Source organism: Sulfitobacter mediterraneus, from assembly GCF_003054325.1.
In the GTDB taxonomy this organism is placed as follows: domain Bacteria; phylum Pseudomonadota; class Alphaproteobacteria; order Rhodobacterales; family Rhodobacteraceae; genus Sulfitobacter; species Sulfitobacter mediterraneus.
In genome coordinates, this window is sequence record NZ_QBKU01000003.1 from 170,931 (window position 1) to 396,132 (window position 225,202).

At 58.9% G+C, this 225,202-nt stretch carries 225 protein-coding genes and 5 tRNA genes (2 of these 230 only partly in view); 127 read left to right on the forward strand and 103 right to left on the reverse strand.

What is annotated here, in order from left to right:
• The 5 genes from C8N31_RS06025 to C8N31_RS06045 all read right to left on the reverse strand — a co-directional run.
• Positions 1-400, reverse strand: partial view of a lytic transglycosylase domain-containing protein gene (locus C8N31_RS06025; protein WP_231476816.1) — the 5' portion only. It extends 122 nt beyond the left edge of the window; 400 of the gene's 522 nt are visible here — the first part of the coding sequence; its start codon is at positions 398-400; its stop codon lies off the left edge, out of view.
• Positions 401-535: 135 nt separating this feature from the next.
• Positions 536-1,165 carry a 50S ribosomal protein L9 gene (gene rplI / locus C8N31_RS06030; RefSeq protein WP_025048359.1) on the reverse strand — a complete coding sequence of 210 codons (630 nt, stop codon included), beginning with the start codon at positions 1,163-1,165 and terminating at the stop codon, positions 536-538.
• Positions 1,166-1,176: 11 nt separating this feature from the next.
• Positions 1,177-1,404, reverse strand: coding sequence for a 30S ribosomal protein S18 (gene rpsR / locus C8N31_RS06035; protein ID WP_005852865.1), 228 nt, complete (start codon positions 1,402-1,404; stop codon positions 1,177-1,179).
• Positions 1,405-1,432: 28 nt separating this feature from the next.
• On the reverse strand, positions 1,433-1,786 hold the full coding sequence (gene rpsF / locus C8N31_RS06040; RefSeq protein ID WP_025048358.1) for a 30S ribosomal protein S6: 354 nt from the start codon (positions 1,784-1,786) through the stop codon (positions 1,433-1,435).
• A 155-nt stretch (positions 1,787-1,941) separates the two neighbouring features.
• Complete coding sequence (locus C8N31_RS06045) at positions 1,942-3,342, reverse strand: MATE family efflux transporter (protein ID WP_037918488.1); 1,401 nt, start codon at positions 3,340-3,342, stop codon at positions 1,942-1,944.
• Between the two features lie 286 nt (positions 3,343-3,628).
• On the opposite strand from C8N31_RS06045, the gene C8N31_RS06050 reads away from it, so the two are divergent.
• Positions 3,629-4,162 (forward strand): hypothetical protein, encoded by a 534-nt coding sequence (locus C8N31_RS06050; protein ID WP_146173109.1) that lies wholly within the window; start codon positions 3,629-3,631, stop codon positions 4,160-4,162.
• A gap of 311 nt (positions 4,163-4,473) precedes the next feature.
• Complete coding sequence (locus tag C8N31_RS06055) at positions 4,474-5,058, forward strand: YceI family protein (protein ID WP_025048355.1); 585 nt, start codon at positions 4,474-4,476, stop codon at positions 5,056-5,058.
• A 55-nt stretch (positions 5,059-5,113) separates the two neighbouring features.
• On the opposite strand, the gene C8N31_RS06060 is transcribed toward C8N31_RS06055, so the two are convergent.
• Positions 5,114-6,313, reverse strand: coding sequence for a cytochrome b/b6 domain-containing protein (locus C8N31_RS06060; protein WP_025048354.1), 1,200 nt, complete (start codon positions 6,311-6,313; stop codon positions 5,114-5,116).
• Between the two features lie 141 nt (positions 6,314-6,454).
• On the opposite strand from C8N31_RS06060, the gene fabD reads away from it, so the two are divergent.
• The 26 genes from fabD to cysE all read left to right on the forward strand — a co-directional run bounded on the left by fabD (position 6,455) and on the right by cysE (position 27,936).
• On the forward strand, positions 6,455-7,387 hold the full coding sequence (gene fabD, locus C8N31_RS06065) for an ACP S-malonyltransferase (protein WP_025048353.1): 933 nt from the start codon (positions 6,455-6,457) through the stop codon (positions 7,385-7,387).
• Positions 7,387-7,953, forward strand: coding sequence for a COG3904 family protein (locus tag C8N31_RS06070; protein WP_025048352.1), 567 nt, complete (start codon positions 7,387-7,389; stop codon positions 7,951-7,953). The genes fabD and C8N31_RS06070 overlap by 1 nt, the downstream gene beginning before the upstream one ends.
• Positions 7,954-7,977: 24 nt before the next feature.
• Positions 7,978-8,715 (forward strand): 3-oxoacyl-[acyl-carrier-protein] reductase, encoded by a 738-nt coding sequence (gene fabG / locus C8N31_RS06075; protein WP_025048351.1) that lies wholly within the window; start codon positions 7,978-7,980, stop codon positions 8,713-8,715.
• Between the two features lie 202 nt (positions 8,716-8,917).
• Positions 8,918-9,151: an acyl carrier protein gene (locus C8N31_RS06080; RefSeq protein ID WP_025048350.1), complete on the forward strand. Its 234-nt coding sequence runs from the start codon at positions 8,918-8,920 to the stop codon at positions 9,149-9,151.
• A 180-nt stretch (positions 9,152-9,331) separates the two neighbouring features.
• Complete coding sequence (locus tag C8N31_RS06085; RefSeq protein WP_025048349.1) at positions 9,332-9,865, forward strand: GNAT family N-acetyltransferase; 534 nt, start codon at positions 9,332-9,334, stop codon at positions 9,863-9,865.
• Between the two features lie 133 nt (positions 9,866-9,998).
• A complete protein-coding gene (gene fabF, locus C8N31_RS06090) occupies positions 9,999-11,258 on the forward strand; it encodes a beta-ketoacyl-ACP synthase II (RefSeq protein ID WP_025048348.1) in 1,260 nt (419 codons plus the stop codon).
• Positions 11,258-12,442: an endolytic transglycosylase MltG gene (gene mltG / locus C8N31_RS06095; RefSeq protein WP_025048347.1), complete on the forward strand. Its 1,185-nt coding sequence runs from the start codon at positions 11,258-11,260 to the stop codon at positions 12,440-12,442. The genes fabF and mltG overlap by 1 nt, the downstream gene beginning before the upstream one ends.
• Positions 12,443-12,630: 188 nt before the next feature.
• The gene (locus C8N31_RS06100) at positions 12,631-12,975 is read left to right on the forward strand and encodes a hypothetical protein (RefSeq protein WP_107992354.1); all 345 of its coding nucleotides are present in this window, start codon (positions 12,631-12,633) and stop codon (positions 12,973-12,975) included.
• Positions 12,884-14,254 carry a DNA-packaging protein gene (locus C8N31_RS06105; RefSeq protein ID WP_197021518.1) on the forward strand — a complete coding sequence of 457 codons (1,371 nt, stop codon included), beginning with the start codon at positions 12,884-12,886 and terminating at the stop codon, positions 14,252-14,254. Before C8N31_RS06100 ends, C8N31_RS06105 begins: the two co-directional genes overlap by 92 nt.
• Before the next feature lie 173 nt (positions 14,255-14,427).
• Entirely contained in the window at positions 14,428-15,603 is a 1,176-nt protein-coding gene (locus C8N31_RS06110; protein ID WP_025048344.1) for a phage portal protein, read from the forward strand.
• Entirely contained in the window at positions 15,596-15,820 is a 225-nt protein-coding gene (locus C8N31_RS06115; RefSeq protein ID WP_025048343.1) for a GTA head formation protein, RCAP_rcc01685 family, read from the forward strand. Before C8N31_RS06110 ends, C8N31_RS06115 begins: the two co-directional genes overlap by 8 nt.
• A gap of 38 nt (positions 15,821-15,858) precedes the next feature.
• Entirely contained in the window at positions 15,859-16,482 is a 624-nt protein-coding gene (locus tag C8N31_RS06120; RefSeq protein ID WP_420834948.1) for an HK97 family phage prohead protease, read from the forward strand.
• Entirely contained in the window at positions 16,479-17,648 is a 1,170-nt protein-coding gene (locus C8N31_RS06125; protein WP_025048341.1) for a phage major capsid protein, read from the forward strand. Before C8N31_RS06120 ends, C8N31_RS06125 begins: the two co-directional genes overlap by 4 nt.
• A 158-nt stretch (positions 17,649-17,806) precedes the next feature.
• Complete coding sequence (locus C8N31_RS06130; RefSeq protein WP_025048340.1) at positions 17,807-18,400, forward strand: head-tail connector protein; 594 nt, start codon at positions 17,807-17,809, stop codon at positions 18,398-18,400.
• Positions 18,397-18,735, forward strand: coding sequence for a head-tail adaptor protein (locus C8N31_RS06135; protein ID WP_025048339.1), 339 nt, complete (start codon positions 18,397-18,399; stop codon positions 18,733-18,735). Before C8N31_RS06130 ends, C8N31_RS06135 begins: the two co-directional genes overlap by 4 nt.
• Positions 18,732-19,142, forward strand: a complete 411-nt coding sequence (locus C8N31_RS06140) for a DUF3168 domain-containing protein (RefSeq protein WP_025048338.1) — start codon at positions 18,732-18,734, stop codon at positions 19,140-19,142. The genes C8N31_RS06135 and C8N31_RS06140 overlap by 4 nt, the downstream gene beginning before the upstream one ends.
• Before the next feature lie 44 nt (positions 19,143-19,186).
• The gene (locus tag C8N31_RS06145; protein WP_025048337.1) at positions 19,187-19,612 is read left to right on the forward strand and encodes a phage major tail protein, TP901-1 family; all 426 of its coding nucleotides are present in this window, start codon (positions 19,187-19,189) and stop codon (positions 19,610-19,612) included.
• A gap of 2 nt (positions 19,613-19,614) precedes the next feature.
• On the forward strand, positions 19,615-19,929 hold the full coding sequence (locus C8N31_RS06150; protein WP_025048336.1) for a gene transfer agent family protein: 315 nt from the start codon (positions 19,615-19,617) through the stop codon (positions 19,927-19,929).
• Positions 19,926-20,135, forward strand: a complete 210-nt coding sequence (locus C8N31_RS06155) for a rcc01693 family protein (RefSeq protein ID WP_025048335.1) — start codon at positions 19,926-19,928, stop codon at positions 20,133-20,135. The genes C8N31_RS06150 and C8N31_RS06155 overlap by 4 nt, the downstream gene beginning before the upstream one ends.
• The gene (locus C8N31_RS06160; RefSeq protein ID WP_025048334.1) at positions 20,125-20,829 is read left to right on the forward strand and encodes a phage tail tape measure protein; all 705 of its coding nucleotides are present in this window, start codon (positions 20,125-20,127) and stop codon (positions 20,827-20,829) included. Before C8N31_RS06155 ends, C8N31_RS06160 begins: the two co-directional genes overlap by 11 nt.
• Before the next feature lie 14 nt (positions 20,830-20,843).
• Complete coding sequence (locus tag C8N31_RS06165) at positions 20,844-21,476, forward strand: DUF2460 domain-containing protein (RefSeq protein WP_025048333.1); 633 nt, start codon at positions 20,844-20,846, stop codon at positions 21,474-21,476.
• Complete coding sequence (locus tag C8N31_RS06170) at positions 21,476-22,363, forward strand: DUF2163 domain-containing protein (protein ID WP_025048332.1); 888 nt, start codon at positions 21,476-21,478, stop codon at positions 22,361-22,363. The genes C8N31_RS06165 and C8N31_RS06170 overlap by 1 nt, the downstream gene beginning before the upstream one ends.
• Complete coding sequence (locus tag C8N31_RS06175; RefSeq protein ID WP_025048331.1) at positions 22,360-22,806, forward strand: NlpC/P60 family protein; 447 nt, start codon at positions 22,360-22,362, stop codon at positions 22,804-22,806. The genes C8N31_RS06170 and C8N31_RS06175 overlap by 4 nt, the downstream gene beginning before the upstream one ends.
• A complete protein-coding gene (locus C8N31_RS06180) occupies positions 22,806-26,729 on the forward strand; it encodes a baseplate multidomain protein megatron (RefSeq protein ID WP_025048330.1) in 3,924 nt (1,307 codons plus the stop codon). Before C8N31_RS06175 ends, C8N31_RS06180 begins: the two co-directional genes overlap by 1 nt.
• Entirely contained in the window at positions 26,729-27,022 is a 294-nt protein-coding gene (locus tag C8N31_RS06185) for a DUF7742 family protein (protein ID WP_025048329.1), read from the forward strand. Before C8N31_RS06180 ends, C8N31_RS06185 begins: the two co-directional genes overlap by 1 nt.
• Before the next feature lie 104 nt (positions 27,023-27,126).
• Complete coding sequence (gene cysE / locus C8N31_RS06190; RefSeq protein ID WP_025048328.1) at positions 27,127-27,936, forward strand: serine O-acetyltransferase; 810 nt, start codon at positions 27,127-27,129, stop codon at positions 27,934-27,936.
• A 145-nt stretch (positions 27,937-28,081) separates the two neighbouring features.
• Here the strand turns inward: cysE and C8N31_RS06195 are convergent, their stop codons facing one another.
• From C8N31_RS06195 to C8N31_RS06215, 5 genes are all read right to left on the reverse strand, one after another.
• Complete coding sequence (locus C8N31_RS06195; protein ID WP_025048327.1) at positions 28,082-29,398, reverse strand: pyruvate dehydrogenase complex dihydrolipoamide acetyltransferase; 1,317 nt, start codon at positions 29,396-29,398, stop codon at positions 28,082-28,084.
• A gap of 11 nt (positions 29,399-29,409) precedes the next feature.
• Entirely contained in the window at positions 29,410-30,783 is a 1,374-nt protein-coding gene (locus C8N31_RS06200; protein WP_025048326.1) for a pyruvate dehydrogenase complex E1 component subunit beta, read from the reverse strand.
• A gap of 3 nt (positions 30,784-30,786) precedes the next feature.
• Positions 30,787-31,797, reverse strand: coding sequence for a pyruvate dehydrogenase (acetyl-transferring) E1 component subunit alpha (pdhA, locus tag C8N31_RS06205; protein WP_025048325.1), 1,011 nt, complete (start codon positions 31,795-31,797; stop codon positions 30,787-30,789).
• 154 nt (positions 31,798-31,951) lie between these two features.
• Positions 31,952-32,251, reverse strand: coding sequence for an FtsB family cell division protein (locus tag C8N31_RS06210; RefSeq protein ID WP_025048324.1), 300 nt, complete (start codon positions 32,249-32,251; stop codon positions 31,952-31,954).
• 153 nt (positions 32,252-32,404) lie between these two features.
• Positions 32,405-33,598 carry a phosphoglycerate kinase gene (locus C8N31_RS06215; RefSeq protein ID WP_025048323.1) on the reverse strand — a complete coding sequence of 398 codons (1,194 nt, stop codon included), beginning with the start codon at positions 33,596-33,598 and terminating at the stop codon, positions 32,405-32,407.
• A 124-nt stretch (positions 33,599-33,722) separates the two neighbouring features.
• Between C8N31_RS06215 and C8N31_RS06220 the strand changes: the two genes are divergently transcribed.
• The 3 genes from C8N31_RS06220 to C8N31_RS06230 all read left to right on the forward strand — a co-directional run bounded on the left by C8N31_RS06220 (position 33,723) and on the right by C8N31_RS06230 (position 35,819).
• Complete coding sequence (locus tag C8N31_RS06220; protein ID WP_025048322.1) at positions 33,723-34,229, forward strand: peptidylprolyl isomerase; 507 nt, start codon at positions 33,723-33,725, stop codon at positions 34,227-34,229.
• A complete protein-coding gene (locus C8N31_RS06225; protein WP_025048321.1) occupies positions 34,222-34,776 on the forward strand; it encodes a peptidylprolyl isomerase in 555 nt (184 codons plus the stop codon). Before C8N31_RS06220 ends, C8N31_RS06225 begins: the two co-directional genes overlap by 8 nt.
• A gap of 74 nt (positions 34,777-34,850) precedes the next feature.
• A complete protein-coding gene (locus C8N31_RS06230; protein WP_037918397.1) occupies positions 34,851-35,819 on the forward strand; it encodes a DUF3179 domain-containing protein in 969 nt (322 codons plus the stop codon).
• Positions 35,820-35,851: 32 nt separating this feature from the next.
• Here the strand turns inward: C8N31_RS06230 and C8N31_RS06235 are convergent, their stop codons facing one another.
• Positions 35,852-36,208, reverse strand: coding sequence for a VOC family protein (locus C8N31_RS06235; protein ID WP_025048319.1), 357 nt, complete (start codon positions 36,206-36,208; stop codon positions 35,852-35,854).
• An 88-nt stretch (positions 36,209-36,296) separates the two neighbouring features.
• Between C8N31_RS06235 and C8N31_RS06240 the strand changes: the two genes are divergently transcribed.
• Complete coding sequence (locus tag C8N31_RS06240) at positions 36,297-37,034, forward strand: helix-turn-helix transcriptional regulator (RefSeq protein ID WP_025048318.1); 738 nt, start codon at positions 36,297-36,299, stop codon at positions 37,032-37,034.
• Positions 37,035-37,163: 129 nt separating this feature from the next.
• Positions 37,164-37,790, forward strand: coding sequence for a class I SAM-dependent methyltransferase (locus tag C8N31_RS06245; protein WP_025048317.1), 627 nt, complete (start codon positions 37,164-37,166; stop codon positions 37,788-37,790).
• Positions 37,791-37,881: 91 nt separating this feature from the next.
• Here the strand turns inward: C8N31_RS06245 and C8N31_RS06250 are convergent, their stop codons facing one another.
• The 5 genes from C8N31_RS06250 to C8N31_RS06270 form a co-directional block, all read right to left on the reverse strand.
• On the reverse strand, positions 37,882-38,298 hold the full coding sequence (locus C8N31_RS06250) for a VOC family protein (RefSeq protein ID WP_025048316.1): 417 nt from the start codon (positions 38,296-38,298) through the stop codon (positions 37,882-37,884).
• A 163-nt stretch (positions 38,299-38,461) separates the two neighbouring features.
• Positions 38,462-38,965 carry a bactofilin family protein gene (locus tag C8N31_RS06255; RefSeq protein WP_025048315.1) on the reverse strand — a complete coding sequence of 168 codons (504 nt, stop codon included), beginning with the start codon at positions 38,963-38,965 and terminating at the stop codon, positions 38,462-38,464.
• Positions 38,955-40,280 carry a M23 family metallopeptidase gene (locus C8N31_RS06260; protein ID WP_025048314.1) on the reverse strand — a complete coding sequence of 442 codons (1,326 nt, stop codon included), beginning with the start codon at positions 40,278-40,280 and terminating at the stop codon, positions 38,955-38,957. The genes C8N31_RS06255 and C8N31_RS06260 overlap by 11 nt, the downstream gene beginning before the upstream one ends.
• A gap of 191 nt (positions 40,281-40,471) precedes the next feature.
• Entirely contained in the window at positions 40,472-41,269 is a 798-nt protein-coding gene (locus tag C8N31_RS06265; RefSeq protein WP_037918472.1) for a ferritin-like domain-containing protein, read from the reverse strand.
• A 14-nt stretch (positions 41,270-41,283) separates the two neighbouring features.
• On the reverse strand, positions 41,284-41,745 hold the full coding sequence (locus C8N31_RS06270) for a peroxiredoxin (RefSeq protein WP_025048312.1): 462 nt from the start codon (positions 41,743-41,745) through the stop codon (positions 41,284-41,286).
• A gap of 96 nt (positions 41,746-41,841) precedes the next feature.
• Between C8N31_RS06270 and C8N31_RS06275 the strand changes: the two genes are divergently transcribed.
• The 7 genes from C8N31_RS06275 (at position 41,842) to uvrA (ending at position 54,027) form a co-directional block, all read left to right on the forward strand.
• Positions 41,842-45,219, forward strand: coding sequence for a YhdP family protein (locus tag C8N31_RS06275; RefSeq protein ID WP_025048311.1), 3,378 nt, complete (start codon positions 41,842-41,844; stop codon positions 45,217-45,219).
• Between the two features lie 9 nt (positions 45,220-45,228).
• Positions 45,229-46,275: a tRNA preQ1(34) S-adenosylmethionine ribosyltransferase-isomerase QueA gene (queA, locus tag C8N31_RS06280; protein ID WP_025048310.1), complete on the forward strand. Its 1,047-nt coding sequence runs from the start codon at positions 45,229-45,231 to the stop codon at positions 46,273-46,275.
• 91 nt (positions 46,276-46,366) lie between these two features.
• Positions 46,367-47,626, forward strand: coding sequence for an MFS transporter (locus C8N31_RS06285; RefSeq protein ID WP_025048309.1), 1,260 nt, complete (start codon positions 46,367-46,369; stop codon positions 47,624-47,626).
• A gap of 107 nt (positions 47,627-47,733) precedes the next feature.
• Entirely contained in the window at positions 47,734-48,321 is a 588-nt protein-coding gene (locus C8N31_RS06290) for a DUF924 family protein (protein WP_025048308.1), read from the forward strand.
• Positions 48,322-48,409: 88 nt separating this feature from the next.
• Positions 48,410-49,804 (forward strand): dihydrolipoyl dehydrogenase, encoded by a 1,395-nt coding sequence (gene lpdA / locus C8N31_RS06295; protein WP_025048307.1) that lies wholly within the window; start codon positions 48,410-48,412, stop codon positions 49,802-49,804.
• 98 nt (positions 49,805-49,902) lie between these two features.
• Positions 49,903-51,060, forward strand: coding sequence for an MFS transporter (locus tag C8N31_RS06300; protein ID WP_025048306.1), 1,158 nt, complete (start codon positions 49,903-49,905; stop codon positions 51,058-51,060).
• Positions 51,061-51,141: 81 nt separating this feature from the next.
• On the forward strand, positions 51,142-54,027 hold the full coding sequence (uvrA, locus tag C8N31_RS06305; RefSeq protein WP_025048305.1) for an excinuclease ABC subunit UvrA: 2,886 nt from the start codon (positions 51,142-51,144) through the stop codon (positions 54,025-54,027).
• 19 nt (positions 54,028-54,046) lie between these two features.
• On the opposite strand, the gene C8N31_RS06310 is transcribed toward uvrA, so the two are convergent.
• The 5 genes from C8N31_RS06310 to C8N31_RS06325 form a co-directional block, all read right to left on the reverse strand.
• Positions 54,047-55,384, reverse strand: coding sequence for an MmgE/PrpD family protein (locus C8N31_RS06310; protein WP_025048304.1), 1,338 nt, complete (start codon positions 55,382-55,384; stop codon positions 54,047-54,049).
• A 71-nt stretch (positions 55,385-55,455) separates the two neighbouring features.
• The gene (gene mmsB / locus C8N31_RS20525) at positions 55,456-56,331 is read right to left on the reverse strand and encodes a 3-hydroxyisobutyrate dehydrogenase (RefSeq protein WP_037918466.1); all 876 of its coding nucleotides are present in this window, start codon (positions 56,329-56,331) and stop codon (positions 55,456-55,458) included.
• An 18-nt stretch (positions 56,332-56,349) separates the two neighbouring features.
• Positions 56,350-57,381, reverse strand: coding sequence for an enoyl-CoA hydratase/isomerase family protein (locus C8N31_RS20530; RefSeq protein WP_037918394.1), 1,032 nt, complete (start codon positions 57,379-57,381; stop codon positions 56,350-56,352).
• A complete protein-coding gene (locus C8N31_RS06320; protein WP_025048303.1) occupies positions 57,378-58,520 on the reverse strand; it encodes an acyl-CoA dehydrogenase family protein in 1,143 nt (380 codons plus the stop codon). Before C8N31_RS06320 ends, C8N31_RS20530 begins: the two co-directional genes overlap by 4 nt.
• Before the next feature lie 157 nt (positions 58,521-58,677).
• A complete protein-coding gene (locus C8N31_RS06325) occupies positions 58,678-60,177 on the reverse strand; it encodes a CoA-acylating methylmalonate-semialdehyde dehydrogenase (protein WP_025048302.1) in 1,500 nt (499 codons plus the stop codon).
• Positions 60,178-60,293: 116 nt separating this feature from the next.
• Here C8N31_RS06325 and C8N31_RS06330 point away from each other — a divergent pair, with 116 nt between their 5' ends.
• The 3 genes from C8N31_RS06330 to coaD all read left to right on the forward strand — a co-directional run bounded on the left by C8N31_RS06330 (position 60,294) and on the right by coaD (position 62,247).
• The gene (locus tag C8N31_RS06330; protein ID WP_025048301.1) at positions 60,294-61,187 is read left to right on the forward strand and encodes a LysR family transcriptional regulator; all 894 of its coding nucleotides are present in this window, start codon (positions 60,294-60,296) and stop codon (positions 61,185-61,187) included.
• Positions 61,188-61,245: 58 nt separating this feature from the next.
• A complete protein-coding gene (locus C8N31_RS06335) occupies positions 61,246-61,680 on the forward strand; it encodes a CBS domain-containing protein (protein WP_025048300.1) in 435 nt (144 codons plus the stop codon).
• Positions 61,681-61,746: 66 nt separating this feature from the next.
• Positions 61,747-62,247 (forward strand): pantetheine-phosphate adenylyltransferase, encoded by a 501-nt coding sequence (gene coaD / locus C8N31_RS06340; RefSeq protein ID WP_025048299.1) that lies wholly within the window; start codon positions 61,747-61,749, stop codon positions 62,245-62,247.
• Positions 62,248-62,292: 45 nt separating this feature from the next.
• Here coaD and gap (C8N31_RS06345) read toward each other — a convergent pair whose 3' ends face one another.
• From gap (C8N31_RS06345) to gap (C8N31_RS06350), 3 genes are all read right to left on the reverse strand, one after another.
• Positions 62,293-63,294 (reverse strand): type I glyceraldehyde-3-phosphate dehydrogenase, encoded by a 1,002-nt coding sequence (gap, locus tag C8N31_RS06345; protein ID WP_025048298.1) that lies wholly within the window; start codon positions 63,292-63,294, stop codon positions 62,293-62,295.
• A gap of 124 nt (positions 63,295-63,418) precedes the next feature.
• Entirely contained in the window at positions 63,419-63,562 is a 144-nt protein-coding gene (locus C8N31_RS20320; protein ID WP_025048297.1) for a hypothetical protein, read from the reverse strand.
• 60 nt (positions 63,563-63,622) lie between these two features.
• Entirely contained in the window at positions 63,623-64,624 is a 1,002-nt protein-coding gene (gene gap, locus C8N31_RS06350) for a type I glyceraldehyde-3-phosphate dehydrogenase (protein ID WP_025048296.1), read from the reverse strand.
• 181 nt (positions 64,625-64,805) lie between these two features.
• On the opposite strand from gap (C8N31_RS06350), the gene C8N31_RS06355 reads away from it, so the two are divergent.
• Positions 64,806-65,780, forward strand: a complete 975-nt coding sequence (locus C8N31_RS06355) for a DUF808 domain-containing protein (RefSeq protein ID WP_025048295.1) — start codon at positions 64,806-64,808, stop codon at positions 65,778-65,780.
• Here C8N31_RS06355 and C8N31_RS06360 read toward each other — a convergent pair.
• Both C8N31_RS06360 and tkt read right to left on the reverse strand, forming a co-directional pair.
• A complete protein-coding gene (locus C8N31_RS06360) occupies positions 65,737-65,922 on the reverse strand; it encodes a hypothetical protein (protein ID WP_156026890.1) in 186 nt (61 codons plus the stop codon). The genes C8N31_RS06355 and C8N31_RS06360 overlap by 44 nt on opposite strands.
• Positions 65,923-66,180: 258 nt before the next feature.
• Positions 66,181-68,196 carry a transketolase gene (gene tkt / locus C8N31_RS06365; RefSeq protein WP_025048293.1) on the reverse strand — a complete coding sequence of 672 codons (2,016 nt, stop codon included), beginning with the start codon at positions 68,194-68,196 and terminating at the stop codon, positions 66,181-66,183.
• Between the two features lie 271 nt (positions 68,197-68,467).
• Between tkt and C8N31_RS06370 the strand changes: the two genes are divergently transcribed.
• Both C8N31_RS06370 and C8N31_RS06375 read left to right on the forward strand, forming a co-directional pair.
• Entirely contained in the window at positions 68,468-68,965 is a 498-nt protein-coding gene (locus tag C8N31_RS06370; protein ID WP_025048292.1) for a hypothetical protein, read from the forward strand.
• Entirely contained in the window at positions 68,958-69,359 is a 402-nt protein-coding gene (locus tag C8N31_RS06375) for a cell division protein ZapA (RefSeq protein ID WP_025048291.1), read from the forward strand. The genes C8N31_RS06370 and C8N31_RS06375 overlap by 8 nt, the downstream gene beginning before the upstream one ends.
• Here the strand turns inward: C8N31_RS06375 and C8N31_RS06380 are convergent.
• The 4 genes from C8N31_RS06380 to C8N31_RS06395 form a co-directional block, all read right to left on the reverse strand.
• Entirely contained in the window at positions 69,356-70,078 is a 723-nt protein-coding gene (locus tag C8N31_RS06380) for a cyclic nucleotide-binding domain-containing protein (RefSeq protein ID WP_025048290.1), read from the reverse strand. The genes C8N31_RS06375 and C8N31_RS06380 overlap by 4 nt on opposite strands.
• Positions 70,079-70,202: 124 nt before the next feature.
• Positions 70,203-70,565, reverse strand: coding sequence for a Grx4 family monothiol glutaredoxin (grxD, locus tag C8N31_RS06385; RefSeq protein WP_025048289.1), 363 nt, complete (start codon positions 70,563-70,565; stop codon positions 70,203-70,205).
• A 4-nt stretch (positions 70,566-70,569) separates the two neighbouring features.
• Positions 70,570-70,884 carry a hypothetical protein gene (locus tag C8N31_RS06390; protein WP_231476813.1) on the reverse strand — a complete coding sequence of 105 codons (315 nt, stop codon included), beginning with the start codon at positions 70,882-70,884 and terminating at the stop codon, positions 70,570-70,572.
• A gap of 31 nt (positions 70,885-70,915) precedes the next feature.
• On the reverse strand, positions 70,916-71,152 hold the full coding sequence (locus C8N31_RS06395; protein WP_025048287.1) for a BolA family protein: 237 nt from the start codon (positions 71,150-71,152) through the stop codon (positions 70,916-70,918).
• Between the two features lie 168 nt (positions 71,153-71,320).
• Here C8N31_RS06395 and C8N31_RS06400 point away from each other — a divergent pair, with 168 nt between their 5' ends.
• From C8N31_RS06400 to C8N31_RS06430, 7 genes are all read left to right on the forward strand, one after another.
• Complete coding sequence (locus C8N31_RS06400) at positions 71,321-72,289, forward strand: XdhC family protein (protein ID WP_025048286.1); 969 nt, start codon at positions 71,321-71,323, stop codon at positions 72,287-72,289.
• Entirely contained in the window at positions 72,286-73,275 is a 990-nt protein-coding gene (locus tag C8N31_RS06405; protein WP_025048285.1) for a molybdopterin-binding protein, read from the forward strand. Before C8N31_RS06400 ends, C8N31_RS06405 begins: the two co-directional genes overlap by 4 nt.
• 129 nt (positions 73,276-73,404) lie before the next feature.
• Entirely contained in the window at positions 73,405-73,890 is a 486-nt protein-coding gene (locus tag C8N31_RS06410; protein WP_025048284.1) for a (2Fe-2S)-binding protein, read from the forward strand.
• A gap of 167 nt (positions 73,891-74,057) precedes the next feature.
• Entirely contained in the window at positions 74,058-76,421 is a 2,364-nt protein-coding gene (locus C8N31_RS06415; protein ID WP_025048283.1) for a xanthine dehydrogenase family protein molybdopterin-binding subunit, read from the forward strand.
• A 118-nt stretch (positions 76,422-76,539) separates the two neighbouring features.
• The gene (locus C8N31_RS06420) at positions 76,540-77,331 is read left to right on the forward strand and encodes an FAD binding domain-containing protein (protein ID WP_025048282.1); all 792 of its coding nucleotides are present in this window, start codon (positions 76,540-76,542) and stop codon (positions 77,329-77,331) included.
• A gap of 154 nt (positions 77,332-77,485) precedes the next feature.
• Positions 77,486-79,021, forward strand: a complete 1,536-nt coding sequence (locus tag C8N31_RS06425; protein ID WP_025048281.1) for an OmpA family protein — start codon at positions 77,486-77,488, stop codon at positions 79,019-79,021.
• A 123-nt stretch (positions 79,022-79,144) separates the two neighbouring features.
• The gene (locus C8N31_RS06430; RefSeq protein ID WP_025048280.1) at positions 79,145-79,471 is read left to right on the forward strand and encodes a hypothetical protein; all 327 of its coding nucleotides are present in this window, start codon (positions 79,145-79,147) and stop codon (positions 79,469-79,471) included.
• Between the two features lie 241 nt (positions 79,472-79,712).
• Here the strand turns inward: C8N31_RS06430 and infC are convergent, their stop codons facing one another.
• Positions 79,713-80,285, reverse strand: a complete 573-nt coding sequence (gene infC / locus C8N31_RS06435; protein ID WP_231476810.1) for a translation initiation factor IF-3 — start codon at positions 80,283-80,285, stop codon at positions 79,713-79,715.
• Between the two features lie 180 nt (positions 80,286-80,465).
• On the opposite strand from infC, the gene C8N31_RS06440 reads away from it, so the two are divergent.
• Complete coding sequence (locus C8N31_RS06440; RefSeq protein ID WP_025048278.1) at positions 80,466-81,386, forward strand: hypothetical protein; 921 nt, start codon at positions 80,466-80,468, stop codon at positions 81,384-81,386.
• Between the two features lie 76 nt (positions 81,387-81,462).
• Here C8N31_RS06440 and C8N31_RS06445 read toward each other — a convergent pair whose 3' ends face one another.
• The 6 genes from C8N31_RS06445 to cysG all read right to left on the reverse strand — a co-directional run bounded on the left by C8N31_RS06445 (position 81,463) and on the right by cysG (position 86,931).
• Entirely contained in the window at positions 81,463-82,311 is an 849-nt protein-coding gene (locus C8N31_RS06445; protein WP_025048277.1) for a ferredoxin--NADP reductase, read from the reverse strand.
• A 68-nt stretch (positions 82,312-82,379) separates the two neighbouring features.
• Complete coding sequence (locus C8N31_RS06450; RefSeq protein ID WP_025048276.1) at positions 82,380-82,793, reverse strand: DUF934 domain-containing protein; 414 nt, start codon at positions 82,791-82,793, stop codon at positions 82,380-82,382.
• Positions 82,790-83,572: a phosphoadenylyl-sulfate reductase gene (locus tag C8N31_RS06455; protein ID WP_025048275.1), complete on the reverse strand. Its 783-nt coding sequence runs from the start codon at positions 83,570-83,572 to the stop codon at positions 82,790-82,792. Before C8N31_RS06455 ends, C8N31_RS06450 begins: the two co-directional genes overlap by 4 nt.
• A complete protein-coding gene (locus C8N31_RS06460) occupies positions 83,562-85,241 on the reverse strand; it encodes a nitrite/sulfite reductase (protein WP_025048274.1) in 1,680 nt (559 codons plus the stop codon). The genes C8N31_RS06455 and C8N31_RS06460 overlap by 11 nt, the downstream gene beginning before the upstream one ends.
• Positions 85,241-85,537 carry a DUF2849 domain-containing protein gene (locus C8N31_RS06465; protein WP_025048273.1) on the reverse strand — a complete coding sequence of 99 codons (297 nt, stop codon included), beginning with the start codon at positions 85,535-85,537 and terminating at the stop codon, positions 85,241-85,243. Before C8N31_RS06465 ends, C8N31_RS06460 begins: the two co-directional genes overlap by 1 nt.
• Positions 85,537-86,931, reverse strand: a complete 1,395-nt coding sequence (cysG, locus tag C8N31_RS06470; RefSeq protein WP_025048272.1) for a siroheme synthase CysG — start codon at positions 86,929-86,931, stop codon at positions 85,537-85,539. Before cysG ends, C8N31_RS06465 begins: the two co-directional genes overlap by 1 nt.
• 142 nt (positions 86,932-87,073) lie before the next feature.
• Between cysG and C8N31_RS06475 the strand changes: the two genes are divergently transcribed.
• Together C8N31_RS06475 and C8N31_RS06480 are read left to right on the forward strand one after the other, a co-directional pair.
• Positions 87,074-87,535, forward strand: a complete 462-nt coding sequence (locus C8N31_RS06475; RefSeq protein WP_025048271.1) for an Lrp/AsnC family transcriptional regulator — start codon at positions 87,074-87,076, stop codon at positions 87,533-87,535.
• 107 nt (positions 87,536-87,642) lie between these two features.
• Positions 87,643-88,320: a nitroreductase gene (locus C8N31_RS06480; protein WP_025048270.1), complete on the forward strand. Its 678-nt coding sequence runs from the start codon at positions 87,643-87,645 to the stop codon at positions 88,318-88,320.
• A gap of 182 nt (positions 88,321-88,502) precedes the next feature.
• Here the strand turns inward: C8N31_RS06480 and C8N31_RS06485 are convergent, their stop codons facing one another.
• Positions 88,503-89,684 (reverse strand): cytochrome P450, encoded by a 1,182-nt coding sequence (locus C8N31_RS06485; protein ID WP_025048269.1) that lies wholly within the window; start codon positions 89,682-89,684, stop codon positions 88,503-88,505.
• Between the two features lie 60 nt (positions 89,685-89,744).
• Here C8N31_RS06485 and C8N31_RS06490 point away from each other — a divergent pair, with 60 nt between their 5' ends.
• The 5 genes from C8N31_RS06490 to C8N31_RS06510 all read left to right on the forward strand — a co-directional run bounded on the left by C8N31_RS06490 (position 89,745) and on the right by C8N31_RS06510 (position 96,128).
• The gene (locus C8N31_RS06490) at positions 89,745-91,511 is read left to right on the forward strand and encodes an ATP-binding protein (RefSeq protein ID WP_025048268.1); all 1,767 of its coding nucleotides are present in this window, start codon (positions 89,745-89,747) and stop codon (positions 91,509-91,511) included.
• Positions 91,508-92,737 (forward strand): sigma-54-dependent transcriptional regulator, encoded by a 1,230-nt coding sequence (locus tag C8N31_RS06495; protein ID WP_025048267.1) that lies wholly within the window; start codon positions 91,508-91,510, stop codon positions 92,735-92,737. Before C8N31_RS06490 ends, C8N31_RS06495 begins: the two co-directional genes overlap by 4 nt.
• A gap of 243 nt (positions 92,738-92,980) precedes the next feature.
• Positions 92,981-93,982 carry a DctP family TRAP transporter solute-binding subunit gene (locus C8N31_RS06500; RefSeq protein ID WP_025048266.1) on the forward strand — a complete coding sequence of 334 codons (1,002 nt, stop codon included), beginning with the start codon at positions 92,981-92,983 and terminating at the stop codon, positions 93,980-93,982.
• A gap of 84 nt (positions 93,983-94,066) precedes the next feature.
• Positions 94,067-94,747 carry a TRAP transporter small permease gene (locus C8N31_RS06505; protein ID WP_025048265.1) on the forward strand — a complete coding sequence of 227 codons (681 nt, stop codon included), beginning with the start codon at positions 94,067-94,069 and terminating at the stop codon, positions 94,745-94,747.
• A gap of 4 nt (positions 94,748-94,751) precedes the next feature.
• On the forward strand, positions 94,752-96,128 hold the full coding sequence (locus C8N31_RS06510) for a TRAP transporter large permease (protein WP_025048264.1): 1,377 nt from the start codon (positions 94,752-94,754) through the stop codon (positions 96,126-96,128).
• A gap of 75 nt (positions 96,129-96,203) precedes the next feature.
• On the opposite strand, the gene C8N31_RS06515 is transcribed toward C8N31_RS06510, so the two are convergent.
• Positions 96,204-96,422 carry a DUF6500 family protein gene (locus C8N31_RS06515; protein ID WP_025048263.1) on the reverse strand — a complete coding sequence of 73 codons (219 nt, stop codon included), beginning with the start codon at positions 96,420-96,422 and terminating at the stop codon, positions 96,204-96,206.
• A 9-nt stretch (positions 96,423-96,431) separates the two neighbouring features.
• Positions 96,432-97,178: a triose-phosphate isomerase gene (tpiA, locus tag C8N31_RS06520; protein WP_025048262.1), complete on the reverse strand. Its 747-nt coding sequence runs from the start codon at positions 97,176-97,178 to the stop codon at positions 96,432-96,434.
• A 118-nt stretch (positions 97,179-97,296) separates the two neighbouring features.
• On the opposite strand from tpiA, the gene C8N31_RS06525 reads away from it, so the two are divergent.
• Both C8N31_RS06525 and C8N31_RS06530 read left to right on the forward strand, forming a co-directional pair.
• The gene (locus tag C8N31_RS06525; RefSeq protein ID WP_025048261.1) at positions 97,297-98,202 is read left to right on the forward strand and encodes an isopenicillin N synthase family dioxygenase; all 906 of its coding nucleotides are present in this window, start codon (positions 97,297-97,299) and stop codon (positions 98,200-98,202) included.
• The gene (locus C8N31_RS06530; protein ID WP_025048260.1) at positions 98,199-98,834 is read left to right on the forward strand and encodes an HD domain-containing protein; all 636 of its coding nucleotides are present in this window, start codon (positions 98,199-98,201) and stop codon (positions 98,832-98,834) included. Before C8N31_RS06525 ends, C8N31_RS06530 begins: the two co-directional genes overlap by 4 nt.
• Here the strand turns inward: C8N31_RS06530 and C8N31_RS06535 are convergent.
• The 3 genes from C8N31_RS06535 to C8N31_RS06545 all read right to left on the reverse strand — a co-directional run bounded on the left by C8N31_RS06535 (position 98,831) and on the right by C8N31_RS06545 (position 99,961).
• Positions 98,831-99,160: a TfoX/Sxy family protein gene (locus C8N31_RS06535; RefSeq protein ID WP_025048259.1), complete on the reverse strand. Its 330-nt coding sequence runs from the start codon at positions 99,158-99,160 to the stop codon at positions 98,831-98,833. The two genes, C8N31_RS06530 and C8N31_RS06535, sit on opposite strands and share 4 nt — an antisense overlap.
• Entirely contained in the window at positions 99,157-99,519 is a 363-nt protein-coding gene (locus tag C8N31_RS06540; RefSeq protein WP_025048258.1) for a HesB/IscA family protein, read from the reverse strand. Before C8N31_RS06540 ends, C8N31_RS06535 begins: the two co-directional genes overlap by 4 nt.
• A gap of 79 nt (positions 99,520-99,598) precedes the next feature.
• Positions 99,599-99,961, reverse strand: a complete 363-nt coding sequence (locus tag C8N31_RS06545; RefSeq protein WP_025048257.1) for an SUF system Fe-S cluster assembly protein — start codon at positions 99,959-99,961, stop codon at positions 99,599-99,601.
• A 105-nt stretch (positions 99,962-100,066) separates the two neighbouring features.
• On the opposite strand from C8N31_RS06545, the gene C8N31_RS06550 reads away from it, so the two are divergent.
• Complete coding sequence (locus C8N31_RS06550; protein WP_025048256.1) at positions 100,067-100,948, forward strand: sulfotransferase domain-containing protein; 882 nt, start codon at positions 100,067-100,069, stop codon at positions 100,946-100,948.
• Here the strand turns inward: C8N31_RS06550 and rimK are convergent.
• The 3 genes from rimK to C8N31_RS06565 form a co-directional block, all read right to left on the reverse strand.
• Entirely contained in the window at positions 100,940-102,322 is a 1,383-nt protein-coding gene (gene rimK, locus C8N31_RS06555) for a 30S ribosomal protein S6--L-glutamate ligase (RefSeq protein ID WP_025048255.1), read from the reverse strand. The two genes, C8N31_RS06550 and rimK, sit on opposite strands and share 9 nt — an antisense overlap.
• Before the next feature lie 77 nt (positions 102,323-102,399).
• Entirely contained in the window at positions 102,400-102,675 is a 276-nt protein-coding gene (locus C8N31_RS06560; RefSeq protein ID WP_025048254.1) for an NfeD family protein, read from the reverse strand.
• A complete protein-coding gene (locus C8N31_RS06565; RefSeq protein WP_025048253.1) occupies positions 102,675-103,568 on the reverse strand; it encodes an SPFH domain-containing protein in 894 nt (297 codons plus the stop codon). The genes C8N31_RS06560 and C8N31_RS06565 overlap by 1 nt, the downstream gene beginning before the upstream one ends.
• Before the next feature lie 112 nt (positions 103,569-103,680).
• On the opposite strand from C8N31_RS06565, the gene tgt reads away from it, so the two are divergent.
• Positions 103,681-104,808, forward strand: coding sequence for a tRNA guanosine(34) transglycosylase Tgt (gene tgt / locus C8N31_RS06570; RefSeq protein WP_025048252.1), 1,128 nt, complete (start codon positions 103,681-103,683; stop codon positions 104,806-104,808).
• A gap of 17 nt (positions 104,809-104,825) precedes the next feature.
• Here the strand turns inward: tgt and C8N31_RS06575 are convergent, their stop codons facing one another.
• The gene (locus tag C8N31_RS06575; protein WP_025048251.1) at positions 104,826-105,479 is read right to left on the reverse strand and encodes an isochorismatase family protein; all 654 of its coding nucleotides are present in this window, start codon (positions 105,477-105,479) and stop codon (positions 104,826-104,828) included.
• Between the two features lie 298 nt (positions 105,480-105,777).
• Here C8N31_RS06575 and lon point away from each other — a divergent pair, with 298 nt between their 5' ends.
• Positions 105,778-108,189, forward strand: a complete 2,412-nt coding sequence (gene lon, locus C8N31_RS06580) for an endopeptidase La (RefSeq protein WP_025048250.1) — start codon at positions 105,778-105,780, stop codon at positions 108,187-108,189.
• 83 nt (positions 108,190-108,272) lie between these two features.
• Here the strand turns inward: lon and C8N31_RS06585 are convergent, their stop codons facing one another.
• Positions 108,273-108,464: a hypothetical protein gene (locus tag C8N31_RS06585; RefSeq protein WP_025048249.1), complete on the reverse strand. Its 192-nt coding sequence runs from the start codon at positions 108,462-108,464 to the stop codon at positions 108,273-108,275.
• Between the two features lie 130 nt (positions 108,465-108,594).
• On the opposite strand from C8N31_RS06585, the gene C8N31_RS20535 reads away from it, so the two are divergent.
• The 6 genes from C8N31_RS20535 (at position 108,595) to C8N31_RS06615 (ending at position 110,991) form a co-directional block, all read left to right on the forward strand.
• The gene (locus C8N31_RS20535) at positions 108,595-109,044 is read left to right on the forward strand and encodes an HU family DNA-binding protein (protein WP_025048248.1); all 450 of its coding nucleotides are present in this window, start codon (positions 108,595-108,597) and stop codon (positions 109,042-109,044) included.
• A gap of 70 nt (positions 109,045-109,114) precedes the next feature.
• Positions 109,115-109,189 (forward strand) — tRNA-Val (locus C8N31_RS06595).
• Positions 109,190-109,248: 59 nt separating this feature from the next.
• The gene (locus C8N31_RS06600) at positions 109,249-109,833 is read left to right on the forward strand and encodes a histidine phosphatase family protein (protein ID WP_025048247.1); all 585 of its coding nucleotides are present in this window, start codon (positions 109,249-109,251) and stop codon (positions 109,831-109,833) included.
• Positions 109,830-110,402, forward strand: a complete 573-nt coding sequence (locus C8N31_RS06605) for a histidine phosphatase family protein (RefSeq protein ID WP_025048246.1) — start codon at positions 109,830-109,832, stop codon at positions 110,400-110,402. The genes C8N31_RS06600 and C8N31_RS06605 overlap by 4 nt, the downstream gene beginning before the upstream one ends.
• A 36-nt stretch (positions 110,403-110,438) precedes the next feature.
• Positions 110,439-110,514: transfer RNA gene (locus tag C8N31_RS06610), tRNA-Val, on the forward strand.
• Between the two features lie 147 nt (positions 110,515-110,661).
• On the forward strand, positions 110,662-110,991 hold the full coding sequence (locus tag C8N31_RS06615) for a hypothetical protein (protein ID WP_025048245.1): 330 nt from the start codon (positions 110,662-110,664) through the stop codon (positions 110,989-110,991).
• A 141-nt stretch (positions 110,992-111,132) separates the two neighbouring features.
• On the opposite strand, the gene C8N31_RS06620 is transcribed toward C8N31_RS06615, so the two are convergent.
• Complete coding sequence (locus C8N31_RS06620) at positions 111,133-111,513, reverse strand: VOC family protein (protein ID WP_025048244.1); 381 nt, start codon at positions 111,511-111,513, stop codon at positions 111,133-111,135.
• A gap of 68 nt (positions 111,514-111,581) precedes the next feature.
• On the reverse strand, positions 111,582-112,322 hold the full coding sequence (locus C8N31_RS06625; RefSeq protein WP_025048243.1) for a helix-turn-helix domain-containing protein: 741 nt from the start codon (positions 112,320-112,322) through the stop codon (positions 111,582-111,584).
• Between the two features lie 233 nt (positions 112,323-112,555).
• Here C8N31_RS06625 and C8N31_RS06635 point away from each other — a divergent pair.
• Positions 112,556-112,632 (forward strand) — tRNA-Asp (locus C8N31_RS06635).
• Between the two features lie 117 nt (positions 112,633-112,749).
• Positions 112,750-112,826 (forward strand) — tRNA-Asp (locus C8N31_RS06640).
• A 48-nt stretch (positions 112,827-112,874) separates the two neighbouring features.
• On the opposite strand, the gene C8N31_RS06645 is transcribed toward C8N31_RS06640, so the two are convergent.
• On the reverse strand, positions 112,875-113,756 hold the full coding sequence (locus C8N31_RS06645; RefSeq protein WP_051544606.1) for an alpha/beta fold hydrolase: 882 nt from the start codon (positions 113,754-113,756) through the stop codon (positions 112,875-112,877).
• 67 nt (positions 113,757-113,823) lie between these two features.
• Between C8N31_RS06645 and C8N31_RS06650 the strand changes: the two genes are divergently transcribed.
• Entirely contained in the window at positions 113,824-114,780 is a 957-nt protein-coding gene (locus tag C8N31_RS06650) for a DMT family transporter (RefSeq protein ID WP_025048240.1), read from the forward strand.
• 93 nt (positions 114,781-114,873) lie between these two features.
• Here C8N31_RS06650 and C8N31_RS06655 read toward each other — a convergent pair whose 3' ends face one another.
• The 3 genes from C8N31_RS06655 to C8N31_RS06665 all read right to left on the reverse strand — a co-directional run bounded on the left by C8N31_RS06655 (position 114,874) and on the right by C8N31_RS06665 (position 118,151).
• Positions 114,874-115,335, reverse strand: coding sequence for a hypothetical protein (locus C8N31_RS06655; RefSeq protein WP_025048239.1), 462 nt, complete (start codon positions 115,333-115,335; stop codon positions 114,874-114,876).
• 163 nt (positions 115,336-115,498) lie between these two features.
• On the reverse strand, positions 115,499-116,869 hold the full coding sequence (locus C8N31_RS06660) for a M20/M25/M40 family metallo-hydrolase (RefSeq protein WP_025048238.1): 1,371 nt from the start codon (positions 116,867-116,869) through the stop codon (positions 115,499-115,501).
• A 76-nt stretch (positions 116,870-116,945) separates the two neighbouring features.
• Complete coding sequence (locus C8N31_RS06665; RefSeq protein ID WP_025048237.1) at positions 116,946-118,151, reverse strand: multidrug effflux MFS transporter; 1,206 nt, start codon at positions 118,149-118,151, stop codon at positions 116,946-116,948.
• A 211-nt stretch (positions 118,152-118,362) separates the two neighbouring features.
• Between C8N31_RS06665 and hemA the strand changes: the two genes are divergently transcribed.
• The 3 genes from hemA to ispG all read left to right on the forward strand — a co-directional run bounded on the left by hemA (position 118,363) and on the right by ispG (position 122,202).
• On the forward strand, positions 118,363-119,586 hold the full coding sequence (gene hemA / locus C8N31_RS06670; RefSeq protein ID WP_025048236.1) for a 5-aminolevulinate synthase: 1,224 nt from the start codon (positions 118,363-118,365) through the stop codon (positions 119,584-119,586).
• Positions 119,587-119,711: 125 nt separating this feature from the next.
• The gene (locus C8N31_RS06675) at positions 119,712-120,995 is read left to right on the forward strand and encodes a helix-turn-helix domain-containing protein (RefSeq protein WP_025048235.1); all 1,284 of its coding nucleotides are present in this window, start codon (positions 119,712-119,714) and stop codon (positions 120,993-120,995) included.
• Between the two features lie 73 nt (positions 120,996-121,068).
• Positions 121,069-122,202, forward strand: coding sequence for a flavodoxin-dependent (E)-4-hydroxy-3-methylbut-2-enyl-diphosphate synthase (ispG, locus tag C8N31_RS06680; RefSeq protein ID WP_025048234.1), 1,134 nt, complete (start codon positions 121,069-121,071; stop codon positions 122,200-122,202).
• An 86-nt stretch (positions 122,203-122,288) separates the two neighbouring features.
• Here ispG and C8N31_RS06685 read toward each other — a convergent pair whose 3' ends face one another.
• The gene (locus C8N31_RS06685; protein WP_107992355.1) at positions 122,289-123,032 is read right to left on the reverse strand and encodes a DsbA family protein; all 744 of its coding nucleotides are present in this window, start codon (positions 123,030-123,032) and stop codon (positions 122,289-122,291) included.
• 86 nt (positions 123,033-123,118) lie between these two features.
• Here C8N31_RS06685 and C8N31_RS06690 point away from each other — a divergent pair, with 86 nt between their 5' ends.
• The 5 genes from C8N31_RS06690 (at position 123,119) to C8N31_RS06710 (ending at position 130,982) form a co-directional block, all read left to right on the forward strand.
• Positions 123,119-124,264: a pyridoxal phosphate-dependent aminotransferase gene (locus C8N31_RS06690; RefSeq protein ID WP_025048232.1), complete on the forward strand. Its 1,146-nt coding sequence runs from the start codon at positions 123,119-123,121 to the stop codon at positions 124,262-124,264.
• A gap of 75 nt (positions 124,265-124,339) precedes the next feature.
• Complete coding sequence (locus C8N31_RS06695) at positions 124,340-125,554, forward strand: N-acetylmuramoyl-L-alanine amidase (protein ID WP_025048231.1); 1,215 nt, start codon at positions 124,340-124,342, stop codon at positions 125,552-125,554.
• Positions 125,555-125,695: 141 nt separating this feature from the next.
• Entirely contained in the window at positions 125,696-128,248 is a 2,553-nt protein-coding gene (locus C8N31_RS06700) for a penicillin-binding protein 1A (RefSeq protein ID WP_025048230.1), read from the forward strand.
• Positions 128,249-128,337: 89 nt separating this feature from the next.
• A complete protein-coding gene (gene prfB / locus C8N31_RS06705) occupies positions 128,338-129,462 on the forward strand; it encodes a peptide chain release factor 2 (RefSeq protein WP_025048229.1) in 1,125 nt (374 codons plus the stop codon).
• A gap of 110 nt (positions 129,463-129,572) precedes the next feature.
• Complete coding sequence (locus tag C8N31_RS06710) at positions 129,573-130,982, forward strand: amidase (protein WP_025048228.1); 1,410 nt, start codon at positions 129,573-129,575, stop codon at positions 130,980-130,982.
• Here the strand turns inward: C8N31_RS06710 and C8N31_RS06715 are convergent.
• The 3 genes from C8N31_RS06715 to C8N31_RS06725 all read right to left on the reverse strand — a co-directional run bounded on the left by C8N31_RS06715 (position 130,975) and on the right by C8N31_RS06725 (position 133,219).
• A complete protein-coding gene (locus C8N31_RS06715) occupies positions 130,975-131,217 on the reverse strand; it encodes a hypothetical protein (protein WP_025048227.1) in 243 nt (80 codons plus the stop codon). The two genes, C8N31_RS06710 and C8N31_RS06715, sit on opposite strands and share 8 nt — an antisense overlap.
• On the reverse strand, positions 131,214-132,374 hold the full coding sequence (locus C8N31_RS06720; RefSeq protein ID WP_025048226.1) for an aromatic ring-hydroxylating oxygenase subunit alpha: 1,161 nt from the start codon (positions 132,372-132,374) through the stop codon (positions 131,214-131,216). The genes C8N31_RS06715 and C8N31_RS06720 overlap by 4 nt, the downstream gene beginning before the upstream one ends.
• 95 nt (positions 132,375-132,469) lie before the next feature.
• Positions 132,470-133,219: a helix-turn-helix domain-containing protein gene (locus C8N31_RS06725; RefSeq protein WP_051544605.1), complete on the reverse strand. Its 750-nt coding sequence runs from the start codon at positions 133,217-133,219 to the stop codon at positions 132,470-132,472.
• A 272-nt stretch (positions 133,220-133,491) separates the two neighbouring features.
• Between C8N31_RS06725 and C8N31_RS06730 the strand changes: the two genes are divergently transcribed.
• Positions 133,492-133,842 carry a hypothetical protein gene (locus tag C8N31_RS06730; protein WP_025048224.1) on the forward strand — a complete coding sequence of 117 codons (351 nt, stop codon included), beginning with the start codon at positions 133,492-133,494 and terminating at the stop codon, positions 133,840-133,842.
• 29 nt (positions 133,843-133,871) lie between these two features.
• Here the strand turns inward: C8N31_RS06730 and ilvN are convergent, their stop codons facing one another.
• The 5 genes from ilvN to C8N31_RS06755 all read right to left on the reverse strand — a co-directional run bounded on the left by ilvN (position 133,872) and on the right by C8N31_RS06755 (position 139,205).
• Positions 133,872-134,432, reverse strand: coding sequence for an acetolactate synthase small subunit (ilvN, locus tag C8N31_RS06735; RefSeq protein ID WP_025048223.1), 561 nt, complete (start codon positions 134,430-134,432; stop codon positions 133,872-133,874).
• A 5-nt stretch (positions 134,433-134,437) separates the two neighbouring features.
• The gene (locus C8N31_RS06740; RefSeq protein ID WP_146173111.1) at positions 134,438-135,052 is read right to left on the reverse strand and encodes a hypothetical protein; all 615 of its coding nucleotides are present in this window, start codon (positions 135,050-135,052) and stop codon (positions 134,438-134,440) included.
• Positions 135,045-136,796, reverse strand: coding sequence for an acetolactate synthase 3 large subunit (locus tag C8N31_RS06745; RefSeq protein ID WP_025048221.1), 1,752 nt, complete (start codon positions 136,794-136,796; stop codon positions 135,045-135,047). The genes C8N31_RS06740 and C8N31_RS06745 overlap by 8 nt, the downstream gene beginning before the upstream one ends.
• Positions 136,797-137,136: 340 nt before the next feature.
• On the reverse strand, positions 137,137-137,781 hold the full coding sequence (locus C8N31_RS06750; RefSeq protein WP_025048220.1) for a response regulator transcription factor: 645 nt from the start codon (positions 137,779-137,781) through the stop codon (positions 137,137-137,139).
• Complete coding sequence (locus C8N31_RS06755; RefSeq protein ID WP_025048219.1) at positions 137,778-139,205, reverse strand: cache domain-containing protein; 1,428 nt, start codon at positions 139,203-139,205, stop codon at positions 137,778-137,780. Before C8N31_RS06755 ends, C8N31_RS06750 begins: the two co-directional genes overlap by 4 nt.
• Before the next feature lie 251 nt (positions 139,206-139,456).
• On the opposite strand from C8N31_RS06755, the gene C8N31_RS06760 reads away from it, so the two are divergent.
• The 3 genes from C8N31_RS06760 to C8N31_RS06770 all read left to right on the forward strand — a co-directional run bounded on the left by C8N31_RS06760 (position 139,457) and on the right by C8N31_RS06770 (position 144,032).
• Positions 139,457-140,545 carry a TRAP transporter substrate-binding protein gene (locus C8N31_RS06760; RefSeq protein WP_025048218.1) on the forward strand — a complete coding sequence of 363 codons (1,089 nt, stop codon included), beginning with the start codon at positions 139,457-139,459 and terminating at the stop codon, positions 140,543-140,545.
• Between the two features lie 145 nt (positions 140,546-140,690).
• Positions 140,691-141,659, forward strand: a complete 969-nt coding sequence (locus tag C8N31_RS06765; RefSeq protein ID WP_025048217.1) for a TRAP transporter small permease subunit — start codon at positions 140,691-140,693, stop codon at positions 141,657-141,659.
• 18 nt (positions 141,660-141,677) lie between these two features.
• Entirely contained in the window at positions 141,678-144,032 is a 2,355-nt protein-coding gene (locus C8N31_RS06770; RefSeq protein WP_025048216.1) for a TRAP transporter large permease, read from the forward strand.
• Positions 144,033-144,172: 140 nt separating this feature from the next.
• Here the strand turns inward: C8N31_RS06770 and C8N31_RS06775 are convergent, their stop codons facing one another.
• The 4 genes from C8N31_RS06775 to C8N31_RS06790 form a co-directional block, all read right to left on the reverse strand.
• The gene (locus C8N31_RS06775) at positions 144,173-144,994 is read right to left on the reverse strand and encodes an arginyltransferase (RefSeq protein ID WP_025048215.1); all 822 of its coding nucleotides are present in this window, start codon (positions 144,992-144,994) and stop codon (positions 144,173-144,175) included.
• A gap of 79 nt (positions 144,995-145,073) precedes the next feature.
• Entirely contained in the window at positions 145,074-145,499 is a 426-nt protein-coding gene (locus tag C8N31_RS06780; RefSeq protein WP_025048214.1) for an RDD family protein, read from the reverse strand.
• Between the two features lie 62 nt (positions 145,500-145,561).
• Complete coding sequence (locus tag C8N31_RS06785; protein WP_025048213.1) at positions 145,562-145,972, reverse strand: DUF2852 domain-containing protein; 411 nt, start codon at positions 145,970-145,972, stop codon at positions 145,562-145,564.
• 585 nt (positions 145,973-146,557) lie between these two features.
• Complete coding sequence (locus C8N31_RS06790) at positions 146,558-147,028, reverse strand: YbaK/EbsC family protein (protein WP_025048211.1); 471 nt, start codon at positions 147,026-147,028, stop codon at positions 146,558-146,560.
• Here C8N31_RS06790 and C8N31_RS06795 point away from each other — a divergent pair.
• The 5 genes from C8N31_RS06795 to C8N31_RS06815 all read left to right on the forward strand — a co-directional run bounded on the left by C8N31_RS06795 (position 147,027) and on the right by C8N31_RS06815 (position 152,807).
• A complete protein-coding gene (locus tag C8N31_RS06795; protein WP_081785680.1) occupies positions 147,027-149,882 on the forward strand; it encodes a bifunctional [glutamine synthetase] adenylyltransferase/[glutamine synthetase]-adenylyl-L-tyrosine phosphorylase in 2,856 nt (951 codons plus the stop codon). The genes C8N31_RS06790 and C8N31_RS06795 overlap by 2 nt on opposite strands.
• The gene (locus C8N31_RS06800; RefSeq protein ID WP_025048209.1) at positions 149,879-150,151 is read left to right on the forward strand and encodes a hypothetical protein; all 273 of its coding nucleotides are present in this window, start codon (positions 149,879-149,881) and stop codon (positions 150,149-150,151) included. Before C8N31_RS06795 ends, C8N31_RS06800 begins: the two co-directional genes overlap by 4 nt.
• 181 nt (positions 150,152-150,332) lie before the next feature.
• Positions 150,333-150,965, forward strand: a complete 633-nt coding sequence (locus C8N31_RS06805) for a DUF6778 family protein (RefSeq protein WP_025048208.1) — start codon at positions 150,333-150,335, stop codon at positions 150,963-150,965.
• Between the two features lie 82 nt (positions 150,966-151,047).
• Positions 151,048-152,259: an RSP_2647 family RNA methyltransferase gene (locus C8N31_RS06810; RefSeq protein WP_025048207.1), complete on the forward strand. Its 1,212-nt coding sequence runs from the start codon at positions 151,048-151,050 to the stop codon at positions 152,257-152,259.
• Between the two features lie 47 nt (positions 152,260-152,306).
• Positions 152,307-152,807, forward strand: a complete 501-nt coding sequence (locus C8N31_RS06815; RefSeq protein ID WP_051544610.1) for an RSP_2648 family PIN domain-containing protein — start codon at positions 152,307-152,309, stop codon at positions 152,805-152,807.
• A 14-nt stretch (positions 152,808-152,821) separates the two neighbouring features.
• On the opposite strand, the gene C8N31_RS06820 is transcribed toward C8N31_RS06815, so the two are convergent.
• The 6 genes from C8N31_RS06820 to C8N31_RS06845 all read right to left on the reverse strand — a co-directional run bounded on the left by C8N31_RS06820 (position 152,822) and on the right by C8N31_RS06845 (position 158,617).
• Positions 152,822-153,514, reverse strand: coding sequence for a M48 family metalloprotease (locus C8N31_RS06820; RefSeq protein ID WP_025048205.1), 693 nt, complete (start codon positions 153,512-153,514; stop codon positions 152,822-152,824).
• 48 nt (positions 153,515-153,562) lie between these two features.
• The gene (locus tag C8N31_RS06825) at positions 153,563-154,720 is read right to left on the reverse strand and encodes a cytochrome P450 (RefSeq protein ID WP_025048204.1); all 1,158 of its coding nucleotides are present in this window, start codon (positions 154,718-154,720) and stop codon (positions 153,563-153,565) included.
• A 60-nt stretch (positions 154,721-154,780) separates the two neighbouring features.
• Complete coding sequence (locus C8N31_RS06830) at positions 154,781-155,968, reverse strand: vWA domain-containing protein (RefSeq protein WP_025048203.1); 1,188 nt, start codon at positions 155,966-155,968, stop codon at positions 154,781-154,783.
• 10 nt (positions 155,969-155,978) lie between these two features.
• Positions 155,979-156,146, reverse strand: coding sequence for a hypothetical protein (locus tag C8N31_RS06835; protein ID WP_025048202.1), 168 nt, complete (start codon positions 156,144-156,146; stop codon positions 155,979-155,981).
• Positions 156,147-156,165: 19 nt separating this feature from the next.
• Positions 156,166-157,494 (reverse strand): DUF2927 domain-containing protein, encoded by a 1,329-nt coding sequence (locus C8N31_RS06840; protein ID WP_025048201.1) that lies wholly within the window; start codon positions 157,492-157,494, stop codon positions 156,166-156,168.
• A 283-nt stretch (positions 157,495-157,777) separates the two neighbouring features.
• Positions 157,778-158,617, reverse strand: coding sequence for an AAA family ATPase (locus C8N31_RS06845; RefSeq protein ID WP_025048200.1), 840 nt, complete (start codon positions 158,615-158,617; stop codon positions 157,778-157,780).
• Between the two features lie 138 nt (positions 158,618-158,755).
• On the opposite strand from C8N31_RS06845, the gene dksA reads away from it, so the two are divergent.
• A complete protein-coding gene (gene dksA / locus C8N31_RS06850; protein WP_025048199.1) occupies positions 158,756-159,211 on the forward strand; it encodes an RNA polymerase-binding protein DksA in 456 nt (151 codons plus the stop codon).
• A gap of 80 nt (positions 159,212-159,291) precedes the next feature.
• On the forward strand, positions 159,292-160,452 hold the full coding sequence (locus tag C8N31_RS06855; RefSeq protein WP_025048198.1) for an FAD-dependent monooxygenase: 1,161 nt from the start codon (positions 159,292-159,294) through the stop codon (positions 160,450-160,452).
• A gap of 16 nt (positions 160,453-160,468) precedes the next feature.
• Here C8N31_RS06855 and C8N31_RS06860 read toward each other — a convergent pair whose 3' ends face one another.
• The 3 genes from C8N31_RS06860 to rocF are packed head-to-tail and all read right to left on the reverse strand — an operon-like array spanning position 160,469 to position 163,368.
• Complete coding sequence (locus C8N31_RS06860; protein WP_025048197.1) at positions 160,469-161,518, reverse strand: ornithine cyclodeaminase; 1,050 nt, start codon at positions 161,516-161,518, stop codon at positions 160,469-160,471.
• Positions 161,519-161,534: 16 nt separating this feature from the next.
• Positions 161,535-162,446 carry a citrulline utilization hydrolase CtlX gene (gene ctlX, locus C8N31_RS06865; RefSeq protein ID WP_025048196.1) on the reverse strand — a complete coding sequence of 304 codons (912 nt, stop codon included), beginning with the start codon at positions 162,444-162,446 and terminating at the stop codon, positions 161,535-161,537.
• A 1-nt stretch (position 162,447) separates the two neighbouring features.
• Positions 162,448-163,368 carry an arginase gene (gene rocF, locus C8N31_RS06870; protein WP_025048195.1) on the reverse strand — a complete coding sequence of 307 codons (921 nt, stop codon included), beginning with the start codon at positions 163,366-163,368 and terminating at the stop codon, positions 162,448-162,450.
• 109 nt (positions 163,369-163,477) lie between these two features.
• Here rocF and C8N31_RS06875 point away from each other — a divergent pair, with 109 nt between their 5' ends.
• Positions 163,478-163,903: an Lrp/AsnC family transcriptional regulator gene (locus tag C8N31_RS06875; protein WP_025048194.1), complete on the forward strand. Its 426-nt coding sequence runs from the start codon at positions 163,478-163,480 to the stop codon at positions 163,901-163,903.
• Positions 163,904-163,906: 3 nt separating this feature from the next.
• Here C8N31_RS06875 and C8N31_RS06880 read toward each other — a convergent pair whose 3' ends face one another.
• Positions 163,907-164,371 carry a disulfide bond formation protein B gene (locus C8N31_RS06880; RefSeq protein ID WP_025048193.1) on the reverse strand — a complete coding sequence of 155 codons (465 nt, stop codon included), beginning with the start codon at positions 164,369-164,371 and terminating at the stop codon, positions 163,907-163,909.
• Positions 164,368-164,946: a YqaA family protein gene (locus C8N31_RS06885; RefSeq protein ID WP_025048192.1), complete on the reverse strand. Its 579-nt coding sequence runs from the start codon at positions 164,944-164,946 to the stop codon at positions 164,368-164,370. Before C8N31_RS06885 ends, C8N31_RS06880 begins: the two co-directional genes overlap by 4 nt.
• 121 nt (positions 164,947-165,067) lie before the next feature.
• On the opposite strand from C8N31_RS06885, the gene C8N31_RS06890 reads away from it, so the two are divergent.
• Positions 165,068-165,151, forward strand: a tRNA-Leu gene (locus C8N31_RS06890).
• Between the two features lie 147 nt (positions 165,152-165,298).
• Here the strand turns inward: C8N31_RS06890 and C8N31_RS06895 are convergent.
• Both C8N31_RS06895 and C8N31_RS06900 read right to left on the reverse strand, forming a co-directional pair.
• A complete protein-coding gene (locus tag C8N31_RS06895) occupies positions 165,299-166,339 on the reverse strand; it encodes a Rieske 2Fe-2S domain-containing protein (protein ID WP_025048191.1) in 1,041 nt (346 codons plus the stop codon).
• 266 nt (positions 166,340-166,605) lie between these two features.
• Positions 166,606-167,067: a DUF1330 domain-containing protein gene (locus tag C8N31_RS06900; RefSeq protein ID WP_025048190.1), complete on the reverse strand. Its 462-nt coding sequence runs from the start codon at positions 167,065-167,067 to the stop codon at positions 166,606-166,608.
• Between the two features lie 191 nt (positions 167,068-167,258).
• Here C8N31_RS06900 and C8N31_RS06905 point away from each other — a divergent pair, with 191 nt between their 5' ends.
• The 4 genes from C8N31_RS06905 to C8N31_RS06920 all read left to right on the forward strand — a co-directional run bounded on the left by C8N31_RS06905 (position 167,259) and on the right by C8N31_RS06920 (position 170,981).
• The gene (locus C8N31_RS06905; RefSeq protein WP_231476798.1) at positions 167,259-167,555 is read left to right on the forward strand and encodes a winged helix-turn-helix transcriptional regulator; all 297 of its coding nucleotides are present in this window, start codon (positions 167,259-167,261) and stop codon (positions 167,553-167,555) included.
• A gap of 131 nt (positions 167,556-167,686) precedes the next feature.
• The gene (locus C8N31_RS06910) at positions 167,687-168,232 is read left to right on the forward strand and encodes a hypothetical protein (protein WP_025048188.1); all 546 of its coding nucleotides are present in this window, start codon (positions 167,687-167,689) and stop codon (positions 168,230-168,232) included.
• Between the two features lie 142 nt (positions 168,233-168,374).
• Complete coding sequence (locus C8N31_RS06915; RefSeq protein ID WP_025048187.1) at positions 168,375-168,803, forward strand: YqaA family protein; 429 nt, start codon at positions 168,375-168,377, stop codon at positions 168,801-168,803.
• A 222-nt stretch (positions 168,804-169,025) separates the two neighbouring features.
• The gene (locus C8N31_RS06920) at positions 169,026-170,981 is read left to right on the forward strand and encodes a DUF4214 domain-containing protein (RefSeq protein ID WP_025048186.1); all 1,956 of its coding nucleotides are present in this window, start codon (positions 169,026-169,028) and stop codon (positions 170,979-170,981) included.
• A gap of 104 nt (positions 170,982-171,085) precedes the next feature.
• Here C8N31_RS06920 and C8N31_RS06925 read toward each other — a convergent pair whose 3' ends face one another.
• Both C8N31_RS06925 and C8N31_RS06930 read right to left on the reverse strand, forming a co-directional pair.
• Complete coding sequence (locus tag C8N31_RS06925; RefSeq protein WP_025048185.1) at positions 171,086-171,478, reverse strand: MerR family transcriptional regulator; 393 nt, start codon at positions 171,476-171,478, stop codon at positions 171,086-171,088.
• A gap of 102 nt (positions 171,479-171,580) precedes the next feature.
• On the reverse strand, positions 171,581-172,345 hold the full coding sequence (locus C8N31_RS06930) for an SDR family NAD(P)-dependent oxidoreductase (RefSeq protein ID WP_025048184.1): 765 nt from the start codon (positions 172,343-172,345) through the stop codon (positions 171,581-171,583).
• A gap of 364 nt (positions 172,346-172,709) precedes the next feature.
• Between C8N31_RS06930 and C8N31_RS06935 the strand changes: the two genes are divergently transcribed.
• Positions 172,710-176,168 carry an Ig-like domain-containing protein gene (locus C8N31_RS06935; protein WP_025048183.1) on the forward strand — a complete coding sequence of 1,153 codons (3,459 nt, stop codon included), beginning with the start codon at positions 172,710-172,712 and terminating at the stop codon, positions 176,166-176,168.
• Between the two features lie 23 nt (positions 176,169-176,191).
• Here the strand turns inward: C8N31_RS06935 and C8N31_RS06940 are convergent, their stop codons facing one another.
• Together C8N31_RS06940 and C8N31_RS06945 are read right to left on the reverse strand one after the other, a co-directional pair.
• Positions 176,192-176,803 carry a nucleotidyltransferase family protein gene (locus tag C8N31_RS06940; protein ID WP_025048182.1) on the reverse strand — a complete coding sequence of 204 codons (612 nt, stop codon included), beginning with the start codon at positions 176,801-176,803 and terminating at the stop codon, positions 176,192-176,194.
• A gap of 31 nt (positions 176,804-176,834) precedes the next feature.
• The gene (locus C8N31_RS06945; RefSeq protein WP_025048181.1) at positions 176,835-179,252 is read right to left on the reverse strand and encodes a GcvT family protein; all 2,418 of its coding nucleotides are present in this window, start codon (positions 179,250-179,252) and stop codon (positions 176,835-176,837) included.
• Between the two features lie 279 nt (positions 179,253-179,531).
• Here C8N31_RS06945 and C8N31_RS06950 point away from each other — a divergent pair, with 279 nt between their 5' ends.
• Positions 179,532-181,955 carry a GcvT family protein gene (locus C8N31_RS06950; protein ID WP_025048180.1) on the forward strand — a complete coding sequence of 808 codons (2,424 nt, stop codon included), beginning with the start codon at positions 179,532-179,534 and terminating at the stop codon, positions 181,953-181,955.
• 88 nt (positions 181,956-182,043) lie between these two features.
• Here the strand turns inward: C8N31_RS06950 and C8N31_RS06955 are convergent, their stop codons facing one another.
• Positions 182,044-183,351, reverse strand: coding sequence for an HlyC/CorC family transporter (locus C8N31_RS06955; protein WP_025048179.1), 1,308 nt, complete (start codon positions 183,349-183,351; stop codon positions 182,044-182,046).
• 88 nt (positions 183,352-183,439) lie between these two features.
• Here C8N31_RS06955 and C8N31_RS06960 point away from each other — a divergent pair, with 88 nt between their 5' ends.
• Positions 183,440-184,258, forward strand: coding sequence for a metallophosphoesterase family protein (locus C8N31_RS06960; protein ID WP_025048178.1), 819 nt, complete (start codon positions 183,440-183,442; stop codon positions 184,256-184,258).
• On the opposite strand, the gene C8N31_RS06965 is transcribed toward C8N31_RS06960, so the two are convergent.
• The 3 genes from C8N31_RS06965 to C8N31_RS20325 are packed head-to-tail and all read right to left on the reverse strand — an operon-like array spanning position 184,195 to position 186,883.
• Positions 184,195-185,169: a tyrosine recombinase gene (locus tag C8N31_RS06965; protein ID WP_025048177.1), complete on the reverse strand. Its 975-nt coding sequence runs from the start codon at positions 185,167-185,169 to the stop codon at positions 184,195-184,197. The two genes, C8N31_RS06960 and C8N31_RS06965, sit on opposite strands and share 64 nt — an antisense overlap.
• Positions 185,170-185,172: 3 nt before the next feature.
• Positions 185,173-186,729 (reverse strand): hypothetical protein, encoded by a 1,557-nt coding sequence (locus C8N31_RS06970; protein WP_231476797.1) that lies wholly within the window; start codon positions 186,727-186,729, stop codon positions 185,173-185,175.
• 4 nt (positions 186,730-186,733) lie between these two features.
• Positions 186,734-186,883: a hypothetical protein gene (locus C8N31_RS20325; RefSeq protein ID WP_162933483.1), complete on the reverse strand. Its 150-nt coding sequence runs from the start codon at positions 186,881-186,883 to the stop codon at positions 186,734-186,736.
• A gap of 78 nt (positions 186,884-186,961) precedes the next feature.
• Here C8N31_RS20325 and C8N31_RS06975 point away from each other — a divergent pair, with 78 nt between their 5' ends.
• Positions 186,962-187,558, forward strand: a complete 597-nt coding sequence (locus C8N31_RS06975) for a shikimate kinase (protein ID WP_025048175.1) — start codon at positions 186,962-186,964, stop codon at positions 187,556-187,558.
• Positions 187,551-188,666, forward strand: coding sequence for a 3-dehydroquinate synthase (gene aroB, locus C8N31_RS06980; RefSeq protein ID WP_025048174.1), 1,116 nt, complete (start codon positions 187,551-187,553; stop codon positions 188,664-188,666). Before C8N31_RS06975 ends, aroB begins: the two co-directional genes overlap by 8 nt.
• A 10-nt stretch (positions 188,667-188,676) precedes the next feature.
• On the opposite strand, the gene C8N31_RS06985 is transcribed toward aroB, so the two are convergent.
• Together C8N31_RS06985 and C8N31_RS06990 are read right to left on the reverse strand one after the other, a co-directional pair.
• Positions 188,677-191,643, reverse strand: coding sequence for a methyl-accepting chemotaxis protein (locus C8N31_RS06985; RefSeq protein WP_146173112.1), 2,967 nt, complete (start codon positions 191,641-191,643; stop codon positions 188,677-188,679).
• Positions 191,644-191,766: 123 nt separating this feature from the next.
• A complete protein-coding gene (locus C8N31_RS06990) occupies positions 191,767-192,294 on the reverse strand; it encodes a single-stranded DNA-binding protein (protein ID WP_025048172.1) in 528 nt (175 codons plus the stop codon).
• Positions 192,295-192,498: 204 nt separating this feature from the next.
• Here C8N31_RS06990 and C8N31_RS06995 point away from each other — a divergent pair, with 204 nt between their 5' ends.
• Both C8N31_RS06995 and C8N31_RS07000 read left to right on the forward strand, forming a co-directional pair.
• A complete protein-coding gene (locus tag C8N31_RS06995) occupies positions 192,499-193,098 on the forward strand; it encodes a lytic transglycosylase domain-containing protein (protein ID WP_025048171.1) in 600 nt (199 codons plus the stop codon).
• Between the two features lie 170 nt (positions 193,099-193,268).
• Positions 193,269-193,793 (forward strand): hypothetical protein, encoded by a 525-nt coding sequence (locus tag C8N31_RS07000; RefSeq protein ID WP_025048170.1) that lies wholly within the window; start codon positions 193,269-193,271, stop codon positions 193,791-193,793.
• A gap of 50 nt (positions 193,794-193,843) precedes the next feature.
• On the opposite strand, the gene C8N31_RS07005 is transcribed toward C8N31_RS07000, so the two are convergent.
• The 5 genes from C8N31_RS07005 to miaA form a co-directional block, all read right to left on the reverse strand.
• A complete protein-coding gene (locus C8N31_RS07005) occupies positions 193,844-195,934 on the reverse strand; it encodes a dipeptide ABC transporter ATP-binding protein (protein WP_025048169.1) in 2,091 nt (696 codons plus the stop codon).
• A 108-nt stretch (positions 195,935-196,042) separates the two neighbouring features.
• Positions 196,043-197,509: an ABC transporter permease gene (locus C8N31_RS07010; protein ID WP_025048168.1), complete on the reverse strand. Its 1,467-nt coding sequence runs from the start codon at positions 197,507-197,509 to the stop codon at positions 196,043-196,045.
• Between the two features lie 12 nt (positions 197,510-197,521).
• Positions 197,522-198,607: an ABC transporter permease gene (locus tag C8N31_RS07015; RefSeq protein WP_025048167.1), complete on the reverse strand. Its 1,086-nt coding sequence runs from the start codon at positions 198,605-198,607 to the stop codon at positions 197,522-197,524.
• A 262-nt stretch (positions 198,608-198,869) separates the two neighbouring features.
• The gene (locus C8N31_RS07020) at positions 198,870-199,655 is read right to left on the reverse strand and encodes an AraC family transcriptional regulator (protein WP_231476795.1); all 786 of its coding nucleotides are present in this window, start codon (positions 199,653-199,655) and stop codon (positions 198,870-198,872) included.
• Positions 199,656-199,759: 104 nt separating this feature from the next.
• A complete protein-coding gene (gene miaA / locus C8N31_RS07025) occupies positions 199,760-200,650 on the reverse strand; it encodes a tRNA (adenosine(37)-N6)-dimethylallyltransferase MiaA (RefSeq protein ID WP_025048165.1) in 891 nt (296 codons plus the stop codon).
• A 98-nt stretch (positions 200,651-200,748) separates the two neighbouring features.
• On the opposite strand from miaA, the gene pyrH reads away from it, so the two are divergent.
• The 6 genes from pyrH to rseP all read left to right on the forward strand — a co-directional run bounded on the left by pyrH (position 200,749) and on the right by rseP (position 206,352).
• Positions 200,749-201,477: a UMP kinase gene (gene pyrH, locus C8N31_RS07030; protein ID WP_025048164.1), complete on the forward strand. Its 729-nt coding sequence runs from the start codon at positions 200,749-200,751 to the stop codon at positions 201,475-201,477.
• A gap of 124 nt (positions 201,478-201,601) precedes the next feature.
• Entirely contained in the window at positions 201,602-202,165 is a 564-nt protein-coding gene (gene frr / locus C8N31_RS07035; RefSeq protein ID WP_025048163.1) for a ribosome recycling factor, read from the forward strand.
• Positions 202,166-202,258: 93 nt separating this feature from the next.
• Entirely contained in the window at positions 202,259-203,011 is a 753-nt protein-coding gene (uppS, locus tag C8N31_RS07040) for a polyprenyl diphosphate synthase (RefSeq protein WP_037907383.1), read from the forward strand.
• Positions 203,012-203,021: 10 nt separating this feature from the next.
• Positions 203,022-203,816 (forward strand): phosphatidate cytidylyltransferase, encoded by a 795-nt coding sequence (locus tag C8N31_RS07045; protein WP_025048161.1) that lies wholly within the window; start codon positions 203,022-203,024, stop codon positions 203,814-203,816.
• 6 nt (positions 203,817-203,822) lie between these two features.
• Positions 203,823-204,998, forward strand: a complete 1,176-nt coding sequence (dxr, locus tag C8N31_RS07050) for a 1-deoxy-D-xylulose-5-phosphate reductoisomerase (protein WP_025048160.1) — start codon at positions 203,823-203,825, stop codon at positions 204,996-204,998.
• 4 nt (positions 204,999-205,002) lie between these two features.
• Positions 205,003-206,352: an RIP metalloprotease RseP gene (gene rseP, locus C8N31_RS07055; protein WP_025048159.1), complete on the forward strand. Its 1,350-nt coding sequence runs from the start codon at positions 205,003-205,005 to the stop codon at positions 206,350-206,352.
• Here rseP and C8N31_RS07060 read toward each other — a convergent pair.
• Entirely contained in the window at positions 206,349-206,741 is a 393-nt protein-coding gene (locus C8N31_RS07060; RefSeq protein ID WP_025048158.1) for a RidA family protein, read from the reverse strand. The genes rseP and C8N31_RS07060 overlap by 4 nt on opposite strands.
• A 144-nt stretch (positions 206,742-206,885) precedes the next feature.
• Here C8N31_RS07060 and C8N31_RS07065 point away from each other — a divergent pair, with 144 nt between their 5' ends.
• The 8 genes from C8N31_RS07065 to lpxB all read left to right on the forward strand — a co-directional run bounded on the left by C8N31_RS07065 (position 206,886) and on the right by lpxB (position 213,949).
• A complete protein-coding gene (locus tag C8N31_RS07065) occupies positions 206,886-207,224 on the forward strand; it encodes a hypothetical protein (RefSeq protein ID WP_025048157.1) in 339 nt (112 codons plus the stop codon).
• Between the two features lie 253 nt (positions 207,225-207,477).
• On the forward strand, positions 207,478-207,603 hold the full coding sequence (locus tag C8N31_RS20635; protein WP_259274286.1) for a hypothetical protein: 126 nt from the start codon (positions 207,478-207,480) through the stop codon (positions 207,601-207,603).
• Positions 207,604-207,771: 168 nt separating this feature from the next.
• A complete protein-coding gene (gene bamA, locus C8N31_RS07070) occupies positions 207,772-210,105 on the forward strand; it encodes an outer membrane protein assembly factor BamA (protein WP_037918431.1) in 2,334 nt (777 codons plus the stop codon).
• A 4-nt stretch (positions 210,106-210,109) separates the two neighbouring features.
• Positions 210,110-210,676, forward strand: coding sequence for an OmpH/Skp family outer membrane protein (locus C8N31_RS07075; RefSeq protein ID WP_025048155.1), 567 nt, complete (start codon positions 210,110-210,112; stop codon positions 210,674-210,676).
• A 75-nt stretch (positions 210,677-210,751) separates the two neighbouring features.
• Entirely contained in the window at positions 210,752-211,222 is a 471-nt protein-coding gene (fabZ, locus tag C8N31_RS07080) for a 3-hydroxyacyl-ACP dehydratase FabZ (protein WP_025048154.1), read from the forward strand.
• Complete coding sequence (lpxA, locus tag C8N31_RS07085) at positions 211,219-212,001, forward strand: acyl-ACP--UDP-N-acetylglucosamine O-acyltransferase (protein ID WP_025048153.1); 783 nt, start codon at positions 211,219-211,221, stop codon at positions 211,999-212,001. Before fabZ ends, lpxA begins: the two co-directional genes overlap by 4 nt.
• Positions 211,998-212,798, forward strand: coding sequence for an LpxI family protein (locus tag C8N31_RS07090; protein WP_025048152.1), 801 nt, complete (start codon positions 211,998-212,000; stop codon positions 212,796-212,798). Before lpxA ends, C8N31_RS07090 begins: the two co-directional genes overlap by 4 nt.
• A complete protein-coding gene (gene lpxB, locus C8N31_RS07095; RefSeq protein ID WP_025048151.1) occupies positions 212,795-213,949 on the forward strand; it encodes a lipid-A-disaccharide synthase in 1,155 nt (384 codons plus the stop codon). The genes C8N31_RS07090 and lpxB overlap by 4 nt, the downstream gene beginning before the upstream one ends.
• Before the next feature lie 121 nt (positions 213,950-214,070).
• Here the strand turns inward: lpxB and mnmA are convergent, their stop codons facing one another.
• Positions 214,071-215,213: a tRNA 2-thiouridine(34) synthase MnmA gene (gene mnmA / locus C8N31_RS07100; protein WP_025048150.1), complete on the reverse strand. Its 1,143-nt coding sequence runs from the start codon at positions 215,211-215,213 to the stop codon at positions 214,071-214,073.
• A 123-nt stretch (positions 215,214-215,336) separates the two neighbouring features.
• On the opposite strand from mnmA, the gene sciP reads away from it, so the two are divergent.
• The 5 genes from sciP to C8N31_RS20640 all read left to right on the forward strand — a co-directional run bounded on the left by sciP (position 215,337) and on the right by C8N31_RS20640 (position 220,942).
• On the forward strand, positions 215,337-215,615 hold the full coding sequence (sciP, locus tag C8N31_RS07105) for a CtrA inhibitor SciP (protein ID WP_025048149.1): 279 nt from the start codon (positions 215,337-215,339) through the stop codon (positions 215,613-215,615).
• 96 nt (positions 215,616-215,711) lie between these two features.
• Positions 215,712-216,419 carry a response regulator transcription factor CtrA gene (ctrA, locus tag C8N31_RS07110; protein ID WP_025048148.1) on the forward strand — a complete coding sequence of 236 codons (708 nt, stop codon included), beginning with the start codon at positions 215,712-215,714 and terminating at the stop codon, positions 216,417-216,419.
• Between the two features lie 89 nt (positions 216,420-216,508).
• Entirely contained in the window at positions 216,509-218,629 is a 2,121-nt protein-coding gene (ligA, locus tag C8N31_RS07115; RefSeq protein ID WP_025048147.1) for an NAD-dependent DNA ligase LigA, read from the forward strand.
• Positions 218,626-220,716, forward strand: coding sequence for an ATP-dependent DNA helicase RecG (gene recG, locus C8N31_RS07120; RefSeq protein ID WP_025048146.1), 2,091 nt, complete (start codon positions 218,626-218,628; stop codon positions 220,714-220,716). Before ligA ends, recG begins: the two co-directional genes overlap by 4 nt.
• 97 nt (positions 220,717-220,813) lie before the next feature.
• Positions 220,814-220,942: a hypothetical protein gene (locus C8N31_RS20640; protein ID WP_259274285.1), complete on the forward strand. Its 129-nt coding sequence runs from the start codon at positions 220,814-220,816 to the stop codon at positions 220,940-220,942.
• A 198-nt stretch (positions 220,943-221,140) separates the two neighbouring features.
• Here C8N31_RS20640 and C8N31_RS07125 read toward each other — a convergent pair whose 3' ends face one another.
• Together C8N31_RS07125 and C8N31_RS07130 are read right to left on the reverse strand one after the other, a co-directional pair.
• Positions 221,141-222,535 (reverse strand): methyl-accepting chemotaxis protein, encoded by a 1,395-nt coding sequence (locus C8N31_RS07125; RefSeq protein WP_025048145.1) that lies wholly within the window; start codon positions 222,533-222,535, stop codon positions 221,141-221,143.
• A 45-nt stretch (positions 222,536-222,580) separates the two neighbouring features.
• Entirely contained in the window at positions 222,581-223,042 is a 462-nt protein-coding gene (locus tag C8N31_RS07130; protein ID WP_025048144.1) for an iron-sulfur cluster assembly scaffold protein, read from the reverse strand.
• A 74-nt stretch (positions 223,043-223,116) separates the two neighbouring features.
• Here C8N31_RS07130 and hisI point away from each other — a divergent pair, with 74 nt between their 5' ends.
• Positions 223,117-223,479: a phosphoribosyl-AMP cyclohydrolase gene (gene hisI, locus C8N31_RS07135; RefSeq protein ID WP_025048143.1), complete on the forward strand. Its 363-nt coding sequence runs from the start codon at positions 223,117-223,119 to the stop codon at positions 223,477-223,479.
• 23 nt (positions 223,480-223,502) lie between these two features.
• Here the strand turns inward: hisI and gluQRS are convergent, their stop codons facing one another.
• The 3 genes in view from gluQRS to trmFO are tightly spaced (at most 37 nt apart) and all read right to left on the reverse strand, a layout consistent with a single transcriptional unit that may run on beyond the window.
• Complete coding sequence (gene gluQRS, locus C8N31_RS07140; RefSeq protein WP_037918377.1) at positions 223,503-224,369, reverse strand: tRNA glutamyl-Q(34) synthetase GluQRS; 867 nt, start codon at positions 224,367-224,369, stop codon at positions 223,503-223,505.
• Positions 224,369-224,983 carry a class I SAM-dependent DNA methyltransferase gene (locus C8N31_RS07145; protein WP_025048141.1) on the reverse strand — a complete coding sequence of 205 codons (615 nt, stop codon included), beginning with the start codon at positions 224,981-224,983 and terminating at the stop codon, positions 224,369-224,371. The genes gluQRS and C8N31_RS07145 overlap by 1 nt, the downstream gene beginning before the upstream one ends.
• Before the next feature lie 37 nt (positions 224,984-225,020).
• Positions 225,021-225,202, reverse strand: the 3' end of a protein-coding gene (trmFO, locus tag C8N31_RS07150) for a methylenetetrahydrofolate--tRNA-(uracil(54)-C(5))-methyltransferase (FADH(2)-oxidizing) TrmFO (RefSeq protein ID WP_025048140.1). It continues 1,156 nt past the right edge of the window; only the last 182 of its 1,338 coding nucleotides appear in the window; its start codon lies off the right edge, out of view; its stop codon occupies positions 225,021-225,023.

Genomic DNA, 225,202 nt, shown 5'->3' on the forward strand with positions numbered 1-225,202 from the left:
GCAAGTATTTGAGACCAAACTGCAAATTGGTTTCCGCATTCAACAAATCAGCGGGGCGTCCGCGAAACCCCATGGTGCGGGCGGTGGCGGGCAGGATTTGCAGCAGCCCCCAATAGGGGCCGTTGCGGGCCGCCGGGTTATGCGTGCTTTCCCGAATGGCGAGGCGGTGCACCAAAGGGCGCGGCAAGGCGTAGTGATCCGCCCAACGGTTGATGCTGGCCCGCAGGGCAGGGGTTTCATTGGGGTAAAGCGGTGGTTCGGGCGGATTGGTGTAGGGCGCCGGGGCAGCAGTCCGGCCGCCGCCGCCACAAGCTGCAAGTGGCAAAGCCGCCGCGCAAAGCAACATCATCGAACGTCTGGTATAAAGGTCAGGCATGGAGGGCACCGCAAACAGGGACATGAGCCACTGTTTATCCCGCAAGGGCATTACGACAAGGTAAAGCCTTTGGCATCGGCGGCGATCTGCGCAAGGCAATGAAAAACGCCGCGCAGGATCTGCGCGGCGTTTCTATTCACATAAAAGTAAGTAAGGAGATCAGGCTTTCGCCGCGTCGTCCTCAGCTTCTTCTGCAGGCTGGACCGTTTCGGCCAGATCGTCGTCGTCAGACGCGGCAGAACCGATATCGTCAAACAGTTCGGCAATCTCGAAATCAGCTGCGGCTTCTTCTTCCGCGGCCAGTTCCTGAATGGATTTGCCGGACGCCTGAAGCTCGGCCTCTTCAGGGGAACGGGCAACGTTCAACTGAATGGTGGCTTCGACTTCGGGGTGCAGAACAACGGTTACATCGTGCAGGCCCAGATCTTTGATCGGGTTTTGCAGAACAACCTGTTTGCGGTCTACGGTGAAACCAGCCTCTGTCGATGCTTCGGCGGCGTCACGGGTGGTGACGGAGCCATAAAGCGCACCGGCGTCAGAAGCGGAGCGAATCACGATGAACTGCTGACCGTTCAACTTGTCCGCCATGGATTCGGCTTCTTTTTTGGTTTCGAGGTTCTGTGCTTCAAGCTGTGCTTTGCGCGCCTCGAATGCTTCCACGTTGGCTTTGGACGCAGACAGCGCCTTGCCCTGTGGGAGCAGGAAGTTGCGAGCATAGCCCGGCTTTACGTCCACGACTTCGCCCATTTGGCCAAGCTTGGAGACACGTTCCAGAAGGATAACTTGCATGTGCTTTCTCCTTACTTAACGGCGTAGGGCAGCAGGGCGAGGAAGCGGGCGCGTTTGATGGCACGGGCCAGTTCACGCTGCTTTTTCGCGGATACCGCGGTGATACGGGACGGCACGATCTTGCCACGCTCAGAGATGTAGCGTTGCAGCAGACGTGTGTCTTTATAGTCGATCGCAGGTGCGTTGTCGCCCGAGAAGGGGCAGACCTTGCGACGGCGGAAAAATGGTTTTGCAGCCATGGTTTAGATCCTTTTCCTCAAGCCAAAATCAGCGACGTTCGCGGCGCTCGGGCCGTTCGTCACGTTTCTGCATCTGAACGGATGGCAGGTCTTTGTGCTCATCCATTTTGATGGTCAGAACACGCATGACATCGTCATGCAGGCGCATCAGGCGTTCCATTTCCTGAACGGCGGTCGCGGGTGCGTCGCTGCGCAGGAAGGCATAGTGGCCCTTGCGGTTCTTGTTGATTTTATAGGCCATTGTTTTGACGCCCCAGTACTCGTGATCCACGAGTTTCCCACCATTGTCGGACAGGACGGCACCAAAGTGTTCGATAAGGCCTTCAGCTTGCGTGTTGGAAAGATCCTGACGCGCAATCATAACATGCTCATACAGTGGCATGTGTACTCCTACTTTTATCAAGGCGCATTTCATAGGCAGGGCATAACCCTTTGCGGCCCCACCACGAGAGACTGCGCGGTTCAAAAGATTTGCAAAGGAAGGGTCCATATACACGGTTTGACGCGCAGGGCAAGGCCGCCGCGCGTCAAATCAGGTTAGCCTCGCGCAGCGGCAAAAAGCCCATAGCGCAGGTTCAGGCGGCGGGCGGTTTGAGACAGGACCACAAGGGTCAGCATTGCCATCAAAACCTCGGACACCGGACCGGCAATCCAGATCCCCAACTCCCCCAGAACAAGCGGCAGGGCAAAGGTCAGCGGCAGCGCAAAGGCGTAGGGTTTGGTCAGCCCCAGAACCGCCGCCCGTGTCGCATCCCCCAGCGCCTGAAAGTATGAGGCGATCACGATCATCGGCCCTGCCAGCCAGAACATCACAGTGGTGACCTGCAAGATCCATTCAAACGCCTCGATCACCGCAGGATCGGCCACAAAGAGCCGCGCAATCGGCTGTGCCAAGGCGACAAATACCACCTGACAACCAAGGCAATAAAGGAACGCGATCCAGATCCCGATCCGCAAGCTGCGGTCCGATCGGTCCAGCGCCCGTGCGCCGTAATTGTTGCCGACAATGGTTTGCAGCGCATGGGTCAGTCCCAAGAGCGGCAGAAAGGCAAAGGTCATCACGCGGGTGATGATGCCATAGGCCGACACGGTGGCGGTATATTGCGGCGCGTTCACCATTTGCAGCGCCAGCAGAATCGCGGTTGACCCCAAGGCCACGCCAATGAAGTTCAGGCTTTGCGGGGCGCCAAGGGCGAGGATACGGCCCCAATCACTGGTCAACGGGGCCTGAAGCAGCGCCCGTGGGGTCAGGAGCGTTTTGCCAGAGAGCCGAAAGCCAATCACAATCAGGAGTGTGACCAATTGAGCCAGCGCCGTGCCATAGGCCGAACCGGCAACGCCCATTTCGAGTTTTGCGATTAGGACATAGTTGAACATAATATTCAGCAGAGACACCAACAGGCTCAGTGCGGCCATCACACCGACATGCCCTTCGTTGCGCAGCGCATCGGAATTGACGCTCAGCACAAAGAGCAGCGGCGACATGATCATGGTGATGGCCAGATAGGTTTGGGCCATTTCGGCCAAGGTGTCAGAGCCGGCCGCAAGGAACCGCGCAACCGCAGGGCCAAACGCCAGATAGGTCAGCACCAGCAGAACGCCTGCAAATAGCGCAAGACCATGCGCACCTGCAAACACCGCGCGCGCCGCGTCATGTTCGCCCGCGCCAAGGTGGCGGGCCAGTTTGCTGGACATGCCGTTGCTGACCAGCGTCGCCAGCGCCACGATAAGCATGAACAACGGAAAGATTAGAGTTACCGCGCCAAGCGCTTCGGCACCGACATAGCGACCCAGAAAGATCGCATCGACCACCGTCAGCAGACCGTTCATCGACATCACAAAGATGATCGGCAGTGCGGTCTTGGCAAAGATCGGGCCAAGCGGCCCATGGGTGAAAGGATTTTGCGGAGAAGGATCCACAGAAGAATTAAGGGACATGATTGGCCTCACAAACACGTTCCGCATTTTCGAAAGGGGCCCGCATTTCCCACCGGCAGAACAGGGTAGGTCCAAGAATCGTTTCGACACTTCACCGATATTGCGGGCGGCAGGCGGTCGGGCCTTGCCATGGGCTTAGTCGGGTTTGCGGCAAATAACAATGTCTGTTGCGCCCTGGCTTGGGGCTTTGCCCTGACAAGGTACGCACATCGCCCAGTTGTTGCCCAATTCTCGGCCACTTCTTCGCTCATTCATTAATGCAAGATGAACAGCAAGGATGGGTGCAGTGACAGCGACAGCAGACTTTATGGAGGGCGAGGATGCTTCCTTTTTGTCAGAAGACAAACAAACCAGTGCGATGCACAACCGACCAACTGACGAGGCCCGCGTGATGCAACGCTCGGTGCAACGTCTGATGGGCGCGTCATTGATGGTTGCGGCGGTTGGCCTTTGGGTAATGCCGGGATCAAGCTGGGATACGGATCTGCTACTTTTTAAACTGGCACTGTCGTTGACGGGCGGTTTGGCCGGGTTCGGCTTGCTTTTGGCCAGCAGCACACCCCGGGATCCGCGGGTTGAGATTGACACGATCCGCCGCGAAGTACGGGTGGTGCGCCCGGCGAAAGGGGTCGGAGACATCATCTTGCGGCGCTGCGGCTTTGACGATCTGGCCCGCGCCGAACAGGACGGCCTGCGGGTGCGTATGTGGGACCGGAACGACGACTTGCTGGTCGACATCACAATGAAGAATCGCGACGCCCTGTTCAGCCTCGTGGGGGGGCTGAGAGACGTCGGGAAACTGGGGCAGAATGCCGGGTAACGCTGGGCAAAAGCCCGCAAAAAGCAAAACGCTTGCGTAACCTGGGCAGAACGCCCGCCAAGCCGGTGCAGAACGCCCGGTCAAGACAGGCAGAACGCCTGAAAGGTCAGGGCAGAACGCCCGCAGCAGAGGCAGAATGCCTTGAGACCACCCAACAACGCCCCGGCAAAAGCCGGGGCGTTTGTTTTTGCGCCGCTCATCACCGCCCAGTGTTCATAAATGCGCAGACCCTGTTCAGACCTGTCCAATTGCGCTTGCCTGTCTGATCCCCATTTTGGCCTGCACAAACGCAAACCAACGGAGCGACCCAAATGAAAAACGCAATTCTTGCCTCGGCCCTTGGCCTGACCACCGTGCTGGCCGGACCAGCCTTTGCTGCGGATGCAGAGAAATATGTGCTGGATGCCAGCCACAGCCAAATCCTGTTTGAGTACAACCACCTCGGTTTTTCCACGACCTATGGCATGTTCTCCGGCTTTGAAGGCGAGATCATGTTTGACGAGGCCGCACCAGAGGCGTCTTCTGTTACGGTCTCGATGCCTGTGATGTCGATGTTCACCGGCTGGGAAGAGCGCCACGCGCATTTCATGTCGCCTGATTTCTTTGCGGCAGGGGACGACGAAATGGTCAGCTTTGCCTCAACCGGAATCGAAGTGACGGGTGAGGGCACCGCGCTGATTACGGGCGATTTGACGCTGAATGATGTGACCAAATCGGTGGTTCTGGATGCCAAGCTGAACCAGAAGGGTGATCATCCGATGGCGGGCAAGCCCTGGATGGGCTTTGATGCCACAACAACGCTGGTGCGCTCTGACTACAACCTTGGCAAATTTGCACCGTTTGTCAGCGACGAAGTGCAGGTGAAAATTTCGATCGAGGCGATGAAAGCCGATTAAGCCTTCACTCCGAGACAGAACAAAGGCCGCCGGGCATCTACGGCGGCCTTTTTTGTTATTCTGCGCCGCGCACAGCGGTCAGCGTGATCTTGACGCGCACCTCAAAGCCCAGCGTTGCGGGATCATTCACATTGTCGCCAATCCCAAAGCTGCGCCGGTCCAGTGTCAGATCACCGCGCATTTCGGCGCGGTTGCCATCAACCGACAGGCTGAACGGTAGGGTCAGCGGCGCGGTTTGATCCTTGATGGTCAGGGTGCCGATGGCCTCATAGCCGTCAGAGGCATGTCTGATATCTGCTTTGAACACCGCCGTGGGGTGATCGGTGGCGGCAAAAAAGTCGGGGCCAAGCGCTTGACCCGTCACAGACCCAAGGGTGAGTGAGGGGATGGAGACCGTGGTTTCGACATTGCCGACACTGATATCCGCGGTTGGTACGGTTTCATCGAAGGTGATGACAGACGTCCAATCGGCGAAACTGCCGGTGATTTCAGAGCCGAACTGAACCACGGCAATCTCGATGTTGCCGGTTTCGACTTGCCACTGTGATGTGACTTCGGCCAATGCTTCGGGTGCGGCTTCGGTCTTGCTACCCGCCATTGCTGCCGACAGGCCAAGCGCCGCGAGCCAAAGCGCAATGGCGGCCATCACAGGTGTGCGGCTGTGGCCTTGATCTGGTAGGGGCGGTAGGTCTGGGCGGCCCGGTAACATCCGGCGCAGGGTCGCGTCGCGGTCAATCACGTGGTGTTTCACCGCGCCCGCAATATGCAACAGCAATGACAGGATCAGCAGCCGCCCGGACACCCAATGCAGCGCACCAAAGAAATGCTCAACTGCGGTGGATTTTGGCACCATCGGCAGCCCCTGCCCAAAGGGCCACCAGATCGGGGCAAACCCCGCCGCTGCCGCGTGAGAGATCCAGCCGGACAGCGGCACCACCACCATCGCAGCGTAGAGCATCCAATGCACGGTGTCCGCCGCCCAGCTTTCCAGCTTTTTGTCCGCGTTCAAGAGGCCGGGCTTGGGCTGGCTGATGGCCCAGATGATCCGCAGGACAGCAAGGAAGAATGCCAGCACGCCCAATGTCTTATGTAGTGAAAACAGCCATGCCTTGCGGGCCAGTTCTGCGTCTGTGTCAAAGGGCAACTGGTGGGCAATCCACCCCATCGGGATCAGCGACAGGATCAGCAAGGCCATCAGCCAATGGATCGCTTTTGTCACCGCGCCATAGCGGGTTTGGGTGTTGGATAGGGACATTGTCAACTCCTGCCTTGGGTTTGGGTCAACCTAAGGGGCAATCTGGCCAAGACAATGACAATCCATGCACAGGGCCTCTGCACTCTTGTTCAGGGGGGCGGCGCAGGCTAGACCAAGGGCCACTGAAAAGAAGGGGCCATCATGAGCATCGCATTCGTATTTCCCGGACAGGGCGCACAGACAATCGGCATGGGCCGCGCATTGGCCGACGCCTATCCAGAGGCGCGGGCCGTTTTTGATGAAGTCGACGCGGCGCTGGGTGAAAAGCTGTCGGATTTGATCTGGGAGGGCGACATCGAGGCCCTGACTCTGACGGAAAACGCGCAGCCAGCCCTGATGGCCACCTCGATGGCGGCGATGGCAGCATTGAAGGCTGAAGGGATTGGTCTTGATCGCGCGGCCTTTGTTGCCGGGCATTCGCTGGGCGAATATTCGGCGCTTTGCGCGGCGGGCACGTTGTCTTTGGCCGATACCGCACGTTTGCTGCGCATTCGCGGCAAGGCGATGCAGGCGGCGGTGCCTGTGGGCCAAGGCGCGATGGCGGCGGTGCTGGGTCTGGACGCGGAGACAGCGGCCAAAGTGGCCGACGATGCGGCGCAGGGCGATGTGTGCCAATTGGCCAATGAAAACGATCCGACGCAAAACGTTTTGTCCGGCAGCAAGGCGGCGATTGAACGGGCGGTTGTTCTGGCCAAAGAAGCAGGCGCAAAACGCGCCCTGCCTTTGCCGGTCTCCGCGCCGTTCCATTGTGCCTTGATGCAGCCCGCAGCAGATGAAATGGCCCGCGCCTTGGGCGAGGTCATGATGAATGCGCCGCAGGTGCCGTTGGTGGCGAATGTCACAGCGGAGGCGGTGACCGATGCAGGCCAGATCCGCGATTTGCTGGTGCAGCAGGTGACCGGGCGCGTGCGCTGGCGGTCTTCGGTTGAATGGATGGCCGCGCAGGGCGTGACCGAATTTTGGGAAATCGGCGCGGGCAAAGCCCTCTCTGGCATGATCCGCCGGATCGCCAAGGACAGCGCGATGCGGGCCATCGGCACGCCGGATGATGTTGCGGCGGCCAAAGACGCGTAATGCGGCTGGCCGCGCTTTTTGTCGCTGTTCTGGCGGTTCTCGGCTGTGCGATTGCGGACAATGCCGTGGACCGCACAACGATGGAGGTGCGCGGCAGCCAGCTTTGGATCAGCGGTGAGATCAACAGCCGCACACCGGCCAATTTTGAGGCGGTGATCGCGGGAAATCCGCAGATTACGGTGGTGGTGCAAGGGGTTATGCCGGGATCATTGGATGATCAGGCGGTGTTGAGGATGGGGTATTTTCTGCGCGACCGGAGGCTGAACACCCATTTGACAGCGCAAAGCGAAATCTATTCGGGTGCGGTGGACCTGTTTTTGGCGGGCGTGCGGCGCACCGCGCAAAATGGCGCGGTGATCGGGGTGCATAGCTGGGCTGATGGTTTTGGTGAGGGCAGCAGCTATCCCAAGGACGCAGCAGAGCATCAGGCCAATGCGCAGTACACCCGCGATATGCTGGGCAGTGATGCGTTTTACTGGTTTACCTTGCAGGCCGCGCCCTCAGACGGGATACATGAGATGACACGGGGCGAATTGGCGCGGTTTGGCGTGCTGACCCAGCCCTAAACGAGAAAGAGCAAAGGAAAAGACATGTTTGATCTGACAGGTAAAAATGCCCTTGTCACAGGAGCATCCGGCGGGATCGGCGCAGATATTGCCCGCACATTGCACGCACGCGGTGCAGCGGTTGGCCTGTCCGGCACGCGCACTGAGCCGCTTGAGGCGCTGGCCGCCGAACTGGGCGAGCGGGCGCATGTGTTGCCGTGTAACCTAAGCGATATGGAGGCGGTTGAGGCGCTGCCCAAACAGGCGGCCGAAGCGATGGGATCGGTTGATATTCTGGTCAACAACGCCGGGATCACCCGCGACAACCTGTTTATGCGGATGTCCGATGATGAATGGCAGTCGGTTTTGAATGTGAACCTGACCGCAACTTTCAAGCTGTGCAAAGGTGTGATGCGCGGCATGATGAAGGCCCGTTGGGGCCGGATCGTAAATATTTCCAGCGTTGTTGGCGCCACGGGCAACCCCGGTCAGGCCAATTATGCCGCGTCCAAAGCAGGCATGGTGGGCATGTCAAAATCGCTTGCCTACGAAGTTGCCAGCCGCGGGATCACGGTAAATGCGGTCGCGCCCGGATTTATCACCACGGCGATGACCGACAAGCTGACCGATGATCAAAAGGCTGGAATCATGGGGCAAATCCCTGCCGGGCGCATGGGCGAGCCGTCCGAGATTGCCGCTGCTGTGGTCTATCTTTCGAGCAATGAAGCGGCCTATGTGACCGGGACCACCTTGCATGTGAACGGCGGCATGGCCATGTTGTAGCCTCTGACGCAAAACGTTTGCCTGATAGGATTGATATGGTAAACGAGGCGCAGATTCGTATCGAGGGGTGCTTGATCGCACCCTATTCCCTGTGCGAACAGGGGAAATAGCCGCCTCGGCAACGGGGTAATTTCCAAGCGTCGATCAACGGCGTGCGGATAGAAAAGGGCCCAAACAGGGCCAAAGACATGAGGACTTACTTATGAGCGACGTCGCAGACCGCGTGAAAAAAATCGTTGTGGAACACCTTGGTGTTGAAGAGGACAAAGTGACCGAGAATGCGTCGTTCATCGACGATCTGGGCGCAGACAGCCTTGACACCGTTGAGTTGGTGATGGCGTTCGAAGAAGAGTTCGGCATCGAAATTCCTGATGACGCAGCCGAAAACATCCAGACCTTTGGCGATGCGGTGAAGTTCATCAAAGAAGCCTCTTAATCGGCTTTTGCCGTACCGGCCTGCGGGTCTTGTGCGCAGACGACATTCAAAGCGGCGTTGTTCCATGGCGGAATGACGCCGTTTTTTGTTGGGCGGGGCAAAGCAGGGCTTGTGCTAGGCTTCGACCCGCGCAAAACTGAGGCAAAGCAGCAGTTTACGAGTGAAGGCAATTCACCCTCAATGTCCCGAAATATACCAACCATCAACACCCGAAGATTGACCCTGCGCGCCATGCGGGCCGAGGATTTTGGCCGCTTTGCCGAAATCTGGGCGATGCCCGAAGTGGTGACACATATCAGCGGCAAACCGCGCCCCAAGTCACAATCATGGGATGCGTTTTTGCGCAATGCAGGTCATTGGCAGATCACCGGCTTTGGCCAATGGGCCATCGAGGTGCACCGGCAACACCAGATGGCTGGGCAGACCGGCTTTTTCTTTGGCTCGCGCGGTTTGGGCGATGATTTCGACCCTTTCCCCGAAGCTGGGTGGGTGTTGGAGCCCGGCAGTCAGGGGCAGGGTTTGGGGCTTGAGGCCGTACAGGCCGCCCATGATTGGTTCGACCGTGTGATCGCGGGGCGGACGGTTTGCATGATCACGCCGGACAACAGCGGGTCACTGCGGATTGCGCGTGAAGTGGGCTATGTGCCGCTGCGCGAGGCGGAGTTTGGCGGCGATGTTGTACAATTGCTGACCCGCAAGGGGCCTGTAGGTTAACTTGAGGGCTTGGCGGAGGCGGTAGGCCGTGCAAGGCTCGTACGGCTGTGCGGGGGCGTGCCTGCGCACTTGAACAAAGGGGGCGCCGCAAGGTATAGCCCCCCAAAGCGATATAACACCAAGGGGCTTGGATATGCGCAGAGTAGTTGTAACCGGTTTGGGTTTGGTAACGCCGTTGGCAGATGGCGTCGAGGAAAGCTGGAGCCGCATTCTGGATGGTCAGTCCGGGGCGGGGCCGATCACGGGTTTTGATGCCAGCAATCTGGTGACGCAATACGCCTGCGAAGTGCCTTTGGGTGACGGCAGCGACGGCACGTTTGACGCTGGCAAATACATGGAACCCAAGGAACAGCGCAAAGTCGATACCTTTATTCTGTTTGGCATGGCCGCCGCGCAGCAAGCTGTGGAAGACAGTGGCTGGACGCCGACAGATGTTGAAGACCTTGAGCGCACTGGCGTTTTGATCGGGTCCGGCATTGGCGGATTGAACTCTATCGCCAACACCGCCGTGATGATGAAGGAAAAAGGCCCGCGCCGCGTGAGCCCGTTCTTTGTGCCCGGTGCGTTGATCAACCTGATCTCGGGTCAGGTATCGATCCGTTATGGGTTTAAAGGGCCGAACCATTCGGTTGTGACCGCCTGTTCCACCGGCGCACATGCCATTGGCGATGCCAGCCGCTTGATCATGCTGGGTGATGCGGATGTGATGGTTGCAGGCGGCGCGGAAGCGGCGATTTGCGAGATTGGCATTGCTGGTTTCAATGCCTGTAAAGCGCTGTCGACCAAGCGCGGCGATGATCCCAAATCCGCCAGCCGTCCCTATGACGCAGACCGGGATGGTTTTGTCATGGGTGAAGGCGCGGGCATCGTGGTCTTGGAAGAATATGAACACGCCAAGGCGCGTGGCGCAAAGATCTATGCCGAGGTACTGGGCTATGGCCTGTCAGGGGATGCCTATCACATCACCGCGCCATCAGAAGATGGTGAGGGCGGCGAGCGGTCCATGCGGGCGGCGTTGCGCTCTGCCGGGCTTGAGCCGAAGGACATCGACTATATCAACGCGCACGGCACGTCGACGATGGCCGATACCATTGAATTGGGCGCGGTTGAGCGGATGATGGGCGAAGATGCGGGCAAGGTGACGATGTCATCGACAAAATCCGCGACGGGCCACCTGTTGGGTGCGGCGGGCGCGATTGAGGGGATTTTCTCGATTCTTGCGATCCGCGATCAGGTAGCGCCGCCAACGATCAACCTGGATAACCCGGCGGTCGAAACGCCGATTGATCTGGCCCCCAACAAAAAGGTTGAGCGCGAGATCAACGTGGCGCTGAGCAACTCGTTCGGCTTTGGTGGTACCAACGCAAGCGTTCTGTTTGGGAAAGTCAAATAATGTGGCGACACATCGCGTCTAACGCGGTCACGTTCCTGTCGGTCCTGTTGTTCCTCGTGGGGGGCGTGATCCTATGGGGCAAGGGACAGTATCAGGCGGAAGGGCCGCTGACGCAGGCGATTTGCTTGCAGGTGGAGCGTGGATCGAACATGCGCAAAGTGAGCCGCAGCCTTGCCGAGCAGGGCGCGGTGAGTTCTGCGGCGATTTTCCGGATCGGGTCGGATTACCAAGAAAAGACCGCGCAGTTGAAAGCGGGCAGTTTTCTGGTGCAGCCGGGCACGTCGATGGCGGAAATTGTCGATGTGATCACCAAAGGCGGGGCCAGCACTTGTGGCACCGAAGTTGTGTACCGGATCGGTATCAACCGTGTGTCGGTGCAGGTGCGTGAGCTTGATCCATCCACCAACCGGTTTGTCGAGCGGGTGGAGTTTAGCCCCGCCACCGATGAGGTGCCGGAGTTGTTCACCCAGACCACCGCCAAGGGCGACACGCGGTTTCGCATTGCGATGGCCGAAGGTGTGACCAGTTGGCAGGTGGTGGAGGCGCTTAAGGGGATTGAGGTTCTGGATGGCGAGATCGCCAAACAGCCGCCCGAAGGATCGCTTGCGCCCGACAGTTATGAAGTGCGCCCCGGCGATGACCGCGCAGAGGTGATTGCCCAGATGCAAGACGCGCAGGAACTGTTGGTTTCTGCCGCCTGGGAGGCCCGTGACCCGGATCTGCCGATTGAGACACCAGAAGATCTGCTGATCCTGGCCTCGATCGTGGAAAAGGAAACCGGCGTGCCCGAAGAACGGCGGCAGGTGGCCAGCGTGTTTGTGAACCGTCTGAACCAGGGCATGCGTTTGCAGACCGACCCGACAGTCATTTACGGCATCACCAAAGGGCAGGGCATTCTTGGGCGCGGCTTGCGCAGGTCTGAACTGCGCAAGGCAACCCCTTGGAATACTTATGTGATTGAAGGTTTGCCGCCGACACCGATTGCCAATCCCGGACGGGCCAGCCTGATGGCGGCGGCGCAACCGGACGAGAGCCCGTTCATCTTTTTCGTGGCTGATGGCACGGGCGGTCACGCTTTTGCCGAGACCCTGGATGAGCACAACCGCAACGTGGCCAAATGGCGTGTGATCGAAGCGGAGCGCGGTGCGGCAGCGGCGGGCAATGCATCGACGGGCGGAGACTAGGCGCGTGCGACCGCTTTGGCGTGCGATTAGGTAAGGTCTTGTTAACACTATTGTTCTTGACTTTGCGCACGGTCTGATCTATAGATTTTGTCACGCTAGCAGACGTGAATGAACGGCCCCGAGGGATACCTCGTGGGCCGTTTTGCGTTTGGTTGGTCGGGAATTCCTTACAAGAGGTTTGCGCGACAATGACAGTAATCACCCCGGACGAAGAAATTGCGCATGGTGTTGAGATCCTTGACGCCCTGCGGGCCGCAATTCGGGTGTTGCGGCAAGAGATCGAAGGCCAGACGCAAACGGCCCGATCTGGGGAGGATATCGACAAGACACAGATGGCGAAGCAACTGCGCGACATGCAGGGGCTGGTGACGCAATGCACAAAGGCGGAGATGTTTCTGAATGACTGTAGAAATCGACAAGCGGGAATCGCAAGGGCAGGCCATGCCCTCGATCTGGAGCAAGCAAGGGCTGATATCGGGTGCAAACTGGATCGCCTGCGCAGATGCAGCGGTGCAGGCCGAATTTCTGGATGACCTAAGCGCGGGGGAGCTGATGGCGCTGCCCTATTTGTTTGAGTTCTGGGCGTTGCCGCATCAATTGCCGCCGGAGGGCGCGTGGCGGACCTGGGTTGTGCTGGGCGGGCGCGGGGCGGGCAAGACCCGTGCGGGTGCGGAATGGGTGCGCAGCATGGTGGAGGGTGCGCGGCCTCTGGACAAGGGGCGGTGCCGCAGGGTGGCCTTGGTGGGCGAAACCATTGAACAGGTCCGCGAAGTGATGATCTTTGGTGACAGCGGTATTCTGGCTTGTTCGCCGGATGACCGCAAACCCGATTGGGAGGCCTCACGGAAACGCTTGATCTGGCCCAATGGTGCGGTGGCGACAGTGCACACGGCCCATGACCCCGAAGGGCTGCGCGGACCGCAGTTTGATGCCGCCTGGGTGGATGAACTGGCCAAATGGAAGCGCGGGCAGGAGGCTTGGGACCAGTTGCAATTTGCACTGCGGTTGGGCGATGACCCGCGGGTTTGTGTGACCACGACGCCGCGCAATGTGGATGTATTGAAAAAGCTGCTGAAGTCGCCGTCGACGGTACAGACCCATGCGCCCACCGAGGCGAACGCGGCCAACCTGGCAAGTTCGTTCATGGAAGAGGTGCGCGCACGGTATCGCGGCACGCGGATGGGGCGGCAAGAGCTGGACGGGGTTTTGTTGTCCGATGCGGAAGGCGCTTTGTGGACCAGCGAGATGTTGGAGCAAGGCCGTCTTGAAGCCCCGCCGGAGTTTGACCGGATTGTTGTCGGTCTGGACCCGTCGATCAGCAGCGGTGCCAGTGCCGATGAATGCGGGATCGTGGTGGTCGGCGCGACGACCAAGGGGCCAGTGCAGGACTGGCGGGCGGTGGTTCTGGCTGATTGCACGGTGCAGGGGGCCAGCCCCGGCGCATGGGCCAAGGCGGCGATTGCCGCGATGGAGCAGTTTGGTGCGGATCGTCTGGTGGTCGAGGTCAATCAAGGCGGCCAGATGGTCAGCGAGGTTTTGCACGGCGTTGATCCGATGCTGCCCATCAAGGCCGTGCATGCCAGTCGCGGCAAGGCGGCGCGGGCGGAACCGGTGGCGGCGCTTTATGAGCAAGGACGGGTGCGGCATTTGCGCGGCTTGGATGCGCTTGAGGACCAGATGTGCCGGATGACGGCGCGGGGCTATGAGGGTGGCGGCAGTCCGGACCGGGTGGATGCGCTGGTCTGGGCCATTCACGAGCTGATGATTGCGCCTGCCGCCAAGTGGCGCGCACCGGGGGTGCGGACCCTGTGATGGCATTCTGTGCGGCCAGCGCCGCGCAGGAGTTTTTCTTGCCAAATGAAGCGGGGGCAGGCGCGAAACGAGGTGTCGCGCCAAGCGGCGCACGGTCTGGTTTCGCGGCCTTAACCTTTTGTTGGCAAGTTCTGTTTGCGCCGGTTGGGGCAGAGTGAATGAGGAGTGACGTGATGGTTTTGGATTTCCTGCGGCGCGGGGCGGCGGCAGAGGCACCGGCGCAGAAGGCATCGGCCACGGGTCCGGTTGTGGCCTATCAGACCTCGGGCCGTGTGGCCTGGAGCCCCCGTGACACAGCGAGCCTGACGCGGGCCGGGTTTTGCGGCAATCCTGTTGGGTTCCGGTCGGTCAAGCTGATTGCCGAAGCGGCGGCGGCTTTGCCATTGGCGGTGCAGGATGCGGCGCAGCGGTATGAGAGCCATCCGATTGCGGCGCTGCTCGCGCGGCCCAATGGGGCGCAGGGACGGGCCGAGTTGTTGGAGGCGCTCTATGCGCAGTTGCTGCTCAGCGGCAATGGCTATGTGGAGGCTGTGGGAGACGCCGGGGTTCCGGTGGAGTTGCATGTTTTGCGATCGGACCGGATGTCGGTGGTGCCGGGGGCGGATGGCTGGCCGATGGCCTATGAATATGCTGTTGGCGGGCGCAAGCACCGGTTTGATCTGCGCGGTGACAGAGATCCGATTTGCCATATCCGCAACTTTCATCCGCAGGACGATCATTACGGGTTCAGCCCGATGCAGGCGGCGGCGATGGCGCTGGATGTGCACAATGCCGCATCGCGTTGGTCGAAGGCCCTATTGGACAATGCAGCGCGGCCCTCGGGCGCGATTGTATACAAGGGCGCAGAAGGTCAGGGCAAGCTGAGCGAGGATCAGTATGACCGGCTGGTGAGCGAGATGGAGAGCCACCATCAAGGGGCGCGCAATGCCGGGCGTCCGATGTTGCTGGAGGGTGGTTTGGATTGGAAACCCATGGGCTTTTCCCCCTCCGACATGGAATTTCAAAAGACTAAGGAGGCCGCGGCGCGGGAGATCGCGCTGGCTTATGGCGTGCCGCCGATGCTGATCGGGGTTCAGGGCGATGCGACCTATGCCAACTATCAAGAGGCGCACCGGGCGTTCTACCGGCTGACGGTGCTGCCATTGGCGACGCGGGTGACGGCGGCGCTGGGGCATTGGCTGTCCGGCCTGTCGGGCGAGGCGGTAGAGGTGAAGCCGGATCTGGATCAGGTGCCCGCCCTGTCTGCGGAGCGGGACGCGCAATGGGCGCGGGTGGCGCAGGCGGAGTTCCTGAGCCAAGCCGAAAAGCGCCGGATGCTGGGCCTGCCTGCGGTGGTGGCCGATGAGTGAAGTGCCGGCATATGAGCGGTTTGAATGCGCACCGGGGTTGCGGCTTCAGGCGCATGAACGGGTGAGCGAGATCCATCATGACAACCTTTTGCGGCGGCTGGACCGTTTGGAGGACATGATGGAGCGGATGGAACGGCGGCTTTGGCTGACGGTCTATGGGGTGGTTGCCGTGATCCTGGCGCAAGCGGTGCAGAGCTTTCTGGTGGTGACGCCTTAGGCGCAAATTTCGAAGGAGCAGTCATGGAATATGATGGAATGCGCTTTGGCCTTGGGCCGGAGCATGGGGAAGATTTGCCCGGTGAGCAGGGCCGTTTGGAGCGCAAGTTTGCACGGTTTGGAAGTGCGGAGCCGGTCGAGGGCGGCGTGCAGATCAGCGGATATGCAAGCCTGTTTGATGCCGCAGATCAGAGCGGGGATGTGGTGCAATCCGGCGCCTATACCCGGAGCCTGAACGGGCTGCGGGAGGCGGGGCGCAGCGTCAAAATGTTGTGGCAGCACGATCCATCCGAACCCATCGGCATTTGGGATGAGGTGCGCGAGGACGCCCGCGGTCTGTGGGTCAAGGGGCGCATTCTGGACAGCGTGGCCAAGGGCCGCGAAGCCGCGGCGTTGATCGTAGCGGGGGCGATTGATGGATTGTCGATTGGATACCGGACCGTCAAGGCCAGCAAGACGGCCAAGGGGCAACGTTTGTTGGCGGAACTGGAGCTTTGGGAGGTGTCATTGGTGACCTTTCCGATGCTGCCGAATGCGCGGGTCGGGGCGAAGGCAGAGGACAGGCAAGGCGCCGCAGACATGCGGCAGATGGCAGGGATCTTTGAAGGGGCGCGGCGTGATCTGCGCCGGATCAGGCAACGAGGGATCGAGGAAAACAAATGAGCGAGAGCAAAATGATGGGCGGCGATCTGCCCCCGGCGGAGGAAGTGCGGCAGGCCGTGAACGGGTTTGTCACGGAATTCAAAGGCTTCCAGACCGAAATCGAAACGAAACTGCAACAAACAGAAGAGCGAATGACCATGTTGGACCGCAAGATGACACTGCCTGCACGTACCCCGCTGAGCGCGGCAAATGACACCGCCGCGCCGCATCAGGTGGCCTTTCAAGCCTATCTTCGCAATGGCGATGATGACGGGCTGCGGGGGTTGGAGCTGGAGGGCAAGTCGATGTCCACGGCTGTCAATTCTGATGGGGGCTATCTGGTTGATCCGCAGACATCGGAGCGGGTACAATCGGTGTTGAACACCACGGCGTCGATCCGGGCGATTGCGGCGGTGGTGCAGGTCGAGGCGACATCTTATGATGTTTTGGTGGACCATACGGATGTGGGTGCAGGTTGGGCAACGGAGACAGATCCGACCGTTGAAACCGACACGCCGCAGATCGACCGGATCACGATTGCTCTGCATGAGCTGAGCGCCTTGCCGAAGGCCTCGCAGCGATTGCTGGATGACAGTGCCTTTGACATCGAGGGCTGGCTGTCGGGGCGGATCGCGGACAAGTTTGCGCGGGCGGAGGCCGATGCCTTTATCAACGGCGACGGGATCGACAAGCCCAAGGGGCTGATGGCGCATACAGCGGTGGACAATGTGATCTGGAGCTGGGGCAACCTTGGCTATGTGCCGACGGGCCTTGATGGGGATCTGACGGCGGAGGCGATTGTCGATCTGGTTTATGCATTGGGCGCCCAGTACCGCGCCAATGGGTCTTTTGTGATGAATTCCAAGACGGCTGGCCTGGTGCGCAAGCTCAAGGACGGTGATGGCCGGTTCATGTGGTCTGATGGTCTGGCGGCGGGGGAGCCTGCGCGGTTGATGGGCTATCCTGTTTTGGTGGCCGAGGACATGCCGGACGTGGCAAGCGATGCGATGGCGATTGCCTTTGGTGATTTCAACGCAGGTTACACCGTGGCGGAGCGCCCGGATCTGCGCATCCTGCGCGATCCGTTCAGTGCCAAGCCGCATGTCCTGTTCTATGCGACCAAGCGGGTCGGCGGCGATGTAAGCGATTTTGCGGCCATCAAGCTGTTGAAATTTGGTCTGGCCTAAGCCGGAACCAAAAGCGGGGCCGGGGCTTTTGCCCCGGTCCGGGCGCGTGACCAATGACCTGCATTGCCTAGCTGTACCCATCCGACCAAGCGATGCGGGCGGCCGCGCGTCCGGGCAACAGATCGGTCGTGCCAATTGCGATTTTTCGGAGAGTTTCCATGATGTTGATCGAAGAGACACCTGTCGCGGATGCGGCCTTGCCGGTAGAGGCCTTTAAAGCGCATTTGCGGCTTGGCAGTGGCTTTGGTCAGGACGGGTTGCAAGATGTAGTGTTGCTATCCTTTTTGCGTGCCGCTGTGGCGGCGATAGAGACCCGCACTGGTAAGGCGTTGTTCACTCGCGGTTTTGTGTGGACGATAACCCACTGGCGCAACGATGCCGCGCAGCCGCTGCCGATCGCGCCAGTGACGGATCTGACAGATGTGACCGTGATCGCGGGCAATGGCGCGGAGATTGCCGTGGGTCCGGCGCTGTATTGGCTGGAGGCGGACATGCATCGCCCGTGTTTGCGCAGCACGGGAACGGCCCTGCCGGGTATTCCGGCGAGCGGGTCGGTGCGGCTGCGGTTTGATGCCGGAATGGGTGCCGGCTGGGCCGATCTTCCGGCGGATTTGCAGCAGGCGGCGCTGATGTTGGCGGCGCATTACTATGAGTATCGCAACGACACCGGGCTAAGCGAGGGATGCATGCCCTTTGGGGTCAGCAGCCTGATCGAACGGTACAAGACCATTCGCATTGGGGCAGGGGCATGAGCGTGCCGGTCTTATCCCATGCTTTGATCCTTGAGGGGCCAGAGCGGGTGAGTGATGGCGCGGGGGGCTATGCCGAGGGCTGGATCGCGCTCGGCACCCTATGGGCGCAGATCACCGCACGCACAGGCCGGGAAACGGCGCAGGGCGGTGCGCCGGTGAGCCGGGTGTCGCACAGGATCGTGGTGCGCGGCGCGCCCTACGGCAGCCCTGAACGGCCCAAACCGCAGCAGCGTTTGCGCAACGGAGATCGGGTGTTTGTCATTCAGGCCGTGGCGGAGAGGGATGGCGCGGGCCGTTACCTCACCTGCTTTGCCGATGAGGAGGTGGTGGCATGAGTTTTGCACTTTCCGGGCCTTTGCAGGCTGCGATCTATGACGCCTTGCGCGGTGATCCAGTGCTGACAGCGCTGGTGGGCGCTGCGGTTTATGACGCGGTGCCAGCGGGGGCATTGCCAGAGTTATACGTGCGGCTTGGCAGCGAGATGGTTGAAGATGCATCAGATTGCAGCGGTGCGGGTGCGGTGCATGTGGTGACCATTTCGGTGATCACGACGCGGCCGGGGTTTGCCGATGCCAAGGCGGCAGCAGGCGCAGTGAGCGATGCGCTGCATGATGCGGACCTGACATTGAGCCGGGGGCGGTTGGTAAGCCTTTGGTTTGAAAAGGCCAAGGCGCACCGGATCGACGCGGTCTCGGCACGGCAGATTGATATGCGGTTTCGGGCAAGGGTCGAAGACGGCTAGGGCCGCACTTCGGCAAATTTACGAACAATCACAGGAGATACGACATGGCTGTTCAAGCAGGCAAAGACCTATTGGTCAAAATCGACATGACAAGCGACGGGCAGTTCGAGACCGTTGCGGGCCTGCGGGCCACGCGGATCAGTTTCAACGCGGAAACGGTGGACGTGACCGCGCTGGATAGTGAAGGCGGCTGGCGCGAGTTGCTGGTTGGCGTGGGCGTTCGGTCTGCGGCAATCAGTGGATCAGGTGTGTTCCGCGATGCGGGCACGGATGAACGGGCGCGGCAGCTCTTCTTTGACGGGCTGACGCCGGATTTCCAGATCATCATTCCCGATTTTGGTGTGGTTCAGGGGCCGTTTCAGGTGACGGCGCTGGAATATGCGGGGGCGCTGAATGGTGAGGCGACCTATGAGCTGAGCCTGCAATCGGCGGGCATGCTGACCTTTACCGCAGATGTGGTGGTGGTCTGAACATGGCGAACCGTTGGCGCGGGGAAGTGGCCCTCACGGTCAATGGCCAGCGCCACCTGGCGCGACTGTCTTTGGGCGCTTTGGCGGCGTTGGAGGAGACGCTTGAGGTCGGATCGCTGGTGGCGTTGGTGGAGCGGTTCGAGACGCGGGCGTTCTCCAGCCGTGATGTGCTGGCGCTGCTCGGGGCAGGATTGCGCGGCGGGGGCGCGGAGATCAGCGATGCAGACCTGGCCGAGGCCGAGATCGAAGGCGGCCCGGTGGCGGCGGCCAAGGCTGCGGCGGAACTGCTCGCACGGGCCCTTGTGGTGCCGGAGTGAACGATCCGGTGGCATGGCCTGCGTTGTTGCGGGCCGGATTGCACGAGTTGCGGTTGGCGCCGGATGTGTTCTGGAACCTGACCCCGGCGGAATTGCAGGTGATGTTGGGCAAAGCTGCACCACGCCAGCCAATGACGCGGGACGGGTTGGACGCCTTGATGGATGCCTATCCTGACCAAGCAAAAGGAACACAGAATGGCGGATGACAACAACTTTGATCAGTTGAACGGCAAGGCGGCGGGGCTGAACGGGACATTGGCGCAGACCAGCGTATTGGTGAGCGGTTTTGACAGTGAGTTGCGACGGATGCGGGTGTCTTTGGCGGCGACGGGCAAGGATATGGCGACGATGGAGCGCGGGCTGAGCCGGGGCTTGCGCAGGGCGTTTGACGGTGTGGTTTTGGACGGCATGAAATTGACCGATGCATTGCGCAGCGTGGCGCAGACGATGGCGCACACAGCCTATAATGCGGCGATCAAGCCGGTGACGCAGCATATTGGCGGTCTGATCTCGCAGGGGGTCGGAACGTTGGTCCAGAACGTTTTGCCGTTTGAGCAGGGTGCGCCGTTTTCGCAAGGGCGCGTGATCCCCTTTGCGAGGGGCGGCGTAGTGAGCGCGGGGCGTGTGCAAAGTGGCGGCGGCGGCGGGATTGTGGCCGGACCCACCCATTTCCCGATGCGTGGCAGCTATGGATTGATGGGCGAGGCCGGGCCCGAAGCCATCATGCCACTGGCCCGCGGGGCAGATGGCAAATTGGGCGTTCGCGGCGGCGGAGGGGGCGGCGATGTGCATGTGGTGATGAACATCACAACCCCGGATGTGCAGGGGTTCCAAAGATCACAAAGCCAGATCGCCGCGCAGATGAGCCGCGCCCTGAACACGGGCAATCGTAACCGATAACCGGGGAGAGACAGATGACATTTCACGAGATCAGATTTCCGGCCAGCCTCAGCTTTGGGTCTGTTGGCGGCCCGCAGCGGCGCACCGATGTGGTGACACTTGCGAACGGGTTTGAAGAACGCAACACGCCTTGGGCGCATTCGCGGAGGGTGTATGACGCAGGGCTTGGCATGCGGTCGATTGACGACTTGCAGGTGCTCATCGGCTTCTTTGAGGCCCGGATGGGGCAGATGCATGGGTTTCGTTGGAAGGACTGGGCGGACTATGCATCTGGCAAGGGCGCGGCGGAGGTGGCATTTGATGATCAGACCATCGGTTTTGGCGATGGGGAAACGGCGGATTTTCAGCTGATCAAGACCTACAGGTCCGGTGCGCAAAGTTACGCGCGGCCAATCAAGAAGCCAGTTGCGGGCACGGTGCGCGTTGGGGTTGAACAGGACAGTCTGCAAGAGGGCGTGGATTATGAGGTGGATCTGGTTACGGGCATGGTGAGTTTTGTCCATCCGCCTGATCCGGGGATGGAGATCCTTGCGGGCTATGAATTTGACGTGCCAGTGCGGTTTGATACGGACCGGATCCTGACGTCGGTGGCCAGTTTTCAGGCCGGGCAGGTGCCCAATGTGCCGGTGATCGAGGTGCGAATCTGATGGGCGGCGGGGAACAGGGCCTTTTGGATCACGCGGCCAGCGGGCTGACAACGCTGTGCCACGCCTGGGCGATAGAGCGGACGGACGGCAAGGTCTTTGCCTTTACCGATCATGATCTGCCTTTGGCGTTTGAGGGATTTGCCTTTCAGGCGGATGCCGGGCTGAGCGCAGGGGCGATTGCGCAAACCACAGGGTTGGCGGTGGACAACACCGAGGCCATGGGTGCGCTTAGCCATGCCTCTATCCGCGAGGATGAGATTGAGCAGGGCCGTTTTGATGGCGCGGCGGTCAAAGCGTGGTTGGTGAACTGGCAAGATACGGATCAGCGGATGCTGAAATTTTCGGGTAGTATCGGAGAGTTGCGCCGGATTGACGGGGCGTTTCGCGCCGAGTTGCGGGGATTGACCGAGGTTTTGAACCGGCCTTTGGGGCGTGTTTATCAAAAGCCCTGCACGGCAGTTCTGGGTGACAGCACATGCCGGTTTGATCTGAGCCAACCGGGGTACCGCGAGACCCGCGCGGTCGAACAGATCAACGATCGTCGCCAGCTGATCTGGGATGCATTCGAAGGTTATGGCGAGGGGTGGTTTGAACGGGGGCGTCTTGAGGTGCTGGACGGGGCAGCGGCGGGGCTTTGGTCCGTGATCAAACATGACCGGATCAAGGACGGCAAACGCGTGATTGATCTGTGGGAACCCTTGCGCGGGGCGCTTGGCCCCGGAGACAGGGTGCGGCTGATTGCGGGCTGTGACAAGCGCATGGAGATCTGCCGGTTGAAATTCGACAACCTGATCAATTTTCAAGGCTTTCCGGACATCCCAAGCGAAGATTGGGTGGTTGCAGTGCCAAAATCCAAAGGCGCAAACACCGGAGGATCGCGGCGATGACGGTGCAGGGCGATCAGGTGGTGGAGGCCGCCCTTGGATGGATCGGTACCCCATACGTGCATCAGGCAGGCCGCAAGGGCGCGGGCTGTGATTGTCTGGGGCTGATCCGGGGCATCTGGCGCGAGAGGTTTGGCAATGAGCCGGAGGCGGTGCCTGCCTATTCGATGGATTGGTCCGAGCCGCAGGGTGAAGAACAGCTTTGGGCCGCCGCGCTGCTGCATTTGCGGGCCAAGGGTGTGGCTGACGAAGCGCGAGGGGATGTTGTGTTGTTTCGGATGCGGCAGGGCGCCGTGGCTAAACATCTTGGGGTGCAGTCGCGCGTTGGTGCAGACGCTCGGTTTATTCATGCCTATGCGCGGCATGGGGTGACCGAAAGCCCGCTGTCCGGCCCATGGCGCAGGCGCATTGTTGCGCGTTTTGAATTTCCACAAGGAGCCCTGTGATGGCGACATTGTTATTTTCCGCAGCCGGTGCTGCGCTCGGTGGTTCGATCGGGGGTACATTTGCCGGGCTGTCTTCGGTGGCGATTGGCCGGGCTGTTGGCGCGACTTTGGGCCGGGTGGTGGATCAGCGGTTGTTGGGGCAGGGGGCGGATGCGGTTGAAACCGGCAAGGTAGACCGGTTTCGTCTGACCAACGCGGGGGAAGGCAGCGCGATCTCGCAGGTCTACGGGCGAATGCGCATGGGCGGGCATTTGATCTGGGCGTCAGATTTCATCGAAACGGTGGCTGTTTCCGGGGGCGGCAAGGGCAGCCGCCCGTCACCTGAGGTCTCTGAATACAGCTATGCCGTGAGCCTGGCGATTGGCATTTGCGAGGGGAAAATCACCCGCATTGGCCGGGTTTGGGCAGACGGTGAGGAGGTCGCGCCAAAAGATCTGAATATGCGGGTTTATGATGGCACTTCAGATCAATTGCCGGATCCTGTCATGGAGGCGATTGAGGGCGCGGGCCGGGTGCCGGCCTATCGCGGCACCGCATATGTTGTGATGGAAGACCTTTCCCTGGCGCAATTTGGCAACCGGATACCGCAGTTTTCCTTTGAGGTTATCCGCCCCGAACAGCCGGACGCGCCGGGCTGGGAGCATACTCCAGCGTTTGGCGTACGCGGTGTGGCGATTATCCCCGGCACGGGGGAATATGAATTGGCGACCTCGCCGGTGAATTATGATCTCGGCGACGGGGTGATGCAAAGCGCCAATGTCTCCACTCCGGCGGCGGAGCCTGATTTTGCCCATTGCGTTGAGGCGGTCTGCGAAGAGTTGCCAAACCTCGAAGCGGCGTCGTTGGTGGTGTCTTGGTTTGGTGATGACTTGCGTTGCGGGGACTGCACGGTCCGCCCGAAGGTTGAGCAAAAAGAGGTGGATAGCCCAGAGATGCCATGGACCTCTGGCGGGATTGACCGGTCAGCAGCGGAGGTGATCGTACAAGACGATGGCAGGCCGGTTTATGGCGGCACGCCGACGGATGCTGCGGTGATCGAAGCCATTCAGGCGCTGAGCGCGGCGGGCAAGGCGGTGATGTATTATCCGTTCATCCTGATGGACCCCTTCAAAGGCAATGAATTGCCCGACCCCTACAGCGACAACGGATTTCAGCCAGACCTGCCATGGCGGGGGCGGATCACATTGTCTGAGGCTCCGGGTCGGCCCGGCAGCCCGGATGGTACGGCACAGGCGGTTTCCGAAGTTGATGCATTCTTCGGCACAGCCACAGCGGCAGATTTTGCAGTGGTGGACGGGGCTGTAAGCTATTCCGGTCCGGCAGAGTGGGGGCTGAACCGGTTTATTCTGCACAATGCGGCGCTATGTCTTGAGGCGGGGGGCGTTGAGGCGTTTTGCATCGGGTCAGAAATGCGCGGCTTGACGCAGATCAGAGGGCCGGGAAACAGCTTTCCGGCGGTAGCGCGGCTGCGAGGCCTGGCGGCGGAGGTGCGTAGTCTTTTGGGGCCGGAAACCAAGCTGAGCTATGCGGCGGATTGGTCAGAGTACTTTGGATATGCGCCGCAAGACGGATCGAACGACAGGTTCTTTCATCTTGATCCCTTGTGGGCCGATCCCAACATCGATTTCATTGGCATCGACAACTACATGCCGTTGGCCGATTGGCGTGATGACGGGGGGCATCTGGATGGGGTGAATTGGGATGCGATCTATGACCTCGGTTATCTGAAATCCAACATCGAGGGTGGCGAGGGCTATGATTGGTATTATCATTCCGAAACAGCCCGTGCCGCGCAGATCCGCACGGACATCACTGATGGCGATTATGGCGAACCTTGGGTGCATCGTTACAAGGATCTGCGCGGCTGGTGGGAGAACACGCACCACGACCGGATTGGCGGGGTCCGCGCGGAAAGCCCGACCAGTTGGCAACCGAAGTCAAAACCGATCTGGTTTACCGAATACGGCTGCGGCGCGGTGGACAAGGGCGCCAACCAGCCCAACAAGTTTCTGGATCGCAAAAGTTCGGAAAGCCTGCTGCCCAGATTTTCAAACGGGGCGCGGGATGAGTTGATCCAGATGCAATACCTGCGCGCCATGTCAGAGTATTGGGCGGAGCCTGACAACAATCCGATGTCTTCGGAATATGAGGGCCGGATGCTGGATATGTCGCGGGCGTTTGTTTGGGCTTGGGACAGTCGGCCTTATCCGTTTTTCCCCAATGATGTGGAGCGATGGAGCGATGGCGAGAACTATGCCCGTGGCCATTGGATCAACGGGCGCACGTCGTCGCGCAGCCTGGCCTCGGTGGTGCGAGAGATTTGCGAGCGGGCGGGCTTGGCGGACTACAGTACAGACGGTCTTTACGGCTATTTGCGCGGCTATGCGGTGGAGCAGGTTGGCGATGCGCGTGCGGCGCTGCAACCTTTGATGATCCGCTATGGGTTTGACGCGGTGGAGCGCGGCGGCGTGTTGCGGTTTCGGCCCCGAGATGGGTTGGCCCCTGAGGTGATTGAAGTGGGCCTATTGGCGGTGACCGATGAGCTGGACGGGGTGACGGAACAAAGCCGAGAAGCCGAAGTGTCAGGGCGGGTGCGGTTGCGGTTTGTGCAGGCGGATGCCGATTTTGATGTGATCGCAGAGGAGGCGGTTCTGGCCGATGAGGCGACCCATGCGGTGACGGGGTCAGAAATGAACATGTCCCTGACGCGCAGTGAGGGGCGCCAGATTGCCGAGCGGTGGCTGACCGAGGCGCGTGTGGCGCGCGAGACCTTGCGATTGGCTTTGCCACCGTCACGGATGGATCTTGGCGCAGGTGATGTGATCGAGCTGCCCGGGCAGGGCCAGGAGGGCGCGGGTCGATACCGGATTGATCGGGTTGAACAATCTTTGGCCCAACTGGTGGACGCGGTGCGCATTGAGCCGCAGGTTTATGACACCGCTGATTTGAGCGAAGATCCTGTGCCGATCAAACCTTTTGTAGCGCCGGTCCCGGTGATCTCGCATTTCCTTGATCTACCACTTTTGCGCGGGGACGAAGTGCCTCACGCGCCCCATATTGCCATCACTGCGGATCCTTGGCCGGGGGCGGCGGCGGTGTTTCAGTCGGGCGTGGATGCAGACTATAAGCTGAACAGCCTGATCAATGCTCGCGCGACCGTTGGCGTAACCAAGACGGCGCTGCCAGCGGCCTGCGCAGGGGTGACGGATCATGGGCCGGTTTTAGAGGTAAAACTGATCTCGGGCCAATTGGAAACGGTGCAGGCGCAAGCCCTCCTGAGCGGGGCAAATACGGCGGCGATTGGTGATGGCACCTCTGGCAATTGGGAGGTTTTCCAGTTCGCCGAGGCGGAACTGATCGGGCAGGATACCTATTGGCTGCGCGGGCGGCTGCGCGGGCAGGCGGGATCTGATGGGCTTTTGCCGGAGGTTTGGCCGGAAGGATCGATCTTTGTGTTGCTGGACGGGACGCCAAAACAGATAGAGCTGAGCCCGAACCTGCGCCGGGTTGCGCAGCATTTCAGGATTGGTCCGGCGGGACGGGGTTACGATGACCCGTCATATCAACATGTGGAAGAAGCGTTTGATGGCAATGGTTTACGCCCCTTTAGCCCCTGCCATCTGCGGGCAGACTTACAGATAAGCGGTGACGCCCAACTGCGATGGATCAGGCGCACGCGGATCGGCGGCGATGGCTGGGAGGCAGCAGAAGTGCCGCTTGGCGAAGACAGCGAATCCTACTTGGTGCAGGTGCGCAAGAACGGCGCCCCATTGCGCCAAGAGATCGTGACCGAACCGAGCTGGACCTATTCTGCTGCTGCGCAATCCGCCGATGGTGCGGTGCGTCCGTTTGAGGTTCGGGTGGCACAACTCTCGGCGGTTTATGGGGCAGGACTTGCCGCGACGGTGGTGGTGCCTGGGTGATGCGCCGCGTGCTTTGGTCGGATGTGACCACAGCTGCGCGCGCGGTTTTGGCGGCAAGGCCTGCGCGGCGAGAAAGCTTTGCCGCCGCATTGGTTGTTCAAGCCAGCCATGCGGACAAATACACCCGGCGGCTGGGGCGGGATCATCCCAGTTGGGGCAATGGCACGCTGCTGGCGGCGGCGCGAAAGCATGCCTTGGCGGCCGAGCGCAGCTTTGATGATCGCGATTATGCGCAGTGTTGCCTGCTGGTTCTGACGGCGCTGGATCGGTTTCGTGCGACAAAAAACTTGTAAGCGGAACTTTCATGCCCACATGATTTTATGAACGACATCACAGATTTGCGTTTGGGCATCAGATGTTGCATGGGCTAGGGTGATGCCAACAAAGGACGGATATTATGGCTGAATTGCGCACGAAGATTGCTCCGATGGACCCGGTTTGGGACCAGATCCAGAAAGAGGCACAGCAAGCTGTGCAGGACGAGCCGCTGATTGGCGGCTTTGTGCATGCCTGTATTCTGCACCACCAGTCCATTGAAAAGGCATTGTCTTACCGGATCGCGGCCAAGCTTTCATCCAATGAGATGTCGATGATGGTTGTGCGCGAGATGGTCGAAGAGGCCTATGCCGAAAACCCCGAGCTTATTCAGGCCGGGCGGGCCGATCTGGTGGCGATCTATGAACGCGATCCGGCGTGCCACAGATTGCTGCAGCCGATCTTGTACTTCAAAGGGTACCAAGCGGTGCAGGCCTACCGGGTCGGGCATCACCTTTGGCAAAAGGGCAAACGTGATCTGGCGTATTTTGTGCAGATGCGGGTGAGCGAGATCTTTGGCGTGGATATTCATCCAGCGGCGGCCATCGGGCGCGGCATCATGATAGATCACGCGCATTCCATTGTGATCGGCGAAACCGCTGTGGTTGGAGACAACGTGTCGATGTTGCATTCGGTGACATTGGGCGGGACGGGCAAGGAAGAAGAGGACCGGCATCCGAAGATCGAGGATGGTGTTCTGATCGGAGCCGGGGCCAAGGTTCTGGGCAATATCACCGTGGGCCATTGCAGCCGCATCGCGGCAGGATCAGTGGTGTTGGAAGCGGTGCCGCCTTGCAAGACAGTGGCCGGTATTCCGGCACGGATCGTCGGCGAAGCGGGTTGTGATCAGCCGGCGGTGTCGATGAACCACATGTTGGGGCCGCAGGACTGATTACCTGTCCGAACGTACTATTAAGAATTGAAAAAAGCCGGGGGAAACCCCGGCTTTTTGTTTGATTTATGCCATCCCTGCGGGCTGGTGATGAGGGGCTGGCGGCCCCTCAAACTCCCCGCGAATATTTGGGGCCAAAAAGGGATCAGGCCAACATGGTCATCGGCGCTTCGAGGTTGTCTTTGATCGCGTTGAGCAGGTTGGCCCCCAGTGCGCCGTCGATCACCCGGTGATCCACGGAGAGCGTCACAGACATCACAGTGGCCACGGCCATTTCGCCGTCTTTGCCGACGATCGGTTTCTTGACGCCTGCGCCCACCGCAAGGATGGCGCCGTGGGGCGGGTTGATCACGGCGTCGAAGTTTTCGATGCCGAACATCCCGAGGTTGGAGATGGCAAAGCTGCCGCCCTGGTATTCATGGGGGGCAAGTTTGCGGTCACGGGCGCGGGCGGCGAGGTCTTTCATTTCGGCCGAGAGGGCAGAGAGCGATTTCATCTCGGCGTCTTTAAGGACCGGAGTGAACAGGCCGCCTTCGATGGCGACGGCCACTGCCACGTCTGAGGGTTTCAGTTTCAGCGTGCGATCGCCAGCCCAGACCGAATTGGCCTCGGGCACCTGTTGCAGGGCCAGAGCGCAGGCCTTGATGATGAAATCATTGACCGACAGTTTGATGCCGCGCGGCTCAAGCTGTTTGTTCAGATCGGCGCGGAAGCCCATCAACGCATCCAGCTGGATATCGCGGCGCAGATAGAAATGCGGGATGCTTTGTTTGGCTTCGGTCAGACGTGCAGCGATGGTTTTGCGCATACCGTCGAGTTTGACCTCTTCGAAGTCTCGGCCTTCGTAGATCTTCAGCACGGCGTCTGTGGATGGGCCTTGTGCGGCGGCGGCAAGTGCAGCGGGTGCAGATGCGGCTGCAGCAGCAGGTTTGGCTGCCGGGGCATCGGACGCAGAGAGCCCTTCGACGTCGGCCTTGACGATACGGCCATGGGGGCCGCTGCCGGTGACATTGGCCAGATCCAAACCCTTGTTCGCGGCGATGCGCCGGGCGAGCGGCGAGGCAAAGATGCGTGTGCCATCGGCGCCCTTGGGGGCGGCGGGGGCTGGCGTTGCGTCTGCTGTGGCCGCAGGGGCGGCGGGCGCTGTGTCCTGCGTGGCAGTGGGAGCGGCCTCTGCCTTTGGGGCAGGGGCGGCGGCACCGATGTCATCGGCGCTTTCTCCGTCTTCGAGCAGCACCGCGATGGCGGTGTTCACCTTGACGCCTTCGCTGCCTTCGGGGATCAGGATCTTGCCGATCACGCCCTCATCCACGGCTTCGAATTCCATGGTGGCTTTGTCGGTTTCGATCTCGGCCAGCAGATCGCCGGAAGAGACGGTATCGCCTTCCTTAACGAGCCATTTGGCCAGCGTGCCTTCTTCCATGGTGGGGGACAGGGCGGGCATGAGGATTTCTGTGGGCATCGGGCCGCTCCTTATTTGTAGGTTACTTTTTTCACGGCTTCGATGACCTCATCGGTGGTCACCAGCGCGTGTTTTTCAAGGTTGGCGGCATAGGGCATGGGCACGTCCTTGCCGGTGCAGTTGATCACCGGTGCGTCGAGGTAATCAAACGCCTCCTGCATCACCACGGAGGAGATGTAGCTGCCGACCGAACCCTGCGGCCAGCCTTCTTCGACGGTGACCAAGCGGTTGGTTTTCATCACGGAATTAATGATCGCGGGGGTGTCCATCGGGCGCAGGGTGCGCAGGTCGAGGACCTCGGCGTCGATGCCTTCTTCGGCCAGTTTCTCGGCCGCTTCCAATGCATAGCTCATCCCGATGCCAAAGCTGACGATGGTCACGTCATTGCCTTCCCGCCAGATCCGGGCCTTGCCGAAAGGCACTGTGTGATCGTCAATGTCCGGCACGTCAAAGCTGCGGCCATAGAGGATCTCGTTTTCGAGGAAGATCACCGGGTTGGGGTCGCGGATCGCGGTTTTCATCAGACCTTTGTAGTCCGAGGCGGAGTAGGGCATCGCCACCTTGAGGCCGGGCACCTGCATGTACCATGCGGCGTAGTCCTGGCTGTGCTGGGCGCCGACGCGGGCCGCCGCGCCATTGGGGCCGCGGAAGACCATGGGCGCACCCATCTGGCCGCCGGACATATAGAGTGTCTTGGCGGCGGAGTTGATGATGTGGTCAATCGCCTGCATGGCGAAGTTGAAGGTCATGAATTCGACAATCGGACGCAGACCACCAAAGGCCGCGCCAGTGGCGATCCCGGCAAACCCGTGTTCGGTGATCGGTGTGTCGATGACACGCTTTTTGCCAAACTCGTCCAGCATCCCTTGGGAGATCTTATAAGCGCCTTGGTATTCGGCCACCTCTTCGCCCATCAGGAACACGTTTTCGTCGCGGCGCATTTCTTCGGACATGCCGTCACGCAGGGCCTCGCGGACGGTTTGTTGCTTCATTGGCGTGCCTTCGGGCCAATCTGGCGTCAGGTCCACTTTGGGCGCTTCGGGTGCGGATTGCGCGGCGGCAGGCGCTGGCGCGGCTTCTGCCGGAGCTTCGGCCTTGGCAGCTGGCGCAGATGCGGCGCTGTCGATATCGCTCGCGCTTTCGCCGTCTTCAAGCAGCACGGCAATTGCGGTGTTGACCTTGACCCCTTCGGTGCCTTCTTCGATCAGGATCTTGCCGATGGTGCCTTCGTCCACGGCTTCGAATTCCATGGTGGCCTTGTCGGTTTCGATCTCGGCCAGAATGTCGCCTGACGACACGGTGTCGCCTTCCTTGACCAGCCATTTGGCCAGCGTGCCTTCTTCCATGGTGGGCGAGAGGGCGGGCATGAGAATTTCAGTAGCCATCTATCAAGCCTCCTGCGGGATTTCTGTTGCGTAAATATCTGTCCAAAGTTCCTCAAGCGCTGGCTCGGGGCTTTCTTTGGCAAATTCCGCGCTTTCGTTCACGATGGCTTTGATCTCTTTGTCGATGGATTTGAGATCGTCCTCGGTGGCGTGCTTGCCGGTCAGCAGCAAGGCGCGCACGGCTTCGATCGGATCACGTTCTTCGCGCATTTTCTGGACCTCTTCGCGGGTCCGGTATTTGGCGGGGTCCGACATGGAGTGGCCGCGATAGCGGTAGGTTTTGACCTCAAGGATATAAGGCCCTTCGCCGGAGCGGCAGTGCGCCACGGCTTTTTCGCCGGCCTCCTTGACAGCCAGAACATCCATACCGTCCACAGCTTCACCGGGGATGCCGAACGCTTTGCCGCGCTCATAAATCTCGGCGGAGGAGGTGGAGCGTTGCTGCGAGGTGCCCATGGCGTATTGGTTGTTTTCGATCACAAAGATACAGGGCAGTTTCCACAGGGCGGCCATGTTGAACGTCTCATAGACCTGCCCCTGGTTTGCCGCGCCATCACCGAAATAGGTGAAGCTCACACGGCCGTTTTCCTTGTATTTGTCCGCAAAGGCGAGGCCCGCGCCCAGCGGCACCTGCGCCGCGACGATGCCGTGACCACCATAGAAATGTTTCTCTTTCGAGAACATGTGCATGGAGCCGCCCTTGCCTTTGGAATAGCCGCCCTCGCGGCCGGTCAGTTCGGCCATCACGCCGTTGGGGTCCATGCCGCAGGCCAACATGTGGCCGTGATCGCGGTAGGATGTGATGCGCTTGTCGCCTTCCTCTGCGGCGGCCTCAAGGCCAACCACAACGGCCTCTTGGCCAATGTAGAGGTGGCAGAAACCACCGATCAAACCCATGCCGTATAATTGACCGGCTTTTTCTTCAAATCGGCGGATCAAAAGCATGTCACGATAGTATGCTTTCAACTCCTCCGCAGAGACATTGGGTTTCTTACTGGGTTTCTTCGCTGCCATGGGCATGTCCTCCGTCTGCGCAGATCAGGTGTCCGCAGATAGTTTAGCGTTAAACTATCTTCTAATGGATTCGAGAACATAATGGTAGTGAGATTTGACGTTGGGGCAAGAAGTCACACCCAAAAACCACCTAAAAGTGGTCAAATCTTTGATTTTAGCGGATTACAATCTCGTCCGAGCGGATCATTCCAAGCACTTTGCGGGCCTGTTCGTCCAAAAGATCGAGGTCGAGGTAATCATCTGACATGCGTTTGGTCAGGTTTTCCATCCGCGCCACATCGGCACGCACCCCGTCCAGCTGCGCCCGAAGATCCTGCGTTTCGGCCAGAATTTCCGCCCTGCGGAACAGGCCAAAGTCACCCTGCACTGCGGCAAAAGTGAAATACAGGCTCAACGCGAAAGCGATGGCGAAAAAGAACAGCGTGCCAAAGGCCGGGCGTGCGGTGCGGGTCATCTATCTGCCTCAAATCGTCTCTTGGTGGACGTAAAGGCAATATGACACAGGTGATTCGCCGTGTGAATCCCCCCACGCTGGATTGAGACCGTAAATTTTTCGATTTGCCCGCGCCGTGGCTTTTTTACCCGTTCTGCTGAAATTCAAGCGTTTTCAAGCCGAAAGCGCCGCAACTCCCGGCAATTCCTTGCCTTCCATCCATTCCAGAAACGCACCACCCGCGGTGGAGATATAGGTGAAATCCTCGGCTGCACCGGCCTGGTTCAGCGCGGCCACGGTATCGCCGCCGCCCGCGACCGAAATCAATGCGCCATCGCGGGTCTGCCGCGCGGCGGTTTTGGCAGCAGCAACGGTTGCAGTGTCAAAAGGGGCAATTTCGAACGCGCCCATCGGGCCGTTCCAGATCAGGGTTTTGAGCCCCTCAAAGGCGGCAGAGGTCACGGCGATGCTGTCTGGTCCTGCATCCAGCACCATTTGATCGGCCTCCAGTTTGGCGTCCGGGCCAAGCTGAACCACCTCATGGTCGGCACCTGCCGCAAATTCACGTGCAACCAACCCATCAACCGGCAGGATCACCCGGCAACCGGCCTTGTCCGCCTGCGCCATGATGTCTTTGGCGGTGTCGAAGAAATCAGGTTCCTGCAAGGATGCGCCCAGATCCGCGCCAAGGGCGGCGAGAAACGTGTTGGCCATGCCGCCGCCGATCACCAGCACATCAAGGCGGTTCACAAGGTTTTCGAGCAATTCGATTTTGGTGGATACCTTTGCACCGCCTACAACGGCCCCGACAGGGCGCTCCGGCGTGGCCAGCGCGGCCTCCAACGCGCTCAGCTCCGCTTGCATCAGGCGGCCCGCGCAGGCAGGCATCAGCCGCGCCAGCGCCTCGGTTGAGGCATGGGCACGGTGGGCGGCGGAAAAGGCATCGTTGCAATAGACATCGCCCAGCCCGGACAGACGGCGGGCAAAGTCCTGATCATTGGCCTCTTCGCCGGGATAAAAGCGAATGTTCTCCAAGAGCAGCACATCTGCCGCCTCGGCCTCTGCCGTCAAGTTCTCGGCGCCTTCGAGCGTTTCAACCAGCACAACCTTGCGACCAAGTGCATCTTTCAGCGCGGGCAGCACCTGCGCCAGGCTCAGATCAAGGTTCACGCGGCCCTTGGGGCGGCCAAAATGCGCGATCAGCATCGGCTTGCCGCCCTTGGCAAGAATGTCGGTGATGGTCGGCACAATCCGTTCAATTCGTGTGGCATCCGTGACCATGCCGTTTTCTACCGGAACATTGATATCCACCCGCACCAGCACCCGTTTGCCTGACAATTCCATGTCATCCAGCGATTTCCAGCCCATGTGATACTCCTGCCTTTGGTTTGACCCCGTGTTTTGCCTTTCTGAGGCCGCAGGTCAATGCAGCAGCTTGGCAATTGCGCTTATCCAACCTAGTTAGAGGCAAACCAGTTCAAAGGAGCACGGCATGGCCGAGATCAAAGACCCAGAAAACACTATCCTGATGGAGCTGAAAGGCGGCACTGTGACAATCGAATTGATGCCCAAAGTGGCGCCCAAGCACGTTGAGCGGATGAAAGAACTCACCCGCGCGGGCAAATATGACAATGTGGCCTTTCACCGGGTGATCGACGGCTTCATGGCGCAGACCGGCGACGTGGAACATGGCAACATCGAAAAAGACTTCAACCTGCGCATGGCAGGCACTGGCGGGTCCGATCTGGATAATGTTCCGGCTGAATTTTCCAAGGTGCCGCATGCACGCGGCTCCATCGGCGCGGCCCGGTCTGCCAATCCAGACAGCGCCAACAGCCAGTTCTTCATCAACTTCAAAGACAATGATTTCCTCAACGGTCAATACACCGTCTACGGTCAGGTCATCTCGGGCATGGAACATGTCGATGCGATCAAACGGGGTGAGCCAGCACCCGAGCCGGACCGCATGATCAGCGTCAAGGTGGCCGCGGATGCGTAAGCTGATTGCGGGAACTTTTGCGGTTGCCCTGATGGGTACGGCGGCCATGGCAACGGGCCTGAAGATCGAGATCGAAGGCGAGGCCAATGGCATCGTGATGATCGACCTTCTTGAAGAGGTCGCACCACAGCACGTGGCGCGGATCACCGAACTGGCCGAGGCCGGCGCCTACGATGGCGTGGTGTTTCACCGGGTGATCGACGGCTTTATGGCGCAGACCGGTGACGTGCAGTTTGGCAAAGAGGGCGGCGATCTGGGCCGCGCGGGCATGGGCGGTTCTGACATGCCGGACGTGCCAGCGGAATTTTCCGATGTGCCCTATGACAAAGGCGTTGTGGGCATGGCCCGCAGCCAGAACCCCAACAGCGCCAACAGCCAGTTTTTCATCATGTTTGACGCCGGTCACTTCCTCAATGGGCAATACACCGTTGTGGGCCGTGTCACCGAAGGTCAGGACGTGGTGGATGCGATCAAACGCGGCACCGGCGGCAATGGCGCGGTGGTCGGCACACCCGACCTGATGCGCTCAGTGACGGTGACCGAGTAATACCGGCCTACATCACTGATCAAGTTTGCGTGGGGCCTGCTGGATTGCGGGCCCCATTTGCGTCAGGGTGGGGCATGTTCAAAGCCTTGATTGCCGCCCTCGCTTTTTGTCTGTCCCTGGTCGCTGCCCATGCAAGCCCCGAGTTCTGGCGCAGTGAGTGGCCCGATACCGATTTTGAAAACACCGCTGTGGACAGTTGGACCGAGATCCTTTCTGGCGGACCGCCCAAAGATGGTATTCCGGCGCTTGATGACCCGCAATTTATCCATGCCAACAAAGAAACCCGGATCGCCGACCGGGAGCCGGTGATCACACTGGCGCTGGACGGGCATCCGGCGCGGGCCTATCCGATCCGTTATTTGACTTGGCATGAGATCGTGAACGATCGCATTGGCGGCGCCCCTGTGACGGTGACCTTCTGCCCGCTGTGCAATTCGGCCATGGTGTTTGATGGCCGGGCGCGGGGGCGGGTGCTGACTTTTGGGGTCACGGGCAAGCTGCGCAATTCGGATATGGTGATGTATGACCGCGAGACCCAAAGCTGGTGGCAACAGGCGCAGGGCATCGGCATCGTGGGTGAAATGACCGGCACAGAGCTGCGCCAATTGCCAAGCTGGATGGAAAGCTGGGCCGACTTTAAGGCCGCGCACCCCCAAGGTGTGGTGATGGCCGAACCGACCTATCCGCGCGACTATGGCCGGAACCCCTATCGTGGATATGACAGCCTGACGCGGCCCTTCCTATATTCCGGTGATCCGCCGCCCCATGGCATTCCTGCGCTGGAACGGGTGGTGCGGATCGGCAACCGCGCCTGGCCCCTGACACGGCTGGCCGAAGCGGAGCAGGTGACAGAGGCGGGCGTGACGATCCGCTGGCGGGCCGGTCAGGCCTCCGCCCTCGACAGTGGTCAAATCGCCAAGGGCCGCGATGTGGGCAGCATCCGTGTGCAAGACGGGCAGGGGCGTGATCTGGCCCATGATGTGATGTTCGCCTTTGCCTTTCATGCGTTCTGGCCGGATGGCACTTGGATGCTGGGGCGGTAGGGGCGCAGCTCCGGCGCGCGCCCCCTCTATCCCTAGTCAGCAAAGCAAAGCTTGTTGCCGTCCAGATCCCGCACATAGGCCGAAAACTTTGGACCGCGCTGGCCCGGCGTGCCTTCACATGTGCCGCCAAGTTCAAGCGCCAGGGCATGTAGGCGTCTGACCTCGGCCTGACTGCCAACGTCAAAGCCAACCATCGTGCCATTGCCGCGGGTCGCGGGCTGGGTATCAAAGGGGATCGCGGCGGCAAAAGCGTAACCTTCACCAAGCCAATATGTCATTCTGTCCGAGGGTGACATGCTGTGCAGGCCCGCCTCTGAGAACAGGGCGTCATAGAACGTTTTAGCGGCGGTCAGATCGTTGGTGCCAACGACAGCGTAGTTCAGTTTCATAGATCATTTCCTTGTTGCAGCCGCGGTGCAATCGCGGCCTGCGGAAATCCATATTGCTAAATAAGACAGTTTGTGTCTTATTTGTGTGATGGCACGTGCAGATACCCCAAGCAGGCTCAGGCGGCTCGAATTGTTGGCGGTTCAGCTCAAGCAGGACAGCCATTGTACAGTCAAGGATCTGGCTCAGCAGCACGGCGTCAGTCCGCGCACGATTGCGCGTGATCTGGCGTTGATGCGGGACCATCACGGCATGCAGATCGACGCGGACCGGGGGCGCGGCGGTGGCCTGCGTCTGGATCGGAACTGGGGCGTTGGTCGTCTGAACTTGTCCTATGGCGATGCTGTGGATCTGTTGATCAGCATCGCGGTGGCCCAGCAGATGAATTCGCCAATGTTTCTGGCCAATCTGGACAGTGTCCGGCGGCAGCTCGTGGCGTCCTTTTCTGCGGAGAAACGCAAGAAGGTAGACCAGTTGAAATCGCGCATTCTGGTAGGTGTCACCGCCTCGACCTATGTGCAAGCCAGCGCACATGCGCCGCCCAAACGGGTGGTGCAGGCGCTGCATCAGGCGTTCATCGGTCAGGAGTTGCTTGAGATCGCTTATCAACGGGAGGACGGTGAAACCTCCAAGCGCCGGATCGAGCCACATTATCTGTTGTTGAAATACCCGGTTTGGTACGTGGTCGCTGTGGATCACCTGCGGGGCGGGCCGAGAACCTTTCGCTGTGACCGGATCATGTCTGCGACACGGATGGACCAGAGCTTTCGATTGCAAAAGCCAGAGGCATTTGGTCCGGACTTGGCCAAGGGAGAACTATCAATCTGAGGGGGCTGAGGCCACCGCGTGCCCCCTGAACTGTGTTACGTTCACATTCAATTGTGTTCAGTGGCATTCCGAGACAGGCTTGGATAGGCTCTTGTGACACAACATCGCCAATGACGGCAGGAACTTCACATGGCAGACACTCAGATCTCTACAACCAACCGTTATGACATTGCCGCCCCGCGTTGGGGCGACAAGATGCGGACGCTTGGCTACTACGATGGTTACCTGGGATTTCTGTCTGCGCCGACCCGGCTTGAGGGCCGCAACCAGCGGGTCATTGATGTGGGGTCCGGGACCGGCGCATTTGCCGAAGCATGGGTGGCCATACATGGCCCGCCACGCGAATTGACCCTGCTGGAACCCAGCGCAGCGATGCTGGAGCGTGGCAAAGCGGCATTGAACAGGCGCGGCGTGGAACCGAGGACGGTGCAGGCGCTGCTGGGACAGACAACTGATACAGACCCCTGCGATGTGGTTCTGGCGGCGCATGTGCTGGAACATTGTGATGATCCGTTGACGGCCCTGCGAGACATGCGGGATATGCTCGTCCCCGGAGGACAACTGCGCCTCGTTGTGTCCAAGCCGCATTGGTGCAACGCGATCATCTGGTTGCAGTGGCGGCACCGGACCTTTCAAAGAGCAGAGATTTTGGCTCTGGTTCAGGACGCCGGTTTTGATGTGGAGCAGGTTTACGCCTTCCCATCCGGCCCCCCCTCACGCACCAGCCAAGGGATCGTCGCGCGTCGAAGCCGCTGATGACCTGCCGATGAGAGCATTGCAGGCGTGCCGCGATACCGGATCATGAACTGATGGTTCCATCGTCACGCGACCCAGCATGTGATCTGCTTTATCCGTCCCGGCCCGGCTCATCCGGATTGCTGGAGAACAACGCGATCTTGTTGCCCTGCGGATCACGCAGATAGCTGACGTAGAAATGCGGACCATAAGCGGCGCGAAACCCCGGTTGGCCTTCGTCAAAACCACCCGCGTCCAAGGCTGCGGCATGCAGGTCGCGCACCTGGCTTTGGCGCTGCGCCTCAAAGGCGACCATTGCCCCGTTCCCGGCTGATGCCGCACGTCCGTCAAAGGTCGGCTTCACGTAGAAATCCGGCAGAACCGGCGACTGCCCCGGTGCAACCGGCAGCGCAAAGCTGAGCCCCTCCGGACCTTCGTCCAGCCCGTAGCCGAGGGCGGGCAGGAAGGCAGAATAGAACCGCTTTGCCAGCGCGATGTCATCTGCGCCAACCGTGACATAAGCAATCATCTGAGAAGTTCCTTTCAAGGCGTTTGGGATCGGCAATTTGCGGGCTGCGGCGGGGGAGGTCAACAGATCTGCGGCCGCCGCTGACCGGACCCACGCCCCTGCCTCCAAAACAAAAGGCACCGCCAAATGGCGATGCCTTTCAAATCTTGAAATGTTGCGCCGCTTAGCTGGCTGGGTTCGCCTTGGCCGCTGGCGCAGCTTTTGCACCGGGGTTCAATGGATCGTCCTGACGCTGTACCGAACCCTCAAAATGGGCGCCGGATTCGATGGCGATGGTCTTGTGAATGATGTCGCCCTCAACACGGGCCGTGGAGGTCAGGCGCACCTTGAGGCCGCGCACACGGCCCACAATGCGGCCGTTGATCACAACATCATCGGCAACCACTTCGCCTTTGATTGTGGCGGTTTCGCCGATGGTCAGCAGATGCGCACGAATGTCGCCCTCGACCGTGCCTTCGACCTGAATGTCGCCGGTGGTCTTCATGTTGCCCGTCACATGCAGGTCCGCAGACAGCACAGAGGCAGGTGGCTTGGCCTTTGGGGCGCTGGCCTTGAATTCGCTCGACGTGGTCTGTGTCGAAGCGGCTGGCGCTTGCGGTGCCGCAGGTTTGGGCGCATCGGCGTCCTTGGTTGGGGCGGGGTCGTTGATTTTGCTTTTAGAAAACATCGTTTGCAGCCTTGATATAGATCATGGGGTTAACAGCTTTGCCGCCCACACGCACTTCGTAGTGCAGGTGCACGCCAGTTACGCGTCCAGATGCCCCCATATCACCGATCCGCTGCCCGCGCGAGACCCTTTGGCCTACTTTTACGCGCAGCCGGGACAAATGGGCATAGCGGGTCTCAATGCCGAACTCGTGCTGGATCTTTACAAGACGGCCATAACCGGACTGCCATCCTGCGTGAACCACGACACCATCGGCGGTGGCATAAAGTGGTGTGCCAAGCCCCGCAGCGAAATCAACGCCCGAGTGCATGCGGCGTCCGCCGGTCTTGGGATCGCGGCGGTAGCCGAACTGGCTGGTAAAGCGGAAGGCGGTCTTAACAGGGTTGGCGAAAGGCGCCTTTTGCGCGGCGATCCGGTAAAGGTTCAACTTGTCCATCTGGTTGAGCAGACGGTTGGCGCGCAATGTATCGGCGGTGGGTTCCTCGCCGCGGGTGGTAAAGGACAGCGGTGTCATCGGTCCGCCCTGGCCGGAATAGCCCCGGCGCACCTGTTCGATGATCCGGTCCGGCGGCATGCCCGCATTGCGGAACATCTTGTCCAGGGGGGCCACGGAAACGGTCATCGCTTCTTCAAGCTGGCGGAAAATTGCATCGTTCTGATCGCGCATCAGGGCAATTTGCTGGGCCATCCGGTCGGCCTCAAGCAGGGCATCCTGCGCATCGGCGACAACCTGATCGCGTTCTTTCGCCGTCCGCTCAAGCGCTTCGGCCAGAAAACCCATCGGGGCGTTGCTGGCGGCGACCTGCACCTGACCGGCACCATCTTCAAGCGTGTCTTGCAGCTCTGCCAGGGTGCGGCGGGCGGTCTCGCGGTCTTTCATGGTGTCGCGCAGGGTGGATTGGATCACGTCGATCCCGGTCTCCAGCTCGCGGCGGCGGGTCTCGGATTGCAAAAGCTCTGACTGCATCAACGAGATCTGCTTCAAAGCCGCGTTAAAGCGTTCCTGCGCAGCCAGTGCCTCTTCGGCGCGGCTGTCGCGCTGGCCGGACAGATCATTCAGACGCGCCTGATAGGTGCGTTGATCGCGCTTGGCCTGTTCGCGGAAATTACCGGAGCCGATGCTGTCCATCAGGATAATGGCAGTGGCCACAATCGCCCATGCAACCAGCGCGGCGGAGCCTGCAAAGGCGACAATCTGGGTGCCGGGGCGCAGGCGGATAAAACGTGTGTCATTGTCGGATTTGAGAAAAACACGGCGTTCTGGAAAATACTGCTCCAGAATGGCGTTCACTTTGATTGCGAGCCTTGTGCGCACGATGTTGTCCTCTTTGTCGTCCCCCGACCAAAGGTGCAGGTTCCCCCCCGGCACATTTTGGTCCAGATTTCATTATCCAGTGACCGGCCATGGGGCAACCCTGTTGGCCTTTCCTGCGACATCAAACCTCTGTATCTGACCAAATGGGCAAAAATCCGCCTATTCCAAATGCTTGGCAGGCGAGGTTCAACTCAAGGTTCACCTGTCTCGGTCAGTGGCCAATAGAAATCTGGGGGAATGCCGGCCTCGGCGCGTTTCTCTTCGTTGAAGGGCGGTTTGAGATGCCCGTGGAAGTATTTGCGCACCAAACCGTGGAACCGTTCCTTGGGATCATCGTCAAAACGCCCGCAGAGGAAATGAAACCATTTGCTGCCATAGGCGACATGGGCAACCTCTTCGGCATAAATCGTTTCCAACGCGCTCACTGCGCCATCCGCCTTGGCGCGTTTGAAAATCTCGATTATGCCGGGGGTCACATCCAGCCCGCGGGCCTCAAGCACCATCGGGACCACGGCCAATCGGCCCATCAGATCATCCACCGTGTCCTCGGCGGCGCGCCACATGCCGGCATGGGCAGGCAAGGCGCCATAAAAGCTGCCTTCCGCTTCAAGGCAGTCGCACATCAGGTTGAAATGTTTGGATTCTTCATCCGCCGCTTTGACCCAATCGTCATAGAACCCCATCGGCAATTTGGTATCCGTGAAGCGTGCAATGATGTCCCAGTGCAGATCTACCGCATTCAATTCGATATGGGCCACCGCATGCAGCAGCGCGATGCGGCCCTCCGGCGTGCCGGGGCGGCGGCGCGGCACATCGCGAGGGTTCAACAGCTCTGGCGCGGCGGGGCGGGACGGATGCAACGGCGGATCGGCATGGCCAATCTCGGGGGTCTCGCCCGCGGCGCGTGCGGCTTGCCACTGCGCGGCAAACGCCCGTGACATCGCGGTTTTTTCGCGGCCATTGCCACAACGCAAGACCGCCTCGGCCATCTGGGCAAGGGGTTTCACAGGGCTTTCACCGCGTCCAGAACCGCCTCGACATGGCCGGACACTTTGACCTTGCGCCAGATCTTGGCGATATCGCCCTGCGCGTCGATCAGATAGGTTGCGCGTTCAATGCCCATCGACTTTTTGCCGTACATGTTTTTCTCGACCCAGACGCCATAAGCCTCTGTCATCTCGCCATTCTCATCCGACAACAGCGGCACAGTCAGATCATGTTTGGCAGTGAATTTGTCGTGTTTCGCCATGGTATCGCGAGAGATGCCAAAGACCTTGGCGCCAGCCGCCTCAAAATCCGCCAGATGTTCGGAAAAGCCGATGCTTTCCTTGGTGCAGCCCGGCGTGTCGTCACGCGGATAAAAGAACAGAACCACAGGCGTGCCTTTCAGATCGGCAAGCGAAACTGTGCCACCGCCAGTCACGGCGAGGCTGAAATCGGGGGCAGGCTGGGACAATTCGGGCATGGGTCACTTTCTATTCACTTGGAAGCAGGATTATGGACTGTCATAGTAGGTCGAAATTGGCAACGGCCAAGCCTGCAACACCAAAACCGGATAGCGATGAGCGACGCCGCGCCCGCCTCACCCTCTGGGGGTTCAAACCCCAAACGCCGCCGCCGGTGGCACCGCTTTGTGTTGCGAAGCGTGTCTTTGGTTGTGATCTTGACCTCCTTGGCGCTGGTGGGTGGGGCGGTTCTCAAGGGGTTGCCCATCGCTGCGCCGCCATGGTTGCAAGCGCGGATCGAGGGGCGGATCGCCGAAATGGTGCCAACCGCAAGGGTGCGCTTTGGCGAGATGGTCTTTGTCGTTGGCGAAGGCTGGCGACCCAAGGTGCGGCTGCGCGATGTGGTGATCAGCACCCCGGCTGGCCAAGAGATCATCAGTTTCAATGAGTTCAAGGCCACCTTTGCCACGCGTCCATTATTGAAGGGCAAGATCCAGCCCAAGGTTTTGTCATTGTCGGGGGTTGTTGCGCGGCTGAAACGCGATGCCCAAGGGCGGGTGTCGATCCGCGGTGGGCAGGCCGCCGAGGCCCCGGCGCGTGAGGCGGCAACCCTGCCGCAGCTGATCGGCCAGATGGACGAGATTTTGCAAAGCCCCGCGCTTGGCGCGCTGCGCACGGTCGAGTTGCGGGCGCTGACCCTGCGCTATGACGACGAACGTGTCGGGCGCGGCTGGACGGTGGATGGCGGGCGGCTGATCCTGCAACGGGACGGGCGCGATCTGGCGCTTTCGGCGGATCTCGCGGTGCTGAGTGGCGGCGCAGGGGTGGCAACGCTGGCGGTCAATTACAACAGCCGCATCGGTGAGACTGCCGCCGATTTCGGCGTCAGCTTTGACGGGGTCGCGGCCCGCGATATTGCAGCGCAAGGGCCAGAATTTGCCTGGCTGGATGTGCTGCGCGCACCGATTTCAGGGTCGGTGCGCAGCGGGTTGAACAGCGATGGCCGCTTTGCCCCGTCAAATGCGACACTGCAAATCGGCAAGGGCGCGGTGCAGCCCAATGCCCTGACCAAGCCGGTGCCCTTTGACGGCGCGCGCAGCTATTTCAGCTATGATCCGGCCAAGCGATTGTTGCGCTTTGATGAATTGTCCGTGCGCAGCCCTTGGATCACCGGGCAGGCCACCGGCACGGCCTCTCTTACAACAGATGGCATGCAGGGTCCGCTGACCGAATTGATTGGCCAGATCACCCTGTCCAATCTGGTGGCCAATCCGTTTGAGCTTTACCCAGAGCCGGTTGATTTGTCCGAGGCGGACATGGATTTCCGGCTGGAGCTGAACCCGTTCCGCATCACACTGGGGCGGTTGCAAATCTCGGACAGAGGCAAGACCCTGCTGGTGGACGGGGAACTGGCTGCCGATCCGGGCGGCTGGCGTTTGGCGCTGGATGGCCGGATGGACGGGCTGGAGCCGGACCGCCTGCTTGAGCTTTGGCCAGAAGGGGTGAAACCCAAAACCCGCAAGTGGCTTGGCGACAACCTGATTGACGGGCGAGTTCATAACATTGATCTGGCGTTCCGGACCGCACCGGGCAAAGACCAACACAGCTTTCTGGCGTTTGACTTTGAAAAATCCACGGTGCGGTTTTTGAAAACCATGCCGCCGATCACTGGCGGGCAAGGGCATTTCAGTCTGGCAGACGACCGTTTGGTCGTGACCGTGGATCAAGGTGAGGTCGCCCCGCCCCTTGGGGGCAGCATTCGTGTGGACGGGTCATCTTTCATCATACCGGACGTGCGCGTCAAGGACGGCGCTCCGGCGGTGATCCGGTTGCAAACCCGGTCCAGCATCACGGCGGCGCTGTCGCTGATCAACTTTGCCCCGCTCTCGGTCATGGACAAGATCAAGATGCCCGTGCGGCTGGCCGACGGGTTGGCGGATGTCAAAGGAACCATTGCGGTCCCGTTAAAAAAGGGCGGTAAGGTGCAAGATGTGAACTATCACTTCGCCGGTGCCTTGCGGGCGGTGCGCAGTGACGTTTTGGTCAAGGGCCGCCGGCTGGAGGCGACAGAACTGGACGTGACCGTGGACAACACCGGATTCCGGATCGGCGGGCCGGGGCGCATCGACGGTGTCGCGTTCAACGGCGCGTGGGAGCAACCCATCGGCAAAGGCGCGGCACAATCGGCGCTGCGCGGGCAGGTGACTTTGGATCAAGCCGCGCTGGATGCCTTTGGCGTGGCTTTGCCAGACGGGACAGTGTCGGGGCAGGCGCAGGCCGATATCGCGCTGGAGTTTGCACGTGGCGAAAAGCCAAAATTTGCGCTGACCTCTGCCTTGCAAGGGGTGCGTCTGCGCGTTCCGCAGTTGTCATGGAGCAAACCCGCACCCACACGCGGACAGCTCAATATCTCTGGTCGGTTGGGCGATCCGGCGCAAATCGACACCCTTTCTGTGGGCGGCCCGGGCTTGTCGGCCAAGGGCACGGTGGATTTGAACGCGGGCGGATCATTAAACCGGGTCCGCTTTACCAATCTGTCGGCGGGGCAATGGCTGAACGCGCCGGTCGATCTGATCGGGCAGGGGGCGGGCAAGCCGGTCAAGGTGGCGGTGCGCGGTGGATCACTTGATCTGCGCCGCGCCGAATTTGGCCCCTCGCAAGGGGGCAGCGCTGGCCCGCCGATGCAGATCACGCTGGACCGGCTGCAAATCACCGACACCATCGCGCTGACCGGTTTGACGGGCACCTTTGACACCCGCCGCGGCCTTGATGGGGCGTTTCAGGCGCGGCTGAATGGGCAGACGCCGGTCTCTGGCCGGGTGGTGCCGCAAAACGGGCGCAGTGCGGTGCGGATGACCGCGCAAGATGCGGGCGGCGTGTTGCGTTCGGCCGGTTTGCTCAAACAGGTGACGGGTGGAACGCTGGGCCTGACGCTGTTGCCCGTCGGTTCTGGCGGTGCCTTTGACGGAGAGCTGACCATGGGCGGCATCCGAATCAAACAGGCGCCGGGCATCGCGGCCCTGCTGAATGCGGTGTCGGTGGTGGGCCTGATCAATGAGCTTAATGGCGATGGCATCTATTTTGACAAGGTCGAAGGGCGGTTCCGCCTCACGCCTGACAGCCTGACCCTGACCGAAGGGTCGGCGGTCGGGGCATCCATGGGGTTGTCGATGGACGGGGTCTATGCGCTCAACTCCGGGCTGCTCAATATGCAGGGCACGATCACGCCGGTGTACCTGCTTAATGGCATTGGCTCGGTGCTGACCCGCAAAGGAGAGGGGCTTTTTGGCTTTCACTATACCCTCAAAGGACAGGCGAAAGATCCGTCTGTGTCGGTCAACCCGCTGTCCGCCCTGACCCCCGGCATGTTCCGCGAGATTTTCCGCGCCCCCAAACCCGAATTGCCAGCGGTCGAGGGCAACACCCAGTCCATCCTGCCAGCCAAACCCGCAGAGGCGGAAAAACGGGTTGTTCCAAAGTATGATGGGCGTTAGGGCGCGGGCATGAAACTTTCTGACTTTGATTTTGACCTGCCCGAAGACCTGATCGCGACCCGTCCTGCGGTGCCGCGTTCGGCGGCGCGGTTGTTGGTGGCCGAAGGCGATGCGATCCATGACCAACAGGTCACGGACCTTACCAAATGGCTGCGCCCCGGCGACCGGTTGGTTCTGAACGACACCCGCGTGATTCCCGCACGGCTCAGCGGTCTGCGCTTTCGCGACAGTGCGCAAGGCCGCGTGCAAGCCAAGATCGAAGTGACCCTGCTTGAACCGCGCGGGGACGGCACTTGGGGGGCGTTGATCAAACCGCTGCGCAAGCTCAAGATCGGCGAAGAGGTGATTTTTTCCGATGATCTGCGGGCCACGTTGCAAGCTGTCGAAGACGGGCAGGGGCATCTGGCGTTCAATTGCACGGGCGATGATTTTGATGCGGCCCTCAATGCGGCGGGTGCAATGCCCTTACCGCCCTATATCGCCGCCAAACGCGCCGCCGATGCGCAAGATAAAACCGACTATCAAACCGTCTGGGCCCGCAACACCGGTGCCGTGGCCGCGCCCACCGCATCGCTGCATTTTGACGAACCTTTGCTGGCCGCATTGCGCGACAAAGGCGTGACCTTCAGCCATGTGACCTTGCATGTGGGCGCGGGCACCTTCCTGCCGGTCAAGGTGGACGACATATCCCAGCACAAGATGCATTCCGAATGGGGGCAGGTCAGCGCCGATGCCGCCGCCGAGATGGCCGCGACCAAGGCGGCAGGCGGGCGGGTGATCCCCGTGGGCACCACCGCGCTGCGCCTGATCGAAACCGCCGCGAAAGGCGGCGCAATCTGCGCTTGGGAAGGCGACACCGATATCTTCATCACGCCGGGGTTTGAATTTCAGATCGCCGACGCGCTGATGACCAATTTCCACCTGCCCAAATCCACACTGATGATGCTGGTCTCTGCCTTGATGGGGCAGGGCAGGGTCAAATCCATCTACGCCCATGCAATTGCCGAACGCTATCGCTTCTTTTCCTACGGGGATGCATCACTGCTGCTGCCCTAGCCGGAAAATCACGCCATTTTGTCGCAGAAGGGCGTGACACCCCTCCCTTCTACCGTGCAGGGAGAAGGCAGAAACAAAAGGGATTCGCGCCATGCTTCAGGTTCTTTCCAGCGCTTGGGCGCTCTTGCTTGGTATGTGCCTGCTGATGGTCGGCAACGGCATGCAAGGCACGCTTCTGGGGATCAGGGGCGGCATCGAAAACTTCTCGACCTTTGAGATGTCGATCGTCATGTCGAGCTATTTTGTCGGTTTTCTGGGCGGATCGCGCATGGCGCCCGGCATGATCCGGCGCGTGGGCCATGTGCGGGTCTTTGCTGCACTGGCCTCGCTGATTTCCGCAGTGATGATCCTTTACCCGACCTTTCCCAATGTCATTGTCTGGTCACTGGGCCGGGTGTTGATCGGCTTTTGTTTCTCCGCCGTTTACGTCACCGCCGAAAGCTGGCTCAACAACGCCGCCACCAACGAAAACCGTGGGCAGGCCCTGTCGCTATATATGATTGTACAGACATTGGGCATCGTGATTGCCCAAGCGCTGCTGCTGTCTGCTGATCCATCCGGCTTTGTCCTCTTTGTGATCCCCTCCGTTCTGGTGAGCATCGCCGTGACGCCGATTTTGCTGTCCATCACACCAACGCCCGCTTTCGATACCACCAAACCCATGCGCATTCGCGAGCTGGTCAGCTATTCCCCGCTGGGCTGTGTGGGCATGTTTTTGCTGGGCGGCGTGTTCTCTGCGCAGTTCGGTATGGCCTCGGTCTATGGCGCCGAAGCAGGGCTAACTGTTGCACAAATCTCACTTTTTGTGGCGATGTTCTTTGTAGGCTCCGTGATCCTGCAATATCCGATTGGCTGGATTTCCGACCGGATGGACCGACGCGGATTGATCGTTGTGGTCTCTCTGATCGGGGCGGGGGGATCTGTGCTTGGCATGCTGCTGGGGCACCTGTTTCCGGTGTTGCTGGTCTCTGCTTTTGTGGTGGGCGGGATGTCGAACCCGCTTTATTCGCTGCTGATCGCCCACACCAATGACTTTCTTGAACACGAAGACATGGCGGCGGCGTCCGGTGTTTTGGTCTTTATCAACGGGTTAGGGGCGATTTTGGGGCCGATAATCACTGGCTGGATGATGGGCACCGCGCTTGGCCCCGGCGGGTTCTACCTGTTCACCGCGGGGCTTTTTGTGGCGCTGGCCAGCTATGCCGCCTACCGCTCCACCCGCCGCGCGGGCGTCCCTGTGGATGAAACCGGCAACTACGTCGCGATTTACCCATCTGCGACCACCGTTGCCGTCGAGGTCGCGCAGGAAGTTGCCATCGAAGCGGACCAAGATGACGAAAATGATGCGTGATAGCGATAACTATGTCGCATTTGATACAATTCGTGAGTAGGCACCGTGGTTAAATTCCTCTTAGCATGGAATGACTTAACCGTGCAGCACGATAAAGGGAGCGCACCATGGTAGGGCCTGAAGAGATCCTTGAGTTCTGGTTGGATGAAATCGGACCCAAGGGCTGGTATGAAGCAAGCGATGCTTTGGACAGTCAGATCAGGGATCGGTTTGAAGAAACCTGGCAAGCCGCCTGCGAGGGCAAATTTTCGCTATGGCTGACTTATCCCTCTGGTGCATTGGCCTATATCATTTTGATGGACCAGTTCCCGCGCAACATGTTTCGCGGCAGTGGCAAGGCCTTCGCCAGCGACCGGATCGGGCTGACGGCCGCCAAGGCGGCAATCAACAAAGGTTGGGATCTGCGCATTGATGAACCCGCGCGGCAATTCTTTTACCTGCCGTTGATGCATTCGGAGAACCTCTGTGATCAGGACCGTTGCGTGCGGCTGATGTGTGAACGGATGCCGCAGAACCGCGAAAGCAACCTGCTGCACGCCCGCGCACATCGCGAAGTGATCCGCAAGTTCGGACGGTTCCCGTACCGCAATGATGCCCTGTCCCGCGCCCCGACCCAGGTCGAAACGGCCTATGTGGCAAATGGCGGATATGGTGCTACATTGCGGGAACTACAGGCCGACATGCAGGCGGCCTGACCCTGCGGCAATCTCGCGGTTGTGGCGGGTTAGAATATAGTTTAATGGTAAACTATATTCTGCAATCGTCACACAGTGAGGAAGTTCTATGGCCGCGAAATCCTTTGATTTGATTGTTATCGGGGCTGGCCCCGGTGGCTATGTTGCCGCGATTCGCGGTGCCCAGCTGGGCATGAATGTTGCCATCGTTGAACGCGAACATCTGGGCGGCATCTGCCTGAACTGGGGCTGTATCCCGACCAAGGCCTTGCTGCGCTCCTCCGAAGTGTTTCATCTGATGCACCGCGCCAAGGAATTTGGCCTCAAGGCAGACGGCATCGGCTATGATCTGGACGCGGTGGTCAAACGCTCGCGCAAAGTGGCGGGGCAATTGTCGGGCGGCATCGGCCACCTGATGAAAAAGAACAAGATCACCGTCTTTATGGGCGCGGCCAAACTGGCGGGTAAGGGCAAGGTCAGCGTCACAACCGACAAAGGCGCCGAAGACCTGACTGCCAAGAACATCGTTGTCGCCACAGGTGCCCGCGCGCGTGAATTGCCGGGGCTTGAGGCGGATGGCAAACTGGTCTGGACCTACAAGCACGCGCTGCAGCCGGCGCATATGCCGAAAAAGCTGCTGGTCATCGGATCGGGAGCTATCGGCATCGAATTTGCCAGCTTCTACAACACCTTGGGTGCAGACACGACCGTGGTCGAAGTGATGGATCGTGTGCTTCCGGTTGAAGATGCCGAAATATCCGCATTCGCCAAAAAGGCCTTTGAAAAGCAAGGCATGAAGATCATGCAAAAGGCGATGGTCAAACAACTTGATCGTGCCAAAGACAAAGTGACCGCCCATATCGAAGTGGGCGGCAAGGTTGAAAAGCACGAGTTTGACACCGTGATTTCCGCCGTTGGCATTGTTGGCAACGTCGAAGGGCTGGGCCTTGAAGAGCTGGGCGTGAAAATCGACCGCACCCATGTAGTGACCGATGAATATTGCCGCACAGGCGTTGATGGCGTTTATGCCATCGGCGATATCGCGGGCGCACCGTGGCTTGCCCACAAGGCCAGCCACGAGGGCGTGATGGTCGCCGAACATATGGCCGGTCAAAAGGTTCACGCGATCAAACCGGAATCCATTGCGGGCTGTACCTATTGCCATCCGCAGGTTGCCTCGGTCGGCTACACCGAAGCCAAGGCCAAGGAATTGGGCTATGACATCAAGGTCGGTCGCTTCCCGTTCATCGGCAACGGCAAGGCAATTGCATTGGGCGAACCCGAAGGCATGATCAAAACCGTCTTTGACGCCAAAACTGGTGAATTGCTGGGCGCACATATGGTCGGGGTCGAAGTGACCGAGCTGATCCAGGGTTATGTCGTGGGCCGCCAGCTTGAGACCACCGAAGAAGACCTGATGAACACCGTCTTCCCGCATCCAACCCTCAGCGAGATGATGCATGAGGCGGTGCTGGATGCCTATGGCCGTGTGATCCACATGTAAACCAAGCCGGGGGGCTGGAACGCCCCTCGGGTTTCGGGCAAGGTGGGCCATTCAACGGCCCATCTTTTTTGCGTGCCGGTTCCCAAGGCAGTGCAAATGTGACCGACAAAACCTCCTTTCCGCTTGTCTTCGCCCTTTGGGGCGCGGGCCTGGGTGCGGCCGCGCAATACGGCAAGGTCAGCGTGATTTTTGACCTATTGCCAGAGGCTTATCCAGAGGCAGGCGCGGCGCTTGGCTTTGTCGTGTCTTTGGTCGGGTTCATTGGTATCCTTTTTGGCGTTGCGGCTGGCCTCTTAGTCGCGCGAATCCGCTATCGGCGGGCCTTGCTATCGGCCCTGTGGCTTGGCGCGGCGGTATCCTTGACCCAAGCCCTTTTGCCGCCCTTGCCGTGGATGTTGCTGAGCCGCGTGGCCGAAGGCCTGTCGCATCTGGCGATTGTGGTGGCCGCGCCCACGTTGATCGCACAGATCAGCGCCCCCAGACATCGCGGTTTCACGCTGACCCTTTGGGGGACGTTTTTTGGCGTGGCTTTTGCGGTTCTGGCCTTTGCCGGACGGCCTTTGGCGATTGCATGGGGGCTGCCGGCCCTCTTTGCGGCGCATGGTCTCTATATGGCGGGTTTTGCCCTGTATCTGTCGGCGCGTTTGCGGGCCTTGCCCGCCGAAGCGGCACAGCCTGCGTTTTCCTTGTCGGGCCTGCTGCGCGATCATGGGGTGATCTACCGCTCTGCAAGCTTGGCGGCACCGGCTGCCGGGTGGCTCTTCTATACTTTCAGCTTTGTCTCCGTTCTGACGGTCTTGCCGCCTTATCTGGACCCCGATCTGCGTAATGTCATCATGGGCGCCATGCCTCTGACCAGCATCGCCGTGTCCATGACGCTCGGCGTTGTCCTGCTGCGACGCCTCACGGCGGTGCAGGTGGTCGAGCTTGGCTTTGCCCTGTCCGCATTGGCGGTGCTCTGGCTATGGGCGCAGCCGGGTGCCATGCTGGCCTGTCTGGCCTTGGCGGGGGCAATGGGGCTGATCCAAGGGGCCAGCTTTGCCGCTGTACCGCAACTGAATGACACCGCCACTGGCCAAGCCCGCGCCAACGGCGCCATGGCGCAAATGGGTAATATCGGCAACACCATCGGCACTCCGATTATGGCAGCGGGCCTTTCGATTGCTGGCTATACCGCGCTGCCGCTGCTGGCAGGCGGGGCCTTTGCATTGGGTCTTGCCGCGCATTTGTGGTTGGCGCGTCTGCGCAGAAACTAAAATGTTCGCCTTTGGTTCTCATTTTTTCGTTGGAGAATCCCTAGAGGGCAACTATGTACAAACCGTTAATGGGGGTGCTGCATGGCAGAGCTGAAACATATCGAGGTCCGCGGCGCGCGCGAGCATAATCTCAAAAGCATCGACGTGGACATCCCTCGCGATCAGCTGGTGGTGATCACCGGGCTGTCCGGCTCTGGCAAATCCTCGCTGGCGTTTGACACGATCTATGCCGAAGGGCAGCGCCGTTATGTGGAATCGCTGTCGGCCTATGCCCGGCAATTCCTTGATATGATGCAGAAACCTGACGTGGATCACATCGCAGGTCTCAGCCCGGCGATCTCGATTGAGCAAAAGACCACGTCGAAAAACCCGCGGTCTACCGTCGGCACGGTAACTGAAATTTACGACTACATGCGCCTGCTGTTTGCCCGCGTTGGCACGCCCTACAGTCCCGAAACCGGCAAGCCCATCGAGGCGCAACAGGTGCAGGACATGGTTGACCGGATCATGGCGATGGAGGAGGGCACACGCGCCTATCTTCTGGCCCCGATCATTCGCGACCGAAAAGGCGAGTACCGCAAGGAATTCATCGAGTTACGCAAGCAAGGCTTCCAGCGGGTCAAGGTAGATGGCGCGTTCTACGAGTTGGATGAGCCGCCGACTCTCGACAAGAAATTCCGCCACGACATCGATGTGGTGGTGGACCGGATCGTGGTCCGTGAGGGGCTTGAGACCCGGCTGGCCGACAGTCTGCGCACCGCGCTGGATTTGGCCGACGGCATTGCCGTTCTGGAAACCGCGCCCAGCGAGGGCGATCCGGAGCGTTTCACCTTTTCCGAGAAATTTGCCTGTCCGGTCAGTGGCTTCACCATTCCCGAGATCGAGCCTCGGCTGTTTTCTTTCAACGCACCCTTTGGCGCTTGTCCCTCCTGTGACGGGCTGGGGGTTGAGCTGTTTTTTGACGAACGGTTGGTGGTGCCCGACCAGAATCTGAAAATCTATGACGGCGCATTGGCCCCCTGGCGCAAGGGCAAGAGCCCCTATTTCAAACAGACGATTGAAGCCATCGCAAAACACTACGAGTTTAACCAGAACACCAAGTGGAAAGATCTGGACCCGAAGGTGCAGAAGGTTTTCCTCTATGGGTCCGGTAAAGAAGAGATCAAATTCCGCTATGACGAAGGTGGCCGTGTTTACGAAGTGACGCGGGTGTTTGAGGGGGTGATCCCCAACATGGAACGCCGCTATCGCGAGACCGACAGCAACTGGATCCGCGAAGAATTTGAACGCTACCAGAACAACCGACATTGCGGCACCTGCGAGGGCTATCGTTTGCGGGCTGAAGCCTTGGCGGTGAAGATTGGACCCTCCGCCGGTCCGGCTGATCAATTGCTGCACGCAGGCCATGTTGTGCAAATGTCGATCCGCGAAGCATTTGACTGGTGCAACACCGTGCCAGAGCATCTGACTGTCCAGAAAAACGAGATTGCCAAGGCGATTTTGAAGGAGATCCGAGAGCGCCTTGGTTTCTTGAATAATGTTGGATTAGAATATCTTACACTCGCACGTTCAAGTGGTACATTAAGTGGTGGCGAAAGCCAGCGTATCCGTTTGGCCAGTCAGATCGGTTCTGGCCTGACGGGTGTTCTCTATGTGCTGGACGAACCTTCTATCGGCCTACATCAACGCGACAATGACCGCCTGCTTTTGACCCTCAAGAACCTGCGCGATCAGGGCAATACGGTGATCGTTGTCGAACATGACGAAGAGGCGATCCGCGAGGCTGACTATGTTTTTGACATCGGGCCGGGCGCCGGCGTGCATGGCGGACAGGTGGTGTCACATGGCACGCCAGATGTTGTTGCGGCAGATGAAAACTCCATCACCGGGCAGTATTTGACCGGCAAACGAGAGATTGCCGTGCCCGCCACCCGGCGCAAGGGCAACAAGAAAAAAGTGCAGGTGGTCAAGGCCACGGGCAACAACCTGCAAAACGTCACTGTGGATTTCCCATTGGGCAAATTCGTCTGCGTGACGGGGGTATCCGGGGGTGGCAAATCCACGTTGACCATCGAAACGCTGTTCAAAACCGCTTCGATGAACCTCAACGGTGCGCGGCAAACTCCGGCGCCTTGCGAGACCATCAAAGGCCTCGAACATCTGGACAAGGTCATCGACATTGACCAACGCCCCATCGGGCGTACACCGCGATCCAACCCCGCCACCTACACCGGGGCTTTCACCCCGATCCGTGATTGGTTTGCCGGACTTCCTGAAGCCAAAGCAAGGGGTTACAAGCCGGGGCGGTTTTCATTCAACGTCAAGGGCGGGCGCTGTGAGGCCTGTCAGGGCGATGGTGTGATCAAGATCGAGATGCACTTTTTGCCGGACGTTTACGTGGAATGCGAGACCTGCAAAGGCGCGCGTTACAACCGCGAAACGCTGGAGATCAAGTTCAAAGGCAAAAGCATTGCGGATGTGTTGGATATGACCGTTGAGGACGCGCAAGGCTTCTTCCAGGCGGTGCCATCGATCCGGGAGAAAATGGATGCGCTGATGCGCGTTGGTCTTGGTTACATCAAGGTCGGCCAACAGGCGACAACGCTGTCCGGCGGCGAGGCGCAGCGGGTCAAACTGTCCAAAGAATTGTCGAAACGTTCCACCGGACGCACGCTCTATATTCTGGATGAGCCAACCACAGGTCTGCATTTCGAAGATGTGCGTAAGCTATTGGAAGTGCTGCATGAATTGGTGGATCAGGGCAATTCTGTAGTGGTGATTGAACACAACCTGGACGTGGTGAAAACCGCCGACCATATCATCGACATCGGCCCCGAAGGGGGCGACGGCGGCGGCCGTGTTGTGGCCACGGGTACGCCAGAGAAGGTCGCCGAAGTCGCGGAAAGCTACACGGGCCGTTATCTCAAGCCGATGTTGGAAAAGCGCACCAAAGTTGCGGCGGAATGATAACTCCGCCGCACTTGGCCTAGGGGGCGGTAAGGCTCAAATCCAACAGGCGGGTGAAATCGGACGCGTTCAGGCTGTCGAAATTATCGCTCAGCTGTTCCAGCTCTGTTGCGCGATTGCTGCCGATGACCGGGTCGGCAAACAGGTGAAACTTTTCGGAAATTTCGGCATCTGACAGCGGCAAATCGTTGTCACCTTTTGGGGTGCGCGGCTTGTCCTGCAAACTGCGCCCGTCAGTGGTCCGGATCGTCACTTGCGCCCAGCGTTTCCCATGAGAGATTTTGGTGAAATGGTCGTCATCAATCAAGGTCACCAGATTGCTAATCCGTTTTATTTCAGGGTCTTGCAGAGTGGTTCCGGCCAATTCCGGAACGCCGATCTGGCCGCGCACGATCATCGTGGCAACCGGAAATGCGATGCCATAGGCAAACTCATCCGGCGTGGCGGGGTTGTGTCCGGCAAGGCGTGTGGCGTTGTGGAATGTGGCGATATCGACGCCTGCGATGTCTTGCGGCGTCAGCCCATGCTCCGCCATCAAATGCGCCACCGCATCGATACTGGGGTGCGCCCACCGGCAGCAGGGATAGGCCTTGTAGGACGTGTCTTCTACGGTGCGCCAAGCGCGGCCCAGATCCTCCCAGAACTCGGGCGCTTGCTCGCAGGTCAGGGCAGGGGCGCCGGTGAACCCTTCACGCGCCAGATAGGCCGCCACAACGCCCGATGGTGCGCCCCAGCCGACCCCATCACGCACCATGGTCGGATAATCGATACAGCGCATCATCTGGCTGCGGGGGCCGTGATACTCGGCGATACCTGCCGCCTGACGCAGGGTTTCGGCATCGCCCCCAAGCATCCGTGCTGCGGCGACAGCGACGCCAACTGCGGTCCATGATCCTGAGGTGTGATAATCCGGGCAGGTAGCATGTTGGGCAAGCCCAGCTCGGCAGCTTATCTCGTAACAGACCGCCAGAAATACAGCAAAATCCTGTCCTGTCAGAGGTTTAGCCATCACTTCTGCCATAGCAAGAAGTGCGGGAAACGCGGCTGATCCAACATGGCCCTTGCAGGGCGAAGTGGTGTCATGCGCGTCCACCGCATCCACGGTAAAGCCACCCGCCATCGCAGCGCCCGCTGGAGAGAGCAAAGTGCCATCCATCAAAACGCGCGCGCCGCCCGCATTGCCCTGACCAAAGGTGGCCCGCGCCCCGCGTACCGCAAATTTTGCCATATCCGTGGTCGAGGCCACCGCCGCCACACCCAAAGTGTCGGTAAATGACCGCCGCAATACCGCCAATAGGTCGGCCGGCAGGTCACTATAGCTCAAGTTGGCGGAAAATTCGTGAAAGGGGACAGACATATCAGGCTCCAGCGCTGTGGTATCCTGTCAGCCTATCCCCCCATTGCGGGCAGAAATGCCTGTTTGCGACCTTAGGCGTCGCGCCCGCGTGCTGCAAAACGGGGCAGCATCGCAGAGAAATCCTTGCCCTTGCCATCTTCGTTTTCGACAAATTGGGCGTAAAGCTTTCGGGCAAGTTCGCCCATCGGTGTGTCGGCGTCCACCATTTCGGCGGCCTGTTGGCTGAGACCCAGATCCTTGAGCATCAGTTCGGCGGCAAAACCGGGCTGATAATCGTTGTCTGAGGGCGAGGTTGGTCCGACACCCGGCGCGGGGCAATAGGCGTTCATCGACCAGCTGTAACCTGATGACGTGCTGACAACGTCGAACATTTTTTGGCGGTCCAGGCCCAATTTGTCGGCCAAGGCAAAGGCCTCGCAAGTGGCAATCATGGTCGCGCCCAAAATCATGTTGTTGCAGATTTTTGCCGCTTGGCCTGCACCCGCATCGCCGCAATGAACGGCCTTTTGACCCATGATGTCGAACAGCGGTCTGGCTGTTTCAAAGGCTTTGTCAGATCCACCCGCCATAAAGGTCAAGGTGCCGCCAGCAGCCCCGCCAATGCCGCCAGAGACAGGCGCGTCAACCGCCATTACAGCAGCATTTTCAGCAGCTTGCGCGGCGTATCTCGCGCTTTCTACATCCACGGTAGAGCAGTCAATGAACAACGCGCCATCGCGCATGTTCGGGATCAATTCATCTGCGACTTGCCGCAGGATCGCGCCATTGGGCAGCATGGTGATAACGACATCCGCGCCCTGCGCCACCTCTGCAATGCTGGCTGCGGGCGCGACGCCCTCTGCGGTGGTGCCCGCCACGTCAAAGCCGCGCGTTTGGTGGCCCGCTTTGGCCAGATTGGCGGCCATGGGCGCGCCCATATTGCCAAGTCCGATAAATCCGATGTTCAGGGATGTCATAGGGGCCTCCTAAAGTTTCAACGCATCCGCACCCAGAGGGCGCAGCATTTGGGACACCGCAGCGAGCGGCACGTTCATATCGGCATATTGCCAAGTTGGATTGCGATCCTTGTCGATAATCGCGGCGCGAATGCCTTCAAGGAAATCACCGTGTTCCATCGCGCGGTAAGTAAAGCGGTATTCCAGATCGAGCGCCTTTTCCATGGTCAGGGACGGGCCGCGCAGGCGGTGCATCATCTCGACGGTGCAGGCCATCGACAATGGTGAGGACCGGGACATTTTCTTAAGCGTGTCTCGGGCAAAGTCGCTTTGATCCCCGCGCAGATCGGTGAGAATATCGCCAAGGGTTTCACCGCTAAAAAGCGCATCAATCTGCGGCTGTGCGGTCCTTAACGGGCCGGGATCAGCCGTTTCTGATAGGGTGTCGATCACCGTGGGATCGCCGGTTTCTTCAAGTGCTTCGATCAAAGTTATCCACTTGAACTGTGAGACATAAGTGTCTGCAAAACCACATAGAATAGCATCATCTGCATTCATGCGACTGGCAGTTATCCCCAGGTATTCCCCAAGGCGGCCAGGCGCCAGTGCCAGCATCAATGAGCCGCCCACGTCCGGCACCAGCCCAATGTTGCATTCGGGCATGGCGATCTGGCTGGTTTCGCCCACAATCCGGTGCGAGCCATGACAGCCAATGCCAACGCCGCCCCCCATGGTAAACCCTTGCAAGAAGGACACGACCGGTTTGGGGTAGTTGAAGATCTTGTTGTTCAAGCGGTACTCATCGGCCCAGAACTTGCGACCATAGGCAAAATCGCCCTTGGTTCCTGTGGCATATAGTTCGGCGATATCCCCGCCTGAACAGAAGGCGCGGTCGCCCTCTGCGTCGATCACAACCAGCAATACGTTGTCGTCTTCGACCCATGCATCCAAGGCGTTTTCAATGGCAAGACACATCTCATAGGTCATCGCATTGAGCGCCTGCGGGCGTTGCAAGGTGATGCGGCCAGCCCGCCCAACTATCCGTAAGCTTATGTCTTTCATCGGTTTTTCAGCATCTCGCGGGCGACGATAACGCGCATGATTTCGTTTGTGCCTTCCAGAATTTGGTGCACACGCAGATCGCGCACCAGTTTTTCAATGCCATAATCGGCCAGATATCCATAACCGCCGTGCAGTTGCAGACATTGATCCACGACCTTGCTGCCGGTCTCTGTGACGAACTTTTTCGCCATGGCGCAGAACTTGGTTGCGTCAGGCGCACCGTTGTCCAGCTTCCATGCGGCCTGCCGCAAGAAGGTGCGGGCGGCTTGCAATTCGATCTCCATATCTGCCAGGCGGAACTGGAGGCCCTGAAACTGGTCAATGGGTTTGCCAAAGGCCTGACGCTCGCCCATGTAATTGAGCGTTGCGGTCAACGCGGTCTGCGCTGCACCCAAGGAACAGCCGGCGATGTTCAAACGGCCGCCATCCAGCCCCATCATCGCATATTTGAAACCTTTTCCTTCTTCACCAACAAGATTTCCGGCAGAAATGTTGCAATTGTCAAGCTGCACTTGAGCGGTTGGTTGGCTGCGCCAGCCCATTTTGTCTTCCAGCCCGCCAAAAGAAAGCCCCTCGGTGCCGTCTTCGACGTAAACGGTGGACACGCCCGCCGCGCCATCGTCGGAGGTGCGCACCATGCAGACATAAGCGTCGGAATAGCCACCACCAGAGATGAATGCCTTGGTGCCATTGAGGGTGTAACCCTCGTTTGTGCGTTCGGCGCGGGTCTTGAGCGCGGCAGCATCAGAGCCGGAGCCCGGTTCGGTCAAACAATAGGACAGCACCGTGTTCATGGAGAGCACATCCTCCATGATCCGACCCTTCAATTCGTCACTTGCAAAAGTGTCGAGCATCTTGGCGCACATGTTGTGGATCGACAGGAAGGCTGCAACCGAAGGGCAGGCCATCGACAGCGCCTCAAACACCAGCGTCGCATCCAGCCGGGTCAGACCAGAACCGCCAGCCTCTTCAGACACATAGAGCCCGCCAAAGCCAAGCTCGGCGATGCGCGGCCACAGATCCTTGGGGATGGTTTCGTCCTTTTCCCATTGCTGGGCGAAGGGGGCGATGTGTTCCTGCCCGAAGGCATAAGCCATGTCGAAAATGGCGGTTTGTTCTTCGCTGAGTGCAAAATCCATCACGTGTCTCCCGAGGTGCGCGTTATTGAACGGATGTTAAATTCCAATCTTTACGAGAGTATTGCAAGGCCTCATCGTAAGATCGGGATCGCGGGCAGTTTCGGGCGCCGCGCGGCCAAAAGGGCAGGGTGCGCCGCAACCGGCGCACCCCAGATGGTTATTCCATCACAGGGATAGAGAATTCGCCGCCTTCTTTGATGCCCGAGGGCCAGCGCGCGGTCACGGTTTTGGTGCGTGTGTAGAATTTGAACGCATCAGGGCCGTGCTGGTTCAAATCGCCAAAGACCGATTTTTTCCAACCACCAAAGGTGTGATAGGCCAGCGGCACAGGGATCGGCACGTTGATGCCAACCATGCCGATATTGATCCGGTTGGCAAAGTCACGCGCCGCATCGCCATCACGGGTATAGATTGCGGTGCCGTTGCCGTATTCGTGATCCATGGCAAGGCCAATCGCCTCTTCGTAGGATTGCGCACGCACGCAAGTCAGGACCGGCCCAAAGATCTCTTGAGTGTAGATATCCATGTCTTTGGTCGCTTTATCAAACAGATGCGGACCAACAAAGAAGCCGTCCTCATAGCCTTGCAGTTTGAAATCGCGGCCATCGACAACCAGTTCTGCGCCCTGGTCGATGCCGGTCTGCACCAGACGTTCGATGTTGGCCTTGGCGGCGGCAGTCACAACCGGGCCGTAATCCACATCGTTGCCCGCGGTGTAGGGGCCAACCTTCAACTTTTCGATCCGCGGGACCAGTTTGGCAATCAAACGGTCGGCGGTTTCGTCGCCCACAGGCACCGCAACCGAGATCGCCATGCAACGTTCGCCCGCCGCGCCGTAACCGGCACCGACCAGCGCATCTGCGGCCTGATCCATGTCAGCGTCGGGCATGATGATCATGTGGTTCTTGGCGCCGCCAAAGCACTGGACGCGCTTGCCCTGTGCGCAGCCTGTGCCATAGATATATTCGGCGATCGGGGTAGAGCCGACAAAGCCAACTGATTGAATTACATCATGATAAAGGATTGCATCGACGGCTTCCTTGTCGCCGTTCACCACCTGCAAAATGCCTTTTGGCAGGCCTGCTTCTTCGGCCAGTTCGGCCAACATCAGCGGCACAGATGGGTCACGCTCGGATGGTTTGAGGATAAAGGCGTTGCCGCAGGCGATGGCCGGGGCAAACATCCACATCGGGATCATCGCAGGGAAGTTGAAGGGCGTGATGCCCGCAGTCACACCCAAAGGCTGGCGCATGGAATACATGTCGATGCCGGGGCCGGCGCTGTCGGTGAATTCACCTTTCAGCATCTCGGGCGCACCGATGCAATATTCCACAACCTCAAGGCCGCGCTGCACGTCGCCAGCGGCATCGGGCAGGGTTTTGCCGTGCTCGCGGGACAGGGCCTCGGCCAGTTTGTCCATGTCGCGGTTCAGCAGGCTCACCAGTTTCATCAGCACCCGTGCGCGGCGCTGTGGGTTGGTCGCGGCCCATCCGGGCTGTGCGGCGGCCGCGTATTCAACCGCTTTGTCCATTTCCTCTTTGCTGGCCAGCGGGCATTTCGCCTGCACTTCGCCGGTCGCGGGGTTCATCACATCAGCGAAACGGCCCGACGTGCCTTTGACGTGTTCACCGTTCAGATAGTGGGTAAGCTCTTGCATCATGTCCTCCATTGGCATTTGCCGCAGGATAGGCTTGCAAAAAGCCATGTAAAAGAGGCAAGATTTCAAAATGGTTTTGCAATTTTGCAAGACGAAGTCTGGGAAAGGCCGCTGCAATGCAAAACTGGGATGACCTGCGGCTGTTTCTGGCTGTCGCACGCGAACAAAGCCTGTCTGGTGCGGGCAAACAACTGCGGCTTGATCCGGCAACGCTGGGGCGGCGGGTCGCGCGGCTTGAAAAGGATCTGCAAGCTGCGTTGTTTGTGAAATCCCCGCAGGGCTATGCGCTGACCGAAGCGGGCGGCCAGTTGATGGAGCGGGCCGAGGCGGCAGAGCAAGCCATGCGCGTGGCCCGCGCCGGTGTGTCCGCACCGAGCGACCGGTTGAGCGGACAAATTCGGATTGGTGCGCCCGACGGCTGTGCCAATTTCCTGTTGCCGCAGGTCTGCGCGGGGATCGTCGCCGAAAACCCCGGTCTGGATATTCAAATCGTGGCTTTGCCGCGGGTGTTCAACCTGTCGCGCCGAGAGGCAGACATGGCCATCGGGGTCAGCGCCCCGACTGCCGGGCGGCTGGTTGTGCAAAAAATCACCGATTATCACCTGCATCTGGCGGCCTCCGCCCAGTATTTGCAGGCCCATCCCAAGATCATCCAACAAGCGGATCTGCAATCGCATCGGTTGGTGGGCTATATCCCTGACATGATTTTTGACCGCGAGCTGGATTACCTTGGCGACTTGGGCGAGGCGCGTGTGCCTTTGGCGTCCAACTCCGTGTCCGTGCAGGTGCATATGATCCAGCAGGGCGGCGGCGTTGGGGTGGTGCATGATTTCTCGCTGCCTTTTGCGCCGGGGGTTCAGAAGATCCTTGAACATGAGGTCAGCCTGACGCGGTCCTTTTACCTGATCCGCCACGCGGATGATCAACGTAACCTGAGATTGAGCCGCTTTGCCGATCAATTGATCACTGCCCTGCGCTCTGAGGTCGCAGCGCTTGAGGCAAAAGCTTGACTCAATTGCCCAATCTGGTGACGCTGGGGGCAGGGATGAATTAATTGGAGGTCCTGCCATGCTGGTGTCACAAATTCTCAAGACCAAACCTGACGATGCGGTGGTGACGTCCCCCCCAAGTTTATTGATCTCCGAAGCGGCCAAGATCCTGTCCGAAAAACGCATCGGTACATTGGTGATCTCCAAGGATGGAAAATCCCCTGATGGCATCTTGTCAGAACGTGACATCGTGCGCGAGCTGGGCAAATCCGGCAGTGGTTGCCTGACCCTGACCGTGGACAAGTTGATGACCTCCAAGCTGGTCACCTGTTCGCGCGATGATCGCGCCGATGAGGTTCTGCAAAAAATGACCGAAGGGCGGTTCCGCCACATGCCGGTGCTTGAAGACGGCAATCTGGTTGGCTTGATCTCGCTTGGCGATGTGGTCAAGGCGCGACTGATGGAACTGTCGATGGAAAAAGACGCCCTGCAAGGGATGATCATGGGGCATTAAGCCGCTTGCGCCTTTGGGCAAGCCATGTTTGCTTGCCCGCCAAAGATTCTAACTGAGGACCACCTCATGCGCGTTGGCCTGTATCCCGGCACTTTCGATCCCATCACATTGGGGCATATTGATATTATTCGCCGCGCGACGACGTTGGTGGACAAGCTGGTGATCGGGGTTGCGATCAACCGCGACAAGGGGCCGCTGTTCAGTCTGGAAAAGCGTGTCGAGATGATCGAGGCCGAATGCGCCGAACTGAGCCGCCAAACCGGGGTTGAGATTGTCGCCCATCCGTTTGAGAACCTGCTGATTGATTGCGCCCGCGATGTAGGCGCCCAGATGATCGTGCGCGGTCTGCGGGCGGTGGCAGATTTTGAGTATGAATATCAGATGGTTGGCATGAACCGCCAGCTTGATAACTCCATCGAGACCGTGTTCCTGATGGCCGAAGCGCAGCATCAGGCGATTGCCAGCAAGCTGGTCAAAGAGATCGCCCGCCTAGGCGGTGACGTCAGTAAATTTGTCACCCCAAGCGTGAACGAAGACCTGTTGGCAAAGTTCCCGCGCAAGGGTTAACCGCCCCGGTACAGGGGGGCGGCGCGGTATGTTGAGAGACTGGGCCTACAGATAGCCCGCCATGACGCCAGCGGTGTCCAGCATCCGGTTCGAGAATGCCCATTCGTTGTCATACCACGCCAGAACCCGCAGCAAATTGCCCTGCTGTACGGAAGTCTGATCGCTGGCAAAAATCGTGCTGCGCGGATCGTGGTTGAAATCAATCGACACCAATTTGCGGTCAGTGACACCCATCACACCGGCCAATGGCCCATCTGCGGCGGCCTGCATCGCGGCGTTCACCTCTTGGGCGGTCACATCCTTGTTGAGTTCCACCACCAGATCCACGCAAGACACATTCGGCGTCGGCACGCGGATTGCGGTGCCGGTGATCAACCCATCCAGATGCGGCAGAACCACGCCCAACGTCTCGGCCGCGCCTGTTGTCGTCGGGATCATCGACAGCGCGGCAGCACGGGCGCGATAAAGGTCTTTGTGATCGCGGTCATGCACCGGCTGGGTGCCGGTATAGCTGTGAACGGTGGTCATATGACCACGCTGAATACCAAAGGCTTCGTGCAGGGCATGGGCCAACGGCGCCAAACAATTGGTGGTGCAGGAGGCATTGCTGATCACCGCCTCAGAGCCATCAATAAGACCGTGGTTTACCCCGTAAACGATTGTTTTTATGCCACCTTTTCCGGGGGCGGAAATCAACACCCGCTTTGATCCGTTCTTGAGATGCAGCCCGGCCTTTTCCGGCGTGCGGAAATGTCCGGTGCATTCCAGCACAATATCCACATCCTCCCAGGGCAGTTGATCCGGCGCCCGTTCCGCCGTGACCCGGATCGGCCCGCGCCCCACATCCAGCGTGTTTTCGCCAAGGGTCACGGGGCGGCCATAGCGGCCATGCACGGAATCAAATTCAAACAGATGCGCGTTGGTTTCCAGCGGGGCCAGATCATTGATCGCCACCACCTCAAACATATCATCGCCGCGGTCCATAATCGCCCGCAGCACATTGCGCCCGATGCGGCCAAAGCCGTTGATCGCCAGTTTCACAGTCATGGCATCACCTTTTGATCAAATTATCTGTGCTGAAAATGCGCTCTTGCGGCGCAGTGTCAACGCCTTGAGAGGGATTAAAAAGTACCGATACAATGTTCTGCGATGCAGCAATCGCAGCAGGGCGTCAGCGCCAGAAGGCGATCCATTCAATCAGTTCTGTGAATTTTTTGGCAAGGAAAACAACATGCTCAGTGCCAAACAGGATCATATCAATCACCAAAGCGGCGATCAGCAATGACCCCAGAATAATGGCAAGGCGGTTTGTCACGTCTTATTCGTCCAAATGATGCGCCCCCGATATGACAGGGGCACATCATGGATGCAAGGATCAGCCCAACTGGCCCATCGCAACAGCCACATCGGCCATGCGCACTGAAAATGCCCATTCGTTGTCATACCAGCCCAACACACGCACGGTGCGATCGGCCACAACGATGGTCTGATCCGGCGCAAAGATGCAGGATTCTTCGGTGTGGTTAAAGTCGATGCTGACTTTCTGTTCCGGGTCATAGCCCAGCACACCCTTCATATGGCCCTCTGCAGCGGCCTTGGCGGCGGCGTTGACCTCTTCGACAGTCACATCGCGCGAGGCGGTGAAGGTCAGGTCAACCGCGCTGACGTTTGGTGTGGGGACGCGCATCGCGGTGCCGTCCAGCTTGCCTTTGAGGGCAGGCAAAACCTCACCCAGCGCCTTGGCGGCACCGGTGGACGTGGGGATCAGCGCCATCGCCGCGGCGCGGGCGCGGTAAAGGTCGGAATGGCGACGGTCCAGCGTCGGCTGGTCGCCGGTGTAGCTGTGGATCGTGGTCATCAGGCCACTTTCGATGCCGATTGCCTCATGCATCACCTTGGCCAAGGGCGCGAGGCAATTGGTGGTGCAAGACCCGTTGGAAATCATCCGGTCCGAGGCTTGCAGCGCATCATGGTTCACGCCGTAAACCACGGTACGGTCTACATTTTTGCCCGGCGCAGACAGCAGAACCCGTTTGGCACCCTGTTCCAGATGCACACCGGCCTTGTTGCCGTCGTTGAACTTGCCGGTGCATTCCAGAACCACGTCACAGCCGGACCAGTCGAGTTCTTCGAGGTTATAGGTCGACATCACTTCGATGTCGTTGCGGCCCAGATTGATATAGCCGTCATCAACTGTGATCTCGCCCGGAAAGCGGCCATGTACGGAATCATACTTGATCAGATGTGCCGCAGTGGAGAGTGGCCCGGTGGCGTTGATTTTGACCACTTCGATATCTTCACGCGCGGAGGCAGAGATATGGCTTAGCGTGCAACGGCCAATCCGGCCAAATCCGTTAATACCAACTTTGATGGTCATGGCGGCAATCCTTTATGGGGGCTTTGGGCGCTCTATATCTGGGGCTTGCCCAAAGGTTAAAGGGGCAATTCGGCCTGATAAGGGACTGTTAGCGATAAACTTTTGTGTTAGCGATAACCCAGAGGTTTTGCCGGGGGCGGTTTCCGCGCTAGCTTGGGCAGGTAACAAGAAGGATGGGGTTATGAGTGGTCTGATTGCATTGCTGGACGATGTCGCAGCGATTGCCAAAGTGGCGGCATCGTCGGTGGATGATGTGATCGGGCAGGCGGCCAAAGCCGGGTCCAAGGCCGCAGGCGCAGTGATTGATGACGCTGCAGTGACGCCCAAATATGTGCACGGGTTCGAGGCCAGCCGCGAATTGCCGGTGATCTGGCGGATCACCAAGGGATCGTTGCGCAACAAATTGGTGTTCTTGCTGCCCATCGGCCTTGCCCTGTCAAACTTTGCCCCCTGGGCCATTCCGCCGCTGTTGATGTTGGGCGGGGCATACCTGTGCTTTGAAGGGGCGGAAAAGGTCGCCCATGCACTGGGGCTCAGCCACGGGCACGAAGATTTCCCCGGTCATGACGTTATCCCCGATGATCCCGCCCATCTGGAAGAAGAAAAAGCCGCCGGGGCGATCAAGACCGATTTCATCCTTTCTGCCGAGATCATGACCATCGCCTTGGCCGCCATTCCGCCCAGCAATTTCTGGATGGAAGCCGCGACGTTGGCGGCGGTGGCTGTGATGATCACGGTTGCGGTTTATGGCTCGGTTGCAGTGATCGTAAAGATGGATGATCTGGGTCTGCTGATGGCCAACAAGGGGCGGCTTGGGCTGACCCGGTCCATCGGGCGCGGGTTGGTCAAAGGGATGCCGGGTTTCCTCAAAGCGCTGACTGTGATTGGCACCGCCGCGATGCTTTGGGTGGGGGGATCGATCATCATCCACGGGCTTGAAGAGCTGGGCTTTGGCACGTTGGGCCACTGGGTGCATGACGCGGCCTATGCGATTGGGCACAGCGTGCCCGAACAGTTTGTCGGTATCGTTGAATGGGTGTCAAAGGCAGTGATGGACGGGGTGTTCGGTCTGGCGCTGGGGCTGATCCTGATCCCTATTGGGGAAAAGGTGATTACACCGCTTTGGCGTGGGATTTTTCACCGCCGCGCGGCGTAACCGCCCGCCGCTGGCTGCGCAGATAGGCCAGACATATCACAGATATCATCACCAGTTGGCCGACAAGAACGGCCAACCCAAACGCGCCCGCCGCAGAACCGCCGTTGGCCAGATGATAGATGCCGGACGTAAGGCCAGACATCATTGCAATCAAGAGATAAGCAATCGCCACAGTTGTCCTTTCCCATCCGTTTTGCAGCCAGAATAAACCGATCCGGAATAACAACTCGTTAACACTTACTGCCACAACCCTAAGTTACACAGCGCACATTGCAACAGATTTGTGCCGCTGTGAAAGATTGCGCAGTTTCCTGCTGTCAAACCAGAGGAGACGGGCAAGAAAAAACCCCGCCTGATACAAATCAGACGGGGCATTGATTTTACGTTTGTGTCTGGTGGCTTACAGCAGCGCCTTGGCCTTTTCGGCAACATTGGAAGCAGTGATGCCAAACTTTTCAAACAGCTCTTCTGCCGGGGCGGAGGCACCAAAACGATCCATGCCGACAAAATCGGCCTTGCCGAATTTGCCGCGCTCACCCAGCAGCCACTGATCCCAGCCCTGACGCACACCGGCCTCAACGCCGACACGCACCGCGCCGCCGGGCAGAACCCGCTTGCGGTAGGCTTCATCCTGCTCTGCGAACAGTTCCATACAGGGCATGGACACAACCCGCACGCCAATGCCTTCGGCTTGCAGAATGTCACGCGCTGCCATGGCAACCGACACTTCGGAACCGGATGCGATCAGGATCACCTGACGTTTGCCTTCTGCGTCGGCCAGAACATAGGCACCTTTGGAGGACAGGTTGTTGTTCTTATGTTCGGTCCGAACGGTCGGCAGCCCCTGACGGGTCAGCGACAGAACCGATGGCGTTTCTTTTGAGGTCAGCGCGATTTCCCATGCCTCTGCCGTTTCCACGGTGTCCGCGGGGCGGAACACATAGGTGTTTGGTGTGGACCGGCTGATCGCGAGATGTTCGACCGGCTGGTGCGTTGGGCCATCCTCGCCCAGACCGATGCTGTCATGGGTCATCACAAACACTGTTGGCACCTTCATCAGGGCCGCAAGACGCATGGAGGGGCGCGCATAATCGGTGAAACACATGAATGTGCCGCCATAGGGGCGCACACCGCCGTGCAGCGCCATGCCGTTCATCGCGGCCGCCATACCATGCTCGCGAATACCCCAATAGACATAGCGCCCACCGCGGTTGTCCACGTCAAACACACCCAGATCGGCGGTTTTGGTGTTGTTGGAGCCTGTCAGATCAGCCGAGCCGCCCACGGTTTCGGGCAGGATCGGGTTCAGCACTTCCAGAACCTTTTCCGAAGAGGCGCGGGTGGCCAGTTTGGGCGCGGATTCTGACATCTGCTTTTTGAACGCCTTAACCGTCGCGCTCAATTTCTTTGGCGCGTCGAATGCCAACGCACGGGTGAAGTTCTCGCGCTTGGCACGCGGCAGGGTCTCAAAACGGGCCTCCCATGCGGCGCGGTCTTCTGCGCCGCGCTTGCCGATCTCTTCCCACGCGGATTTCACATCGGCAGGGACTTCGAACGGGCCGGTGGTCCAGCCATATGCCTCTTTCGCGGCCGCCATCTGTGCGGGGTCGGTCAATGCGCCGTGACCTTTGGACGTGTCCTGCGCCGCGTGGCCAAGGGCGATATGGGTTTTGCAGGCGATCATGCTGGGCAGATCGGATTTGCGGGCTTCGGTCAGCGCGGCGTCAATCTCATCGGGGCTGTGCCCGTCGATCTCGATGGTGTGCCAGCCTGCGGCCTTGAAACGCGCAACCTGGTCGGTGCTGTCAGACAGGGACACCGGGCCATCAATGGTGATGTTGTTGTTGTCCCACATCACGATCAGCTTGCTCAGTTTGTGACGACCCGCGAGGGTGATCGCCTCTTGGCTCACACCTTCCATCAGGCAGCCGTCACCGGCGATGACATAGGTGAAGTGATCCACAACCTTTTTGCCATAGCGGGCGCGTTGGATTTCTTCAGCCATGGCAAAGCCGACGGAGTTGGCGATGCCCTGACCCAGCGGTCCAGTGGTGGTTTCAATCGCATCCGCGAGGAAGTTCTCAGGGTGGCCAGCGGTGCGGGCGCCCATCTGGCGGAAGTTCTTGATTTCTTCGATCGGGAACTGCACGTCGCCTACAAGATGAAGCAGCGAATACACCAGCATCGAGCCATGACCCGCAGACAGGATAAACCGGTCACGATCAGGCCATGTCGGGTTGGCGGCATCAAACTTCAGGTGCTTTTCAAACAAGACGGTGGCGACATCGGCCATGCCCATGGGCATGCCGGAATGGCCGGAGTTTGCTTCGGCCACAGCATCCAGCGTCAGGGCGCGAATGGCGGTGGCTTTTGACCAATGGTCAGGGTTGGCGGTGCGCAGGGCGTTGAGATCCAAAACGGGGCTTCCTTATCAGGCAATGGACGTGTTGCGCCCGTGCATACCAGCGATGGGGCAAAGTTCAAGCCAAAGCCAAGCGCAGAAGCGCATTCGGCGGGCAAGGTGGTTGAACTTCGCCGCTCAAGCTGCTGATCTGAAAGGGGGGCGCAATTGCCCGGCAGTTTGGGTAGGATCAAGAAAATATGTCACACTGGGCGATTCGCGCGTGGATCGGCGGCCAATTGCGGGCCTGCCCCGGTGGAAGCAGATGAGGGGATGATAAACGGCTATGAGCAATATTGAGGAACTACAGCGCCGGATTGCCACAGCGATGGACCGCGTTGCGCAGGGTGTCGAACAAATGGGCAATGCCGCACCGGCGCCTGATCCCGGGACCGCTCAGGCGCTTGAGGATGAACGCACGGCAAATGCCCAGCTGAGCGAACGCATTCGCACGCTTAAAACAAAATCCGAAACCGAAGCCGCCGCCCTGCACAGTCAAGTTGAGGAAAGCCGCTCACGGATTGCGTTGCTTGATATCGAGTTGCAGCGGGTGCGCCGCGCCAATCAGGAATTGACCAACGCCTGTGCTGCCCTGCGGGCGGCCAATTTCGAAGGGGTGGGCGATGCCCATCTGATCAACAAGGCAATGCTGGCAGAGCTTGAGGCGCTGCGGGCGGCCCGTGCGGCAGATGTCGCGGAATCCTCTGCCATTCTTGCGGCGCTCACGCCGCTGGTGAACGGCGCGGCGGATGGCACAAACAACGAGGAGAACGCCGATGCCTGAGGTTCGGATCACAATCGGTGGACGACAATTCGAAGTGGCCTGCCAGGAGGGCGAGGAAAGCTATCTGCATTCGGCCGCCAAGATGCTGGACGACGAGGCGCAAGTCCTGAGCGATCAGGTTGGCCGGATGCCTGAGGCAAGGATGCTGTTGATGGCCGGTCTGATGCTGGCCGACAAAACCGCATCGGTCGAGGATCGCATCGCCGAGGTCCGCGCCGAGCTGGCCGAACGCGAGGCCGAATTGGCCGGGCTGCGCAACGCCACGGTTGAACCGGAGCGCATCGAGGTGCCCGTGGTGCCGCAACAGGTAACCGAAACGCTGGCCGATCTGGCCGCACAGGCCGAGGCATTGGCTGCGTCGGTTGAAGAAAAGGCAGCCGCTTCAAAAGGTTAAAGCGGCGGCGTCACCGCCTTTGGCAGATCAACGATCAAAGGCGGACGTGCCGATTTTTGCGGAAAGCTGACCGCCAGCTTGCGGGCGATATCCTGGCTGAGCAGGACGGTCACTGCATTCTCGATGTTTTGCGATCTTTGCATTAAGTCGCGCAGGTCCGATACCTCCCATGCGACATAGCTGCACCCCGCTTCTGCGATGACGGTGGCCGTGGCCGGACCGCCCAGCAGGAACGAGATTTCGCCCAGCAGGTTGTCTGGCCCCAGCTCGGTTTTCAGATCATCCCGAATCAGGCTGAATCCATAAGATGTTGTGAGATATAAGTGGGTTGGCTGGATACCTTGATGCAAAAGTTCGGTACTTTGATCCACCGTCACGAACTGCGCCTTGCGCATCAACTTGCGAAACTGACCCGGATTGAAATTGGGAAAGCTGCGATAGAGCGTTAACATTTCGTCGCTCATGCCGAAGGTGGACCGTTCTTTGAAGATCCGAACAATCACCGGCACATTGGACAGCGCAATCAGACTGCTGGCCACAATCGCCTCCCACAGGGGCCGGTCGCCGATATTGTAGTAGTACAGGATGTAGAACAGGCTGCCGGACATCAGAAATGTCCTGAGGATCAATTCGTTACGGGTCAACAGCCCCAGAACATAGCACAGCGTGGCAAGGTGAACGAAGCTCGCCGGAGAGGCGAGATAGGCAATAATATCCAAAGCGAATAACCAATCTTAAAATCTCGCCGGAGACTACATTCGCCGCCGCAAAACGCAAGAGATTGATAAGATCGGAAAAGAAAGGGCAGGGCGGCCTGTCGGTGGGGGCGCCCTGCCAAAAGGGTCAGCCGTTCGCTTCGCGAATTTTGTCGGCTGCGTCTTTGTCATAGGTCACGCCGTTGTTTTCAAACAGGGTGTCCAACTCGCCCGAAAGCGTCATCTCGGTGATGATGTCACAGCCGCCCACAAACTCGCCCTTGACGTAAAGCTGCGGGATGGTCGGCCAATCAGAGAAATCCTTGATGCCCTGACGGACACCTTCATCGGCCAGCACATTCACGTCAGAATAGTTGACGCCCATGTAGTTCAACACGCCCGCGACCCGCGAGGAAAACCCGCACTGCGGCATTTCTTTGGTGCCTTTCATGAACAGCACAACATCGTTGGCGGTGATTGTTTCTTTGATCTGTGTTGCAGCGTCGCTCATCAGATTAATCCTTTGTTTGGTCTTTTTGAAACGCGGTGTGGTACCGCGCGGCATAGGTTTCATCGTCGGCAAGCGGTTCGATATCGGTATCGGCGCTTGTCGTAAAAAATCCAAATCCCTTGCGGGTCCAGTTGGTTTGCCCCCGTTCAAGGCTTTCGTTGCGGCGCGTGGCGCTTGAGACGATGCGCATGTCCAGCGCCTCCATGCCCAGCGGGGTCTTTTCCTCGGCGCGGCGGGCCGGTTGGCGGCTCGACAAGGGGCGGTAGGTGCCCTTTTGGGTGCGGTACTGGCCATAGCTGATCACGGCCACAACGGCCACGATGGTCCCTATGATCCAGACCCACATCGGATCAATCCGGCGCTTTGGTGGTCAGGGCCAGCGCATGCAAATCGCCGTTCGGCCCGTCCATCTTGCCCTTTAGCGCGGCATAGACCGCACGTTGTTGTTGCACCCGGTTCATGCCCTTGAATGAGGCATCAACCACCATTGCGGCCATATGCACCCCGTCATTGCCTTCGACGGTGATCTGCGCATCGGGAAAGGCGGCGCGGATCAGGTCTTCGATTTCGCTGGCTTGCATGGGCATGTGGTGGCTCCGGTCTTGGGGTTTTGGCTTGTGACAGATGTAGTCGTGTGACGGCCCCGGTGCAAGCGATCCACGTGGAATTGATTGGTGATCTTAACGCATGCGCCAAGATGCGGTTTCCCACCGCCGCGTTAGCCGTTAGCGTGGCTGCAACACAAAGGAGAGCCCATGCAAAACCGAGAGACAGCACCCGAACAGGCGCTCCGCTGGGTGCAGGCGGGCGAAGGCGCGGCGCTGGCCACGGTGATCGAAACATGGGGATCGGCCCCGCGCCGGGTCGGGGCGCAACTGGTTGTCTCTGGCACTGGCGCGATGGAGGGGTCGGTGTCGGGCGGCTGTGTCGAGGGCGCGGTGGTAATCGAGGCGCTTGAGGCCTTGCAGGACGGCGCCAGCCGGATGTTGGAATATGGGGTCAGCGATGGCGACGCTTTTGCCGTTGGTCTGGCCTGCGGTGGCACGATCCGGGTGCTGGTCGAACCGATTGGGGCAGGCGGAATGCCGGAAAACATGCTGGCCGATCTGGTTGCGGCCCGCGCGGCCCGCAGGCCGGTGGCCTATGTGGTCGCTTTGAACGGAAGCACCCGCAAGCTGGTGACGGATGACCATGCAGAGCGGTTTCGCACGGACCGATCCGGCCTCTCAGATGACGGCGAGACGTTTATCGCGATCCACAATCCGCCCCTGCGAATGGCCATCGTTGGGGGCGTGCACATCGCGCAGCATCTTGATGGGATGGCGCGCTCAGTTGGCTTTGACACCTACATCATCGACCCGCGCGAGGCCTTTGGATCAGAGGCACGGTTTCCCGGCGCACAGGTGATCAACGAGTGGCCCGATGACGCCCTACAAAACCTTGGGGTGGATGCCCGCACGGCGCTGGTTCTGCTCACCCATGATCCCAAACTGGACGATCCGGCGATCCAATGCGCCTTGGCCTCTGGCCCATTCTACATTGGCGCATTGGGCAGCAGCCGCACCCATGCCTCGCGCCGCGCCCGTTTGGCTGAGGCAGGATTTAAGCAGGATCAGATTGACCAGATCCATGGTCCGGTTGGCCTTGATATTGGCGCCTCTGGTCCGGCTGAAATAGCCGTTTCGATCATGGCCGAGGTGATCCAGACCTTGAGGCAGGCATGAAGTTTGGCCCGGTTCCCTTAAGCGCAGCGCAAGGTGCGGTTCTGGCCCATTCGGTGGCTGTTGATGGGGGCCGCTTGCGCAAAGGGCGGGTGATTTCGCAAGCGGATGTGGCGGCGATGCAAGCGGCGGGATTGAAGGAGATCATCGTCGCAACGCTGGATGCCAATGACGTGGCCGAAGACACCGCGGCAGAGGCGCTGGCCGCCGCGATCCTTGGCCAAGCGGACGGTCTGACAGCAACACGGCCTTTCACGGGGCGAGTTAATCTTATCGCTGATGGTCCGGGGGTGGCTGTGCTGGACGTGGCCGCGCTAGAGGCGATCAACGCGGTGCATCCGATGATTACCATCGCCACTGTCCCGCCATGGCAACAGATGGCCAAAGGCGGCATGGTCGCCACGATCAAAATGATCTCCTACGCAGTGCCACAAGAGGCGCTGAACGCGGCTGTGGCGGCGGCGGGGGCCGGGGCGATCCGGCTGGCGCAGCCGCAGATCAAAACCGCAAGCCTGATCATCACCGAGATCCCCGGCGGGGTGGGCGACAAGGGGCGCACCGCCATTGCCGGACGGCTGGAGGCACTGGGGGTGGACCTGATCGAAACGGTAATGACCCCACACCAAATCGTGCCGCTGGCCGAAGCGGTAGCACAGGCCAAAGGTGATCTGGTGCTGATCCTCACCGGATCGGCGACCTCGGATATTGATGATGTCGCCCCTGCGGCCCTTCGCCGCGGCGGGGGGCAGATCACCCGCTTTGGCATGCCGGTTGATCCGGGCAATCTGTTGTTTCTGGGCGATCTTGCGGGCCGCCCAGTGATCGGCCTGCCGGGCTGTGCCCGTGCGCCGGCGCTGAACGGGGCCGATTGGGTTTTGTCACGTGTGGCCTGCGGGATCGCGGTGTCCTCGGCAGATATCTCCGGTATGGGCGTTGGTGGATTGCTGAAAGAAATCCCGACACGGCCGATGCCGCGACGGGGAAGCTGACCTTACGTCACATTGCCGGGGCGGCGCTGCACTATCCTGCCACTCCCCAAAAATGCTGAGGTTTTCTATTCTCATACGCGCTTTGCCGTGCTTAACTCCCCTCAAACAAGAACCAAAAGGGAGGACGACATGACACAGGTCAAGATGACCGTGAACGGCAAAGCCGCGTCTGGCGACGTGGAAGGCCGCACACTGCTTTCGCAATTTCTACGCGACGATCTGGGGCTCACCGGCACACACGTCGGCTGTGACACCAGCCAATGCGGGGCCTGCGTGGTCCATGTGAACGGCGAGGCGGTGAAATCCTGCACGATGCTGGCGGTCGAGGCCGAAGGCGCAGAGGTGGCCACAATTGAAGGGCAAGCCAATGCGGATGGATCGCTGAATGCCATTCAACAGGCGTTTCAGGATCACCACGGCCTGCAATGCGGGTTTTGCACACCGGGCATGGTGATGTCGGCAGCGGCGCTGCTGAAAGAGAACCCAAAACCAACCGAGGCGGACGTGCGTCACTACCTTGATGGCAATATTTGCCGCTGCACCGGTTATCACAACATCGTCAAGGCGATCATGGCGGCATCCGGTCAGGACGTCAGCGCCATCGCGGCAGAGTAACGATGCGCGGCTCTGCTTTGAGACCCTGTGCCAAGGGCACCAGCGCCAAGCAGCGCGCGGTTTGGACCGCATCAAATCAAACAGCCATGCGCGGCGGGGAGGCCAGTGCGCGGCTCAGATGACACGGTGGATGTGCCAGCACATCAACCCCATAGGGAGGAATGACTATGCCAAAGGACGGTGGTATCGGCGCCAGCAGCAAACGGCGCGAGGACGTCCGGTTTTTGACCGGCGCGGGCAATTACACGGACGACATGAACATGTGGGGGCAGGCGCATGTGTTCTTCCTGCGCTCTGATGTGGCCCATGGCACATTGACCAATGTGGATACATCCGCCGCAGCGGAGATGCCCGGCGTGGTGCAGATTTTTACCGGCGCAGACTTCGAAGAGGTCGGCAGCATTCCTTGCGGTTGGCAGGTCACAGACAAGCACGGCGAGCCGATGCAGGAACCCCGGCATCCGGTGCTGGCCCATGGCAAAGTCCGCCATGTGGGCGAACCGATTGCCGCTGTGGTGGCCGAAACACTGGAACAGGCCCGCGACGCGGCCGAGGCGATCTCGGTCGATATTGACGAGCTGCCCGCGGTAGTGAACATGAAAGAGGCGGTGCAGGACGGCGCGCCCAAGGTCCATGACGATCTGACCTCGAACCTGTGCTACGACTGGGGCTTTGTCGAAGAAAACAAAGACGCGGTGAACAAGGCATTTGATGAGGCCGCCCATGTCACCACGCTTGAGCTGGTCAACAACCGTCTGGTTGCAAACCCGATGGAGCCGCGCGTGGCCATCGGCGACTATTCCCGCGCTGGTGATGAACACACACTTTATACCACCTCGCAGAACCCGCATGTGATCCGCCTGTTGATGGGTGCCTTTGTGCTGGGCATTCCGGAACACAAATTGCGCGTGGTCTCCCCCGATGTGGGCGGCGGCTTTGGCACCAAGATCTTTCACTATCAGGAAGAGGCGTTTTGCACATTTGCCGCCAAGGCCTGCAATCGTCCGGTCAAATGGACCTCCAGCCGGACCGAGGCGTTCATGTCGGACGCCCATGGCCGAGACCATGTGACCAAGATCGAACTGGCACTGGATGCAGACAACAACTTTACCGCGCTGCGCACCGACACCTATGCCAACATGGGCGCCTACCTCAGCACCTTTGCACCCTCGGTGCCAACATGGCTGCACGGCACCTTGATGGCGGGCAACTACAAGACGCCGCTGATCTATGTGAACGTCAAAGCGGTGTTCACCAACACGGTGCCGGTGGACGCCTATCGCGGCGCGGGCCGGCCAGAGGCGAGTTTCCAGCTTGAGCGTTTGGTGGACAAAGCCGCGCATGAGCTGGAGGTCGACCCGATTGCCCTGCGGCGGCAGAACTTTATCACCGAATTCCCCTATGCCACGCCTGTGGCGGTGGAATATGACACCGGTGATTACAACGCCACCATGGACAAGCTTGAGGAGATGGCGGATCTGTCAGGCTTTGATGCACGGCGCAAAGCCAGCGAGGCCAAAGGCAGGCTGCGCGGCTTTGGTGTGAACTGCTATATTGAGGCTTGCGGCATCGCGCCCTCCAACCTTGTTGGACAGCTCGGCGCCCGCGCTGGCCTTTACGAAAGCGCCACGGTGCGGGTTAACGCCACGGGCGGTTTGGTGGTGATGACCGGATCGCACAGCCACGGGCAGGGGCATGAAACCTCCTTTGCACAGGTTGTTGCGGATATGATCGGCATCGACGAAGGCATGGTTGAGATCGTGCATGGGGACACGTCCAAAGTGCCGATGGGCATGGGCACCTATGGATCGCGCTCCCTTGCGGTTGGCGGCTCTGCCATGGTGCGGGCCACCGAAAAGATCATCGCCAAAGCCAAAAAGATCGCGGCGCATTTGATGGAAGCCTCCGAGGCGGATATCGAATTGAAGGACGGCGCGTTCAGCGTGGCGGGCACGGATAAATCCGTGGCTTGGGGTGATGTGACGCTTGCCGCTTATGTGCCGCACAATTACCCGCTGGAAGACGTGGAGCCGGGCCTTGAAGAAACCGCGTTCTACGATCCGTCCAACTTTACCTATCCGTCGGGCGCTTATGCCTGCGAGGTGGAACTGGACCCCGACACTGGCGAGGTCAAGATCGAGCGGTTCCTGGCCGCCGATGACTTTGGCAATGTGGTGAACCCGATGATCGTGACCGGACAGGTCCATGGCGGTTTGGCACAAGGCATCGGTCAGGCGCTGCTGGAAAACTGCGCCTATGACAGCGATGGCCAATTGCTCAGCGGGTCTTACATGGATTACGCAATGCCAAGGGCCAGTGATCTGCCGTTCTATGAGGTGGATCATTCCTGCCAGACGCCCTGCACGCACAACCCACTGGGTGTGAAAGGCTGCGGTGAGGCAGGGGCAATCGGATCGCCGCCTGCGGTGGTAAATGCGGTGCTGGACGCGATGCGCTCTGGTGGTAAGGACGTGGGCCATATCGACATGCCGGTGACACCGGCGCGTGTCTGGGCGGCCATGAACGGATGAGGATGCAGCTTTGGGCGGACGGGGGGCCAGCCCCCCGCACCCCCCGGAGTTTATCTGGCAAGTGAAGAAGGGGCGCAGTGACAAGATGGTCCGTGCCTCCTGATCGGAAGGAAAGACGATGTATAATTTTGATGTGGAACGTCCTCAGTCCATCGCAGATGCGGTGCAGGCGCTGAGCCGGGAAGACGCCCAACCGCTAAGTGGCGGGCAAACCTTGATCCCGACGCTCAAGGCGCGGCTTGCGGCGCCTTCGGTTTTGGTGTCGCTGGGCGATGTGGATGAAATGAAGGGCGTGTGCATGTCCGACGGCGGACAGCTGTGCATTGGCGGGGCCACCACCCACGCCACTGTCGCGGCGGAGGCTGCGGCGCATTATCCGGCGCTGGCTTCACTGGCGGCGCGGATCGGTGATCCGGCGGTGCGCAACCGTGGCACCATTGGCGGATCGGTGGCCAATAATGACCCGTCTGCCTGCTATCCTGCGGGTGTGCTGGGCAGCGGCGCAACCGTGGTGACCAACGCCCGTGAAATTGCTGCGGATGATTATTTTCAGGGCATGTTTACCACTGCACTTGAAGAAGGCGAGATCGTCACAGAAGTGAAATTCCCGATCCCGCAGGCAGCGCATTACGAGAAGTTCCTGCAACCGGCCTCGCGCTTTCCACTGGTCGCGGCCTTTGTGGCCAGGTTCAGCGATGGCGTGCGCGTGGCGATCACGGGCGCGTCCAATGACGGTGTATTCCGCTGGTCCGAGGCGGAGGCGGCGCTGGCGTCGAACTTCTCTGCCAGTGCATTGGATGGGTTGTCCGTGGACAGCACCGACATGATCAGCGATCTACACGGAACCGCCGAATACCGCGCCCATTTGATTGGCGTGATGACCAAACGGGCCGTCGCCGCGATCGGCTGATCCGCGTCAGTTGCTGGCTTTCGTAAAAGGCCGCGTGTCCCGCCGGGATGCGCGGCCTTTTGCCGTTGATATTGCATAGCGGAACCCCGGACCCCCAGTTTGCGTTGAGTAGAAAGCGCCGTTTTGCGGTGCCAAGCGTAATGAGGACCACCACATGCAACAGTTATTGAAATCCACCACCACCCTTGGCCTGTGTCTGGCGATGGCCTTGCCGGCCCCTGCAATGGCCCAATCTGCGGGTGACTTGCCACAATGTGACGTTGACGGGTTGCTGGAGTTTCCTTGCCAGATCGACGGCAACCGGATTGGCGACACTTATGATGCGGGGCGGGTTCTGGGATTGGACCGCACAGCGCTTGAAACCTTGATCGCAAGGCAGACCGCGCGGGCAGAGGCCGCGGCCGTCGAGGCGCAGATTGCGGCAGATGCTCAGACAGAACTGGAGGCAGAAGCGGCAGCCGAGGCTGCGGCGGAAGTCGAAGCTGCGGCAAATGCGCAAGCGGAGGCAGAAGCAGCAGCGGCAAACGCGCAAGCCGAAGCTGACGCCGAAGCGGCAGCGCTAGCCGAAGCCCGAGCGGCAGAGAAACAGGCCGCCAAAGAGGTCCGCCGCGAAGAACGCCGCGCACAGCGCCGGGCGGAGCGGGAGGCCGAGCGTGCAGCCGCCCGCGCTGCGGCAGAAGCTGCTGCTGAGGGCAATGCCGAGGCAGAGGTGACCACGCAAGAAGTTCAACAGGACGAGGTCCGCTCATCAGACGAGGAATTTGACACCGCCGTGACCGGCAGCGATCAGCCTGTAGCCAAAGATGACGGCGGATTGAGTAAATTCGAGAAAGCTCTGCTGCTTGGACTGGGTGCTGTGGTCGTGGGATCGGTGCTGAAGAACGGTGACAAAGTGGTTAGCCGCTCGGGCGACCGCGTGGTGGTCGAAGATCCCAATGGCGACCTGCGGGTGCTAAAGGACGATGACGCCTTGATCCGCCGCCCCGGCGATGAGGTCCGCACCGAAACCTTTGACGACGGGTCTACCCGCACAGTGGTGACCAAACCGGACAATTCCAGAATCGTGACGATCCGGGGCCGTGATGGCACCGTGTTGCGCCGGATTTCGGTTGATCCTCAGGGCCGCGAATTTGTCTTGGTTGATGATCTGGTGGAAGAACAAGAAGTGATCGTGAACGAGTTGCCGCAGGTGGTGCAGGACACCAATCAGGTGGGCAAACGCGAAGAGGCGGATCTGCGGGCCGCGTTGCAGGCGGAAATGCTGGCAGATCAACAGCGCCGGTTTTCACTGCGTCAGGTGCGCGAAATCCCGCAGGTCCGCGCCCTTGCGCCGCAGCTTGAACTGGACGCAGTGCAATTCGCCACCGGCTCTGCCGCGATCCGCCCCGAACAGGCGCGCAGCCTTGCGCGGATCGGCCGGGCGTTGAGCGATCTGATTGCCAAAGATCCCCGCACCGTGATCCTTGTGGAAGGGCACACCGATGCGGTTGGCAATGCCACCTATAATCTGGCGCTGTCGGACCGCCGCGCGGAAACCGTGGCACTGGCCATGACCGAATACTTCGACGTGCCGCCGCAAAACATGATCACCCAAGGCTATGGCGAGTCGGATCTCAAGGTGCGCACTTTGGAAAACGAACCCGCCAACCGCCGCGCGGTTGTGCGCAATATTACCGGCTTGTTGCGGTAAGGACTTGGTATTGAAGAGGAGGAGAAGCCCCTGCGAAAGCGGGGGCTTTTCTGGTCTGGAGTGTACAGTGTTCTGTCACAAAAAGTCAGATATAGATCTGAAAAAGCAACTTAGGCGATTGATATGCGGTATCTCCGGAATGTTCTCGACCGAAAATCAAAAGCGCTGCACCAGTCGACCAAATGCGTCGTTATACAATACATTCAAGCTGATGACGAAGGTAACATGTTGGAAATCGCAGAAATCTTTAGCGATGGAACCGTGGCGTTTATCGATGGCAGAAAAGAGTTCATCGGACTTGAAGGTCTTGACCTCAAAAATGGGTTTGAGCCTTGGGTTTGGCCGGATGGGGAACTGTCTGGGCAAATGTACGACTGCACTGAACAAGAATACTTCGCAGTACGAGAATTGGTTCAGAAGCTGCTTTTCTTAGATAGAGTGGAGAAATAGTTTTGCGAGCTCTTCGTTTTCTGCACCTCGGCTCGAGCGAGTCAGCCCCTATCCAATTGCGGTGGCAGCAAGGTTCATCGCTCCCCCTTGAGGGAGCGATGAGAAGACCATTACGTCTTAGTTGTTGGGCAAAGGTCCGATCAGCATGACCATCTGGCGGCCTTCCAAGGCGTGCGCGTAGCGGATGCCGAGGTCTGGCAGTCGCTCCCCCTTGAGGGAGCGATGAGAAGACCATTACGTCTTAGTTGTTGGGCAAAGGTCCGATCAGCATGACCATCTGGCGGCCTTCCATCTTGGGGAAGTTCTCCACGCGGCCGACCTCTTTGGTGTCTTCCGCGACCCGCTCAAGCAACTCACGACCCAGATTCTGGTGCGCCATCTCGCGGCCCCGGAAACGCAGGGTGATTTTCACCTTGTCGCCGTTGTCCAAAAACTTGAACACATTGCGCATTTTCACATCGTAATCGTTGGTGTCGGTGTTCGGACGGAACTTGACCTCTTTGATCTCGATGATCTTTTGCTTTTTACGGGCTTCGGCTTCGCGCTTCTGAGTCTCGTATTTGAATTTGCCAAAGTCCATGATCTTGCACACGGGCGGGTTGGCATTGGGCGAGATTTCAACCAGATCGAGACCGGCCTCATCTGCCATATCCATAGCACGGGCTGGCGTCACAACGCCGACGTTTTCACCGTCAGCGCCAATCAGGCGAATTTCAGGGGAGCGGATGTTGTCATTGACGCGCGGGCCGGTGTCACGTTGGGGCGGCGCGTTATGGGGTCTGCGAGCGATGGTGATTGTCCTTTGATTGTTCACTATTAGCGAGGATGCAAACTAAACCCGCTATGGCACTACTTCAAGCGGGTAATTGCGGCGGAGGGCCGCTTCTGGCCGGAAATTCCCCTTGAACCCATGCAGCAACAGGCGCAATTGACCAAGCAGCAGCCGCAAAAGGGGATCAGCCCCTGAAAGGCGCAGGAATTATGGGGATCATACATGAGAAATGCTATTTGGATTATCGTTGCAGCCGTGATCGGTCTGGGGGGCTATATGCTGTTCTCCGGCAAGTCACCGACCGAAGTTGCGACAGATGCAGCCGATGCCGTCAACGCACCGGCGGCGATTGAAGCGGTGGAAGAGGCGGCAACCGCCGTGACAGACGCCGCTGGCGATGCGGTGGATGATGCCGCCGCCGCCGCAAGTGACGCGGCAGACGCCGCAACAGACGCGGCCAGCGATGCGGTTGACGCGGCCACCGAGGCAGCGACCGATGCGGTTGAGACTGCCACCGAGGCCGCCAGCGATGCAGTGGATGCCGCGACAGATGCCGCAGAAGGCGCGGCTGATGCGGCCAGTGATGCGGCTGAAGCGGTGACCGACGCGGCAAGCGATGCTGCCGAGGCAACCACCGAAGCGGCCAGCGATGCGGTAGACACAGCGACCGAAGCGGCCAGCGATGCCGCCGACACGGCGACAGAGGCGGCAACTGACGCGGTTGATGCCGCCACAGAAACCGCAAGCGACGCCGCAGACGCCGTGACTGAAGCGGCCTCGGAGACCGTTGACGCCGCAACAGAAACAGCCACGGACGCGGCTGAAGCCACGACCGAAGCGGCAACCGAGGCGACAGAAGCAGCCACCGACGCTGTGACCGAAACCAACGAGGCCGCGACCGATACCGCCACAGACACAGCCGAGGCGATCACCGAAACCGCAGAGGCAGCCGAGACATCGATGATGGATCAACTGCTGAGCGTGGATGGTTTTGATTTCGAAAAGGTCAGCACGATGATCGACGAATCCGAACTGGGTGCGATCCAGAAAAAGCTGCTGAGCGAGACCGTGCGCAAAGCGCAGGACAATCCTGAGCTGCTGAAGGCGGCATTGGAAAAAGTCCGCGAGGCGATGGGTCTCTAATCAGCCCCGTCACCGGAAACAAAAAACCGCGCCTTGGCAACAGGGCGCGGTTTCTTTTTGTCTTTACGTCAGTGGCTTAACCCACAAAGGCCTTTTCGATCACAAAGTGTTTGGGATCAGAATTTGCCCCTTCCTCAAGGCCGAACCCTTCGAGGATCGCTAGGATATCCTTGTTGAAATCAAGGCTGCCGCAGACCATTGCACGATCGGTCTCGGCGTTGATGCCGTCGATGCCCAGATCCGCAAAAACAGTGCCATCCTGCAACAGCGTGGTGATCCGGCCCATCTTTGGGCTCTGCTCCCGTGTGGTCGTGGGGTAATAGCGGATCTTGTTCAGGTTCTCGGCGCCGATCAGTTCCTGCATCAGCTCGTCTGACTGCAACTCTTCGATCAACTGGCGGCCATACTCCAGCTCTGCCACATCGCGGCAGGTGTGGGTGATCACCACTTCGTCGTAGTTTTCATAAGTCTCCGGCTCGCGCAGCAGCGATGCAAAGGGGGCAAACCCGGTGCCCGTGGCAAAGAACCAGATGCGCTTGCCGGGCAGCAGGGCGTCATGCACCAGCGTGCCGACAGGTTTGGGGCGCAGGATGATCTCGTCGCCGGGCTGGATGTGCTGCAACTTGGAGGTCAGCGGGCCGTCCTGCACCTTGATCGAGTAAAACTCCAACTCTTCGTCCCACGCGGGTGAGGCGATGGAATAGGCGCGCAGCAGCGGCTTTTGCTTGCCGGTTTCGGGATGTGGATCGCCCATCAGGCCAATCATCACAAATTCGCCCGAGCGGAACCGCAGCGAGGCCGGGCGCGTCACCCGAAAGGAAAACAACCGGTCGGTCCAGTGTTTGACGGATGTCACGATCTGCGCATCAGGCAGGGTCGGCACGGGCTTGGCGGCTGTTTGGTTCACGGGGGTCTGCTCTGTCATTGTAAAATCACGCAAGCGGCGCTTGCGGCCTTGTCTTAGAAGATGAAGCCCCAAAGGGCAATTGCACGTCAGGTCGCAGGGGCGCCGCGCAGACGGGACTGATAATCATGGGCCTGCCAATCGGCGCGAAACAGCCATTGATCCGCAGGCTGGCGGGCCGCGATTTCGTCGTTGACCTCAACCTCGTCAAAACCGGAACGCCGCGCCATCGCATATTGATCGGCCAGCAGATGCCCCTTGGCCCGCAAACGCCCCTGATACCCGCGCAAACGCAAGGCCCGCGCAATGGTAAAGCCGCGCCCATCGGCGGAGGAGGGGAAATCAATCCGGATCATTTCGATAGCCGGGGCCAGCTCGATGGCGTTCGGATCACTATCGGACGCCAGATCCAGCGCCGCGCAATCATTGGCGGCACCCGCGCCGCAGAACCCTTTGGTCCAGTCATCTGCCACAAAACCGGTGTCGTTGATCAACTGTGTCATGTCATATCTCCTGTGCGTACCATCTTGCCGTTCACAAAATGAATGCCGCATTCTTCTTTGTTCTGATCGCGCCAGCGCCCCGCGCGCGCGTCCTCGCCCGGTGCCACCTTTGACGTGCAAGGTGCGCAACCGATGGAAGGAAAGCCCTGGGCCACCAGCGGATGCCGGGGCAGGCGGTTTTCGTCAATGTAATCAGCCACATCCTGCGATGACCAATAGGCCAGCGGATTGACCTTGATGCGGGCCGGGGCGCCGTCTGTGCCCGCCTCGACCTCAAAGAACTCAAGCGCTGCACGGGTGCCGGATTGAAACCGTTTGCGCCCCGAAACCCAGCCGTCATAGCCCGTCAGCGCCGCTGCCAATGGCCGCGTTTTGCGCAGATCACAGCAGGCGTCAGTATCGCGCTGATGCAAGGTGCCGTCTGGATCATGCGCGGCCAGATCCGCCGCTTTGATGATCCGCACATTGCGCAGACCCAACCGTTCGCTCAGTTCCTGCTGATACACCAGCGTTTCGGTGAACAGCATCTGGGTGTCGATGAACAGCACCGGCAGATCGCGTTTCACCATCGACGCCAGATGCAACAGCGCGACCGATTCCGCGCCAAAGCTGGACACCAGCGCAAGGTTCGGCAGCACCTCCACCGCGCGGCGCAACACGTCCGTGGCACTGTGATGGCGCAGGGCGGCGTTCAGGTGGGCCACCTCCACGCGCAGCACATCCTCGGGCGGCACCCGGTTCGTGTCTGGACTTACAGTCCCAATGTCATCAAGCGGCATTGGCCCGACTTTCCTTGCCCGCAACCTGCGGATAAAGCGCGGCCTTGAACGGCGCGAGGCCGAGGCGGCGATAGGTCTGCAAGAATGTTTCCGCCGGATCATTGCGCAGGTCCAGATAGGCCAGCACCAGACGTTCCACCGCCGGGATGATCTCATCGGCAGAGAATCCGGGGCCAGCCCGTTCGCCAATGGTCGCATCCTCGGTGCCATCACCGCCCAGTGTGATCTGGTAGTTTTCCACGCCCGCACGATCGAGGCCCAGAATGCCGATATGGCCAACATGGTGATGCCCGCAGGCATTGATGCAGCCCGAGATCTTGATCTTGAGCGGCCCGACGTCATGCTCCAGCTTCAGCTCGTCAAAACGGGTGGCGATCTCTTGGGCAATCGGGATCGACCGCGCGGTGGCAAGGGCGCAATAGTCCATACCGGGGCAGGCGATAATATCCGAGATCAGGCCGATGTTGGCGGTGCCCAGACCTTCGGCCTTGAGCGCATAATAGATCGACGGCAGATCACCGCGATGTACATGCGGCAGGATCACGTTCTGCTCATGGCTGATACGCAGCTCATCATGGCCATAGCGTTTGGCCAGTCCCGCCATCAAACGCATCTGGCGGCCCGATGCATCGCCGGGTGTTTTGCCGTGCGCTTTCAATGAGATAGACACAATGGCATATTCAGGGTTGCGGTGCGCCGTTAGGTTGGTGTCGGCCCAGCTGCGGAACAGGGGGTCTTGATCATAGGCGTTCAGATAGGGCGTTTGATCCGCCGACTTGAACTCAGGCGCCGCAAAATCCGCCTCGATCCGCGCCAGCATCTGCTGGTCGACGCCGCTAAACTGCGGACGGATCAGCGCATAACGTTCGTTCACCCGCTGACGGATATCTTCGATGCCATTTTCATGCACGGTGATCTTGATCCGCGCCTTATATTTGTTATCGCGCCGGCCCAGCAGGTTGTAGACGCTGACGATGGCTTCAAGTGTCGGCAGCAGATCTTCTTGAGACACAAACTCATACAGCACCTTGCCAATCATCGGGGTCCGGCCAAGGCCGCCGCCAACAATCACCTCATAGCCGATCTCTTCGCCGCGTTTGACGATGCGCAACCCGATGTCATGGGCCTTGATCACTGCACGGTCGGCGGTATCGCCGGTCACGGCCACCTTGAACTTGCGCGGCAGAAACTGAAACTCCGGATGGTCGGTGGACCATTGACGGATCAATTCGGCCACCGGGCGTGGATCAGCCACCTCATCCGCTGCGGCACCGGCAAAATGGTCAGCGGTCACGTTGCGGATCGTGTTGCCAGAGGTCTGGATCGCATGCAGGTTCACCTCGGCCAATGCGTCCAGCATATCAGGCACATCGCGCAGTTTTGGCCAGTTATACTGGATGTTCTGGCGCGTGGTGAAATGGCCATACCCTTTATCCCAACGCTCTGAAATGTCGGCCAGTTTTTCCATCTGGCGGCTGTTCAGCGTGCCGTAAGGGATCGCCACCCGCAGCATATAGGCGTGCAGCTGCAGGTAGAGGCCATTCATCAGCCGCAGTGGCTTGAACTCATCCTCGGTCAATGACCCGTCAATGCGGCGTTCGACCTGTCCGCGAAACTGCGCGTTGCGCTCGGCCAGAAAGGCGTGATCAAATTCGGTATAGCTGTACATCAGACATGCTCCTGCTTGCCGTGGGCATAGTTCGAGGGGCCCGTGGCACGGAAATCCTCACGGAAATGGGTGGGGCGCGGGGTGTCACCATCCAGCGACACATCTGCCAGATAAACACCAACCACCAGATCAACCTGGGCGCCCGCTTCGATCATGCGCAGATCGGCGTGGGCCTCATCGGTGAGAATCTCCGCGTCTTTCAGATCGCGGCTCCAACCGGCGGTGGTTTGATAGATCACGTCGCCTTCAAGCAGGGCATTGGCGGTGACAACTTTGGGGGTGAAGGGTTTTGGCATCAGGCCATCTCCTCAAACGGAATTTCAGTGGCGGCAATGGCGGCGGCACGCGGCGCAAGGCCATAAAAGGTCAGGGCAGGGCCGGTCATATCGGCCTTGATCAGATCATCGGGCAGGGCATCCAGAGTGGTTTCCAGAATGCGTTGTTCAGGGCGCGAGGCGTTTTCGATCACAGTGACAGGGGTGGCGCGATCCGCGCCGTGCATGATCAAACGGCCTTGCACAAACCGCGCGGATTTCTTGCCCATGTAGATCGCAGCGACCTCATTTGGCCGGGCCAGCGCGGCCCAGTCATGATCGGCAAACCCCTTCATGTCATGGCCCGTCAGGAACCGCACAGAGGCATTGCGCCCACGCCGCGTCAGGCTTTGCCCGATGGCGGCCACGGCAGCAGAGGCCGATGTGATCCCCGGCACGATGTGCCAGCCAATGCCATGGGCGTCGATTGCGTCAATTTCTTCGTCCAAACGGCCAAAGACAGTGGCATCGCCCGATTTCAAACGCACAACCTGCGCCCCGGCCAGCCCATGCTGAACCAACAGATCATTGATGGTTTCTTGCGATGTGGAGGGGCCAAAGCCCTCTTTGCCCACGTCAATCATCACTGCCTCGCGGCGGGCCAGTTCAAGGATCTCGGCACTGATCAAGCGGTCATAGATCACCACATCCGCCTCATCCAAGGCGCGGCGGGCCTTCAGCGTCAGCAGTTCCGGATCGCCCGGACCGCCACCGACAAAGGCAATGTGCCCCGCGCGGGCGGTGCGGGTCAGATGATCGTCCAAAAGGGCGTCCAGCGCCGGACGCACCTCGGCTTCGCCCGCTGTCATCGCCTTGGGGCCGGTGTTGAAATAATAATCACGCCAGAAATCGCGGCGGGCACGGCCAAAGGGCAACGCCTCGGCCATCTTGCGAAACCCTTTGCCGATCCGCGCCAAAGTGCCAAGCGTGCTGGGCAGGCGCTCTTCTAGATCGGCCTTGATGGCGCGGGCCAAGACGGGTGCTGCGCCTTCGGTGCCGATGGCGATGGTCACCGGATCACGGTCCACGATGGCGGGCGTGATAAAGGCGCTGGCCTCCAGATTGTCCACAACGTTGACCAGCGCCCCTTCGGCGCGGGCAATCGCGGCGGTCTGCGCGTCAAGGGTGTCTTCTTCATCCGCTGCATAGAAAAGCGTTGCACCGGCGACATCCCCGGAACGGAGCGGCCGCCGGTGCAACAGAAGTTTGCCCCGCGCAGCCCAGAGTTCAATCTCGGCGGCAGGGGCAGGGGAGTAAACGTGGATCTCAGCAGTGGTCTTGAGCAGGAGCCGCAGTTTGGCCAATGCCGCATCGCCGCCGCCGGACAGCACAATGCGCTGGCCGCTGGTGGCAAGAAAGATTGGGAAATGATCCATAACGGGTCCTGACTTCGTTTGACTTGACCCTCAATATAGGAAATATTCCCGATATTCCGCTATATGCGGCGGTAGATAAGGACATTTGTTCCATACCGCAGCGCAGAAAGAACAGATAACCGCCTGAAATGGAAAATACAGAATGACTGTCCGAATAGATGAGACTGACCGGAAAATCCTGGCCGAGCTGCAGCGCGACGCCAGCCAATCGCTTGATGATATTGCCCGCAATGTCGGCTCTTCCAAGACCCCGGTGTGGAACCGGATTCGCAAATTGCGCGAGGGCGGGGTGATCGGCCAACAGACCGTGATGCTGGATGCCGAGGCGCTTGGGTTCGAGGCGTGTTTCTTTGTGCTGATCCGCACGTCAGAGCATGAGGCGGACTGGCAAAAAGCCTTCCTCAAGGCCCTGCAAGACCGCCCTGAAGTCCAAGAGGCGCACCGCCTGGCCGGTGACATCGACTATATTCTCAAGGTGCGCGTAAAGAACGCCCGCGCCTACGACGCCTTCTATCAGGCGCTGATTTCTGAGGTGCGGGTGCACAACGTGACTGCGCTTTTGTCGATGGAAGAGATCAAATCGACGGTGATGCTGCCGCTTTGATCGGGCCGCACCAAAAAGCTGACGCAGCGTCGCGGCCATAAGGGGTTGGGACGCGCCCCGCCGCGCCGTAGCGTGAGGCCAAACGTACAGCAAGGCAGGGCAAAAAGATGAATATTGATCAGGCGATCCAAGAGCGCCGTTCCATTCGGGGATTTCAGGACAAACCGGTGCCACAGGCCCTGCTCGAAGAGGTGATCGCGCTGGCCAACCGCGCGCCATCCTCGATGAACACCCAGCCCTGGCACCTGCATGTGCTGACAGGAGAGCCGCTTGAGCAGGTCCGCAAAGGCAATACCGAACGGATGCTCGGCGGGGTCACCCCAACCCGCGATATCGAAGATTATGCAGCCTATGAAGGCGAACACCGCCAGCGCCAAATCGAAATTGCCATCCAACTGTTTGAGGCGATGGGGATCGAGCGCCACGATGCAGAGCGCCGCCAGGATTGGGTGATGCGCGGCTTTCGCCAGTTTGATGCGCCGGTGTCCATCGTCGTGTGCTTTGACCGCAGCTTGCTGAACAACACGATCGCGCATTTTGATACCGGCGCAATGACCTATGGCCTGGTGCTGGCCGCTTGGGCCCGCGGGCTTGGTGCAGTGATCAACGGGCAAGGCATCATGCAAAGCCCGGTGGTGCGCGAAGTGGCCGGCATCCCCGAAGATCAGGTGATCCTGACCTGCGTTGCCCTTGGCTGGCCGGATGATGGGTTTGTTGCAAATGACGTCGTGTCGCGGCGCCGCCCGGTCGAAAATGTCACAAAGTTTCTGGGGTTTGATGGCTGACGCAAGCCTCGGTGCCTGACGCGAGCCGGTACGGGGGCCAGCCCCCACCGCCGCTGCGCGGCGCTCCCCCCGGAGGTTTTTTTGGCCAAATGAAGAGAAGGGCGCCTTTTTCTTCATTTGGCCCTTAAACCTCTGGGGTCCGGGGCAAAGCCCCGGGTGTCTGCGGCATGCAGTGTCGCCTGCTATGGCGCGATCATCAACCGGTCCAGCTTGTGGAAATGGTAGCTCATGGCATAGCGCGGGGCTTCGGCCAGTGTCATTTTCGGCAGGTGCCCAAACAGCGCGGGCAGGGCCACCTGCAATTCCATTCGCGCCAGCGGGGCACCGACGCAGAAATGCAGGCCGCCGCCAAAGACCGCATGGGGTTTTGCGGGCCGGTAGGGATCAAACGCATCAGGGTTTTCATAGACCGCCGGGTCACGGGCTGCGGCCCCCAGCATCAGCGCGATTTCATCGCCCTTTTGCAAGGTCACACCGTCCAATTCGGTGTCTTCATAGGCAAAGCGGGTGAACATATGTAGCGGCGGGTCGTAACGCAGCAGTTCTTCAACGGTCGCATTGATCTGATCGGGGGCCAGCGCGGCGGCGGGTGTTTCATGCTCCAGCAGGCATTTCACGGCATTGCCCATGGAATGCACCGTTGCCTCGTGACCTGCGTTCAGCAGCAGGATGCAGGTGCCGATCAACTCATCCGGGGTGAGCTTCTCACCGTCTTCTTCTGCCGCGATCAGGCTGGTGATCAGATCATCACGCGGGTCATTGCGGCGCTTTTCGATATAGCCGCGCAGGAAATCCACAAATTCGGCTGTTGCGGTGTTGGCGGCGTCTTCCACCGCGCGGCTGCGGCCCGCTTGATACATGGCCACCATCGCGTTGGACCAGCGCAGTAGGTCTGGCGATATTTCCTCTGGCACGCCCAAGAGTCGGGCGATGATGCGCACGGGCAATTCGGTGCAATAGGCGCGGATCAGATCGAAAGAATCGCGAGGCAACCCTGCCAACAGTTGAGCTGTGACCTCTTCGATATCGGGCAAAAGCGCCGCGATCCGCCGGGAGGTAAAGGCCCGCAGAACCAGACCGCGCAGGCGGGTGTGGCGTGGCGGTTCCAGCTCCAACATGGAGTGGCCTTCCATCGTGGCCCAATCCCTCAGATGCTCCGGATAGGGCGCGCGTGCCCCCTGAGGCACTTCACGGCCCAGCCGCCGGTCACGCAACAGCGCCTGCACGGTGGCCGCGTCAAAGGCGGCGGGCATGGCGTAGTCCTGCCAGTACATCACAGGGCCATCCGCCCGTGCCTTGGCGTAGGCCGCATAGGGGTTTTGCACAAAGTCGGGATCGAGCGGGGACTGCTGGAGTGTTTTCATGGCCGCAGATAAGCCGCGCGGCACTGGCCTTTGCAAGGGGGAAGGTGCAATCATGGGCCGATGAATGGCAATCTGCGACAACGGGCCGGGTATGTGCTGGCCTTTCTGCTGGTGGTGGCCGCGCTTTCGGGCGGGGTCTGGCGCTATGCCTTTGTCAAAGGCCTGGATCAATTGGCCGCGCGGGGGCAGGCGGATCTGGCCTTGGCCGGGGACCGGTTGGTTGGGCAATTGCAGCGGTATCGCGATTTGGCGGTGATGTTGGCCGATCACCCGACTGTCGCGGCGGAACTGTCGGGTATTGGCGTCACGGGCAGCACCGATTTGTTGCTTGAAGTGGCGGACAAATCGGCGGCACTGGATGTGTTGATCGTGGATGCGCAGGGGCGGGTTGCAGCCTCGGCCATCGGCGCGGAACCTGCCGATCTGGCGCAGCAGCGCTATATCAAACGGGCGCTGCGCGGGGCATTGGGCTGGGGCCATGGGCCGGGGGCGCCGTTGACGCGCCGGGCGTTTTTCCATGCCGCACCGGTGTTTGACCCCTCGGGCCGTGTGCAGGGCGCAGTCGTGGTGATGACCGACCTCAACGGTATTGATTACAATTGGCGTGGCACCAATCCGCCCGCGTTTTTCACCGATGCGGCGGGGGAGGTATATATTTCCAACCGGTCCGAAATCCTGTTCTGGCGGCGGCCGGAGGACAGCCCCGGATTGATTCCGCCCAAGGGCACTGCGCCGGAGTTCTCGGCGCAATATATTGGCGGGCATGAGATCTGGAAACTTGGCTGGGGTCCGTATTTGCCGCAAGAGGGTTTGCATCTGACGCAGGCTTTGCCGGTGATCGGGCTCACTGGTGAGGTGCTATTGAATGTCGCGCAGACCCGGCAGTTTGCCTTGGCGCAGGCGGCGGCGGTGGCTGCGCTTTGCCTTGCGTTTGGATCGCTGCTGTTTCTCGCAGCGGAGCGGCGGCGGGCCTTGACGCAGGCCAATGTGCAGCTTGAGGCGCGGGTGGCGGAACGCACCGCCGCTTTGCGTGACACCAACGCCCAATTGCGGCGCGAGGCGGCAGAGCGCGAAGAGGCGCAAGCGGCGTTGCGGCGGGCGCAGGATGATCTGGTACAAGCGGGCAAGCTAAGCGCTTTGGGCCAGATGTCTGCGGGCATCAGCCATGAGTTGAACCAGCCCTTGATGGCGATCCGGTCCTTTGCCGAAAACGCCGTGCAGTTTATGGACCGCGGCGCACCGGACCGCGCCACTGAAAACCTCACCCGGATTTCAGACATGGCGCGGCGCATGGGGCGGATCATCCAGAACCTGCGGGCCTTTGCCCGGCAGGAAAACCGCCCCGATGAACGGGTTGAGCTGCGGGCCGTGTTGCAATCGGCGCTGGATCTGACGGCCAATCATATCGCGGATGCGGGGGTTGAGCTGATCTATGATCCGGCGGGGAATGGCCCCTTGTGGGTGCGCGGCGGCGAGGTGCGGCTGGGGCAGGTGTTTGTCAATCTGATCACCAATGCCGTGGATGCCATGAGTGACAGTGATTTGAAGGTGCTGCGCATTTCGGTGACAGATGGCGATGCGCTGACGGTCAATTTCCGAGACACCGGGCCGGGGATTGAAATGCCGGACAAGGTGTTTGATCCGTTCTACACAACCAAACCGGCGGGTGACACGGGCGGCATGGGGCTGGGCCTGTCGATCAGCTATGGCATTGTGCAAAGCTTTGGCGGACAAATCAAAGGCAGCAATTGTGAGGGCAGCGGGGCGTTGTTCTCCGTGACGCTTGAACGCGCTGCTGATCAGGTGAAGCAGGCAGAGGTGGCATGACAGGGCAGGTACTTTTGGTGGATGACGATGCCGCCGTGCGCGAGGCATTGGCCCAGACGCTGGAGCTGGCAGAGATCACCGCGATCACCGCGGGATCCTTTGTTGCGGCCAAGGACCGGATCACCGCCGGATTTGACGGGGTGATCCTGTCGGACATTCGCATGCCGGGGCGGGACGGGTTTCATCTGCTGGATTATGCCCAGAAACAGGATGCCGATTTGCCGGTGATCTTGCTGACCGGTGAGGGCGATATTCCTATGGCGGTGGCTGCGATGGGGCAGGGTGCCTTCGGGTTTCTGGAAAAGCCTTGCGCGCCTGCCGATCTGCTGGGGGTGCTGGAACGGGCGCTCAAGACCCGTGCGTTGGTTCTGGAAAACCGCCGGTTGCTGCAACTGGTGGAAACCGGCGATCCGGCGGCGCGGATGCTGTTTGGCACCTCGGCGATGGCCGAAGCGCTGCGCAAGCGGGTGCGTCTGGTCGCGCAGACCGAAGAGGATGTGATGGTCAACGGTGCGCCGGGGTCCGGCACATCGAAGGTGGCGGAGGTCATTCACCTCAGCTCGGCCCGGTCTAAAGCGCCTTTTGTCAAACGCGCGGCGGCAGGGCTGACGGCGGAAACACTGGCCCAGGCGGTGCAGGAGGCCGACGGTGGCAGCCTGTTTGTGGATGAAATCACCCATTTGTCGCCGCAACTGCAACTCACGCTCAGCGAAACCGGCAGTCCGGCAGAGGGCGTGCGCCTGATGGTGGGCAACACCCGTGATCTCAAGGCAGAGGTCAACGCGGGCCGGTTCAACGCCGATCTTTATTACCGGATGGAGGGGCTGAGCGTGCGCATTCCATCATTGGCGGAGCGGCCAGAGGACATTCCCGTGATGTTCCGGCGCTATGTCGATCAGGCGGCAGAGCAGGCGGGCCTGCAAAAGCCGGACGTGACGCCAGAGGTGGTGGCGGGGTTGATGCGGCGTGATTGGCCGGGCAACGCGCGATCGCTCATGTCGGTGGCGATGCGGTTTGTGATGGGCCTACCAGATGATGTGGCGCCTGATGCCGCGCTTGGATTGAATGAACAGATGTCGCTGGTGGAGAAGTCACTGCTTGAAGCGGCGCTGCGCCGGGCAAGTGGGCAGGCTTCGGCGGCGGCGGAGGCGCTGAAACTGCCGCGCAAAACGTTTTATGACAAGCTGGCCCGCTATGGCATCCGGCCCGAAGATTTCCGTCAGTGATCTGTGCGGATTTTCGCACAAGTACCGGATCGCCTGTGCGGGATTTCGCACAAACCGCCCCATCGGCCTGGCTGACCATGGGTCACTTTGAACGCTAGCTGTTTGAATATTATCGAAAAAACGACCTCGCGACCATCACGGTTAACACAATCTTGTGAGATCGCATTGCGATCTGTTTGATAGCTCCCAGTGCATCCAAGTCGGATGTCCGAACTGTGATTCTAGTTTTCTGGGAGGAAACCAATGAAGTTTTTCACCGCCGCCGCCGTCGCCCTGACCATGTCTGTCAGCGCAGGCGCAGTCTCTGCCGCATGTGATGATGGCGAGATCGTCATCAAGTTCAGCCACGTCACCAACACCGACAAGCACCCAAAAGGGATCGCCGCGTCGTTGCTGGAAACCCGTGTGAACGAAGAGATGAACGGCAAGGCCTGCATCGAAGTGTTCCCGAACTCGACACTTTATAACGATGATCAGGTGCTCGAAGCGCTGCTTCAGGGTGACGTTCAACTGGCCGCACCATCGCTGTCCAAGTTTGAGCAGTTCACCAAGCAATTCCGCATTTTCGATCTGCCGTTCATGTTCAAAAACATCAACGCCGTGGATGAGTTCCAGAACTCTGACACCGGTCAGGCGATGAAAGAAAGCATGACCCGCCGCGGTCTGCTGGGCCTCGCGTTCTGGCACAACGGCATGAAGCAGATGTCGGCCAACAAGCCGCTCGAAAGCCCATCCGACGCCAACGGCCTGAAGTTCCGCGTGCAGAACTCTGACGTGCTCAAGGCGCAGATGGCCGCGATTGGCGGCTCTCCACAGCCGATGGCCTTTTCCGAAGTATACGGCGCCCTGCAAACCGGCGTTGTGGACGGTCAGGAAAACACATGGTCCAACATCTATGGCAAAAAGTTCTTTGAAGTGCAGGACGGTGTGACCGAGACCAACCACGGCATCATCGACTACATGCTGGTGACCTCGTCTGACTGGTGGGACAGCCTGGATGCGGATGTCCGTGATCAGTTGGGCACCATCATCAAAGAAGTGACAGCGGCACGGAACGCCGAATCCACCAAAGTGAACGAAGACGCGAAAAACGCCGTCATCGAAGCCGGCGGTGTGGTTCGTCAGTTGACCGCAGAGCAGCGTGAGGAATGGGTGACAGTGATGAAACCTGTTTGGGAGCAGTTCAAAGGCGACGTTGGCCAAGAAAACATCGACGCAGCGCAGGCGATCAACGCCAAGCACTAAGCGTCAAACGCAGCCAGCCTTTGTCAAAGGGCTGGCTGCACGCTACCATTTTCACCGAAATTAATGGCAAGTGGGGGGAACCACATGGCAACGCACGGGCAAGCCCAAAGCGGCCTAGGCCGCATTGTGAGTGAAATCGAAGAAACCGCAATTGCGCTGATCTTGGGATTGATGACCATCATCACCTTTATCAACGTGGTGCTGCGATACGGCTTTAACACCGGGATCATCTGGGGCCTTGAGGCGGTGACATTCCTGTTTGCCTGGCTGGTGCTGTTTGGCATGAGCTATGCGGTCAAGGTCACGGCGCACCTCGGCGTGGATGCGGTGATCAACCTCTTTAACGAAGGGCCGCGCAAGGTTCTGGCGGTGATTGCCGGGCTGATCTGTGTGATCTATGCAGGCCTGTTGATGAAAGGCGCATGGGACTACTGGGCGCCTTTTGCCGGGCTGGATGCCACATCGGGGCGCTGGTTCCCGACAGGGTTCGAGAACAGCCGCGATCAGGCCTGGTATGAGGTGATCGACATCCCCGTGCCTGAATGGCTGCGCTTTATCGAACCGATCATGAACGAGGGCGAAGCTTACGAAAAACTGCCCCGGTTCATTCCCTATTTCATGCTGCCCTTTGGCGCGGCGCTGCTGTTGCTGCGCTTTGTCCAGGCGACATTGAATGTCATCACCGGACGTCAAACCAGCCTGATTGTCAGCCACGAGGCTGAGGATGCGGTCGAAGACGTCAAACATATGAACGCGGAAGGATAAGATCATGGAAGTTGTGATCCTATTTACAATGGTTGTCGGTCTGATGCTGATCGGCGTGCCTATTGCCGTATCGCTGGGCCTGTCCTCGATCATTTTCTTGCTGGCGCTCTCTGATACCTCGATGGCGTCGATTGCTCAGACGTTCTTTCAGGCGATGGCGGGGCATTACACCTTGCTGGCGATCCCGTTCTTCATTCTGGCCTCGTCCTTCATGTCGACGGGCGGCGTGGCCCGGCGGATCATCCGGTTTTCCATCGCTTTGGTCGGGCATTTGCCCGGCGGTCTGGCGATTGCGGGTGTTTTTGCCTGTATGCTGTTTGCCGCGCTGAGCGGATCATCCCCGGCCACGGTGGTTGCCATCGGGTCCATCGTGATCGCGGGCATGCGGCAGGTTGGCTATACCAAGGAATTTGCAGCAGGCGTCATCGCCAATGCAGGCACGCTAGGCATCCTGATCCCGCCTTCTATCGTGATGGTGGTCTATGCCTCCGCCACAGATGTGTCCGTGGGACGGATGTTCCTTGCGGGTGTTATTCCGGGTCTGATGGCGGGCACCATGTTGATGGTGACAATCTATGCCATGGCCAAGATCAAGAACCTGCCCAAAGGCGAATGGCTGGGCTGGGGAGAGGTCTGGTCTTCGGGGCGCGAGGCCGGTTGGGGTCTGTTCCTGATCGTGATCATCCTTGGCGGCATCTACGGCGGTATCTTTACCCCGACCGAAGCGGCAGCGGTGGCGGCGGTCTATGCCTTCTTCATCGCGTCCTTTGTGTATCGGGACATGGGGCCGCTGCATCAGGCCGAAATGCCGCGCAACCTGTCGCTGCTTGAAAAGCCGATGGCGCTGTTCACGGCCTTCATTCACCGCGACACACGCCACACGCTGTTTGAGGCGGGCAAACTGACGGTCACATTGATGTTTATCATCGCCAACGCGTTGATCCTCAAGCACGTTCTGACCGACGAGCAAATCCCGCAGCAAATCTCAGCCGCGATGCTGGATGCGGGTTTTGGGCCGATCATGTTCCTCGTGATTGTGAACGTGATCTTGTTGATCGGTGGCCAGTTTATGGAGCCATCGGGCCTTTTGGTTATCGTCGCGCCGCTGGTGTTCCCCATCGCGATTGAGCTGGGCGTGGATCCCATTCACCTTGGCATCATCATGGTGGTGAACATGGAGATCGGGATGATTACACCGCCGGTGGGGCTCAACCTCTTTGTGACCTCGGGCGTGGCCAATATGCCGATGATGTCGGTGGTGCGTGCGGCGCTGCCCTTCCTTGCGGTGCTGTTCGTCTTCCTGATCATGGTGACCTACATCCCGATCCTCAGCACATGGTTGCCCACCATGATGATGGGGCCAGAGATCATCACCAAATAGGCCAGCGGCTATAGTCAAACAAAAGGGCGGCGCATCACCAGATGCGCCGCCCTTTGCGTTTTTGTTGTGCTGCGTTCAAGCGCCAGAGCGCAGTATCTCGCGGATTTTCACAGCCTTTTCAAAGTGATCCAGCCTGTGTGTCTTGATCCACCATTCAGCCACTTCGAACAACAATTCAGGACGGTCGTTGCGATTGGCAAAGAACGCGTAAAAAGACAGGCCAACCCCTTCGCCTTTTTTGGCAATCTTGTCGTCACAAATGGCAGCGGCTTTGGTGCGGAATGTCTTGTCCATCAGGGCCGCTCAGGAATGGGCGAGCGCGGCAATGATCGGCGCAAAATCGGACGCCTTAAGCGACGCTCCGCCCACCAAGGCGCCATCCACGTTTTCCGCGCGAAAGATCACCTCGGCGTTGTCCGGTTTGACCGATCCACCATAAAGCAGGGCAATGGCATCGCCAATTTCAGCGCCAAAGCGGGTGATCAGACGGGCGCGGATGAAATCATGCACCTCGATGATTTGTTCCAGCGTCGGCACCTTGCCAGTGCCAATCGCCCAGATTGGCTCATAAGCGATGACGGTGTTCGCGCCATCTGCGCCATCAGGCAACGATCCGGCCAATTGCCCACCGATGATGTCCAGCGTGTTGTTGGCCGCGCGGTCATCGCCGCTTTCACCGATGCAGACAATGGCCGTCAGACCAGAGCCCCAGGCACAGCGGGTTTTGGCGCGGATGTCGCTGTTGGTCTCTTCATGGGCGTCGCGGCGTTCGGAATGGCCGACAATGACAAAGCCCGCACCGGTGTCGGCGATCATCTCTGCAGAGATATCGCCGGTGAACGCGCCCTTGGCCTGCATGTGGCAATCCTGCGCACCGATGGCGATGCCTTCTGGCGCGGCTTCAACGGCGCGAAACAGCAAGGGGGCAGGCGGGCAAATCACCACTTCGGGGGCGGCCTCTGGCATCATCTGGGCCAGCGTTTCCAGCTCGTTCAGCGCGGCGGCGGTGCCGTTCATCTTCCAGTTTCCGGCGGCAATTTTGCGGCGCATACATCCCTCATTTGTTGTTTTGCCTGTTGTTACCACCCGGCCCAGTGCGAGGCAACGCAAGGCATCTCTTGACAGGGGCGCATGGCATCATGCTCATGGGCAAAGGGGGGGATGAGTGATGATACCAAAGATTGATCTGGCCGCATTGACGGCAGGGGACAAAGCCGCGCTAGAGGCGATGCAGGGCGCAGCGACAGATGTGGGGTTCGCCACGGTTCATAACACCGTTCTGACCTCCGAAAGGGTTTCAGAAGTCATCGAAACCTACCGCGCCTTCTTCAAGCTGCCCGAGGCACAAAAAGCAGCCTATGACATGGCCAAAACCGGATCGAATCGCGGTTGGGGCGCTGCGGCATCAGAACAGGTGGACCCGGACGCCAACCCTGATTTCAAACAGGTGTTTGACTGCGGCTTGACCCTTCCTGCCGGCGATCCCTTGTTGGACAATCCGTTTTACGCGCCCAACCACTGGCCGGACCAACCAGAGGCGTTTCAGGCGGTTGTGTCCGATTATTATGAGGCCGCCTGCGCCGTGGCGATGGATGTGCTGCGCGGGGTTGCAGCGTCGATTGGCAAGCCGCGAGACAGTTTTGACGATGCCTTTGGCAAACCCATGGCGCTGCTGCGCGGCAATTACTACCCGACCCGCCCTGCGGATGCGGGTGCCAAGGATTTTGGCATTGCCACCCATACTGACTACGGCTGTCTGACGCTGCTGGCGGCGGACGGATCGCAGGGGCTGGAGGTGCGCAAACGTGGCGGCGGCTGGATCCCTGTGGCGGCCCCGCCCGGCGAATTTGTCATCAATTTCGGCGAGATGATGGAATTTTGGAGCGGCGGAACCGTCAAAGCGACCCCGCACCGCGTGGTCGGCGGCAGCAATGAACGCATTTCCGTTCCTATGTTCTTTAACCCCACCCATGACACCGATGTCGCCCCCGAGGGCAGTGATCAGGTGATCATGGCAGGCGATCACTTGTCCAAACGGTACAACGAGACCTACGTGCATTTGCAGAAAAAGTGACACGCCAAGCCCGATATGAGGCGGAGGTGCTGCGTGTTTGGGGGGACGCGCAGGATGGGGCGCATGATCTGTGGCATTTGCGGCGGGTCTGGGCGCTTTGCCAACAGATTGCCAAGGCAGAGGGCGGTGCAGATCTGAATGTTCTGCAAGCCGCGGCGATCTTTCATGATGTGATCAACCTGCCCAAAGATCATCCAAACCGCGGCGATGCCGCGCGGCTTTCGGCAGATCATGCGGTGCAGTTTCTGGCGCAGGATTTTGATCAATGGGCCCTGGATGCGGTGCATCACGCGATCCACGCCCATAGTTTCTCCGCCAATGTGCCCGCCACCTCACTGGAGGCGCAGATCTTGCAGGATGCGGATCGGCTGGAGGCACTCGGCGCCATCGGGATTGCCCGGTGCTTCAACGTCTCAGGCCAGATCGGGCGTGATCTGTTCGATGGGGCGGACCCTTTGGCGAGAGATCGCCCTTTGGATGACACCGCATTTGCCTTGGATCATTTTGAGGTGAAATTATTCAAGATCGCCGCGCAGCTTCATACCAGAGTTGCCCGCGCAATCGCGGCGGATCGTGTTGATTTCATGAAGGATTTTCAGCGCAGGTTTGCGGTGGAACTATCGCCAAGCTAGTCCAGCGCCGCCAGCGCCCGCCGGCCCAGCTCAAGCGCCAGTTCACTGTCCTCCAGAGCGGTGTCCGGCAGGGAATAGTAAGGCATCGAAGAGGCCGCGCCGTCCTTGCGGGTGTAGGTCCATTTGACCGCGCCCATCGCCTCCAGTTCGCTCGCAAAAGCACCGCCGGTCGATTTGATCATGATCTGCCCATCCGAATGCAGCAGGGCAAAGATTACCCCTTGGGAATAGATCCCCATGCCGCCAAACATCCGGCGGGTGGTCAGTTCGGGCAGGTCTTCAAACAGTTCGGTGGCAAAGGCGATATCACCCGCGCTCAGGCTCATTTGGCGAACAGGGCTTCGTCAAACTTGATCGACTCGCCGCAACCGCAAGCCTCTGAAACATTGGGGTTGTTGAACTTGAAACCGGACTCCAACAGGGTGGTTTCATAATCGATCTCGGTGCCGAACAGGAACATCTGCGCCATCGGTGCGATCATCACACATGCGCCATCCTGATTGACGACCTCATCGTTGGGATCGGCGGTATCGACATATTCCATGGTGTATTCCATGCCCGCACAGCCGCCTTTCTTGACGCCAATGCGCAGGCCTGCGTGGCCCGCCGATTGCATCAGCTTGGTGATTTGTGCTGCTGCTTTGGGTGTGATGGTAACGGCTTGCTTGCCGGGAATGCCGAACATGGTGTGATCTCCTGCTTGACCTCAAGATAGGAGGCCGTGTGCAATATCTCAAGCGGCGCGCGGCAAAGCTTTGCGCCTGTTACATAAAGCCCAGTTCGAGACGCGCCTCGTCAGACATCATATCCATGCCCCATGGCGGCTCCCAGACCAGTTCTACATTGACCTGTTTCACACCGGGCAAAGGTTCAACCGCATCGGCGACCCAGCCGGGCATTTCACCGGCAACAGGGCATCCGGGCGCTGTCAATGACATCTTGATATCGACCTCGTTTTGGTCATTGATGTCGATCGTATAGATCAAACCCAATTCATAGATGTTGACCGGAATTTCAGGGTCATAGACCGAACGGCAGGCCTCAACCACCTGTTCATACAAAGGATGATCGGTGCTGGACGGTGCAATCAGCGGCGTGCCTTCAAGGGGTTGGGACTGGTCGGTCATATGGGCCTCGGCTTTGGTTCCTGAGCGTTTATATAGGGTTTAAGCGGGCAGGCGTCCATAGGGACTGGACAGAAGAACTGCGACAAATGGGGATGGAGCAAGACAATGAACATGGCGCATCGGCCTCCGGTCAAGATCTACAGGGAAACCATCACCGATTCCACCCGTTGGCAGGCGTTTGAGCCGCGCGATGGCGACATCGTGTTGTCCACCCCGCCCAAATCCGGCACCACATGGATACAGGCGATTTTGGCGCTGCTCATCTCCGGCGATCCGCAGGTGGACGCCAAGCCCAGCCAGAACGCCCCTTGGATCGACATCAATGTGCGTGACATCGCCGAGGTGGTTGAGCGGCTGGAGGCCCAGACGGGGCGGCGACAGGTGAAATCACACACGCCCTTTGACGGGCTGCCGATCTGGAACGCGCTGCGTTATATCTGCGTCTACCGCCACCCGATTGATGTGCATTTTTCGTTCCGCCGTCACGCAGCCAATCTGGCGCATTCAGGCACGGGGGTGACTTTTCCCGATGATCCGGTCGAAAGTTTCTATCAGTTTCTGGACGAAGACCGATTTGATGCAGCAAGTTTGCAGATGATCACGGATCACTACCGCAGCGCCCTGGCCCTTGAGGAAGAAGAGGCAAGCAATCTGCTGCGTCTGCATTATGCCGATATGTGCCGTGATCCGGCCGCGGCCATCGCGCGTATCGCCGATCACATTGGCATCACCCATCCGCCTGCACTTATGGCGCGGTTGGTTGAAGCCGCGTCATTTGCCAATATGAAAGCCAACGCCGTGCGGTTTGCACCGGGCGCTGGCGTTGGGTTCTGGCATGATGACGCCGGATTTTTCGACACGGCGTCATCCAACAAGTGGGAAGGCGTGCTGTCAGACAAGGATCTGGCCGCCTATCGCGCCCGGATCGCTGGCATGCTGTCCCCGCAAGAACAGCGCTGGCTGGAGCAGGGCAGCGCCCTAACCTGATTTGCGGCGGCGCACGGGTTGCGGTTTCACCCGCGCTTCGATCTCGTCATAAAGCTTGCCAACGATATCTTTGCCTGTTGCGGTCTCAATCCCCTCAAAACCGGGGGAGGAGTTCACCTCAAGCACCTTTGGCCCGCTTTCCGAACGCAGCAGATCAACGCCCGCCTTGCCCAGCCCAAAGGCTCGCGCCGCCCGCACGGCGGTTTCACGTTCTTCCTTGGAGATGCGCACCACTTTGGCCGAACCACCGCGATGCAGGTTGGAGCGGAAATCGCCATCCGCGCCGGTGCGTTTCATTGCGGCCACAACCTTGCCCGCGATCACCAAACAGCGGATATCCTCGCCTGCGGCCTCTTTGACAAAGTCCTGCACCAGAAAGTTGGCCTTGAGCCCGCGAAAGGCGTCGATCACGGATTCGGCGGCTTTTTTGGTTTCGGCCAATACCACGCCCTTGCCTTGGGTGGATTCGAGCAGTTTCACGATCAGTGGTGCGGTGCCGACCAACCCCATCAGATTGGAGGTGTCCTTGGGCGAGGCGGCAAAGGCCGTGGTCGGCATGCCGATTTTCTTGGAGGCCAAGACCTGATGCGCGTGCAGCTTGTCGCGGCTGGCGGTGATGCCGGCGCTGCCGTTCACGCAGTAGGTTCCGATGGTTTCAAACTGGCGGATCACGGCTGTGCCATAAGGCGTGATGGAGGCCCCGATGCGAGGGATCACCGCGTCATAGCGCGGCAGACGTTTTCCGTCGTAATGCACCTCGGGGGCCATCGCATTGATCGCCATGTAACAGCGGGTCGTGTCGATCACCTCAACCACATGGCCGCGCGCTTCGCCGACTTCGACAAGGCGGCGGGTGGAATAGTTGTTTTCGCGGCTCAATACCGCGATGCGCAGCGCCCGCTTGGGCGCGGTACGGCGCACGGTGGCATCGTGATATGCGTCATAGCTCAACTCTGGCTGCAAGCGCCGTTCGGTGGCGGAAATGGAGATGTGATCGGCCAGCGCCTGACGGCCCAAAAGCATACGGCTGTTCATGCCAGCGCGGTTGGTCAGGGTGATCTCGATCGGCCATTGTTGGTCGGCCACGGTCAGGGTGCTGGAAATCACAAAGCGCTGTTCGGATTCGCCGTTGGAGGAGGTCACCTCGCGCCGGTCCACCAGCGGGGCAGAGCAGGTGATCACAATGTCGTCGCGCCCGGCAATGGGATGTACGTTAAAGCGCACCTTGGGTTTGGCAGCGGGGCCAAACACTTCGATGTCATGGGCGTGGAGGGCGGAGGTGCGGGCGCCTGTGTCCACTTTGGCCTTGATGGCAGGCAGCCCTAGATCCGGCAGTGCAACCCATTCTTCCCACCCAAAGACCAATTCTTCCATCAACATATCCTTTTGTTTTATTGAATATGCAGAGGTATCAGGCCGCCGATGTCCGCACAAGCGGCCTGTTGATCAGATCAGTCGTCGTTGATGTCCTTGGTGACAATCCGTGCGCCGCTGGATTGTTTGCGAAAACCCATCCGCAGGATGATCCACGCGATCAGCGACAGCACCGCAAACAGCGCGAGCAGGGCAGGGATGTTGATCCCCGGCGCCAGCAGAACCACACCCGCCATTGCCAATGCGCCCAGCCCGAAGCCAAGGAAAATGAACCCCGGCGCCAGCAGCTCAACCACGCCAAGCGCCAGCGCGATGCAGATCCAGACCCACCAAAGCGACAGATAATCGGCCATTATCCACGTCCTTTCAAAAGCTTAAAGGCATCGCCAAAGGCCTCAAGCGCCTGTGTGGGGACAAAGACGGTTTGATTGCCATCGCCCTTGCCCAACGTGCCCATCGCCTCAACCTGCTTAAGCGCGATTTGGTATTGCGCGGCCTCCAGCCCGTTTTCATTGATCGCGGTGGCAACCACCTGTGTGGCATAAGCCTCCGCTTCGGCCAGCACGCGGCGGGCCTTGGCGGTTTGTTCCGAGGCGTAAAGCTCAGCATCAGCGGCCAGTTCGACCGCACGTTTGGACCCCTCGGCCTCGGTCACTTGCGCACGGCGGGCGCGTTCGGCGTTCAGCTGTTGCATCATCGCGGCGCGGGTGGCGGCATCAAGGTTCACGTCCAGTATTTCGGCGCGGGTCACTTCGATGCCCCAATCGTCCACGGCATCCTCAACGCTGGATTTGATGGTGGTGATCAGCTGGCTGCGGTTGGCCTGCACCTCGTCCAGATCCATTTTACCGATCTCGGCCCGTACGATCCCGGCCACGGTGGTGGAAATAGCATTGTCTACATCGCGGATACGGTAGACCGTCTTTTCCGGCTCAGTGATGCGGTAGAACACGGACGTGTCCACCTGAACAAGCACGTTGTCACGGGTGATTGCGTCCTGACTGGCAGTGGGCAACTGACGCTCAAGGATTGAGATTTTATGGGCAATCTTGTCAATGAACGGCACGATCATGTTGATCCCCGGCCCAAGCACCGAACGCAGGCGGCCAAAACGTTCGACAACATGCTGTTCTGACTGCGGCACGATCTTGACCGCCTTGACGATCAGAATGACGACCATCGCGGCCAGCAAAAGCCACGCCAGATTGTTTTCCAAGGCGTCGATCAACAGTTGTTCAATATCCACTTAACATACCCTTTTGGTTGAAACTTACCCCACTATTTGTGCATTTTGCGTCCTGATTGCAAGTTTTGCAGGCTGGGTGTATCGCCAGCAATCAGATCACAAGGATGGCCCGATGACCCGTATCACATTTGAAAAACAAGCGCAGGATGGCAAGGCGCGGCGCGGGGTGATCCGCACAACACGCGGCGATATCCAGACCCCGGCGTTTATGCCTGTTGGCACCGCCGCAACGGTCAAGGCGATGATGCCGGAAAGCGTGGCGGCCACGGGGGCCGATATCCTGCTGGGCAACACCTATCACCTGATGCTGCGCCCCACGGCGGAACGGGTCGCGGCCTTGGGCGGTTTGCACAAATTCATGAACTGGTCCGGGCCGATCCTGACCGACAGTGGCGGGTTTCAGGTGATGAGCCTTGCGGGACTGCGCAAGCTGACCGAGAAGGGTGTGACCTTCAAAAGCCATATCGACGGGTCCAAGCACGAGATCACGCCGGAACGGTCGATGGAAATTCAGGCGCTTCTGGGCAGTGACATCGTGATGTGTTTTGACGAATGCCCCGCGTTGCCGGCGGACCGGGATCGTATTGCCTCCAGCATGGAGTTGTCGATGCGGTGGGCGCAGCGGTCAAAGGATGCCTTTGGCGACCGCCCCGGTCATGCGCTTTTTGGTATTCAGCAGGGCGGTTTGGAAGAAGACTTGCGCGCACAAAGTGCGCAGGCGCTGCGCGAGATCGAATTTGACGGCTATGCCGTTGGCGGATTGGCCGTGGGCGAAGGGCAGGAGGCGATGTTTGGTTGCCTTGATTTCGCGCCTGACCAATTGCCGGAGGACAAGCCGCGTTACCTGATGGGGGTTGGCAAACCTGATGACATCGTTGGCGCGGTGGCGCGGGGCATTGATATGATGGATTGCGTGCTGCCGTCGCGGTCCGGGCGCACAGGGCAGGTGTTCACCCGCCACGGGGTGCTCAACATCAAGAACGCGCGGCACCAGGACGACCCGCGCCCCTTGGACGAAAATTGCAGCTGTCCGGCCTGCCGGAACTACTCACGGGCCTATTTGCACCATGTGTTCCGCAGTCAGGAAATCATCAGCTCCATGCTGCTGACATGGCACAATTTGCATTATTATCAGGATATTATGTCCGGTATGCGCGAGGCCATTGCGAGCGGAACCTTTGCCGCGTGGCAATCAGATTTCCATGCCGGTCGCGCACAGGGGGATATCGACCCCCTGTGACGCTGGCTTGATAGGGTTTAGGCCAGACGCAACTCCGGCTTGGCCGAGGTGTCTTCGTTGCCCTGAGCGCGGTTGAGATCGGCGGCATCTGATGACAACAGGCCAACCAGTTCATCGGTGGTCAGGGCTGTGCAGAACTCCCCATGCATGGAAGCGACAGCCATGTCATGCACCAGCTCTGGATCGTGGTCCTTGCCGTGCCGGTCGATCCGGTTGCAGGTCGCGCAAGCGTCATGGGCCAGATAAACGTCAAACCCCATGTTGCCGGCCATGCGCACGGTGGTTTCCACACAGAAGTTGGTGAAATAACCGGCCACGACCAAGCGCTGTATCCCGGCACGGCGCAGATCGACCTCCAATGACGTGCCGATAAAGCCTGAGTTGACGTCCTTGTTGACGATGATGTCACCCTCTGCGGTCTCAAGCCCATCAAGCTGCGCACCGCCCGGCAGCGAAAACTTGAGCGGGCTGTCTGGCTCAATCGAATTGTGCCGGGTAAAGGCGCAGCGGCGTCCGGCGGTGCGGAAACTGCGCAGCAATTGCACCAGTTTTTCCTGACAATCAGGGTTGTTCATCCGGCCGGTTGGTCCGCCCCAATGGCTTAGGGTATGCACGCCTTTTTGCACGTCAATCAGCAACAATGCCGTGTCTGCGCCAAATTTCTTGATCATTGGAAAAATCTCCCTTTTTCGCCGCCAAGCCAAACATACCGACCATTTGCTGTCACCCGTTGCGACCGACAAAATCAGGCATGTTCACGCCATATGCCGTGCGCTGGCCTGTGCATTTAGTGATCAATTTGCGCAAAACCGTGGTTGCCACTGCCCGCACAGCAGGTGATGATGCGCCAAAGCCCCGTTAAGGGATTGAAACAGGCGGATCAGGTATACATATCTGGTTCTGAACAGGAGACGGCAGAGGTTGCCTACTGAGGAACCTGCACCGTCTTGCTAGAATAAGGAAAAGAGCATGTTAGAGCCTTTGAACGCGTCCTACCCCGTTTTGCCGCTGCGCGATATTGTGGTGTTCCCCCATATGATTGTGCCGCTGTTTGTGGGGCGCGAAAAATCTGTGCGCGCCCTCGAAGAGGTGATGGCGGACGACAAACAAATCCTGCTGTCCAGCCAGATTGATCCCGGTGATGACGATCCCGATACCGATGGTATCTTTAAGGCCGGCGTGTTGGCCAATGTGCTGCAACTGCTGAAACTGCCCGATGGCACGGTCAAAGTGCTGGTCGAGGGGCAGGCGCGTGTGCGCATCACCGAATACCTTGAAAACGATGATTTCTTTGAGGCCCGCGCCGAATATCTGACAGAAATGCCGGGCGATGCCGCCACCACCGAAGCTTTGCTGCGCTCGGTTGCGGATGAGTTTGAGCGCTACGCCAAGGTCAAGAAAAACGTGCCGGATGAGGCGCTTGCCGCCGTGGGCGAAACCGCAGAACCGGCGCGTCTGGCCGATCTGGTCGCGGGTCATCTGGGCATCGAAGTCGAGCAAAAGCAGGATCTGCTGGAAACGCTGTCGGTGTCGGAACGGCTTGAGAAAGTTTACGGCTTGATGCAGGGCGAAATGTCCGTGCTACAGGTCGAGAAAAAGATCAAAACCCGCGTCAAATCCCAGATGGAGCGAACCCAGCGCGAATACTATCTGAACGAACAGATGAAGGCGATCCAGCAAGAGCTGGGCGATGGCGAAGACGGCAAGAACGAGGTTGCCGAACTCGAAGCCAAGATTGCCGAAACCAAGCTGAGCAAAGAGGCCAAGGAAAAAGCCGAAGCCGAGCTGAAAAAGCTGAAAAACATGAGCCCGATGTCTGCCGAGGCAACGGTTGTACGCAACTATCTTGACTGGATGTTGTCGATCCCATGGGGCGTCAAATCCCGCGTGAAAAAGGATCTGGGCCGCGCCCAGACCGTGCTGGACGATGATCACTATGGTCTGGAAAAGGTTAAGGAACGGATTGTCGAATATCTCGCGGTGCAGCAACGCTCCAGCAAGATGAAAGGCCCGATCATGTGCCTTGTTGGCCCTCCGGGTGTTGGCAAAACATCGCTCGGCAATTCGGTGGCCAAGGCCACGGGCCGCGAGTTTATCCGCATCTCTCTGGGCGGCGTGCGCGACGAAAGCGAGATCCGCGGCCACCGCCGGACTTACATTGGCTCGATGCCCGGCAAGATCATTCAGGCGCTGAAGAAGGCCAAGACCACCAATCCGCTGATCCTGTTGGACGAGATCGACAAGATGGGTCAGGATTTCCGTGGTGACCCGGCGTCCGCCATGCTCGAAGTGCTTGATCCGGAACAGAATTCCACATTTGTGGATCACTATATGGAGGTCGAATATGACCTCTCGAACGTGATGTTCTTGACCACCTCCAACAGCTATAACATGCCCGGCCCGTTGCTGGACCGGATGGAGATCATCCCGCTGTCCGGCTACACCGAGGACGAAAAGCGCGAGATCGCCAAACAGCATCTGGTGCAAAAACAGGTCAAGAACCATGGTCTGAAAGCCAAGGAATTTGAGATCGAGGATTCCGCACTGACCGACATCATCCGCTACTACACCCGTGAAGCGGGCGTGCGGAACCTTGAACGTGAAATCGCCAAGGTGGCGCGTAAATCGTTGACCAAAATCATTAAGAAGGAGGCGGACGCAGTAGTGGTCTCTGCCGACAACCTTGATGATTTCCTTGGCGTGCGCAAACACCGCTATGGTCTGGCCGAGAAAGAAGACCAGATCGGCGTTGTCACGGGCCTCGCTTACACATCAGTGGGCGGTGAACTGCTCCAGATCGAAGCGTTGCGGCTGCCGGGCAAAGGCCGGATGAAAACCACCGGTAAGCTCGGCGATGTGATGAAAGAAAGCATTGACGCGGCCAGCTCTTACGTGCGGTCCATCTCTCCGCAGATCGGGGTCAAACCGCCGAAGTTCGACGCGCTGGACATCCACGTACACGTGCCGGATGGGGCAACGCCAAAGGATGGCCCCTCTGCGGGTCTGGCGATGGTGACCTCCATCGTTTCGGTGCTGACGCAGATCCCTGTGCGCAAGGATATTGCCATGACTGGCGAAGTGTCGCTGCGCGGCAATGCCATGCCCATCGGCGGGCTCAAGGAAAAGCTGCTGGCGGCCCTGCGCGGCGGGATCACTACGGTTCTGATCCCGACCGAGAATGAAAAAGACCTGCCGGATATTCCCGACAACGTCAAAGAGGGCTTGACCATCATTCCGGTCAGCCATGTCTCCGAGGTGTTGGAACAAGCGCTGGTGTCAAAGCCAGAAGCGATCGAATGGGATCAAGAGGCCGAAGATGCCGCCGCTGCGGCCGCGCTGGCGGCGAAATCCGGGGCAGGGGACAGTGCCACCGCGCATTGATCCGAACCTGTTATAGCGAGAACGAAAAAAGCGCCCTGTGACAGCAGGGCGCTTTTCTTTTGTTGCGTGTTCGACCTTTTGGATCAGTCGCCAAGCGCCGGAATGGCCAGCAGAACGGCCAGCATGGCAACCAAGGCGGTGCCGCTGCTGCTGCTTTGGGCGTCGGCGACAACGGCGGGCGCTTCGATCACAGGATCGGCAAGCGATCCGGCATGCGCCGCAGATGTAAATGTGGCCGCCGCGAGGGCAACCGCGCAAATTGTGGTTTTCTTCATCATTTTTCCCCAAGTCTGAAATACCACCCCATGTTACCGACAATGCCGCGCCGGGCAAGGGATACTGGCTTAATAAATCAATATATGGTATTGGTAAACACAACGATAACAACCTATCAACGGGGCACTCATGAGCACGACATCTTCCAAGCCTGCGAAAGCAGTGACAAAATCCACCGCGAGCGCGGCCAAACCCGCCGCAAAGAAAGCCACAACAAAAGCCGCGCCACCGGTCTCTGCCGTTGCGGGCAAGCCACCAATTTCCGCCCAAACCGCGACGCCCGCGGTTGTGGACGCGCCGCAGCCTGTGGTGCTTGGCCCGATGTTGCGCAAAAAAGAGCTGATCGAGAAGGTTGTCGACCGGGCTGGCATCAAGAAAAAAGACGCAAAACCGGTGATCGAGGCCATGCTGGCCGTGCTCGGCGAGGCACTTACCGAACATCGCGAGATCAACCTGCCGGAGCTGGGTCGCATCAAAGTACGCAAGGAAAAGATGCTGCCAAATGGCCGTGTGATGATCACAAAGATCCGCCAACCCCTTGGCGGCGCGAGCAAAAAACTGCCTGACGCTGCTGAATAAAACACTCACAGCCAGTTTTTCCAACTCGGCCCTTGCAAGGCCGAGCCCAATTGGCTACTCCGCCGCGCAAGGGTGATTAGCTCAGTGGTAGAGCGCTTCGTTCACATCGAAGATGTCAGGAGTTCAAATCTCTTATCACCCACCATTCCCTTCCTGCCGTTTCTGATGCATCAATCGGGCATCCAATTCTAAACGGCAGATCTCATGACAAATAACTATCCGAAAATCTGGTTCCTGCGCCACGGGCAGACAGAGTGGAACCGCGAATTCCGCCTGCAGGGTCAATTGGATTCGCCGCTGACCCAACAAGGCCAAGCCGAAGCGGCGCGGCAGGCCAAGATCATGCCACAGATACTGGCCCAGAATCCGGCCATCTATGCCTCGCCCCTGGGGCGGGTCCGCCAGACGGCGCAAATCGCATTGGGCGATGTGCCGCGGCAGGAAGATGCGCGGTTGATGGAAATTCACGCGGGCAAATGGCAGGGGATGACCCGCACCGAAATTCTGGCTGACCGCCCCGAATGGGCCGCGCAATCGCCGACACCGCTTGAGATCTACGAGGCCGCGGACGGCGGTGAGGGGCTGGCGGCATTCCATGCCCGGATTGTTGATTTCTTGAACGATCTGACCGGACCAAGCTTGATCGTTGCCCATGGCCTGTTGGGGCAGGTGCTGCGGGCGGAGGTCTGCGGCCTTTCCACAAGTCAGGCGGGCAGTTTGTCGAACCTGCAAGGTTGCGTTTACCTTCTTGAACACGGACAGGAAACGGTGCTTGAGGCGCCAGAGTGAACCCTGCGCCGCCGCTTTATATCCTGCGCCACGGCGAGACCGAATGGAATGCAACGGGCCGGTTGCAGGGGCGGTTTGATTCGCCGCTGACAATCGCAGGTCGGGCGCAGGCCGAGGCGCAAAGGAAAATCCTGCAAGCCAATGATCTGAGGGGTTTTTCCGCTATCAGCAGCCCACAGGGCCGCGCCGTGGAAACCGCCCGCATCGCCTGCGCTGGCCTCATCGATCCCATCACAACCGACCCCACGTTGAGCGAGATCGGGCTGGGCGATTGGGCAGGCGGCATCCGCGCAGATCTGATCAAAAGTTCTGGCGCGGATGACGGTTTTGACCTTTACGAACTGGCCCCCAACGGCGAAGGGTTTGCCGCCTTGCATGCCCGCTGCCACAACTTTTTAAGCCGCCTTACCGGCTCGGCAGTGCTGATCACGCATGGCATCACATCGCGTATGCTGCGGCTGATCCTGACCGGGCGACAGATCCATGATCTGCGCGGCATGGCTGGCGGGCAGGGCGTTGTTTTTTACTTGGAGAACGGAAAACAAAAAAGGTTGGATTTAGGGGCTTGAACCCCCCTTCAACCTTGCGCTAAGAGAGCGCACGGCGGGTCGTTAGCTCAGTTGGTAGAGCGCTTCGTTTACACCGAAGATGTCGGGAGTTCGAGCCTCTCACGACCCACCATTTACCCTCTCCCTTTGTCGAGTCCCATTTGCAGTTGGCAAAGCTGACTGAAATTGTCGGATGCCGGCTGTGAGCCCAAAGGTACCAATCTTGAAAGGCAACTTCATGTCTGCTTTTGTAAGGTAGGATAGGAGGGGTCAGAGTAAGGTGGACATTGTTTGGGATAGTATAGACTGGAATTGGCACGATCATCCTTGCCCGGACGAAGGTGCGGTAGCTCTGGCAACGGAATTGTTGAAGGCGACGAAGCGGGCGGATGTTTTTCCCACATCGGCAAGCTCTGGCAAGTTTCCAACAGTCTGTCTTTTCTGGCAAAACGGGCGAGTTGAAGTTGAAGTTTTCTCAGACTCCTTCGAGCTTTACTTCCTTCCAGACGCTGATGATGATGAGATGTTTACAGTCTCTGAGTTCGAGGCGACTTCGCTGTCAAGAGTTGTCCAGAAAATCAAAGAAGCAATTTCAACGTCAAACACCTAGAGGCGAATGGCAGCAAAGTCTGCACAGCCGACATCGGCACCCGTTTCTTCGCTCTACCCGCGCAAAAACAAATGCGGGCCACCGTCATAGGTAACCCGCATTGGGAAAGGCGATCCATCATGCATGGACCGCCCACCAAAGCTATTTCATCGAGTTGAGGCCAATCAAATTGCCTTCGGTGTCTTGCAGCAATGAGACCCAACCGAACTCTCCGATCGAGAACTTGGGCCGGATGACCTTGCCGCCAGCCGCCTCGACGCGGGATTCTTCGGTGGCGCAATCGGCGACCGAGAAATAGATGATGGTGCCGCCAATGCCGGGGCGAGCGTGTTGGGATTTGGTCAGGGCACCGCCGGCGCCATAGGCGCTCATCTCGGCGGGAAAGCTCATCATCTGGGATTCGCCGGTGGGATCGCCAATCTCTTCGAGCTTGCGGCCGAGAACCGCCTCGTAAAACCCTACGGCCCGGTCCAGATCATCCACATAGATATCAAACCATCCAACTGCGTTCATTTTGGTCATCGTTCATTCCTTTCAAGTGTCGGTATGAGGATGATTTAACAAGCGCAGTCAGGCCTGTATTGTAGATTTCAGACATCGAATTTTCTGGCGTATTTTCCGGGGGTATAACCGGTGGCCTTGCGGAAGGAATGGATGAAATGGGACTGGTCGGCATAAGACCAGATGTCTTTGCCGTTCAAAGTCTGCTGCAATCGCAACACCTTAAGGAAGTCATGCGGCGCGAACCCGGTGGTGCGTTTCAGGGTGCGTTGAAGTTGCCGCGCCGAAAGGTTTGAGATTTCAGCCATATCGGCAACGGTGTGAATGTCATCAAGATGTTGAAAAATCTTTTGGGTGACGGGGTTGGGCGCGACGATCCCTTTGTCGATCAACCCTTCGACTAATTTTATCAGATGCGCGATGCCGCCTGCGAATGCATCCTGTGCCAAGGCCTGATTTACCGGGGCCAAGGGCAGCTCACCGGTGTAGGGCTTGTCGACTAGACCATAGTCTATTAGATCCAATCCGCCTTGCCAGACGCCGGGCAAAAACCGGATGTTTACGAAATGAAAACTCCGGCCAAGGTTAAACTCCTCTGACGTGGCGCGCAGCTTGGATACGCCAGCAATGCGGCGGTCCAATTGGTCAAAGACGATATAGGTACAGGCGTCGGGCAGGGCGTGAAAGCGGTAGTCTTCGGGCAGGGCGCAATTTGTCTTGAGTTCCAGAAACCGATGCACGATCCCGCACAGTGCGGGCGGCGGTTCTACCTCGGTAAAGGTCACGGCCTCGACTGTCTTTTCTTTGCCGTTGCCTTTGGGGTCGTACATTTACACACCGGGGTTGGTTTCTGGGCCTGCAATGTTGTTACGGGCAATTGCCGCAAACCGGAATAGAAAGTCGATCTTTGGGCGTTCATGCCTGCCACAATAGGGGGGATTTGCAACGCCGCACCGTCCGGTCAAACTTTCTTCACAAATCTGCATTTTTGCGGCTTGACCCTGTGCCCATGCAGCCATAGAACCACCAAGCGCTTCGGGGGAACCTGAGGTCGCAGCAGCGGGCGGTTGTAGCTCAGCTGGTTAGAGTGCCGGCCTGTCACGCCGGAGGTCGCGGGTTCGAGCCCCGTCAACCGCGCCATCGCTGCATGAAAAAGGGTCCTCTTTGAGGGCCCTTTTTTCTTGGTTGATTTCTTTGCTAATTTTCCGCCCAAACGTGCTTGACGGCCCTGCGCAACTCTCTTATGTCGCTCCTCACGCGGTTGTAGCTCAGCTGGTTAGAGTGCCGGCCTGTCACGCCGGAGGTCGCGGGTTCGAGCCCCGTCAACCGCGCCACTATCCTGAAAGAGGGTCCTCATCTGAGGGCCCTTTTTTCGTTTCAGGTCAGGGTGTTGCAGCGGTAAGAAATGCCAACAGCGCCGCGGTGGTTTCCTGTGGATATTCATCAACAAAGAAATGTCCGCCCGGCACTGGCGCGGCGGTGATATCGCGCAAACGGCCCTTCCATGTGGCAGGTACGTCATAAGCTTTGCCCATCGCGCCATCCGCGCCATACATCACCAGCGCGGGGCAGGTGACCTGCCGGTCCAGATCCGCCGCATCGAGGGCAAAATCAAAATCCAATGCGGCGCGGTAGTCGGCGCACATGCCGCGGATCGCCTCTGGATCGCGCCATGCGCTGCGATAGGCGTCAAGAGCAGCAGGGTCAAAATCCGACAAATTGGTCGCGCCCCAGCCTCTGAGGCAGCTTTCGAAATATGCATCCGGGTCATGGCCGATCATGGTTTCGGGGAATGGTGCGGGTTGGGCGAGAAAAAACCAATGATAATAGGCGCGTGCCACCTGTTGTGAAAGTTGATCGAGCAGCAGATGGGTCGGCACGATGTCCATCACCGTGAGGCTTTGCACCGCATCCGGCGCATCCAGTGCCATCCGGTGCGCCGTGCGTCCGCCGCGATCATGGCCAACAAGGTGAAACCGCTCAAACCCCAGATCGCGCATCAGCGCCAAAGGATCGGCGGCCATATGGCGAAAGCTGTAATTCTCGGTGCCTTGCGGCTTGCCGCTTTGGCCATAGCCGCGCAGATCGGGGGCAACCACCGTGAAATGCCGCGCAAGCGCCGGGGCCACGGCATGCCACATGGCGTGGGTCTGGGGAAATCCGTGCATCAACAACAGTGGCGGCCCGTCACCGCCCCGCGCGTAATGTACCTGTTGTCCGTTGGCGGTCGTTGTCGTGCTTTCAAACCCTGAAATGATCGTCATTTTTGCGGCCTTTCCTGATTGCATGATCGCAGCTTACAAACCAATCCGTGCAGGTGTAAGAGGGAGCATGACCAGCGCCGTAACACATCCCGCCAGACTGGGCATTCTTTGCATGGTGGCGGGGATGTTCTGTATTTCTATCAATGACATGCTGATCAAATCGCTGTCCGGAGGATACCCCCTGCACGAGCTGGTCTTGCTGCGCTCGGCGGTTGGGATCGGGTTCAGCTTTGTGCTGTTGCAGATCGAAGGCGGCGTGAAATTGCTGCGCACCGGGCGCTATGGTCTGCATTTGCTGCGGGCGCTGTTGGTGGTTTTTGCCAATTCGGCGCTTTATGCGGCGATTGTCGCAATGCCGCTGGCGATGGCCAACGCGCTGTATTTTGTGGCGCCGCTCTTTGTGACCTTGTTGTCCATTCCGGTGTTGGGCGAACAGGTCGGTGCGCGGCGGATGACGGCTGTGGCGGTCGGTTTTGGTGGTGTCTTGCTGATGATGGCGCCGCAGATCGCCAAGGGTGACGGCGGATTGGGCTGGCTTGTGATCCTGCCGGTTCTGGCGGCGGCGGGATACGCCAGCATGTCGGTGCTGACCCGCAAACTGGGCCAGACCAGCCGCGCCTCGGCGCTTGCGATTCAGATGCAATTTGCCTTTGTCTGTGTCAGCATCGTGATGTTTTTCGCCGTGGGTGACGGGCGCTTTGTCGATGAAAGCACCAATGACAGCATGCGGTTCCTGCTGCGGGCTTGGATCTGGCCGGAAACGGCGGATCTGTTGCCCATCGCCGGGCTGGGATGCTTGTCCGCGGTGGTGGGGTACCTGATGACCCAAGCCTACCGCCTCAGCCGCGCCTCGGCCGTTGCACCGTTTGAATATATCCTGCTGATCTTTTCGCTGTTCTGGGGCTGGATGGTGTTTGGCGAATGGCCGGAAAACAGCGTGTTCCTCGGGGCCGCTGTGGTGATCGGGTCCGGAGTTTATGTGTTTGTGCGAGAGGGCCGCAAGCCGCCGACACGGCGGGCTTAGGGGGATGGGGCGAGTTGCAAAATCGCGGCTTTCCAGACATTTCAGCTGAGTGCAAAGTATGGAAAAATGGGCACTTCGCAGAGAATTTCTACCTCAGCGACTGGATATTATAATGAGTCTGCGTTCTGTATCGTGCACCAGAATTAGATTATGGCGTACTTCGATGAAATAGCCTTGCCGGTTTGATGAGTAATACTCTGACAAAATTCGCAACCCGGTGATTTTCTGGGCTTCGCTGTCGAAGCACTCATTGCCATAAGACAGCGCTTGGGCCGCGAATGATCCGTAGTCCACTTTCCCTTCGAGTGGCAGTTGCAGCCAATCACTCGTTGAACGGGTTGGCTTCGAAAACGGCATTTCAGTGTATGGGGGACTGTTTTTGAGTTGGTAGATGGACACGGCACAGAAAAAGATGTCCCGTTTGTTGTAAATGGATGGCGCATCTGCAATTTCCGATGGCAGGTACTCTCGAAGCTGATCGCCGTCAAAGCCGCATGATGTGAGAATTGTTGCGATTCCCAAAAACCAGAGACCTGTTAACAAAGAATGATTCATCACCTATTTTGTCTTTTCACATTCTAGTTGAAACGGAACTAAGGTACTTCGCAGTTTCTGTAAGTGTGGCCTCAATGCCAACACCTAGCAGCCTCCACCGACCTCACCCCCAAACATCCCGGCCAAAGCAAAAAGGGGGCAGTTTCACCGCCCCCCCCTCGCATCAGCTCAATGCGTCCAGTATCCGCGCCCAGGACCGGATGCCTTTGTGAAAGCTCTCCATGTCGTATTTCTCATTCGGGGAATGGATTGCGTCGTCGTCTTTGCCAAAGCCCACCAGCATCGGTTCGGTGCCAAGGATCTGCTGGAAGTGACCGGCAATCGGGATCGAACCACCACAACCGATATAGGCGGCCGGGATTTGCCATTCGTCTGACAGCGCCTTACGGGCCGCCTCGAACATGTCGCCTGAGGTGTCCGCGCCCGAGGCCTGGCTGGCGCCGTGGCCGCTGAATTCGACCTCGTAATCGGCGGGCAGGGCGTCGCACACCATTTGGCGAAAGCTTTCGCGGATCGCCAACGGATCCTGATCACCCACGAGGCGGAAACTGATCTTGGCATGGGCCTTGGATGGCAGCACGGTTTTGAACCCGTCCCCGGTATAGCCGCCCCAGATGCCGTTCACATCACAGGTTGGCCGTGACCAGATCATCTCAAGCGGGGTGCGGTCCTGCTCGCCTGCGGGGTGTGACAGGCCCACATCACCAAGGAAGGTCTCATGATCAAACGCGAGGCCCTGCCATTGCGCTTCCAACTCGTCCGACAGTTCCGGCACGCCGTCATAAAACCCCGGCACGGTAATCCGCCCAGTGTCGTCATGCAGGGATGCGATGATGCCGCTCAGCACCCGGATGGGATTCATCGCGATGCCGCCGTACATGCCCGAATGCAGGTCCATCGTGGGGCCGGTGACCGTCAGTTCCTCACCCAGAAGCCCGCGCAGCATGGTGACAATGGCGGGGGTCTTGGATTCAAACAATCCGGTGTCACAGATCAGGGCGATATCGGTCTTCAGCTCTTCTGCGTTCTCTTTCATGAAGGGCACCAGAGAGGGCGAGCCGGATTCCTCTTCGCCCTCAAGGAAAAAGGTGATCCGGCAAGGCCAGTCGCCCTTGACCGCTTTCCACGCGCGCAATGCCTCGACAAAGGTCATCAACTGGCCCTTGTCATCGGAGGAGCCGCGCCCGCGGATCACGCGGCCCTTGGCGGTATCCTCAATCTGCGGATCAAACGGATCGTTGTCCCACAGATCCAGCGGATCAACCGGTTGCACATCGTAGTGCCCATAGAACAGCAGATGCGGGCCGCTGTCGCCCACATGCCCGACCACCATCGGATGACCCGGTGTCGGGCGTTTTGAGGCGTCAATGCCCAGCCCCTGAAGGTCTGCAACCAGCCAATCGGCGGCGCGGTCGCAATCGGCCTTGAACGTAGGATCGGTGGAAATCGACGGGATCCGCAACAGATCCAGCAGCCGGTCGGTGGCATCGGGCAGGTCGGCATCAATACGCGCAAGGACATCATCAAGGGACATCGGTCACTCCAGTTTATGTTTGATTTGGCCGGACCGTATCAGGCCGCTGCCCAGTGTCCAGAGGTGGGGTGCAGGATCAGGCGCCTTGACGTTTTGCTGCGCGGCTGGACCATTGCCCAACCAGCAAGACAGCCAGCGCCGCACAGGCAAAGCCAACAACCAAGGGCGTGACATTGCGGCTGTAGATTTCGCTGATCACAAATCCAACCGGGATCGCAATGGCCGTGGACAAGGCCCCAATCACCGCCGCGCCAAGGCCCGCCATATGGCCCAGCGGCTCCATCGCGAGGGCATTGAGATTGCCAAACAACAGCCCCATGCAGAAGAATGTGATCATCAGCCATGCCATGAAGAGGGCAAAGGGCGGCAAGACGCCCTGCGCCAAGATAAACGCAGCAAAGGCCGAGGCCGAAACCACAACAACGCAGAGTGCGATGTTGGACAAAAACCGCATACCCCAGCGCTCCACCAAGGCCGAGTTCAGGATCGAAGCTGCCCCGATGGCCAGTGCCGCAGCGCCAAACCAGAGGGCAAAAGCCTCACCCTTGTCATAGCTGTTTTGAAAGATCTGCTGTGCAAGGCTCAGATAGGCCAGAAACGGCCCAAAGATGAGGCCGCTGCAAATGGTAAACCCGACGGCGGCGGGGGTGCGGACGATCTCGCCGATGCCGCCCGCGATGTTGCGAAGTGACAAAACCCGCCGGTCCTGCGGAGCCAGGGTTTCGGGCTGACGTGCAGAGAACCAAACCCAAGTGATACCAGCCATCCCCAGCAGCAGGGCAAAGGTGGCCCGCCATCCTGACAGTGAAATCAGCAACTGGCCAATGGCGGGCGCAATCGCGGGCACGATGATAAAAACCGCCATTACAAAGGACATGATCCGCGCCATCGCACGCCCTTCATAGCCGTCGCGCACAATCGCCACCGCCACAATGCGCGGCCCGGCCATGCCAAGCCCCTGCAACACACGGCCCAGAAGCAACATCTCAAACGAGCGGGCGAACAGGCACATAAGCGTGCCCAGACAGAACATCAGATAGCCGCCATGGATCACCGGCCGGCGGCCATAGCTGTCTGACAAGGGCCCAACGACCAGTTGTCCCAGCGCAAAACCGGCAAACAAAACCGAGATCACCAGATGTCCCTTGCCCGGATCATCCTGTCCCAACTCAACGGGAATCAGGGACAGCGCAGGCAACATCACATCCGTGGTCATCGCCACAAGCGAGATCATCAGGGCGGTCAGGACAATAAATTCAGGGCGGGAGGGCAAGGTTCTCATGCCCGTCCTTTCGCCCAATTAAAGGGGCGCAACAACCAGAATCGACATCACCGCAGGCCCACGCGACCGATGTTGATCCAGATCAAGGCTGCGACATCGGGTGCATCTATAAAGCATTGAATAGCTGAATACGTTTCTGTATTCGTTCTAAATACCCCTTACGGGCGGCAGGTGCCTTGCTGCATGCCCGGTCTGCCAGATGGAGAGGCGCATGAACTATACCGACAAGCTCGATGAGGCGATTGCGCGTCTGCATGAAGAGGGCCGTTACCGGACCTTTATCGACATTGAGCGGCGCAATGGCCAGTTCCCACATGCGGTTTGGACCCGTCCGGACGGGACAGAGCAGGACATCACTGTGTGGTGCGGCAATGACTATCTGGGCATGGGCCAGCATCCGGTTGTTCTGCAGGCAATGGAAGAGGCGCTGCATGCAACGGGCGCAGGCTCTGGCGGGACGCGCAACATCTCTGGCACCACGGTCTACCATAAACGGCTAGAGGCCGAATTGGCTGATCTACATGGCAAAGAGGCGTCTTTGCTATTCACCTCCGCCTATATCGCAAACGACGCGACGCTTTCGACACTGCCAAAACTGTTTCCGGGGCTGATCATCTATTCGGATGCTCTCAACCATGCCTCGATGATCGAGGGCGTGCGCCGCAATGGCGGGGCCAAGCGGATCTTCCGGCACAATGACGTCGCGCACCTGCGCGAATTGCTTGAGGCCGACGATCCCGCCGCGCCAAAGTTGATTGCCTTTGAATCGATCTATTCGATGGACGGTGATTTTGGCCCGATTGAGGCGATCTGCGATCTGGCCGATGAATTTGGCGCATTGACCTACATCGACGAAGTGCATGCCGTTGGCCTTTATGGGCCGCGCGGGGCAGGGGTGGCGGAACGCGACCGCCTGATGCACCGTCTGGATATCATCAACGGCACCATGGCCAAGGCTTATGGCGTGATGGGCGGTTATATCGCGGCCAGCGCCAAGATGTGCGATGCGATCCGGTCCTATGCGCCGGGGTTCATCTTTACCACGTCCTTGCCCCCTGCCATCGCGGCGGGCGCGGCGGCATCGGTGGCCTACCTCAAGCGCGCACCCGAGCTGCGCGAAAAGCATCAGGCGCAGGCCAAGGCGCTGAAATTGCGGCTCAAGGGGTTGGGGCTGCCGATTATTGATCACGGCTCTCATATTGTGCCGGTGATGGTGGGCAACCCTGTGCACACCAAAATGCTGTCCGATATGCTGCTTGAGGATCATGGGATCTACGCCCAGCCGATCAACTTCCCCACCGTGCCACGCGGAACAGAGCGGCTGCGCTTTACCCCGTCGCCGGTACACGGACCAAGCGAAATGGATGCATTGGTACGCGCTATGGATGGTTTGTGGTCCCATTGTGCGCTGAATCGTGCCGAAGCTGCGGGTTAAACTGGGAAAATTCGTATTTCCCGTTGCCTTGTGCTATAGCTCAGTGAAGAAAAGGCCAAAGCCGAATCGTTGGGATGGATGATCAAGGCTTAAGGTTTTAGGCAGGTTAACGACGGGACGGTACTATGATCGGGCGATGGTCCTCCAAGATCGCAACGGACGAAGAGGTTGAACCCAAGGGGTTTGACGCCTTTGAACTGAGGCTTGGAGACCTGATGCGCGGCGAACGCGCCACCATGGGCAAATCGCTTTTGGATGTGCAGCGCGAGCTTCGGATCAAAGCCGCCTACATCGCCGCCATCGAAAACGCCGACCCCGATGCCTTTGACACCCCCGGATTTATTGCAGGCTACGTGCGGTCCTACGCCCGTTACCTGTCCATGGACCCGGACAAAGCCTTTGCGGCCTTTTGTACAGAATCCGGTTTCTCTGTCGCGCACGGCATGTCTGCCGATGCGTCCGTTATCAAAAAGACCAACGTCGAAGATCGTCAGACCCGCCCCGCAGGCGGCGACATCTTTGCCCGCTCCAACACAGCCATGGCCCCTATGGGTGACAGCCTGCTCAGCCGGGTTGAGCCGGGCGCAGTCGGGTCCATGCTGGTGCTGGTCGCGCTGATCGGCGCCATCGGATTTGGCGGCTGGACCGTGCTGAAAGAAGTGCAGCGCGTGCAGGTTGCTCCGGTCGATCAGACACCGGTTGTTCTGTCGGATCTTGATCCGCTGGATGGTGCTCTGACAACAACGCCTGACGCAGACAACACAACAGCCGCACCGCAGATGCCCGCGCCGCGCACCGCTGCGCTGGACCGGCTTTACCGGCCGCAGGCGCTTGATGTGCCGGTTCTGGTGGCCCGTGATGCGCCCATTGCAACGATTGACCCACGCTCCGTTGGCAGCTTTGCCTCCGCCGCAGATCAATTGCCGCAGGTTGGTGTGCAGACAGCCGCTTTTGGCGGCACACAATCGGCCACTGATCTGGCCGTTGCCGAAGCTTTGGGCAGTGCGCCGAACGTGCCTTTGGTTGTGGGCGCCGCGAAAGAGGGCGTGCGCATGGTTGCCGCCTATCCGTCATGGGTACGGGTTCGCGCCGCCGATGGCACCGTCATCTTTGAAGGGGTGATGAACAAGGGCGACACATGGGATGTACCCACCACGGAAGAGCCGCCAACTCTGCGCACCGGCGAATCCGGCGCATTGTATTTCGCGATGGCGGATGGCTGCTTTGGCCCTGTAGGCGCACGCGGCGCGATCACATCGAACCTGCCTTTGCATCAACAGGCACTGGCCGAACTCTACGCGCCGGTTGATCCAACTCAAGACACGTCTCTGACGCGGATGTTTGCCGATCTGGAAACATCCGACATTGATCCGGCCGTTTTGGCTGCGATGCCCTGCCAAACAAACTAAGCGCCCATTGCACCAAAGGGCCGGCTTGACTAGGTACTGAGGGACAACAACGCCCCCAGACCAAGGTGATCCCATGTCGCTGAACCACATCCGCCCCTGGCGTGACATTTACCGCCGCACATCGCGTCAGATCATGGTGGGCAATGTGCCTGTGGGCGGCGATGCCCCGATCACCGTACAGACCATGACCAACACATTGACCACCGATGTGGCAGGCACCATCGCGCAAATTCAGGCGGCGACGGATGCAGGGGCCGACATCGTGCGGGTCTCTGTGCCGGATGAGGCCTCCTCGAAGGCGCTCAAAGAGATTGTGCCGGAGGTCAGCGTGCCCATCGTCGCGGACATCCATTTCCACTACAAACGCGGCATTGAGGCGGCTGAGGCGGGCGCGGCCTGCCTGCGGATCAATCCGGGCAACATTGGTGATGAAACGCGGGTCAAAGAGGTGATCAAAGCGGCGCGGGATCATAATTGTTCCATCCGCATCGGAGTGAACGCCGGATCACTGGAAAAACATCTGCTGGATAAATACGGCGAGCCATGCCCCGATGCGATGGTGGAAAGCGGTCTGGATCATATCAAGATCCTGCAAGACAACGATTTTCACGAGTTCAAAATCAGCTGTAAGGCCTCTGACGTGTTCATGGCCGCTGCCGCCTATCAAAAGCTGGCCGAGGCCACGGATGCGCCCATTCATCTTGGCATAACCGAGGCAGGCGGGTTGATGTCCGGCACCATCAAATCTGCCATTGGCTTGGGCAATCTGCTGTGGATGGGCATTGGCGACACGATCCGCGTGTCGCTGTCCGCGGACCCGGTTGAAGAGGTCAAGGTCGGCTATGAGATCCTGAAATCACTGGGCCTGCGCCATCGCGGCGTGAACATCATTTCCTGCCCCTCCTGCGCGCGGCAAGGCTTTGACGTGATCAAAACCGTTGAGGCGCTGGAAAAACGGCTGGAACACATCAAAACCCCGATGAGCCTGTCGATCATTGGCTGCGTGGTCAATGGACCGGGCGAGGCATTGATGACCGATGTCGGCTTCACCGGGGGCGGGGCAGGGTCCGGCATGGTTTATCTGGCGGGCAAGCAAAGTCACAAACAAGACAACGCCAGCATGATCGAACACATCGTCGAACAGGTCGAAAAGAAAGCCGCCGAGATTGACGCAGAGGCGGCCAAAGAAGCGCAAGCGGCGGAATAAGCTGCCCGGGTTGAGCGGGAGAGTGATCGCCGAACCGTCAGGCGGTCCGGCGGCAGCGCCGTGATCCGGGCGGGCGTATCGTAGCCTCAGCCGCGCTTTTCTTCGACCAAGGCCATCATCTGATCAAACGGCAGATAGCCGCGCAGCAATTCGTCGTGCATCACAAATGTTGGCGTGCCCGAAATGCTAAGCTGTTGCGCCAAGGCGCGGGTCTGGGCGATTTCCATCGTCACTTCGTCGCTGTCCATACGGGCTTCGATCGCGTCCATCTCCAGACCAAAGGTACTGCCCAAACGGCGCAGGGCAGGCAGGGTGACGTCGCCGTTATAGGCCATCAACGCATCATTGACCGCCTTGTAGCTGTCATCGCCAGCAATCTGCTTGGTCGCAATGGCAAAGCGTGAGGCCAGCACCGATTGATCACCCAAGATCGGAAACTCTTTCACAATCAGGCGGATATTCCCGTCTGTTTCCAAAAGCTTGGCCACTTCGCCATGGGCGCGTTTGCAATAGCCGCAGCGGTAATCAAGAAACTCGACCAGCGTGATATCACCATCCGGATTGCCGCCAACCCAGGAATATCCGTCATCAAAGATCGCGGCGGCATTGTCGCTGACCAGATTGTCATCCGCGCGGGCCTGCGCCTCGGCTTCACGGTTTTGCAGCAATGTGACCGCTTCCATGATCACTTCGGGGTTGTCCATCAAATAGGCACGCACCTCGGCGCGGAACTGGGCGCGTTCGGCGTCTGTCAGTTCTGTCAAATCCATCGCAGCAGCGGGCAAAGCCAGCGTAGCTGCAAAAATCGGCGCGATCAGGCGGTGCATCATGATTGGAAACCTTTCATTCGTCGCATGTGGGTTGACGGCATGCGCAAGACCCGGTGAAAACACATCGCAACACTAGGAGCAAGCCCATGCGCATATCAACCCGGTCCGCCGTCGATCCCTTTATTGTGATGGACGTGATGCAAGCCGCCAGCGCGGCCGAAGCCGCAGGCCGCCATATCATCCATATGGAGGTCGGCCAGCCGGGCACCGGCGCCCCCAAAGGCGCAACCGCAGCCCTCGCAAAAGCGATGGATGAAGGGCCGCTGGGTTATACTGTGGCGCTTGGCCTGCCGGCGTTGCGGGCGCGGATCGCGCAGATGTATGGCGAATGGTACAACGTCGATCTTGATCCATCGCGTGTGGTGATCACGCCGGGGTCATCGGGTGGGTTTATCCTGGCCTTTACTGCGCTGTTTGACACCCATGACAAGGTTGGCATTGGCGCGCCGGGCTATCCCAGTTATCGCCAGATCTTGCGGGCGCTGGGGTTCGATCCCATTGATTTACCTGCACAACTTGAAAACCGCTATCAACCGGTGCCTGCCGATTTTGCCGATATGGATCTGGCCGGATTGCTGGTGGCATCCCCGGCCAACCCGACCGGAACCATGCTCGACAGGCCCGCCATGGGCGCTTTGATCGAGGCCTGCGCCGCGCAGAACGCCTCGTTCATTTCGGACGAGATTTACCATGGGGTCGAATACGAGAAAAAGGCCGTCACCGCGCTGGAGCTGACAGATGATTGCTATGTGATCAATTCGTTCTCCAAGTATTTCTCAATGACCGGCTGGCGCATCGGCTGGATGGTGGTGCCGGAAGATCATGTGCGGGTGGTGGAACGGATCGCCCAGAACATGTTTATTTGCGCCCCCCACGCCAGCCAGATCGCAGCACTTGCGGCGATGGATTGTGACGATGAATTGCAGGCCAACATGGATGTCTACCGCGCCAACCGCGCTTTGATGCTGGAAGGGTTGAAAGACGCCGGATTTACCAAGTTTGCCCCGCCGGATGGCGCATTTTATGTCTATGCCGATGTCTCTGACCTGACACAGGACAGCCGCGCCTTTGCAGCGGCAATTCTGGATCAGGCGGGCGTGGCCGTCACGCCGGGGCTGGATTTCGATCCGCTGCGCGGCGCGACCACCCTGCGGTTTTCCTATGCCCGCAGTACCGTCGATATTCGCGAAGGTCTGGCGCGGCTCAAGACGTTTATGCAAGAGCGCAAGTAACCTCTGCGGCTGGCCTGCATCGGCAAAAGCTGTTAGCCTGACCCCAACAACAAGCCGAAAACAACGGTGGAGCGGATGCAGGCGATACTCAAGCTATTGGCAGTGATCATGATCACGGCGCAGGGGGCCTATGCCCAAAGCCTTTCCGCCCTGGCGCGGGTCGATCCTGAGCAAAGCAAGATCGAAGAGGGCTGGTTCGGCAAGACCTCACTGACCCTTGGCCTCAGCCAAGGTGTGCCGTTCCGGGTGTTCCTTCTGAATGATCCGGCGCGGTTGGTGGTGGATTTCCGCGAGGTTGATTGGACGGGCCTGAGCGGCGAGGATTTGTTGCCTGAACCGGGCGCGATCTCCGATATCCGCTTTGGTAGTTTTCAGCCCGGCTGGTCGCGGCTGGTCGCCGATCTGGCAGAGCCGATGATCCCCGACCAGATCGCTATGCCCGTTGATCAGAACAGCGGCACCGCGCGGCTTGAGATCATCCTCAAAGAGGTATCTCAAGATAGATTTGCCAAGGCTGCAGGGGTGGCGGTTGATCCCTCGTGGACGATGTCACTCGCCCCTCGAAAGCCGATGACAAAACGTGATGATGGCCGCTTTGTTGTGGCGCTGGATCCCGGTCACGGCGGTATTGATCCGGGCGCCCAAACCGACGGTGTTGATGAGAAAGACCTGATGTTGCGCTTTGCCCTGTCGCTGAGCGAGACCTTGCAGCGCAGCGGTGTTGATGTGGTGCTGACTCGGTCCGAGGACGTCTTTGTCGCGCTGGAAACCCGCGTGGCGATTGCCCATCAGGCGCAGGCCGACATGTTTATATCGCTGCATGCGGACAGCCTGACCCAAGGCGGGGCCAAGGGCGCGACGGTCTATACCCTGTCGGACGAGGCCAGTGATGCGGCAACGGCGCATCTGGCCGCACGGCACAACCGCGCCGACATTATCGCCGGTGTTGATTTGACCGGATCGGATGATCAGGTGGCAAGCATTCTGCTGGATCTGGCCCGTCAGGAAACCGAACCGCGCTCTACCGCGCTGGCGCAGGTCTTGAGCAAAGGCATGGCTGCCGCGGGTGGCCCAATGAACAGCCGCCCCCTGCGCCGGGCCGGTTTTTCGGTGCTCAAATCCGCAGATATCCCGTCGGTTCTGGTCGAGATCGGCTTTCTGAGTTCAAAGCGGGATCTCAACAATCTGCGCGATCCGATCTGGCGTGCGGTCATGGTCAACGCGATGGCCGATGCGATATTGGCGTGGCGCGATCAAGATGAAGCCCGCAAGCCTTTGATCCGGCAATAAAAAGAACCACTTCGTCACCTGCGCCGCCCCGTAGTGGATGGGCAAAGATTGGCCGAAGCCAGTGCGTTTCGTGTTTTGACCATTGCCGCCGGTCCGCGTATACCGGACCCTACCTCGTTGCCCTGAAAAGGTTGTTCATTCGTGTTCCGTTTCATCCTGTCTTTCTTTGGCGGTATTTTTACCGCGATCACCATGAGCCTGGCTATGGTCGCGCTGTCCATCGGGGCGGTGTTCTGGATGTACGGGCGTGATCTGCCCAGCCACGAAAGCCTTGCACAATATACCCCGCCAACGATCAGCCGGATCTATTCGGGGCAGGGGCGTTTGATCGACGAATTTGCCAAGGAACGGCGGCTGTTTGCCCCGGCGGATACCATTCCAGACCTGATCAAGCAGGCGTTTATTTCGGCTGAGGACAAGAATTTTTATCAGCACGAAGGTTACGATTTACGCGGTATTGCGGCGGCGGCGATTGATGCCGTGCGCTCGCGCGGGCGCGATGTGCGCGGGGCCTCCACGATCACCCAGCAGGTGATGAAAAACTTCCTGTTGTCCGGCGATCGCCGGGCCGAGCGTAAGATCAAGGAGATCATCCTCGCCGCCCGTCTGGAAGAAACCCTGCCCAAGGAAAAAATCCTTGAGCTTTACCTGAACGAGATTTTCCTTGGCCAGAATTCCTATGGTGTGGCCGCGGCCAGCCAGACCTATTTCAACAAGACCTTGGGTGAACTGGCCCCGCATGAGGCAGCGTTTCTGGCGTCTTTGCCCAAAGCGCCATCGGATTTCCACCCCGTGCGCCGCAAGGAACGCCTATTGTCACGGCGCAACTTTGTGCTGCGGGAGATGTTCGAAAACGGCTACATTCCCAAGGCGGAGTATGAGGCCGAAAAGGCCTTGCCGCTGCGGTCGGTCCAGAACGGCGATTTCGAAAGCTTCAAAGCCGAACTGCCGCCGCGTGACTATTTCACCGATGAAATTCGCCGACAATTGTCCGAAAACTTTGGCGAAGGTGAGTTTTTCACCGGCGGTCTGACCGTTCGTGCCACCATCGACAACGAGATGCAGCCCATCGCCGCCAACGCACTGCGTCTGCAACTGGAACAATACGACCGTGGCCGTGGTGTCTGGCGCGGAACCGGCGAGAGCCTTCCTGCCGAAGCGCTTGAAACCGAAGAGAAATGGCGTGCCGCACTGGCTGATCTGCGTGTGCCCCGCGACATTGACCTGGAAAACCAATGGTATCCCGCTGTGGTGCTTGAGATCGGCGATAATGACGCCCGCATTGGCATCGAAGGCGTTGAAGAGGACGCAGACGGCCATTGGATTCCCGCCAAGGATGTCCAATGGGCCCGCAAACGGCTTGAAGACGGGAAGCTGGCGAAAAAGGCCCGTGTCGCCGGTGATCTGCTGAGCGTGGGCGAGGTGGTTCTGGTGCGCCGGATGACTGCGGATGACGATGGCAGCTTTATCCGCTGGACGTTGCGGCAGGTGCCTCAGGTGCAGGGCGGTTTTGTTGCCATGGACGCGGACACCGGGCGCGTGATCGCCATGCAGGGCGGCTTTTCCTATCAGGCCTCGGTGTTCAACCGCGCGACCCAGGCCCGCCGCCAGCCCGGCTCAAGCTTCAAACCCTTTGTCTATGCCTCCGCACTCGACAGCGGCTATAGCCCGGCCACCATTGTTGTAGACGCCCCGATCGAGATCGACACCCCGCAAGGCGTGTGGCGGCCCAAGAACGCCTCGCATAAATTCTACGGGCCAACGCCGCTGCGCACCGGCATCGAACAATCGCGGAACCTGATGACCATCCGACTGGCCCAGGAGGTCGGCATGGATGTGGTCGGCAGCTATGCCGAACGTTTTGGCGTCTATGACAACCTCTCACCGGTGCTGGCCAATGCGCTTGGGGCGCAGGAAACCACGCTCTATCAGATGGTGTCGGCCTATGCGATGTTCGCCAATGGCGGTGAGCGGGTTCAACCCACGCTGGTGGACCGGGTGCAGGACCGTTACGGGCGCACCGTTTACCAACATGACCAACGTCTGTGCAACGATTGCAAACAGGTCAGCCTCACTCCGGGCCAAGCCCCAAGGGTGATTTCCAACCGTGAACGGGTGATGGATCCGGTCACGGCCTATCAGCTGACCTCGATGATGCGCGGTGTGGTCGAACGCGGCACCGCCCGCAAAGCCGTCAATCTGCCCGTGCCGATTGCAGGCAAAACCGGCACCACAAACGACGAGAAAGACGCTTGGTTTGTCGGCTTTTCCTCCAACATCGTCGCGGGCTGTTATATCGGGTTTGACACGCCCCGTGCCATGGGCCGGGGGTCGGGCGGCGGCGCGCTCTGTGCGCCGGTGTTCCAGCGGTTTATGTCCCAAGCGATCAAGAAATATGGCGGCGGCGATTTCAAAGCGCCCGACAGCTGTGTGTTCATCAACATCGACCGCTTTACCGGTGCACGGCTCAGCGATGGAGCTTCGGGGAACAATGTTGTCTCTGAATGTTTCCGCGATGGCGAAGAGCCGATCTTTGGCATCATGTTTGATGGCGGCTTTGCCATGGGCGGTGATTTGCCATTGGTCGAGGAACTGGGCGGGGGCGGGCGCGAGGTCACCACCTCAACCGGCAAAAAAGCCGTGGTCGGCCCCAAGGCCACGTTTGGGACATTGTCCTCAGGTGGTCTTTATTAACCAAACAGGTCCGGGAAAACCGCCCTGCGGCTTGCTGCGCCGCGCGGGCTGGTTTATCCCGCCTTGAACCCAGATGAAGGCAGGCACCCATGCGCGCAGAAGCACAAAACACGGCAGATCAGATCGGGAAATCCCTGGAACTGCTGGCGCAGCGTTTGAACGTTGAAACCGCCCAGCACCGGCTGGAGGAATTTAACGCGCGCGTCGAAGACCCGAACCTCTGGGATGATCCGGATGCAGCGCAGAAACTGATGCGGGATCGCCAGATGCTGGTCGATGCCATCGACACCTATGAGGGCATCAAGCAAGAGCTGGCCGACAACATCGAGCTGATCGAACTGGGCGAGATGGAAGAGGACGACGAAGTGGTCGCCGACGCCGAATCCGCGCTGAAGGCGCTGGCCGAGAAAGCCGCCCAAAAGGAGCTTGAAGCCCTGCTGGACGGCGAGGCCGACGGCAATGACACCTTTCTTGAAATCAACTCCGGCGCGGGCGGCACCGAAAGCTGTGACTGGGCCAGCATGCTGGCGCGGATGTATGTCCGCTGGGCCGAGAAAAAGGGCTATAAGGTCGAATTGCAGGCCGAAAGCGCGGGCGAAGAGGCGGGCATCAAATCTGCCACCTACAAGATCAGCGGCGTAAACGCCTATGGCTGGCTGAAATCCGAAAGCGGCGTCCACCGTCTGGTCCGGATCAGCCCGTTTGATTCCGCCGCCAAACGCCACACCTCCTTTACCTCTGTCGGGGTCTATCCGGTGGTGGATGACAACATCGAGATTGAGGTAAACCCATCCGACATTCGTATCGATACCTATCGGTCCTCGGGTGCGGGCGGACAGCACGTCAACACCACCGATTCCGCCGTGCGCATCACCCACGCTCCCACCGGCATTGTGGTGACGTCATCAGAGAAATCCCAGCACCAGAACCGCGATATCGCGATGAAGGCCCTGAAAAGCCGTCTTTATCAGTTGGAGCTGGACCGCCGGAACGCCGCTGTGAACGAGATGCACGAAAACAAGGGCGATGCGGGCTGGGGCAATCAGATCCGGTCTTACGTGTTGCAACCCTATCAGATGGTCAAAGACCTGCGCACCAACTACGAGACCTCCGACACCAAAGGGGTGCTGGACGGTGATCTGGACGGTTTGATGGGGGCGACACTGGCATTGGCCGTAAGTGGCAAAAGCCGGGCCGAAGCGCAGGGCGACTGACCGGGCCGGGGGCTTTGCCCCCATCGCGGCAGGCCGCGATTCCCCCAGATTATTGAGAGCCAGAAAGAAATGGGATTGCGCAGCGACCGCAGTCTTGGTCTCATCACCCTATGGATATTTTAGAACTGGATGCGCTTGAGCTGTCTTCCGCGCTTGAGCGGCGTGATCTATCGGTGCGTGAGGTGATGCAGGCCACGCTTGATCGCATTGCGGCTGTGAACGGCACGGTGAACGCAATCGTGTCGCTGCGCGATCCTGATGCGCTTTTGGCCGAAGCCGCAGCGGCGGACAATAGCCCGCGCGGCGGGTGGTTGCATGGCATACCCATTGCGATCAAGGATTTGGCCAATGCCGAAGGGTTGCCGACCTCGCAAGGCTCTCCCATCTTTGCCGGGCAAATGGCCCTTCAGGATGATCTGCCAGTGGCGCGGATCAGGGCGGCAGGGGCGATTGTGATTGGCAAGACCAACACGCCTGAGTTCGGCCTAGGCTCGCACACGTATAACCCGGTGCATGGCGCCACCACCAACCCATATGATCCGGCGCGGTCTTGTGGTGGATCGTCGGGCGGGGCGGCGGCGGCTTTGGCCACACGGATGCTTGCTGTGGCGGATGGGTCGGACATGATGGGGTCGCTGCGCAATCCGGCGGGCTGGAACAACGTCTATGGCATGCGCCCCGGCTGGGGCACGGTACCCGGAGAACCTGCTGGGGATTTGTTTTTACATCAGCTGGCCACGGCTGGCCCGATGGCCCGCTGCCCGGCAGATTTGGCCGCTTTGCTTGATACCATGACGGGCGCGGATCCGCGGCAACCGCTCAGCCACGGTCAGGCCGCGACCTTGCCGCAACTGGCAGATGACTTGCCGTCGCAGCGCATTGGCTGGCTTGGGGATTGGGACGGGGCGCTGCCGTTTGAGGACGGGCTGTTGGACGTCAGCGCCGCCGCTTTGGCGCAGATGGGCGGATTGGGCCATGAGGTTGTGCCGGTCAACGCGCCATTTGATTCCGGCGCGATCTGGGACAGTTGGATCACCATGCGCTCTTTTGCAGTGGCGGGCGGGGCGCGGGCGTTGCATGAAAACCCTGATACCCGCGCCATGCTCAAACCCGCCGCCATCTGGGAGATTGAGCGCGGTTTGGCCCTCAGCGCGATGGATGTGCAGCGGGCCAGCGAGATCCGCTCTGACTGGTTCCGCAAAGCCGTGACGCTGTTTGAGAGTTATGACGTATTGGTCCTGCCATCCGCGCAGATGTGGCCGTTTGACGTGACGCTGGATTTTCCCAAAGAGATTGCCGGCACTACGATGGACACCTACCACCGCTGGATGCAGGTGGTGATTCCGGCCAGTTTGCTGGGCCTGCCCGTGGTCAATATTCCCGCCGGATTTGGCCAGAATGGCTTGCCCGCCGGGCTGCAACTGATCGGGCCGAAGGGGAGCGATGCAAGGCTATTGCAGCTTGCCCAGCAATGGCATGAGGCGACACGCTGGCCGCAGAAGCGCCCGCCGGTTATCTAAGCGGCGGATTGGGCGCGGGAAGGGGGCATTCGCGGCCCATGTCAATCAGCCGTTGCCGCAATGCAGGCGTGTCAGGATGCCCGGCTTCCATCGCAAAAACATGTGCATGGGTGAGGTAAAAGGCGGCCTGATCGGTGCTGTTCGCCGCTTCGGCTGCCTGTGCATATAGCGCAACCAAGGCCGATGTATCGCCAGCGGCATGCGCCGCCAGCAGATCACGATCCAGATCGGTCATTCCGCCGCTTGCGGCGTACTGCGGTGCCGCTCAAGCTGGCTGGCGACCCAATCATGGAACATATGCGTGGGCCCGTCCATCGCCGGTGAAAACCGCCCGCCATCAAAGCTGGGCCCGTGGCGACCGCGCTGCATGCCTTCAACGACAAAGACATCTTCGGCAAAAACCTGTTTCCATTGCTCGGTGTTGCGGGCGCGCAAATAGGGGTCGGTCTGGGCGGCGGAATAGTAAAGGTGAATGTTCTCCACTGTCTTTTCCGGACCCTCAGGCACCAGCACGATGGCAAAGGTGTGATCGCGGTGCACACCCAACAATACGTTGGGGTAGACTGTGATATATTCGGCGGCAGTGTCCCATTTGTCTGACAGGTTCTCGAAATCGGGGAAGGTTCTGCCGTTCTCACCGGTCAACTGGCGATAGACCAAGGTACCTTGGCCGGAGAACCGCCCCTGTGCTTCGATGTGGTAATGATCCTCCAGGCGGGAATAGCTGTTGAGGCCGGGGTGCACCCAAGGCAAATGATAGCTTTCGCAGTAATTCTCGACGGCCAGTTTCCAGTTGCAGTTGACCTCAAGCTGAAACGAGCTGCCCGCGCCGCCATGATAAAGCGGTTTGTCAAATTCCGACCACCGCGCCTGCAGGTCAGCATGGGCATCCTCAAAGGCGGGGGCGGTGCCGGACACATTGATGAAAATGACACCCATCCAGATGTGACTGCGGATCTCGATCAAGCCCAGCAGGGCGCGGTCAATGCCGTCATGGGTGTTTTGTCCTGGACCGCCGACATGCGGCGTGCTGACCAGACGGCCATCGGTGGAATAGCACCAGCTGTGATAGGGGCAGCGAATTGCGCCTTCGATCTTGCGTGGCTCTTCCACCAGGATCATGCCCCGATGGCGACAGGTGTTCTGAAACACCCGCACATGGCCCTGCTTGTCGCGTACAATCAACAATGGCATGTTCAGGAAGGTTACCGGAACCGCATCACCGACCTCTGGCACATCGGCGGCAACGGCAAGGCCAGCCCAATTGTCAAACAGCACGGCCTGTTTCTCTTCGTCAAAGATGCTGGCATCAATGTAGTGCCCGTTGGGCAGACCATTGGCTGTTTCAATGGGGCGGCGCACGTTGCTCAGATCGGTGGTCGAATGGTCCATGATGCTTTCTCCTGTTGGAAACAAGAGTACCACGGCCCCCATCGGCGCTAAAATTCACAAACGACCCGAGTTGTTCACGGGCGACATATGTCGGTCTAGGCAAAAGGTTCGTCGGGGCGGAGCAGACGGCGCTGGAACGGGCTGAGATCGTCAACCTTGCAAAATCCGGCCTGGCGCCGGGCTTGCAGGGCGCTGCGGAACTCGGTCCCGAGGTAGTCATAAACAAGCCGGGTGGCGCGGGTTCCGACCGCGTCTTCGCCAACAGTACGGGTGACATAACCAACCCAAAAGTTGTTTTCAAAGGACGCGACCCGCGTGAGATAGTTGAACGAGGAGGTCATCGCGTTGCGCCGCGCCGCAAAGATCGCGATGCCGTTCTCCTGCCGGAAAATCAACCCGCCAAACACGCGGGTCTGGGGATGGGTCGGCAAATCCTGAGTGCGCATGGCGGCGGTCGTCTCATAGCCGCGCAAACTGGTTTGGGTGCCTTGGCGCGTGATATGCAAAAGGCCGGTTACAAAATCATCGGGGTTGATAAAGCTGCGCCTGGCAAAGCGGTAGAACCCGGTTGGAAAAAGCTCTTCTGATACGGATGCCGATTGGAGGCCCAGAAAATCAGTCAGAACCCCATTCGCACTGCGTTCCTGGGACAGGCGAATGTCATCGACCGGCTCAAGTAAAATTCGGGCATCAATATCAAAAAACCGGCAAATCCGGTCCAGAACATCGGGCCGGGGAAAGCTTTCGCCAGCGAGATACCGGTTAAATTGAGTGCGGTTGATACCAAGCTGGCGGGTCAATTCGGCAACGGATGAGAAGTTTTCCGCCAATTTTCTCAGGTTCATCCCGAAAATGGTGCGTAATTCAGCTGGAGACCGCTTTTCACCTTGACGCAAGTGCGCATCTTCTGATTGTTTTTGCAAAATTCGACTCCCCTATGCGTCGAGGATGCACTGCTCGATCTGACGCTAATTGGTGTCAGGTGTGACGCTGTATTGTATCACCTTATGCGGTAATCCGACACAAAATGCCAGCATACGTTTCAATTTAGACGCTACAAAAGTCCCTGAGGTTGTTGATAACTAGTTGTTAGGCATAAATTTCGGGGGCTTAACCAATGATTGGAATTTTTTTGTGGAGTGATCCTGTGGTGGCCAAAGCTGTGTTTTGGTGTGAGGATCAAGGCGATCTGGCCTATTTCCGTTCAAAAGACCCACAGAATTCTCCCGCCTCGGCGCTGACCGCCGGTGACATGGTTTGCTTTGACGTCTCGACCGATGAAAAGATGCGGCTTGCGTCCAACCCCCGGCTCATTTCGGGCCATGGCCGCGCAGATCTGCCCGGCCAGTTGAAGGCGACTGCAGGACAAATGAAAAAGGCGAGGACGCGCTCGGGCAGCGCCAAGATCCTGCCTTTTGAGGCTGATAAAACGGCCAAAGTTCAAGAGCGGGCTGCACTGGAAGCCTGAAAAACCGCCTCGAAGTGCAGCCGGGGTCGTCAGTCTCCCCGCGACAGGGCAGCCACGCCAGTGCGTGCCACTTCGACAAGGCCCAAGGGGCGCATCAGATCGGCAAATGCGTCAATCTTTTCTGGCGCACCGGTGATCTCAAACACAAAGCTTTCCAGCGTGCTGTCCACCACATTGGCGCGGAAAATATCCGCAAGGCGCAGCGCCTCAACCCGGTGATCACCTTTGCCGGACACTTTAAACATCGCCAACTCACGCTCAACACTGGCGCCTTCAACCGTCAAATCATGCACGTCATGCACCGAAACGATCCGGCCCAGTTGTGCCTTGATCTGTTCGATGACCTGTGGTGTGCCTGACGTCACAATGGTAATGCGCGACAGATGGCCGGTGTGATCGACCTCGGCCACTGTCAGGCTGTCGATGTTGTAACCGCGACCCGAAAACAAGCCGATCACGCGGGCCAGTACACCCGGCTCGTTTTCGACCAGCACCGCCAGCGTGTGACGTTCAATCACGTCCGAAAAATTTGGACGTAGGTTATAGGCGGAGTGCGAGGTGGCGCCTTTTTTGATTTTTAGGGCTGACATGTTGGTTACCTCGTGGGTTGAGTAAATATAATTTTGCACTGCAGCAGGCCTTCCTGCTCAAGTGCCTCGCGTTGCTTTGCCTCTAGCCGCTTGATCCTGGCACGCAGTAGATCGCCGCAGTGGTTCAATGCCGAAGAGCGGAGCTTGGCCGATGAGGACTTGCCACGCCAACCGGCCCATCCGGCATATCCGCTGGCCGCAACGGCGACCGACCTTCCATCTTTTGTATTCTGGCGCGCCCAAGCTTCGGCGTCTCGCGCAGCGGTTTGGGAAAGGCCTTCGATCGCTTTGCTCAGCCGCGCCGATTTTGGGGTCAGCGTGGCGTAGATTTGGCAGTTTCTTCCATTCAAATTGCAAGCCTGACCAGTCAGGCGTTTGGCGGCGGCCAGTGAGTTTAGGTTTGTGCGCCAATGAAATCCGCCATTCTGGGACACATAAAATGCGCCGTTGTAGCGACTGTCATTCACGAACTCCTCAAAGGCATCGGCCTGATTGGTGTTCAAAGACCGGGGCGCAACAATCGTCACTTTGCTTTCCAGAGCCGCAGTCAATTGAGCGCCCGCCGAAAATGGCAGGCAGACCGCGATCAGAGAAGCTGCTATGAGGCCGGGCTTAAACAAGAACACTGCCCTTTGCGTCGATCACGCCTTGGGTCTGCGCATCGCCCAACAGCATCTCGTTGTGCGCTTTGCCTGACGGGATCATCGGGAAGCAGTTCTCGTGCTTTTCCACCAGACAATCAAAAATCACCGGACCATCATAATTCAGCATTTCCATGATCGCATCGTCCAGATCCGCCGGGTCAGAGCAGATAATCCCTTTCGCACCAAAGGCTTCGGCCAGTTTCACAAAGTCGGGCAAAGCCTCTGACCAGCTTTGGGAATAGCGTTCACCATGCAGCAATTCCTGCCACTGGCGCACCATGCCAAGGCGTTCGTTGTTCAAGATGAACTGTTTCACAGGCAGGTTGTATTGGATCGCAGTGCCCATTTCCTGCATGTTCATCAGCCAGGACGCCTCACCCGCCACGTTGATCACGAGGCTTTCGGGATGCGCCATCTGCACGCCAATCGACGCCGGAAAACCATATCCCATGGTGCCCAATCCGCCCGATGTCATCCAGCGGTTCGGATCTTCAAAGCCGAGGTATTGCGCCGCCCACATCTGGTGCTGGCCCACTTCGGTACAGATATAGCGGTCATGTTTCTTGGTCAGCTCTTCAAGGCGGGACAGTGCATATTGCGGGCGGATCACCTTGCCTTCTTGCTTGAACTTCAAGCAATCAACGCTGCGCCATTCCTCGATCTGCTGCCACCATTTGGCGACCGCTTCGGAGTTGGTTTTCCGGCCGCGCGATTTCCAGACCTTGAGCAGATCCTCAAGCACATGGCCGACATCGCCAACAATCGGGATGTCGATGCGGATCACCTTGTTGATCGAGGAGGGATCAATGTCGATATGGGCTTTTTTCGACTTGGGGCTAAAGCTGTCAACAACGCCAGTGATCCGGTCATCAAACCGCGCCCCGATGTTGATCATCAGATCGCAGCCATGCATCGCCATGTTGGCCTCGTAAAGCCCGTGCATGCCCAGCATCCCGAGCCACTTTTCACCCGAAGCCGGATAGGCACCCAGGCCCATCAACGTAGAGGTGATCGGAAAGCCGGTGGCCTCAACCAATTCACGCAACAGCTGGCTTGCGCCGGGCCCCGAGTTGATCACCCCGCCGCCGGTGTAAAACACCGGACGCTTGGCTTTTTCCATCGCCGCCACCAGTTCGGTGATTTCCTCAAGGTCGCCTTTGACCTTGGGTTGATAGTGCGAGGTCGAGGGTGCCTTGGGCGTATAGGTGCCGGTGGCAAACTGCACGTCCTTTGGAATGTCCACCAGAACCGGACCGGGACGGCCTGAGGTGGCGACATGAAATGCTTCGTGCAGGACACCGGACAATTGGTCGGTCTCTTTCACCAGCCAGTTGTGCTTGGTGCAGGGCCGGGTGATGCCGACGGTATCGGCCTCTTGAAAGGCGTCAGAGCCGATCATGAAGGTTGGCACCTGTCCGGTCAGAACCACAATCGGGATGCTATCGAGCAATGCATCGGTGAGGCCGGTCACGGCATTGGTGGCACCGGGGCCAGAGGTCACAAGAACCACTCCGGGTTTCCCGGTCGAGCGGGCATAGCCCTCGGCGGCATGCACCGCACCTTGTTCGTGGCGCACCAGAATATGTTTGATGCTGTTTTGCTGAAACACCTCGTCATAAATCGGTAGCACCGCCCCCCCTGGATATCCAAAGACGGTATCGACACCCTGATCAATCAGGGTTTGTACGATCATTTTGGCTCCGGTCATCTGGCGTGTCATGGTCTTGCTCCGTAAGGCAATATTTGTGTTGCGCATAAAAAAGCCCCCGATTTTCGGGGGCGCATGGGAAGGATTATGGTTTACCGTTACCGGCCCATGCGCGTGTGTCCTACAATGACGACTAGGTTAGTCATAATCTCAAAGGCTCCTTAAACGTGGCGCGACATTAGAATCGCGGGCAGGGGGCGTCAACAGCCAATCCGGCAGAATTTATGTCTCTGAGGGTGAAAAATGCGACATTTTGTTTCACGTAAGGTTGTGCGGAGGTAATTTTCCGAAATATCGGGCAGATTTTCTGACGTTTCAGCGTCAGAATCCGTCGTTTCGGCAGGCCAGCCCGTTAAAGGCGCACACCTGTGCCCTGCAAAACCCCGTGTTCCAGCGCATAACGGGTCAGCCCGGCGGTGCTGGAAATGCCCAGTTTGCGTTTGATGTTTTTACGGTGGGTCTCGACGGTGCGCACGGAAATCTCAAGCGCCACAGCCACCTCTTTATTGGATTTGCCCGCCGCCAGTTGCAGCAAAATCGTCTGTTCGCGTTCTGTCAGTGCCTCACGCGGCTCGCCCTCTTTGGGGGCAATCGAACCCTGCGCGCCGGTGCACAGATATCGCTGGCCCTGCATAACGGTATCAATCGCCAGTTTGATCTCGTCGGTTGGCACATCCTTGAGCAGATACCCCATTGCGCCGTGGCTGAGGGCGGACGAGATATATTCCGGGCTGTCATGCATGGTGAGGATCACGACCCGCGTGCCGGGGCGGCGCTCAAGCACCATTTCCGTGGCGGTCAGCCCGCCAATCTCCGGCATGTTGAGATCCATCAGGATCACATCGGGGTCCAGTGTTTCAAGCCGGTCCATCACATCGCGGCCATTGAAAGCGGTGCCGACCACTGCGACATCGTCATAGCTTTCGAGAATAGATTGAATGCCTTCGGCAACCATTGGGTGATCATCGACAATCAGAACTTTGGTCTTTTGGGTCATTCTGCGGCAACCTTTGTTGGCTTGGCCTCTGTCTTTTCAGGCGGCAACAGATGCGTCAATGGCACGTTGGCCTCAATTGTGGTCCCGCCGCCTTTCGCTTCAATCAGTCGCAGTGTGCCGCCCAATTGGTCCATGCGTTCTTGCATGTTGCGCAGGCCCAGCCCCGATGATCCAGCGCTGCGGCCCGTGGTCAGCCCTTTGCCGTTGTCCCTGATCCGAAGGGTGGCACCGCGCCGGTGACCGCGCAGATCAATTTCCACCCGTGTTGCCCCCGAATGCCGTTCCACATTGGTCAAGGCTTCTTGCGCGATCCGGTAGAGGGCGATCTTGGCGTCATTATCAAGCCGGTTGCGGAACACGACCGTATCAAATGTGCAGGTGATCCCGGTGCGGGCCTCAAATTCTTCGGTCAGGGTCTTGATGGCCGGGCCAAGGCCCAGATCGTCAAGCGCACCGGGGCGCAGATCACGGCTGATCCGGCGGACCTCGGAAATCGCATCGGCGAGGGTGGTGATGCCTTTGTTCAGCGGCTCTTCGGCCTTGGGGTCGCCCCGTTCCAAGCGCCGCCGCGCGTTGTCCAGCGCATAGCGGACCCCGACCAAAATCTGGCTGATCCCGTCATGCAATTCCCGCGCCACCCGTCCGCGTTCCTCTTCTTGGGCGTCAAACACCCGCAAGGTCAGTTTCTTGAGCTTGGCATCGGCCAGCCGCCGTTCGTGCAGGTTGATGAACATACCCGTGGCAAAAACCACCAAAAGCGCCAAAAGGGTAATCCCGCCGATATAGACAAAGGTGCGCTGCACGCGGGCCTCCACATCGGCGCGGGCATTGGCGACCGAGGCCAGCACATCATCGATGAACACGCCCGTGCCCACGGCCCACTGCCAGGAGGGGAAGGAAGTCACATAGGTGATCATCCGCGCCTCTTCCCCGGTCGAGGGCTTGGGCCAGAGATAGGTGTGATACCCGGCGCCGGCACGGGCAATGCGGATCAACTCATCCACCACCGGCGTGCCTTCGCTGTCGGTCAGGCCGGTCCAGTTTTCATTGATCCGCTCGGTCTGGCGCGGGCTGACGATGGCGTTGCCGTCATAATCATAGACAAAGAACTGCCCGTCATCGCCATAGATCATCGCCGACAGGATCTGTGTCACCTGCGCCTTGGCCGCATCATCATCAGGCGCGGCGCGGCCATAGACAAAGTAAAACCCGTTGCGGGCCTGCGTCACGTAATTGTGCAACTCGGCTTTCTTGGCCTCGATTAACTGGGTCTCAAGGGTGGTGATTTCACGCTCTGCCAGTGCGCGCGCCTGCAAGGCCACAATCATCGCAATCGCCGCCACCGCCGCAATCAGCGGCACCGTGGCAAGCAGCGTGAGCTTTTGCGCATAGCTGGGAGACAGAAAGGAAAGCGGACGGCGCATAACGATTCGATACGCCGAATCTGCCCCGAATCAAAGCCCCGAGAGGCTGTCATCCCCCTAAGCCGGGGGTGGAAATCGCCCTATTTCGCAGATTTCGGTCAAAAAATCTTACCGAATCCGACAATCGAGGCGGCCCTATACGTAGTAGTAGGTATTTCAAAAACGGCTGCGCCCGTTACTGTAGCGTCACTTGAAGCGACCTGTGCGTGCGAAAATGCGTATCAGGCGCGGTAATTTGGGAGGAGTATCCAATGGATCGTCGTTCATTTCTGAAGACATCTGCACTTGGCGGGACAGCCGCCGCAGCCACAACGTTGGCAGCACCTGCGTATGCACAAGGCAAGCGCACACTGACAATGGTAACATCTTGGCCACGCGGTTTTGCCGTGCTGGACGATGCGGCCACATATCTGAACAACATGGTTAACGAGATGTCTGACGGCACTCTGACCATCGACAAGAAAGCACCGGGCGAACTGGTTGGCGCATTCGAAGTGTTTGACGCGGTATCCTCCGGTCAGGCCGACATGTACCACTCTGCCGACTACTACTATATCGGCCAGCACCCTGCCTATGCTTACTATACTGCCGTACCATTCGGCGGCACCGCGCAAGAGCTGACAAACTGGTACCACCACGGTGGCGGCCATGATCTGCACAACGAACTGGGCGAGATCTTCAACCTGAAATCCTTCCTTGCTGGTAACTCCGGTTCCCAGTCCGGTGGTTGGTTCCGCAAGGAAATCGGCTCCGCGGCGGACTTCAACGGCTTGAAATTCCGTATGCCTGGCCTCGGTGGCAAGGTTCTGGGTAAACTGGGCGCATCCGTTCAGAACATCCCAGGCGGCGAACTGTATCAGGCCCTGTCTTCGGGCGCTCTGGACGGTCTGGAGTGGGTTGGCCCATTCGCGGACGAACGCGCCGGTTTCCAGGAAGTTGCCAAAGTGTACTACACTGCGGGCTTCCACGAGCCAGGCTCCGGTCTTGCATGTGCGGTAAACCTCGACGTGTTCAATGACCTGTCACCTGCGCACCAGAAGATCATCGAATATTCCACAATGGCGACAACGCACATCCAGCTGGCAGAAACACTTGCCAACAACGGTGCCGCTCTGTCCCGTCTGCAGCAGCAGGGTGTGAAAACCATGCAGTTCACAGACGACGTTTGGGATGCATTTGGCGCGGCCTCCAAAGAGGTCATGGACGAAAACATGGGCGACGAGCTGTTTGCAAAAACACGCGCCAGCTTCGAAGCGTCGCTGACCTCTTCTGCCGAATGGCTGTCCAAGTCTGACGCATTCTACGTAGAGCAGCGTGAGCGCGTACGTAACGCAGGCTAATTGCCAAGACTGAATTGTCCGGGGGCTGCATGATCTGCGGCCCCCGGATGTCTACACCAAAGCGCGTTTAACGGCCAAAAGGCCGAAACACAGGTGCTTGCGATCGGGGCCAAAGAGGGGCCCTGCGCAATGCGAGGGGGATCATATGGCCGATGAAGTGATGTGTTCGGGGTTTTTCCGGGCGGCGGAGGGTGCAAAACTCAGCTGTCTCGACAAATTCCAAGACGGTGGATTTGTCCAATTTGTGACGGGCAACATACTGGAATCCTTCTATAACTTCTTTGCAGCCTTGCTCAATCCGGGCATGTGGCTCGATTGGTCCAACAAAGAATCTCTGATGCGGTTCATCTACTATGGTGCGTCGGTTGAGCTGTTCTTTGTGCTGGCGACTTTCCTGATTGTCCTGACCATCATCGGCATGTGGAAGCGCGAGGTCATGTGGGCCTATGTGCGCGGGCTTGAATGGTTCAACAACTCTGTTGGCCGCCTGTTTGCATGGGCGGGCCTGCTGATGGTGCTGCAACAGATCATCATCGTATTCCTGCAACGGATCTTTACCCGGCCTGATATCTCCATCGGGTTCGGTATCCCGCTGCAATTCGACATCTCTTGGTTTGCGGAAGAGTTGAAACTTTTCAATGCCTTGGTGGTCACTCTTTGTGTGGCTTATACCTTTGTCCAAGGCGGGCATGTGCGGGTTGACCTGTTTTATGCCGGGGCCAAGTTCCGCACCAAAAAGATCGTCGATATGTTCGGCGCGATCTTCTTTATGATCCCGTTTGTGACCGTGACATGGCTCTATGGCTGGTTCTTTATGTGGCGGCATCTGGTGACGCCAAACCCATCCGCCTCTGACCGGCTTGAACTGCTTTTGCGCAAATCGCGCTTGCTGAAATGGAACGTGGAAACCATCGGTTTCTCGCCCAACGGTTTCAACGGTTACTTTATCTTCAAGGTTTTGCTCTGCGCCTTCTGCGTGATGGTGCTGCTGCAAGCGCTGGCGGTGTTCTACCGCAGCTGGTGCGAGTTCCGCGAAGGGCCCGAATCCGAAAACAAGTACCTCGACCGCGATACGCTGGGCGAGGGTGAAGAAGCCTACGAAGGCACACATTAATCTAAGGGAGTAGACCTGATGCTGTTTGGTCTCGACGGGGTCGAAGTTGGCCTGATCATTGTTTTTGTGTGTCTCTTCGGGGGCATCCTGTCTGGCTTTCCGGTGGCCTTTGCCATCGGCGGGGCCGGGATCATATCCTTTGGGATCATTGCCGCGCTCGACAGTGCGGGATTGATGATCCACCAAGCGATTGACACATCCTCGCAAGCCTATCGTGATCTGGTGAATTCGGGGGTCAAGAACGACACGATATCACTGTTCAGGTATCCCGATCTGCCACGTGTGGCGGAATCGGTGTTCCCGGCCGGCTGGGAAACCGCGCTGGACCGGAACGTGTCTTTCATTGTGAACCGGATGAATGAACGGGTTTTGGCCGGGCAGTCGATTGAAACGCTGCTGGCGGTTCTGATGTTCGTTCTGATGGGCATCACGCTGGAACGCTCCAAGATCGCCAATGATCTGCTGACCACGATGGCGCGTGTGTTTGGCCCGCTGCCCGGCGGTTTGGCCGTGTCCATCGTGGTTGTGGGCGCTTTCCTCGCTGCCTCCACCGGCATTGTGGGTGCGACGGTTGTGACCATGGGCCTGCTGGCCCTGCCGACCATGCTGCGCAACAACTATTCCCCCGAGATCGCCACCGGCGTCATCGCGGCCTCCGGCACATTGGGGCAGATCATTCCGCCCTCGATCGTGATTGTTCTGCTTGGCACATTGGCGGGGGATCTTTATTCCGCCGCGCAAGAGGCGCGTGCGACCTCTGTGGGCTGTACCGATGCATTGACCTATCTGGGTGAGCCTGCGGTTGTATCCGTTGGGACATTGTTCCAGGCGGCGCTGCTGCCGGGGATCATGCTGGCGCTGCTCTATGCGCTTTATGCCTTTGGCTATGCGCTGTTGAACCCGGACAAAGCTCCGGCTGTACCAATGGGTGCGACAAACTCAGAGCCTGTCACACGCGGTGAGGCCTTCACATGGTTTGCCGGCGCACCGGTCCTGTTGATTGTCGGGACTATCGTGCTGGGCAACCTTGGCATCATCGGTAGCCAGAACACCACGGTTTCGTCTTTCTCCGAAATCGGTGACGCGGCGAGCCTGCGCACCAATGTGGGTGATGAATGTAAGGCCGCGATGATCGAACTGCATGGTCAAGAGGCATGGGATGCCGCGATCCAGCAGCAGGTTGATATCGACGCATCCGGCGGCATCAAAGCCAGCGAAAAGCTGTCCGATGAGGCCTTTGCCGAAAAGCAGGCCGCAAAGGTTGCTGCCGCTGCACCTATCGGGACTGGCGTTGCCATCCTTCTGGTGCTGCTCTCGCTGTTCCTGACCACGGGTCGCGGGGTATCTCCCTCTGCGGAAAGCCGGCCATTGATCATTGGCGGTATCGGTGTGGTGCTGGCGGTGCTTGTGGATATTGTGCTGGTCTCGCCGCTGACCTCGCCGGGGGCGACGGTTGTGCTGATGGCGATCCCCTTTGCGTTGATCATGTACGGTGTGGTCTATGCAACGGGACTGTGTTCCAAGAACGAATTGATCCGCGTTGTCTTTCCGCCGCTGGTCTTGATTGTGGCTGTGCTTGGCTCGATCCTTGGCGGGATCACCAACCCGACACCGGCCGCTGCGCTGGGTGCGGGCGGGGCGATCATGCTGGCCGCTTATCGTAAACTGCGCGATCAGGATCGTTCGCCCAAGGTGATCATCTGGTCCACGTTGGCGATTATCGTCTGTATCCTTGTCGGGGTGAACTTTGATCTGCGGATCAATCAGGACGGCGTGAGCTTTGAAAGCTGGTTTGCCTTCTTTGTGGCCTATGGCGCCTATCTTTATGCGGTCTTTGGTTTGTTGTTCTCTTGCTGGATCCTTTACACCTCTGGTGTTCTGACACCGGTGGTGCGCGAAACCGCCAAGGTGACCTCGATGGTGTTTACCATCCTGATCGGCTCGCAACTGCTGAACCTTGTGGTCATCAGCTTTGGCGGTGAGCATTACATCCAGCAGTTCCTCAAGTCCTTTGACAACGAGCTGACGGTGTTCCTGATCGTGATGTTGGTGCTGTTTGTTCTGGGCTTTGTGCTGGATTTCCTTGAGATCATCTACATCGTGATCCCGATTGTCGGGCCGGTTATCTATGGCGGCACCTTTGACCCGAAATGGGTGACGATCATGATCGCGGTCAACCTGCAAACCTCGTTCCTGACGCCGCCCTTTGGTTTTGCGCTGTTCTATCTGCGCGGGGTGGCCCCGGCGAGCGTGACAACGGCGCATATCTACCGCGGCATCATCCCGTTTGTGTTGATCCAGGTGGCGGGTCTGGCGATCTTGTGGTTCTTCCCATCGATTGTGACCATTGTGCCGGATCTGATCCCGAATTGATCCGGGGGGTGGTTTGATCCACGGCTGAAACAAAAAGAGAGGGCGCCATGGGCGCCCTCATTTGATTCAAGATGTAAGAGGGGGCCAGCCCCCGTCCTGCGGACTCCCCCGGAATATTTAAGAGCCAAAAAGGGAGGGGATCAGCGGCGGCTTCGGGCCATGTCGGGCAGGGCGATATTGGCAACCTGTTCCGCGATAGGGTCCGTGCTGAGCGGGTGCTGTTCTGGCATGAAGGTGTCGGGATCACGCATCTTTTGCCAGCGTCCGCCAATGTAGACCTCAAGCCCGGAGAACTTGGCCTTATAGCCCATCTTGGGGCTGCCCGGCACCCAATAGCCCAAGTAGACGTAGGGCAGGCCTGCAGCGCGGGCGATCTCGATATGGTCAAGGATGATGTGGTTGCCCAGCCCGTCGCGGGGGCGGTCAGGGGTATAGAAGGAATAGACCATGCTGACCCCGTCGCCCAGCACATCGGTCAAGCAGACGCCAACCAGATCGCCCGTGTCCTGATCAACATATTCAATCACCCGGCTGCGGATCGGGGTTTCCTCGATCATGGCGGCAAATTCGAACACATCCATATCTGCCATTCCGCCATCCGCATGGCGGCTGTCGAGGTAGCGGCGGAAAAGATCGTATTGGTCTTCGGTCGCCCAGGGCGAGGTGGCGCGGCGCGTCAGGCCTTTGTTGCGCTTGGTGATGCGTTTTTGGCTTTTGCTTGGGCTGAAGGCGGAGACGTCGATCCGTGCGGACAGGCAAGAGGCGCAATCGGCGCAGGACGGGCGATAAAGCACATTCTGTGACCGGCGAAACCCTTGTGCAGACAGGCTATCGTTCAGTTCGGTTGCTGCCTCGCCTTGTAGGGCGGTAAACAGCTTCCGCTCCATCCGGTCCTCTAGATAAGGACAGGGCTGCGGCGCAGTTACATAGAACTGCGGTGTGAGCGGCAGAGAGTGGCGCATGAGACATCCGATTGTTGCGAAGGGATGATAACAACCGGTCTTCCATGCGCCAAGACACGTTTTAATAAAATGCGATCAATCAGCGGCGGCGGTTCATCGGCACGGTGCCCAGCACCATATCGGTGAGACCCTGCGCGCGGGCCGTGGTGCAGATCAGCACGATGGAGATCAGCTGCACCACCGCAAAGGCGATCGAGATGCTGTAGCCCAGCGTGTGCAGGAAGGCGGTGCCCAGATCGAGCGCCTCATCATCGCGGGTCCGGATTTCCATCGACATCAGCCGCATCCCCCAAGTGGCAGAGCCATTGGCGAGGGTGATCACCCGGTAGGCAAAGCCCGTGACCAGCATCAGCAGCGGAAAGAAAAACAGGCCGGTGAAGGCGGTGAACGGTACGATCACCAAACACAGAACAAAGATCAGGCCCGCATCAATGAGCCATGCAAACAGACGCTTGGCCGGGATGCCTTCGTAAAACTGGGGGTGCAGATCGGGATCGGGGGGCATCTTTTGTGTTCCTTGAAAGTTGCCCCCCGGCAGGGCCGGGAGGCGGGGGAGGCATAGGCAGATCAGGCTTCTGCTGTGTCGTCCTTGGATTTGGCGCGGTCGTCCATAAACTGGTCGAACTCGGCCTTGTCCTTGGCTTCGCGCAGACGTTCCAGGAAGGCTTCGAAGTTGTTCTGCTCTTCTTCGAGGCGGCGCAGGGTATCGGCCTTGTATGCGTCAAAGGCGCTGTTGCCGGTGCTGCGGGTGGACATCATGTGGCGGCTGCCACGGCGGGCGCAGGATTTTCCAGAAAACATGCGTTTACTCCAGATCATGTACATCAAAAGGGCGAGGCCAACGGGCCAGAAGAAGATAAAGCCAAGGACCATGGTGGCGATCCAGGCGCCTTTGCCTTTGTCATCCAGCCAGGCCTCAGAGCGGGCGAACCAGCTTTGGCGCGGGGCGTAGGTTTGTTCGGAAGTGATCGTGGTCATCAAATAAGCCTTTCAGTTCGGGGTGAAGGCCGCCGGTGCGGCCCGTCTGCGAAAGGGCCATGTGAATGCCTTTCACATTACATAGATTGGGGTTTATCCCGGCCGTTGCAAGGGTCTATGTGAAGGGTTTTTACATTTATTTGGAAAATGTTGGAATTTCAGATGGTTGCAATGGGCGAATATTGATCTGTTGTTGCGGATGAAATGCATGATCCGGTCCCATCGCCGCCTGTAAGGCCGGTTATGTACGCTTCAAAAGGCGCTCGAAGCCGTTCTCTGTGGACGGGCAGGGATCTCGGCCTGACAAAATGCCGTTAATGTCTGCTGTGCTGGACTTAGCTGCTCATAAAGTGCCTTCGCGCCCGAACCGAGGGGCAGGAAGCAAAGCGCCCGCCCCGTCAAACCGTAGGTTTGCCTTCGGCAAAACGGGGCGGTTCGGGCGGCGCCAAATCAGTGATTTGGCAATTTTGCACGCTATCTTGAAGAGCACTCAAGGCCTCATACCCGACAACTGTAGGCTTCGCTTGGCCATCCACCCAGATGATCCACTTGTTCTTCTTTCCTCTGCCGGAAAGCATTAGACCTCTAGATCACCCTAAAATCAGCCAGTTGCGCACCGGAAATTTGCAGCATCTCCTTTGGCGCCAAGCCGAATACATGATGCGGGGTGCCGGCGGCGGCCCAGATCATGTCAAACTCCAACAAAGTCCGGTCAAACCACGCCCGCGCGGGATTGACGTGACCCACCGGAGACACGCCGCCAATGGCAAAGCCGGTTTGCGCGCGGATCAGGGCTGCGTCTGCTTTGCCCAGCGGCTCTCCGGCGAGGGCGGCAGCGGCGGTCAGACACACTTGTTGCCCGCCTGCGGTGACAAACAGCACAGCCTCGCCGCTGGTCTCGCCGCGCAACACGATGGATTTGGCGATTTGATCAACGGTGCAGCCAAGTGCCGCAGCGGCGTCGGCTGCGGTCCGTGCCAGCGCGGTTTCGCGGACATCGGCGGTGACATTTGCCGCGTCTAATGCGGCGCGTACGCGTTTCAGGCTCTTGCTCATGGCGCGACACTGCCGCAAAGCTAGGGGCATGACAACATCCCATCTTTCCAGCCAGATCACCCGCACGCCCCGCATCTTTGACAGCAGCCGCGCCGCCGATGCTGCGCCGTTGATTGACGGGTTTGACCCGGCTGTTGCGGCGCTGATCCAAGGGGCGGTTTCGGCTGCGCCCTACCTGATGGGCCTGCTGGAACGGGAGGCCGAATGGCTGCGCGGAGCAGTGGAAGATCCCGGCACGGCGGTGGATGCGGTGATCGCAGGCGCGGCAAAGCTTGCGGCGTCTGATCTGGCCGATGGGCTGCGCCGGGGCAAACGGCGGGTGGCCTTGATGGCAGCACTGGCGGATCTGGGCGGCGCGTGGTCACTGGAGCAGGTGACGGGGGCCTTGACCGATTATGCCGATGCGGCCTGCGGGGCGGCCCTGCGCGGCGGGTTGGCGGCACAGATCCGGCGGGGCAAAATGCCGGGGCTGACGGAGGACGATCTGGCTGACGCGGGCGGCATGGTAGTGCTGGCCATGGGCAAGATGGGCGCGCATGAGCTGAACTACTCGTCTGACATCGACCTGATCTGCCTCTTTGATGAGACCCGCTTTGATCCAGATGATTTTCATGACGCGCGCACCGGATTTGTCCGGGCGACCCGCGCAATGAGCGGCACGTTGAATGACCTGACGGCTGAAGGATATGTTTTTCGCACCGACCTGCGTTTGCGCCCTGATCCGGCGGTCACTCCGGTCTGTATGGCGATGGAAGCGGCGGAGCGCTATTACGAATCGCTGGGCCGGACATGGGAACGCGCGGCCTATATCAAGGCGCGGCCTGCGGCGGGGGATCTCGCCGCAGGGGATCGGTTCCTCAAGGCGCTGCGGCCCTTTGTCTGGCGCAGGCATCTGGATTTTGCGGCCATTCAGGACGCCCATGACATGCGTCTGGCGATCCGCGAACACAAAGGGCTGGGCGGGCCGATCACTTTGCCGGGGCACAATATGAAGCTGGGGCGCGGCGGCATTCGCGAGATCGAGTTCTTCACCCAGACCCGCCAGTTGATCGCAGGCGGGCGCGATCCGGATCTGCAGCTGCGCGGCACCTGTGAGAGCTTGTCTGTGTTGGCGGATAAGGGCTGGGTGCCGCCCGATGTCGCGCAGGTTCTGGCCGATCACTACCGATACCACCGGACAGTGGAACACCGGGTGCAGATGGTGCGCGATGCACAGACCCACAATTTGCCGCAATCCCCCGAAGGTTTTGCGCGGCTTGCAGCGATGATGGACAAAGACCTGCCGGAACTTGAGGCAGACCTGCATGAGCGGCTCAGTGCGGTGCATGAGCTGACCGAAGGATTCTTTGCCGCCTCCCGCGCCCCTGCGCCCGACGCCGCCAAAGAGGCCGCCGCCGATCATGTGTTTGATCATCAGGTGTTGGACCGCTGGCAAAGCTATCCGGCGCTCCGCTCTGAACGCGGGCTTGAGATCTTTGAGCGTCTGAAACCGGATCTTCTGGCGCGGCTGGCCCGCGCGGCGAAACCGGACGAGGCGTTGCTGGCCTTTGATGGCTTTCTCGCCGGACTGCCTGCGGGGGTGCAGTTGTTTTCGTTGCTCAAGGCCAATCCGCAATTGGCCGATCTATTGATTGATATCGTCAGCACCTCTCCGGCGCTGGCGGTGCATCTGTCGCGCAATGCTGGTGTGTTTGATGCGGTCATCGGCGGCGATTTCTTTAGCGATTGGCCGGGGCAAGGGGCCCTGACCGAGATGCTGGCCGAAACACTGGCGGCAGAACCTGACTATGAGGCGCAGTTGGACGGCACCCGCCGCTGGGCCCGTGAATGGCATTTCAGGATCGGGGTGCATCTGCTGCGTGGACTGAGCGATGCAGCAACCGCAGGGCGTCAATATGCCGAACTGGCCCGCGCGGTTCTGACCGCGCTTTGGCCTGTGGTCACGGCACAATTTGCCCTGCGCCACGGCCCGCCACCGGGGCGCGGTGCGGTGTTGCTCGGCATGGGTTCACTTGGGGCGGGGCGGCTGACCGCGACCTCTGATCTGGATATGCTGGTGATCTATGACCCGGATGGGCAGGACAGCTCGGAGGGGAAGCGCCCGTTGGCTTCAAGGCTCTATTATGCGCGGCTGACCCAAGCGATGATCACCGCCATGACCGCACCAATGGCGCAGGGGCGGCTTTATGAAGTCGATATGCGGCTGCGCCCCTCTGGCAATCAGGGGCCGGTGGCCACCAGCCTGTCGAGCTTTGAAAGCTATCAAAAGGATGAGGCTTGGGTCTGGGAACATCTGGCATTGACGCGGGCCGATGTGGTGGCCGGTCCTGCCGCACTTAGCGCGGACGTTGCTGCCCTTTGTGCCGCAATCCTCCGTTCTGGCCGGCCAGGTGATCAGGTCTTGTCCGAAGTCGCCCAGATGCGCACCCGTATCAAAGCGGCCAAAGCCCCCGATGGCCCCTTTGACGCCAAGATCGGTGCGGGCCGGTTGCAAGACATCGAACTTTTTGCCCAAGCCGGGGCCTTGATGCAGGGCCGCGCGGCCCATGATATCGCCGATGGTCTGGGCGCGGGAAAGGCCTCAAAGGTGATCACGGCAGACCAACGGGCCGTGCTGCAACAGGCCTATGACCAATGTTGGACCTTGCAATGCGCCGGGCGATTGTTATCCGCACATCCGGTGCAAACCGACAAATTGGGGCAGGCGGGGGAAAAATTCCTTGCCAGAACGTTGGGATGCGACACTTTCGCGGATCTGGAGACGCAAATGACCCAGACCTACGCCGCCGCGGCCGAAATGATCGACACGGCCCTGCCAGTGCCGCCCACAAATCAAGCCAATGAGGCGACATGAAAAAAGGTGATGAAATGGACCCCAAAGGCCTGATTTTCGAAGCGTATCGCATGGATGGAATTTCAGCGGCGGAATGCCGGACGATCTTTCTCGATTGGGCGCTGTCTTTGCCGACAGGGCAAGATACGATCACCAGCCTTGGGGTTCTGCTTGGTCGCTACGGGGACGACTTTCCCGATCACCCGATGACCCAGATCCTGACCGATGGACGCACCTCGATGAATGCCCCGCGCCGCCGCGGCGGGTGGCGCAGCCGCACGCGCAACTGATCCTACAAGGCCGATCTGACGGGCGGGCCCGTGCGGCAGTCATTGCGGCACCGGGCGCCGCAGAAGCCTTGGGAACGCCCCGCTCTTTCACAGATTACGCCCAATTCTCGCCCTCATTGCCCGGCATTTGTTTCAATGTGAAGTGAAATAGCCTGCGGCGATACGCCAAAGCGAGGATGACATGAAAACATTGAAATTGATCGGGGTATTGGCCTTGGGCGCGATGACCGCCGCCTGCGCCCAACTGCCGGATGTAACCAGCCGGAACGCACCGTTTGAAGCAACCGAACCGTTGCTTGGCTCGTCGCCTTTGGTGACGGAATCGGTGGCGCAAAAACAATTGCCCTATTCGATGAATGTCACAGAGATCAACGTCCGCGCCCCGCGCAGTCTGACCGTCTCTGAAGCCAATGTGTTTTATCCTCGCGGCGATATCGTCTGGCGCGGTGATCCGATTGGCGACCGCTACGAACAGATCGAAACGATCTTTGCTGATGCCTTTGCCAAGGGCACAGCAAATATGAACGGCACAGTGCCGGTGGTGCTGGACGTGGAAATCGCACGGTTCCATTCGGTGAGCGAGAAAACCCGCTATTTCGCCAGCGGCGTGCATAATCTTGAGTTTATCCTGACCGTCCGCAGCGCCGACACAGGCATCGCATTGGCCCAGCCGCGCAAGGTGTCTGCAAACCTGAATGCATTCGGTGGGCAGGCCGCGATTGAGGCGGACCGGGCAGGGCACACTCAAAAGGTTCGGATCACCGGCTATCTTGCCCAGGTGATCCAAGAGGAACTGGCCAAACCAAGCGTTTGAGGGGCCACGCATTGGGGGCAATGCGAGACCACCACAAAATCGGCGCTTTCGTTAAAGGCCAGAACCCACTAGAGGGGGCGCTATGACAGCGCCCCTTTCTTCATCCGCCTCACTGCCGGTCGTCCGCCTTTTGCCAAAGGCCAACGCCCGCGCCATCCGCCACGGCTTCCCTTGGGTCTATGCCAATGAAATGGTATTGGACCGCCGGACCAAAAAGCTTGCCCCAGGCACATTGGCCCGTCTCGAAGATGACGCCCGCCAGCCGATGGGCCTCGTGTCGATCAATCCGACGTCAAAGATTATTGCCCGGATGCTGGATCAGAATCCGGAGGCGGTAATTGATCAGGCGTGGTTTGAAGCACATATCGCCCGCGCTTTGGCTTTGCGGTCGCAATTGTACGATGCCCCCTATTATCGTTTGATCCACGCCGAGGCCGATGGCCTGCCGGGTGTTATTATTGACCGGTTCGGCGATACATGCGTGGTGCAACCTAACGCGGCATGGGCCGATGCACTGCTGGACCCGCTCTGTGCGGCGCTGACGGCGGTGACGGGCATAACCAACATCCTGAAGAACGCAGGGGGGCGCACGCGCACCCTTGAGGGGCTTGATGATGTCTCTGCGGTTTTGCGCGGTGCGGCCCCCGATGCGGCGCTGCTCGTGCCGATGAACGGCGCGACCTATATGGCGGACCTGACCGGCGGGCAGAAAACCGGCTTGTTTTACGACCAAAGACCCAACCACAGCTTTATTGCAAACCTCAGCAAAGACGCACGGGTTCTCGATGTGTTTTCCCATGTTGGCGGTTTTTCACTCGCTGCTTTGGCAAATGGTGCAACCTCTGCGTTGGCCGTGGACGGATCTGCGCCCGCATTGGAACTGGCCGAAGCCGGTGCCAAGGCGATGGGAATGCAAGACAAATTCACGACCCGTCAAGGCGATGCCTTTGACACGCTGGCCGCCCTGCGTGGGGAAGCTGCGCAATTTGATGTGGTGATCTGTGATCCCCCTGCCTTTGCCCCATCGCGCAATGCATTGGAGGCCGGTTTGCGGGCCTATGAAAAGATTGCGCGTCTGGCTGCACCATTGGTGGCGGAAAACGGTATTCTGGCGCTGTGTTCCTGTTCGCATGCGGCAGATCTGGCGCAGTTCCGCAACGCGTCTGTGCGGGGCATTGGGCGGGCCGGACGGCGGGCCATCATGTTGCACACCGGCTTTGCCGGACCGGACCATCCGCAGCTGCCACAACTGGCCGAAAGTGGCTATTTGAAATCGCTGTTCTTCCGCCTGTGAGCGGACCGCGCATCCTGATTGACACCTGCGTGCTTTACCCCACGGTGATGCGCGAAGTGGTGCTTGGGGTGGCGGCAACGGGCGCGTTTGAACCGATATGGTCGGCGCGAATCCTCGAAGAATGGGCCCGCGCCGCGATCAAACTTGGCCCCGAAGGCGAGGCGCAGGCCCGCGCGGAAATTGCGCTGCTGCGCGACCGTTGGCCAAAGGCCGAGCGCCCCGCAGCACACGGTCTTGCCGCCCGGCTCTGGTTGCCGGATGCGGACGACATTCATGTCTTGGCAGTTGCGGTGGATGCGGGCGCCGATATGATCATGACCCTGAACGCAAAGGATTTTCCTCGCGGTACATTGGCCGAAGAGGGCCTCGAACGGGTCGATCCCGACAGTTATCTCATGCAGCTTTGGCCCGAGCATGACATCGCCATCCGCGCAGTGTCTGAACGGGTGTTAAACACCGCGCAACAGATGTCTGGCCGCGACTGGGATATGCGCGGGTTGCTGAAAAAGGCCCGTCTGCCGCGTTTGGCAAAGGCGCTGACGCAGTAACGACCCAATCTGAATTACCGGTCCGCCTTGTCCCAACGCGCCTCAAGCCTGCGCAGGGCCGCAATCCGCTCGTTGGTTTTTGGATGGCTAAGCAACCACGCAGGGGCGGTACCGTGGTTGGATTGGGTCAGCCCCTCCAGCTTTTCAAACAGGGAAATTTGCGGTGCGATGCCAATCCCGGCCTTGGTCAAAAGCGCGGCGGCATAGGCATCTGCCTCGTATTCATCGCCGCGCGACAGCCGTGCCGCAAGAAGGGTCGTGAGCATATTGGCGATCCAGACCCCTGCAAACGGAATAAACCGGCCCAGAACCATCGCCAGCACCGTGCGCATGGCGTTTTGCCCGGAAAAGTCGATCATGCGGCGGCGCGAATGGCCAAGTGCCACATGGCCCAACTCATGGGCGATCACGCTGGCCAATTCTTCGGCCGTGACTTCGCCTGCGCGAAACCGTTTGTAAAAGCCGCGCGTGATGAAGATACGACCGTCCGGCGCGGCCAAACCGTTGACCGGATCAATCTCATAGATATGTACCTTGATCCGCGGCAGATCGAGGGCCTTTGCCATCCGGTCTGACATATCCTTGAGCGCAGGGTCGGCAAGCGGGGTTGAACGCGCGTCAAGCTCACGCGCCGTACGCCAGGCAGAAAAGCGATACATCGCAAGGGCATAGGCTACGGCCAGAAGGATGGGTAAGACGCGGATCATAACATCAATATGGGGTCTGCGGCGCGGCGGGCAAGGGCGCGAGCTGTACTACCACGTGACTGGCACAGAGGTTGGTCCGCGAAACGCCCAACCGGCAAAGGGGGCAGGCCCGGCCAGCTGCATCTGCGGAAATCGGTCAAGGATCACCGGCACAGCATACTGTGCCACCAAGGTGCGGGCCGCCGCAGCACCGGCGCAGAAATGCGGGCCCGCGCCAAACGGGATTGCAGCGGAGGTATCGCGGGACAGATCAAATTGATCGGCATTGGCAAAATGGTCGGCATCCCGGCAGGCTGAGCCGAACATCAAGAACACCCGATCCCCCGGCTCAAACGTCACGCCTGCAACAGTATCGGCTCGCGCCACCATGCGCGGGGCCATCTGTATGGGGGCAACCAGCCGCGTATATTCAGAAAACGCCTCTGACATTGTGGCATCACCTGATGTGATCAGGGCACGTTGATCGGGATGGGCAAGCAAGGCCCATAACAGGCCCGCAATCGCATCTCGCGGCTCATTCTGACCGCCGCCGATGATCACCTTGATGTTGGCGGCAATCGAGGGCAGGGGCATCTCCGCTCTATCCAGCACGCTGAGGATCGACGGATCAGGCGCGGCGCGGACCTGCGGCAACCGTTCCGCAATTGCATCATCCACACGGGTTGAGGCTGCAAGCCCGGTTGCCTCAACCATTGGGTTTGCGGCATAATTGGCAATGGCATCAATCATTTGCTGGCTTGCGGCATCCATCTCCTCTGGGGTCATGCAGGTCAATCCCGTCATGGCACAAAGCGCGGCACCAGAGACCGGCATTGCAAAATCGCGGACAAGATCGCAGCCGCCCAGCGGCGCCAGCTGATCAAGCCGGTCAGACACGATCTGTTCAAACCGCGGCGCCCAGTGATCGGCCACCGTGCGCGGGCTGAGCGCGGGAAACAACGCGCGACGTTCCGTGCCATGCGGCTCACCATCGCGGCGCATCATGTTCAGACCCATGATTTGTTCCATCAAACCGCCCGGTTGGACGGAGGAAAACACATCGATCCGCTTTTCCTCGCGGTGAATGTCGTCGCGCCGGGTCAGCAGGGTCGCGCCCAGTTCAGGCACAAAGGTGATCGGCGTCTTGGCCCGCATCTGCGCCAGCACCGGATAGGGATCAGCGGTGAACGCGGCAGGGTCGATATGGGTGACGGGGGCATCTGACATGGGCCAAGCCTAGTGGGGAATGGCAGGGCGGCCAAGGGGCTGTAGAGGGATAAGCGTTCTCTAGCGGGTCAATTCCTTGATCCCGCGTGACAGCCCCTCAAGGGTCATGGGCACCATGGCATCAGGGCCGAAAATCTCTTGGATCATGGTGATCGACTGGGTGTATTGCCAGTATTTTTCAGGCACCGGATTGATCCAGAGACTGCTTTTCCACTGCTCGCGCACCCGGTTCAGCCAGACCGATCCCGCTTCAGCGTTCCAGTGTTCATTGGCGCCGCCCGGGTAGGCGATCTCGTATGGTGACATGGAGGCGTCACCAACAAAAATACATTTATAATCGGGCCCATAGGTGTGCAGGATGTCCATCGTGCTTTCTTGTGCATCCCAGCGGCGGCGGTTGTCGCGCCACACGCCTTCGTAAAGGCAATTGTGGAAATAGAAATGCTCAAGATGTTTGAATTCGGCCTTGGCGGCTGAAAACAGTTCCTCCACCACCTTGATATGCGGATCCATAGAGCCGCCGACGTCGAGAAACAGCAAAACCTTGACCGCATTGCGCCGCTCTGGCCGGGTTTTCACGTCAAGGTATCCATGTTCGGCGGTGGAGCGGATCGTGCCGTTCAGATCCAGCTCTTCGTCCGCGCCGTCCCTTGCCCAGCGGCGCAAGCGTTTCAGGGCCACCTTGATGTTGCGTGTGCCCAGCTCAACGGTGTCGTCCAGATTGCGAAACTCGCGTTTGTCCCAAACCTTGACCGCCCTTTGATGGCGCGATTCCTTCTGGCCAATCCTCACCCCTTCGGGATTGTAGCCATAGGCACCAAACGGCGAGGTGCCAGCGGTTCCGACCCATTTGTTGCCGCCCTGATGGCGGCCTTTTTGTTCCTCAAGGCGCTGTTTGAGGGTCTCCATCAATTTGTCAAAGCCCCCCATGGCTTCGATTTCGGCCATTTCTTCGGGGCTCAGATGCTTTTCCGCCATCTTCTCAAGCCACTCTTGGGGAATGTCCACGGCCTCCAGCACATCGTCAAAGCTGATATTCTCAAGCCCCTTGAATGCGGCGGAAAAGGCCTGATCAAATTTGTCGATGTTACGCTCGTCTTTGACCATGGAAATCCGGGCGAGATAGTAAAACGCCTCAACGTCGTAGGTTGCCAGACCGGCAGACATGCCATCCAGAAACGCCAGAAATTCGCGCATGGATACCGGCACTTTGTGGCGGCGTAATTGGTCAAAGAAAGGCAGGAACATCCGCTTTGCCTCAGAAGAGCCAACGGTCAAGCAGGACCGTCAGAACCAATCCGATCAACATAAAGGCGATGCCGGCGCTGGCCGCGTATTGTGCGATATCCTTGCGGTTTCCGCCGCGTTTCTTGGCCGTCATTCCGCCGAAGATGGCACCCAAGATGCCGAAAACCAAAAAGATCATAACTGCTTGCGCCCCGCGTTTAGCCTTTGAGCGGGTTCAGCGATGCAATCTCGCGCAGCTTGGCCCGCACTGCCCAATCTGGGCCAAAGCCGTATCGCGCCCAGCCGATACTGTCCAGCCTGACGCTACGCGCTTCGCCGGGTCGGCCCTCAAGCTCAAGCGCTTCGGCCTTGAGCAGCAGGCAGGTGGCCAGCAGTGCGGCATTTTCGCTTTGGCGGGCGATTGTGATCTGCGGTGCAATGATCCGCAACGCCTCGTTGCCCTGGCCTTGCGCGATGGCATAGGCCGCCAGCTGCGTTGCGACATAGGCGCGGTGCAGCGTGGTGCCGGGGCTGGCGGCATAATATCCGTCTGCAATCAGGTATTGATGATGGGCGCGGTCCGGCTCCGAGGCTTGCAGCACCCGCCCCATGGCATAATGGGCAAAGGCGCGGCGGTGATCCTGCCATCCCATCGCCGTGGCAATGCGTACGGCCTCACGGGCGGCGGATTTGCGGCGGGCCGCAGGGGTGCCGCGGCCCAATGCCGCTTGGATCGCTTTGGTCCAACCTTGTGGTGTGCGCGTGGCATAACGGGCAGGCAGGGCCGCGCCGCGCGGATTGTTGCGGGCCAGAATGGCGGGCAGGGCTTGGGCCACTTGCCCGCGTGTCATGCCAGAGCGCAACGCCGGATCATAATAGGTCCGCAGGATCAGCATATCGAAACCGGTCAGAACCGTATGCACGTTGTCATCGTTAAAGACACTGTCGGGCAACCGGTAAAGATCATTCAGCGGGCCAAGCGCCTGCGCGAGTTCCTCGTGCAGGCAGTCGCGCACCTCTTGCGGGTTAACGTCATTGGGCAGGAAAATCGCAAGCTTTTCACGGGTTTGCAGGGCGGTCCAATCGGTCTTGGCCTTGCGCCGCGCACTGCGGTATTCACTGAGCGATCGCACGTTGGGGGCCACGAAACAGGCCGCTTGCGGCAAGATCCGGTGAATATCGGCGCGGCTCACGGCCTCGATGGTGATATTGGCATCACTGCGCGTGGTATAGGAAATGTCGATCCCTGCCTCACTGCGCAGCCGCCCGATCAACTGTTTGAGGTCCGGCCCAAGGGTTGCGGGCGGCTTGCCGGTGACACGCAGGGTGATCGGGGTTTCAAAACGGGTCAGAACCGGCAGTTGACGCCCGCTTTCCATTTGGAACGACAATTCGATGAAATCAATCGCCAGATCGCGGTTGGACCGCATCGGCGTTGCCGGACGGGTTGCGGCGAAGGTCTTCATCGGGGGCAGGGTGCTTTGGGCAAACTGCGCCCGCGTGGGCATATCGGACTGGGCGGCGGGCACACAGGCGCTCAGCAACATCACTAATGGAAGGGCAAAACGCGGGGTCACAGGCGCTGCCCCGCAGCCGCGCAAGAAAACGGCCAAACGGGCCGCAAAAAACGGGAAAAAAACGCGCAGTTGGGTGCTGCGAATGGGACTGTCATCTCTGCCTGCTGCCCTATGCTGAGCCTTTGATGTCAGGTCTGTGCCTGATCTTTCCTCCTTGGTAGGGGGCAAATAAGGCAAATCTTGGGCAAATGGGGCAGAAACAAAAACAGGCCCCCGAAGGGGCCTGCAAATCCGGGCTGCGACAGACTGGGTGTTAACGCTGCGCCCGCGCCATAAAGGCCAGCCGTTCAAACAGATGCACGTCCTGTTCGTTTTTGAGCAAGGCCCCGTGCAGCTTGGGCAGGGCGCTTTTGCCGTCCGACTTCAGGTCTTCGGCATCCATATCCTCGGCCAGCAACAGCTTGAGCCAATCCAGCACTTCGGATGTCGATGGCTTTTTCTTCAGGCCCTGCTGATCGCGCACTTCGTAGAACTGGGTCAGGGCCGTGGTTAGCAGGCTTTCCTTGATGCCCGGATGATGAACTTCGACAATTTTCTTGAGGGTCTCGACGTCCGGAAACTGGATGTAGTGAAAGAAACAGCGCCGCAAAAACGCATCGGGCAGCTCTTTTTCATTGTTTGAGGTGATGATCACAATCGGACGGTTGACCGCTTTGATCGTCTCGCCGGTCTCGTAGACAAAGAACTCCATCTTATCGAGTTCCTGCAACAAATCGTTGGGAAATTCGATGTCAGCCTTGTCGATCTCGTCGATCAGCAACACCACTTTTTCGCCCGCCTCGAAGGCCTCCCAAAGCTTGCCCTTACGGATGTAATTCTTGACGTCATGCACACGCTCGTCGCCCAACTGGCTGTCGCGCAAGCGCGATACGGCGTCATATTCATAAAGACCCTGCTGGGCGCGAGTGGTGGATTTGACGTTCCATTCGATCATCCGCAAACCCAAGGCAGAAGAGACCTGCCGCGCCAGTTCGGTTTTGCCGGTGCCCGGCTCACCCTTGACCAAGAGGGGACGCTCAAGCGTCACGGCCGCGTTCACGGCAATCTTGAGGTCATCTGTCGCGACGTAATCGGCGGTGCCCTGAAATTTCATATTGCTTTTCAACCCTCTGTCTTGCGCAAAAACTGCCCATGCCTTTAACCAAAATTCAAAGGGATTGTGTAGTGACAATCGCTGGTTGCTCAGGTAGACGCTGCGGCAGGACGAGATCTCGGGGAGAGAGAGTCTTATATGCCAGGACTAAAAACTGTTGAGGGACATAAGATGAAGCAGGAAGTTTTCCTGCCGGATGATTATTCTCCGGCTGAGGACGAACCGTTCATGAATGACAAGCAGCTTGAGTATTTTCGGCGCAAGCTGCTGACCTGGAAATCGGAGTTGCTGGCGGGTAGCCGCGACACCATCGAAGGGCTTCAGGACGGCACACGTAACATTCCGGATGTGGCAGACCGCGCATCGGAAGAAACCGACCGGGCGCTGGAGTTGCGCACACGGGACCGCGCGCGCAAGCTGGTGGGCAAGATTGACGCCGCATTGCGCCGCATTGACGAGGGTGAGTTTGGCTATTGTTCGGTGACGGGCGATCAAATCTCGCTCAAGCGTCTGGACGCACGGCCCATCGCGACAATGAGCCTTGAAGCACAGGAAAAACACGAACGCCGCGAAAAAGTGCACCGCGACGATTGATACAATTGATCCCTCAACTGGGGTCTGAAATAGCAAACGCCGGGGCTGAAAAGTTCCGGCGTTTTGTTTTGGAGAACGAAGTGAAGCACACAAATGCGATTGTGATTGGTGGCGGCATTGGTGGGCTGGCGGCTGCAGCGGCTTTTGCGCGGCGCGGGGTGGCGGTGACGCTCTTGGAACAGGCGCCTCAGATCACCGAAGTGGGCGCAGGTTTGCAGATCAGCCCCAATGGCATGGCGGTTTTGCGGGCCCTCGGGCTTGAACCGGGTCTGCGCCGCCGCGGTGCGGTCAAGGGCCGGGCGGTTGTGCTGCACAACGAACGCGGCGCACAGGTGGCACGGCTGGATTTGACCCGATTGAAAAAAGGGCAGGATTACATGTTCCTGCACCGCGCCGATCTGGTGGATGTGCTGGCCGAGGCAGCCAAACGCGCCAATGTCACGTTTGAACTGGGCGCACAGGTTGCCTCGATCCGCCCGGGCGAGACCCCGACCGTGCAAATGGTCGATGGCAGCACCCGGCGGGCCGGCACATTGGTGGCCGCCGATGGCATCCATTCCGTGGCGCGGCCATTGCTCAACGGCGAGGATCAGGCGTTCTTCACAGGGCAGGTGGCGTGGCGGGCCGTTGTGCCGAACCACTGCAATCACCCTGATGAGGCACATGTTCACATGGGCGATGGGCGGCATCTGGTCAGCTACCCGATGCGCGATGGCAGTTTGATCAATCTCGTGGCTGTCGAAGAACGCGACGATTGGGCCGAAGAGGGCTGGCATCATCCCGATGATCCGGCCAACCTGCGCCGTGCTTTTGATGGATTTGCAGGCCGCGTGCCAGAGATGCTGGCGGCGATCACGGAGGTTAACCTCTGGGGGCTGCACAGACACCCGGTGGCGCAGAAATGGTATGCACAGAACGTTGCGATGTTGGGTGATGCCGCGCATCCCACCCTGCCGTTTCTGGCGCAGGGGGCCAATATGGCGCTGGAAGATGCATGGGTGCTGACCGATGCCGCAATCAAGGGCGGCGACTGGATGGCGGCCTATCAAAGCCGCCGCATGGCGCGGGTCAAGAAAGTGATCGAGGCGGCCAACACCAATGCATGGCGCTATCACCTCAAGCCCGGAGCCATGCGCGGCTTGGCTCATCTTGGCCTGCAATTGGGCAGCAAGCTGGCCCCGTCACGGATGATCGGGGCCTATGATTGGCTTTATGGCTACGACGTGACCAAAGACGCCTGAATGCGCGATGGCGGGCCTATTTGGCCCGCTGCAACATCCCGAACAAATCACGCGGATCATCGGGATCTGCCAGCAGATCCAGCGGATGGAACAGGCCGGTTTCCTCGATCTGGTCGCGCACATAGCGCAGCGCCGAAAAATCTTCGATGGCAAAGCCGACACTGTCGAAAAGGGTGATCTGTTTGTCATCGCTGCGGCCCTTGGCCTGACCCGTCAGAACCTGCCAGATCTCGGTGACGGCGTGATCGGGATCAAGCTGTTGGATCTCGCCCTCAATGCGCGTCTGTTCAGGATATTCCACAAAGATTTCAGACCGGTGCAGGATCGCCGGTGCCAGCTCTGTCTTGCCGGGGCAATCGCCGCCGATGGCGTTGATATGCACGCCGCTGCCGATCATGTTGTCCGTCAGGATGGTCGCATATTGCTTGTCCGCGGTGCAGGTTGTGATGATCTGCGCGCCCAGCATCGCCTCTTCGGCGGTCTCGCACGCCACAACCTTGAGGCCGGAACCGGCAAGGTTGGCGGCGCATTTGGCGGTCGCTGCCTTGTCGATGTCATAAAGGCGGACCTCGTCAATGCCTGCAATCGCTTTCATCGCGAGGCTCTGAAACTCGGATTGGGCGCCATTGCCGATCATCGCCATCACATGCGCACCTTTGGGCGCCAGAAGCCGCGCCACCAGCGCGGATGTGGCCGCCGTGCGCAACGCGGTCAGAATGGTCATTTCAGTCAGCAAAACAGGATAACCTGTCGCCACATCCGCCAAGAGGCCAAAGGCGGTCACGGTCTGCAACCCGTCCTTGGTGTTGGATGGGTGCCCGTTCACATATTTGAACCCGTAAACATCCCCATCCGAAGTTGGCATCAGCTCAATCACACCCTTTTCAGAGTGGCTGGCCACGCGCGGGGTTTTGTCAAACAGCTCCCACCGTTTGAAATCGGATTCGATATAGTCCGAAATGCCGGTCATCATCTGCTCAACACCGATGTGGTGGATCAGTTTCATCATGTGATCGACAGATACGAAAGGCACCAATGCCTTGTCGGAGGGTTCTAGCGTTGTCATGGGTAAACCTCTTGCTTTATTGGCCGCGGCGGGACAGGTGCAGACCGGCGATCATGCACCGCACGGACCCGCCTGCGGTTTCGATTGTTGGAATGGTCAGCGGCACAACCCGTGCCGATGCTTCGATACGTGCAATCTGGTCAGGGGCCAGCGCGGCAAAGGCACGGGCCGATAGGGCAAGGATCAAACCGTCCTTGCCTTCCAGTTCAATTGCGTTTCCTGCGAAGGCGGCGATCTGCGCCTCGCTCAGGGCAATCACATCGCGCCCGGCCTCGGTCAACCTGTCGGCCACCATGGAACGGCGGTGAGGATCGGTGATCATCTCAAGACCCACCAAAGCCACCCGTGTGCCAATCGCCATCAACACATTGGTGTGATAGACCGCCGTGCCTTTGGCATCCGCAGCGTCAAAGGCGATCGGCTCAAAGTTGAAGTTGGTGCAGAACCGTTCCAGCAGCACCGGATCGGCCCGTTTGGACCGCGCCACATAGGCCACCCGCCCGATATGATCCAGAACCATCGCGCCGGTGCCTTCCAGCGCCAGATTGTCATGCTCAAGACCCGAATAATCAATGATATCCTGCACCCGGTATTCGGATTTGAGCATCTCGATCACGTCCCAACGCCGCTCGCGGCGGCGGTTGGCCGCATACATCGGATAGACCGCAACATGGCCGCCCGCATGGGTCGAAAACCAGTTGTTTGGAAAAACGCTGTCTGGCGTGTCGGTGCCAGTATCGTCAAAGTCATGCACCGTGATGCCGCGCCCGCGCAAGGTGCTGACAACATGATCAAATTCGTCACGGGCCAGCACAGCCACATCGCCCGCGCTGTCACTTTGATAGGCGTTGTCCCCCCGCGTTTCCGGATTCGACCGGAAATGGTGCGGGCGGATCATCACCACCGACCTGGGGGCCTGTACAAACATCTCAGAACGCGCGTGTCGGGCGATCAAACACGCGGCGACCCAGCGCCGATGCGGCCAGATCCACCATCAAGGAGGCGGTGCGCCCGCGTTCGTCCAGAAACGGGTTCAACTCCACCAGATCCAGCGAGGTCATCAAGCCGCTGTCATGCAACATCTCCATCACCAGATGCCCTTCGCGCACCGTTGCGCCGCCCGGCACCGTGGTGCCAACCGCCGGAGCGACGGAGGGATCCAGAAAATCCACATCCAGAGAGACATGCAGCAACCCATTGGCGGCGGCAACTTTGTCTAGGAATGCGGCCAATGGACGGGCAATGCCGCTTTCGTCAATTTCGCGCATGTCGACATGGATTATCGACGTCTCTTGCAAGGCAGCCCGTTCCGCCGCATCCACAGACCGCAAACCAATGATTGCCACGTTGTCTTGTGGCAATGGCGTGTCTACAGCCGGAAACCTGTCAAAGCCTTCACGCCCCGTCACATAGCCCAAGGGCGTGCCGTGAAGGTTGCCGCTGTCGGTGGTATCAGGCGTATGAAAATCGCTATGTGCATCAAGCCACAGCACAAATTGCGGGCGATCCACAGTTTTGGCATGGCGCATCACGCCCAATACCGTGCCCAGCGCCAGCGCATGATCGCCGCCCAGAAAGATCGGCAAACCATCTTTCATCGTGGTCTCGGCGGCGTCGGCCAAGGCTTCGGTCCATGCGATGGTTTCTTCGAGGGCAACCAGTTTGGGATGTTCTTTGGCCACATAGGGGGCAGGGGCCACATTGCCCCGATCGCTGACCTGGTGACCCAGATCGCGCAGCGCCTCGGCCAGACCAGCCGTGCGGTAGGCATCCGGACCCATCAGGCAACCCTTGCGCCGCTTGCCGCTGTCCATCGGGGCGCCGACCAAAATGCAATGCTGTTGTGTCATGGGAAGATCCTCAATCTGTGTTTCTCTATTCATATCTACCAAAAGGATGCATCGACAATTGATCAAACTGGCCGTATTGAGGGGTGATTGTTCAAATTGGAAGGTCAACATGGACGAAATGGATCACCGCCTGATCGCCGCATTGCGGCATGACGCCCGCAGATCATTGTCTGATCTGGCGGCGATTCTGGATCTGTCGCGTGCCACAGTGCGGGCCCGCATGGCCCGGCTCAAGGAACGTGGCGAGATTGTCGGCTTTTCCGTCGTGACGCGGGCCGATGTCATGCATGACCCGGTACGCGGCCTGATGATGATCGAAATCGAAGGGCGCGGGGCCGAACGGATCACCCGTCAGCTGTCCTCTATGCCAGAGTTGCGGGCAGTGCATTCCACCAATGGCCGCTGGGATGTGATCGTCGAGATCGGCACCGAAACGCTCGAGGGGTTCGACGGTGTGCTGTCGCGCATTCGTAAACTTGATGGGGTTGTGGCCAGCGAAACCAGTCTGCTGCTCAAGACCAAAAAGTCCGGCTGAGGGTCACGCCATTCGGGCGGCCTTGACCCAAAGGGCGGTCAGGGCAAAGGCAATCACCGCGTTCCAGCCCGCCATCGACAGACCAAACAGCGACCAAACCACCTCATCGCACATCACCATGCCCAAAGGCGCATCCAGCGACAGCAGGGCCGATCCGTCCATCCCGCCCATGTCCATGCCGCCACCCGTGCAGCTGGATGGGCCGGGCCAAAAGCCCCATTCGACACCGGCATGATAGGCCCCGATCAATCCGGTGCTCAGCGCGGCCAAGGCACCGAGCCAAGCCAGCATGCGCGGGCCGCCAAACAGCAAAACCGCACCAATCAGCGCCGCCGCAGCATGGGGCCAGCGTTGCCACAGGCACATCTTGCAAGGGGCCAACCCGCCAATATGCTGAAACCCGAAAGCGCCCAGAAGCAGGCCGGCGGAACCCAATGTCGCCAGCAAAATCAAACCATTACGTGTCATAGATATCGCACCGCAAAGAAACCGGCCAACAGCAGGGCCACGGCCAGAGTGAACATCAGACCCAGCCTGCGTTCAATGAAATCCCGGATCGGTGCGCCAAACTGCCACAGCAATCCGGCGACAATGAAAAACCGCAGACCCCGCGCAAGGATCGAGGTCACGATAAAGGTCGCCAGCGGCATTCCGGTCCAACCGGACATGATGGTGATCACTTTGTAGGGGAAGGGGGTCACCCCTGCCGTCAGCACCGCCCAGAACCCCAGATCGTTAAACCGCTCCGAGAATTCCGCCATGGCATCAGCCTTGCCCAAAGAGCTGAGAATCGGCTGGCCCAATGTCTCAAACGCCAAGGCCCCGATCGCGTAGCCCAGCAAACCGCCCAGAACAGATGCAAACAGCGCCACCGAGGCAATCAACCATGCCCGCTGCGGCCGCGCGATGATCATCGGGATCATCAGAATATCCGGTGGGATCGGAAAAAACGAGCTTTCCACAAAGGCCACCAGAAACAATGCCCAAAGGGCATTAGGATGCTCTGCAAGGCTCAGGGTCCACTGATAAAGGCGTTTGATCATCGGTTCGCATCCCTTCGTTGCCTCTGCAACACCACGGCAGACGGGCGCGGTCAAGGGCTGGGCAAAATATCCCAAGAATTACCCTTGCCCGCACCGATGATGCAGGCTAAATCGGCGCTGTGCCCAAGTGGCGGAATGGTAGACGCAGGGGATTCAAAATCCCCCGCCGCGAGGCGTGCCGGTTCGAGTCCGGCCTTGGGTACCACACATCCGCAAAACTCTGATCCAAGGGATCTTTGCCCGGTAGAAAACCGGCCTGAATTTTCTGGTTCGGGTCGCGGCCTGTTTGGGTCATGCCGCTCAGAGCAGACAACGAGTCCGCTCTTCCAAATGACTGCCTTGCGATTTTGAACTATTCGGCCATCTGCTGATCAACTTCACGTTCTTCGTTGATCATTGCTTGGAGTTGCCTCCTGAACCGCAGTTGACCACCGTCGATTGGCAAATCGATATGCGGTGATGCTTTATTGGCCATACCCTTTTGCACCTCATTCAAGACAGCTCGATCTTCCTCAAAGGCGTGCTGCACATCATCGCTCATCATCTGACTAAGGGCCTCATCCTCGGGTCTGATATTGCGCAATTGGAACCAATAGTAACGCGTCTGCCCCTCGGTTGTCGGCGTCATGAAGTTGTAGCTGTCCATGATAAACGTGTTCTCATGCAACGGGCCATCAGGGCCGCCCGTTCCCGCTGGCGTGAACACGGCCCTGATCAAAGCATGAGAGGGATAGCGCACTTCATAGTGTTGCAGCCGGTCGCAATTGCCTTCGAATTCAACGACCTTTTTGTAGAATGGCGCGGGTTCGTGATCCATCATCCAGCGATGCACGATCACCCCGTCGTCGGTTTTTTTGATCCTGAGCGGCGTGTCCTTTGTCGCATCGGCAGCAAAACTGCTTTGATGCACCCAGGCAACGTGGGTCGGGTCCAGCAGATTGTCACACATCAACAGGTAATTGCAGTCAAGCTCCATCGCTGCGCCACGGTTGATTCCCCAATCGGGACTATCGTAATTCTCAATTTCAAAGATGTCAGACACATCTGCAAGCGCAGGATTGCCCATCCAGATCCACACGAGCCCGTATTTTTCATGCAGCGGATAGGCGTGTACTTTGGCGTTTGATGGAATGCCACTGGCACCGGGTGCCCATACGCATTGGCCGACACAGTTGAAGGTCAGTCCGTGGTAGCCACATTCAACCGTATCACCCTTGATCCGACCTTTGGACAGCGGAAGCTTGCGGTGCGGACATGCATCTTCGAGCGCGACCAAATCTCCAGATTCTGAGCGGAACACGCAGATTTTCTCACCTAGAACCATGATTTGCTGCAACTCACGGGTGATTTCATGATCCCACGCCGCAACGTACCAAGCATTTTTCAAGAACATGTTCAAAAAGACCCGCTGAGTTATGTCGTTTGTCGAAGCCGACACTAGCTGCAACACCGCGCGAATGTAAGTACGGGGTCTCAGCCGACATTCGGCGGATTTGATCGGGGTTCCGAATTTGGCGGCTGCCAAACCCTTGGCTATGGCAACATGTGAAACGCACATGCCGGTCGGGACGATCCTGCTTTCCCTGAAATCAAGCATCAGGTCCGGTAAAACGGGGCAGTTTGCAATGCACCGCCCCGTTCCAAAGTCCCCGATGCGCCTTAGCCAAGGCAGAGGGATACCCGTTGATCTGCACAGGCGGCCACGCGGTGCGCATAGGCCTCACGGTAGGCATCCATCTCAAAAAGCGCCAGCAAGGCCCCCGGATTTGGGTAGGATCCGATAGCGACCAGATCCCAATCCTCTGCCGCACCGATGAAGGATCCCATAAAGGGTGCAACCATCAAGAAATGCCCGCCGACCTGTTCGAGGCCGGGCATGCTTACCGCCCCATAACGTTGAAAGGCCTCTTGTCCGGTGAGACCGGAGCCTGCCTCTGCATGGCCCGCCTCATATGACGCGGTTTCGCGCATTTTGAAGTGGTTCACCAAGGTCAATGGCTGGTCCTCGGCACATTGGGCAATTGCATCCCAGACGGCTTGATGGGGCACGCTGTCTGTTTCTGTCCCCCATTTTGCAACGATGGCATTGATACGGTCGCGGAGGCTGGGTGTTGTCGTCATAATGTCTTCTCCAGATAGTTCCCGCCGGCAATGACGGTTGCAGGTTAGCTATTGGAAAAGTACGGTTTCACAAGTAGGCATTATTTTTTGGGGTAGTACAGTTTTTTGTACCATTGGAGCAGGATCACATGACCAAAACACCATCACCAATCCCACCCACCGCAGCAGGACTGTGCCAATTGCCGTGCCCGATGCCAGATATCGTTTCGCTGGTTGGCGGCAAATGGAAGCTGATTATTCTGCAAATACTGGTGTTTGACGGCACCCAAAGGTTTGGAGAACTCAAAAGACGGTTGGAAGGGGTCAGCCAGACCATGCTGACCAATCAGCTCAGAGCGTTGGAGGAGGACAAGCTGATCACCCGCAAAGTTTATGCAGAGGTGCCGCCGCGCGTCGAATACAGCGCCACGCCTTTGGCCAAAGACATGGAAGACGTGTTTTTTGCCATGCGGGATTGGTGGAAGCGAAACCATCCGCCCAGCGCCTAGGATCAGGGTCCATTGACCTCGGCACGGCGCTTCACCGCCGACGGATTTGCCAATCCATTTCTCCCGGTGCATTCTTCGCTTTTTGCAGCCCGAAATTTATTGGTCGGGCAATTGCGTTGATAGGAGCCACCATGGGCGACAACAGTTGGTTTACGGAACAATTTGCACTTTGCCGGGAGATTGTGAACAACCCCAAATTTGCCGATCTGATGCGCGATCCGCAAAAGGTGGCATATGTCCTAAACAATTCGGGCAAACTGGCGAAATTGGCAGCCTCCACCATGCGCGAAAAGGCTGATTTCCTTGGCGCCGCCAATATGGAAAAAAGCGGTCAGATGCTGAGCAAGATGGGCGCGGGCGTTGCCAAGGGTGCAGACTATATGAACAACGGTGCCGCCATTCTGGGCATCTATGATGCCTGGATGAACCTTGATCCGGCCTCCATTCGCAAAAACCCAGAGGCATCGGCGAAGCAGTTTGGGCGGCTGTTCAAACATGCCGGTAATCTGTCAAGCACGCTGCCGTTCCCTTTTAACGCCTATGCCGATTTCCTTGGCGGTTTTGAGAACTTTTTTGACGATGTCAGGCAGACGATGGACCCACAAAGCCGCAAAACCCCGCGCGGCAGGATGATGGACGATCTCTTCCCCGAATTGACCAGTTATCGGGATATATGACCTCTGCCAGATCGGTCGCTCTGACGTGAAGTCGGAAGGCGTTGATTGTGGGGCAGGCGGCGTTGCGTTAGGTGACCGAAACCGTGATCCGCGGTGCCATTGTTGTTCCACCTGATTTTGACCTTTTGGACTATGCCCGCCCATGATCGCCTATACCGGCCTGTTCCTGTCTGCCCTGATCGCCGCGACGATCCTGCCGATGCAGTCCGAGGCGGTTTTGGTAGGGCTGCTGCTTGGCGGGGGGCATCCGGCATTGACTCTTCTGATCGTGGCGACCGTCGGGAATGTGTTAGGATCGGTGATCAACTGGTATCTGGGGCGTTACTTGCTGCGGTTTCAAGATCGCGCTTGGTTCCCAAGCTCAAAGGCCCGGCTGGCCCGCGCACAAGGGTGGTACAGGCGGTATGGGCGCTGGTCGCTCTTGGGCAGTTGGCTGCCGATTGTTGGGGATCCATTGACCGTTGCGGCGGGCCTAATGCGGGAACCGCTTGGGCCGTTTCTTGTTTTTGTGACCATTGCAAAAGGCACGCGGTATCTTGTTCTGGCGGCGCTCACGCTGGCGTGGATCTAACGGGTGCTGGGCCTGTCATCCGCTCAACTCGTAGATTGCAACCTATAGCGTAAGGCGCTGGCCGATTATTCCCGCCCTTCGCCAAAGCGGCGTCCGTCAACCCCCCTAAACGCAGGGGTCAACACGCGAAAAACATAGAATCTCCCGCAAAATCCCCGTTTTCAGAACTCAAAATCCGGTGTTTAGTATCGCCATATTTTGATTCAACGAGTGGGCTGTTCCATGGACATAGATTACGCGGCGTTTACGAACGCATTTAACCAATCCTTTGACTCATTTGGCACCATCGGCGCCTACAGCGGCGGCTTTTCTCCGCCGGGGTCCGTGGATGACATTCTCGGCATGAGCGTCGGGCAATATCTGGACCTGCTTGATACGGCGCAAACCGCGCTTGAATCGATCAGCCCCTTTATCTTTCAGCAACTGCTGAACAACCCCAATGTGCAACTGCCACCTGAGGCCCGTGCCTTTATCGAAGCTTGGGCGCAAGGCGATTATTCAGGCATCACCGGCCCGCTGGATCAGGTCCGCGCCGCGATGGCCGATTTCCCCCGCGAGATGTCGCTGCGGGACGCGATCGACAACCTCGATCCCTCGGGCGGGACCACCGACGAGATTGAGCAATTGTTCAACGCCGCCCAAGCCCGCACAGCAGAACTGCTTTGGGGCCAGCAAGACGGCATCTTCAATTCGCCGATCTTTGACATTGATCCCGACACCGGCATCTGGTCCGTCTTTGGCGATCCGGCCAACGGCTATGGCGGCAGCACGCTGGGCGAATTTTATTCGCTTTTGGGTGAGGCCGCAGGCAATGCGATCATGGCCTTTATCGGGTCGAACGACAGTGTGATTGGTGAATTGCTGGGGCAGGGCGCGACCAACGCAACTTTCAACGCAGCCACCGGCGCGGCGGAAACCGCGGCGGCGCAGGCATTTGAGGCGCTGCAAGGCATCGGGACTTTGCTGACCGAACAATCGACGGGTGACGCGCAACAGGTGCAGGACCAAGCCGCAGGGCAAGTGCAGGCCTTGATCACTGCGCTGACCAATGCGCTGCCGGGGATTTCTGCCTCGCTCAACACGCTGGTTCTGGGCTCGCGTAATTCCGATCCAAGCTTTGTGGTCAGTCTGGATGGCAACGTTGAGGGTTCGGAACACGGCGATTGGTTCTATCTGTCCAAGAACGCCGATAGCTTTGATGGCGGATTGGGGACCGATGTTCTGTTCGGTCTTGAGGGCAACGACACCCTGACCGGCGGCGCGGATGAGGATGTCTTGTTCGGCGGGGCAGATGACGACCATCTGACCGGCGGCGCAGCCAATGACGGGATCAATGGCGGTGACGGCGAAGACACCGCGGGCTTCACCGGCGCGATGGGCCGATATACTTTGCAAATGTCCGCAGATGGCGGGATTGTCATCGAGGACCGGCAAACAGACGGTGATGGCACCGATACCCTGACAGGCATCGAAACGCTGTCGTTCTCAAGCGGTTGGTCCATCTTCGATCAGGGCGATTTTGATCTGTCGGTTGTGCAAGGCATCACCGGGCTGGATCAGGCGCAGATTGACACTTTTATTGAGCTCTACATCGCTTATTTCAATCGCGCACCGGACGCGCTTGGCCTGTATTTCTGGGGGTCGGCCTTTGCCAATGGTACGTCTTTGGACGAAATGGCGGCGTTGTTCCTGGATCAGGACGAAACCCGCGCCACCTATCCCACAGACGCCACCAATCTGGATTTCGCAACACAGGTCTATTCCAACGTGCTGGGCCGGACACCGGATCAGGCGGGGCTGGATTTCTGGGTCGGGCAGCTTGATCAGGGCAATGTGACCCGCGGCACCTTTATTCTGCGGGTGCTGGAAGGCGCAAAAAGCGATCCACCGGGCGATGCCACGCAAGAATTCATCGACCTGCAACGTGGTGATCAGGCGTTCTTGGTGGATAAGACCGAGATCGGCACCTATTTCTCGGTGATCAAAGGCATGTCTGATACCGCAGATGCCAGCGCCGCGATGTCCTTGTATTTGCGTGATGATCTTGCGTCCAAACAGGCCGCGGTTGACCGGGTTGATGTCGATTTTGCCGAAGCCGCGGCAGCGGACAGTGGCGAGATGCTGTTGCAATTGGTCGGTGTCGCCGAGAACCCGTTTGATGGCGCGGACGGCCCTTAATCCAAAGGCTTGATCTGAACAATGCGGCGCCCCTGGCAATTTGATTGCCGGGGGCGCAGTCTTTTCATGGAACTTTGGTTCTGGATGCGCATGCAGGCTCTGATTTAGCTGTCTTCCGTAATCCGTGCCGCCAATGCTGCCTCTCTCGCAAGGCCCTGTTCCAAGACCTCCAGCCTGTCCAGAACTGTCGCCCGGCGCTGGGTCAACTCATCCCGAAGTCGATCAATATCCGCAAGCTTTTGCTTCAGCATCTCGACACCACCCTCGCATGGGCCATCGCCATCGTCGGACAGGCAGGCGCTCATCGCTCTGATCTCTCGAGTGGAGAAACCGGAGGCGATGAAATCACGGATCCGCCCGGCGCGGCGCAGATCGGCATTGGTATAGTGGCGGTAGCCGTTAAGGGTGCGGTCCACCGTCAGCAGCCCTTCTTTTTCGTAGTGACGCAACATGCGTTGGGTGATTTCTAGCCTTTCGGCCGCTTCCTTCGCCTGCATCTCTGTCTCCTTGTCGGCTACCCTGACATATGTGGTAGGGTTTCATGGATGGATCAAGTCGCGATGGGCGGATAACGTCATCCGCCCATCCAAGATCTTGGGTCAGGTTCGCAATGCCCATCCGCCATCGATGGTCAAAACCTGACCGGTGAGCCATTCATTGTCCGAACCGCCCAACCGCAAAATCCATGGCACGATATCGGCGGTCACGCCCCGCCGTCCCAAGGGGATCTGCGCCGCTTCTTGCGCTTCGATCTGCTGCGCCATTTCATCGGGCAGGCCCATCATCCCCGTCAACGCGCCGCTTTTGACCGGACCGGGGGCAATGGCATTGACGCGGATCCCATCTCCGGCAAGCTCGATCGCCCATGATTTGGTCAGATGTTCCAGCGCCGCTTTGGTTGCTGCGTAATGTGCCAGCATCGGCACGGCGTTTCGGGTCACAGCGGTGCTGATGTTAACGATGGCCCCCTTGCTGTCTTTCAAGGCGGCACGGGCTGCGGCGACCAACTGTGACGGCGCAGTGATGTTCACCGCTGCCATTTTGGTGATGATGCCCGCGTCATAGCCCTCCATCGGCTGGGGCTGGCCCGCGCCGGAATTGTTTACGACCAGATCAATCCGCCCCCAATGGTCCAGCGCCGCCTCAACGATCTGTTTGCCGCTGTCCGCATCTGCGCTGTCCGCCTGCAACGACCGGATCTCGGGCTGCGTGGCCGTCACCTGCACCAGACGATCTGCATTGCGCCCTGTGATCAAAACATGCGCCCCGTGTGCAGCTAGCTCCTGCGCTGTCGCCTTGCCAATGCCAGAGCTGCCGCCGGTCACGATGGCAACCTTATCCTGCCAATCTCGCGTCTGTGTCATTTCTCGTGTTCTCCTGTCTGAAATGATGTCTCATCCATGATGAGGAGGCAGCCTTAGCGGTATGACACTAACGTCAGTGTCAAGGGGGGCTTGGGGGCGGCGCTGGTTTTTTCGGCAAGGTCGTGCGCGGGGCGGTGAGCCAGTTAGGCAAAATGATCAGCCAAGTTCGCCCACAACACCTTGAACTAAATGCTCCGCATTTTTCCTTCGATGCGAAGGCCGCTCTCCACTCTCTGTTGAGACTTATTGGGCAGGGTCCGAGGGCCGTATAATGTCTGCGGGCCCGTTTGGGCCTTCGTCCACCTTTGTCGGCCATCGACGGTGCAAAATGTGCCGGATGCATCATTGCTTAGGAGAATCCGCTATGATTAAGATCATTGATTTCAACGCATTGACCGCAGGCATTGCTGTTGAGGACGCCTATGCGGCGCATGGGATCAACATCTCGGCCAAGGGCGGCGCCGGGCTGGCGCGGGTGATTGATACCTCTGATGCCCAGGGGCAGGACGCCGATCTGGCCTCTGACAAACTTGGCGGCGCGTTGATCATCGCCGCGCCAGATGATCCCGATGAGGAAACCGGCAGCGATGCCGCTGGCAGCCTGTTTTTCGATTTTGATGATCCGGTGCGGATCAAATCCCTGACATTCAAAGACATCGAAGCCGTGCCCGGCGGCGCGACCCGGCTTATCTTTTATGATGACAGCGGTGAGGTGATGGAAAACCATTGGGTTGACCCAACCGAAGATGGCGGTGAACGCCGGGTCGAGCTGTCGGTGCCGGGCACCGCCCGGGTTGAAGTGGTCCTGCCCAAAGGGGGTGCTGTGGACAATCTGGTGTTTGAGGACAAGAACCCATCTTCCAAAAACCACGACCCCATCGCCAAAGATGACAACGCAGAACTGGACGAAGACAACAGCATCGTCCTGCAGGTTTTGGCCAACGACACGGACCCCGACGGCGATCCCCTGATCCTGAGCGCGGCAAGCAGCGAACAGGGCGAGGTGGTCATCAACGAAGACGGGACAGTGACATTTACCCCGGACGCCGACTTCGCCGGGGATGCTGAGATAAATTACACCATCGAAGATGGACGCGGCGGCCAAGGTGATGCCGTTGTTGCGCTAACGGTACAGCCGGTCAACGACGCTCCCGTGGCGGAGGATGACACCGGCTCCACACCCTACGGCGCGCCGGTTGTGATTGATCTTCTGGGCAATGACACAGATGTTGATAACGCCCCGGAGACGCTGGCGATTGCGGAGCTGATCAGCGACACCGGCAGCATCGAGGACAATGGCGACGGCACAGTCACCTTCACCCCCGAAGAGGGGTTCAGCGGCGATGCGATCATCACTTATACGGTGGTGGATCCCAGCGGCGCCAAGGACACGGGCGAGGCGGTGGTTACTGTCGGTCAGGGCAATGCTGATCCGGTTGCCGGGGCTGACAGCATCGAAACCCAGGAAGACACCGCAGTGATGATCGACGTGTTGTCCAATGACAGCGACCCGGACGGCGATCCTCTGACCTTGATCGAAGCAGACAGCCCCGATGGCGGCGTGTCCCTGCAAGACGGGCAGATCCTTTTCACACCGGCGGTGGATTTTCACGGCGATACCACGGTCAGCTACCGCATTTCTGACGGCAAGGGCGGCACCGCTGAAAGTATTGTGAACGTGTCGGTTCTGCCGATGAATGACGCGCCTCTGGCCGAAGATGACAGCGCCGAAACCGACTATGAAACTCCGATCATCGGGCATGAGGTTCTTGTCAATGATACAGACCCGGACGCGGAAGACGCGCTGACTCTCATCGCCGCCCAAAGTGAGGATGGCCTTGTCGAGATCAACCCCGACAACACGGTCAATTTCACCCCCAATCCCGGCTTCAGCGGCATGGCGACTGTGCTGTACACGGTCAGTGACCGCCCCGCTGATGACCCTGAAGGCGCGTCCGATGAGGGGATGTTCACCATCATGGTGGCCCCTCCGACCGGCAGTGATGGCTTTGTCGATGGCAGCGAAGAAGCTGAACTGATTGATGAAAACTATCTTGATGATCCTGACGGCGATTTGATTGACAGCGCCGATGCGGTTTTGCATGGCAGCGGACCGGATGACGATTTCATCCGCGCCGGTGCGGGCAATGACACCATCTTGGCCGGGGCGGGCGACGATGTGATCGAAGGTGGCGCAGGTGATGATCTGATCACCGACAGCGCAGGCCGCGAAACTGTAACCGGCGGCGAAGGCAATGACGTGATCGACACGGGCCGCGCTGGCACGCCCGCCCCTGATTTGGGCTACCCGGCGGCAGAGACGGACGATCTGAGCTTTGCCCCAGACGATGATCCAGAAGATGACCGCGATGCCGTGGATGGCGGGGCAGGCGATGATCTGATCCGCACCGGCGATGACCGCGACACCATCACCGGCGGCGCAGGGGCCGACACGATCGACGGCGGGATGGACGACGATGTGATCAACGGCGACAGCGAAGCGGACCTGATCATTGGCGGCGAGGGCAGCGACAACATCTTTGGCGGCACTGGCGATGATACGATCTATGCCGGTCTCGATCCGGCGCTTGGGCTGGATCTGCTGAACATCCCCGACGATCCCGAAGATGACGCGCTTTCGACTCCGGATCGAAGCCCGTTCAATGGCCGCGATACGGTCAGCGGCGGCGATGGCAATGACGTGATCTATGGCGCCGATGATGATGATCTGCTGCTGGGGGGGGCGGGCGATGACCTGCTGGACGGGGAAATTGACGACGACCATCTGAGCGGCGGAACTGGCGCGGATACATTGCTGGGCGGTCAAGGCGAGGATAGCCTTTTTGGCAATGAAGACAGCGACATACTGGAGGGCGGCGCGGGCAACGACCTGCTTGATGGCGGCGGCGCGGATGACATGTTGTCGGGCGGTGAGGGGAATGATCTGTTGCTTGGCGCGATGGGCGATGACATCCTCAGCGGCGGCGCGGGCAGTGACACGATGTCGGGCGGCGAGGGTATGGATCTCTTCGCCGGCGTGACCATCGGCGATGTGATCGACGGCGGCAGTGGGCCTGTCGATTTCGACACGCTAGACCTGCGCGGATCTGCCGTTGAGGGCGGGCGGTTCGAGATCAATTACCTCACCGACGACCAACAATCGGGCGAGGTGCAATATTTCGATGCGGAGGGCGCCGCCACGGGAACCCTGCGCTTTGACGAGATCGAAGCCGTTGTGCCCTGTTTCACCCCCGGCACATTGATCGCAACGCCGAAAGGCCAGCGCCGGGTAGAGACCTTGCAAGTGGGCGACCATGTGATCACCCGCGACAACGGATTGCAGCCCATCCGCTGGGCCGGGCAACGGCAATTGTCGGGTGCAGAATTGGCACGCAACAGTCATCTTTGGCCCGTGCTGATCCGGCAGGGGGCGTTGGGCAAAGGCATGCCAGAGCAGGATTTGCTGGTCTCGCCCAATCACCGCCTGTTGATTGTCAGCGATCAAAGCGCGCTCTACTTCGAAGAGCGCGAGGTGTTGGTCGCGGCAAAACATCTGACCTCACGGCCCGGCATCGACGTGGTGCAGGCCAGTGATCTGACTTATGTACATCTGATGTTTGACCAGCACGAGGTGATCCTGTCCGACGGCGCCTGGAGCGAGAGCTTTCAACCGGGTGACAATTCCCTTGCCGGCGTCGCGCAAGATCAACGCAATGAGATCTTTGAACTTTTCCCCGAACTGGCCACCCAAGAAGGCGTCATGGCATACGGCGCGGCGCGGCGGTCGTTGCGCAAACATGAGGCGCACCTTTTGTCACCATAACCGGCCTCACCGGATGTCGCCGCTCAGTCTCGCGCTTTGCGCCAGGCGGCCCAGTCTTCGGGAGTGTCCAAATCCCCGCGGGCGCGGTTGTCCGGCAGCGGGATCAGTGCCACATGCCCTTGGGCGCGTGCCACAACTTCGCGCCCGCCGCTGTCTCCCTTAAGGGTGGCAAAGGCATCAAACAGGGTGTTGCGAAAGATGATCGGATGACCCGGCGCGCCTTGCGCCGTTGCACCGCGCCATACCTCTGTGTCGCTTTGCAGATCCACGGCGCGGGCCAGTTTGCACAGGTCGGAAACCTCCAAATCCGGCAAATCGCCAAGCAGAACCATAACACAGGGGGTGTCTTTGGGCAGGGCGGCGACACTGCGGCGCAGGCTGGCGTTCATTCCGGTATCGGCATCCGGCACCGGCAAACCGGTCACATCCAAACCATCAAGCGCCTCATACCGCGGATGCGGGCGCGGCGGGAGCGCGACAATCACACTGCCAGATGTGGCAACCCGTGCTTTCTGGGCCTGGGTCCGGATCAGCGGCACACCATCAACGTCCTCAAGCAGCTTGTCACGGCCTTGCATGCGGCGGGATTGCCCCGCCGCAAGCACAATTATGGGAAAGGTAAACCTGTCGATCATCCGGGCAGCTTACGCCCGGACCAACAGGTTGTCAGCCGCGCATCCGCGCCCCTTCGGGATCAAACAGCGGCGTAGTGATCAACTTGGCCGGACGCATCTTGCCCAGAATTTCGATCTCGACCGCCAGGCCTTCCTCGGCGCGTTCTGTTGGCACAAAGCCCATGGCGATGGATTTTTGCGCATGGTGCGAATAGCCGCCCGAGGTGCAGAAACCGACCACAGCGCCGTCCAGCCAGATCGGCTCATAGCCATGCACGTCCGCATCATCGGCCTCCACTTCAAACGCCATCAATTTGCGGGCAGGGGGCGTGGCCCGTTCTGCCTCGGCAGCGGCGCGGCCAATGAAATCAGTGTTCTTTTTGAAACTGATAAAGCGATCGAGCCCGGTCTCTGCCGCTGTGTAATCGGGTGAAAATTCCGACAGCCAAGAGCCAAAGAACTTGTCCAACCGCAGGGACATCATCGCCCGCATGCCAAAAGGCACCATGCCATGTTGCTGGCCCGCGCCCCAAAGAGCGTTCCACAGCGCCCGCTGGTCCATCGGATCACAGTAGATCTCAAAGCCCAGATCACCGGTATAGCTGACCCGTTGAACGATGCAGGCGACCTGACCGATGGTCATTTCCCACACATCCAGAAACTTCATCCCAGAGATATCGGTGCGGGTGCAGGCTTGCAAAACGTCCCGCGCCTTGGGGCCGGCGATCTGAAAGCCATTGCGCCGATCAGAGATCTTTTCGACCTCAACGCCATCCTCAAGATGGCTGAGGAACCAGCGGTGATGATAGGCCTGCGAGCCATAAGAGGCCGTGAGCTGAAACAGGTCTTCTGCCAGACAAGAGATGGTGAAATCCCCGAACAACCGGCCCTTTTCCGACAGCATCGGTGTCAGGGACAACCGGCCCTTTTGCGGCACCCGGCCGGCCATGATCCGGTCCAGCCAAGCCCGTGCTTTTGGCCCTTTGATCAGGAACTTACCAAAGTTCTGCACCTCGTTGATGCCCACTGCGTTGCGCACGCCAGCCACTTCGCGGGCGGTGGCGTCAAAGGCGTCAGACCGGCGGAAGCTGGGCGTTTCATAGGTGGGCTCATCGCCTTGGGCAAAATAGTTTGGCACCTCAAGGCCAAACTGCTGGCCCCAGACCGCGCCCATCTGCGTAAAGATATCGTACATCGGCGTGGTGCGATGCGGGCGTGCGGCAGGCAGTTCCTCGTTCGGGTAAGCGACTGAGAAACGCTTTTGGTAGTTCTCAATGACCTTCGGCAAGGTGTAGCCCGGTGTGATCCAATCGCCAAAGCGGGCCACATCCATCGCCATCACGTCACGCTCCGGTTCGCCTTCGATCATCCATTGCGCCAGCATCAGGCCAACGCCGCCGCCTTGGCTGAACCCGGCCATAACGCCGCAAGCAGACCAATAGTTGCGCATGCCCGGCACCGGACCCACCAGCGGGTTGCCATCCGGGGCAAAGGTGAACGGCCCGTGAATGACGTTTTTGACGCCAGCCTTTTCCAGATCGGGAAAACGTTTGTAGGCAAAGGCGATGCTGTCTTCGATCTTGTCAAAGTCGTCTTGCAGCAGATCCTGACCAAAGCTCCACGAGGTGCCATCAACGGCCCATGGGCGGCAGGTTTGCTCATAAAACCCGATACATAGCCCTTTGCCTTCTTGGCGCAGATAGCTCTCGCCAGCCGGGTCCATCACATGCGGGTGTTCTTTGCCGTCGGCCATCATTTCGGCGATCAGCGGCACTTCTTCGGTGACGAGGTATTGATGCTCCATCGGGTGCAGCGGGAAATAGACCCCGGCCATCGCGCCAACCTCACGCGCCCATAGGCCGCCGGCGTTGACTACATGTTCCGCATGAATGGTGCCTTTGTCTGTGACCACATCCCAGGTGCCATCGGGGCGCTGGTTGGTCTCTTGCACCATGCAATGTGTTTCAATCGTCGCGCCGCCCATCCGGGCTGCCTTGGCATAGGCATGGGTGGTGCCCGAAGGGTCAAGGTGCCCGTCAAGTGGGTCATAAAGCCCGCCAATAATCCCATCGATGGAGGTCACAGGAGCAATTTTCTTGATCTCTTCGGGCGATACGATTTCCGTATCCAGCCCCATGAACCGATGCTTGGCCCGTTCGGCCAAAAGCATATCAAAACGGTCCTGATTGTCGGCCAGCGTCACGCCGCCCACATGGTGCAACCCGCAAGACATGCCGGTGATCTCTTCCAACTCTTTATAAAGCCGAATGGTATAGCCCTGTAGCGCGGCCATATTGGTGTCACCATTCAACGTATGAAAACCGCCCGCAGCGTGCCAAGTGGACCCCGAGGTCAGCTCGGACCGTTCCAGAAGCATCACATCGGACCAGCCAAGCTTGGTCAGGTGATACAAAACCGACGCGCCAACGACTCCGCCGCCAATAATCACAACACGGGTTGAGGTTTTCATATATTTCTCCATTCAATTTGATCGGAGGTTGCACAAGGCGTCGGTAGGATTCATGTGGTTTCCCGACAAAATATGTCGATTTTGCTGCATGATCCTAGGCAGTCAAGGTTTGGCGGGCGGGGATCAGACTCGCCTCCTTGCCCCGAGTTATCCAGCAGGGATACGCAAACAATGCTGCAAACTTTCCTTTTGGCGACAGCCAATGTCGGGTTCCGGCAATCTGCGCCCATGTGCAGGGGTCAAGTTCCGAGACAGTGAAACCAATCGGAAAGCAAAATCATGCGCACCCAGGCCCAAGCTGTCGTTATCGGAGGCGGCGTTATCGGCTGTTCTATTCTGTACCACCTGACCAAATTGGGGTGGACGGATGTTGTCCTGCTGGAGCGGGACGAATTGACCTCAGGCTCCACCTGGCACGCGGCGGCCAATATTCACGGATTGCATGACAACAACAACATCACCCGCATCCAGAACTACACAATGGATCTCTACAATGCGCTTGAAGCCGAAACCGGCCAAAGCTGCGGGGTGTTCCAGCCCGGATCGCTGTATCTAGCCCAGACCGAAGCCCGCGAACATCAGTTGCGCTTGCAGGCGGCCAAGGCCAAATACTACGGATTAAATTTTCACGAAGTCAGCCGCGCCGAGGCTGAGGCGCTGCATCCGCTGGTTGATTATGATGGCATCCGCTGCATCATGTTTGAACCCTCTGGCGGCAATGTGGACCCCTCTGGTGTGACCAACGCCTATGCCGTGGGCGCGCGGCAAAACGGGGCCGAGATCATCCGCTTTTGCCCGGTCACAGGTACGGAACAACAGCGTGATGGCACATGGATTGTGCGCACCGAGAAGGGCGATATTAAAACCCAATGGGTGGTAAACGCCGCTGGCCTTTGGGGGCGCGAGGTTGCCGCGTTGGCGGGGATCAAACTGCCGTTGCAACCCACAGAGCACCAGTATTTCGTGACCGAAACCATTGCCGAGATTGACGGGCTTGATCGGCGTTTGCCCTCCGTTGCCGACCGCGACGGCGAATACTACCTGCGCCAAGAGGGCAAGGGCCTGTTGGTCGGGGCTTATGAGAAAGATCTGCGGTTCTGGGCCGAAGATGGCACGCCGCAAGGCTTTGGTCATGAATTGTTTGCCGATGATCTGGAACGGATCGAAGACAACATGATGCGGGCGATTGACCGGGTGCCTGCAGTGGGCGAGGCGGGCATCAAACGGGTGATCAACGGGCCGATGATCTGGTCGCCGGACAGCAATGTGCTGTTTGGTCCGGTGCCGGAATTGTCGAATTATTTCTGCTGCAACGGCATCATTCCGGGCTTTTCGCAATCGGGCGGCATGGGGCTTTTGGCTGCGGATTGGATCGTCACAGGCGAAAGCCGCTATGACATGTTCGCATGGGACGTGGCGCGGTTTGGCGATTGGGCCGATGCGGCCTTTACCAAGGCGCGGGTGGGCGACCAATACGCCAACCGCTTCAAAATTCACTTCCCCAATGAGGAACGCTCCGCCGGACGTCCGATGCGCAAACGCCCCGCTTACACAGCGCAGCGCGATCTTGGCGCGGTCTTTGGCCTCAACTATGGCTGGGAAAATCCGCTGTATTACGGATACCCAGCGGGCACCGAGGACGAGACCGAAGGCTTCACCCGCCAGGGCTGGTGGGATCAGGTGGGCCGCGAATGCAAGATGCTGCGTGACAAAGCCGGGATCATCGACATCTCGAATTTTGCAAAATACGTCTGCAAGGGACCGGGGGCGGAAGACTGGCTGAACGCCATCTTTGCCAACACCATGCCGCGGGCGGTGGGCCGGTCCTGCCTGACGCCGCTGATTGGCGTGCGCGGCGGTATTGCGGGGGATTTCACCGTCACCCGCATGGCAGAAGGCGAGTTTTGGATCATCGGCTCGGGCATGGCCGAACGCTATCACGCGCGGTTCTTCAAAGAGGTGCCGCTGCCCGAGGGGACAACCTTCGAAAGCCGGACCGAGGCGGTTTGCGGGTTCAACGTCGCGGGGCCAAAATCGCGCGAATTGCTGGGGCGGTTGACCAATACTTCGCTGGCCACGGCAGATTTCCCCTTCATGCGGTCCAAGTGGATCGAGCTAGCCGGCATCCGGGTATTGGCCCTCAGGGTGTCCTTCACCGGCGATCTGGGCTGGGAGCTGCATTGCGGCGAGGAGGATCAGGCGCAACTTTTCGCAGCACTGATTGAGGCGGGCGCAGATTTTGGCGCAGGACCCGTGGGCAGCCGCGCATTGATGTCGCTCAGGGTTGAAAAAGGGTATGGCTCCTGGAGCCGTGAATATTCGCCTGAATACTGGCCGCAAGAGGTCGGGTTGGACCGGCTGTGCAAGATGGACAAGGCGTTCTTGAATAAGGCCGCCGTGGCTGAGACTTTGGCCAAAACCCCGCGCGAGCATCTGGTCATTCTGGCGTTGGATGCCGATGCGACAACGGCCTCAAACGCGGATGCCACAGGGGGCGAGCCGATCTTCAAGGATGGCAAAGGCATCGGGCGCGTCACCTCGGGCGCCTATGGCTATACAGTTGGTCAATCGCTGGCCTTGGGTTTTGTGAAAGACGCGGGGCCGGGGGACGAGGTTGAGGTTATGGTTCTGGGCCAGCCGCACAAGGCGGTGATCCTGTCCGAACCACCGTTTGATCCCAAAGGGGAAAAGCTGCGCGCCTGACGGGGCGCAATGTCAAGTGAAAGCGCCGGGGGTTTTGCACCCCCGGACCCCCGCAGAGTATTTGATGCCAAAAAGGGGGAAGCCCGCCTCAGAGCGGGCGGATTTTCAATTGCGCAATGCGGTTGCCGTCCTTGGCCATCACTTCGAACCGGAAGCCATGGAAGCTGAAGACTTGACCCGGGGTCGGGATCATCTGCGCCTCATGGATTACCAGACCGGCAACGGTATTGGCCTCGTCATCGGGCAGAGACCAATCTGTGGCGCGGTTCAAATCGCGGATGGTCATGGCGCCATCGACGTAATGATGCCCGTCCTCAGCCGGGGTCACGTGGTGATCGGCGTCGGGGTCAAATTCATCGGTGATCTCGCCGACAATTTCCTCAAGGATGTCTTCGAGGGTGATCAGACCCTGAAGCGAGCCATATTCATCCACCACCAGCGCAAAATGGGTGCGGCGGCGCAGAAACTGGCGCATCTGTTCATCCAGCGTTGAGGTTTCGGGCACGAAATAGGGCTTCATCGCCACGCTGACCACGTTGAAGTTCTTCAGCGCCGCCGCTTCGCCATCCGGGCCGCCGATCAGCTTGTACATCGCCCGCAGCAGATCTTTGGCATGCACCACGCCGATGATGTTTTCAGGATCATCACGGTAGACCGGCAGCCGCGTGTGGTTGGATTGCAGGCATTGTTCAAGAATATCAGAGGGTTCTGCCTGAGCATCGATCATCTCAATGCCGGAACGGTGCAGCATGATTTCTTCAACCACCCGTTCGCGCAGGTCGAGCGCACCCAAAATCCGGTCCCGGTCTTCTTTTTCCACCACCCCTTCGGAATGCCCCAACTGCAAAGCGCCAGCGATTTCCTCGCGCACCGCGAGGATGTTGCTGTCGGGGTCAATGGTCACACCAAAAATCCGCAGAATGGCACGCACAAACAGGCGTACCGCGCTGACCACTGGGGCAAAGACCAGCACAACCAGCGCGATTGGCCGCGAGACCAAAGCGGCGGCGCGTTCTGCATTGGTGATTGCATAGGTTTTTGGCAGCACCTCGGCAAAGACCAGCACCAGCAGTGTCATCACCAGCGTGGCCAGCGCCACACCGGATTCGCCAAAAAGCCGCGTGAACATCGCAGTGGCCAGCGAGGCGGCGAGAATGTTCACCAGATTGTTGCCCAGCAGGACCGAGCCAATCAGACGTTCATTGTCTTCGGTGATCTTGAGCGCCCGCGTCGCCCCGCGCGAGCCCTTGTCAGCCTGCGCACGCAATTTCCCCCGCGAGGCCGCCGTCAGGGCCGTCTCGGAGCCGGAGAAAAAGCCGGAGAGAACAAGCAGGAACAAGATGATGCTGCTGCTGATCCAAAAAGCGCCATCAAGAATAGGTGCGCTGGGTTCCATGGGTGTTGATATCCGTTTGTTTCACTGTAGCAGTGGTTATGGGCATCATGGGCATGTCATTCAAGGGTGTGCGGGAAGGACGGGCGCAATGCGGCATGTAGATTTGGGTGTTTTGGATGATCCGGTCTTGTTGTTTGGCGGCCCCTATTCAAATGCACAGGCTTTGGGCGCGCTCTTTGCTGCGGCTCAAGATCGCGGCATTGCCCCGCATCAGATGATCTGCACGGGCGACATCGTGGCCTATTGCGGCGCGCCGCAGCGGACCACGGCGATGATCCGCGCGATGGGCTGTGCGGTGGTGGCTGGCAACTGCGAAATCCAGTTGGGCAGCGGCGCGGCGGATTGTGGCTGCGGGTTTGAGGATGGCACGGCCTGCGATTTGTTGAGCGCCCGGTGGTATGGATATGCTGCCCAAGCGCTCAGCGGTGCGGACAGGATCTGGATGGCGGCGCGGCCTGACATGATCAGTTTTTATCATCAGGGTGCACGCTATGCGGTGATCCATGGCGGTGTCCGGGATGTGGCGCGTTTTGTTTGGGAGATGTCTCCGGAGAGCCACTTTTTGGATGAATGGGACACATTGGAACAACAGATCGGCGCGATAGATCACATCATTGCAGGCCATTGCGGCATTCCGTTTCTGAAAACAACGCCAAGGGGGCAATGGATCAACGCGGGCGTGATCGGCATGCCGCCGCACGACGGACGGCAACAGACGCGATTTGCACTGCTCGATGGCGGCGAGGTGCAGTTTCACCGGCTCAGCTATGATGTTGAGGCCGCGCAGGCCGATATGACTGCGGCGGGATTGCCGGAGGATTACAAAACCGCGCTGCGCACCGGCTATTGGCCGTCCGAGGATGTTTTGCCCGCCGCTTTGCGCTTTGGGGCGTCGGCCAAGGGGTGATGATCCAGAACCAGCTCTGACAACCGTTCTTGCAAGACATGGGTGTAAATCTCGGTCGTGGCCACATCGGCATGACCGAGCATTGTCTGGATCGCCCGCAGATCGGCACCATGGGCCAACAGATGCGTGGCAAAGGCGTGGCGCAGGGTGTGCGGCGTGACCTTGGAAGGATCAACACCGCCCGCAACGGCAAATTCCTTGATCAGCAAATAGAACCGATGCCTCGTCAAATGGCCTGATGCGCCACGCGACGGGAACAGGAACCGTGATACGGGTTTGCGCAGCTTTTCCGCCGCGGCATCCTGCGTGTCACGTTCGCGCAACCATTCGGTCAATGCCTCGCGGGATGGAGGCGATAGCGGAACTATGCGTTCTTTGCCGCCTTTTCCCATAATCAGCAGCAAGCGCGGATCACCGCGTGTGGCACTGACAGGCAGGCTAACCAACTCACTCACCCGCATGCCGGTGGCATAAAGCAGCTCCATCAGGCAGGTATTGCGGTTCTGGTCCGATTTGCTGCGACCGGAATTGCGGGCCGCATCCAGCAGGGCATCGACTTCGGCCTCGCTCAGGATCTTGGGCAGACGCTTGTCCTGCCCAGGACCGGCGATCTGGATTGCGGGATTGTCACTGCGCAGGCCCTCTTCAAAGGCAAAGCGATACAGCTGTTTTATCGCCGACAAGCGCCGCGCACGGGTAGATTTGGCCAAACCCTGCGCATCGCAATACACCAGATAGTCCTCAACATCCGAACGCGCCGCATCTTCGAAATCGCGGGCGCGGCCCGCCAAAAACAGATCAAAATCCTTCAGATCCCGGCCATAGGCCAATTGCGTGTTGGTCGCGGCGCCCAATTCAGCGGCCTGCGCCTCAAGAAAGGAAGAAATCCAGTGGAAGGTGGCGGTTTGCATCGCTCAGGCCTCCAACACCAAGACTTGCAAGGCCGCCCGGCGCGCGGTGTCTTCGAGCCCAAGCGCCCGCAGTGTCGCCAGCGCATCGCGCAATGCTGCAGCATCGCCGTTTGCGCCTTGTTGCAAAAGGCCCAGCAGCACAAGAATGCTTTCCCCCAGCCGGTTCTGAGCAACGTTTGCAATCAGGTCTGCGCGGGGACTAGCCTCTGAAAAGGCATCATAAATCGCACCTGAAAGCGGTGCATCGGGCCGCCGGTCCGGCACTTCGCCCTTGGCAATCAAATCGGCAAAGCCGCCATCTGGCGCAGCGGCGCTTTCATAATTGGGTGACAGCAACATGACCTTTTTCGCGATCTCCCCGGCGCTTCCGTGCAAGTCAAAGGCCGCCAGCTTTTCGTAGAACAAGCTTGAAAACGTCACTTCCAAACCGGCGCTGCCCATGGCCGACCAGACCGCCGGAAGGGTCTTGGCAACGGCCTCTGCACTGCCGGTGGACAGGGCTGTCTCAAACCGTTGCAAGGCCGCGACCCGATCCCAAATGCCGCCCGACGCGGCGGGCGATCGGTCTGTGTAGAGGCCCAGCAAACGGTTGTCCGGCAATGCGCCTGCGCGGGTCAACCGCTCTGCCGCTTCCAACTGCGCCTTCCATCCGGCCAGATCGCGCAGATCTGCAACGGCAAAGGCGCGGGGCAAATTCCGGGTCGGTTGCGGCTCTCCGATCGCTTCGAACAGCCGAAAACTCAACGGATCCATCTTGCGCGGCGCGGGCAGGGCGGCGGCCTCTTCAAAGGCGTCGGGATGCAGAAACCTGTCTGCAAGATCCAGCTTTTCAGGGCTCATCAATCCCAAGGCCTGTGCCGACCCAAAGGTCAGCGATGCATTGTCCCATTTCTGATCGCGCGCCGCACAAAAAATCCGTGTGCCATAATCAGCCGTCAGATGCGCCGACCGCGACAGCATATTGCAAGCGCGATCTTCGGTTCCGGTGAGCAGGCTGATCTGCATCCACAGATCAAAATGGGCTGCGCTGGTTGTTACGTTGGCCTGCTCGACCAGGGAAAGCGCAGGATCAAGAGCGCCTTCTTTCAACAGCTTCTCAACCCGCAAAAGCGCCAAAGCATCCCCGGCTGCGCTGCCGCCTTTGGGCGCTTGCGCCTCCGCCAATAGGACTGTGAACAACAGCGATTGCGCGGCTGGCAGGCGCAAGTCCGGCAATGCTTCGATCAATGTTTTCAATCGGTTGACATCACTTCCGGCCCAAAGACCGGGCGGCAGTCCGGTGATCCCGGAAGGCACAAGCCCAATCTCGCGCGGCGCCCCATCGCCAAGAGGGATAACAGACACCTCCGGTACGCTGCCGGTTTTGGCCACAGGAACCTCGTCGATGATCAAGCTACGGGGTTGAGATCGGGGTGCCGCGGTCCCTTGGGTGCCAAGCCAATCTATCACTGAAAGCGGGGCAGCGGGTGCCGGCTGCTGTGCTGCCAAAGGAAGCGCGGCCAAAAGAACGCTTGTCGCCGCGACAATGCGCATGTTCGAGAATTGGCGGCGGCGCAACATCAGATCATTCCGCGACCAAAGTGACCGGAACGTGGGTTTCCACCTGATCGGGGCTAAAATCGGCCCCAAAAAACGGCCCGATATAAGCATAGCCGATCAACCCAATACATCCGATGATCAGGAGATATATCAGCAGTTTGATCAATTTGCCCATGATGTGCCCGTTTGTTTTTTGCTTTGTTCCTCAATCTATATATGGCCTTTTGGGTAAGATCACGTCATTCAGATGAAAATGAGCAAAATTGAGCAAACCATGGCCGATGACCACACGTCAGCCCCGCGTTACCGTCTGAAAAAGACCGCTGTGATGGTGGGCATGATGGGCGCGGGCAAGACAGCGGTGGGTCGGGCTTTGGCGGCCAAGCTGGGCGTACCTTTCCTTGATAGTGACGCAGAGATCGAACGCGCGGCCAATTTAACGGTGCCGGAAATCTTTGACCGCGATGGCGAGGTCTTCTTTCGCAAGCGGGAGGCCGAGGTGATTTCACGTTTGCTGGACAGTGAACGGGGCATTTTATCAACTGGCGGCGGTGCGTTTCTGGCCGATGAGAACCGGACAAACATTTCCGCGCGGGGCGTTTCGGTTTGGCTGAACGCGGATATCGAATTGCTTTGGAACCGGGTGCGGCACAAGGATACCCGGCCACTGCTGCGCACCGCAGATCCCAAAGCGACGCTCACCTCGATTTATGATGCCCGTGTTCCTGTCTATCAAAAGGCCGATTTATCAGTCACTTGTCTTCCAAACCTCACAATAGAACAGATGGCGGACCGGGTGCTTGACGTGCTTTTGACCCGGCCGGATGTACTGGAGAAAATCAATGCTTGAAACCGTTCGTGTCGATCTGCCGGGACGGGCCTATGATGTGTGTATTGGCCCCGGTCTTTTGCAAACCGCGGGCGAGCGGATTGCGCCGCTTGGCGGCCGCAAAAAGCTTTGCGTGGTCACGGATCACACGGTTGCGGCGCTGCATTTGGAGACACTGCGCGACGGCCTGGGCGCGGCAGGTTTGGACATGGAAGTGTTGGAACTGCCGCCGGGGGAAGGCACAAAATCTTGGCCGTTTCTAAGCCAGACTGTTGAATGGCTTCTCGACCAGAAGGTGGAGCGCGGCGATATTGTGATCGCGTTTGGCGGTGGGGTGATCGGCGATTTGGTCGGCTTCGCGGCGGCAATTCTGAGGCGCGGTGTGCGGTTTGTTCAAATCCCCACCTCGCTGCTGGCGCAAGTTGACAGCTCGGTTGGGGGCAAGACCGGCATCAACGCACCGCAGGGCAAAAACCTGATCGGGGCATTCCATCAGCCCTCGTTGGTTTTGGCGGACACTTCTGTTTTGAACACCATGACTGCGCGGGATTTTCTCGCCGGATATGGTGAGGTGGTCAAATATGGGCTCTTGGGCGCGGCTGACTTTTTTGAATGGTTGGAAGTTCAAGGACCGGCGCTTGCGGCGGGGGACATGGCGGCACGTGTCGAAGCGGTGCGCAAATCAGTGCAGATGAAAGCCGACATTGTGGTCCGGGATGAGACCGAACAAGGCGACCGTGCCTTGTTGAACCTGGGCCACACATTCTGCCACGCCTTGGAGGCGGCCACCGGGTATTCCGACCGTTTGATGCATGGGGAAGGGGTGTCTATCGGCTGTGCATTGGCGTTCGAATTGTCGGCGCGGATCGGCCTTTGTGCGCAAGAAGACCCAAGCCGGGTACGGGCGCATCTCAAGGCGATGGGAATGAAAACCGATTTGGCCGATATTGGGGGAGAGCTGCCGGACGCGCAGGGATTGCTTGACCTGATGGGGCAAGACAAAAAGGTGATCAAGGGCAGGCTAAACTTCGTTCTGGCCCGCGGCATCGGTAAGGCATTCGTTACATCAGAAGTGCCAGAAGACGCTGTGCTGAAAACACTGTCTGATGCATTGGCTGCACGCGGTTAAGATCCTTTCATCACGATGCGATCTGCTGGGGCTGTGGGGATTCAACATGGTGTTGCCCAATGTTGAATTCTGATATTTTCTGAGACAAACCATGCGCTTGCCCGCGAAGGGCGTGGCTGGCGGCGGTGGTTTCTTCAAACATTGCCGCATTTCGCTGTGTCACTGCGTCAAGCTTGGCAACCGAGGCGTTGATCTCTTGCAAAACGGCGGCTTGATCAGACGAAGATGTGGAAAGGGTCGCCACAAGATCGGCAACTTCGGCCACCGCAGCGACAATTGATTTGAGGGATGTGCCTGTGCGGCCCACCAGCTCCACACCATTGTCGACCTGTGATCGGCTGGCCGAGATCAACGTTGTGATTTCCTGAGCGGCATTGGCAGATTGCAACGCCAGTGCGCGCACCTCAGAGGCGACCACTGCAAACCCGCGACCTGCTTCGCCCGCGCGGGCCGCTTCAACCCCTGCATTCAATGCCAACAGGTTGGTTTGAAAGGCGATATTGTCAATCACGCTGATGATATTGGTAATCTCGGAGGAAGATTTTGCAATCCCGTGCATGGCGGTCTCGGTGTTGTCCACCACGCTTTCGCTTTGGATCGCCATTTGATGGGCATTCTCGACCAGTTTTGCAGCCCGCTTTGTGCTGTCCGCCGCTGTTTTGACGGAGCCCGTGATCTCATCCAGTGCGGCAGCGGTTTCTTCCAGCGTCGCGGCCTGCGTTTCCGTGCGCTGTGCAAGATCATCGGCCGCACTGGTGATTTCGCTGGTTTCGCTGTCGATATTGCCTGCATTGGCGCCGACAGTTTCAATCACCGTTGAAAGGGTCGAGATCGCAAGGTTAAAATCATCCCGCAAGGCACTGTATTCTTTGGGAAATGCCTTTTCGATCTGGGTGGTCAGATCTTTTTGTGACACCCGGTGGAGCGCGTCTCGCAGGGCATCGACAACTTGTTCCTGCGCTTCGGTCATGGCGCGATGCTGCGCCTCATGGGCCTGTTGGGTCAAATGGGTTTGGGTGATGTCGCGGCCAATGAGAATCATCCCTTTTGACAGCCCGGTATGATCCGACATCGGCGTCAGGCTGCCATCCAGGAACCTCGGTCCGCCGGAATGTGCAATTTGAAACAGCCCAAACAGCGGCTCTTCAGCTTCGGAGATCTGCTCAAAAGCAGCGGATGATCCGGGGAGGGTGATGATTTGGTCGGCAGAGGTGCCTTCCAAATCTTTGGAGGCACAGCCCAGCATGCCGGCAAAGGTGTCGTTTGCGCCGACGATGGTCCCGGTTGAAGAGATTTCGACCTGAGCATTGGCGCGGTCCAGCGATCCCATGATCACGGCATTGCGCAGATCGTCGGTTTGATCTTTCCACTCCACTACATGACCAATCGGTTGGCCGTCTTCATCCTGGACTGCCGCGATGGCCAGACCCAAGATCAGTCGGCCGGCGCGAAAGTAACGCTGGATCGGGTCATTGCCGGAATGTTGCGCCATTTGAGACTGCAAATCACCAAGCGGATGCAATTGATGAAAATCCGCGCCAGTGACAACAGTTTCATCAAAGGCGGCGCGCGCCTGTCGCAGATCATCTGCCGCGGCAGTGAACAAACTGTCCAATGCCTGATTGGTCCAGACCACCCGGCCATCAGTGCCGATCAACATCATCGCCGATGAGGAGGCGGCGAATGCCGCACCTTTATATGCGGCTTCTTCTTGCAGGCGGCTGGCCGTGATGAGAGATTTTCGGAACCCTTCCAATGCATTGGCAATGCCGCCAATTTCATCTTTGCGGCTGATGTGAGGCACTTCGAGGTCATAATGCGCTGCGGCGACCTCTCGCATGGCGCGGCCCACACCGCGAAGCGGGGTTGAGATTGAACGCGCAAAAACTGCAGCAAGAAGCAGCCCGACGAGAATAATCAGCGACCCGATCACGGCAAAAATGTTGCGCAATCGGACAGTTGGGGCAAGGATTTCATCCATGGATTGGGTCACTGCCAAGGTCCAGTTGGTACCCAAAAAGGGCAGGGGTACCCTGTGAATGGCCGCAGGCACACCGTTTAGACCGATGTCCATTGCTGCGTGGCCACCTGATGGCACCGATCCGGCGGCGGACGCGGAAGAGACATGCGTCGTGAGGATATCATTCTCTTCCGTTTGGCTGGAATCGCTGCGCAGCACGCTGTCCTCACCGACGATAAACGCATCTCCGGACTGGCCCAACCCAACGACACCGCTTGTCACTTGATTAATCCGGTCCACCGGCATTTGAAAAGCCAATACCCCCAACCGCTTGCCATCATTGTCAAAAACCGGACGGGCGAGAAAGGCAGCGGGCGCGCCGGCGCTAGGGCCATAGGGGGTGAAATCGACAAACGCGGGCGCAGTGTTTGGGGGCAACTTTGCCGCCGCGCGGTAGGCTTGGCCCAGACCGCTGTCTTTCCACTTTCCGCTGAGCAGGTTGCTGGCAAAATCGCTTTCCTTGAACACCGAATAGACCAAGGCCCCATTGGTATCGAACAGGAAGATATCGTAGTAGCCCAGCTTTTGTTGAAGTGCGTGAAAGAAGGGATGATAGCGCAAATGCGCCTGGTCATAGGTGGTGTTCTGCCCGCCATCATAAAGCAGATCCTTGTTGCCCTCGGGGTGCGGGTTGGCCTGAACATAGGCTTTGGTTAAGGCCTGCTCGGGGTTGTCCAACGCTGTGTAACCTCCTGAAAAATCGGTCAAAGCGGCCTGTACATACGGGTTGTCCGCCTCAAGCGTGATATGGGTGGCGATAGCGTTCAAATAGCCGGTGACGGACCGCTGCATGCCTTGGGCAACCGCATGCAGCGCATGTTCGGCCTGCTTCATGGCGGCGGTTCGTGTCATTTGAAAGGACACCGTGCCCATCCCCAAGACCGCCAGAACAATCATCAGCGCAGTCATCATTGGCAGTTTCAGCCGGATCGGCATGTTCTTAAATTGAGAATACAAATCAGGCCCCTCAGTGCAATATTGGGCCGGAGTATCCGAGCGTTTTCTGAAGTTTCCCTTAAGCCCAGCCAATAAAAAACGGCCCGACAAGCGGACCGTTCCAAGGACTTAGAATTTTGAGGATCAGAACGGGATTTCGTCGTCCAGATCGCGCGAACCTCCGCCACCGCCGCCGGATGGGCCGCTGTCATAACCGCCCCCGCCGCCGCCATTGCCGCTGTCGTATCCGCCGCCGCCGTAATCGCCGCCACCGGATCCGCCGCCACCATAACCGCCGCCACCACCACCGGAGCCGGCGTCGCGGCCATCCAGCATGGTCAAAGTGCCGCCAAACCCTTGCAGGACAACTTCGGTGCTGTAGCGGTCATTGCCGGATTGATCCTGCCATTTGCGCGTCTGCAACTGGCCTTCGATGTAAACTTTTGACCCCTTGCGCAGATATTGCTCGGCGATGCGCACCAGTCCTTCTTGAAAAATCGCCACCGAATGCCATTCGGTTTTCTCTTTGCGTTCGCCGGTGTTGCGGTCTTTCCATGTTTCAGAGGTGGCGATGCGCAGATTGCAAACCTTGCCGCCATTCTGAAACGACCGCACCTCGGGGTCGCGCCCCAGATTGCCGATAAGGATCACTTTGTTAACTGAACCGGCCATATTGCCCCCTGATGTGTTAGTTCATTCCCGTGCTGCGAATCCGCGCCGCCCCGGTTTAAGCCGTTATATCGGGGAGAGCTTGGCTGAACCATGGTTAACAAACCGTTTCATGGCAATTCTCTGCCACAACGGGGAATCTTGGACTGGCACGGAAGGCAGGTTTTGATATAGTCCGCCCAATCAGTCTTGGGGGCGTCGGGCAGGATGCACAATTCAAAAAAATCACTCAGCTGGGCCGTGGCCATTGCAATGGCTTTGGCCGGAGCACCGGCGAGCGCTGATATTTTCTCTAGCAAAAGCCGCAGCGGGCTGTTCAAGTCCCAGAAAAAGATCCTCGATAACCGGGCGGCCAAGCAGTATTCATCCTCGGTCCGGCTCAAGCCGCCAACCGTTGTCACCCCGACAAAATGGGGCACCACGCCGAAATACAAAGGCAAATACAAGGGCGCTTATTTGCAGATGGCAAAGGACGCCGCCGCCCGTCATGGCGTGCCGGTTGATCTGTTCTTGCGCCTGATCCAGCAGGAAAGCGGCTGGAACGCCAATGCCAAATCCCACAAGGGCGCGATGGGTCTGGCGCAGTTGATGCCGGGCACGGCGCGGACATTGCGGGTTGATCCGGCAGATCCCGCGCAAAACCTCGAAGGGGGCGCGCGGTACCTCAAGCAACAGTTCCGCACCTTTGGCACATGGCGATTGGCACTGGCGGCATATAACGCAGGTCCGGGCGCCGTAAAAAAATACGGCGGCGTGCCACCTTACAAGGAAACGCGCAACTACGTCCGGATTATTTCCGGCAGCTGATCTTTTTCAGATAATCATGTAAATCAATAGCTTGCCGCGCTGTCCGGCATGTTTTTGCGCATGGGCTAAACATCTGCGGGAACCAATTCACCGCTCCACCTGTTCTTTTCTCAGAGCGCCGCAGCCGGAATTCTCCGGACCTTGGCGCCATAAAGAGTAAGGAGCATATCATGTTCACCACGATCAAAAGTTTCACATTTGCAGCAAGCGTTAGCTTGCTGGCCCTCACATCTGCAACTGCGGCCGAGCTGCCAAAGGTATCGGAAATCAGCGTTGACGCATCCTATGATGCGGCCCAAGACAGCAACGCAGCGGCGCTTTATCCTGAGCTGCAGACTGACATCAATAAGGCCGTAGCCGAGATGGTCCCAACCAGCGATGACGCGGCAGACCCGATCATCCGGATCGACATCCGCAAAATTGCCCTGGACGGGGATACTTACCTGCCGGACAGCGCGGAGTTTAACCAGATCGAAGGCGTGGTTGCCATTGAAGGCCGCGATGGCTCTGTCAGTGATGTGACATTTCCGGTGAACATCGTCGCCGCCACAGCGGACACCGCCGCACCCGAGGGCTATTTTCTGGTCCCACCATCGACCGAGGATTTTTACACAGCGATGGTATACGGCTTTGCCAAAACAGTGGCAGAAGAGCTGGCACGCGTGAACACATCAGGCGACGCCATCAGCCGCTAACACCTTGACCCAGAGAAAAAGCGCGGATGGTGGCCCATCCGCGCTTTGTTTTATTCTGCCGCGACACCCACTTCGATCACTGGCTCCATCTCCGAGAATTTCTTATCGCTCAGATGGCATTTGACCTGATGCCCGTCAGCCATCTGCCGAATAGGCGGCACTTCGCGTTCACACAGCCCGTCCGGCACCTCTGACTTCCAGCGGCACCGCGTCTGGAACGGACACCCTGATGGCGGGTTCATCGCAGATGGAATGTCACCCTCAAGCACGATGTGCTTTTTCTTCACAGAGGTATCGGCAATCGGCACCGCCGACAGCAAGGCCTCTGTATAGGGGTGATAGGGCGGCGAGAACACCTGATCGGTACTGCCCAGCTCAACCACATGGCCCAGATACATCACCATGACCCGGTCGCTGAGGTAGCGCACAATCGACAAATCATGGCTGATGAACAGCAACGTGGTTTTCTGCTCACGCTGGATCTCCATCAACAGGTCCGTCACCGCAGCCTGCACCGACACATCAAGCGCCGAAACCGGTTCATCCGCCACAACGATCCGCGCATCCCCGGCAAAGGCACGGGCAATGCCCACACGTTGCTTTTGGCCACCTGACAATTGCCGCGGCATCCGGTCTGCAAATTCGCGGGGCAGTTTCACCAGATCCAGTAGCTCCAACATCCGCTGGCGCCGCTCGGCTTCGTTCTTGCCGACTTTGAAAATTTCCAACGCGCGGATGATCTGCCGCCCCACGGTCATCGACGGGTTCAGCGTGTCAAACGGGTTCTGGAACACCATCTGCACATCGGCCACATTTTTGGTCGTGCGGTCCTCAATGGGTACATCGCCAATGTTTTCGCCATCCAACAGGATCTCACCCTCGGTGGCGGTCTCAAGCCCCATCAAAACCTTGGCAAAGGTGGATTTGCCGCAACCGGATTCGCCCACAATCGCCAGCGTTTCAGATTCGCGCGCCTCAAACGTCAGCTCTTCGTTGGCCTTCACCACCTTTGTGTCGCCGCCGCCAAACATCGCATTGGCTGCCACTTGGTAATATTTCTTGAGCTTGTCCATCTTCAGAACAACCTTGCCAACATCGCCCTTGGTTTTGACATCGGCCAATTCCAAAGGTGCTTTCCAATCAATTTCCTCGAACTTCAAACAACGCGTGGAATGGCGGTCATTGCCCGCGACATTCTGCATCGCGATATAACCCTGATCACAGCGCCCAGCCTCGAAATAGTCGCAGCGCGGGCCAAAGTTACAGCCATCGGGACGTTCATGGGGCAGGGGGAAGTTGCCAGGAATGGCCACCAAAGGCCGCGCGTTCTTGTCCGCGCCGGGCAGCGGGATCGACCGGAACAGCGCCTGCGTATAGGGGTGCTGCATCTCGTCGAATACATCCTCGATGGACCCGCGTTCCACCGCTTCGCCGGAATACATCACGCAGATCCGGTCACAGGTTTCAAGCACCAGACCCAGATTGTGGCTGATAAACAGCATCGAGGTGCCGTATTTCGTGCCCAGCTCTTTAACCAGCTCCACCACCGCTGCCTCAACCGTCACATCAAGCGCGGTTGTCGGCTCATCCAGGATCAACAAGGACGGCTCCGACATCAGTGCCATCGCGATCACGATCCGCTGCTGCTGGCCACCCGACAACTGGTGGGGATAGGCGTTCAGAATGCGCTTTGGGTCGGGCAGCTTTACATCTGTAACCACCTGCAAGGCGCGGTCATAGGCATCTTTTTCGTTCATGCCCGCATGGATCATCGGCACTTCCATCAACTGCTTGCCGATCTTCATCGCTGGATTGAGGCTCGCCATCGGTTCTTGATAGATCATCGCAATCTCAGAGCCGCGAATGTCGCGCAGCTCGTCATCGCTCATCTCGCCCAGATCGCGACCCTTGAACTTGATCGAACCGCCAACAATGCGTCCGTTCTTGCCCAGATCCTGCATCACGCCCAGCGCCACAGTGGATTTACCGCAACCAGATTCGCCCACAAGGCCCAGCGCCTCACCGGGCTGCACCGTCGCGGAAAAGTCCATCACCGCAGGAATTTCCCGCAGCCGTGTGAAAAACGAAATCGAAAGCTTGTCGATCTCCAGAATTGGACCGTCATATGCATCTTTTACCATTCTACTCTCCTTCGGGAGGGGCCAAATCAGCGGGGAATATCCCCTGTGCCTTTTTGGCCTTAAATATTCCGGGGGTCCGGGGGCTGGCCCCCGGTCCAACTCTTTCAATCAGTCACGCAGGCTTTCTTCACGCAGACCGTCCGCCAACAGGTTCAGACCCAAAACAAGGCTGAGCAGTGACAGCGCGGGCGCAATGGCCGCATGCGGATACAGCGACAACAAGCGCCGACCTGCGTTGATCGTGCTGCCCCAATCCGGGCTCTCCGATTCCAGACCCAGACCAAAGAAGCCCAAGGTGCCCAGCAGGATGGTGGTATAGCCAATCCGCAGACAGAAATCGACGATCAGCGGCCCACGTGCATTGGGCAGGATCTCCCACAGCATGATATACCATGGACCCTCACCGCGGGTTTGCGCCGCCGCCACATAGTCACGGGTTTTGATATCCAGCGCGAGACCGCGCACGATACGAAACACTGTGGGCGAGTTCACAAACACCACCGATACAAACACCACAAGAATGCCTGATCCGATATCAAACAGATCCAATGCCGCCGGAATGCCGGGGATCGAATAGGTTGGCGTCTCCACAATCGTGCCATCGCTGGACACCATCGACAGATAGAGCCACGCCCCGACCCCAAGCACCACAATCAGCAGCGGCGTGCGGAAGCTGGGCTGTGTGTAGAACCGCGAGTTCAGCAAGATCGCCAGAAACACCAGCGGGAAGATGAACAGGAACAGCGCCATGTAGTTCGGAATACCGGTCAGCACGATCTCGGGGGTCACCAGCAGGTAGAACAGCAAGATCACCGGGAAGGCGAGGATCAGGTTGGCCAGAAAGCTCAGGATCGTGTCCAGACGGCCACCATAGTAACCCGCTGGCAGGCCCAGCGTGATCCCGACCATAAAGGCAAAGAGCGTCGCGAAGGGCGCAATTTTCACAACCACCCATGAGCCTTTGATCAGGCGGCTAAAGACGTCCCGTGCAAGGTTGTCACCGCCCAGCAAGAACCACTGGTAATCGCCCTCTTCGGCGCCGCGCAGCGGCGTTCCGGGCAATTTGTTCTTCATACCGGACACCTGGCTAAGGCTGTCATGTGTTACCAACAGGTCAAACACACCGCCAAAGACGCCGGTGAAGACCCAGAACATCACAATCGCAAAGCCGATCATGCCGACGGTGCTGTCAAACAATTTGCCGTAAAGACCAAGTTTACGTTTGAAGGTGATCGACAACACAAAGGTCACGATCAGGGCGGTCCAGACCGGCAAAAACTGCCGTGCCATGCCGCCCAGAATGCCCGCGCCGGTGCCCATCACCACGCCAAGCACCAGATAGATCAACGTGATCCCGACCAGCGCGTAGAACAGGTAGTTCACGATCATATTGATAAAACCGCTGGCGCCCTGATTGCTGGCCATTGTGCCATCGCCGGCCACCGCACGGGCGTCGGTTTGCGGCACAAAGGATATGAGGATTTGCGCCACGATCCCCAGTGCAAGCAGCACCAGCACCGCGGTAAAGATAATGTTCAGCCCACTCAGAGAGCCTGTCCATGTCAAAGGTTCCATGTCCTTGCTCCCTTAAGAAATGCGAATGCGTGGGTTGAGGTAGACATAGCCGATATCGGAAATCAGCTGGGTCACCAGAACCACCACAACAGAAACAACAGAGACCGCCAGAAGCAATTCAATGTCGTTGTTCGACGCCGCCTGCACCAAAAGCCAGCCAAAACCCTTGTAGTTGAACAGGGTCTCAACGATGACCACACCGTTCAGCAGCCACGGGATCTGCAACATGATCACCGTAAAGGGGGCAATCAGAGCGTTGCGCAGCGCGTGTTTGAGAACGATATCGGAAAACTTGACGCCCTTAAGGCGGGCGGTGCGGATGTACTGCGCGGTCATCACCTCGGTCATCGAAGCCCGCGTCATCCGCGCAATGTAGCCCATCCCATAAAGGGAAATGGTCAGCACCGGCAGGAAGAAGTTCCAGAAATTGGCATCATCCATCGCCGAAGTGGCGGACCCAAAGAACAATGTCTTGCTGTCGATCCAGCCCCATTCGGCCAATATCGGCGACAGGCCAAACTTCGACGAGGCCAGCACCGCGATAAAGATAACGCCCGATACATATTCAGGTGTCGCTGTTGTCGCGATGGAGAAAGTGGAAAGCGACCGGTCCAGTTTGGATCCTTCGCGCATCCCCGCAAGAACCCCGACAATCAGCGCCGATGGCACCATCAACATCAACACCCAGAACATCAATTTGCCGGTCAGCGCCAGCCGTGTCAGCAGGGTTGACCCCACCTCATCTTTGAAAACCGTGGAAAAGCCCCAGTCCCCTTGCAGAATACCGCAGCGGGTGGGCCGCTCGTCTTCCGGTGTGCCTTCGGAGAAGCAACGCCCGAAGGTTTTGCCATCATCCTTTTCAGTCACCCAGCCGGGCATCACGCCCAGCCATTGACCAAATTTGACCGGCATTGGCTGCAAATAGCCGCGATCACCCAGATAAGACGACACAGCTTCGTCCGACATCCGGAAGTTGCCTTGCGTCTTGGCCAGTTTTTCGAGGTTTGGATAAAGATTGGTAAGCCAGAACACGATGAACGTCAGGCAAAGCGCCGTCAGTATCATCACGCCCAGGCGGCGCAGAATAAATAGTCCCATGTCGTGCCCCTGTTGGTGGCGCAGCGGGTTTGTCCCGCTGGAATTGATTGGCCTTTGGCCATTTTGAACAGCGGCAATGCAAACGCATTCCCACTTCCACAAGGCGCCGAACGCGCCTTGTAGCACTCCCATTGAGCCCATGAGGCACCATCGACCGCGTCAGGTCAATGTCGTCTTCCGTCATTAATCTGGAATTTTGCGACATCACATCATTCTGAAAACGACATTTTCGATTTTTGGAAAAGGGCAATTTGCAGCTGGTTTATAGTGTACCTTGCCGCAGCTTGCTGGGCGGGAGTCCGGTATGGTGTTGTATAAAGCGGGTAAAATAAGCGGCTGATCCAAATCCGAGGTGCCGCGCGATGTCTTTTGCCGGCTGGGCCGTTTCCCCCAACAGGCTGCGCCCGGCGTGTAACACGCGTTCTGTCAGCAGATCTGCCGCTGTCTTGCCCGTCGCCGATTTTACCGCGCGAGTCAGATGTGTCGAGGTTACGCCCAACTCATCCGCATAGGCCGCCATGCTTGCCCCGGTCTGATAGCCCGCGGACAACAGATTGCAGTAGCGCTGGCTCAGCCGTCCGGCGGCGTTACGACGGTCCGGAACATGTTCATCCTGCATGATCTGCCGCCGCAACCAGACCGAGATCAGCGCGGTATGTGCCTCAAGCGCATCCTGCCGGAGCGGCCGTTGCTGCGATTGTTCGCGCTGTGCGGCCTCGATCAAGGCCGTGAGTTCCGATTGGGTTGTCACATCCCGAATGCGCAGGTGTCGCGGCATTTCCGGCAGGCGCAGCGGTGTGCCTTGCGGGATCAGGACCGCTTGCCCCATGCTTTGCCGCCCCATATCCATTGAAAACAACGCCCCCGCGGGCACCCAAAGCGCGTTATGCGCCCCGATCCCGCGCCGCAGACCATCCAGCAGGGCGCGTCCCTGACCACGGGTGATCCAGACCAGCAAATGATGGCTTCGGTCATGGGCCAGCTGCACCTGCCAATCCTGCCCGCCGCTGAGCTGGGCAAGGGTCAGAACCTGAATGTCAGTGGCCATTGGGGTCATGCAATTATCGCTTTATTGAAATTCGGTTGGAATTTCCTAAAGGAATAAAGCGGCAATTGTGTGCAAAATGCAAGTTAATGCTGAGGGTAGGGGTGCTACCCTCGGTTGATTTTGTGCCAATTGGCCATTTTCGACCGCATCCAGGTGCGCTGGCGCTTTGCGAACTGGCGCGTTGCGATCACCGCGTTTTGTCTGGCTTGATCAAGGGTTAGATCCCCGTCCAGATATTGCATCAACTCTGGCACACCGATGGCGCGGTGGGCGGGCAGGGCAGGATCATAAACGCCGCGCACGGCCTCTACCTCATCCAGCGCACCTTGCTCGATCATCAGATCAAACCGCCGCGCGATCCGGTCGTTGAGCCAATCTTTATCCACGTCAAAAACAACCGGAAAGCTCTGATCAAGCGGCAGTGGGGCCGGGCCGGTTTGCTTTTGCCAGTCTGCCAGCGGTCTGCCTGTGGCGTGCTGTACCTCCCATGCACGTTGCACCCGCGCCCGGTTTTGCACGTCGATCCGGGCTTGGGTCTCGGCATCCACGCCCTGTAACAGCACCTCAAGCGTCAATTCATCCGCTTGCGCACGGACCTCTGGCGGGGTGGCCGGGATCTCGGCAAGGCCTTGTGTCAGCGCGGAAAAGTACAATCCGGTGCCGCCGACAATAATGGGGCGTTGCCCGGCATACAGCAAAGGCACCACCTCGCGCAGCCAATGGCCTGTGGAATAAGGCGCCGTGGCGGCCACATGCCCATAAAGCAGATGCGGCGCCTGTGCCTCTTCTTCCTTTGAGGGCCGCGCCGTGATCACCCGCCAACAGTCGTAAACCTGACTGCCATCAGCATTCACAACCACGCCGCCCTGCGCCGCCGCGATCTCAAGCGCCAAAGCCGATTTGCCCGATGCCGTTGGCCCCGCGATCAGAACCGGTTGCTCTGGTGACAGGCCATCCAACAGGGTTTGGAATTGAGAAGACGTCGGATGCGGCATTTCTTTGGGCTTACCTGATACTTTACATTGAACCTTGCCGCCATTTGCGACATTTTGCGCCCAAATGAAAACCCCAGAGCCCTCCGAAAGGTGCCACCATGCCCCAAGACGCCCCGCAGACCAGTTTCAACCGCGTGATGCTGAAGATTTCAGGGGAGGCGTTGATGGGGGATCAGGGCTTTGGCTTGCACCCGCCCACCGTTGAACGGATCGCCCGCGAAGTACAAAGCGTGCATGAGATGGGTGTCGAGATCTGTATGGTCATCGGCGGCGGCAATATCTTTCGCGGGTTGCAAGGCAGTGCGCAAGGGATGGAGCGGACCACGGCGGACTACATGGGGATGCTGGCGACGGTGATGAACGCACTGGCGATGCAATCCTCGCTGGAAGGTCTGGGCATTCACACACGAGTTATTTCGGCAATCACCATGAACGAAGTGGCCGAGCCCTATATCCGCCGCCGCGCCGTGCGGCACCTTGAAAAGAAACGGGTTTGCATCTTTGCCGCGGGCACCGGCAACCCTTACTTTACCACAGATACCGCCGCGACCCTGCGGGCCAACGAGATGTCTTGCGAGGCGATCTTTAAGGGCACCAAAGTCGATGGTGTCTACGACAAAGACCCGAACAAATTTGACGATGCCAAACGCTATGATGATGTAAGCTACGACGATGTGCTGGCCAAACGGCTTGGCGTTATGGACGCATCGGCCATCGCATTGGCCCGCGACAACAATCTGCCGATTATTGTCTTCTCGCTGGACGAACCGGGCGGGTTCCGCGGCATTCTGGCGGGCGAGGGCACCTATACCCGCGTGCACGGCTAGGGCCGGCGAATGCCCACTGGTCATTGTACCAACTGTTGATTTATACTTGTACCAAAGCGCGTTCCGAGAGCCAAATGGCCGGTCCGCGCCCGAAATGAGCCCGAATTGAGGATGAGAAAACCCCATGGCAGATGATTTTATTCTGGACACTGATGACCTTGAGCGCCGCATGAATGGTGCCATTTCCTCTTTGCGGACGGAGTTTTCGTCCCTGCGCACGGGCCGCGCGTCCGCATCGATGCTTGAGCCCGTTATGGTTGACGCCTACGGCTCCATGACCCCGATCAATCAGGTCGGCACTGTCAACGTGCCAGAGCCGCGCATGGTCACCATCAATGTCTGGGACAAAGGGCTGGTGGGTAAAGTGGAAAAGGCGATCCGCGAAAGCGGCCTTGGCATCAATCCACAGCTCAACGGCACCATTATCATGCTGCCCATTCCCGAACTGAACGAAGAGCGTCGCCGTGATCTGACCAAAGTGGCGGGGCAATATGCCGAACATGCCCGTGTTTCGATCCGCAACCTGCGCCGTGACGGGATGGACCAGATCAAAAAGGCCAAGGCCGACGGGATGTCCGAGGACGATCAAAAATTCTGGGAAACCGAAATGCAAGATTTGACGGATAAGTTTATCGCGCTGATCGACGAGCAGCTGGAAACCAAACAAGCCGAGATCATGCAGGTCTGACCCTGCTTTAGGGCCGTCCCAGAGGCGGCCTTTTTTCTGGGACAATTGCCGTGGCATTGCGCCCACGCCCCCTCAAGCGGAGCACCGCACGCGATGAACATCCCCCAAAAGGCGGACCAGACCCCAGAGCCAGAGATCACGCCAGGCGGCCCGCGCCATGTTGCGATCATCATGGATGGTAATGGCCGCTGGGCCACACAGCGCGGGCGTCCGCGCCTGTTCGGCCATCATGCAGGGGCACGGCGGGTGCGTGAAATTGTACAATCTTGTCCGGATTTTGGCGTCAAGTATCTGACAATATTCGCCTTTTCCACGGAAAATTGGAAGCGTACACAGGTTGAAGTGGCGGGGCTGATGAGCCTGTTTCGCCGCTACATCACAAAAGAAACCCGTGCGCTTAGCGAAGATGGTGTGCGTGTACGTTTCATCGGGGATCGGCTGCGCCTTGATGACAAATTGATCAAGCTGATGAACGACCTCGAAGCGGCAACTGCCCATAACGATAAGGTCAATCTGACCATCGCCATCAACTATGGTGGCCGCGATGAGGTGGCCCGCGCCACCAAACGGCTGGCACAGGATGTCGCGGCGGGGCGGCTTGACCCCGAATCCGTAGATGAAGAAACGCTGCCAAGGTATTTGGATACTTACGTTTTGCCAGATCCAGACCTTGTGATCCGCACCAGCGGTGAGGCGCGGATTTCGAACTTTCTGCTGTGGCAATCGGCCTATGCGGAATACGAGTTTATTGACACCCTTTGGCCCGATTTCACCCGCGAGGAATTTGGCAGCCTGTGTGCCTCCTACGGGGGCAGGGATCGGCGTTTTGGTGCTGTGAAAACCTGAGGAAAAGACGATGGCCAAAAATCCTGAACAATGGTCGGACCTGACCGCGCGGATGTTCTCCGGCGCGGCAATGGTTGTGGTTGGTCTGCTGGGCATCTGGTTCGGTGGGCATGTGTTTCATGTGCTGGTTGCGATCATTTGTGGCCTGATGGTTTGGGAACTTGTCGGCATGCTGCGCCCCGGTGCGCGGCATGTGCAGTTGCAACTGGGCGCATTGACTGGCGCGGCGGTGTTTTTGGCGATCTATCTGCCGGTGGGTTTTGCCCTGCCGGTGTTGTTGGCTCCGGCTTTGATCGGCTTTGGTCAATTGACCGATAACCGTACGATTTATATGGCTTTTTCTGTGATGATCCTGCTGTCTGGATTTGGTATGATGCAGGTGCGCGACGATCTGGGCTTTGGCTGGATGCTGTGGCTGGTGCTGGTTGTGGTGGTCACGGATGTGGTGGGCTATTTCGCAGGGCGGACTTTCGGCGGGCCAAAATTCTGGCCCAAGGTCAGCCCCAAGAAAACATGGTCAGGCACTGGCGCTGGCTGGATCGGTGCCGCGGTTGTGGGGCTGCTGTTCTCGATCAACACCGAGGTGAGCCTTGAGTTGATCGGTATTTCCATCGCTGTTTCGATGGCGTCGCAGATGGGCGATATCGCCGAATCTGGGATGAAACGGCGCATGGGCGTCAAGGACAGCTCAAACCTGATCCCCGGTCATGGCGGATTGCTGGACCGGTTTGATGGCATGTTGGGCGCGTCGGTGTTCCTGCTGATCATTGGCCAGTTTATCGGTTTCCCTCCGGGGCTGGGGTAGGCCCGCATGCCGCGCAAGGTTTCGATCCTGGGGGCGACCGGCTCCATCGGGCAGAACACCATTGATCTGATCCGTCGTGATCCGGACGCCTATGATGTTGTGGCACTGACCGGCGCAGGAAATATCGCGCAGCTGGCGGCGGATGCGATTGCACTGGATGCAAAGATCTCGGTCACCGCGCATGATCATCTGCTGGGGGATCTGCGCGATGCCTTGGCCGGATCCGGGGTTGAAGTGGCAGCGGGGGCGCAGGCCATCACCGAATGCGCAAGCCGCCCGTCCGATTGGATCATGTCGGCCATCGTGGGCGCGGCGGGTCTTGCGCCGGGGTTGGCGGCGGCCGCGCAGGGCGGCACATTGGCGCTGGCCAACAAGGAATCGCTGGTTTGTGCGGGGGCATTGATGTTGCAAACTGCCTCTGACAACAACGCTCAGATCCTGCCGGTCGACAGTGAGCATTCCGCAATTTTCCAAGCGCTGATTGGCGAGGACATCGCCACTGTCGAACGGGTGATCATTACCGCCAGCGGCGGTGCGTTCCGCAACTGGCCGATTGAAAAACTGGCGCAGGCCACGCTGGATCAGGCCTCAAGCCATCCCAATTGGGACATGGGCCAGCGGATCACCATCGACAGCGCCTCCATGTTCAACAAAGCCATGGAGGTTATTGAAACCAAAGAATTCTTTGACGTGACCGCAGATCAGATCGAAGTCTTGGTGCATCCGCAATCCATGATCCATGCGCTGGTTGGTTTTGTCGATGGGGCATTGATGGCCCATGTCGGACCACCAGACATGCGCCACGCCATCGGCTTTGCCCTGCATCACCCCAATCGGGTGCATCTGCCGGTGGAGCGGCTGGACCTTGCCGCCATTGGCCAATTTGAGTTTCGCGCCCCCGATGACCGCCGATGGCCCGCCTTGTCACTGGCCCGTCAAACCATGGCAGCGGGCGGCATGACCGGCGCGGTGTTCAACGCCGCCAAAGAAACAGCGCTTGACGGATTTATCGCAGGCCAAATCAATTTTGTGCAAATGGCCGAGATCGTAGAACAGACTTTGGACGACATGACAGAGCATTCCGGCCTCATTCATGACACCATGACCCTTGATAACGTGCTTCAAGTAGACCATTTGGCACGTAAGGCGGCCCAAGCCGCGATCAACAAAAGAGCAGGGTAGCGTTTTGGACATTCTTGGACTTCTTCCGCAATTTGGCAGCTTGATCTGGACCATCGTGGCATTTGTTGTCGCGCTGTCGGTGATTGTGGCGGTACATGAATACGGCCATTACATCGTGGGTCGCTGGTCCGGCATTCATGCTGATGTGTTCAGTCTTGGCTTTGGTCCGATCCTGTGGTCCGGCCATGACAAACGCGGCACCCGCTGGCAAATCGCCGCACTGCCCTTGGGCGGGTACGTCAAATTTGCAGGCGATGCCAATGCCGCATCGGGCAAGGACGAGGCTGCGATGGCGGCCGTGGCGGATGATCCGGACAAGCTGCGCCACACGATGCACGGCGCGCCTTTGTGGGCGCGTGCCGCCACTGTGGCGGCCGGTCCTGTGTTCAATTTCGTGATGTCATTCCTGATTTTTGCCGCTGTGGCCTATACCGCTGGCGTGACCAAAGATCCGCTGACCGTGGGCGAACTGCGTGATCTGCCCCAACAGGGCATCGAATTGCAGACCGGGGACGAGATACTGGCGATCAATGGTGTCAATGTGCCGGCGGTTGAAGACCCCGATTACGGGTCTTTCCTCGGCTCGGTCCCGCAGGAACCTGTGCTGACCTATGATGTGAACCGTGCAGGGCAAAGAAAATCCGTGACCGGACCTTATGTCATGCCGCCGCTGGTGTTGCAGGTCTTGCCACAATCGGCCGCCTATGCCGCCGGACTTGAGGCGGGGGATGTGATCACTGCAATCAACGGCCGCGACATTTTTGCCTTTACCCAGCTCAAAGAGGTGGTTGAAGCCTCCGAAGGGGCGACGCTGGAATTGATGGTCTGGCGCGAGGGGCAAAGCCTGCCGTTCACCATGACGCCCAAGGTCGTGGATGAGCCGCAAGAGGACGGCACGTTCAAACGCTCTGTCCGGATCGGCATTGCGGGCGGCATGGCCTTTGAAACGGCCACCGAGACGCCCGGCTTGGGCGCTGCGGCCGCGCGCGGGGTGGAAAACACCTGGCGGATCATCACCGGCTCTATCTCGGGGCTCAAACAGATGATCGTCGGCAACATCAGCACCTGCAACCTCTCCGGCCCTGTCGGCATCGCCCAGACCTCCGGCGCCATGGCCAGCCAGGGGGCGCAGTCGTTCATCTATTTTATCGCGGTGCTGAGCACGGCCGTGGGCCTGCTTAACCTCTTTCCGATCCCGGCGCTGGATGGCGGGCATCTGGTGTTCTACGCCTATGAGGCCGTTGCGGGCAAACCGCCAAGCGACAAGGCGCTGCGTGTGTTGATGACCATTGGTCTGGCGCTTGTTTTGTCTTTGATGGTCTTTGCGCTCGGCAATGATCTGTTCTGCCCCTAAGGCAGCATTGACGCGATCACCCTGATTTCAACCACAGCCCCTTCCCGGCGAATACCGGCCACCTCAACGGCGGTCCAAGCCGGGTAGGGCGGTTTGAAGACCGACAGGCGCACCGCGTCGAAATCATCAAAATGATCCCGCAGACCCACGTGATAGCTTGTCATCTCGACAATGGCATCCATGCCAGGTCCGGCCTCGGCCAGAACCATCCCGATCTTGGCAAAGGCCTGCTCAAACTGGGCGGTGGGATTGCTGGGCATTGCGCCATCCGGCCCTGATCCGGTTGTTCCGGTCAGGAAAAGATGATCGCCCGAAACAATGCCGGGCGACATATTAAGCGCCTCTGCAGCGGCGGCCACAGCGGCAGGGATGATGGCGCGTTTTGGCATGGGAGGGTCCTATTGAGGTTTTTTGGATATCAATAGGTAGGACAAACCGGAACTGTCAAATGTCGGGTAAGAGCCCATTTTAACCTATTGTTGTAGTAGCCCGAGTGGCAGTAAGAACTGTCAGTTCATTATGTCGAGGGTAGAATGGAAAACGAATACACCGATAATATCGTCGAACACGCTTTTTACGGGATCGACGAAAACATCCCCGCGGATCGAACGACTGTCGTAAACTTAAGAGACCTGATGAAGGTTCATGCAACTCTTGCCGAACTGATACAGTTCTTCCATCAGCCCCTCCATATGCAATCACTTGAAGACGTTGAAAAATATTTGGGGACGTTCGAGACTAATGGCGCTTACAAGCTTATGTCGTTAGCTCACCACGACATAATGAGCCGTATGCTTCCAAGTGACATGGAGGCGCTGTTTGAAGGAAGTGCTTTCGAAGCACCGAATAGCCCCCACTATTTTGAAGAATAGGAAACTAAGCAGGTTAATTTCCAAGGACACCGTTAGCCCAGCAACACTGGCAGTGCTGTCTTTCAGGCGTGTGGGTTCGTGGTCGCTTTGTCCGCAAAGCCGCCATTCAGCATATTCTCCGCACCCCGGACCTGACCGCAAATCAGCCAAAAATAACCCGCTCTCACCGCATTGCCCCAAAATCGCCACAATTCATCAAAATCGTGCCGCATTGCCCCGATAGAAACGCATGTAGGTAAATCGGAGCAGACCCATGCACACACTTCAGCAATCCTATCGCGGCCTTAGCCTGTTGGCGGATATCAACATGGATCGTCTGCTGTATATCGGCGCGATTGGCGCGGCATTGGCAGCCGGGGCGTTTATCGGATCGCTCTGATCCGTTTCCCACACTACCTCATGATGTTTCGACTTTGAAAAGCACTGCATAATGTAGTGCTTTTTTGCTTGTCCGGGTTTTGACAATCCGCGTTAACCTGCGTACTCAGGTTGGCAATGGATGTCGCAAAATTGGGTTTGAACCATGAGGCTGAATACCTGGGGCGGTATGCCTGTGAAACAGGCGCGGAAGAAAGATTTCGCTAACGCAATTCGGAGCGCTTCTGTTTGCGCTTTGTTGTCAGTGGCTTGGCTGGTTCCAGCTGCAGAAGCGGTGGCGCAGGAGTACCGGTTTAATTCGGTCGTGATCAACGGAAACGAACGGATCGGCGATAGCGCGATCCTGTCGCGGGCCGGAATCAGGCGTGGATCGGTGGTGTCGGGCGGTCAGCTGAATGACGCCTACCAGAACCTGCAGAACTCCGGATTGTTTGAATCCGTTGCCATTGAACCGCGTGGCGGCACATTGGTGATCACGGTCACGGAATTGCCTACGCTGAACCGGGTGCGCTTTGAAGGCAACGCACGGATCAAGGATGACAACCTGCAAGGGGTCATCACCTCGACCGAGCGGCAGGTGTTCAACCCGGCCAAAGCCGAGGCTGACGCCGCAGCGATTGTTGAGGCCTATGCCAATGATGGTCGGATCGCCGCCCGTGTGCAGCCCCGTATCATTCGGCGCAGCCAGAACCGGGTCGATTTGATCTTCGAAATTTTCGAAGGCGACAACGTCGAGATTGAACGGCTTAGCTTTTCCGGCAATCGGGTCTATTCCGATCGCCGTTTGCGCCGCGTTCTAGGCACCAAACAGGCCGGGTTGTTCCGCCGCCTGGTGCGCCGCGATACCTTTGTCGAAAGCCGTGTGGACGCGGACAAGCAGATGCTGCGCGATTTCTATCTGTCGCGCGGTTATGTCGATATGCGCACCACTGCAGTGAACGGCGAATTGACCGAAGAGCGCGACGGGTTCTTTGTGTCCTACAACATCATTGAGGGCCAGCAGTTCAGCTTTGGCGAGGTGAATGTTGTCTCCGAACTGCCCAATGTGGACGCGGATGCCTACCGCAAGATCATCAAGGTCCGTTCCGGCAAGACCTATTCCCCGACGGTGGTGGAAGCTGACATTGCCCGGCTGGAACGTCAGGCGATCCGCGACGGCGTCGATTTCATGCGGGTCGAGCCGCGGATCGAGCGCAATGACCGCGATCTGACGCTGAATGTGACCTATGTTCTCAGCCGCGGACCGCGCGTCTTTGTGGAGCGGATTGATATCGAGGGCAACACAACCACGCTTGACCGGGTCATCCGCCGCGAATTTGACAGTGTTGAAGGTGATCCTTTCAATCCGCGTGAGATCCGGCAGGCGGCAGAACGCATCCGCGCACTTGGGTTCTTTGAAGTCGCGGAAGTGAATGCCCGCGAAGGCAGCAGCGGCGAACAGGTTGTCGTTGACGTTGATGTCGAGGAAAAACCAACAGGGTCTTTGAACTTTGGCGGAACATTCTCCAACAACGACGGCTTTGGCGTTGTGATCAGCTTTGCCGAGAACAACTTCCTCGGGCGCGGGCAACGGCTTGGCCTTTCGCTTTCTACGGCATCGGATGCCAAGCGGTACGGGATCAAATTCACCGAACCGCGCCTCTTGGGCCGTGATTTGGCCTTCGGGATCGAACTGGACTACGCAGAAACAGATTCGCAGTATTTCTCTTACGACACCAACGACTTTGTGTTCCGGCCCAGCCTGACCTTCCCGGTCAGCGAAAATGGCCGTCTGCAACTGCGCTACACCGCAGAAGAGATCGAAACAGTGGCGCGTGAAGTGCCGGTTCATGGCCTTACAGCGGCCGGAGACATTGCCGTCGGTGCGCAGTTGTCGTCTTCCATCGGCTATGAATACACCTATGACACCCGGCGCACCGGTCTCGACCCGACCTCAGGCGTGTTGTTCCAGTTCAGTCAGGACTTTGCCGGCTTGGGCGGGGACAGCAAATTCATCCGCACCACAGCCAAGGTTGTCGGCGAAAAGAAGATCTTTAACGAAGAAGTCACGCTCCGCGCCACCCTTGAAGGCGGCGCATTGGCGTGGTCCGAAGGCACCAACCGGATTGTGGATCGCTTTATCCTGACCCCGTCGATCATTCGCGGTTTTGAGCCGGGCGGCATCGGTCCGCGCGATATCAGCGGCACCGCCAATGACCCGCTGGGCGGCAACCTTTATGTCGCGGCGCGGTTTGAGGCGGAATTCCCGCTTGGCTTGCCCGAAGAATACGGCATCACCGGCGGTGTTTTCTATGACGTCGGCAACCTGTGGGATCTGAGCGATGTGAACTATAACGGCGGCACTGTTGTCGGCGAAAGTGGTTCATTCCGCCATGTGATCGGCCTGTCGGTGTTCTGGCAGACCCCGGTTGGCCCGTTGCAGTTCAACGTCTCTAAGGCCCTGAAAAGCGAGACCTTTGACAAGGAACAAAGCTTTGAGGTCACGCTGCGCACCGAGTTCTAGGGCGATGAGATCGCCTTTTGCCTGCGTTTTTGCGGTGCTGGCCCTGTTTGGGGCAGCACCCGCATTTGCACAGCAACAGGGCAGCGCCAGCCTGAACCTCGGATCGATTTCCAGCCCAGTGCTGACATTGGATTCGGACCGGGTGTTTCTGGAAAGCGCCTTTGGCCGCCGGGTGGCGGGCGAGGTGGAAAGTAAGGCGGCGGAACTGGCCGCCGATTTTCGCCAGATCGAGGCCGAGCTTGAAGCCGAAGAGCGCGAGTTAACCGACCTGCGCCCGACATTGCCAGCAGATGAATTTCGGGTACTGGCCGATCAGTTCGATCAAAAGGTACAGGCCATCCGCCAGGAACAGGCGGCCAAGGAACGCGACCTGAACCAACTGCTTGATAAAGAGCGCGAGGTGTTTCTGGGGGCCGCTGCGCCAGTGCTGGAACGCCTGATGCGCCGCAGCGGTGCGGTGGTGATCCTTGAACGCCGCTCGATCTTTTACAGTGCCAATGCGATCGAGATCACAGACGCCGCCATCGCGTTACTGGATGAAACATTGGGCAGCGGGATCGAGCCGAAGTAGCGCCGATCTGATGCTTGCCCCATTGGGCCTGAGTTGATAGCCCTGTTATACGCCCTTGCAATCAAAGGACATTCCATGAGCCAAGAGAAATTGCGCGCCGACATCCAAATGATTCAGCGCATCCTGCCGCACCGCTATCCGTTTTTGTTGGTCGACAAAGTCGAAGAGATCGACGGCACTTCCTCCGCCGTTGGGTACAAAAACGTCACCATGAACGAGCCGCATTTTCAGGGTCATTTTCCCGGCACTCCGATCATGCCCGGCGTCACCATTGTTGAGGCGATGGCCCAGACCGCAGGCGTGATGGTTGGCGTGGCGCTGGAACAGATGGACAAGGAAATGTTGATCTATTTCATGTCCATCGACAAATGCAAATTCCGCCGCAAAGTTGTGCCGGGCGATGTGCTGCGCATGGATCTGAAAACAGTGCGCGGCAAACCGGGCGGCAAGGTTTGGCGGTTCTCGGGTGTAGCCACGGTTGAGGGCGAAATGGCCGCCGAGGCGGAGTTTATGGCGATGCTGGATCTGCCGAAAGAAGACGCATGAGCAACATCCACCCCTCAGCGGTGATCGAGGATGGGGCGCAGATTGACCCCTCCGCACTGGTTGGCCCGTTTTGTGTGGTTGGCCCTGACGTCGTGTTGCACGCAGGCGTGGTTCTCAAAAGCCATGTGGTGATCACGGGCCAGACCGAGGTTGGTGAGGGCACCGAGATTTTCTCATTCGCTGTGATTGGTGAAATCCCTCAGGATCTCAAATTCAAGGGCGAGGCCAGCCGCCTTGTCATCGGCAAGCGCAACCGCATCCGTGAACATGTTACGATGAACTGCGGCACCGAAGGCGGTGGCGGGTTGACCAAAGTGGGTGATGACGGCCTCTTTATGGCGGGTTGCCACATTGCCCATGACGCGATCATCGGGGACCGGGTGATTGTGGTGAACAGCGCCGCTGTGGCGGGGCATTGTGTGCTGGAAGATGACGTGATCATCGGCGGGCTGTCGGGCATTCACCAGTTCGTCCGTATCGGGCAGGGTGCCATTGTGGGCGCCGTGACCATGGTGACCAATGATGTGATCCCCTATGGGCTGGTGCAGGCGCCGCGCGGCGATCTTGATGGGCTAAATCTTGTCGGGCTCAAACGCCGCGGTGTGGCCCGCCGCGACATCACGGCGCTAAGGGCCGCGTTTCAGATGTTGGCCCAAGGCGAAGGCACGTTCCATGACCGCGCCCGCCGCCTTGGTGAAGAAACCGAAAGCGATTATGTCCGCCAGATCGTAGATTTTGTGGCCGCGGACAGCAGCCGCAATTTCCTGACCCCGAAATGACGCTGGCATTGATCGCGGGGCGCGGTGATCTGCCGGCCAAGGTTGCCGCTGCGCAGGATCAACCGCCGCTGATCTGCGGCTATGACGGCATGCTGCCTGATTTGGTCGGCGTGGATCTGACCTTCCGTCTTGAAACCCTTGGCACATTGCTGGTCCAGCTGGGAGAGCGCGGCATCACAAAGGTCTGTTTTTGCGGGGCAATTGACCGGCCCGCGCTGGACCCGTCCAAGCTGGATGCCGAGACATTGCCATTGGTGCCGTTGTTTCAAAAGGCATTGGCCGCAGGCGATAACGGTGCCCTGCAGATCCTGATGCAGATTTTTGAACAGACCGGCTTTGACGTGGTGGGCGCGGATGAATTGCTGCCGGAACTTGTTGCGCAGCAGGGGGTGTTGTCGGACAAATGGCCTGATGCGCAGATGCGCAAAGATGCCGCCAAGGGCGAGGTGGTTCTGGCCGGTCTGGCCCCGCTCGACATCGGGCAAGCCTGCGTGATTGGCCGCGAACAGGTGCTGGGCGTCGAGACCATTGGCGGCACCGATCATTTGTTGTCCACCTTGCCGCCCGAGACCAAAGGCGCCTGCGCGATCCTGTGCAAAGGCCCCAAAGAGGGCCAGATCCGCGAGATCGACATGCCCACCATCGGGCCAAACACCTTGACCGCCGCCCATGCAGCCGGTCTGGCCGGGGTGGTGGTGGACGCAGGCGATGTGATTATCCTGGAGCAAGACCGCTGCGCCGCCTTGGCCGATGAGCTGGGTCTTGTGCTTTGGGTGCGGCGCGGAGGCGAAGGGTGAAGGTCTTTATCCTTGCCGGAGAGCTGTCTGGCGACAAGCTGGGCGGGGCCTTGATGGCGGGGTTAAAAGAGCTGCGTCCTGAGGTGCAGTTTGACGGGATCGGCGGGCCAGAGATGATGGCGCAGGGGTTGGTCAGCCGTTTCGATATGTCCGAGTTGAGCGTCATGGGATTGGCCGAAATCCTGCCAAAATACCGGGCTTTGATGGCGCGGATAAACGAGACTGCGCAGGCGGTGATCGACACCGCACCCGACGTTCTGATCACCATTGACAGCCCGGACTTTTCGCTGCGGGTTGCGCGGAAGGTGAAGGCAAAAAGCAGCATTAGAACAGTGCATTACGTGGCGCCTTCCGTCTGGGCCTGGCGTCCGGGCCGGGCAGAGAAAATGGCCCGCTGGGTCGATCATGTATTGGCGCTTTTGCCGTTTGAGCCGCCCTTTATGGAAGCGGCGGGCATGGCCTGTGATTTTGTCGGACATCCGGTGGTCGCGGAACCTGTGGCGCAACCTGATGAGATTGCTGCGTTTCGGGCGTCGATGGATCTGGCCGATGCGCCGCTGGCCCTGATCCTGCCCGGATCGCGGCGCAGTGAGGTGAGCCGTCTGTTGCCGATCTTTCAGCAGGTTGCCGCCCGACTGGTTCGGGCGCGGCCCGATCTGAGGATCGTTGTGCCCGCCGCAGGGCCGGTAGCCGCAGATGTGCGCCGCGCCATGCGCACTTGGGAAGGGCGGCCAATTGTGCTTGATCCGACCGATATGAAACTGGACGCAGCGCAGGCGCAGAAACGCGCCGCCTTTGCCGCCGCTGATGTGGCGGTCGCGGCTTCTGGCACTGTGTCGCTGGAGCTGGCGGCGGCGGCGACACCGATGGTGATCGCCTATGACATGAACTGGCTAAGCCGCCAGATCATTGGCCGGATGGTCAAGATCGACACGGTGACATTGGTCAATCTGGTGTCCGAGACCCGCGCGGTGCCCGAGTTTATTGGCGCAAACTGCCGGCCCGGTCCAATTGCCGAGGCGGCGCTTAAGGTACTTGATGACCCGCAGGCGCAATTGGCCGCAATGGCGTTGACAATGCAGCGTTTGGGGCAGGGCGGTGCAGCGCCGGGAATACGCGCGGCGCAGGCTGTTTTGGACCGGCTTCCTTAGGGCCGGATCCTAACGGCCGCGCCTTGCGGCGCGATTCTATTCAATTTCACTGATGGGGGACGCTGTCCCCCAAACCCCCTGGATTATTTGGGGCCAAAAAGGGGGGTAGGCGCGGCTTGGGCTAGCCTTTGTGGATCCAGCCGCCGCCGAAGATGCGGCTGCTGTTCGGATCGTAGAAGACGCAGGCCTGACCGGGGGAAATGCCCTCTTCGGCGCTGAGCAGTTCCACTTCGGCTGTGGTGTCCGTAATCGGGCGCAGGATCGCATCGCGTGGCGGGCGGGTTGAGCGGACCTTGACCGCGATGGGCCATTCCTCTTGTGAGGTCAGCGGGGCATCGCCAAGCCAGTTGATCTCGCGCACCGGAACGCGGCGGGTGGCCAGCATGGATTTGGGGCCGACCACCACCTCTTTGCGCTCTGCGTCCAATTTGACCACGTAAAGTGGATCGGCCAGACCGCCGATGCCAAGACCGCGGCGTTGGCCGATCGTATAGTGGATCACGCCCTCATGCTGGGCCAGCACCTTGCCGTCCTGATCCACGATATTGCCCGGATCGGCGGCTTCGGGGCGCAGCTTGCGGATCACCGATGCATAATCGCCATTGGGGACAAAACAGATGTCCTGGCTGTCCGGTTTCATCGCCACGCTGAGACCGTATTTGGCGGCCAGCGCGCGGGTGTCGTCCTTTGAGGGCAGGTGGCCCAGCGGAAAGCGCAGGAAATCGAGCTGTTCTGGGGTGGTTGAGAACAGGAAATAGCTTTGGTCGCGGCTGGCGTCGGCAGCGCTGTGCAATTCCGGCCCATCGGCCCCCATTTTGCGCTGGATGTAATGGCCGGTGGCCATGCAGTCGGCTTCGAGGTCTTTCGCGGTTTCCAAAAGGTCTTTGAACTTGACCCGCTCGTTGCAGCGGATGCAGGGCACGGGCGTTGCCCCGGCAAGATAGCTGTCAGCAAATTCGTCGATCACTGCATCCTGAAAGATGTTTTCATAATCCAGCACGTAATGCGGAAAGCCCATGTCTTCGGCGACGCGGCGGGCATCATGAATGTCGATCCCGGCGCAACAGGCCCCCTTTTTGGCCAGAGCCGCCCCGTGGTCATAAAGCTGCAGGGTCACGCCCACCACATCATAGCCTTCTTCTGCCAGCATCGCCGCCACGACAGAGCTGTCAACGCCGCCTGACATGGCGACGACAACCCGCGTGTCGGCGGGCGCTTTTGCAAAGCCCAAAGAATTGAGCGGCGGGGTCTGATCAAGGGCCATGAGATGTCTCCGGGAGGCGTTAGTGGGGAATATAGGAAAATCCTATGCACTCACAAGGGGTGGCTTCACCTGCCGTTAAGGAGGGCGGGTGCATCCCTGAGCCGCGGCAATTTGGAGTGGCTGATGTTTCTGAAGAAAGTGGATGGGCCCAGATCCGTGACCCTTGCGGATGGCACGGTGATGAGTCAGGCAGATCTTCCGCCGGCGCACACCCGGCGTTGGGTGGCGTCGCGCAAGGCTGCGGTTGTGCGCGGGGTTGTTTACGGCCTGATCACCCAGGCCGAAGCGCTGAACCGATATCAGATCAGTGAAGAAGAATTTGTTGAATGGGTGCGTGCGGTTACAGACCATGGCGAAGCCGCGCTCAAGGCAACAACATTACAAAAATATAGACAACTTTAAGTTGCTAACGTATCGTTATTCACATGGGTAACGGGTGGTTAACCTTTTTTGTTCACGATCCAGTCCAATGTCATGATGACCATGCGGAGGAACCAAATGCGCGTACTGCTTGTCGAAGATGATCCCACGACCTCGCGAAGCATCGAATTGATGCTGACCCATGCAAACCTCAATGTCTATGCGACCGATCTGGGGGAGGAAGGCATCGATCTGGCCAAGCTTTATGATTATGATCTGATCTTACTGGATCTCGATTTGCCAGATATGAACGGCCATGAGGTGCTGCGCCAGCTGCGGCTCAGCCGGATTGAGACACCCATTCTGATTCTCTCCGGGTCGGACGACACCGAAAGCAAGATCAAAGGTTTCGGATTTGGGGCGGACGATTATCTGACAAAACCCTTCCACCGCGAAGAACTCGTGGCCCGTATCCATGCGATTATTCGCCGGTCCAAGGGGCATTCCCAATCGGTGATCAAAACCGGGCAGATTGCCGTAAATCTGGATGCCAAGACGGTGAGCGTGGATGACGCCACGGTGCATCTGACCGGAAAAGAATATCAAATGCTCGAACTGTTGTCCTTGCGCAAAGGGACCACCCTGACCAAAGAGATGTTTCTCAACCATCTATACGGCGGCATGGATGAGCCGGAGCTGAAGATTATCGACGTTTTCATCTGTAAACTGCGCAAAAAGCTGAGCTTGGCCACGGGCGGCGAGAACTACATCGAAACGGTTTGGGGGCGCGGCTATGTCTTGCGCGACCCTGAGCCAGCAACGATGGACATTGCGGCCACCGGATAACCAGACAAGACCATGGCGGAAACTGCTAGACCTGCTGTGCCCTGCCACCTATCTAAAGGGGGATTGGAACAGGCATAGGGGGCGGGGCCGTGACATCCGAAACAGCGGTTGATGCACTAAGCAAGACGCAAGCCGAGGCAGAGCTGGCCCGTTTGGCGCAGCTCCTGTCGGAAGCGAATGCGGCCTATCACAGCGCAGATGACCCGGACATTTCGGATGCCGACTACGACAGTCTGAAGCAGCGCAATGCAGCGATCGAACAGCGGTTTCCGGAACTCAAACGGACCGACAGCCCTTCCGAACAGGTTGGCGCAGCACCCGCCGCAGGATTTTCGAAAGTTACACATGCGGTGGCGATGCTGTCGCTGTCCAATGCATTCGACGATGATGATGTGCGTGAGTTTGATGGCCGCATTCGAAAATATCTCGGATTGGCACCCGAAACGCTGTTGCGCTATACGGCAGAGCCAAAAATTGACGGATTGTCACTTTCCCTGCGTTATGAAAGCGGCGTTTTGGTGCAAGCTGCTACGCGCGGCGATGGCGAAGTTGGTGAAAATGTCACTGCAAACGCCAAAACCATTGCCGATGTTCCGCACCAGATCCAGACGGATCATTCCGTTCTGGAGGTGCGCGGCGAAGTCTATATGAGCCATGCCGATTTTGAGGCACTTAACCAGCGCCAACAGGCCAACGATGACAAAGCTTTCGCCAACCCTCGAAACGCTGCGGCCGGATCGCTGCGCCAGTTGGATACGGAAATCACCCGATCACGGCCTCTACGGTTTTTCGCCTATGCATGGGGTGCTTTGTCTGATCCGCTCGCTGATACTCAAATGGGTGCGATCAAATACCTAAATGCGCTGGGGTTTTCGACAAACCCACTGACCGCCATGTGCGATGGGCCGCGGGATATGCTGGACCACTACGCCAAGATCGAGAGCCAAAGAGCGACGCTTGGCTATGACATCGACGGTGTTGTGTACAAAGTGAATGATCTGGCGCTTCAAGAAAGGCTCGGATTTCGCTCAACCACGCCGCGTTGGGCCATTGCGCATAAATTCCCGGCAGAACTGGCCTGGACCCGACTGGAAGGGATCGACATTCAGGTCGGCCGCACCGGCGCCCTTTCTCCGGTCGCGCGATTGCAGCCTGTGACTGTGGGCGGTGTTGTTGTGTCGAACGCGACGCTGCACAATGAAGATTACATTAAAGGGTTTGACAGCAAAGGCGCCAAGATCCGCGACGGGAAAGACATCCGAATTGGCGATTGGGTGCAAGTCTATCGCGCCGGCGATGTGATCCCGAAAGTGGCTGATGTGGATCTGAGCAAACGCGCGCCGGATGCGCAGCCTTACACATTCCCTGAAATATGCCCTGAATGCGGCTCAGAAGCCTTGCGCGAGCCGGGCGATGCGGTGCGTCGCTGCACGGGAGGGTTGATATGTCCGGCGCAAGCTGTTGAAAAATTGAAACATTTCGTATCGCGTGGGGCCTTTGATATCGACGGCCTTGGCGCAAAACAGGTTGAGCAATTCTACACCGATGGCTGGATCGCGGAACCTGCGGACATTTTCACGCTGCGGGAACGTTTTGGCGCGGGCCTGCAACAGCTCAAGAACCGCGAGGGTTGGGGAGAGAAATCTGCCACAAATCTCTTCGATGCAATTGATGACAAACGAAACATTCCCCTTGGCAAATTGATCTTTGCACTTGGCATTCGCCATGTCGGCGAGGCCGCATCAAATCTTTTTGCGCTGCATTATGGCACCTGGGATGCGTTTGAAACTGCGGTTTTGAACGCGGCGGACCAGGACAGTAGCGCCTGGGCAGACCTTATCGGCGTTGACGGCGTTGGCACGGTGATGGCTGGATCGCTCGTCAGCGCATTTGCACAAGAGGCCGAACGCGCATCCATTGATCGGCTCGTGGCGCATCTTTTGATCAAACCGGCGCAGCGGGCCGACACCAACGGCAGCCCGGTTGCAGGAAAAACCGTTGTTTTCACAGGGACATTGGAAAAAATGACCCGGGCAGAGGCCAAAGCCCGCGCCGAACGCCTCGGTGCCAAAGTATCAGGCTCGGTCAGCGCCAAAACAGATATCCTTGTCGCCGGTCCGGGGGCGGGATCAAAGGCGAAAAAAGCAGCGGAACTCGGGATCGAAACCTTGGACGAAGACGGGTGGTTGGCCCTGATCGAGGGCGCATGAGCACCCGGCCAGAGCCGCTTTTCCCGCTGTTTGCTGGTCTTGAAACCCTCGAAGGGGTGGGGCCAAAAACAGCGCAGCATCTTGCCCAGCTTGGTGTCGTTGCACCACGTGACCTGTTGTTTACATTGCCTTATTCTGGGATCGACCGTGCGCTCTGCGAGACAGTCAAAGACGTATTGTTGCCCGCGACGTTGACGGTCGCAATCACCGTGGGCGCTCACCGGCCATCGCGCAATCGCAACGGAGCCTACCGGATCCACGTGGAGGATGCGCAAACCAGTTTCCAATTGGTGTATTTTCATGCCCGCGGCGATTATTTGGCACGGCAATTGCCCGAAGGGTCGCGGCGCATCGTGTCTGGCCGGGTAGAGCTGTTCGATGGCGTTGCCCAGATGGTGCACCCGGATTTTGTGGTCCCTGAGGGCGAGCTGGGAGACATTCCAACCTTTGAACCCGTCTATCCGTTGACCAGCGGGATCACACAAAAATTGATGTACAAAGCCACGCGCGCGGCACTCGGCCGGTTGCCGGACATGGCGGAGTGGATTGATTTGGAACAGAAAAAGTCGGCCAACTGGCCGGGGTTTGCGGATGCGGCCCGCGCCGGGCATGATCCCGAAGCGCTGTCTGATCTGGTTGCAACAGCGCCCGCGAGGGAACGGCTGGCCTATGATGAGCTTTTTGCCCATCAAATAACGCTCGCTCTTGCGCGGCAACGTGAGCGCCGAAAATCAGGGCGCGAGACCCATGGTGACGGCCGGTTGCAGGCGCGGGTACTGGCATCATTGCCCTACAAACCGACCGGAGCGCAAAGTCGCGCAGTTGCTGAGATCACGACCGACATGGCCAGCGGGCAACGGATGAACCGATTGTTGCAGGGGGATGTGGGCGCTGGCAAAACTCTGGTCGCGTTTTTGTCCTTGTTGCGCGCGGTCGAAGCAGGCGGGCAGGGCGTGTTGATGGCCCCTACCGAAATTCTGGCTCGGCAACATTTGCAAGGATTACGACCCATGGCCGAGGAGGCCGGGGTGGTTTTGGAAATTTTGACAGGGCGTGACAAAGGGGCAGAGCGGCAAGCGAAAATCGACGCGTTGCAGCGCGGGGATATTCAGGTTTTGGTTGGCACCCATGCGGTGTTTCAGGCCGATGTTGTTTTTGATGATTTGCGGCTCGCTGTGGTGGACGAACAGCACCGATTTGGCGTGCGTCAACGGTTGGAGCTTGGTCAAAAGGGCGACCGCGCGGACATTCTGGTGATGACTGCAACACCGATCCCGCGCAGCTTGGCCTTGGCGCAATACGGCGACATGGATGTTTCGATCCTAGATGAAAAACCGCCGGGCCGCCAACCGATCAAGACCGCATTGATCAGCACGGAAAAGCTCGATCAGGTGATTGACCGCTTGCGTGCGGCGATTGCGGATGGGCGGCAATGCTATTGGGTGTGTCCCTTGGTCGAAGAGAGCGAGGTCAGCGATCTGATCGCGGCCGAGGAACGGTTTAAACGGTTGCGGGCAGCTTTGGGCGAAGGGGTTGTTGGCTTGGTCCATGGCCAGATGCCCCCCGCCGAAAAAGACGCGGCGATGCGGGCGTTTCAGGACGGTCAAACCAAAGTACTGGTGGCCACAACCGTTATTGAAGTGGGCGTCGATGTGCCCAACGCGACCATTATGGTGGTCGAACGGGCCGAGATTTTTGGTCTAGCGCAATTGCACCAGCTGCGCGGACGGGTGGGGCGCGGGCAGGCCGCATCGACTTGTTTGTTGATGTATCAACATCCCCTGTCCGAGACCGGCCAGCGCCGGCTTGAAGTGTTGCGCGACACAGAAGACGGATTTGTCATTGCGGAAACCGATCTTCAGATGCGCGGCACCGGCGACCTGATCGGAACGGCGCAGTCGGGGGTGCCGCGTTTTAAGGTGGCAGATCTTGAAAGGCAGGCAGGGTTGATGGCGACCGCACAATCAGACGCGCGAAAACTGTTGAGCGATGATCCCGCACTCAAGACGGAACGTGGCAAAGCGGCCCGTATGCTATTGTGGCTCATGCGCCAAGATGAAGCTATTCGTTTGATTTCAGTTGGTTAACCTTTCGTGTTCCATTTTGTTCGCAAATGTTCTTATAAAGTTCTTTACAGGACGTTAAGAAAATGAGAACAAAGGGGCAACAGAACGGGAGGTTCACATGATCACGCTCAAGACACTCAAAACCATCGCATCACGATCCCATGCAACCTTGTTGCAGGATTCCATTGGTGCTGCTGCTTTGATTGTCATGTTTGTGGTTGGCCTGCATCTGCCTGCTTTTGTTTGATTTCTGCCTGCGGTCTCTTGCCGCTGTTGCTGTCGCATCCGTCCCAATTTGATGCACCAACGGTCACTGCCTGTCTTGTTGGATTTGGTTTTCCAAACAGCACAGCGGGTCCCACATGAGAAACGCTTTCCTTGCGCCGCCATCCCCTGCCGGGATGTGCGGCGTTTTTTTTGTCCAATTCTAATGTTTTAGGTGGCCTCAGTAACCATAAGCCAAACGCAATCCGCCCCAGTGGCGGCCGCCAGCATAGATTGGCGCAGAGAGATCTTTCATAAGCTTAAATTCACCACCGCCCATATCACGGCGATACACCTGCAGCAGAAAATTCTCGGTGTTGCGCCCGGCCTTAAGCCCAACGCGGTCATCAAAGATCCGGCGGTTCCGGGAATTGGCGGTGTTCCAAACCGGATCATCACCCTGCGGATGGGAGAATTTCAAGTTATGCGTGGGCAGATACCCATTTGTGTCCACCGCCGCACAGAACACAACACGCCGGTCAAACTGAAATGCAGGTTCTTGAAAATCCGGCAACAGCTGATCGAGAAATTCAGTTGCCTGTGTCAAAACCTGTTCTGGGTTTGTGTTGGGAACGCGGCGATAGCTCCGGTCGAACAAGTGTTCTGGTCGGATTTTGCCTTCCGTCAGGGCCTGATCAAACGCCGATGAGACATCGCGGGCAGTTTGTTGGACAAAAGTGATGAAGGGCGCATCAATTGAAGCGCCTCCAAGCGCGGCCGAATGCTGCACAATCTGTTCTGATGTTTCGATGACATTCAGCATTCTGGTGTTTGTTTTTGCGATCCCAGTGGTTGCCTCGCGTACGGTGCTGTCAATCTCGCGGACCGCGGGAGTTAGACGCCGCATCGCATCTTTCACCCGCTGAGTGCGCGATGAGATCTTTTGGGTTTGGGCATGTTCGCTTTCGATGGTGGCTTCCATCCGGCTGAGCGCGGTGTCGGTCTCTTCGGATTTTCCCAAGACGTCCGTGGCATTGTCAGCGGCGTTTTTTGCCTCCCGCCCCAAATCAGAAATCCAGCTGGTCAGGTTTTCGATGTTCTGGGAAATCTGGGTGGCGGCGACGCTGGTTTTTTGCGACAGATCGTTGATCGCATCGGCCACAACGGCAAAGCCGCGCCCGGCGTCACCTGCGCGTGCGGCCTCGATTTTTGCGTTGATTGCCAGTGTGTTGACCTGGGCAGCGATCACGGCAATTTCGCTGTTGTTGGCCTTGACCGCGTTCAATGTATCGCCCACAGATCCGGTGCGATCCCGCACCGATTTGACCCAGCCGGCCACATTGCGGGTACGATCACCAACATCGCGCACCAAGGCAACCGAAGTTTTGACATCACTTAATGCCTGATCGGATGTGATCGTCAGCGCATCCACCAAAGCGCCCATTTCGTCATTCACATTGGTCACTTCTTTGGCGCTGGCGCCCAAGGCATCAAGGGCCGACCGTTGGTGTTTGGCATGATTGTCCGCAAGATCCAGAAATCCCGCGATATCGACAATCTCAAAGCCAAGCGCCGCCGCAGCCTTGGCCAGTTTGTCCATCCGCCCGGTGGCATCAATGGGGATTTGCGCGGTCATATGCCCTCCTGATCTTCCATCAGGCAAGGCTTCGCAGGAATTGACTTACAATTTGCTAATTTTTTCCGAAGCAACGGTTTCCCGCATGGCTTCGGCAATGGCTTCAATCGCCAGCATGATCGAGGCATGACGATTTTTGTAATCCACGGCTGGGGTGAGCACCTCAAACCCGTCAAAGGGTGCATCCGGCACAGTGCCAGACCCTTTGAGCATCGCATGAAGCTGATCACGGCCCTTTTCGATAACGTCAAGCGTTGCGCCGGGCGCTGCTGCCCCCGTCACAGCCGCCGCCGCCTGACCCAATGCACAGGCCTTCACATCTTGGCCCAATGCCGCAAGCACCCCGTCCTTGACCGCAACATCCACTGTCACGGTCGATCCGCACAAAGGGGAGCGGCGTTTGACCGTGGCATCCGGCGCCTCCAACCGGCCCAGATGCGGGATCTCGGCCGCGAGCGCCAGAATGCGTGCAGAGTACAATTTGATCAGATCGGTCTCGCCGGACATGGCTGTTTCCTTTGTCGCTTATTGCCTACATAAGCTCTTGAGACAAAGATGCAAAACTTTTGAAGAGGCCGCAAATGACCTTTGATCCCACGACTTTGAAATTCAACGACGCAGGGTTGCTGCCGGTTATCGCGCAAGATGCAGACAGCCTTGAGGTTTTGATGCTGGCATGGATGAACGCCCAAAGCATTCAGCGCACACTGGACAGTGGTAACGTCACTTATTGGAGCCGTTCGCGGCAGGAATACTGGGTCAAGGGCGCGACCAGTGGTCATCATCAGGAGCTGGTCGATCTACGCTATGATTGTGATCGCGACTGTATTTTGGTTCTGGTGCGTCAGACTGGCCCGGCCTGTCACACCGGACGGCGGAGCTGCTTTTTTACCGCTGTGCGGGATGGGGCGGAGATTGAGCTGTCAAAGCCTATGCAGGATTGAGTTACCTACATGAAGGTAGCCCTCTAAGGCATTACCATATTGCGAATTTCCTTCGGTGAGCGCCCCTCGGCACGATAAAGCGAAATCGCCCGCGCGTCATCCCGTTTGGCCAATCGCTTGCCGTGCTCGTCGCGGATCAGATCGTGATGGTGATAGGTCGGGTGCGGTAAGTTCAGCAGCGTTTGCAGCACGATATGGATCTTGGTGGCCTCGAACAGATCCTGACCGCGCACAACATCGGTGATCTCTTGTGCTGCATCATCAAGGACGACCGAAAGGTGATAAGAGGTACCCATGTCGCGCCGCGCCAAGACGATATCGCCGATCTCGTGAACCATCTGATCGGGGGTGAAGGTAATCCGCCCATGTTCACCTTGCGGCCCTTGGCCGGTCTCCTGAAAGGAAAATGTCTCATGGCTTGCCACTGCACGAGCCATATCAAGGCGCAGCGCTGCGTCCGTTGGCGGGACGCCTAGGCGGTTCTTGATCGCATTTGGGCGGCACGTGCCGGGATAGACCACACCATCTGGCCCAATCAAAGGATCAGCGCCTTCTTGCGGGGCGCTGGCGGCGGCGGCAATGTCTTTGCGGCTGCATCTGCAGGCATAGATCAGTTTGCGATCCCAAAGAGTTTGCAAAGTGTCTTTGTAAATTTGCAAACGTTTGGATTGACGCATGACAGGTTCTGGCCAGGTCAGCCCAAGCCAATGAAGGTCGTCATAGATCTGACGTTCCCATTCCGCACGGGCACGGGATTGATCAATGTCTTCGATCCGCAACAGTAATTCGCCTTGCTGCCGTACAGCCATGTCATGGGCAATGAGGGCAGAATAGGCATGACCAAGGTGCAGCGGGCCGGTTGGTGATGGGGCAAATCTGGTGCGAAACATCAATTCTTTTCAAGTACATAAACCTTGGCCTTCAGGCCGATACCGGGAATATGATCGCCGTGTTCGGCAAACAAAAGCCGTGCAGCACCGCAATCTGTCCATTCCATCACGCGGGCCTCATATTGGGGCTCTTCCAATGCATGATCGTTGAAGGAAAACACAAATAGCCCATCCTTTGCCAAGCCATGCATGAGGCTGTCAAATACGCTGACCGGTGCAGCACCGGCGCCAATAACACCAATCGCCGCGATTGCAGCATACTCTCCGGGTTTGTGGCCCAACGCTTCACCGGGCCTGATCTGGCGCAGGTCGCGATAAACCGTTTTGCCACGCGCCTGCGCAAGCATATCGGAAGACACATCAACCCCGTCGATGGGATCAAACCCCGTCAACCGCAACGCCAGCCCGGACAGGCCGGTGCCACAGCCAAAATCAAGGATGGGGCGGGTTTTGTCGGGAATGTACTTTGCCAATGCCGCCGCACAACGGCCCGGCGTGGCATAGCCGTTCTCGCCCAATTCGGCTTCATAGCTGGCAGCCCAATCATCGTACAATTTGCGGGTTTCATCGGCATCCCGCGCGCCGTAGGCCTTGTCCAGATATTTTTCACTCATGCCGCAAGGTTAGGTGGCAGCAGGCAGCGGGTCAATGTTAACCGGCCAGCCACCCTTGCCAGTCGACCTTGGCGCGGTCGGTATAGGCCTTGTATCTGTCCTTGCGCCCCCGGCGCCCGGATTTCAGCCCTTCAACCGGCGGGAACAGTCCAAAATTCACATTCATCGGCTGAAACGTCTTGGCCTCGGCGCCGCCCGTAATGTGGGTGATCAAGGCGC

Coding starts and splice junctions, on each gene's coding strand:
- C8N31_RS06450 (WP_025048276.1), bottom strand. CDS start 82,793: ATGACACAGTTGATCAACGACACCGGTTTTGTGGCAGATGACTGGACC.
- C8N31_RS06080 (WP_025048350.1), top strand. CDS start 8,918: ATGAGCGACGTCGCAGACCGCGTGAAAAAAATCGTTGTGGAACACCTT.
- dxr (WP_025048160.1), top strand. CDS start 203,823: ATGCCGCGCAAGGTTTCGATCCTGGGGGCGACCGGCTCCATCGGGCAG.
- C8N31_RS06310 (WP_025048304.1), bottom strand. CDS start 55,384: ATGTCTGTCCCCTTTCACGAATTTTCCGCCAACTTGAGCTATAGTGAC.
- C8N31_RS06265 (WP_037918472.1), bottom strand. CDS start 41,269: ATGGCCGAGGCGGTCTTGCGTTGTGGCAATGGCCGCGAAAAAACCGCG.
- C8N31_RS06805 (WP_025048208.1), top strand. CDS start 150,333: ATGAAAACATTGAAATTGATCGGGGTATTGGCCTTGGGCGCGATGACC.
- C8N31_RS06105 (WP_197021518.1), top strand. CDS start 12,884: ATGCCCTCGATCTGGAGCAAGCAAGGGCTGATATCGGGTGCAAACTGG.
- C8N31_RS06965 (WP_025048177.1), bottom strand. CDS start 185,169: ATGCAAACCGCCACCTTCCACTGGATTTCTTCCTTTCTTGAGGCGCAG.
- C8N31_RS07020 (WP_231476795.1), bottom strand. CDS start 199,655: ATGGCCACTGACATTCAGGTTCTGACCCTTGCCCAGCTCAGCGGCGGG.
- C8N31_RS06780 (WP_025048214.1), bottom strand. CDS start 145,499: ATGCCCCCCGATCCCGATCTGCACCCCCAGTTTTACGAAGGCATCCCG.
- C8N31_RS07090 (WP_025048152.1), top strand. CDS start 211,998: ATGACGCTGGCATTGATCGCGGGGCGCGGTGATCTGCCGGCCAAGGTT.
- C8N31_RS06690 (WP_025048232.1), top strand. CDS start 123,119: ATGCGCATATCAACCCGGTCCGCCGTCGATCCCTTTATTGTGATGGAC.
- C8N31_RS06600 (WP_025048247.1), top strand. CDS start 109,249: ATGACAAATAACTATCCGAAAATCTGGTTCCTGCGCCACGGGCAGACA.
- C8N31_RS06665 (WP_025048237.1), bottom strand. CDS start 118,151: ATGAGAACCTTGCCCTCCCGCCCTGAATTTATTGTCCTGACCGCCCTG.
- C8N31_RS06215 (WP_025048323.1), bottom strand. CDS start 33,598: ATGGGCTGGAAATCGCTGGATGACATGGAATTGTCAGGCAAACGGGTG.
- C8N31_RS07075 (WP_025048155.1), top strand. CDS start 210,110: ATGAGATCGCCTTTTGCCTGCGTTTTTGCGGTGCTGGCCCTGTTTGGG.
- fabG (WP_025048351.1), top strand. CDS start 7,978: ATGTTTGATCTGACAGGTAAAAATGCCCTTGTCACAGGAGCATCCGGC.
- C8N31_RS06830 (WP_025048203.1), bottom strand. CDS start 155,968: ATGTTCCTGCCTTTCTTTGACCAATTACGCCGCCACAAAGTGCCGGTA.
- C8N31_RS06750 (WP_025048220.1), bottom strand. CDS start 137,781: ATGACCCAAAAGACCAAAGTTCTGATTGTCGATGATCACCCAATGGTT.
- C8N31_RS06405 (WP_025048285.1), top strand. CDS start 72,286: ATGAAGTTTGGCCCGGTTCCCTTAAGCGCAGCGCAAGGTGCGGTTCTG.
- C8N31_RS06825 (WP_025048204.1), bottom strand. CDS start 154,720: ATGTCAGATGCCCCCGTCACCCATATCGACCCTGCCGCGTTCACCGCT.
- C8N31_RS06720 (WP_025048226.1), bottom strand. CDS start 132,374: ATGGACCATTCGACCACCGATCTGAGCAACGTGCGCCGCCCCATTGAA.
- C8N31_RS06660 (WP_025048238.1), bottom strand. CDS start 116,869: ATGTCCCTTGATGATGTCCTTGCGCGTATTGATGCCGACCTGCCCGAT.
- C8N31_RS06225 (WP_025048321.1), top strand. CDS start 34,222: ATGCGTAAGCTGATTGCGGGAACTTTTGCGGTTGCCCTGATGGGTACG.
- C8N31_RS20635 (WP_259274286.1), top strand. CDS start 207,478: ATGCACACACTTCAGCAATCCTATCGCGGCCTTAGCCTGTTGGCGGAT.
- C8N31_RS06515 (WP_025048263.1), bottom strand. CDS start 96,422: ATGGACAAGACATTCCGCACCAAAGCCGCTGCCATTTGTGACGACAAG.
- C8N31_RS06760 (WP_025048218.1), top strand. CDS start 139,457: ATGGATCGTCGTTCATTTCTGAAGACATCTGCACTTGGCGGGACAGCC.
- gluQRS (WP_037918377.1), bottom strand. CDS start 224,369: ATGTTTCGCACCAGATTTGCCCCATCACCAACCGGCCCGCTGCACCTT.
- C8N31_RS06440 (WP_025048278.1), top strand. CDS start 80,466: ATGAGAAATGCTATTTGGATTATCGTTGCAGCCGTGATCGGTCTGGGG.
- C8N31_RS06400 (WP_025048286.1), top strand. CDS start 71,321: ATGCAAAACCGAGAGACAGCACCCGAACAGGCGCTCCGCTGGGTGCAG.
- C8N31_RS06810 (WP_025048207.1), top strand. CDS start 151,048: ATGACAGCGCCCCTTTCTTCATCCGCCTCACTGCCGGTCGTCCGCCTT.
- C8N31_RS06770 (WP_025048216.1), top strand. CDS start 141,678: ATGCTGTTTGGTCTCGACGGGGTCGAAGTTGGCCTGATCATTGTTTTT.
- C8N31_RS06905 (WP_231476798.1), top strand. CDS start 167,259: ATGCCAGATATCGTTTCGCTGGTTGGCGGCAAATGGAAGCTGATTATT.
- C8N31_RS20640 (WP_259274285.1), top strand. CDS start 220,814: ATGATCACGCTCAAGACACTCAAAACCATCGCATCACGATCCCATGCA.
- fabD (WP_025048353.1), top strand. CDS start 6,455: ATGAGCATCGCATTCGTATTTCCCGGACAGGGCGCACAGACAATCGGC.
- C8N31_RS06045 (WP_037918488.1), bottom strand. CDS start 3,342: ATGTCCCTTAATTCTTCTGTGGATCCTTCTCCGCAAAATCCTTTCACC.
- pdhA (WP_025048325.1), bottom strand. CDS start 31,797: ATGGCAGCGAAGAAACCCAGTAAGAAACCCAATGTCTCTGCGGAGGAG.
- C8N31_RS06925 (WP_025048185.1), bottom strand. CDS start 171,478: ATGCAGGCGAAGGAAGCGGCCGAAAGGCTAGAAATCACCCAACGCATG.
- C8N31_RS06535 (WP_025048259.1), bottom strand. CDS start 99,160: ATGAGCCTGAGCGCGGGTGATATCGCCTTTGCCACCGAACTGTTTGAA.
- C8N31_RS06970 (WP_231476797.1), bottom strand. CDS start 186,729: ATGTTGCGCCGCCGCCAATTCTCGAACATGCGCATTGTCGCGGCGACA.
- C8N31_RS06175 (WP_025048331.1), top strand. CDS start 22,360: ATGACGGTGCAGGGCGATCAGGTGGTGGAGGCCGCCCTTGGATGGATC.
- C8N31_RS06445 (WP_025048277.1), bottom strand. CDS start 82,311: ATGACAGAGCAGACCCCCGTGAACCAAACAGCCGCCAAGCCCGTGCCG.
- C8N31_RS06875 (WP_025048194.1), top strand. CDS start 163,478: ATGGACGAAATGGATCACCGCCTGATCGCCGCATTGCGGCATGACGCC.
- C8N31_RS06425 (WP_025048281.1), top strand. CDS start 77,486: ATGCAACAGTTATTGAAATCCACCACCACCCTTGGCCTGTGTCTGGCG.
- C8N31_RS06145 (WP_025048337.1), top strand. CDS start 19,187: ATGGCTGTTCAAGCAGGCAAAGACCTATTGGTCAAAATCGACATGACA.
- rpsR (WP_005852865.1), bottom strand. CDS start 1,404: ATGGCTGCAAAACCATTTTTCCGCCGTCGCAAGGTCTGCCCCTTCTCG.
- rplI (WP_025048359.1), bottom strand. CDS start 1,165: ATGCAAGTTATCCTTCTGGAACGTGTCTCCAAGCTTGGCCAAATGGGC.
- C8N31_RS06800 (WP_025048209.1), top strand. CDS start 149,879: ATGAAAAAAGGTGATGAAATGGACCCCAAAGGCCTGATTTTCGAAGCG.
- C8N31_RS06550 (WP_025048256.1), top strand. CDS start 100,067: ATGAACATGGCGCATCGGCCTCCGGTCAAGATCTACAGGGAAACCATC.
- C8N31_RS06845 (WP_025048200.1), bottom strand. CDS start 158,617: ATGAAATTTCAGGGCACCGCCGATTACGTCGCGACAGATGACCTCAAG.
- C8N31_RS06945 (WP_025048181.1), bottom strand. CDS start 179,252: ATGAAAACCTCAACCCGTGTTGTGATTATTGGCGGCGGAGTCGTTGGC.
- uvrA (WP_025048305.1), top strand. CDS start 51,142: ATGGCAGAGCTGAAACATATCGAGGTCCGCGGCGCGCGCGAGCATAAT.
- uppS (WP_037907383.1), top strand. CDS start 202,259: ATGAACATCCCCCAAAAGGCGGACCAGACCCCAGAGCCAGAGATCACG.
- C8N31_RS06325 (WP_025048302.1), bottom strand. CDS start 60,177: ATGCAAGAGCTTACCCACTATCTGAACGGTGAACACGTCAAAGGCACG.
- C8N31_RS06745 (WP_025048221.1), bottom strand. CDS start 136,796: ATGACACGCCAGATGACCGGAGCCAAAATGATCGTACAAACCCTGATT.
- C8N31_RS06195 (WP_025048327.1), bottom strand. CDS start 29,398: ATGCCCACAGAAATCCTCATGCCCGCCCTGTCCCCCACCATGGAAGAA.
- C8N31_RS06960 (WP_025048178.1), top strand. CDS start 183,440: ATGCGGCATGTAGATTTGGGTGTTTTGGATGATCCGGTCTTGTTGTTT.
- C8N31_RS07015 (WP_025048167.1), bottom strand. CDS start 198,607: ATGGGACTATTTATTCTGCGCCGCCTGGGCGTGATGATACTGACGGCG.
- lon (WP_025048250.1), top strand. CDS start 105,778: ATGTTAGAGCCTTTGAACGCGTCCTACCCCGTTTTGCCGCTGCGCGAT.
- dksA (WP_025048199.1), top strand. CDS start 158,756: ATGCCAGGACTAAAAACTGTTGAGGGACATAAGATGAAGCAGGAAGTT.
- C8N31_RS06150 (WP_025048336.1), top strand. CDS start 19,615: ATGGCGAACCGTTGGCGCGGGGAAGTGGCCCTCACGGTCAATGGCCAG.
- C8N31_RS20535 (WP_025048248.1), top strand. CDS start 108,595: ATGAGCACGACATCTTCCAAGCCTGCGAAAGCAGTGACAAAATCCACC.
- C8N31_RS06935 (WP_025048183.1), top strand. CDS start 172,710: ATGATTAAGATCATTGATTTCAACGCATTGACCGCAGGCATTGCTGTT.
- C8N31_RS06835 (WP_025048202.1), bottom strand. CDS start 156,146: ATGATCTTTTTGGTTTTCGGCATCTTGGGTGCCATCTTCGGCGGAATG.
- C8N31_RS06060 (WP_025048354.1), bottom strand. CDS start 6,313: ATGTCCCTATCCAACACCCAAACCCGCTATGGCGCGGTGACAAAAGCG.
- tpiA (WP_025048262.1), bottom strand. CDS start 97,178: ATGCGCCGCAAAATTGCCGCCGGAAACTGGAAGATGAACGGCACCGCC.
- C8N31_RS06990 (WP_025048172.1), bottom strand. CDS start 192,294: ATGGCCGGTTCAGTTAACAAAGTGATCCTTATCGGCAATCTGGGGCGC.
- C8N31_RS06545 (WP_025048257.1), bottom strand. CDS start 99,961: ATGACCGACCAGTCCCAACCCCTTGAAGGCACGCCGCTGATTGCACCG.
- C8N31_RS06170 (WP_025048332.1), top strand. CDS start 21,476: ATGGGCGGCGGGGAACAGGGCCTTTTGGATCACGCGGCCAGCGGGCTG.
- C8N31_RS06625 (WP_025048243.1), bottom strand. CDS start 112,322: ATGTACGACCCCAAAGGCAACGGCAAAGAAAAGACAGTCGAGGCCGTG.
- mltG (WP_025048347.1), top strand. CDS start 11,258: ATGTGGCGACACATCGCGTCTAACGCGGTCACGTTCCTGTCGGTCCTG.
- C8N31_RS06330 (WP_025048301.1), top strand. CDS start 60,294: ATGCAAAACTGGGATGACCTGCGGCTGTTTCTGGCTGTCGCACGCGAA.
- C8N31_RS06160 (WP_025048334.1), top strand. CDS start 20,125: ATGGCGGATGACAACAACTTTGATCAGTTGAACGGCAAGGCGGCGGGG.
- C8N31_RS06650 (WP_025048240.1), top strand. CDS start 113,824: ATGACCAGCGCCGTAACACATCCCGCCAGACTGGGCATTCTTTGCATG.
- C8N31_RS06860 (WP_025048197.1), bottom strand. CDS start 161,518: ATGACAACGCTAGAACCCTCCGACAAGGCATTGGTGCCTTTCGTATCT.
- coaD (WP_025048299.1), top strand. CDS start 61,747: ATGCGCGTTGGCCTGTATCCCGGCACTTTCGATCCCATCACATTGGGG.
- C8N31_RS06725 (WP_051544605.1), bottom strand. CDS start 133,219: ATGAACCTGAGAAAATTGGCGGAAAACTTCTCATCCGTTGCCGAATTG.
- C8N31_RS20325 (WP_162933483.1), bottom strand. CDS start 186,883: ATGGGCAAATTGATCAAACTGCTGATATATCTCCTGATCATCGGATGT.
- C8N31_RS06100 (WP_107992354.1), top strand. CDS start 12,631: ATGACAGTAATCACCCCGGACGAAGAAATTGCGCATGGTGTTGAGATC.
- C8N31_RS06500 (WP_025048266.1), top strand. CDS start 92,981: ATGAAGTTTTTCACCGCCGCCGCCGTCGCCCTGACCATGTCTGTCAGC.
- C8N31_RS06920 (WP_025048186.1), top strand. CDS start 169,026: ATGGACATAGATTACGCGGCGTTTACGAACGCATTTAACCAATCCTTT.
- cysE (WP_025048328.1), top strand. CDS start 27,127: ATGGCTGAATTGCGCACGAAGATTGCTCCGATGGACCCGGTTTGGGAC.
- C8N31_RS06245 (WP_025048317.1), top strand. CDS start 37,164: ATGGCAGACACTCAGATCTCTACAACCAACCGTTATGACATTGCCGCC.
- ctrA (WP_025048148.1), top strand. CDS start 215,712: ATGCGCGTACTGCTTGTCGAAGATGATCCCACGACCTCGCGAAGCATC.
- lpdA (WP_025048307.1), top strand. CDS start 48,410: ATGGCCGCGAAATCCTTTGATTTGATTGTTATCGGGGCTGGCCCCGGT.
- hisI (WP_025048143.1), top strand. CDS start 223,117: ATGACCTTTGATCCCACGACTTTGAAATTCAACGACGCAGGGTTGCTG.
- C8N31_RS06455 (WP_025048275.1), bottom strand. CDS start 83,572: ATGCCGCTTGATGACATTGGGACTGTAAGTCCAGACACGAACCGGGTG.
- C8N31_RS06070 (WP_025048352.1), top strand. CDS start 7,387: ATGCGGCTGGCCGCGCTTTTTGTCGCTGTTCTGGCGGTTCTCGGCTGT.
- C8N31_RS06480 (WP_025048270.1), top strand. CDS start 87,643: ATGAATATTGATCAGGCGATCCAAGAGCGCCGTTCCATTCGGGGATTT.
- C8N31_RS06200 (WP_025048326.1), bottom strand. CDS start 30,783: ATGGCTACTGAAATTCTCATGCCCGCCCTCTCGCCCACCATGGAAGAA.
- C8N31_RS06510 (WP_025048264.1), top strand. CDS start 94,752: ATGGAAGTTGTGATCCTATTTACAATGGTTGTCGGTCTGATGCTGATC.
- C8N31_RS06140 (WP_025048338.1), top strand. CDS start 18,732: ATGAGTTTTGCACTTTCCGGGCCTTTGCAGGCTGCGATCTATGACGCC.
- C8N31_RS06235 (WP_025048319.1), bottom strand. CDS start 36,208: ATGAAACTGAACTACGCTGTCGTTGGCACCAACGATCTGACCGCCGCT.
- C8N31_RS06730 (WP_025048224.1), top strand. CDS start 133,492: ATGATTGGAATTTTTTTGTGGAGTGATCCTGTGGTGGCCAAAGCTGTG.
- C8N31_RS06165 (WP_025048333.1), top strand. CDS start 20,844: ATGACATTTCACGAGATCAGATTTCCGGCCAGCCTCAGCTTTGGGTCT.
- C8N31_RS06475 (WP_025048271.1), top strand. CDS start 87,074: ATGACTGTCCGAATAGATGAGACTGACCGGAAAATCCTGGCCGAGCTG.
- C8N31_RS06230 (WP_037918397.1), top strand. CDS start 34,851: ATGTTCAAAGCCTTGATTGCCGCCCTCGCTTTTTGTCTGTCCCTGGTC.
- C8N31_RS06465 (WP_025048273.1), bottom strand. CDS start 85,537: ATGCCAAAACCCTTCACCCCCAAAGTTGTCACCGCCAATGCCCTGCTT.
- C8N31_RS06540 (WP_025048258.1), bottom strand. CDS start 99,519: ATGTTCGGCATTCCCGGCAAGCAAGCCGTTACCATCACACCCAAAGCA.
- C8N31_RS07005 (WP_025048169.1), bottom strand. CDS start 195,934: ATGGTAAAAGATGCATATGACGGTCCAATTCTGGAGATCGACAAGCTT.
- C8N31_RS06900 (WP_025048190.1), bottom strand. CDS start 167,067: ATGACGACAACACCCAGCCTCCGCGACCGTATCAATGCCATCGTTGCA.
- C8N31_RS06355 (WP_025048295.1), top strand. CDS start 64,806: ATGAGTGGTCTGATTGCATTGCTGGACGATGTCGCAGCGATTGCCAAA.
- gap (WP_025048296.1), bottom strand. CDS start 64,624: ATGACCATCAAAGTTGGTATTAACGGATTTGGCCGGATTGGCCGTTGC.
- C8N31_RS06460 (WP_025048274.1), bottom strand. CDS start 85,241: ATGTACAGCTATACCGAATTTGATCACGCCTTTCTGGCCGAGCGCAAC.
- C8N31_RS06240 (WP_025048318.1), top strand. CDS start 36,297: ATGGCACGTGCAGATACCCCAAGCAGGCTCAGGCGGCTCGAATTGTTG.
- C8N31_RS06430 (WP_025048280.1), top strand. CDS start 79,145: ATGCGGTATCTCCGGAATGTTCTCGACCGAAAATCAAAAGCGCTGCAC.
- C8N31_RS06645 (WP_051544606.1), bottom strand. CDS start 113,756: ATGACGATCATTTCAGGGTTTGAAAGCACGACAACGACCGCCAACGGA.
- C8N31_RS06410 (WP_025048284.1), top strand. CDS start 73,405: ATGACACAGGTCAAGATGACCGTGAACGGCAAAGCCGCGTCTGGCGAC.
- rimK (WP_025048255.1), bottom strand. CDS start 102,322: ATGGAAGAATTGGTCTTTGGGTGGGAAGAATGGGTTGCACTGCCGGAT.
- C8N31_RS06940 (WP_025048182.1), bottom strand. CDS start 176,803: ATGATCGACAGGTTTACCTTTCCCATAATTGTGCTTGCGGCGGGGCAA.
- mnmA (WP_025048150.1), bottom strand. CDS start 215,213: ATGGCCCTTGATCAGACCCCGCCGCTCAATTCTTTGGGCTTTGCAAAA.
- C8N31_RS06695 (WP_025048231.1), top strand. CDS start 124,340: ATGCAGGCGATACTCAAGCTATTGGCAGTGATCATGATCACGGCGCAG.
- queA (WP_025048310.1), top strand. CDS start 45,229: ATGAAACTTTCTGACTTTGATTTTGACCTGCCCGAAGACCTGATCGCG.
- C8N31_RS06955 (WP_025048179.1), bottom strand. CDS start 183,351: ATGGAACCCAGCGCACCTATTCTTGATGGCGCTTTTTGGATCAGCAGC.
- C8N31_RS06210 (WP_025048324.1), bottom strand. CDS start 32,251: ATGACCCGCACCGCACGCCCGGCCTTTGGCACGCTGTTCTTTTTCGCC.
- C8N31_RS06120 (WP_420834948.1), top strand. CDS start 15,859: ATGCGCTTTGGCCTTGGGCCGGAGCATGGGGAAGATTTGCCCGGTGAG.
- C8N31_RS06485 (WP_025048269.1), bottom strand. CDS start 89,684: ATGAAAACACTCCAGCAGTCCCCGCTCGATCCCGACTTTGTGCAAAAC.
- C8N31_RS06085 (WP_025048349.1), top strand. CDS start 9,332: ATGTCCCGAAATATACCAACCATCAACACCCGAAGATTGACCCTGCGC.
- C8N31_RS06395 (WP_025048287.1), bottom strand. CDS start 71,152: ATGCCCATGCAAGCCAGCGAAATCGAAGACCTGATCCGCGCCGCCTTT.
- sciP (WP_025048149.1), top strand. CDS start 215,337: ATGTTTCTGAAGAAAGTGGATGGGCCCAGATCCGTGACCCTTGCGGAT.
- fabZ (WP_025048154.1), top strand. CDS start 210,752: ATGAGCCAAGAGAAATTGCGCGCCGACATCCAAATGATTCAGCGCATC.
- C8N31_RS07000 (WP_025048170.1), top strand. CDS start 193,269: ATGTTCACCACGATCAAAAGTTTCACATTTGCAGCAAGCGTTAGCTTG.
- C8N31_RS07125 (WP_025048145.1), bottom strand. CDS start 222,535: ATGACCGCGCAAATCCCCATTGATGCCACCGGGCGGATGGACAAACTG.
- ilvN (WP_025048223.1), bottom strand. CDS start 134,432: ATGTCAGCCCTAAAAATCAAAAAAGGCGCCACCTCGCACTCCGCCTAT.
- C8N31_RS06375 (WP_025048291.1), top strand. CDS start 68,958: ATGCCTGAGGTTCGGATCACAATCGGTGGACGACAATTCGAAGTGGCC.
- gap (WP_025048298.1), bottom strand. CDS start 63,294: ATGACTGTGAAACTGGCGATCAACGGCTTTGGCCGCATCGGGCGCAAT.
- lpxA (WP_025048153.1), top strand. CDS start 211,219: ATGAGCAACATCCACCCCTCAGCGGTGATCGAGGATGGGGCGCAGATT.
- C8N31_RS06115 (WP_025048343.1), top strand. CDS start 15,596: ATGAGTGAAGTGCCGGCATATGAGCGGTTTGAATGCGCACCGGGGTTG.
- C8N31_RS06895 (WP_025048191.1), bottom strand. CDS start 166,339: ATGTTCTTGAAAAATGCTTGGTACGTTGCGGCGTGGGATCATGAAATC.
- C8N31_RS06420 (WP_025048282.1), top strand. CDS start 76,540: ATGTATAATTTTGATGTGGAACGTCCTCAGTCCATCGCAGATGCGGTG.
- C8N31_RS07145 (WP_025048141.1), bottom strand. CDS start 224,983: ATGAGTGAAAAATATCTGGACAAGGCCTACGGCGCGCGGGATGCCGAT.
- aroB (WP_025048174.1), top strand. CDS start 187,551: ATGCTTGAAACCGTTCGTGTCGATCTGCCGGGACGGGCCTATGATGTG.
- C8N31_RS06765 (WP_025048217.1), top strand. CDS start 140,691: ATGGCCGATGAAGTGATGTGTTCGGGGTTTTTCCGGGCGGCGGAGGGT.
- ispG (WP_025048234.1), top strand. CDS start 121,069: ATGTCGCTGAACCACATCCGCCCCTGGCGTGACATTTACCGCCGCACA.
- C8N31_RS06815 (WP_051544610.1), top strand. CDS start 152,307: ATGCGCGAAGTGGTGCTTGGGGTGGCGGCAACGGGCGCGTTTGAACCG.
- C8N31_RS07060 (WP_025048158.1), bottom strand. CDS start 206,741: ATGCCAAAACGCGCCATCATCCCTGCCGCTGTGGCCGCCGCTGCAGAG.
- C8N31_RS06975 (WP_025048175.1), top strand. CDS start 186,962: ATGAGCAAAATTGAGCAAACCATGGCCGATGACCACACGTCAGCCCCG.
- C8N31_RS06880 (WP_025048193.1), bottom strand. CDS start 164,371: ATGACACGTAATGGTTTGATTTTGCTGGCGACATTGGGTTCCGCCGGC.
- C8N31_RS06110 (WP_025048344.1), top strand. CDS start 14,428: ATGGTTTTGGATTTCCTGCGGCGCGGGGCGGCGGCAGAGGCACCGGCG.
- C8N31_RS06910 (WP_025048188.1), top strand. CDS start 167,687: ATGGGCGACAACAGTTGGTTTACGGAACAATTTGCACTTTGCCGGGAG.
- C8N31_RS06785 (WP_025048213.1), bottom strand. CDS start 145,972: ATGACCACGATCACTTCCGAACAAACCTACGCCCCGCGCCAAAGCTGG.
- C8N31_RS06130 (WP_025048340.1), top strand. CDS start 17,807: ATGATGTTGATCGAAGAGACACCTGTCGCGGATGCGGCCTTGCCGGTA.
- C8N31_RS06185 (WP_025048329.1), top strand. CDS start 26,729: ATGCGCCGCGTGCTTTGGTCGGATGTGACCACAGCTGCGCGCGCGGTT.
- C8N31_RS07130 (WP_025048144.1), bottom strand. CDS start 223,042: ATGTCCGGCGAGACCGATCTGATCAAATTGTACTCTGCACGCATTCTG.
- bamA (WP_037918431.1), top strand. CDS start 207,772: ATGCCTGTGAAACAGGCGCGGAAGAAAGATTTCGCTAACGCAATTCGG.
- fabF (WP_025048348.1), top strand. CDS start 9,999: ATGCGCAGAGTAGTTGTAACCGGTTTGGGTTTGGTAACGCCGTTGGCA.
- C8N31_RS06790 (WP_025048211.1), bottom strand. CDS start 147,028: ATGAGCAAGAGCCTGAAACGCGTACGCGCCGCATTAGACGCGGCAAAT.
- cysG (WP_025048272.1), bottom strand. CDS start 86,931: ATGGATCATTTCCCAATCTTTCTTGCCACCAGCGGCCAGCGCATTGTG.
- C8N31_RS06505 (WP_025048265.1), top strand. CDS start 94,067: ATGGCAACGCACGGGCAAGCCCAAAGCGGCCTAGGCCGCATTGTGAGT.
- C8N31_RS07010 (WP_025048168.1), bottom strand. CDS start 197,509: ATGGAACCTTTGACATGGACAGGCTCTCTGAGTGGGCTGAACATTATC.
- C8N31_RS06360 (WP_156026890.1), bottom strand. CDS start 65,922: ATGTCTGGCCTTACGTCCGGCATCTATCATCTGGCCAACGGCGGTTCT.
- C8N31_RS06285 (WP_025048309.1), top strand. CDS start 46,367: ATGCTTCAGGTTCTTTCCAGCGCTTGGGCGCTCTTGCTTGGTATGTGC.
- rocF (WP_025048195.1), bottom strand. CDS start 163,368: ATGACACAACAGCATTGCATTTTGGTCGGCGCCCCGATGGACAGCGGC.
- C8N31_RS06335 (WP_025048300.1), top strand. CDS start 61,246: ATGCTGGTGTCACAAATTCTCAAGACCAAACCTGACGATGCGGTGGTG.
- C8N31_RS06775 (WP_025048215.1), bottom strand. CDS start 144,994: ATGCGCCACTCTCTGCCGCTCACACCGCAGTTCTATGTAACTGCGCCG.
- C8N31_RS06675 (WP_025048235.1), top strand. CDS start 119,712: ATGATCGGGCGATGGTCCTCCAAGATCGCAACGGACGAAGAGGTTGAA.
- C8N31_RS06525 (WP_025048261.1), top strand. CDS start 97,297: ATGATACCAAAGATTGATCTGGCCGCATTGACGGCAGGGGACAAAGCC.
- recG (WP_025048146.1), top strand. CDS start 218,626: ATGAGCACCCGGCCAGAGCCGCTTTTCCCGCTGTTTGCTGGTCTTGAA.
- C8N31_RS06275 (WP_025048311.1), top strand. CDS start 41,842: ATGAGCGACGCCGCGCCCGCCTCACCCTCTGGGGGTTCAAACCCCAAA.
- C8N31_RS06885 (WP_025048192.1), bottom strand. CDS start 164,946: ATGATCAAACGCCTTTATCAGTGGACCCTGAGCCTTGCAGAGCATCCT.
- C8N31_RS06995 (WP_025048171.1), top strand. CDS start 192,499: ATGCACAATTCAAAAAAATCACTCAGCTGGGCCGTGGCCATTGCAATG.
- C8N31_RS06930 (WP_025048184.1), bottom strand. CDS start 172,345: ATGACACAGACGCGAGATTGGCAGGATAAGGTTGCCATCGTGACCGGC.
- C8N31_RS06055 (WP_025048355.1), top strand. CDS start 4,474: ATGAAAAACGCAATTCTTGCCTCGGCCCTTGGCCTGACCACCGTGCTG.
- C8N31_RS06255 (WP_025048315.1), bottom strand. CDS start 38,965: ATGTTTTCTAAAAGCAAAATCAACGACCCCGCCCCAACCAAGGACGCC.
- C8N31_RS06820 (WP_025048205.1), bottom strand. CDS start 153,514: ATGATCCGCGTCTTACCCATCCTTCTGGCCGTAGCCTATGCCCTTGCG.
- C8N31_RS06250 (WP_025048316.1), bottom strand. CDS start 38,298: ATGATTGCTTATGTCACGGTTGGCGCAGATGACATCGCGCTGGCAAAG.
- C8N31_RS06290 (WP_025048308.1), top strand. CDS start 47,734: ATGGTAGGGCCTGAAGAGATCCTTGAGTTCTGGTTGGATGAAATCGGA.
- C8N31_RS06655 (WP_025048239.1), bottom strand. CDS start 115,335: ATGAATCATTCTTTGTTAACAGGTCTCTGGTTTTTGGGAATCGCAACA.
- C8N31_RS06370 (WP_025048292.1), top strand. CDS start 68,468: ATGAGCAATATTGAGGAACTACAGCGCCGGATTGCCACAGCGATGGAC.
- C8N31_RS06180 (WP_025048330.1), top strand. CDS start 22,806: ATGGCGACATTGTTATTTTCCGCAGCCGGTGCTGCGCTCGGTGGTTCG.
- C8N31_RS06270 (WP_025048312.1), bottom strand. CDS start 41,745: ATGCCCGAATTGTCCCAGCCTGCCCCCGATTTCAGCCTCGCCGTGACT.
- tgt (WP_025048252.1), top strand. CDS start 103,681: ATGACCCGTATCACATTTGAAAAACAAGCGCAGGATGGCAAGGCGCGG.
- C8N31_RS06560 (WP_025048254.1), bottom strand. CDS start 102,675: ATGGCCGATTATCTGTCGCTTTGGTGGGTCTGGATCTGCATCGCGCTG.
- C8N31_RS06710 (WP_025048228.1), top strand. CDS start 129,573: ATGGATATTTTAGAACTGGATGCGCTTGAGCTGTCTTCCGCGCTTGAG.
- C8N31_RS06135 (WP_025048339.1), top strand. CDS start 18,397: ATGAGCGTGCCGGTCTTATCCCATGCTTTGATCCTTGAGGGGCCAGAG.
- miaA (WP_025048165.1), bottom strand. CDS start 200,650: ATGCCGCATCCGACGTCTTCTCAATTCCAAACCCTGTTGGATGGCCTG.
- pyrH (WP_025048164.1), top strand. CDS start 200,749: ATGCCCCAAGACGCCCCGCAGACCAGTTTCAACCGCGTGATGCTGAAG.
- C8N31_RS06795 (WP_081785680.1), top strand. CDS start 147,027: ATGGCGCGACACTGCCGCAAAGCTAGGGGCATGACAACATCCCATCTT.
- hemA (WP_025048236.1), top strand. CDS start 118,363: ATGAACTATACCGACAAGCTCGATGAGGCGATTGCGCGTCTGCATGAA.
- C8N31_RS06755 (WP_025048219.1), bottom strand. CDS start 139,205: ATGCGCCGTCCGCTTTCCTTTCTGTCTCCCAGCTATGCGCAAAAGCTC.
- C8N31_RS06620 (WP_025048244.1), bottom strand. CDS start 111,513: ATGACCAAAATGAACGCAGTTGGATGGTTTGATATCTATGTGGATGAT.
- frr (WP_025048163.1), top strand. CDS start 201,602: ATGGCAGATGATTTTATTCTGGACACTGATGACCTTGAGCGCCGCATG.
- rpsF (WP_025048358.1), bottom strand. CDS start 1,786: ATGCCACTGTATGAGCATGTTATGATTGCGCGTCAGGATCTTTCCAAC.
- C8N31_RS06320 (WP_025048303.1), bottom strand. CDS start 58,520: ATGGATTTTGCACTCAGCGAAGAACAAACCGCCATTTTCGACATGGCT.
- C8N31_RS07045 (WP_025048161.1), top strand. CDS start 203,022: ATGGCCAAAAATCCTGAACAATGGTCGGACCTGACCGCGCGGATGTTC.
- C8N31_RS06685 (WP_107992355.1), bottom strand. CDS start 123,032: ATGATGCACCGCCTGATCGCGCCGATTTTTGCAGCTACGCTGGCTTTG.
- C8N31_RS06575 (WP_025048251.1), bottom strand. CDS start 105,479: ATGATCAAGAAATTTGGCGCAGACACGGCATTGTTGCTGATTGACGTG.
- C8N31_RS20530 (WP_037918394.1), bottom strand. CDS start 57,381: ATGAAAGACATAAGCTTACGGATAGTTGGGCGGGCTGGCCGCATCACC.
- grxD (WP_025048289.1), bottom strand. CDS start 70,565: ATGAGCGACGCTGCAACACAGATCAAAGAAACAATCACCGCCAACGAT.
- C8N31_RS06950 (WP_025048180.1), top strand. CDS start 179,532: ATGCGCACCCAGGCCCAAGCTGTCGTTATCGGAGGCGGCGTTATCGGC.
- C8N31_RS06220 (WP_025048322.1), top strand. CDS start 33,723: ATGGCCGAGATCAAAGACCCAGAAAACACTATCCTGATGGAGCTGAAA.
- C8N31_RS06915 (WP_025048187.1), top strand. CDS start 168,375: ATGATCGCCTATACCGGCCTGTTCCTGTCTGCCCTGATCGCCGCGACG.
- ctlX (WP_025048196.1), bottom strand. CDS start 162,446: ATGTTTGTACAGGCCCCCAGGTCGGTGGTGATGATCCGCCCGCACCAT.
- prfB (WP_025048229.1), top strand. CDS start 128,338: ATGCGCGCAGAAGCACAAAACACGGCAGATCAGATCGGGAAATCCCTG.
- C8N31_RS06125 (WP_025048341.1), top strand. CDS start 16,479: ATGAGCGAGAGCAAAATGATGGGCGGCGATCTGCCCCCGGCGGAGGAA.
- C8N31_RS06585 (WP_025048249.1), bottom strand. CDS start 108,464: ATGAAGAAAACCACAATTTGCGCGGTTGCCCTCGCGGCGGCCACATTT.
- C8N31_RS06715 (WP_025048227.1), bottom strand. CDS start 131,217: ATGACCGATCTGGATCGTGATCTGCTGGCGGCGCATGCCGCTGGCGAT.
- C8N31_RS06490 (WP_025048268.1), top strand. CDS start 89,745: ATGAATGGCAATCTGCGACAACGGGCCGGGTATGTGCTGGCCTTTCTG.
- C8N31_RS06840 (WP_025048201.1), bottom strand. CDS start 157,494: ATGTTGCTGAGCGCCTGTGTGCCCGCCGCCCAGTCCGATATGCCCACG.
- C8N31_RS06495 (WP_025048267.1), top strand. CDS start 91,508: ATGACAGGGCAGGTACTTTTGGTGGATGACGATGCCGCCGTGCGCGAG.
- C8N31_RS07065 (WP_025048157.1), top strand. CDS start 206,886: ATGGAAAACGAATACACCGATAATATCGTCGAACACGCTTTTTACGGG.
- C8N31_RS06415 (WP_025048283.1), top strand. CDS start 74,058: ATGCCAAAGGACGGTGGTATCGGCGCCAGCAGCAAACGGCGCGAGGAC.